Source organism: Roseibium aggregatum IAM 12614 (assembly GCF_000168975.1).
GTDB classification, from domain to species: Bacteria; Pseudomonadota; Alphaproteobacteria; order Rhizobiales; family Stappiaceae; genus Roseibium; species Roseibium aggregatum.
Map to the genome: position 1 here is coordinate 1 of NZ_AAUW01000001.1, position 230,686 is coordinate 230,686.

General features: G+C 59.7%; 205 protein-coding genes, 3 tRNA genes and 2 pseudogenes (1 of these 210 cut by a window edge). 141 read left to right on the top strand and 69 right to left on the bottom strand.

All coding sequences use genetic code 11. The annotated features are described in order from the left end of the window. Window positions 1-439 precede the first annotated feature (439 nt). The 7 genes from SIAM614_RS00010 (at window position 440) to SIAM614_RS00040 (ending at window position 6,703) form a co-directional block, all read left to right on the top strand. Window positions 440-1,801 carry a DUF2157 domain-containing protein gene (locus SIAM614_RS00010; protein WP_040438595.1) on the top strand — a complete coding sequence of 454 codons (1,362 nt, stop codon included), beginning with the start codon at window positions 440-442 and terminating at the stop codon, window positions 1,799-1,801. Continuing rightward, complete coding sequence (locus SIAM614_RS00015) at window positions 1,798-2,370, top strand: GDYXXLXY domain-containing protein (RefSeq protein WP_157139598.1); 573 nt, start codon at window positions 1,798-1,800, stop codon at window positions 2,368-2,370. Before SIAM614_RS00010 ends, SIAM614_RS00015 begins: the two co-directional genes overlap by 4 nt. Before the next feature lie 57 nt (window positions 2,371-2,427). Then, the gene (locus SIAM614_RS00020; protein WP_006931042.1) at window positions 2,428-3,486 is read left to right on the top strand and encodes a class I SAM-dependent methyltransferase; all 1,059 of its coding nucleotides are present in this window, start codon (window positions 2,428-2,430) and stop codon (window positions 3,484-3,486) included. Further along, window positions 3,474-4,178, top strand: a complete 705-nt coding sequence (locus tag SIAM614_RS00025; RefSeq protein ID WP_006931044.1) for a pseudouridine synthase — start codon at window positions 3,474-3,476, stop codon at window positions 4,176-4,178. The genes SIAM614_RS00020 and SIAM614_RS00025 overlap by 13 nt, the downstream gene beginning before the upstream one ends. 221 nt (window positions 4,179-4,399) lie before the next feature. Then, on the top strand, window positions 4,400-5,188 hold the full coding sequence (locus tag SIAM614_RS00030; RefSeq protein WP_006931045.1) for a DUF4394 domain-containing protein: 789 nt from the start codon (window positions 4,400-4,402) through the stop codon (window positions 5,186-5,188). A 232-nt stretch (window positions 5,189-5,420) separates the two neighbouring features. Next, window positions 5,421-5,969 (top strand): sigma-70 family RNA polymerase sigma factor, encoded by a 549-nt coding sequence (locus SIAM614_RS00035; RefSeq protein WP_006931046.1) that lies wholly within the window; start codon window positions 5,421-5,423, stop codon window positions 5,967-5,969. Continuing rightward, complete coding sequence (locus SIAM614_RS00040) at window positions 5,966-6,703, top strand: anti-sigma factor (RefSeq protein ID WP_006931047.1); 738 nt, start codon at window positions 5,966-5,968, stop codon at window positions 6,701-6,703. The genes SIAM614_RS00035 and SIAM614_RS00040 overlap by 4 nt, the downstream gene beginning before the upstream one ends. Window positions 6,704-6,811: 108 nt before the next feature. Here SIAM614_RS00040 and SIAM614_RS00045 read toward each other — a convergent pair whose 3' ends face one another. Then, on the bottom strand, window positions 6,812-7,345 hold the full coding sequence (locus tag SIAM614_RS00045; RefSeq protein ID WP_006931048.1) for an HdeD family acid-resistance protein: 534 nt from the start codon (window positions 7,343-7,345) through the stop codon (window positions 6,812-6,814). Window positions 7,346-7,517: 172 nt separating this feature from the next. On the opposite strand from SIAM614_RS00045, the gene SIAM614_RS00050 reads away from it, so the two are divergent. From SIAM614_RS00050 to SIAM614_RS00065, 4 genes are all read left to right on the top strand, one after another. Further along, a complete protein-coding gene (locus SIAM614_RS00050) occupies window positions 7,518-7,937 on the top strand; it encodes a MarR family winged helix-turn-helix transcriptional regulator (RefSeq protein WP_006931049.1) in 420 nt (139 codons plus the stop codon). Between the two features lie 100 nt (window positions 7,938-8,037). Then, window positions 8,038-9,300: a beta-ketoacyl-ACP synthase II gene (gene fabF, locus SIAM614_RS00055; protein ID WP_006931051.1), complete on the top strand. Its 1,263-nt coding sequence runs from the start codon at window positions 8,038-8,040 to the stop codon at window positions 9,298-9,300. Window positions 9,301-9,391: 91 nt separating this feature from the next. Beyond that, on the top strand, window positions 9,392-9,949 hold the full coding sequence (locus tag SIAM614_RS00060) for a helix-turn-helix domain-containing protein (protein WP_006931052.1): 558 nt from the start codon (window positions 9,392-9,394) through the stop codon (window positions 9,947-9,949). Continuing rightward, window positions 9,946-10,524 carry a GNAT family N-acetyltransferase gene (locus tag SIAM614_RS00065; RefSeq protein WP_006931053.1) on the top strand — a complete coding sequence of 193 codons (579 nt, stop codon included), beginning with the start codon at window positions 9,946-9,948 and terminating at the stop codon, window positions 10,522-10,524. The genes SIAM614_RS00060 and SIAM614_RS00065 overlap by 4 nt, the downstream gene beginning before the upstream one ends. A gap of 211 nt (window positions 10,525-10,735) precedes the next feature. Here the strand turns inward: SIAM614_RS00065 and SIAM614_RS00070 are convergent, their stop codons facing one another. Both SIAM614_RS00070 and SIAM614_RS00075 read right to left on the bottom strand, forming a co-directional pair. After that, window positions 10,736-11,398 (bottom strand): FAD-binding oxidoreductase, encoded by a 663-nt coding sequence (locus tag SIAM614_RS00070; protein ID WP_006931054.1) that lies wholly within the window; start codon window positions 11,396-11,398, stop codon window positions 10,736-10,738. Between the two features lie 219 nt (window positions 11,399-11,617). Then, window positions 11,618-13,429 (bottom strand): ATP-binding cassette domain-containing protein, encoded by a 1,812-nt coding sequence (locus SIAM614_RS00075; protein ID WP_006931055.1) that lies wholly within the window; start codon window positions 13,427-13,429, stop codon window positions 11,618-11,620. Window positions 13,430-13,633: 204 nt separating this feature from the next. On the opposite strand from SIAM614_RS00075, the gene SIAM614_RS00080 reads away from it, so the two are divergent. From SIAM614_RS00080 to SIAM614_RS00100, 5 genes are all read left to right on the top strand, one after another. Then, window positions 13,634-14,116: a BA14K family protein gene (locus tag SIAM614_RS00080; RefSeq protein ID WP_006931056.1), complete on the top strand. Its 483-nt coding sequence runs from the start codon at window positions 13,634-13,636 to the stop codon at window positions 14,114-14,116. Between the two features lie 222 nt (window positions 14,117-14,338). After that, entirely contained in the window at window positions 14,339-15,925 is a 1,587-nt protein-coding gene (locus SIAM614_RS00085; RefSeq protein WP_006931057.1) for a peptide ABC transporter substrate-binding protein, read from the top strand. Window positions 15,926-16,032: 107 nt separating this feature from the next. Continuing rightward, the gene (gene oppB / locus SIAM614_RS00090) at window positions 16,033-16,956 is read left to right on the top strand and encodes an oligopeptide ABC transporter permease OppB (protein WP_006931058.1); all 924 of its coding nucleotides are present in this window, start codon (window positions 16,033-16,035) and stop codon (window positions 16,954-16,956) included. A 13-nt stretch (window positions 16,957-16,969) separates the two neighbouring features. After that, the gene (locus SIAM614_RS00095) at window positions 16,970-18,097 is read left to right on the top strand and encodes an ABC transporter permease subunit (protein ID WP_040438604.1); all 1,128 of its coding nucleotides are present in this window, start codon (window positions 16,970-16,972) and stop codon (window positions 18,095-18,097) included. Window positions 18,098-18,107: 10 nt separating this feature from the next. Further along, entirely contained in the window at window positions 18,108-19,733 is a 1,626-nt protein-coding gene (locus SIAM614_RS00100; protein WP_040438606.1) for an ABC transporter ATP-binding protein, read from the top strand. 93 nt (window positions 19,734-19,826) lie between these two features. Here the strand turns inward: SIAM614_RS00100 and SIAM614_RS30375 are convergent, their stop codons facing one another. After that, window positions 19,827-20,594: a GntR family transcriptional regulator gene (locus SIAM614_RS30375; RefSeq protein WP_198137230.1), complete on the bottom strand. Its 768-nt coding sequence runs from the start codon at window positions 20,592-20,594 to the stop codon at window positions 19,827-19,829. A gap of 377 nt (window positions 20,595-20,971) precedes the next feature. Further along, a complete protein-coding gene (locus SIAM614_RS00110) occupies window positions 20,972-22,039 on the bottom strand; it encodes a dipeptidase (RefSeq protein WP_040438610.1) in 1,068 nt (355 codons plus the stop codon). A 148-nt stretch (window positions 22,040-22,187) separates the two neighbouring features. Here SIAM614_RS00110 and SIAM614_RS00115 point away from each other — a divergent pair, with 148 nt between their 5' ends. Beyond that, on the top strand, window positions 22,188-22,925 hold the full coding sequence (locus SIAM614_RS00115) for a L,D-transpeptidase (RefSeq protein WP_006931072.1): 738 nt from the start codon (window positions 22,188-22,190) through the stop codon (window positions 22,923-22,925). A gap of 65 nt (window positions 22,926-22,990) precedes the next feature. Here the strand turns inward: SIAM614_RS00115 and trhA are convergent, their stop codons facing one another. After that, window positions 22,991-23,644 (bottom strand): PAQR family membrane homeostasis protein TrhA, encoded by a 654-nt coding sequence (trhA, locus tag SIAM614_RS00120; protein ID WP_040438830.1) that lies wholly within the window; start codon window positions 23,642-23,644, stop codon window positions 22,991-22,993. Between the two features lie 240 nt (window positions 23,645-23,884). Here trhA and SIAM614_RS00125 point away from each other — a divergent pair, with 240 nt between their 5' ends. After that, window positions 23,885-25,396, top strand: coding sequence for a malonate--CoA ligase (locus SIAM614_RS00125; protein WP_006931074.1), 1,512 nt, complete (start codon window positions 23,885-23,887; stop codon window positions 25,394-25,396). Window positions 25,397-25,463: 67 nt separating this feature from the next. On the opposite strand, the gene SIAM614_RS00130 is transcribed toward SIAM614_RS00125, so the two are convergent. Beyond that, window positions 25,464-26,444, bottom strand: coding sequence for a LysR family transcriptional regulator (locus SIAM614_RS00130; protein WP_081455159.1), 981 nt, complete (start codon window positions 26,442-26,444; stop codon window positions 25,464-25,466). Window positions 26,445-26,506: 62 nt separating this feature from the next. Between SIAM614_RS00130 and SIAM614_RS00135 the strand changes: the two genes are divergently transcribed. The 3 genes from SIAM614_RS00135 to SIAM614_RS00145 all read left to right on the top strand — a co-directional run bounded on the left by SIAM614_RS00135 (window position 26,507) and on the right by SIAM614_RS00145 (window position 28,780). Beyond that, complete coding sequence (locus tag SIAM614_RS00135) at window positions 26,507-27,427, top strand: DMT family transporter (protein WP_006931076.1); 921 nt, start codon at window positions 26,507-26,509, stop codon at window positions 27,425-27,427. 108 nt (window positions 27,428-27,535) lie between these two features. After that, window positions 27,536-28,120 carry a nitroreductase family protein gene (locus SIAM614_RS00140; protein ID WP_157139599.1) on the top strand — a complete coding sequence of 195 codons (585 nt, stop codon included), beginning with the start codon at window positions 27,536-27,538 and terminating at the stop codon, window positions 28,118-28,120. Between the two features lie 144 nt (window positions 28,121-28,264). Continuing rightward, window positions 28,265-28,780: a DUF2867 domain-containing protein gene (locus SIAM614_RS00145; RefSeq protein ID WP_006931078.1), complete on the top strand. Its 516-nt coding sequence runs from the start codon at window positions 28,265-28,267 to the stop codon at window positions 28,778-28,780. A 14-nt stretch (window positions 28,781-28,794) separates the two neighbouring features. Here SIAM614_RS00145 and SIAM614_RS00150 read toward each other — a convergent pair whose 3' ends face one another. Both SIAM614_RS00150 and SIAM614_RS00155 read right to left on the bottom strand, forming a co-directional pair. Further along, window positions 28,795-29,451 (bottom strand): cupin domain-containing protein, encoded by a 657-nt coding sequence (locus SIAM614_RS00150; RefSeq protein ID WP_040438834.1) that lies wholly within the window; start codon window positions 29,449-29,451, stop codon window positions 28,795-28,797. A 158-nt stretch (window positions 29,452-29,609) separates the two neighbouring features. Then, complete coding sequence (locus SIAM614_RS00155; RefSeq protein WP_157139600.1) at window positions 29,610-30,440, bottom strand: substrate-binding periplasmic protein; 831 nt, start codon at window positions 30,438-30,440, stop codon at window positions 29,610-29,612. A 285-nt stretch (window positions 30,441-30,725) separates the two neighbouring features. On the opposite strand from SIAM614_RS00155, the gene SIAM614_RS00160 reads away from it, so the two are divergent. Continuing rightward, on the top strand, window positions 30,726-32,201 hold the full coding sequence (locus SIAM614_RS00160; RefSeq protein ID WP_040438835.1) for an ATP-binding protein: 1,476 nt from the start codon (window positions 30,726-30,728) through the stop codon (window positions 32,199-32,201). Between the two features lie 80 nt (window positions 32,202-32,281). Then, a complete protein-coding gene (locus SIAM614_RS00165; protein ID WP_040438615.1) occupies window positions 32,282-32,647 on the top strand; it encodes a hypothetical protein in 366 nt (121 codons plus the stop codon). Between the two features lie 25 nt (window positions 32,648-32,672). On the opposite strand, the gene SIAM614_RS00170 is transcribed toward SIAM614_RS00165, so the two are convergent. The 3 genes from SIAM614_RS00170 to SIAM614_RS00180 all read right to left on the bottom strand — a co-directional run bounded on the left by SIAM614_RS00170 (window position 32,673) and on the right by SIAM614_RS00180 (window position 35,663). Continuing rightward, window positions 32,673-33,077 carry a GFA family protein gene (locus SIAM614_RS00170; protein ID WP_006931084.1) on the bottom strand — a complete coding sequence of 135 codons (405 nt, stop codon included), beginning with the start codon at window positions 33,075-33,077 and terminating at the stop codon, window positions 32,673-32,675. 66 nt (window positions 33,078-33,143) lie between these two features. Then, the gene (locus tag SIAM614_RS30380) at window positions 33,144-33,458 is read right to left on the bottom strand and encodes a hypothetical protein (protein ID WP_006931085.1); all 315 of its coding nucleotides are present in this window, start codon (window positions 33,456-33,458) and stop codon (window positions 33,144-33,146) included. 171 nt (window positions 33,459-33,629) lie between these two features. Further along, a complete protein-coding gene (locus SIAM614_RS00180) occupies window positions 33,630-35,663 on the bottom strand; it encodes a methyl-accepting chemotaxis protein (RefSeq protein WP_006931086.1) in 2,034 nt (677 codons plus the stop codon). Window positions 35,664-35,854: 191 nt separating this feature from the next. On the opposite strand from SIAM614_RS00180, the gene hmgA reads away from it, so the two are divergent. The 5 genes from hmgA (at window position 35,855) to SIAM614_RS00205 (ending at window position 40,792) form a co-directional block, all read left to right on the top strand. Further along, window positions 35,855-37,225, top strand: coding sequence for a homogentisate 1,2-dioxygenase (hmgA, locus tag SIAM614_RS00185; protein ID WP_006931087.1), 1,371 nt, complete (start codon window positions 35,855-35,857; stop codon window positions 37,223-37,225). Between the two features lie 215 nt (window positions 37,226-37,440). After that, complete coding sequence (locus tag SIAM614_RS00190; RefSeq protein WP_006931088.1) at window positions 37,441-38,457, top strand: fumarylacetoacetate hydrolase family protein; 1,017 nt, start codon at window positions 37,441-37,443, stop codon at window positions 38,455-38,457. A 251-nt stretch (window positions 38,458-38,708) separates the two neighbouring features. Then, on the top strand, window positions 38,709-39,299 hold the full coding sequence (locus SIAM614_RS00195; protein ID WP_006931089.1) for a carboxymuconolactone decarboxylase family protein: 591 nt from the start codon (window positions 38,709-38,711) through the stop codon (window positions 39,297-39,299). Continuing rightward, window positions 39,296-40,255, top strand: coding sequence for an MBL fold metallo-hydrolase (locus SIAM614_RS00200; RefSeq protein WP_006931091.1), 960 nt, complete (start codon window positions 39,296-39,298; stop codon window positions 40,253-40,255). The genes SIAM614_RS00195 and SIAM614_RS00200 overlap by 4 nt, the downstream gene beginning before the upstream one ends. A gap of 3 nt (window positions 40,256-40,258) precedes the next feature. Continuing rightward, window positions 40,259-40,792 carry a DinB family protein gene (locus tag SIAM614_RS00205; protein WP_006931093.1) on the top strand — a complete coding sequence of 178 codons (534 nt, stop codon included), beginning with the start codon at window positions 40,259-40,261 and terminating at the stop codon, window positions 40,790-40,792. On the opposite strand, the gene SIAM614_RS31800 is transcribed toward SIAM614_RS00205, so the two are convergent. Continuing rightward, on the bottom strand, window positions 40,789-41,019 hold the full coding sequence (locus SIAM614_RS31800; protein WP_198137246.1) for a hypothetical protein: 231 nt from the start codon (window positions 41,017-41,019) through the stop codon (window positions 40,789-40,791). The two genes, SIAM614_RS00205 and SIAM614_RS31800, sit on opposite strands and share 4 nt — an antisense overlap. Window positions 41,020-41,144: 125 nt before the next feature. Here SIAM614_RS31800 and SIAM614_RS00210 point away from each other — a divergent pair, with 125 nt between their 5' ends. The 9 genes from SIAM614_RS00210 (at window position 41,145) to SIAM614_RS00250 (ending at window position 54,262) form a co-directional block, all read left to right on the top strand. Further along, entirely contained in the window at window positions 41,145-42,761 is a 1,617-nt protein-coding gene (locus tag SIAM614_RS00210) for an FAD-dependent oxidoreductase (protein ID WP_040438619.1), read from the top strand. Next, window positions 42,761-42,949: a DUF2783 domain-containing protein gene (locus tag SIAM614_RS00215; RefSeq protein ID WP_006931098.1), complete on the top strand. Its 189-nt coding sequence runs from the start codon at window positions 42,761-42,763 to the stop codon at window positions 42,947-42,949. Before SIAM614_RS00210 ends, SIAM614_RS00215 begins: the two co-directional genes overlap by 1 nt. A gap of 308 nt (window positions 42,950-43,257) precedes the next feature. After that, window positions 43,258-45,702, top strand: a complete 2,445-nt coding sequence (locus SIAM614_RS00220) for a methyl-accepting chemotaxis protein (RefSeq protein ID WP_040438622.1) — start codon at window positions 43,258-43,260, stop codon at window positions 45,700-45,702. A gap of 274 nt (window positions 45,703-45,976) precedes the next feature. Next, window positions 45,977-46,879: a metal ABC transporter substrate-binding protein gene (locus tag SIAM614_RS00225; RefSeq protein WP_040438839.1), complete on the top strand. Its 903-nt coding sequence runs from the start codon at window positions 45,977-45,979 to the stop codon at window positions 46,877-46,879. Between the two features lie 76 nt (window positions 46,880-46,955). After that, window positions 46,956-47,855, top strand: coding sequence for a manganese/iron ABC transporter ATP-binding protein (locus SIAM614_RS00230; protein WP_006931101.1), 900 nt, complete (start codon window positions 46,956-46,958; stop codon window positions 47,853-47,855). Further along, window positions 47,855-48,766: a metal ABC transporter permease gene (locus SIAM614_RS00235; RefSeq protein ID WP_006931102.1), complete on the top strand. Its 912-nt coding sequence runs from the start codon at window positions 47,855-47,857 to the stop codon at window positions 48,764-48,766. Before SIAM614_RS00230 ends, SIAM614_RS00235 begins: the two co-directional genes overlap by 1 nt. Beyond that, window positions 48,766-49,617, top strand: a complete 852-nt coding sequence (locus tag SIAM614_RS00240; protein ID WP_006931103.1) for a metal ABC transporter permease — start codon at window positions 48,766-48,768, stop codon at window positions 49,615-49,617. The genes SIAM614_RS00235 and SIAM614_RS00240 overlap by 1 nt, the downstream gene beginning before the upstream one ends. Window positions 49,618-49,920: 303 nt before the next feature. Continuing rightward, window positions 49,921-51,099, top strand: coding sequence for an efflux RND transporter periplasmic adaptor subunit (locus SIAM614_RS00245; RefSeq protein WP_006931105.1), 1,179 nt, complete (start codon window positions 49,921-49,923; stop codon window positions 51,097-51,099). A 31-nt stretch (window positions 51,100-51,130) separates the two neighbouring features. Next, window positions 51,131-54,262 (top strand): efflux RND transporter permease subunit, encoded by a 3,132-nt coding sequence (locus tag SIAM614_RS00250; RefSeq protein WP_006931108.1) that lies wholly within the window; start codon window positions 51,131-51,133, stop codon window positions 54,260-54,262. A gap of 305 nt (window positions 54,263-54,567) precedes the next feature. Here the strand turns inward: SIAM614_RS00250 and SIAM614_RS00255 are convergent. Next, a tRNA-Gln gene (locus SIAM614_RS00255) sits at window positions 54,568-54,642 on the bottom strand. A gap of 361 nt (window positions 54,643-55,003) precedes the next feature. Between SIAM614_RS00255 and SIAM614_RS00260 the strand changes: the two genes are divergently transcribed. Beyond that, window positions 55,004-55,080, top strand: a tRNA-Pro gene (locus SIAM614_RS00260). Window positions 55,081-55,417: 337 nt separating this feature from the next. Here the strand turns inward: SIAM614_RS00260 and SIAM614_RS31805 are convergent. Then, window positions 55,418-55,675: a hypothetical protein gene (locus tag SIAM614_RS31805; RefSeq protein ID WP_157139602.1), complete on the bottom strand. Its 258-nt coding sequence runs from the start codon at window positions 55,673-55,675 to the stop codon at window positions 55,418-55,420. 57 nt (window positions 55,676-55,732) lie between these two features. Between SIAM614_RS31805 and SIAM614_RS00265 the strand changes: the two genes are divergently transcribed. The 10 genes and pseudogenes from SIAM614_RS00265 to SIAM614_RS00300 all read left to right on the top strand — a co-directional run bounded on the left by SIAM614_RS00265 (window position 55,733) and on the right by SIAM614_RS00300 (window position 69,882). After that, window positions 55,733-56,239 (top strand): invasion associated locus B family protein, encoded by a 507-nt coding sequence (locus SIAM614_RS00265; protein WP_157139603.1) that lies wholly within the window; start codon window positions 55,733-55,735, stop codon window positions 56,237-56,239. Between the two features lie 4 nt (window positions 56,240-56,243). Beyond that, on the top strand, window positions 56,244-57,983 hold the full coding sequence (locus tag SIAM614_RS00270) for a ShlB/FhaC/HecB family hemolysin secretion/activation protein (RefSeq protein WP_006931113.1): 1,740 nt from the start codon (window positions 56,244-56,246) through the stop codon (window positions 57,981-57,983). 12 nt (window positions 57,984-57,995) lie between these two features. After that, window positions 57,996-65,048 carry a two-partner secretion domain-containing protein gene (locus SIAM614_RS00275; RefSeq protein ID WP_006931115.1) on the top strand — a complete coding sequence of 2,351 codons (7,053 nt, stop codon included), beginning with the start codon at window positions 57,996-57,998 and terminating at the stop codon, window positions 65,046-65,048. After that, window positions 65,049-65,513 carry a hypothetical protein gene (locus SIAM614_RS31070; RefSeq protein ID WP_006931116.1) on the top strand — a complete coding sequence of 155 codons (465 nt, stop codon included), beginning with the start codon at window positions 65,049-65,051 and terminating at the stop codon, window positions 65,511-65,513. 272 nt (window positions 65,514-65,785) lie between these two features. Continuing rightward, complete coding sequence (locus SIAM614_RS31810) at window positions 65,786-66,361, top strand: hypothetical protein (protein WP_157139604.1); 576 nt, start codon at window positions 65,786-65,788, stop codon at window positions 66,359-66,361. Window positions 66,362-66,473: 112 nt separating this feature from the next. Then, window positions 66,474-66,904 (top strand): annotated as a pseudogene (locus SIAM614_RS32845) (integrase core domain-containing protein); the annotation flags it as partial. 70 nt (window positions 66,905-66,974) lie between these two features. After that, complete coding sequence (locus SIAM614_RS31815) at window positions 66,975-67,385, top strand: hypothetical protein (protein ID WP_157139605.1); 411 nt, start codon at window positions 66,975-66,977, stop codon at window positions 67,383-67,385. A 500-nt stretch (window positions 67,386-67,885) separates the two neighbouring features. Continuing rightward, window positions 67,886-68,326, top strand: a complete 441-nt coding sequence (locus tag SIAM614_RS00290; protein WP_040438625.1) for a hypothetical protein — start codon at window positions 67,886-67,888, stop codon at window positions 68,324-68,326. A gap of 128 nt (window positions 68,327-68,454) precedes the next feature. After that, on the top strand, window positions 68,455-69,492 hold the full coding sequence (locus SIAM614_RS00295) for a hypothetical protein (RefSeq protein WP_006931124.1): 1,038 nt from the start codon (window positions 68,455-68,457) through the stop codon (window positions 69,490-69,492). A 63-nt stretch (window positions 69,493-69,555) separates the two neighbouring features. Next, entirely contained in the window at window positions 69,556-69,882 is a 327-nt protein-coding gene (locus SIAM614_RS00300) for a transposase (RefSeq protein ID WP_006931134.1), read from the top strand. A gap of 226 nt (window positions 69,883-70,108) precedes the next feature. Here SIAM614_RS00300 and SIAM614_RS00305 read toward each other — a convergent pair whose 3' ends face one another. Continuing rightward, a complete protein-coding gene (locus SIAM614_RS00305; protein WP_006931135.1) occupies window positions 70,109-71,221 on the bottom strand; it encodes an IS110 family RNA-guided transposase in 1,113 nt (370 codons plus the stop codon). A gap of 90 nt (window positions 71,222-71,311) precedes the next feature. Between SIAM614_RS00305 and SIAM614_RS00310 the strand changes: the two genes are divergently transcribed. Next, a complete protein-coding gene (locus SIAM614_RS00310; RefSeq protein WP_006931136.1) occupies window positions 71,312-72,166 on the top strand; it encodes an IS3 family transposase in 855 nt (284 codons plus the stop codon). Window positions 72,167-72,553: 387 nt separating this feature from the next. Here the strand turns inward: SIAM614_RS00310 and SIAM614_RS00315 are convergent, their stop codons facing one another. Then, window positions 72,554-73,273, bottom strand: a complete 720-nt coding sequence (locus SIAM614_RS00315) for a helix-turn-helix transcriptional regulator (protein ID WP_006931137.1) — start codon at window positions 73,271-73,273, stop codon at window positions 72,554-72,556. Between the two features lie 72 nt (window positions 73,274-73,345). On the opposite strand from SIAM614_RS00315, the gene SIAM614_RS00320 reads away from it, so the two are divergent. Next, window positions 73,346-73,942, top strand: a complete 597-nt coding sequence (locus SIAM614_RS00320) for a glutathione S-transferase family protein (RefSeq protein ID WP_006931138.1) — start codon at window positions 73,346-73,348, stop codon at window positions 73,940-73,942. A gap of 146 nt (window positions 73,943-74,088) precedes the next feature. Here the strand turns inward: SIAM614_RS00320 and SIAM614_RS00325 are convergent, their stop codons facing one another. Continuing rightward, window positions 74,089-74,598: a PilZ domain-containing protein gene (locus tag SIAM614_RS00325; protein WP_006931139.1), complete on the bottom strand. Its 510-nt coding sequence runs from the start codon at window positions 74,596-74,598 to the stop codon at window positions 74,089-74,091. A gap of 304 nt (window positions 74,599-74,902) precedes the next feature. On the opposite strand from SIAM614_RS00325, the gene cysQ reads away from it, so the two are divergent. The 4 genes from cysQ to SIAM614_RS00345 all read left to right on the top strand — a co-directional run bounded on the left by cysQ (window position 74,903) and on the right by SIAM614_RS00345 (window position 79,942). Next, window positions 74,903-75,745: a 3'(2'),5'-bisphosphate nucleotidase CysQ gene (cysQ, locus tag SIAM614_RS00330; protein WP_006931140.1), complete on the top strand. Its 843-nt coding sequence runs from the start codon at window positions 74,903-74,905 to the stop codon at window positions 75,743-75,745. An 80-nt stretch (window positions 75,746-75,825) separates the two neighbouring features. After that, window positions 75,826-76,755: a sulfate adenylyltransferase subunit CysD gene (gene cysD, locus SIAM614_RS00335; RefSeq protein ID WP_006931141.1), complete on the top strand. Its 930-nt coding sequence runs from the start codon at window positions 75,826-75,828 to the stop codon at window positions 76,753-76,755. Between the two features lies 1 nt (window position 76,756). After that, entirely contained in the window at window positions 76,757-78,691 is a 1,935-nt protein-coding gene (gene cysN / locus SIAM614_RS00340; protein ID WP_006931142.1) for a sulfate adenylyltransferase subunit CysN, read from the top strand. Between the two features lie 237 nt (window positions 78,692-78,928). Next, complete coding sequence (locus SIAM614_RS00345) at window positions 78,929-79,942, top strand: NAD-dependent epimerase/dehydratase family protein (protein WP_006931144.1); 1,014 nt, start codon at window positions 78,929-78,931, stop codon at window positions 79,940-79,942. Window positions 79,943-80,008: 66 nt separating this feature from the next. Here the strand turns inward: SIAM614_RS00345 and SIAM614_RS00350 are convergent, their stop codons facing one another. Both SIAM614_RS00350 and SIAM614_RS00360 read right to left on the bottom strand, forming a co-directional pair. Next, a complete protein-coding gene (locus tag SIAM614_RS00350) occupies window positions 80,009-80,482 on the bottom strand; it encodes a YbaK/EbsC family protein (protein WP_006931145.1) in 474 nt (157 codons plus the stop codon). 570 nt (window positions 80,483-81,052) lie between these two features. Further along, window positions 81,053-82,213, bottom strand: coding sequence for an NAD(P)/FAD-dependent oxidoreductase (locus tag SIAM614_RS00360; RefSeq protein WP_006931147.1), 1,161 nt, complete (start codon window positions 82,211-82,213; stop codon window positions 81,053-81,055). A gap of 104 nt (window positions 82,214-82,317) precedes the next feature. Here SIAM614_RS00360 and mnmD point away from each other — a divergent pair, with 104 nt between their 5' ends. Further along, window positions 82,318-83,046: a tRNA (5-methylaminomethyl-2-thiouridine)(34)-methyltransferase MnmD gene (gene mnmD, locus SIAM614_RS00365; protein ID WP_006931148.1), complete on the top strand. Its 729-nt coding sequence runs from the start codon at window positions 82,318-82,320 to the stop codon at window positions 83,044-83,046. 19 nt (window positions 83,047-83,065) lie between these two features. Here mnmD and SIAM614_RS00370 read toward each other — a convergent pair whose 3' ends face one another. Continuing rightward, the gene (locus tag SIAM614_RS00370; protein WP_006931149.1) at window positions 83,066-83,935 is read right to left on the bottom strand and encodes a LysR family transcriptional regulator; all 870 of its coding nucleotides are present in this window, start codon (window positions 83,933-83,935) and stop codon (window positions 83,066-83,068) included. Window positions 83,936-84,099: 164 nt separating this feature from the next. Between SIAM614_RS00370 and bla the strand changes: the two genes are divergently transcribed. The 3 genes from bla to SIAM614_RS00385 all read left to right on the top strand — a co-directional run bounded on the left by bla (window position 84,100) and on the right by SIAM614_RS00385 (window position 86,100). After that, a complete protein-coding gene (gene bla / locus SIAM614_RS00375) occupies window positions 84,100-84,996 on the top strand; it encodes a class A beta-lactamase (RefSeq protein ID WP_006931150.1) in 897 nt (298 codons plus the stop codon). 91 nt (window positions 84,997-85,087) lie between these two features. Then, window positions 85,088-85,441: a hypothetical protein gene (locus tag SIAM614_RS00380; RefSeq protein ID WP_157139607.1), complete on the top strand. Its 354-nt coding sequence runs from the start codon at window positions 85,088-85,090 to the stop codon at window positions 85,439-85,441. A 143-nt stretch (window positions 85,442-85,584) separates the two neighbouring features. Continuing rightward, window positions 85,585-86,100: an Lcl C-terminal domain-containing protein gene (locus SIAM614_RS00385; RefSeq protein WP_006931158.1), complete on the top strand. Its 516-nt coding sequence runs from the start codon at window positions 85,585-85,587 to the stop codon at window positions 86,098-86,100. A gap of 119 nt (window positions 86,101-86,219) precedes the next feature. Here the strand turns inward: SIAM614_RS00385 and SIAM614_RS00390 are convergent, their stop codons facing one another. Next, complete coding sequence (locus SIAM614_RS00390; RefSeq protein ID WP_081455162.1) at window positions 86,220-88,214, bottom strand: methyl-accepting chemotaxis protein; 1,995 nt, start codon at window positions 88,212-88,214, stop codon at window positions 86,220-86,222. 339 nt (window positions 88,215-88,553) lie between these two features. Continuing rightward, the gene (locus SIAM614_RS00395; protein ID WP_006931165.1) at window positions 88,554-89,513 is read right to left on the bottom strand and encodes a 2-hydroxyacid dehydrogenase; all 960 of its coding nucleotides are present in this window, start codon (window positions 89,511-89,513) and stop codon (window positions 88,554-88,556) included. 650 nt (window positions 89,514-90,163) lie between these two features. Here SIAM614_RS00395 and ettA point away from each other — a divergent pair. The 5 genes from ettA to SIAM614_RS00420 all read left to right on the top strand — a co-directional run bounded on the left by ettA (window position 90,164) and on the right by SIAM614_RS00420 (window position 96,368). Then, the gene (gene ettA / locus SIAM614_RS00400; protein WP_006931166.1) at window positions 90,164-91,813 is read left to right on the top strand and encodes an energy-dependent translational throttle protein EttA; all 1,650 of its coding nucleotides are present in this window, start codon (window positions 90,164-90,166) and stop codon (window positions 91,811-91,813) included. A gap of 140 nt (window positions 91,814-91,953) precedes the next feature. Continuing rightward, window positions 91,954-92,916 (top strand): endonuclease/exonuclease/phosphatase family protein, encoded by a 963-nt coding sequence (locus SIAM614_RS30385; RefSeq protein WP_006931167.1) that lies wholly within the window; start codon window positions 91,954-91,956, stop codon window positions 92,914-92,916. Window positions 92,917-93,057: 141 nt separating this feature from the next. Next, on the top strand, window positions 93,058-95,130 hold the full coding sequence (locus SIAM614_RS00410) for an FUSC family protein (protein WP_157139608.1): 2,073 nt from the start codon (window positions 93,058-93,060) through the stop codon (window positions 95,128-95,130). 134 nt (window positions 95,131-95,264) lie between these two features. Continuing rightward, window positions 95,265-95,882 (top strand): MOSC domain-containing protein, encoded by a 618-nt coding sequence (locus tag SIAM614_RS00415; protein WP_006931169.1) that lies wholly within the window; start codon window positions 95,265-95,267, stop codon window positions 95,880-95,882. 93 nt (window positions 95,883-95,975) lie between these two features. Beyond that, complete coding sequence (locus tag SIAM614_RS00420) at window positions 95,976-96,368, top strand: RidA family protein (RefSeq protein ID WP_006931170.1); 393 nt, start codon at window positions 95,976-95,978, stop codon at window positions 96,366-96,368. Window positions 96,369-96,495: 127 nt separating this feature from the next. On the opposite strand, the gene SIAM614_RS00425 is transcribed toward SIAM614_RS00420, so the two are convergent. Together SIAM614_RS00425 and SIAM614_RS00430 are read right to left on the bottom strand one after the other, a co-directional pair. Next, window positions 96,496-96,819 carry a DUF2293 domain-containing protein gene (locus SIAM614_RS00425; RefSeq protein WP_006931173.1) on the bottom strand — a complete coding sequence of 108 codons (324 nt, stop codon included), beginning with the start codon at window positions 96,817-96,819 and terminating at the stop codon, window positions 96,496-96,498. A gap of 96 nt (window positions 96,820-96,915) precedes the next feature. Beyond that, window positions 96,916-98,913, bottom strand: coding sequence for a putative bifunctional diguanylate cyclase/phosphodiesterase (locus SIAM614_RS00430; protein ID WP_208983862.1), 1,998 nt, complete (start codon window positions 98,911-98,913; stop codon window positions 96,916-96,918). 621 nt (window positions 98,914-99,534) lie between these two features. Here SIAM614_RS00430 and SIAM614_RS00435 point away from each other — a divergent pair. From SIAM614_RS00435 to SIAM614_RS00450, 4 genes are all read left to right on the top strand, one after another. Beyond that, window positions 99,535-100,161, top strand: coding sequence for a helix-turn-helix transcriptional regulator (locus tag SIAM614_RS00435; RefSeq protein ID WP_006931183.1), 627 nt, complete (start codon window positions 99,535-99,537; stop codon window positions 100,159-100,161). 33 nt (window positions 100,162-100,194) lie between these two features. Continuing rightward, a complete protein-coding gene (locus SIAM614_RS00440; RefSeq protein WP_006931188.1) occupies window positions 100,195-102,078 on the top strand; it encodes an ABC transporter ATP-binding protein in 1,884 nt (627 codons plus the stop codon). Window positions 102,079-102,234: 156 nt separating this feature from the next. Next, window positions 102,235-103,761, top strand: a complete 1,527-nt coding sequence (locus tag SIAM614_RS00445) for a pyruvate kinase (RefSeq protein WP_040438858.1) — start codon at window positions 102,235-102,237, stop codon at window positions 103,759-103,761. Window positions 103,762-103,832: 71 nt separating this feature from the next. Then, window positions 103,833-104,681 carry a helix-turn-helix domain-containing protein gene (locus tag SIAM614_RS00450; protein ID WP_006931190.1) on the top strand — a complete coding sequence of 283 codons (849 nt, stop codon included), beginning with the start codon at window positions 103,833-103,835 and terminating at the stop codon, window positions 104,679-104,681. Window positions 104,682-104,951: 270 nt separating this feature from the next. On the opposite strand, the gene SIAM614_RS00455 is transcribed toward SIAM614_RS00450, so the two are convergent. Together SIAM614_RS00455 and SIAM614_RS00460 are read right to left on the bottom strand one after the other, a co-directional pair. After that, on the bottom strand, window positions 104,952-106,583 hold the full coding sequence (locus tag SIAM614_RS00455; protein WP_006931191.1) for an FMN-binding glutamate synthase family protein: 1,632 nt from the start codon (window positions 106,581-106,583) through the stop codon (window positions 104,952-104,954). Between the two features lie 107 nt (window positions 106,584-106,690). Then, window positions 106,691-107,062 (bottom strand): VOC family protein, encoded by a 372-nt coding sequence (locus SIAM614_RS00460; RefSeq protein WP_006931192.1) that lies wholly within the window; start codon window positions 107,060-107,062, stop codon window positions 106,691-106,693. Window positions 107,063-107,176: 114 nt separating this feature from the next. Between SIAM614_RS00460 and SIAM614_RS00465 the strand changes: the two genes are divergently transcribed. Beyond that, entirely contained in the window at window positions 107,177-108,055 is an 879-nt protein-coding gene (locus tag SIAM614_RS00465; protein WP_006931193.1) for a LysR family transcriptional regulator, read from the top strand. A gap of 39 nt (window positions 108,056-108,094) precedes the next feature. Here SIAM614_RS00465 and SIAM614_RS00470 read toward each other — a convergent pair whose 3' ends face one another. Further along, window positions 108,095-109,408 (bottom strand): glycosyltransferase, encoded by a 1,314-nt coding sequence (locus SIAM614_RS00470; protein WP_006931194.1) that lies wholly within the window; start codon window positions 109,406-109,408, stop codon window positions 108,095-108,097. Window positions 109,409-109,542: 134 nt separating this feature from the next. Between SIAM614_RS00470 and SIAM614_RS00475 the strand changes: the two genes are divergently transcribed. Both SIAM614_RS00475 and SIAM614_RS00480 read left to right on the top strand, forming a co-directional pair. Then, entirely contained in the window at window positions 109,543-109,968 is a 426-nt protein-coding gene (locus SIAM614_RS00475) for a secondary thiamine-phosphate synthase enzyme YjbQ (RefSeq protein ID WP_006931195.1), read from the top strand. 161 nt (window positions 109,969-110,129) lie between these two features. After that, window positions 110,130-110,492, top strand: coding sequence for a hypothetical protein (locus SIAM614_RS00480; RefSeq protein ID WP_006931196.1), 363 nt, complete (start codon window positions 110,130-110,132; stop codon window positions 110,490-110,492). Window positions 110,493-110,495: 3 nt separating this feature from the next. Here SIAM614_RS00480 and SIAM614_RS00485 read toward each other — a convergent pair whose 3' ends face one another. Both SIAM614_RS00485 and SIAM614_RS00490 read right to left on the bottom strand, forming a co-directional pair. Then, entirely contained in the window at window positions 110,496-111,248 is a 753-nt protein-coding gene (locus SIAM614_RS00485) for an SDR family NAD(P)-dependent oxidoreductase (protein ID WP_006931197.1), read from the bottom strand. A gap of 53 nt (window positions 111,249-111,301) precedes the next feature. Then, on the bottom strand, window positions 111,302-111,742 hold the full coding sequence (locus SIAM614_RS00490) for a hypothetical protein (protein WP_006931198.1): 441 nt from the start codon (window positions 111,740-111,742) through the stop codon (window positions 111,302-111,304). A gap of 800 nt (window positions 111,743-112,542) precedes the next feature. Between SIAM614_RS00490 and SIAM614_RS00500 the strand changes: the two genes are divergently transcribed. The 3 genes and pseudogenes from SIAM614_RS00500 (at window position 112,543) to SIAM614_RS00510 (ending at window position 115,202) form a co-directional block, all read left to right on the top strand. Then, window positions 112,543-113,241, top strand: coding sequence for a sensor histidine kinase (locus SIAM614_RS00500; protein WP_006931200.1), 699 nt, complete (start codon window positions 112,543-112,545; stop codon window positions 113,239-113,241). 188 nt (window positions 113,242-113,429) lie between these two features. Next, a pseudogene (locus SIAM614_RS00505) lies at window positions 113,430-114,112 on the top strand (IS6 family transposase). A 64-nt stretch (window positions 114,113-114,176) separates the two neighbouring features. Then, entirely contained in the window at window positions 114,177-115,202 is a 1,026-nt protein-coding gene (locus tag SIAM614_RS00510; protein WP_040438639.1) for a fatty acid desaturase, read from the top strand. A 912-nt stretch (window positions 115,203-116,114) separates the two neighbouring features. On the opposite strand, the gene SIAM614_RS00515 is transcribed toward SIAM614_RS00510, so the two are convergent. Then, a complete protein-coding gene (locus SIAM614_RS00515; protein WP_006931204.1) occupies window positions 116,115-116,369 on the bottom strand; it encodes a YdcH family protein in 255 nt (84 codons plus the stop codon). A gap of 167 nt (window positions 116,370-116,536) precedes the next feature. Continuing rightward, window positions 116,537-118,174, bottom strand: a complete 1,638-nt coding sequence (locus SIAM614_RS30390; protein WP_081455163.1) for an EAL domain-containing protein — start codon at window positions 118,172-118,174, stop codon at window positions 116,537-116,539. A gap of 428 nt (window positions 118,175-118,602) precedes the next feature. Here SIAM614_RS30390 and SIAM614_RS00525 point away from each other — a divergent pair, with 428 nt between their 5' ends. Both SIAM614_RS00525 and SIAM614_RS00530 read left to right on the top strand, forming a co-directional pair. Then, window positions 118,603-118,977, top strand: coding sequence for a VOC family protein (locus SIAM614_RS00525; protein ID WP_040438644.1), 375 nt, complete (start codon window positions 118,603-118,605; stop codon window positions 118,975-118,977). Window positions 118,978-119,019: 42 nt separating this feature from the next. After that, on the top strand, window positions 119,020-119,721 hold the full coding sequence (locus SIAM614_RS00530) for a helix-turn-helix transcriptional regulator (RefSeq protein WP_040438865.1): 702 nt from the start codon (window positions 119,020-119,022) through the stop codon (window positions 119,719-119,721). An 85-nt stretch (window positions 119,722-119,806) separates the two neighbouring features. Here the strand turns inward: SIAM614_RS00530 and SIAM614_RS00535 are convergent, their stop codons facing one another. After that, window positions 119,807-120,556: a DUF1194 domain-containing protein gene (locus SIAM614_RS00535; RefSeq protein ID WP_157139610.1), complete on the bottom strand. Its 750-nt coding sequence runs from the start codon at window positions 120,554-120,556 to the stop codon at window positions 119,807-119,809. Between the two features lie 280 nt (window positions 120,557-120,836). Here SIAM614_RS00535 and SIAM614_RS00540 point away from each other — a divergent pair, with 280 nt between their 5' ends. The 13 genes from SIAM614_RS00540 (at window position 120,837) to SIAM614_RS00600 (ending at window position 135,100) form a co-directional block, all read left to right on the top strand. Then, complete coding sequence (locus SIAM614_RS00540) at window positions 120,837-122,375, top strand: glycoside hydrolase family protein (RefSeq protein WP_006931209.1); 1,539 nt, start codon at window positions 120,837-120,839, stop codon at window positions 122,373-122,375. Next, entirely contained in the window at window positions 122,372-123,121 is a 750-nt protein-coding gene (locus tag SIAM614_RS00545) for an HAD-IIB family hydrolase (protein WP_006931210.1), read from the top strand. The genes SIAM614_RS00540 and SIAM614_RS00545 overlap by 4 nt, the downstream gene beginning before the upstream one ends. Window positions 123,122-123,235: 114 nt before the next feature. Further along, a complete protein-coding gene (locus tag SIAM614_RS00550; protein WP_006931211.1) occupies window positions 123,236-124,531 on the top strand; it encodes a glycosyltransferase in 1,296 nt (431 codons plus the stop codon). 129 nt (window positions 124,532-124,660) lie between these two features. Continuing rightward, window positions 124,661-124,915 (top strand): PepSY domain-containing protein, encoded by a 255-nt coding sequence (locus tag SIAM614_RS00555; RefSeq protein ID WP_208983863.1) that lies wholly within the window; start codon window positions 124,661-124,663, stop codon window positions 124,913-124,915. 79 nt (window positions 124,916-124,994) lie between these two features. Beyond that, on the top strand, window positions 124,995-125,663 hold the full coding sequence (locus SIAM614_RS00560; RefSeq protein WP_040438649.1) for a response regulator: 669 nt from the start codon (window positions 124,995-124,997) through the stop codon (window positions 125,661-125,663). A 28-nt stretch (window positions 125,664-125,691) separates the two neighbouring features. Continuing rightward, complete coding sequence (locus SIAM614_RS00565) at window positions 125,692-127,068, top strand: ATP-binding protein (protein WP_040438652.1); 1,377 nt, start codon at window positions 125,692-125,694, stop codon at window positions 127,066-127,068. A 248-nt stretch (window positions 127,069-127,316) separates the two neighbouring features. Further along, complete coding sequence (locus tag SIAM614_RS00570; protein ID WP_006931215.1) at window positions 127,317-127,754, top strand: RT0821/Lpp0805 family surface protein; 438 nt, start codon at window positions 127,317-127,319, stop codon at window positions 127,752-127,754. Window positions 127,755-127,906: 152 nt separating this feature from the next. Then, the gene (locus tag SIAM614_RS00575; protein WP_006931216.1) at window positions 127,907-129,388 is read left to right on the top strand and encodes a hypothetical protein; all 1,482 of its coding nucleotides are present in this window, start codon (window positions 127,907-127,909) and stop codon (window positions 129,386-129,388) included. A gap of 157 nt (window positions 129,389-129,545) precedes the next feature. Further along, window positions 129,546-130,679, top strand: coding sequence for a c-type cytochrome biogenesis protein CcmI (gene ccmI, locus SIAM614_RS00580; RefSeq protein WP_006931217.1), 1,134 nt, complete (start codon window positions 129,546-129,548; stop codon window positions 130,677-130,679). Window positions 130,680-130,741: 62 nt separating this feature from the next. Next, window positions 130,742-131,191 (top strand): cytochrome c maturation protein CcmE, encoded by a 450-nt coding sequence (gene ccmE / locus SIAM614_RS00585; protein WP_040438655.1) that lies wholly within the window; start codon window positions 130,742-130,744, stop codon window positions 131,189-131,191. Between the two features lie 34 nt (window positions 131,192-131,225). Then, the gene (locus SIAM614_RS00590) at window positions 131,226-133,211 is read left to right on the top strand and encodes a heme lyase CcmF/NrfE family subunit (protein ID WP_006931220.1); all 1,986 of its coding nucleotides are present in this window, start codon (window positions 131,226-131,228) and stop codon (window positions 133,209-133,211) included. A gap of 4 nt (window positions 133,212-133,215) precedes the next feature. Beyond that, window positions 133,216-133,701, top strand: coding sequence for a cytochrome c-type biogenesis protein (locus SIAM614_RS00595; protein ID WP_006931222.1), 486 nt, complete (start codon window positions 133,216-133,218; stop codon window positions 133,699-133,701). Window positions 133,702-133,849: 148 nt separating this feature from the next. Then, entirely contained in the window at window positions 133,850-135,100 is a 1,251-nt protein-coding gene (locus SIAM614_RS00600; RefSeq protein WP_006931223.1) for a bifunctional alpha/beta hydrolase/OsmC family protein, read from the top strand. Window positions 135,101-135,124: 24 nt separating this feature from the next. Here the strand turns inward: SIAM614_RS00600 and SIAM614_RS00605 are convergent, their stop codons facing one another. The 4 genes from SIAM614_RS00605 to SIAM614_RS00620 all read right to left on the bottom strand — a co-directional run bounded on the left by SIAM614_RS00605 (window position 135,125) and on the right by SIAM614_RS00620 (window position 139,370). Beyond that, window positions 135,125-136,204, bottom strand: coding sequence for a DUF2336 domain-containing protein (locus tag SIAM614_RS00605; protein WP_006931224.1), 1,080 nt, complete (start codon window positions 136,202-136,204; stop codon window positions 135,125-135,127). Between the two features lie 210 nt (window positions 136,205-136,414). Then, window positions 136,415-137,095 (bottom strand): 5-formyltetrahydrofolate cyclo-ligase, encoded by a 681-nt coding sequence (locus SIAM614_RS00610; protein ID WP_006931225.1) that lies wholly within the window; start codon window positions 137,093-137,095, stop codon window positions 136,415-136,417. A gap of 39 nt (window positions 137,096-137,134) precedes the next feature. Next, window positions 137,135-138,247 (bottom strand): HPP family protein, encoded by a 1,113-nt coding sequence (locus SIAM614_RS00615; RefSeq protein WP_198137232.1) that lies wholly within the window; start codon window positions 138,245-138,247, stop codon window positions 137,135-137,137. A 124-nt stretch (window positions 138,248-138,371) separates the two neighbouring features. After that, entirely contained in the window at window positions 138,372-139,370 is a 999-nt protein-coding gene (locus tag SIAM614_RS00620; protein WP_006931228.1) for a DUF2336 domain-containing protein, read from the bottom strand. A gap of 129 nt (window positions 139,371-139,499) precedes the next feature. Between SIAM614_RS00620 and SIAM614_RS00625 the strand changes: the two genes are divergently transcribed. From SIAM614_RS00625 to SIAM614_RS00650, 6 genes are all read left to right on the top strand, one after another. Beyond that, window positions 139,500-140,171, top strand: coding sequence for a glutathione S-transferase (locus SIAM614_RS00625; RefSeq protein WP_208983864.1), 672 nt, complete (start codon window positions 139,500-139,502; stop codon window positions 140,169-140,171). A gap of 294 nt (window positions 140,172-140,465) precedes the next feature. Further along, a complete protein-coding gene (locus SIAM614_RS00630; RefSeq protein ID WP_040438658.1) occupies window positions 140,466-141,998 on the top strand; it encodes a Do family serine endopeptidase in 1,533 nt (510 codons plus the stop codon). A 190-nt stretch (window positions 141,999-142,188) separates the two neighbouring features. After that, window positions 142,189-142,875, top strand: a complete 687-nt coding sequence (locus SIAM614_RS00635; RefSeq protein WP_006931231.1) for a response regulator transcription factor — start codon at window positions 142,189-142,191, stop codon at window positions 142,873-142,875. After that, a complete protein-coding gene (locus tag SIAM614_RS00640) occupies window positions 142,859-144,313 on the top strand; it encodes a sensor histidine kinase (RefSeq protein WP_006931232.1) in 1,455 nt (484 codons plus the stop codon). The genes SIAM614_RS00635 and SIAM614_RS00640 overlap by 17 nt, the downstream gene beginning before the upstream one ends. Further along, entirely contained in the window at window positions 144,270-147,266 is a 2,997-nt protein-coding gene (locus tag SIAM614_RS00645) for a bifunctional [glutamine synthetase] adenylyltransferase/[glutamine synthetase]-adenylyl-L-tyrosine phosphorylase (RefSeq protein ID WP_006931233.1), read from the top strand. The genes SIAM614_RS00640 and SIAM614_RS00645 overlap by 44 nt, the downstream gene beginning before the upstream one ends. A 113-nt stretch (window positions 147,267-147,379) precedes the next feature. Beyond that, window positions 147,380-148,273 carry an alpha/beta fold hydrolase gene (locus tag SIAM614_RS00650; RefSeq protein WP_006931239.1) on the top strand — a complete coding sequence of 298 codons (894 nt, stop codon included), beginning with the start codon at window positions 147,380-147,382 and terminating at the stop codon, window positions 148,271-148,273. 132 nt (window positions 148,274-148,405) lie between these two features. Here the strand turns inward: SIAM614_RS00650 and SIAM614_RS00655 are convergent, their stop codons facing one another. Together SIAM614_RS00655 and pepN are read right to left on the bottom strand one after the other, a co-directional pair. Further along, entirely contained in the window at window positions 148,406-150,760 is a 2,355-nt protein-coding gene (locus SIAM614_RS00655; protein WP_006931241.1) for a PAS domain-containing sensor histidine kinase, read from the bottom strand. 157 nt (window positions 150,761-150,917) lie between these two features. Further along, entirely contained in the window at window positions 150,918-153,563 is a 2,646-nt protein-coding gene (pepN, locus tag SIAM614_RS00660; protein ID WP_040438661.1) for an aminopeptidase N, read from the bottom strand. A 298-nt stretch (window positions 153,564-153,861) separates the two neighbouring features. Between pepN and SIAM614_RS00665 the strand changes: the two genes are divergently transcribed. From SIAM614_RS00665 to SIAM614_RS00705, 9 genes are all read left to right on the top strand, one after another. Further along, entirely contained in the window at window positions 153,862-154,329 is a 468-nt protein-coding gene (locus SIAM614_RS00665) for a class I SAM-dependent methyltransferase (RefSeq protein WP_006931244.1), read from the top strand. Between the two features lie 27 nt (window positions 154,330-154,356). Further along, a complete protein-coding gene (locus tag SIAM614_RS00670) occupies window positions 154,357-155,541 on the top strand; it encodes a CaiB/BaiF CoA transferase family protein (RefSeq protein ID WP_006931245.1) in 1,185 nt (394 codons plus the stop codon). Between the two features lie 17 nt (window positions 155,542-155,558). Next, a complete protein-coding gene (locus SIAM614_RS00675) occupies window positions 155,559-156,143 on the top strand; it encodes an NUDIX domain-containing protein (protein ID WP_006931246.1) in 585 nt (194 codons plus the stop codon). 148 nt (window positions 156,144-156,291) lie between these two features. Next, window positions 156,292-158,136 (top strand): adenylate/guanylate cyclase domain-containing protein, encoded by a 1,845-nt coding sequence (locus tag SIAM614_RS00680; protein WP_006931247.1) that lies wholly within the window; start codon window positions 156,292-156,294, stop codon window positions 158,134-158,136. Window positions 158,137-158,425: 289 nt separating this feature from the next. Beyond that, entirely contained in the window at window positions 158,426-160,312 is a 1,887-nt protein-coding gene (locus SIAM614_RS00685) for an ABC transporter ATP-binding protein (RefSeq protein ID WP_006931248.1), read from the top strand. Continuing rightward, entirely contained in the window at window positions 160,309-162,195 is a 1,887-nt protein-coding gene (locus tag SIAM614_RS00690) for an ABC transporter substrate-binding protein (protein WP_040438671.1), read from the top strand. Before SIAM614_RS00685 ends, SIAM614_RS00690 begins: the two co-directional genes overlap by 4 nt. A gap of 307 nt (window positions 162,196-162,502) precedes the next feature. Continuing rightward, a complete protein-coding gene (locus SIAM614_RS00695; protein ID WP_040438674.1) occupies window positions 162,503-163,528 on the top strand; it encodes an ABC transporter permease in 1,026 nt (341 codons plus the stop codon). Next, window positions 163,525-164,703, top strand: a complete 1,179-nt coding sequence (locus SIAM614_RS00700; RefSeq protein WP_006931251.1) for an ABC transporter permease — start codon at window positions 163,525-163,527, stop codon at window positions 164,701-164,703. Before SIAM614_RS00695 ends, SIAM614_RS00700 begins: the two co-directional genes overlap by 4 nt. Before the next feature lie 62 nt (window positions 164,704-164,765). After that, complete coding sequence (locus tag SIAM614_RS00705) at window positions 164,766-165,359, top strand: class I SAM-dependent methyltransferase (RefSeq protein ID WP_006931252.1); 594 nt, start codon at window positions 164,766-164,768, stop codon at window positions 165,357-165,359. Between the two features lie 396 nt (window positions 165,360-165,755). Here SIAM614_RS00705 and SIAM614_RS00710 read toward each other — a convergent pair whose 3' ends face one another. After that, window positions 165,756-166,043: a DUF1330 domain-containing protein gene (locus SIAM614_RS00710; RefSeq protein WP_006931253.1), complete on the bottom strand. Its 288-nt coding sequence runs from the start codon at window positions 166,041-166,043 to the stop codon at window positions 165,756-165,758. Window positions 166,044-166,144: 101 nt separating this feature from the next. Here SIAM614_RS00710 and SIAM614_RS00715 point away from each other — a divergent pair, with 101 nt between their 5' ends. Beyond that, window positions 166,145-167,035, top strand: a complete 891-nt coding sequence (locus tag SIAM614_RS00715; RefSeq protein WP_006931254.1) for a LysR family transcriptional regulator — start codon at window positions 166,145-166,147, stop codon at window positions 167,033-167,035. A 15-nt stretch (window positions 167,036-167,050) separates the two neighbouring features. Here the strand turns inward: SIAM614_RS00715 and SIAM614_RS00720 are convergent, their stop codons facing one another. Genes SIAM614_RS00720 through nthA form a run of 4 tightly spaced genes read right to left on the bottom strand, consistent with a single transcriptional unit; the run spans window position 167,051 to window position 169,152 of the window. Further along, window positions 167,051-167,503: a methyltransferase family protein gene (locus tag SIAM614_RS00720; protein WP_006931256.1), complete on the bottom strand. Its 453-nt coding sequence runs from the start codon at window positions 167,501-167,503 to the stop codon at window positions 167,051-167,053. A gap of 8 nt (window positions 167,504-167,511) precedes the next feature. Then, a complete protein-coding gene (locus tag SIAM614_RS00725) occupies window positions 167,512-167,868 on the bottom strand; it encodes a nitrile hydratase accessory protein (RefSeq protein ID WP_229597924.1) in 357 nt (118 codons plus the stop codon). Then, the gene (nthB, locus tag SIAM614_RS00730) at window positions 167,852-168,514 is read right to left on the bottom strand and encodes a nitrile hydratase subunit beta (protein WP_006931258.1); all 663 of its coding nucleotides are present in this window, start codon (window positions 168,512-168,514) and stop codon (window positions 167,852-167,854) included. Before nthB ends, SIAM614_RS00725 begins: the two co-directional genes overlap by 17 nt. Continuing rightward, the gene (gene nthA, locus SIAM614_RS00735; RefSeq protein ID WP_006931260.1) at window positions 168,511-169,152 is read right to left on the bottom strand and encodes a nitrile hydratase subunit alpha; all 642 of its coding nucleotides are present in this window, start codon (window positions 169,150-169,152) and stop codon (window positions 168,511-168,513) included. The genes nthB and nthA overlap by 4 nt, the downstream gene beginning before the upstream one ends. A gap of 215 nt (window positions 169,153-169,367) precedes the next feature. On the opposite strand from nthA, the gene SIAM614_RS00740 reads away from it, so the two are divergent. From SIAM614_RS00740 to SIAM614_RS00750, 3 genes are all read left to right on the top strand, one after another. Then, window positions 169,368-169,910: a VOC family protein gene (locus tag SIAM614_RS00740; RefSeq protein ID WP_006931263.1), complete on the top strand. Its 543-nt coding sequence runs from the start codon at window positions 169,368-169,370 to the stop codon at window positions 169,908-169,910. 74 nt (window positions 169,911-169,984) lie between these two features. Beyond that, complete coding sequence (locus SIAM614_RS00745; protein WP_006931269.1) at window positions 169,985-171,595, top strand: FAD-dependent oxidoreductase; 1,611 nt, start codon at window positions 169,985-169,987, stop codon at window positions 171,593-171,595. A 3-nt stretch (window positions 171,596-171,598) separates the two neighbouring features. Next, window positions 171,599-171,826 (top strand): DUF2783 domain-containing protein, encoded by a 228-nt coding sequence (locus tag SIAM614_RS00750; RefSeq protein ID WP_006931275.1) that lies wholly within the window; start codon window positions 171,599-171,601, stop codon window positions 171,824-171,826. 246 nt (window positions 171,827-172,072) lie between these two features. Here the strand turns inward: SIAM614_RS00750 and SIAM614_RS00755 are convergent, their stop codons facing one another. Further along, complete coding sequence (locus SIAM614_RS00755) at window positions 172,073-172,621, bottom strand: GNAT family N-acetyltransferase (RefSeq protein WP_006931277.1); 549 nt, start codon at window positions 172,619-172,621, stop codon at window positions 172,073-172,075. Between the two features lie 292 nt (window positions 172,622-172,913). On the opposite strand from SIAM614_RS00755, the gene SIAM614_RS00760 reads away from it, so the two are divergent. Beyond that, on the top strand, window positions 172,914-173,432 hold the full coding sequence (locus SIAM614_RS00760; protein WP_006931278.1) for a peptide-methionine (S)-S-oxide reductase: 519 nt from the start codon (window positions 172,914-172,916) through the stop codon (window positions 173,430-173,432). A gap of 33 nt (window positions 173,433-173,465) precedes the next feature. On the opposite strand, the gene SIAM614_RS00765 is transcribed toward SIAM614_RS00760, so the two are convergent. The 6 genes from SIAM614_RS00765 to SIAM614_RS00790 form a co-directional block, all read right to left on the bottom strand. Then, window positions 173,466-173,771, bottom strand: coding sequence for a DUF3088 domain-containing protein (locus tag SIAM614_RS00765; protein ID WP_006931280.1), 306 nt, complete (start codon window positions 173,769-173,771; stop codon window positions 173,466-173,468). A gap of 319 nt (window positions 173,772-174,090) precedes the next feature. After that, entirely contained in the window at window positions 174,091-174,873 is a 783-nt protein-coding gene (locus SIAM614_RS00770; protein ID WP_006931282.1) for a polysaccharide deacetylase family protein, read from the bottom strand. Then, window positions 174,870-176,024: a glycosyltransferase family protein gene (locus SIAM614_RS00775; RefSeq protein WP_006931284.1), complete on the bottom strand. Its 1,155-nt coding sequence runs from the start codon at window positions 176,022-176,024 to the stop codon at window positions 174,870-174,872. Before SIAM614_RS00775 ends, SIAM614_RS00770 begins: the two co-directional genes overlap by 4 nt. Continuing rightward, window positions 176,021-177,148 (bottom strand): glycosyltransferase family 4 protein, encoded by a 1,128-nt coding sequence (locus tag SIAM614_RS00780; protein ID WP_006931285.1) that lies wholly within the window; start codon window positions 177,146-177,148, stop codon window positions 176,021-176,023. The genes SIAM614_RS00775 and SIAM614_RS00780 overlap by 4 nt, the downstream gene beginning before the upstream one ends. Before the next feature lie 20 nt (window positions 177,149-177,168). Continuing rightward, window positions 177,169-178,389 carry a glycosyltransferase family 4 protein gene (locus SIAM614_RS00785; RefSeq protein ID WP_006931287.1) on the bottom strand — a complete coding sequence of 407 codons (1,221 nt, stop codon included), beginning with the start codon at window positions 178,387-178,389 and terminating at the stop codon, window positions 177,169-177,171. Between the two features lie 41 nt (window positions 178,390-178,430). Continuing rightward, window positions 178,431-179,645 carry a glycosyltransferase family protein gene (locus SIAM614_RS00790; RefSeq protein ID WP_006931289.1) on the bottom strand — a complete coding sequence of 405 codons (1,215 nt, stop codon included), beginning with the start codon at window positions 179,643-179,645 and terminating at the stop codon, window positions 178,431-178,433. A 231-nt stretch (window positions 179,646-179,876) separates the two neighbouring features. Between SIAM614_RS00790 and SIAM614_RS00795 the strand changes: the two genes are divergently transcribed. The 8 genes from SIAM614_RS00795 to SIAM614_RS00830 all read left to right on the top strand — a co-directional run bounded on the left by SIAM614_RS00795 (window position 179,877) and on the right by SIAM614_RS00830 (window position 189,778). After that, on the top strand, window positions 179,877-182,459 hold the full coding sequence (locus SIAM614_RS00795) for an ABC transporter ATP-binding protein/permease (RefSeq protein WP_006931291.1): 2,583 nt from the start codon (window positions 179,877-179,879) through the stop codon (window positions 182,457-182,459). A 99-nt stretch (window positions 182,460-182,558) separates the two neighbouring features. Further along, window positions 182,559-183,017, top strand: a complete 459-nt coding sequence (locus SIAM614_RS00800; protein WP_006931293.1) for a cyclic nucleotide-binding domain-containing protein — start codon at window positions 182,559-182,561, stop codon at window positions 183,015-183,017. Between the two features lie 10 nt (window positions 183,018-183,027). Beyond that, complete coding sequence (locus SIAM614_RS00805; RefSeq protein WP_006931295.1) at window positions 183,028-183,852, top strand: MBL fold metallo-hydrolase; 825 nt, start codon at window positions 183,028-183,030, stop codon at window positions 183,850-183,852. Between the two features lie 536 nt (window positions 183,853-184,388). Beyond that, the gene (locus tag SIAM614_RS30395; protein ID WP_157139612.1) at window positions 184,389-185,459 is read left to right on the top strand and encodes a helix-turn-helix transcriptional regulator; all 1,071 of its coding nucleotides are present in this window, start codon (window positions 184,389-184,391) and stop codon (window positions 185,457-185,459) included. 101 nt (window positions 185,460-185,560) lie between these two features. Next, window positions 185,561-186,916: an adenylate/guanylate cyclase domain-containing protein gene (locus tag SIAM614_RS00815; RefSeq protein WP_006931299.1), complete on the top strand. Its 1,356-nt coding sequence runs from the start codon at window positions 185,561-185,563 to the stop codon at window positions 186,914-186,916. Between the two features lie 129 nt (window positions 186,917-187,045). Continuing rightward, window positions 187,046-187,840: an SDR family NAD(P)-dependent oxidoreductase gene (locus SIAM614_RS00820; protein WP_006931301.1), complete on the top strand. Its 795-nt coding sequence runs from the start codon at window positions 187,046-187,048 to the stop codon at window positions 187,838-187,840. A gap of 197 nt (window positions 187,841-188,037) precedes the next feature. Next, a complete protein-coding gene (locus tag SIAM614_RS31075; protein ID WP_040438682.1) occupies window positions 188,038-188,544 on the top strand; it encodes a hypothetical protein in 507 nt (168 codons plus the stop codon). Then, on the top strand, window positions 188,537-189,778 hold the full coding sequence (locus SIAM614_RS00830; protein ID WP_006931304.1) for an HlyD family secretion protein: 1,242 nt from the start codon (window positions 188,537-188,539) through the stop codon (window positions 189,776-189,778). The genes SIAM614_RS31075 and SIAM614_RS00830 overlap by 8 nt, the downstream gene beginning before the upstream one ends. A 52-nt stretch (window positions 189,779-189,830) precedes the next feature. On the opposite strand, the gene SIAM614_RS00835 is transcribed toward SIAM614_RS00830, so the two are convergent. After that, on the bottom strand, window positions 189,831-190,220 hold the full coding sequence (locus tag SIAM614_RS00835; protein ID WP_006931306.1) for a VOC family protein: 390 nt from the start codon (window positions 190,218-190,220) through the stop codon (window positions 189,831-189,833). 100 nt (window positions 190,221-190,320) lie between these two features. Between SIAM614_RS00835 and soxR the strand changes: the two genes are divergently transcribed. Further along, entirely contained in the window at window positions 190,321-190,785 is a 465-nt protein-coding gene (gene soxR / locus SIAM614_RS00840; RefSeq protein WP_006931308.1) for a redox-sensitive transcriptional activator SoxR, read from the top strand. A gap of 59 nt (window positions 190,786-190,844) precedes the next feature. Here soxR and SIAM614_RS00845 read toward each other — a convergent pair whose 3' ends face one another. Then, complete coding sequence (locus SIAM614_RS00845) at window positions 190,845-191,102, bottom strand: YjhX family toxin (protein ID WP_006931312.1); 258 nt, start codon at window positions 191,100-191,102, stop codon at window positions 190,845-190,847. An 834-nt stretch (window positions 191,103-191,936) separates the two neighbouring features. Between SIAM614_RS00845 and SIAM614_RS00850 the strand changes: the two genes are divergently transcribed. Continuing rightward, a complete protein-coding gene (locus tag SIAM614_RS00850) occupies window positions 191,937-192,239 on the top strand; it encodes a hypothetical protein (RefSeq protein ID WP_006931314.1) in 303 nt (100 codons plus the stop codon). 71 nt (window positions 192,240-192,310) lie between these two features. Here the strand turns inward: SIAM614_RS00850 and SIAM614_RS00855 are convergent, their stop codons facing one another. Beyond that, window positions 192,311-192,553, bottom strand: a complete 243-nt coding sequence (locus tag SIAM614_RS00855; RefSeq protein ID WP_006931315.1) for a DUF6455 family protein — start codon at window positions 192,551-192,553, stop codon at window positions 192,311-192,313. 907 nt (window positions 192,554-193,460) lie between these two features. Beyond that, a complete protein-coding gene (locus SIAM614_RS31820; RefSeq protein ID WP_006931317.1) occupies window positions 193,461-194,060 on the bottom strand; it encodes a hypothetical protein in 600 nt (199 codons plus the stop codon). Between the two features lie 452 nt (window positions 194,061-194,512). Between SIAM614_RS31820 and fliK the strand changes: the two genes are divergently transcribed. The 9 genes from fliK (at window position 194,513) to SIAM614_RS00910 (ending at window position 202,510) form a co-directional block, all read left to right on the top strand. Beyond that, entirely contained in the window at window positions 194,513-195,367 is an 855-nt protein-coding gene (gene fliK, locus SIAM614_RS31825; protein ID WP_006931318.1) for a flagellar hook-length control protein FliK, read from the top strand. Between the two features lie 13 nt (window positions 195,368-195,380). Then, a complete protein-coding gene (locus tag SIAM614_RS00875) occupies window positions 195,381-195,665 on the top strand; it encodes an EscU/YscU/HrcU family type III secretion system export apparatus switch protein (protein WP_006931319.1) in 285 nt (94 codons plus the stop codon). Between the two features lie 281 nt (window positions 195,666-195,946). Continuing rightward, window positions 195,947-197,428 (top strand): Asp-tRNA(Asn)/Glu-tRNA(Gln) amidotransferase subunit GatB, encoded by a 1,482-nt coding sequence (gene gatB / locus SIAM614_RS00880; protein ID WP_006931320.1) that lies wholly within the window; start codon window positions 195,947-195,949, stop codon window positions 197,426-197,428. Between the two features lie 4 nt (window positions 197,429-197,432). Then, window positions 197,433-197,828 (top strand): GFA family protein, encoded by a 396-nt coding sequence (locus tag SIAM614_RS32685; RefSeq protein ID WP_006931321.1) that lies wholly within the window; start codon window positions 197,433-197,435, stop codon window positions 197,826-197,828. 300 nt (window positions 197,829-198,128) lie between these two features. Next, the gene (locus SIAM614_RS00890; protein ID WP_040438689.1) at window positions 198,129-198,809 is read left to right on the top strand and encodes an amino acid ABC transporter permease; all 681 of its coding nucleotides are present in this window, start codon (window positions 198,129-198,131) and stop codon (window positions 198,807-198,809) included. After that, window positions 198,806-199,516 (top strand): amino acid ABC transporter permease, encoded by a 711-nt coding sequence (locus SIAM614_RS00895; RefSeq protein WP_050789306.1) that lies wholly within the window; start codon window positions 198,806-198,808, stop codon window positions 199,514-199,516. The genes SIAM614_RS00890 and SIAM614_RS00895 overlap by 4 nt, the downstream gene beginning before the upstream one ends. A gap of 39 nt (window positions 199,517-199,555) precedes the next feature. Then, a complete protein-coding gene (locus SIAM614_RS00900) occupies window positions 199,556-200,344 on the top strand; it encodes a transporter substrate-binding domain-containing protein (protein ID WP_040438693.1) in 789 nt (262 codons plus the stop codon). Between the two features lie 109 nt (window positions 200,345-200,453). After that, on the top strand, window positions 200,454-201,998 hold the full coding sequence (locus SIAM614_RS00905; protein WP_006931325.1) for a glycosyltransferase family 39 protein: 1,545 nt from the start codon (window positions 200,454-200,456) through the stop codon (window positions 201,996-201,998). 35 nt (window positions 201,999-202,033) lie between these two features. Next, complete coding sequence (locus SIAM614_RS00910) at window positions 202,034-202,510, top strand: GNAT family N-acetyltransferase (protein WP_006931326.1); 477 nt, start codon at window positions 202,034-202,036, stop codon at window positions 202,508-202,510. Between the two features lie 16 nt (window positions 202,511-202,526). Here SIAM614_RS00910 and SIAM614_RS00915 read toward each other — a convergent pair whose 3' ends face one another. From SIAM614_RS00915 to SIAM614_RS00925, 3 genes are all read right to left on the bottom strand, one after another. Beyond that, on the bottom strand, window positions 202,527-202,913 hold the full coding sequence (locus SIAM614_RS00915; RefSeq protein ID WP_006931327.1) for a nuclear transport factor 2 family protein: 387 nt from the start codon (window positions 202,911-202,913) through the stop codon (window positions 202,527-202,529). A 31-nt stretch (window positions 202,914-202,944) separates the two neighbouring features. Beyond that, a complete protein-coding gene (locus SIAM614_RS00920) occupies window positions 202,945-203,418 on the bottom strand; it encodes a DUF2147 domain-containing protein (protein WP_006931328.1) in 474 nt (157 codons plus the stop codon). Window positions 203,419-203,532: 114 nt separating this feature from the next. Further along, complete coding sequence (locus SIAM614_RS00925; protein WP_006931329.1) at window positions 203,533-203,955, bottom strand: DUF2147 domain-containing protein; 423 nt, start codon at window positions 203,953-203,955, stop codon at window positions 203,533-203,535. 567 nt (window positions 203,956-204,522) lie between these two features. On the opposite strand from SIAM614_RS00925, the gene SIAM614_RS00930 reads away from it, so the two are divergent. Further along, window positions 204,523-204,762: a hypothetical protein gene (locus tag SIAM614_RS00930; protein WP_006931335.1), complete on the top strand. Its 240-nt coding sequence runs from the start codon at window positions 204,523-204,525 to the stop codon at window positions 204,760-204,762. 112 nt (window positions 204,763-204,874) lie between these two features. On the opposite strand, the gene SIAM614_RS30400 is transcribed toward SIAM614_RS00930, so the two are convergent. Continuing rightward, complete coding sequence (locus SIAM614_RS30400) at window positions 204,875-205,603, bottom strand: DUF930 domain-containing protein (RefSeq protein WP_006931336.1); 729 nt, start codon at window positions 205,601-205,603, stop codon at window positions 204,875-204,877. A 703-nt stretch (window positions 205,604-206,306) separates the two neighbouring features. Between SIAM614_RS30400 and SIAM614_RS00945 the strand changes: the two genes are divergently transcribed. Beyond that, window positions 206,307-206,396, top strand: a tRNA-Ser gene (locus SIAM614_RS00945). A 56-nt stretch (window positions 206,397-206,452) separates the two neighbouring features. Here SIAM614_RS00945 and SIAM614_RS00950 read toward each other — a convergent pair. From SIAM614_RS00950 to SIAM614_RS00990, 9 genes are all read right to left on the bottom strand, one after another. Continuing rightward, window positions 206,453-207,631, bottom strand: coding sequence for an IS481 family transposase (locus SIAM614_RS00950; protein WP_006931338.1), 1,179 nt, complete (start codon window positions 207,629-207,631; stop codon window positions 206,453-206,455). A 237-nt stretch (window positions 207,632-207,868) separates the two neighbouring features. After that, window positions 207,869-208,531 (bottom strand): phosphoglycolate phosphatase, encoded by a 663-nt coding sequence (gene gph / locus SIAM614_RS00955; RefSeq protein WP_040438891.1) that lies wholly within the window; start codon window positions 208,529-208,531, stop codon window positions 207,869-207,871. Then, window positions 208,528-209,082, bottom strand: a complete 555-nt coding sequence (locus SIAM614_RS00960) for a thioredoxin family protein (RefSeq protein ID WP_006931340.1) — start codon at window positions 209,080-209,082, stop codon at window positions 208,528-208,530. The genes gph and SIAM614_RS00960 overlap by 4 nt, the downstream gene beginning before the upstream one ends. Window positions 209,083-209,226: 144 nt before the next feature. Next, window positions 209,227-210,030 carry an ATP-binding cassette domain-containing protein gene (locus SIAM614_RS00965; RefSeq protein ID WP_006931341.1) on the bottom strand — a complete coding sequence of 268 codons (804 nt, stop codon included), beginning with the start codon at window positions 210,028-210,030 and terminating at the stop codon, window positions 209,227-209,229. Beyond that, window positions 210,027-210,905 carry an ABC transporter ATP-binding protein gene (locus SIAM614_RS00970; protein ID WP_006931342.1) on the bottom strand — a complete coding sequence of 293 codons (879 nt, stop codon included), beginning with the start codon at window positions 210,903-210,905 and terminating at the stop codon, window positions 210,027-210,029. Before SIAM614_RS00970 ends, SIAM614_RS00965 begins: the two co-directional genes overlap by 4 nt. After that, complete coding sequence (locus SIAM614_RS00975) at window positions 210,902-211,753, bottom strand: ABC transporter permease (protein ID WP_006931343.1); 852 nt, start codon at window positions 211,751-211,753, stop codon at window positions 210,902-210,904. Before SIAM614_RS00975 ends, SIAM614_RS00970 begins: the two co-directional genes overlap by 4 nt. Beyond that, entirely contained in the window at window positions 211,746-212,756 is a 1,011-nt protein-coding gene (locus SIAM614_RS00980; protein WP_006931345.1) for an ABC transporter permease, read from the bottom strand. Before SIAM614_RS00980 ends, SIAM614_RS00975 begins: the two co-directional genes overlap by 8 nt. 101 nt (window positions 212,757-212,857) lie before the next feature. Continuing rightward, complete coding sequence (locus SIAM614_RS00985) at window positions 212,858-214,384, bottom strand: ABC transporter substrate-binding protein (protein ID WP_006931348.1); 1,527 nt, start codon at window positions 214,382-214,384, stop codon at window positions 212,858-212,860. A 52-nt stretch (window positions 214,385-214,436) separates the two neighbouring features. Then, on the bottom strand, window positions 214,437-215,996 hold the full coding sequence (locus SIAM614_RS00990) for a phytoene desaturase family protein (RefSeq protein WP_006931349.1): 1,560 nt from the start codon (window positions 215,994-215,996) through the stop codon (window positions 214,437-214,439). A 120-nt stretch (window positions 215,997-216,116) separates the two neighbouring features. On the opposite strand from SIAM614_RS00990, the gene SIAM614_RS00995 reads away from it, so the two are divergent. Genes SIAM614_RS00995 through SIAM614_RS01015 form a run of 5 tightly spaced genes read left to right on the top strand, consistent with a single transcriptional unit; the run spans window position 216,117 to window position 222,691 of the window. Further along, window positions 216,117-216,908 (top strand): cyclase family protein, encoded by a 792-nt coding sequence (locus SIAM614_RS00995; RefSeq protein WP_006931350.1) that lies wholly within the window; start codon window positions 216,117-216,119, stop codon window positions 216,906-216,908. A gap of 11 nt (window positions 216,909-216,919) precedes the next feature. Continuing rightward, the gene (locus SIAM614_RS01000) at window positions 216,920-218,476 is read left to right on the top strand and encodes a phytoene desaturase family protein (protein WP_006931351.1); all 1,557 of its coding nucleotides are present in this window, start codon (window positions 216,920-216,922) and stop codon (window positions 218,474-218,476) included. Beyond that, complete coding sequence (locus tag SIAM614_RS01005; protein WP_006931352.1) at window positions 218,473-218,967, top strand: MarR family winged helix-turn-helix transcriptional regulator; 495 nt, start codon at window positions 218,473-218,475, stop codon at window positions 218,965-218,967. Before SIAM614_RS01000 ends, SIAM614_RS01005 begins: the two co-directional genes overlap by 4 nt. Before the next feature lie 23 nt (window positions 218,968-218,990). Continuing rightward, window positions 218,991-221,141, top strand: coding sequence for a thiamine pyrophosphate-dependent enzyme (locus SIAM614_RS01010; RefSeq protein WP_006931353.1), 2,151 nt, complete (start codon window positions 218,991-218,993; stop codon window positions 221,139-221,141). Beyond that, entirely contained in the window at window positions 221,141-222,691 is a 1,551-nt protein-coding gene (locus SIAM614_RS01015; RefSeq protein WP_040438703.1) for an indolepyruvate oxidoreductase subunit beta family protein, read from the top strand. The genes SIAM614_RS01010 and SIAM614_RS01015 overlap by 1 nt, the downstream gene beginning before the upstream one ends. Window positions 222,692-223,057: 366 nt before the next feature. Here the strand turns inward: SIAM614_RS01015 and SIAM614_RS01020 are convergent, their stop codons facing one another. Beyond that, complete coding sequence (locus tag SIAM614_RS01020; RefSeq protein WP_006931356.1) at window positions 223,058-224,191, bottom strand: aminotransferase class V-fold PLP-dependent enzyme; 1,134 nt, start codon at window positions 224,189-224,191, stop codon at window positions 223,058-223,060. 243 nt (window positions 224,192-224,434) lie between these two features. On the opposite strand from SIAM614_RS01020, the gene SIAM614_RS01025 reads away from it, so the two are divergent. From SIAM614_RS01025 to SIAM614_RS01055, 7 genes are all read left to right on the top strand, one after another. Then, entirely contained in the window at window positions 224,435-225,142 is a 708-nt protein-coding gene (locus SIAM614_RS01025) for a GntR family transcriptional regulator (protein ID WP_208983866.1), read from the top strand. Window positions 225,143-225,174: 32 nt separating this feature from the next. Continuing rightward, window positions 225,175-226,263 (top strand): cupin domain-containing protein, encoded by a 1,089-nt coding sequence (locus tag SIAM614_RS01030; RefSeq protein ID WP_006931358.1) that lies wholly within the window; start codon window positions 225,175-225,177, stop codon window positions 226,261-226,263. Window positions 226,264-226,337: 74 nt separating this feature from the next. Further along, window positions 226,338-227,540, top strand: coding sequence for an ABC transporter substrate-binding protein (locus SIAM614_RS01035; protein ID WP_006931359.1), 1,203 nt, complete (start codon window positions 226,338-226,340; stop codon window positions 227,538-227,540). Between the two features lie 17 nt (window positions 227,541-227,557). Then, window positions 227,558-228,331: an ABC transporter ATP-binding protein gene (locus tag SIAM614_RS01040; RefSeq protein WP_006931360.1), complete on the top strand. Its 774-nt coding sequence runs from the start codon at window positions 227,558-227,560 to the stop codon at window positions 228,329-228,331. Continuing rightward, window positions 228,328-229,047: an ABC transporter ATP-binding protein gene (locus SIAM614_RS01045; RefSeq protein ID WP_006931361.1), complete on the top strand. Its 720-nt coding sequence runs from the start codon at window positions 228,328-228,330 to the stop codon at window positions 229,045-229,047. The genes SIAM614_RS01040 and SIAM614_RS01045 overlap by 4 nt, the downstream gene beginning before the upstream one ends. Then, a complete protein-coding gene (locus tag SIAM614_RS01050; protein WP_006931362.1) occupies window positions 229,044-229,934 on the top strand; it encodes a branched-chain amino acid ABC transporter permease in 891 nt (296 codons plus the stop codon). The genes SIAM614_RS01045 and SIAM614_RS01050 overlap by 4 nt, the downstream gene beginning before the upstream one ends. Continuing rightward, window positions 229,934-230,686, top strand: the 5' portion of a protein-coding gene (locus SIAM614_RS01055; protein WP_006931363.1) for a branched-chain amino acid ABC transporter permease. Its footprint extends 198 nt past the window's final position; only the first 753 of its 951 coding nucleotides appear in the window; it begins with the start codon at window positions 229,934-229,936; its stop codon lies beyond the right edge, outside the window. Before SIAM614_RS01050 ends, SIAM614_RS01055 begins: the two co-directional genes overlap by 1 nt.

Consider the following 230,686-nt stretch of genomic DNA (forward strand, 5'->3'; position numbering starts at 1 on the left):
CCCCCACAGAGCCCCCCTGGAATTATTTTTGGAGTTTGGCTCTGATCTGAAACGATCGTTCGCTTAGCAGGCTAAGGCTTGATCCTGGCGATCCGTCACAGTTGTCAGTCGAGTTCCAACCGGCCGAATTCGTCCGTTAAGCATAGCAAGATCGGGGCAGCTCTCAAGTACCGGAAAGCCGCTTTCGCCTCGAAATTCGGCTATAAAATTTCGAACTCTGTTTTCATTGGATTTTTCGCTACGCTCCAGGGTGTGATGGCGAAAGACAAACTTCCTATTCGCCACCTGAATGCCTACTTCTTGTCAGAAGCAGAGCCGTTCGCAGTTTGGAAATTCGGATGCCTTGCCGATGACTGCGCCTTCCGGATCTTTTCTTCTGAGGGGGCGGTGAGGGGAGCCCTGCTGCGACGGAACAACAAAAGACAACTGGCGGAGCCACATGTTCAACTGGGCCTATAAGAAACGCTTGAAGGACGACCTGGAGCTTTGGGTCGAGAAGGGCTGGGTGAGTTCTGCCGGGGCGATAGCCATATTGAAGGAGCAGGATCAGGATGACGGCCGGTCCCGCCTGCCCATGGCCCTTGCCGGAATAGGCATGGTCTGCGTGGCCCTGGCGCTGCTGGCGTTCATTGCGGCAAACTGGGGTGCGATCCCCAAGTCGGTGAAGCTGGTCGGCATTGCGATGCTTGTCGTGGCAAGCAACGCTCTGGCAGCCTTTGCCGCTTCGAGAGGGCGCAAGGGCATTGCCGATCTTGCCACAGGCTTTGCGACACTGGTCTTTCTCGGAGGCATGGCGCTGGTCGGGCAGATCTTTCACCTGCCCGCGGACTGGCCCGGTGGCGCTTTCCTCGTCTGTCTGGGGGCGCTGGCCGCTGCCTGGCTGACAGGTTCGAAAACATCGCTGATTGTGGCGGCAGGTGCTGCCATTACCTGGCAGGTCATGCGCTCCGATTTCGGAGCGGCGCCGCTCCTGGAAGATCTGATCGGGCTTTTTCTTCTGGTGGCAATCTTTGCGCATCCGGTCGTTCATCCGGCGCGGATTTCGCGCTGGGCCGCGATTTCGCTGCTCTGGGTGACTTATGGCCGCTGGTTCGGTGAAACGGCGGATCTCATGAATTCAGGTGACGACGTCATCGTCGCCATGCTCCTGGCTGGAACCGGCGGGATGGCAGCCGCGATGATGTTGATCGATCCTGTTGCCGATCTCTTTGTGAAGTGGTCCAGCGACCGGCCCATGCGCGGTCACGGGCATTGGTTGATGGCGAGATCGCTTCAGGATGTCGGCATTCTTGTTCTGTCCGTGTTGATCGTTCTGGCGCTGATCCTCGTTCCCGAGGTTTCGGACGAACCCGCCTTGAAGGGACTTGCGGCACTGCCGGCTCTGGTGCCGCTCGCCGTTGCCCTGGCTCTGCTGGTCGCCGGAATGTTGTTATCCTACAAGACCGTCAAATCGGGTGCGCTTTTAGGGGCGACAGGCCTGGCGCTGGTGGCCGTGCTGATGCCGGTGCTGTCAGCCAACATCCTCGTCCTGGCAGCATTCGTTCTGGCGGCGCTGATCGGTCTTTGTGCATTGGGGACATGGTACAACAACAGGTTCTGGATGCTTTGTGCCTACCTGGGCCTGACTGCGGTCGCGCTCTGGCTGCTTCAGGTCACCATCGGCAGCCTTTTGGGGCAATCGCTGTTCTTCCTCGTCGCAGGCGTTATGCTGCTGGGGATGGCGCTCTGGTTGGCGCGTCTGATGAGACGCGGTGGTCGAGCGCCGGTTCAGGCTGACGTTACGAAGGAGGTGCAGGGATGAGCACGGCAACCGCAACACTTTCCTCACAACCGCGTTCCCGCAGCCAATGGATGCTCTGGGCGCTTTTGGCCCTGATCCAGCTTGGCCTCATATCAATCCCGCTGGTCGACAGGCTGACCGTTCAACACAGCGGAACCGCTGTGCCGCTTGCCGTGGTGCCGGTGGACCCCAGGGACCTGCTGCGCGGCGACTATGTGGTGATCAATCTGGCGATCGGCACCCTGTCCAAGACTGTGCCCGGTGCCGACAAGGTCCAGTCGGGAGACAGCATCTTCGTCGGCCTGAAGTCCGAAGGAACGGGCGCTGCCGTGCCGGTGCTGATCGCGAACGAACGAGCCGAAGCCGGAGATCTGGCCATCGCAGGCACCGTTCGCGCCGTGCTTGGGGACGAGATTAGGGTCGACTACGGCATTGACGCCTTTTTCCTGCCGGAAGGCGAAGGGCTTGAGATCGAGCGGATGGATCGGTCGCGCATTCTGCTGGAAGTTGCTGTCACCGAAGACGGCCGGTCTTTGCCGGTGAACCTTCTGGTCGATGGAAAGGTCTTCCGGTCCGACGCGATCTTTTGACGTCCGACCATTCTGGCGGTAAGAGCGCGTCAACCGAAACCCGTCTGAAAGACCATCATGTCCGATCCCGCGCTTGATACACTCGTATTGCCTCTTGAAACCGGGGCTGTCGAGCTTGCCGACAAGAGCCGCGTCCTGTTTCTGCGCGCAAGGGCAGGACGTGCGCTTGCAGCGCTTGCGGACGCAAACCTTGTTTGCGAACAGAGCTTCGCGCCAGACCGGGATGCGCTGCAAAAGGCGGGGCTGAAAGTCGATGCGGAAACGGAGGCCGACGGATTTGACGCTGTTCTCGTTCTGCCGGGGCGGCAGCGGCAGGAAGCAAGGGCACAGCTTGCCCGAGCTGTTTCAAAGACAAGGCCCGGCGGCATTGTGATTGCCTGTGCGCCGAACACTGAAGGTGCGAAGACGCTGGAAAGTGATCTTCAGGATCTTCTGGGCAGTGCCGAGAAAATGACCAAGAACAAGTGCCGTGTTGTCTGGAGCGACGTGTCCGATGACAGCCTGAACACCTCACTCCTTGCCGAATGGCTGACGCTCGACGCGCCGCGGCCCGTGCTTGACGGTGCTTTTGTCAGCCGGCCGGGCGTCTTCGCCTGGGACAGGATCGACCCGGCCTCCAGACTTCTTGCAGACCAACTGCCGGCGACGCTCAAGGGCAGGGGCGCGGATCTGGGTGCAGGCTTCGGGTATCTGACCCGTGCCGTCTTCGAGAAGGCTCCCAAGGTCACATCGATGGATCTATTCGAGGCGGAAAAGCGGGCGTTGGATTTGGCCGAACAGAACCTGGCGGCCTTCAAGGGCCTCAGAACGATGAACGGTATCTGGTCGGATGTGACCCAGGGGATCGAGGGGCCGTACGACTTCGTCGTTTCCAACCCGCCGTTTCACCAGGCCGGCAAAGCGGATCGCGCCGACGTCGGTCAGGGCTTCATCCGGTCCGCTGCCCGTGGGCTGCGCCCTGGCGGCGAATTCTTCATGGTCGCCAACCGGCATCTTCCCTATGAGCATACGCTGGGCGAGGTCTTCGCCGACGTGAAACAGCTCGCCGATGAAGGCGGCTACAAGGTCATCCGGGCGGTCAAAAGGCAAGGGGGGACGGTAACATGCGTCTTGTGAAACTCCTCGCCAATCTCGGCTATGGCAGCCGGAAGGAAATGCAGGTCGCCATCCGCAACGGTTGGGTCACCGACCTCAAGGGCAACCGGCTGAAAGCGGATGCCAAGACCGCTCACGAGGACATCCTCTTCGATGATGAGCCGCTCGACCCTGCACATGGCGTCGTTATCCTGATGAACAAGCCGCTCGGCTACACCTGTTCCATCAAGGATCAGGGCCGGCTTGTCTACGATCTGCTGCCGGACCGGTTCCGCATGCGCAAGCCCGTGCTGTCCACCATCGGCCGTCTCGACAAGGAGACATCCGGTGCCCTGCTGTTCACCGACGACGGTACGTTCCTTCATCGCGTGATCTCGCCGAAGTCCGAAGTTCCCAAGATCTACGAAGTGGCACTCGACCGTCCGATGAAGGGCGACGAAGGGGCGTTGTTCGCTTCCGGCGACATGATGCTGGAAAGCGAAGACAAGCCGCTGAAGCCGGCGGAACTTGAGGTGATCGACGAGACCCATGCCCGCCTTACCCTGCATGAAGGCCGGTATCACCAGGTTCGCCGCATGTTTGCGGCAACGGGCAACCATGTCACCGATCTGACCCGCAGCCACATCGGCGGTCTCGGTCTGGAAGGCCTTGAAGAAGGCCAGTGGAAAGTTCTGTCCGAAGAGGAAAAGACGCGTATCTTTGGAGGCGAGTGAGGTCACGTTTGCACGTTCGTGCTGCCGGACACGCAATTTTCACAAAAATGCGTTTCTGTTTTTAATTAAGCGAAATCAGATATTTATCTGTTCTCTGATCGCTCGATACTGAAAAAATATCAAATAAGTTTTTTCCTGCTGCATCCAAAATTCGATCTGCCGTGTTCCCGGGATGTGAGGCCAATCCGATGCCTCCTGCCTTTGAAAGACGGAGATCTGAAATGCCCCTTTTTGCACGTAGCCTTCTGACTGCAACCGCCCTTGTTCTTGCCGCAGGCGCTGCGCACGCAACCCCTGCGATCGGTCTTGCCGGTGATAAGACCCTGGTGGTCATCGACAGCAATTCCGGAAAAGTCACCGAAAAGATGGAGGTCTCCGGCGTCGACAGCCTGCTCGGCATTGACCTGCGGCCGGCGACGGGGCAGCTCATCGGCGTCAGTGCCGCCCATGAAATCGTCGAGATCAATCCGAAGACCGGTGCGGCAACCGTGATCTCCAGGATGGACAAGATGCTGCCGCTGAAGGACGGGCAGCCTGTCATCGTCGACTTCAACCCCAAGGCCAACAAGTTGCGCTTCATGACTGGCGTGACCAACCACAGGGTTGATATTGAAAGCGGCAAGGTGACCGTCGACGGCAGCCTGGCCTTTGAGGAAAAGGACATGCATGCGGGCGAGACGCCGAACATCGTGGCTGCCGCCTATATCAATTCCTACGGCCAGCCGGAAACGACGGCGATGTACGATATCGACGCGACCATCGGCGCGGTCATCCGGCAGACGTCTCCGAACGACGGCACGCTAGCAGCCGTCGGCAAGCTGGGTGTGGACGCTGCCGAAACCTACGCTTTCGATGTCGCGACAGACGCGGAAGGCAACAACAAGGCCTGGCTCGCAACAGGCACGTGGCTGCACACCGTTTCGCTGGAAACCGGCAAGGTGACAGGAAGCTGGGAACTGGGTGGTCTGGAATGGCCGCTGCGCGACATCACCTTCATGACCGCAATGTAACGGCCATCCATACATTGAGCTAAAGGAGCATCTTCAGCCCAAAAATAAAGAAAGATGCTCTGGGCTTTGCGGACCTTTCCCTCCTGGATCGCAAAGCCGTTTGCCGGAGCAGCCTGGACCACCCACCCCTGGCTGCTCCGGTCCTTTTCAAGGCAGATGGTCCGGCAACGCTGTTGATGCGTAGCAGTCAGGAGACCGGTGAGATTGAAGAAGTGAGACCAACGTGCTGGATATGCCGGAAAGCGTAAGCGAAGTGAACCACGCGGCCCTTCTGGCCGCCTGCGCACGCAAGGACCGGCAGGCCCTGCGGCAGATCCTGGAGCTGGAGGGTCCGAAGATGCTGGGCATTGCCAAGCGCATGTTGCGCCGGCAGGACCTTGCTGAAGACGCCCTGCAGGATGCCCTGGTCCTGATCTGGCGCAAGGCTTCCCAGTTTGATCCGGCCAAGGGATCCGGACGCGCCTGGATCTACGCGGTTCTGAGGAACAGGACCCTGAACATGCTGCGCGATGGAGCCCGGGAAACGGCAACAGATGACGACAAGCTGGAACGCCAGATCGATGGCAGCGACCTGAACGAAGCCTGGGAAATGCTGGGTCACGACAGCGAGTTGCGCCGGTGTCTGGGGCGGCTGGAAACCGAAAAGCGCAGTGCGGTGCTGATGTCCTATATCTGGGGCTACACCCATGGCGAGATTGCCGGCCGTCTGTCGGCCCCCCTTGGAACGGTAAAGGCATGGGTGCGCCGTGGCCTGTCGTCCCTGCGGGAGTGCATGTCATGAGAACAGCCCGCCGTGACCTTGCCGAGCTTGCCGACGAATTCGTCATTGGCCTGTGCGACCCGGAAGAACAGCGCGAAGTGGAAGAGCGCCTGATGAAGGAGCCGGAATTGGCCGTTCTCGTGGAACTTGCCCGTCAGCGGTTCGCCGCCCTGGACGCTGCGACACCTCGTGAAGCCGTGCCCGACAGCCTTTGGCATCGCGTTGAAAGGCGCCTGGACGCAGTGGAAGAGAGCCTGGTCGCACCCAGGGCAACAGACAGCCGAGCTGCGGCACCGGTTGATCTCAAGTCCGAGAGAGAAAAGCGCAGCAGACCCCTTTTATGGACCGCGGCGGCCAGCCTTGCGGCGAGCCTCGTAATGGCCATTGCGCTGGTCTGGAACGTGATGACGGGCGTTGAGCCACAGGTGATCGCCGTTCTCGTCAACGATGCCGGTCAGCCGGTTGCGATGATCGAGGGGGCCGACAACAATGCGACCCAGGTCACACTGCTCGGCGAGACCGACGTTCCGGCGGGCACGATCCTGCAGCTCTGGACCAAGCCGGATCCGAACGGGCCGCCTGTTTCCATTGGCATCTTCGATGAACCGAAACAAACGGTCCTGCAAGCTGCCGGTCTGCCGGTGCCGAAGCCTGACCAGCTTTATGAAATCACCTTCGAACAGCCCGGTGGGTCTCCAACCGGTTTGCCCACGGGACCGATCCTCGGCAAGGGCCTTGCCAAAGAGCCGAGGTGATCTTCAGCTCAAGAGGTGTTTCGTCAGAGGGCGCTCACGCGACCTCACACAAAAACACCCGGCAAATGAGTTTTTGCCGGGTGTCGGTTGTTTGCCAAATTTGCGAATTCAGTTCTTGGATGCCTTGGCCGCAAGGGCGATCGCGATATAGCTCCATCCGTTGAGCATCACGGAAATGCCTGCCAGCAGCCCAAGCGCCCAGGCTGCGGAACTCGGCAGCTCCAGCCAGATCATGGCGCCGGCCACAAGTGATACCAGCCCTGCGATCAGCACCCAGACCCAGCCTTCATGCGGCTTCAGCTTGAAAGCCAGCAGAATCTGACTTATGCCCTGTGCCACGAAGATCGCGGCGATGACCAGTGTCAGTGCGATGGTTCCCGCAAGCGGGTTCACGTAAATCACGATGCCACCGATGACGGCGATGATGCCGGTAATCAGGTTCCAGAGGAAACTGGCGGTGCCATGGGTCTTGAACGAATTGTAGATCTGCACCAGGCCGCCAACGAACAGCACGGCCGCAATCAGGATCGTCACGGCAATCGAGGTTGCCAAGGGAGCGGCGATCAGGATGACGCCACCTATGACCAGCGCAATGCCGAGCGCCAGAAACCAGCCCCAGTTATCCTGAATCTTTCTTTTCATATTCTCTACAGCCTGAACCGTATCTGTCATTTTGACCTCCTCACGCTCCGGTTGCTGATGTCGACCGTAACCCCTTTGCAAATAAACGCAATATCCTGATGACAATTTGCCAGGGAAGGGGATCGTCAGTCTGTGACTTGACTTTTAGTGTGTATATGCACACAAAGCCCGCATGGAAGAAGACGACTTCTCGCTCTGCGTTCTGGACAACGCCCGCAAGGCCGCACGGGCTGTCAGCCGGCATTACGACAAGCTGGCACGGCGGGTTGGTATGACACCGGGACAGTTTTCCGTTCTTGTCACGATCCACAAATACGAGGATGCAACGACGGCGGAGCTGGCGGAACGGCTGTCCATGGACCGGACAACGCTGGTCCGCAACGTGGCACTTCTGGAACGCAAGGGACTGGTGGTATCGCAACTCGTCCAGGACGGCCGCAGCAAGCAATACCGGCTGTCGCCAAAAGGCGCAGAGCTTTTGAACAAGGCCCTGCCGTTATGGCGGCGGGCTCAGGCGGACGTGAAGGACCATCTGGGCAGCGATGAGTTTCTGCGCGCCATCGACACCTTGAAACGGCTGTCGGAGCTTTAGCCGGGCGTCGCTCATTTCCATTTCGGGCGGACTGGCAACCCGGCTCGATACATCTTAACTGCCGGGGCGGGGGCACTGGCAAACCAATGCGAGGTAAGACATGCGGCGTGTGGTCGTAACGGGACTGGGGATCGTTTCCCCGCTGGGCACCGGAGTAGAAGCTTTCTGGAGCCAGGTGAAGCAAGGGGACAACGGCATCCGCAGGATCACCCACTTCGACGCGAGCGATCTGGCTTGCCAGATCGCCGGTGAGGTTCTTTCCAAGGCGGAAGACGAACACGGCTTTGATGTCGATGCGGTGATGGATCCGCGTGAACAGCGCCGCTCTGACCGGTTCATCCACTTCGCCATGGGCGCGGTTCAGGAAGCGCTTGCCCATGCCGGTTGGGAACCGAAGTCCGACAAGGACAAGGAACGGACCGGTACGATCATCGCGACCGGGGTAGGCGGATTTCCGGCCATGACCGCCGGAACGCGGCTGGTCGACGAAAAAGGCCCTCGGCGCGCATCGCCTTTTCTGGTGCCCTCGTTCCTGGCCAATCTCGCTGCCGGGCAGGTCTCCATCCGTCACGGCCTCAAGGGTCCGATCGGCGCGCCGGTGACAGCCTGTGCCGCCAGCCTTCAGGCCCTTGGCGATGCCGCCCGCATCATCCGCTCCGGAGAAGCCGACGTGATGGTTGCCGGCGGGTCGGAAGCCTGTATCGACAAGGTCTCCTATGCCGGTTTCTGTGCCGCAAAGGCGATGTCGTCCAAACGAAACGACGATCCCGCCCATGCATCCCGGCCATTTGACCAGGACCGAGACGGCTTCATCATGGGTGAGGGCGCCGGCATTCTGATTCTGGAAGACTTTGACCATGCGACCGCCCGTGGTGCGACGATCCTGGCCGAACTGGCCGGTTACGGCACCAGCGCCGACGCCTATCATGTAACCGCGTCTTCGCCGGACGGTGAGGGCGGCCTGCGGGCCATGCGTCAGGCCCTGGCGACGGCCAATCTCTCTGCCGGTGAAATCGGCTACGTCAATGCGCACTCCACGTCGACGCCTGTGGGCGATGCCGCCGAGATCGCGGCGCTGACAACTCTGTTCGAAAACCGTGGCAAGGACCTTGCAGTCTCGTCATCGAAGTCGATGTTCGGCCACCTGCTGGGAGCGGCCGGAGCCGTTGAAGCGATTGCCTGCGTCAAGGCGCTGATGAGCGGCCTGCTGCCGCCCTCACGCAACCTGGAAGCCGCAGACGAGGCCATGAGCCGGTTCGAAATGATCCCCGGCAAGGCCATTGCCCGCGACGTCAACCACATCCTCACCAACGGCTTCGGCTTCGGTGGCGTGAATGCCAGTGCGGTGTTCTCGAAGGTGTAATTCTCAAAGGCTGACAGCCGTTGCTCATTCTTTGAGCTTTGAGAAACGAAAAATCCCATATATGAGAAAATTCTCATTTGTGGGATTTTTGATGTCGAACCTTGATCAAGATCTTGCCCGGCGGCTGACCGACCTTCGCCGGGCCAGAAACTGGCCGCTGGAAGAGCTGGCCAAACGCACCGGTATCAGCCGGGCGACCCTCTCGCGGGTCGAGCGGGGTGACACCAGCCCGACAGCAAACGTGCTGGGCAAGCTTGCTTCCGCTTTCGGGCTTTCCATGGCCGAACTCTTCGGATCTGCTTCCTCAACAGTTGAACGCCTTGTCCCCCGGGAAGCCCAGGCCGTCTGGACGGACCCGGAGACCGGTTACACCCGGCGCACGCTGACGCCCGCTGCCAGCGGATACCGCGGGGCGATGATCGAAGGCTGCATTCCTGCGGGCGCCACTGTTGCCTATGCGGCGCCACCGGTGCCGGATCTAGAACATCAGCTTGTGCTTTTGGAAGGCAAACTGCGGCTGGTCGTCGGTCCCGACACCTACGATCTGGCCCCCGGGGACGCGCTCCGGTTTCGCCTCAATGCCCCCAACAGCTATCATGCGTCCGGCAAGGTGCCGGCACGCTATTTCCTGACGGTGATCACGCCATGACCCTTTCCGAAACCGCAGTCCTGACCACTTCGGGTCAACCTCAGCCGTTCGTGCCTGAAGCCCCGGTTTATCTGATGTCTGCGGACGAAGTTCGCAGCTCCCTTTCTGCTCTGGGGCAACTCCTGAAAACATGTGTGGAAGATGGCGCTGGGATTGGCTTTATTCTGCCGATTTCTCAGGAGAAGGCGGAAGCGTTCTGGGCCGGTAAACTACCGGCCATTGAGAGCGGCGAAGCCTTTCTGCTCGCTGCTCGTCAGGGCTCTGAGATTGCCGGTGTCGTGATGCTGGTGAATGCCGGGGCGGACAACCAGCCTCATCGGGCAGATGTCGCCAAGCTGATGGTCCATCCGGAACACCGCCGCAAGGGACTTGCCAGAAAGCTGATGACAGCTATCGACGGGCTGGCGATGTCTGTGAACCGCTGGATGCTGGTGCTGGATACGGTAACCGGAGACAGGGCGGAAAAGCTCTACCCGACCTGCGGATATCAGAAGGCTGGCGTCATTCCGGATTACGCCTACAACAGCCATGGCCATCTGGACGCCACGACCGTCTTCTACAAAGACCTGCGGTAGGGGAGAGCGTTTCCGTTAGTGGCAAACGACCGTTTGGAGGACTGCCCATCCATGATGCCTTCCCAGCCAAAGCGGGGAGAGAGAATGTTCATGGGTTGTCTGGGGAAATAACCGCAAAGACCCGGGCCCAAAAAGGCCCGGATCTTCGTTGAATTTCAATCGCAGCGATAACAGTCAGAGCGGATCACTCGAACTGAAACGCCAGTCCCGCTTAGTCGCTGAATTCGACCGAATTGGATTTGACACCCAGGTTATCGAGCACTTCCTGAACGGCGTCCATCATCGGCGGCGGTCCGCACAAATAGAAGTGACGGTCGAGATCCGGCACCAGGTCCTTGATCATGCTCGCATCGACCATGCCATGGTGGCTGCCTGCGGTATCTTCGTCCGACAGCACGTGGTCCACCTTCAGACCATCCATCGCTTCAAGCTCCTGACGATAGATGATGTCGTCCGAGGTCTTGTTGGCAAAGATAAGCTGGTTGCCGTCCAGCTTGCCCTTCTTTTCAAGATCCCGGAAAATCGCAAGGAACGGCGTGATGCCGGCTCCGCCGGCAATAAACACGCCGGGCTCATCGTAACGGAAGGTCTTGAAAGGCTGATCGATCAGAACGGTGTCACCTTCCTTCAACTTGTGAAGGCGTGCCGTCACCCCATCATGATCAGGGTAGCCCTTGATGGTGAACTCAAGCGTGCGCTCTTCCGGAAGCGAGGTCATGGTGAAGGGCCGGGTCTCTTCCCGCCAACCGTCTTCGTCGACCGCTAGCTCTGTAGCGTCGCCGACTTTGAAATCAAATCCGTCCGGTTCGACAAGACGGAAGCGTTTCACGTCGTGCGTGACCTGGTCGATCTTGAGAATAGTCGCCTTGTGCATGTGTGCGTCTCCTTCTTGCTCAAGGAGGAAACGCGGAAAGGGGGTGGAGAGTTCCCCCAGGATCAAATACCTCATCAGCCGCATTCCGGCTGGTGAGGGGTGCACAAGGCAGGCGGGCCATCGTGTGCACCGGTTATCCTGAAGCGGTGCTTTGTTTCCGCTTCAGGCCACGGCGCGAACTTGAATCAATTTGTGAAGACGACTGGCTGGCCCGCTCCGCTAGCTTGCCTCGTTCAGCATCTCCAGCTCCAGCCACTGCTCTTCCGCAGCATCTTTTTCTGCTGTGAGATCAGTGATTTGCTGGGAGATCTTGGCAAACTTGTCAGGGTTCTTCACGTAAAGCTGCGGGTCGTTCATTTCCGCCTGAAGAGTTTCAAGACGCGCTTCCAGCTTCTCGATCGTCTCCGGCAGGGTTTTCAGGAGATGCTGCTGGGTGAAGCTCAGTTTCGATTTCGCCTGAGGCTTTTGCGGCGAAACCTCTGGCGTAGAAGCTTTTTCCTTTTTCGCCGGTGCAGACTTGTCCACTTTGCGGGCGGTTACACCTTCGCCCCGCTGGGCCAGCATGTCGGAGTAGCCACCGGCATATTCACGCCAAAGGCCATCGCCTTCCGAAACGATGACGGAAGTTGCCACCCGGTCGAGGAAGTCACGGTCGTGGGAGACGATCAGCGCCGTGCCGGGATAGTCGGCCAGCAATTCCTGCAGCAGGTCGAGCGTTTCCAGATCGAGGTCGTTGGTCGGTTCGTCGAGCACCATCAGGTTCGACTTGTTGGCCAGTGCCCGGGCGAGCATGGCGCGTGCCCGTTCACCACCCGAAAGCACCCCCACAGGCGTGCGGGCCTGTTCCGGTGAAAACAGGAAGTCCTTCATGTAGGACATCACATGTTTGGTTTCGTCGCCGATCACCACCGTATCGCCGCGCCCGCCGGTCAGGACGGACGACAGCGTGTCGTTGAGATTGAGGTTCTCGCGCTTCTGATCGAGCGTCACCATTTCCAGGTTGGTGCCGAGCCGCGTTGCGCCGGTGTCCGGCGCCAGCTCGCCGGTCAGCATTTTCAGGAGTGTCGTCTTGCCGGCGCCATTCGGGCCGACGAAGCCGACCCGGTCGCCGCGCTGGATGCGAGTGGAGAAGTCCTTGACGATGGCGCGTTCGCCATAGGTCTTGGAGATGTTCCTGGCTTCGATCACCAGCTTGCCTGAAACTTCGGCGTCCGTTGCAGAAAGCTTGGCGGTGCCCTGCGGTCCGCGATGTTCGCGCTTCTGCTTGCGCAGGTCCGCCAGCTCGCGCACCCGGCGCATGTTGCGTTTGCGCCGGGCGGTGACGCCATAGGTCATCCAGTGCTCTTCGCGCTTGATCTTCTGCGCCAGCTTCTGCTGGTCGATCTCTTCCTGCTCGAACACCTCGTCGCGCCAGGCCTCGAAGTGGGCAAAACCCTTGTCGAGCCGCCGGGCGATGCCGCGGTCGATCCAGACCGTGGTCCGCGACAGGTTCTCCAGGAAGCGGCGGTCGTGGGAAATCAGCACGAGGGCCGACTTCAGGCTTTTGAGCTCCTGTTCCAGCCATTCGATGGCGGGAAGGTCCAGGTGGTTGGTCGGCTCGTCGAGCAGCAGGATATCCGGTTCGGGCGCAAGCGTCCGGGCGAGGGCGGCTCTGCGGGCCTCGCCGCCGGAAAGGGACTTCGGATCTTCCGAACCGTTGAGGCCGAGAACTTCCAGAAGATAGGCGCCGCGATAGGGATCGTCGCCCTCGGTCAGGCCCTCGTTGACATACTCCAATGTGGAGGCATAGGCCGAAAGGTCCGGGTCTTGTGGCAGATAGCGAACGGTGCGGCCTGGTTGGAAGAACCGTTCACCCTTGTCCATCTCCACCATGCCGGCGGCGATTTTCAGGAGAGTTGATTTGCCCGAGCCATTGCGGCCAACCAGGCACATGCGCTCCCCTTCGGAAACGGAAAGCTCTGCGCCGGTCAGCAGCGGTGTGCCGCCAAAGGTCAGATGAACGTCGCGGAGTGTCAGGAGCGGTGGAGCCATGAGGGTCTTGTTTTCCCGGTCGGAATGTCGGATCGGCGCCCGGTTTACTGGCCGCGCGTTTGCCGCGCAAGCGGCGCTGGAAGGAACGTCCTGTATTTTTGATCGGGATCAGAGAGATTTTGCCGGCCAAATGGGATATTCTTGCCGGTACGTGGACAGGGGCGACCAACAGGCGCAAGACATGCGCCGACAGGAGAGAGCATCATGTCTGACCTGAATCTGGCGAAACGTGAACGCGGCAGCATCCCCCGCGAGCGGTTTCAGACCTTTTTCACCGCGGCCGCACTCTGTCTGGCAGGGGCATTTGCCTGCTTGACCGATGCGGCGCCGGCACGTGCCGATGGCATTTATTTCAACGGCGTTGGTATTGGCTTCGGCTTTGGCAATCGCGGGTATCGGGGTGGCGCTTTCTACGCACCCTATGGCCTCTACGGACCGCCCTATCGTCCCTATGGCGCTCCTTATTATTACCACCCCTATGACATGAGGGCCTATCCCTATCGGTCACGTGTTTATGTCAACCCGCCGCGCTACCGTGGACAACCTCAGCGTGTACCTTATACCAAGACCGGTCTGGCTCCATTCACACCGCAGTGGACCGCTTATTGCGCCCGGAAATTCAAGTCTTTCAATCCGAACACAGGCACGTATCTGGCCTATAGTGGAAAATATCGATTTTGCCGCTAGGTTTGAAACAAAATTTCGCACGCCGAGGTCAAAATATTTGACCGCGCAGTAAAGTTGCGAAAAATTTTTCCGCCTGAATCAAAAAAATAGCAAAAACATCGCCTTTTTGTGTCAAAGATTGGAACGTGCCGTTGGGGGATGCTTGATTGCTCGCAAAGAGCGTGGAATCTTGTGACCCATCGTTCCATTTGCTTCAACTATAACCCAAGAGGGGAGAGCGATATGTTCAAGTCCATGCGTGTAACAGCGCTTGCGGCTGCCTTGATGGCTGCTACATCTATCACTGCGGTTGCAGAGGTGGTCTACCACCGCGGCAACACTGCCGATCCGGAAACCCTGGATCAGCACAAGACCTCCACGACCTACGAAGCTCACATCCTGCGTGATCTTTACGAAGGCCTGGTTGCCTATGGTGCCGATGGCCAGATCATTCCGGGCGTGGCGTCCGAGTGGAAGGTCTCCGACGACGGCAAGACCTACACCTTCATGCTGCGCGACGATGCCAAGTGGTCCAATGGCGATCCGGTCGTTGCCGGCGATTTTGTCTATTCGCTCCAGCGCATCATGAACCCGGAAACGGGCGCCAAATACGCCAACGTTCTTTATCCGATCCTGAACGCGGAAAAGGTCAACAAGGGCGAAGCCAAGCCGGAAGACCTCGGTGTGAAGGCACTTGACGATCACACGCTCGAGATCGCTCTGGAATCCCCGACACCGTATTTCATTGATCTTCTGGGCCACCAGACCGGCCTTCCGGTCCATCCGGCCTCCGTTGAAAAATTCGGCTCCGATTTCGTGAAGGCCGAGAACATCGTCACCAACGGGCCCTTCACCCTGGCAGAGTTCGTGCCGAACGCCCATGTGAAGGCGGTCAAGAACGAGTATTTCCATGATGCCGATCAGGTGAAGATCGACACCGTCTTCTTCTATCCGACGGAAGACCGCGGCGCGGCTCTGCGCAGGTTCCAGGCCGGTGAGCTGCATACCAACAACGATGCACCGACCGAGCAGGTTGCCTTCATGCGTGAGAACCTGGGCGACCAGTTCCACGTGGCTCCGTATCTGGGTACCTACTACTATGCCCTCAACCACGAAGACGAAGTCCTGAAGAACCCGGACGTCCGCCAGGCCCTGTCCATGGCAATCGACCGCGAGTTCCTGGCCGATGAAATCTGGGGCTCCACCATGGTCGCCGGCTATTCCTTCGTGCCGCCGGGCATCGGCAACTACGGTGAACCCGCCTATGCCGACTACAAGGACATGTCCCAGATCGACCGCGAAGAAAAAGCGATCGAACTTCTGACCAATGCCGGTTTCGGCCCGGACAATCCCGTCGAGCTGACGATCAACTACAATACGTCGGAAAACCACAAGAACACGGCAGTCGCGATTGCCGACATGTGGAAACCTCTTGGCGTCAACGTGAAGCTGATCAACACCGACACCAAGACGCATTACGCCATGCTGCGTGACCGCCAGGACTTCGATGTTGCCCGTGCCGGCTGGATCGGCGACTACTCCGACCCGCAGAACTTCCTGTTCATGGTCGAGAGCGACAACGACGGCTTCAACTACGCCCGCTACAACAATCCCGAGTACGACGCACTCATGGACGAAGCGGCCGTTACGGTGGATCTGGAGAAGCGTGCGGACCTCCTGAAGAAGGCTGAAGAGATCTTCATGCGGGACCTGCCGTTCATTCCGATGATGTACTACGGTTCCATGAACCTGGTCTCCGACAAGGTGGCAGGATTTGAGGACAACCTCCTCAACATCCATCCGTCCCGCTGGATGAGCATCTCCGAATAACCTGACAACATCGAGACCGGCAGGGTTTCCCTGCCGGTTCTTGCAAGGCGGCATCAATCAATCAAGATTGACCGAAAGACCGCCGTTTAACGACAGAGGCAAGGCCTATGCTCCGCTATGTCTTCGGACGATTGCTCGGCGCAATCCCGACGCTATTTCTGATTGTCACGATTTCCTTTTTCCTGATCCGCATCGCGCCGGGTGGACCGTTCGATCTGGAACGTCCGCTGGAAGCAAAGGTGATGGAGAACCTCAACAAGATCTATCATCTCAACGAGCCGCTTTGGAACCAGTACCTGTTGTACCTGCAGAGCGTGGCACGTCTGGACTTCGGTCCGAGCTTCTATTTCCGGGACTTCTCGATCAACGAACTGTTCGCGGAAAGTCTTCCCATCTCCATCCAGTTGGGCTTGTCTGCGCTTTGCCTGGCGCTGATCGTCGGCGGTATCCTGGGCGTGGCGGCCGCGCTGCGCCAGAACAGGCCGGCGGACTATTCGATCATGGCGGCGGCAACCCTGGGCGTGACCATTCCCAACTTCGTCGTGGCACCGATCCTGACGCTGATCCTCGGCGTGTGGCTGGGATGGCTGCCGGTCGGCGGCTGGAACGGAGGCGCCTTCGTCAACCGGGTGCTGCCCGTCGTGACCCTGGCCTTGCCGCAGATCGCCGTCGTAGCGCGTCTGACGCGCGGCTCGATGATCGAAGCTCTCAGGTCCAACCATGTCCGCACGGCGAGGGCCTATGGGCTGACCTCCTACATGATTGTCGTGGTGCATGCGCTCAGAGGCGCGATCCTGCCGGTCGTATCCTATCTTGGCCCGGCCGCGGCAGCGCTGCTCACCGGATCGGTGGTGATCGAAACCATCTTCGGCATCCCGGGCATTGGCCGCTACTTCGTGCAGGGCGCTCTCAACCGAGACTACACGCTCGTCATGGGCACGGTTGTTGTCGTTGCCTGCTTTGTCATCCTGTTCAACCTCGTCGTGGATCTGCTCTATGCGCTGCTCGATCCGCGTGTGCGCTACGACTGAGGAGGAGACGTCTGTGACCCTCACTGCAACATCATCCGCCGGAGCGCCCGCAAAGGGGCGTTCCCTGTGGGACGACGCTCGCGACCGGTTGCTCGCCAACCGCGCGGCGGTCGCCTCCATCATCGTGCTCCTGACAATCGGGCTGATCTCTGTCTTCGGCCCGATCCTGTCCGCTCATCACTACGACACCGTCTATCGTGACTACGTGAAGGTGCCGGCCAGCCTGGAGGCCTATCCGAAGCCCGAGCAGGTCGAACCCGGTTTCATGTCCTCCGCCAAACGGGCACGGCTGACGGTGGAGACCTTCGAGCGCGAAGGCGACACGATTGTCGCGAAGGTGACCTCCAGCCGGGACATCGATCCCCGGGCGGTGCTCTATTTCGACCGCAGCGATCTGTTCAAGAACACAGAGCTTACTGACATGTCTGCCGACAACAAGTCGGCAACGGTCAGGGCCGACATCAACTTCATGCATTTCTACTTCGGCACCGACGCCAATGGCCGTGATATGATGACACGGACCTTCATTGCAGGCCGGGTATCACTGACTATCGGTCTTCTGGCGACCTTCGTCGCGATCTCCATCGGTGTTCTTTACGGAGCGACGTCCGGATATCTCGGCGGCAGGGTCGACCAGATGATGATGCGCGTTGTCGACATCCTCTATTCTCTGCCCTTCATCTTCTTCGTGATCATGCTGGTCGTGTTCTTCGGCCGGAACTTCATCTTGATGTTCATCGCCGTCGGGGCGGTGGAATGGCTGGATATGGCCCGTATCGTGCGCGGTCAGACACTGACCATCAAGCGGCAGGAATACGTGCAGGCAGCCGAAGCGCTTGGCGTTGCCGACGGCGGTATCGTGCGCCGGCACATCATTCCGAACACGCTCGGTCCCGTCGTGGTCTACATGACCCTCCTGGTGCCGAAGGTCATCCTGCTGGAAAGCTTCCTGTCCTTCCTGGGCCTCGGCATTCAGGAACCGATGACAAGCTGGGGTGTGCTGATTTCCGAAGGGGCCCGCAATCTGCAAGGGGCGCCCTGGATGCTGATTTTCCCGTCCATCTTCCTGACATCGACCCTGTTCGCGCTGAACTTCATCGGCGACGGCCTGCGCGATGCCCTGGACCCGAAGGACCGGTGAGGAGAAGACCATGACCAGCGAAACCAAAAAAACGGTCCTCTCCATCAAGGATCTCAAGGTCGACTTCGAAACCGCGACGGGCACCATCAATGCGGTGCAGGGTGTCGATATTCATGTGCAGGCGGGCGAAACCGTCGCGATCGTGGGAGAGAGTGGCTCCGGCAAGAGCCAGACCATGATGGCCGCCATGGGTCTTCTGGCCTCCAACGGGCGCACGCGCGGCGAGGTGATCTACGAAGGGCGGAATATTCTCGGTCTGCCGGTAGGCAAGCTGAACAAGATTCGCGGCGCCAAGATCACCATGATCTTCCAGGAACCGATGACCTCTCTCGACCCGCTTTACACCATCGGCCGGCAACTGGCCGAACCCATGGTGGTTCACGGCGGATTGTCCTGGAAGGCGGCAAAGGCAAAGGCCCTCGACCTTTTGAAGCTCGTCAACATTCCCGAGCCGGAACGCAAGATCAACGCCTATCCGTACGAGATGTCGGGCGGCCAGCGCCAGCGCGTGATGATCGCCATGTCGCTTGCCAACGATCCCGACGTCTTGATTGCCGACGAGCCGACGACCGCGCTCGACGTCACCACACAGGCGCAGATCCTGGACCTTCTGGCGGATCTGCAAAAGCGCCTCGGCATGGCGGTGATCTTCATCACCCACGATCTGGGCATCGTCCGCCGCATCGCGGACCGGGTCTATGTCATGAAGACCGGCGAGGTGGTGGAAAATGGCGATACCGGACAGATCTTCAACCGGCCTGCACATCCCTACACCAGGATGCTGCTGGATGCGGAGCCGACCGGCCACAAGCTGCCGGTGCCGGACAGCGCGCCCGTTCTTCTGGAAGCGCAGAAGGTCGCGGTGGAATTTGAACTCGATTCCGGCTTCCTGAAGCCCAGGCATGTTCTGCGCGCCGTCGACAACATCAGTTTCTCGCTGCGCAAGGGGCAGACACTGGGGATCGTCGGCGAAAGCGGCTCGGGCAAATCCACCCTTGGCCGTGCCGTCCTGAACCTGCTGCCGGCCGGTGGCCGGGTGGTCTTCCACGGACAGCAAATCACCGGCAAGAGCCGTGCGGAGATGCGTGCGCTGCGCAAGGACATGCAGCTTATTTTCCAGGATCCGTTCGGCTCCCTGTCGCCGCGCATGACCGTCGGCCAGATCATTTCCGAAGGGCTGATGGTGCATGAGCCATCGCTCAGTGGGCGCCAGCGTGACGAGCGCGCTTGCCAGGCTCTCGAAGAGGTGTCTCTCGACCCGGCAATGCGCAATCGGTATCCGCACGAATTCTCGGGCGGACAGCGTCAGCGTATCGCGATTGCCCGCACCATGGTTCTGAAGCCTGAACTCGTCGTTCTCGACGAGCCGACATCGGCTCTCGACCGGACGATCCAGAAACAGGTGGTGGAGCTTCTGCGCGATTTGCAGAAAGCCCACGGCTTGACCTATCTGTTCATCAGCCACGACCTTGCGGTGGTGCGCGCGATCTCAGACACGGTGATGGTCATGCAGCGGGGCAAGGTGGTTGAGGCAGGAACGGCCGATGCGATCTTCGAAGCGCCGAAATGCGACTATACGAAAGAGCTGATCGGTGCCGCCATGCTGACGCAGCAACAGATGATGGAAACCGCCTGACCGGCGGTTTTCTGCGCACCAGGAAACGCACGGCAAGACAATTGGACGTTCAATCAGAAACGGTTGAACGTCCAAAAATGTGCCACCACTTTCTCAGCGCTGCTGGAGACCGATTGCCTGGACAGGCAGCGCTTCGACCTGGTGGTGCAATTGCGTGATATTCGCACCGTAGATGTGCGGGGCCAGATTGACGGCACTCGACAGGATATGACACTTCAGCGCCTTCAGTGTGGCGTCGACATCATGCGCGGCCAGTGCTTCGATGATTGTCCGGTGACGGGTCACACTAGGTGCGGCCCACGATTCTTCGGACCGCGCTTCTGAAAGCATGACCCGTTGCAGGATCATGAAGGTCCTGATCAGCATCGGCTCCAGAACGGGCATTTGGCCAATTCGGAAAAGGTTCAGGTGCAGGGTGCGGTCGATCTCTGCGCAGCCGAACACGTCCCGTTTTTGGTGGCAGGCCTCGAACTGCTCTTCAAGGGCCAGAAGTTCGCTTATCTGCTCTTCGCACACATATTTCACCGCCTCCACGATGCCGGTCGTCTCGATGTCGATGCGAAGCTTCAGCATAAGCCGCGCCTCAAGGGGGCTTGGATCTGTGACGAATGTTCCCTGATAACCGCGGCGAACGACGAGACCGCATTCCTGAAGCAGCATGAGCGCTTCCCGGATCGTGCTCTGCGAACAGCCATAGTCCTGGGCGAGAGACTGTTCGGTAATCGGGCTTTCGGAGGTCATTTCTCCGGTGAGGATCTTGCGCTTGAGGTCCTGATAGACAGCGTCGGACTTACGCGCCCGCTTCCCCAGGTTATCTCCGCGAACTGCCGAACGTCGGTCCGCGGTAAGTAATACATTCACGTCGGTGCCCCCCCGCTGGCATCGCGTCTGAATGGCAACACAAAGAAAGACCGCAGCGGGCAAACGTTACCAGCCGCAATCTCGTGGTTTCTCTCCATCCGGTCATTCGCAGGGCGAAGGAACGGTCAATGGGACGTGCCAATCAAGCGCAATCGCCAGAATACCGGCACCTTTCTGCATCTTGTCCCACCTGCAAAAGTGGGGTGTGGGCGTGCAGTTCAGGTGCTATTCCGGATCTGGCATTCAGACGACTGCCAAAAATAACAATAAATGCATTGTTTCTCTGCCTGCCTGCAAATGCAATCTCTAACTCTTTACGCGCGGTAACAAGTTTGCGAGGACCACAGGGACGAAGGATCGAGCGCAGGCGGAACAGCTCAGGCTGAGGCTTTTTCCAGAGCCGAAATCCAGTTTTTCCAGGCAACCTTTTCCAGAAGCTGCGAGTTGAAGCCGCGGGCGTCAAACTCTTCCATCAAGCGCGACAGGCCAGTGACGTCGCCGATATCGCGTGGCAGCACGCAGCCGTCGAAATCCGAGCCGAGCGCGACGCTGTCCTCGCCGAGACGGTCCACCAGATAGGCTGCATGATCGGCAAGGACCGAGAGCGGCGTATCGCGTGAATGACCGCCGTCCTTGCGCAGGAAGGCGACGTGGAAGTTGATGCCGACGAGGCCTCCGCTTTCCTTGATGGCGTCAAGCTGCTTGTCCGTCAGGTTGCGGCTGCTTTCACAGATCGCATGGACATTGGAGTGGCTGGCCACGATCGGCCGGTCGGTGATGCGCGCAAGGTCCCAGAAGCCCTTTTCATTGAGGTGCGACACATCGAGCAGGACGCCGAGCTGGTTGCAGGCGCGCACCAGGTCGCGACCTGCTCCGGTCAGGCCGGGTCCGATATCGGGCGAGGCCGGGTGCGCCATCGGCACGCCGTACCCGAAGTCGTTCTCGCGGCTCCACACAAGGCCGAGCGAACGCAGGCCCCGGCCATACAGCTCTTCCAGTGCATAGAGGTTGGTATCGATGGCTTCAGCACCTTCGATATGGAGGCTGATGGCAATCTGACCGGATTCGACCGCGGTCCGGTTCTCGTCCGGCGTGCGGCAGATGACGACATTGCCTTCAGACTGCGCTTCGATCTGCTCTGCCCGTTCCAGCATCCGCCTGGTGAAATCATACGCGCTCTTTTGCGGCACGGGCTGATAGTTGGCTGGGTCCTTGGGGTTGAAGGGCCGGGTGAAGTCCTGTTCCGGGTTGGACGGTACGAACATCGCGAAAAGCCCGCCGGCAAATCCGGCCTCCTGCGCGCGAACCATGTCGAGATGGCCGGTGGTCGACCGGTCGAAAAAGCTGCGCTCGGTGCCTTTCACGGCCTCGATTTCGAGTTTCAGAAGCGTGTCGTTGTGGCCATCGAACACGGGAAACGGCGACTTTGAAACGTTTGTCTGCACGGAAGGACCTTGGGTGTGGGGTGGGCCGAAGAAGGTCGGCAGGGAATAATCTAAGGATTCATCTGAAGAATGTAAGGCAGTTCGGCGAATGTGACTTGCAACTGTTGAAAACCTGTCTCAAGAAGGAGCCAGATTTTGTGGAGGTCTCATGAAGCGTTCCAATTCGCCGCTCAACGTTGACCGCGCGCCAGAAACCGGCGCGATCAACCGGCGCGGCTTTCTTGCTGCCGGGTTGCTGTTGACGGCAACCGGCATTGCAGGGTGTCAGTCCGCCGGGCTGGTCGGTCTGCCGGACCAGGCAGACCTGCCGGATGAGCAGTTCGATTATGCGGCAGCCTATGCGGCGTTGCCAGATGGCGATTTCACCTGGCCGGCCATCAACTACAAGAATTTCGACCAGAAATACTGGCGGCAGATCGTGGAATACAAGACCCGCGAACGGCCGGGAACGATCATTGTCGACCCCTACAACAACTTCCTTTACTGGACGCTCGGCAACGGCAAGGCGCTGCGCTACGGCATCGGTGTGGGCAAGGCCGGTTTCGCCTGGTCGGGCGAAGCAAAGATCCGCGTCAAGCGCCCGCACCCGATCTGGCGCCCTCCACGGGAAATGATCGCACGCAAGCCGTCGCTGGAGCGCTATTGGGAAAAGGGCTATCCGCCCGGACTGAAGAACCCGCTGGGCGCGCGCGCAATGGATTTGTGGCAAGGCTCCACGGACACTCTGTACCGTATTCACGGAACCAACCAGCCGAACTCCATCGGCAAAAGCGTGTCTTCAGGCTGTATCCGCATGTGGCAGCAGGACGTCATCGACCTCTTCAGCCGGGTGCCGCTTCAGACGAAGGTGATCGTGCTCAGCAAGGATCCCAACGCAGACGCCTAAGCGCTGTCGCATCTTGAATGGAAAAGGCGGTTCCGGTCGGAGCCGCCTTTTTTTGGTGCCGGGCGTCAGGCCGCCCCGGCCAGAGCGACGTCGTGAAAGACAGCGGAGAAATGACAGACGGCTGCGGCCAGCACGAAGGCGTGCCAGATCGCATTCTGGAACGGCAGCCGCTTCCAGGCGTAAAACGCCGTTCCGATCGTGTAGAGAAGCCCGCCGGCCAGGATCATGTAGAACCCGAACGCCGACGCTTTTTCGATCAGCGGATTGATGGCAAAAACGACCACCCAGCCGAGCGCGAGGTAGATGGGAACGGTGAGGCGATCAAGACCGGTCAGATGGGCCAGCTTGACGATGGCGCCCGCAAGCGCGCCGGTCCACACCACCGCCAGCAGCACGCCGCCGGTCCAGCCGCCAATTATCATCGCCGCCAGGGGCGTGTAGGTGCCCGCAATCATGAGGAAAATTGCCGCATGGTCGAGGCGCCTCAAAATGCCGGTCTTCTGATCCTTCGCCAGCATGTTGTAGAGCGCTGAGCAGATAAGCATCGCCATCAGACAGGCGGCGTAAATCATAACAGTGACCTGCCGTGCCGGATCGCCTGCGTTCCAGAGCGCGACTGCCAGAACAACGGTTGCCGTCAGGCCAAGGCCGATGCCGATGACATGAACAGCGCCGTCGGCAACGAATTCGGCAAATGTCTGTGGTCTCGTCGTCGGCATCAAGTTCCTCTCTGTGGTTTGCAGTGCGGCTTTGTTGTCCAGGTCATCGCAGTTGAAGGTGCTGATAATTTGACGAAGCAGATTTGCGCCCGAAAGCATGCATCAAAAAATTTGTGAAAGCATGATGTCGATTGCCGCATTTCCCCGGACTTGCCCAAATTTCGCAGACTTGCTTTAAATTTGGGCACCTTTGGTATCAAATACCTCACTCCTGTTTGTCCGCCATTTCGGAACACTGCGATGATGAACCATCTGTTTGACGCCCTGACCGCCTACATACCGGACCGGTCCAAGGTTTTTCTCGAAACGGTCGACGGCGGGCAGGTGACCTACGCGGACATGCTGGCCCGTTCCGCACAATATGCCGGTGCGTTGCAGAAACTCGGGGTCAAGCCGGGAGACCGTGTTGCTGTTCAGGTGGAAAAGACATCGGAAGCCCTGATGCTCTATCTGGGGACGATCCGGGCCGGCGGCGTGTTCCTGCCGCTGAACACCGCCTATACGCCTGCTGAAATCGGGTATTTTGTCGGTGACGCGGAACCGTCGGTCTTTGTGTGCGACCCGGCAAAAGCAGATGTGCTGGCCGGAACGGCGCAAAAGGCAGGAGCAAGACTGCATACGCTCGACCAGAACGGGGAGGGCAGCCTAGCAGACCTCGCGGACGGGATGCCGAAAGACTACGAAAACCGTTCGCGCGAAGACGATGATCTGGCCGCCATTCTCTACACATCCGGCACCACCGGGCGCTCCAAGGGGGCGATGCTCACGCACGAAAATCTGGCGTCGAATTCGCAGACCATGGTAAAATACTGGCGGTTCACGGAAGACGACGTGCTGTTGCACGCCCTGCCGATTTTCCACACGCACGGACTTTTCGTTGCCACCAACTGCCTGATGATGGCAGGCGGGTCGATGCTGTTCCTTCCGAAGTTCGATCTGGATCAGGTGCTTTCAGCCCTGCCAAGGGCGACCTCCATGATGGGTGTTCCGACGTTCTACACGCGCCTTCTTGCGTCCGACCGGTTCACCCGCGAGGCATCCGCTCACATGCGCCTGTTCATTTCCGGTTCGGCTCCGCTGTCGGCGGAAGTGCACAAGGAGTTTTACGAGCGAACGGGACACGCGATCCTCGAACGCTACGGCATGACCGAAACCAACATGAACACCTCCAACCCCTATGATGGCGACCGCAGGCCGGGGACGGTCGGCTTCCCATTGCCCGGCGTCGGGTTGCGTGTGGTTGATGCCAGAACCGGCCGTGTGCTGCCTGACGGGGAGGTGGGCATCATCGAAATCAAGGGACCCAATGTTTTCGCGGGCTATTGGCGAATGCCGGAAAAGACAGCGCAGGAGTTTCGGGCGGACGGCTATTTCATCACTGGCGACATGGGGCGGATCGACGAGGATGGATATGTCTCCATCGTCGGCCGGTCCAAGGATCTGATCATCAGCGGCGGTTTCAACGTCTATCCGGCGGAGGTCGAAGCCCTGCTGGACGAACTGCCCGGCGTGGCCGAAAGCGCGGTCATTGGCGTGCCGCATCCCGATTTCGGGGAAGCCGTGGTTGCCGTGCTCGCCCCGAAACCTGGCGCGAAGCTGCAACAGGACGCTGTTCAGGCCTCCCTGAACGACCGTCTCGCAAAGTTCAAGCAGCCCAAGAAGGTCCACGTTCTGGAAGCCTTGCCGCGGAACACCATGGGCAAGATCCAGAAGAACGTGTTGCGGGAACAGTTCAGCGGCGACTTCGGCTGAGGCCGGATCCATGTCGGGTGGGGGCACGGCCTTGTGGGCAAGGCGCTCGGCCCTGTCTCCCTTTGTTTCACTCTTCCGGGTCAGCTCCGGGGCCGGTGCCGCCGAAGGCCAGCGTCGACAAGGCTCTATCGGTCTGGTGGCTCCAGGCGGTCAGCGCCGAGGAGAGACGGGCCGCCGGACTGTCCGGCGGGTCGGAAGCACGACGAACGCACCACCAGTCCAGTGAAATGCCCCCTTCGGCAATCGGACGGGAAACCAGCGTTCCATCTGCAAGCTCCGGTTCGATGGCCCACTTGCTGAAAATGGCCACGCCGAACTTGGCGCGCACCAGATCGATCACCGCTTCCGGTGTCGGCATCGGGGTCAGCCGCCGGAAGGGCTGGGTTGGCGTACCGAGAAGGGTTGTCCAGTCGAAGCCGGGTTCAGCCGTCAGCGGATAAACGAAGAAACGTTCATCCCCCATGTTCTCGCTGTTGACGACCGGCTCGGCCGCCAGCGGGTGGTTGCGCGCCAGCACCGCGACAATCGGATCGGTGCCAAGCTTGACCGCGCGCAGCGACGCAAGCGCCGGTTCACGGCCGAAGACCAGTGAAACGTCTACGGACCCTTCGATGAGCGAGGCCAGCGGGTGCGCCGTCGCACGCGACGACAGGTCGACCGACAGTTTGGGGTCGGCCTGATCCAGATATTTCAGGAACGCGGGAAACCAGTGATAGCGGCTGTAGGTGGCCTGGCCGAGACGCACAAGAGTCTTGGCATCGCGCGCCGAGGCTTCGAGATCCTGCTCCAGGCGGAACAGTTCTCCCAGAAAGGTCTCGCCGAGATGGCGCAGGCGTTCGCCTTCGGGTGTCAGTTCGATCCGGTGTTCCGCCCGCCGCGCCAGAACCACACCCAGCCGCCGCTCAGCCTCGCGCAACCTGTGCGATGCAGCCGACTGGGTGACGCCGAGACGTGTGGCGGACGCCGTCATGCTGCCGGTTTCGCCAAGAGCGGAAAGAAGGGTCAGGTGATGGAGGGCAAGGCGCGGGATCATAGGGTATGAAAGCATTTCATGAACTGAATGAAAACTAGGAATTTTGTTTATTTGTCGATGGGCGCTATCGACAATTCATGAGCAACACCACCTCTTCAAAAATCGGCCTAGGCACCACTGGCGCTACGCTTGTCATTGCAGCGTCCGCAGCCTGCTTCGGCCTTGTGCCGATCTTCGTACGGGGGCTTCAGGACACGGGGGCAGGCCCGGCCACGATCGCGTTCTATCGCTATGGCTTTTCCGTCTTGTTCCTGATCCCCTTTCTGCCATTCGAGAAGCGCAAACGAGGCGGAGCCCTTTTGCTGATGGGGGCCGGCCTTGTGCTGGGGCTCAGCCTGATCGGTCATTTGGAAGCAATCCGTGTCGCGCCTGTCGCCGCCGCTGGTGTCGTCTATATGTCCTATCCGGTTTTCGCGGCGCTCTTTGCCTGGGTGCTGCTGAGACAGGCGCTGACCTGGCGCTCGTTTGCCTCCGCAGGGCTTGTGGTTCTGGCGGCCGGATTGTTGCTCGATCCGTCGTTGTTGTCCCCAGAAGCGCTGAAAGCCCTGTTGTGGGCCATTCCGGCCCCCATCGCGTTCGGCTTTCTGATTGTTGTCCTCAGCGGGTTGGCTGGTGAATTGAATTCGCTGGAGCGCACGGCTTGCGGTCTGTTCGGGTCTGTCGCCGGATTGTTGCCGCTTGCACTTCACGAGGGCCACGGGTCCGTTCTGCCGTCAACGGCCGGTCAATGGGGCCTTGTCTTCGCCATGGGACTTGGAACGGCGCTCATTCCGCAGATCCTTTACACTGTGGCCTGCCAGAAGGTCGGTCCGGTGCGCACTGCGGCAGCGGGCAGTTTCGAACTGCCGGCCATGTTTCTGGTCGGTTGGCTGGTCTTTGGTGAAGCGATCGGTGTGCGGGAAATGTTTTCGGCAGCGCTGGTGTTGTCGGCGATTCTGATTGCGCCTTCAATCGGGGCAGCGGCCAGGATAAACCGCCCCGTCGCGCCGTCACCTTAAAATCTTGAAGAAATATATCTTGATATCAAGATAAAAATTGCCTATCTCCGGATCAACCTGACGGATAGAGGCCCTTTCGGCTCAGATCCCAGACTGGAGATAATGTTCATGACTGCCCGTACACCCGCTCATCCGATTGAGAACCTGTTCGTCGACCGCTGGTCACCGCGTGCCTTCGACCGGTCGACGATCGAGGAAGCGGATCTGAAAACCATTCTTGAAGCAGCGCGCTGGTCGCCGTCCGCCTTCAACATCCAGCCCTGGCGTTTCGTCTATGCCCGCAGAGGCGATGCAAACTGGCAGGCTCTGGTCGATCTGCTCAACCCGTTCAATCGGGACTGGGCACAACACGCCTCCGCACTGGTTTATCTGTTTTCCGACACTGAAGTGGATGGCAAGGACGGCAAACCCGGCCGTGCCAACGGCACCCACGCTTTCGATGCCGGGGCCGCATGGGCACATGCCGCCCTGCAGGCAACCGCGCTCGGCTACCATGCCCATGGAATGGCCGGTATCCTGAAAGACGAGATACACGAGAAACTCGGTGTTCCGGAGCGCTATCAGCCGCAGATTGCCATCGCGATCGGCCGCAGGGGAGAGGTTTCCGACCTGCCGGAAAGCCTGCGCGAACGTGAAGCGCCGAGCAGCCGCAAACCGCTTGAGGAAATCGCCTTTGAAGGTGCCTGGGTCTGACACCCGCACCTGCTGCAGACCAGTTCATCTCGAAAGGCAGCGGAATGGTTCCGCTGCCTTTTTTGCTGCGTCAATCTGCAAGGCGTCTCCCGGTCCCTGCCGGTATAGGGTGTGCGTGTCACACCTTTTGAAGAGAGGGCGCGCATGGCCATAAGAGATAAACTGCCCGAAGATAGTCTCCTGAATGCCTATCGCGCGTCCGATGACTTTCTCGACACCTATTCAATCCCCATCCCCGGCCGGGAGGACCTTCTTACTGCCGATATGCGCGTTCTTGCCGAGCGCATTCTGACAGCGGACATCGGTTGGATCACGGCTTTGATGAAGTTCCGCGACAAGCTGGCAGGCCTGATTGGCATGAAAACCACGCAGGCCCTGGCCCAGGAGCAAACCGCCGCAGCGGCCGCCGGTAAAGGTGTCGGCGACCGGGTCGGTTTCTTCAAGATCTATTCGGTCTCGGAAAATGAGATCATCCTGGGCGAAAACGACTGGCACCAGGACTTCCGGTTTTCATTATACCGGCAAAGGCAGAGCGGGGGGCGGATCTTTGCGTCAACCTGCTGCAAGCGGCACAACCTTGCCGGCCATGCCTATCTTGCTTTGATCCTGCCGTTTCACAAGATGATCGTCAAAACCATGCTCGCCAGGGGAACGGCATAACTGGCCGAGGCCAGTCAGAGTGCGAGGTGCCCTGTCTTGCGCCAGACGCGGGCCCCCTGTGTCGTGGTGATTTCTTGCCGCGTTCCTGCGGGCAGGCGTATCCATGTGCCCTGATCGTGCCGGCCGGTCTCGTCCTCGAAGCTGCCTTCGACCACAAAATACTCCGCCCCGCCGGGAAAGGTTTGCGGGGCTAGCCGGGCGCCTTTTTCCCAGTCCAGCATCACCACTTCCTCATCCGGCCGGACGAACAGCGGCAGGATGCTTTCGCCTGGCCTGCCGGCCTGCCAGCCGCCTGGGTCGAGCGTGTTTACCCGGACATAGGCATCGTCGTCAGGCTGCATCTGGCGCAACTTCACCAGAATGACGGCACCTGGCTCACTTGAGGGGACGTGGCTGGAGCCTGGAGGATTGCGGACATACATGCCTTTTGGAAAATCTCCGCTTTCATCCGAAAACACACCGTCAAGGACCAGAAATTCTTCCCCCATGTCATGCTCATGGGCGGAAAAGGCGGAGCCGGGGGCGTATCTGACGAGGCTCGTGGCCCGTGCGACTTCCGCACCATCGCGCTCCAGCATCCGCCGTTCGACACCCGCCATGGGGGAGGGCACCCAGTCGAGCGTGGCGCTGTCGACAATTGCAGGCTGCGTCAGGTCTGCATGAATTTTCATCCGGTCCATCCCAATATGATCATTATTATTCTCACATGGGGCAGGATATCCCCATTTGGAAGGGGAGAGCTGTGAACTCGTTGTGAAACCCTGGAGCCTGCGCGCGGAGCCGGAAAATCGGCTTTCCGCACAGCCGAGGTCAGCGTGTTATCCTGAGGTCAGGACGGGCTGGCGTGTGACTGGCCGTCTTCCTTTGTGTCGGGCCACAAAAGACGGTCGTACTCACCGGTATCGTGAAGCTTTCTCAAACCACGATTGAACCGGGCACAGAGATCCTCACCGTTTTCGATTTTTTTCGAGACAATCACACGATAGTCCCAGAGCACGGTTACGTTTTCCAGTGCCTTGAAACGCTTTGTTTCCTGATCGACAAAAGCGGAGGCCAAGGCATCTGCAGCTACCTTTTCATTCCCCATGACGACATCGATCCTCCCTACGTCGAGCATCTTGAAGAGGTCTTCCAATGTGCTTTGATGGAAAACGGTGATCTGCCCGGAGGAAACCAGTTCCTTCAGTTCTTCCCCAAGAGCGGCTCCATCGATGACGCCGAGGCTCAACCCGGAAAGATCCTGCAAGCTTTGTGCCTCAACCGGCCGGTCCGTTGCGTAGAAGAAATGTTCTCGTTCGACCAGAACGGCGTCGCAGAAATGGAAGAACGGTTCCCGGTCCCTGGTCTTGCCCCAGCCCGCTGAGGCGTGCCAGAGCCCGGACTGGGTTTGCAGCAAGGCTCGCCTCCAGGGAAAAAAGCCATATTCCACCGTAACGCCCTCAAGTTCGAAGGCTCTTGTGACCACCTGTGCGTAGGTGCCGTATCCTTCGGCATTCTCGGAAAAATAGGGGGGCCATTCGCCAACGGCGATCTTCACGGTGTCGGTTGTTGCAGAACCTGCGGCAAGAGAAAGGATCAGAAAAACGGCGCTGGAAAGCAGCGTTTTGATCTGTTTAAAAATCTGCCGGCACGAAGAGCCTGCCAATCCCTTGACTGTCACAGCAATTTCCCTGAAAAAGCTCCCGTTCCCCTCACCTTACCACAGAAACTCGCGTGGCGTCGGGCTAGGCCGAAATAAGTTTGTGCGCTTCCGGACCTGACGTCTGTGTCTCCCGTCAGGCCTGTGGTACGTGGAGGTCGCTATTCGGTGGAATTCTGGGAAAACCCGGCTTTCCCGGCAGGCCGGCTTTGCAAGTGGCACGGAATCGTGCTGACTACCGCACTGCACGAAATTCAGGGAACGGAGAAGCCGCAGCGCTGCCGAGGCTGCAAGAAAAGTGGTCGCATGACGGTACAAATCGATATCGGTGAAATGACAGGCGGCGCGCGCGCCGGGCTTGATCTGGAAGAACTGCTGGCAACGCGCCTTCTGGTGCAGGGCAATTCCGGCTCGGGAAAATCGCATCTGTTGCGCCGGCTTCTCGAGCAGTCCGCGACCTGGGTTCAGCAGGCCATTATCGATCCTGAAGGCGACTTCGTGTCACTGGCAGATAAATTCGGCCATGTCGTGGTCGATGCCGTCGGGACCGAAAAGGACCTCCAGATGATTGCCGCCCGGGTGCGCCAGCACCGCGTTTCGGTGGTGCTCAACCTGGAAGGCCTGGATGCGGACCGGCAGATGAAGGCCGCAGCAACCTTTCTCGACGGCCTCTTCGATGCCGACCGCGATCTCTGGTATCCGATGCTGGTCATCGTCGATGAAGCCCAGCTTTTTGCACCCGCCGCTGCCGGTGAGGTGACCGAGGAAGCCCGGCGCCGGTCACTTGGGGCCATGACCAACCTGATGTGCCGTGGCCGCAAGCGCGGACTGGCCGGCATCATTGCCACCCAGCGTCTGGCCAAGCTGGCCAAGAACGTTGCCGCGGAAGCGTCGAACTTCCTGATGGGGCGGACCTTTCTGGATATCGACATGGCCCGTGCGGCTGACCTTCTGGGCATGGAGCGGCGTCAGGCCGAAAGTTTCAGAAACCTCGACAGAGGGCATTTCATCGCTCTCGGGCCGGCCATGTCGCGCCGTCCGGTTCCGGTCAAGATCGGTCCGGTGGAGACCATGGGGCGGGGCGGAACTCACAAACTGCTGCCGTTGCCGGAGCAGCCCAAGGAAGACGCGAAGGACCTGATCTTTACGCCGGGCGCCGACGAGGTTCAGCCAATCCGCCAGCGTTTTGCCGAGCCTGTGGTTTCCACTGGCGACGTGCTCGACCAGTTGAGCAGTGCGGAGCGGGCCAGCGCCGACGACGTGCCGCAGGCCGAAAGCCTGCTCGACTTTGGCGAGCGCGAACAGAAAATCGCTGAAATCATCGCTGGTATCCTGGAAGATGAAGAAGCCGCATTCCAGCCCATCGCAACGCTCTATCAGGACTTTCAGGTCCGCTGCCGCATTTCCAAACTCGCCGGTGGCGCACCGGACCTGCAGACGTTCCGTGAAAAACTTTCTGTTGCCCGCGCAGGTGTCGAAAAGGGCGAAATGGACGATGGAGCCTGGGCCCAGGCGGAACTGATCGCCTCAGAGCTGCCGGAAGACATGCGGGGCGTCTATCTGCTCCTGGCAAAGGCGGCGATAGCCAAAGCGCCATGTCCCGGCAACATCGAAATTGCCACCGCCTATGGCACACGGTCCCCGGGCAGGGCGCGCTGGTTGTTGAGCCACATGGAGGAGCGCGGATTTCTCGTGTGTGCCACGGATCTGCGCGGCAACCGCATCGTGACGCTGACCGACCTCGGTTGGCAGACGGCGCCGGGTGACGAAGCCGCTGCCTGACGTTCCCGTTCCTTTGCGCTGACTGGCGCCTTCGCGAACTTTCGCGCATGCTTCTTTTGAAGACTGCACCGGAGGCGGGAATGACGCTGGAAGACACCATCGACATCTATTGCGCGGCCTGGTCTGAACGGGACCCGTCCTACCGGCAGGATTTGCTTGGCAGATCCGTGACAGACAGCGTCAGATACACGGATCCTGAAACCGATGTGACGGGAATTGCAGCGCTCGTCGACCACATTTCGGGTGTTCTGGCCAGGAGTGCGGGCGCGAAGATCCTTCGGACCAGTGGCATCGACACCCATCACGGAGCCGCACGGTTTGCCTGGCAGATGGTCAAGGCGGACGGAACGGTGCTGCCCGAAGGCCTCGATATCGTCTGGATCGACGAAGAAACCGGAAAACTCAAGACGGTCCTCGGGTTCTTCGGCGCCTTGCGACGGGAATAGGGTCGCCGATCCGGCGCTCCGATTTTCAGGAAGGCAATGCTTCGAATTCCGGCACAGTTTCCAGGCTATCATCCCAGTCGGCACGGCTGGCGGTAAAGATATGACCTGCCGGTTTCAGGGAGACGGGCGTGTCCAGACACCCTGCCGGCACCACCAGAAGCTTGCCGTCCATCTGGAGATTGGGAAGGGCTGATCCACACTCGGTGCAGAAGGCCTTTGCGTGGCGGGTGCCTGCCAGCGTGAAGGACCTGACCTTGTCCTCACCGGATGTCCAGGCAAGGCTGGCCGTTGAGGAAAACAGATTGGCGGCATGTGCAGATCCGGTGTCTTTCCGGCAATATCCGCAGTGGCACAGAAAGAAGGCCTCGAAGTCGCCTTCAATGGTGAAAGTGGCGCTGCCGCACAGGCAACGTCCTTTGTGAACCGACATTTGACAGCATCCTGGAAGGTGGGAACTGCCGCTACATAACAACTTGCACCTTCAAAGGCTACCCGGTCAGATTGCAGGGCGCATCCGTCTTGTGGAAGAGTTGCGCGACGGATCAACGGGCTGGGATGTCAGAAGATAGTCGAGCTGCGACAGCTCCAGCGAAATGCCGTCGATCGTGCGTGTAAGCACGCTTTCCAGATAACTGCCGCCGGGAGACCTGTCGCGGATCGCGATGGCCCGCTCGCGCGCCTTGCGAAGATACAGCATCATGGTGCGGACCTCACCGCGTGTGACGGACGTGAGCTGTTCCGCGCCCGATGCCGACGCAGAAGCGGAGGAAACAGCGCAGGAATGCGCAACAGCAGTGTCGGCGAGCCGCATCGATCTTCTCCAGTGTTCCTATTTTGTTCTTTTTACGTCAGCTTGCTTTTTCGTTCAAGCGCGGAATCGAAAAACAGCCGTTTCAGGCGACAAAATTTCGAACTGGCCAGACAAAAAAAGAGCCCGCACAAAGGTTTGTGCGGGCCCGGTTCTTGAGAGGAGGGGGCTGCTCTATGCAGCGCGAACCCGGCTCAGGAAATCGGAAATGGTTGCCTGCAGGCCCTCGGCATGTTCGGAAACCGACTGGGAGACCGACAGGACATCGGCTGCCGAACTGCTGGTCTCTTCGGCGGCCTGCATCACGTCGCCAACGCTATTGCTCATGTCGCTGGTGCAGCTCGCAGCCTGCTGGACATTGTGGCTGATCTCGTTGGTGGCATCGCCCTGCTGCGAGATCGCGGCGGCAATCGCTGCCGTGAACTGATTGACCTCTTCCATGGTGCTGGCGATTTCCTGGATCGAGCCGACGGCATTGCGCGTGGAGGACTGGATGCCGGTGACCTGCGCGGAGATTTCCTCCGTCGCCTTTGCGGTCTGGGTGGCAAGTTCCTTCACCTCGGCAGCAACAACGGCAAACCCCTTGCCGGCTTCCCCGGCACGGGCGGCCTCGATCGTGGCATTGAGGGCCAGCAGGTTGGTCTGCTCGGCAATCGCCTGGATAAGGCTGACCACTTCACCGATCTTCTGCGCAGCGATGTCGAGACTGCCGACCTTGTCGTTGGAGTCGTTGGCGGCGCGGGTGGCGCTGGTGACGACTTCCTTGGTCTGGTCGATCTGGCGGCCGATTTCGGAGATCGAGGCCGACAGCTCTTCGGCAGCGGATGCCACCGTCTGCACGCTGCTCTGGGCGACATCGGAAGATCCAGCGACCGAGGAAACCTTCGAGGAAGTGTCCCGGGCAATGGCATCGAGAGACGCGGCGGTCTGTTCCATGCGCTTGCTGTTGTCGCTGACCTGGTTGAGCACGGCATGAACGTCGCTCTCGAAGGCCTCGATCAGGGTTTCGATCGTCTTCTGACGCTGAAGCTGGCTTTGCTGGGCCTGCTCGGTGTCGCTCTGCAGTGACCGGCGCTCGGTCTCGTTCTCAACGAAGATTTCCAGCGCACCGGCCATCTGGCCGATTTCGTCCTTGCGGTCGAGATAGGCGACCGGCGTATCGACATCCCCTTCGGTGAGCTTGCGCATGCGGGCGGTCAGCATCTGGACGGGCCCGGCAATGGTGGAGCCAAGCATCCACATCAGGAAGGTGCCGCCAACCAGCAGGCCAAGGGCAAGCAGGAGGCTGATCTGCATGGTGGAATTGGCGCTCGCCAGAAGCTCACTCTCGTCAACGGCAACGACGATGAACCAGTGCTGGCTGGTCCCATCCAGTTCGAAACCCTTGATAGCTTCCGCAACGCCGTTTTCGGTCGTGAACACGGCTTCATTCTTGACCGACTGGATCTTGCTGACCATCGCCGCATCAGCCTTTTTGCCCAGAAGAGCTGCGTCCGGATGAGACACCCAGACGCCCGCCTCGCTGAGAAGGCCGACGTAACCGCTTTTGTAAGTCTGCCCGGCACTTACTGCCTTCTGCAGGCCTTCCAGCGACACGTCGATGGTGGCGCCACCGATGCCGCGTCCGGAAGCATCCTTGATCGGCGAGGAGGCCGTCGCCATCAGAACGTCGACACCGTTGACCGGATAAATATAGGGTTCGGTGACGGTGTCATGGCCGAGGTTTTTCGGCTTGTCGTACCAGTCTTCAGAGCCGCTGTCGCCGCCGAACATCAATGGTTCCCAGGCGACTTTCGCACCGTCATTGAAGAAATAGGGAATAAAGCGGCCCTTGTCGTCGGAGAAGTTGGTGCCCGCATTGTCCGCATCCTTGCCGGCCATGTCCGGCTCCAGGATCGCGCCGCCGCCGACGAAATGCTTGTTCTGGCTGATCTGCTGCTGCATCACGGCTGCAAAGGCATTGCGGTCGCTGATACCGGCCTGCTGCAATCCTTCCAGCGCATCGGACGCCGCGCGGGCCGCCAGTTGCGCCTGCGCCATGGTCTTGCCGGCATCAAGCGCAAGTGCTTCGGCCGTTTTCCGGATGAGATCCTCTCCGGACTTTTGCGAGGTGGCCTGGGTCATGAAGGTGACAGCAAGAATAAGTGCCAGGAATCCAACCAGGAACACGCCGCTTGAGGCGAAAAAGATCCGATTTCTGAGTGACATGGAGAGCTCCAACGGTTTGACTGTCGGAACTCTACGAAAAGCACGTAAAGCAAACATTACGTCTCTGGATTTTTCGCGGTTTCGTGCCGGAAAAACAGCTCTGGTCGCAAAAGTATCGACATGCCGCTTGATCCGTGAGATCAGAATGGTTACATATGCAACTAAATTCATCTCCGAACCGGGAGGACCTCATGGATCAGAGAACCGAGAGCAGTCAAAATCTTGCCGGAAACGGCCGTAACTCGGCGGGTCTGGAATATATGCCGGGCTTCGGCAATGATTTTGAAACCGAGGCACTGCCTGGCTCGCTTCCGCAGGGTATGAACAGCCCGCAGAAATGTGCTTACGGACTTTACGGCGAGCAGCTTTCAGGCACTGCCTTTACCGCCCCGAGCCACCAGAACGAACGCACCTGGTGTTACCGAATCCGCCCTTCGGTCAAGCATACGAGCCGGTTCCGGAAGATCGACCTGCCGTATTGGAAGTCTGCGCCGAATGTCTGCAATGACGTCGTTTCGCTCGGCCAGTACCGCTGGGATCCGGTGCCGCATTCCGGCGAAGACCTCAACTGGCTGACCGGCATGCGCACCATGACGACCGCCGGCGACGTCAACACCCAGGTCGGGATGGCCAGCCACGTCTACCTGATCACCAAGTCGATGGAAGACGAATATTTCTACTCCGCCGACAGCGAGCTGCTGGTGGTGCCTCAGGAAGGTATCTTGCGCTTCTGCACGGAGCTGGGTGTGATCGAACTGGAGCCGAAGGAGATCGCCATCCTTCCGCGTGGCCTTGTCTACCGGGTCGAACTGGTGGAAGGTCCGGCGCGCGGTTTTGTCTGCGAGAACTATGGCCAGAAATTCGAATTGCCGGGCAGGGGACCGATCGGGGCCAACTGCATGGCCAACCGCCGCGATTTCAAGACGCCTGTAGCGCACTACGAGGACCGCGACGCTCCGTCTACGGTAACCGTGAAATGGTGCGGACAGTTCCACGAAACCAGGATCGACCATTCGCCGCTCGACGTTGTCGCCTGGCACGGCAACTACGCGCCCTGCAAATATGATCTCAGGAACTATTGCCCGATCGGGTCAATCCTGTTCGACCATCCTGATCCGTCGATCTTTACGGTGCTGACCGCGCCGTCCGGCGTGCCGGGTACCGCCAACATCGACTTCGTGCTTTTCCGCGAACGCTGGATGGTGATGGAAAACACCTTCCGCCCGCCCTGGTATCACAAGAACATCATGTCGGAGCTGATGGGCAACATCTACGGCCAGTACGATGCCAAGCCGCAGGGCTTCATTCCTGGCGGCATGAGCCTGCACAACATGATGCTGCCGCATGGACCGGACAACAATGCGTTTGAAGGCGCGTCCAATGCCGATCTGAAGCCGGAAAAGCTCGACAACACGATGTCCTTCATGTTCGAGACCCGCTTCCCGCAGCACCTGACGGAGTTCGCCGCCAAGGAAGCCCCGCTGCAGGACGATTACATTGACTGCTGGGACTCGCTGGGCAAAAAATTCGATGGCACGCCCGAAGGCACCTGGAACAAGTAGGCAGACCATTCGGCATTTGACCGGTCGCAAACCGTAGATCAAACCTTGCCGGTATGGTGACCTGCGCCTCAGGCAGCGGTTGCGCATTACGATCGTGTTCCGGCACCTCTGCCGGAGCCCGCACAAGAATAACGGCTGGAAGCCCCAGGAGGCTTCCCGGGAGAAACCATCGCCAGGCAGGACGAACCTGGCGAGCATTAGGAGCACAAAACCCGATGAAACTGGCAACGCTCAAGGATGGCAGCCGCGACGGCAAGCTGGTGGTGGTCAACGACCGCCTGACCTTCTGCACCGACGCAAGCCACATCGCGCCGACTTTGCAGGCCGCGCTTGACGATTGGGAGCATGTGGAGCCGAAGCTGAAGCTTTTGGCTGAAAGCCTGTCTCACGAAGCCGTGCCGACGCTTCGCTTTCACGAGCATGAGGCCCTGTCGCCGCTTCCGCGTGCCTATCAGTGGGCCGATGGCTCAGCCTACGTCAACCACGTCGAACTGGTGCGCAAGGCCCGCGGTGCGAAGATGCCGGAAAGCTTCTGGACGGATCCGCTGATGTATCAGGGGGGCTCGGATACATTCCTGGCGCCACGCGACCCGATCTCCATGCGTGACGAGGCCTGGGGCATCGATATGGAAGGCGAGATCGCCGTCGTCACCGGCGATGTGCCGATCGGCATCAGCGCTGAAGCTGCACGCGATCACATCCTTCTGGTGCTGCTGGTCAACGATGTTTCCCTGCGCGGTCTGATCCCTGCCGAGCTTGGCAAGGGCTTCGGCTTCTTCCAGTCCAAGCCGTCTTCGGCTTTCTCGCCGGTAGCTGTCACTCCGGACGCGCTTGGCGATGCCTGGAAGGGTGGCAAGCTTCACCTGCCGCTTCACGTCGACCTCAATGGCCAGCCGTTCGGCCGCGCAAACGCGGGCATCGACATGACCTTCGATTTCGGCCAGCTCATCGCCCATGCGGCCAAGACCCGGCCGCTCGGTGCCGGAACGATCATCGGATCCGGCACGGTCTCCAACAAGCTGGACGGTGGTCCGGGCAAGCCGGTCGCGGAAGGCGGTGTCGGTTATTCCTGCGTTGCCGAAATCCGCATGATCGAAACGATCAACACGGGCGAAGCCAAGACACCCTTCCTGAAATTCGGCGATACGGTCCGCATCGAAATGCTCGATACCGAAGGCCATTCGATCTTCGGCGCCATCGAACAGACGGTGGAGAGATACGAAGGGCCGTAACAAGCCAAACGGTGATTGACCTCCAGCCCTAACCCCTCCCCACAAGGGGGAGGGGGATCAGTCATTGCCTCTTGCTGGTGTCGGCGCCGGTTTCTTGAAGGCATGTCTGGATGGACGTTGGCGATGGGAAATCGGTCCCGTCCCGCTCCCCTCGTGGGGAGGGCCAGGCGAGGGGGCTTTACTGAATGAGAGTTCACAGGCTAACCGGGCATTCGTTCTGGTGGCAGGAAAACACAGTTAGGGAGAGGGCCATGCCTCACATTGCACCGCTGGACCGCAAGGATCTGCCTCAGTTCGAGGAAAAATTCGCGCGCTACGATGCAATTCGCGGCTTTCTGCCGAACTCGATCCTGACCATGGCGCGCCGGCCGAATATCGCCAAGGCCTTCATGGAGTTGAACCAGGCGGTTCTTTACGAAGGCACGGTGCCGGAAGACCTGAAGATGATGGTGGCGCTGATGACGTCCATGGCGACAGGCTGCCGCTATTGCCAGGGGCACATGGCCAATCTCAGTCACGTCTACGATGTGCCGGACGAAAAGATCGCGGCTGTCTGGGAATGTGAGACCTCGCCGCTGTTCACCGAAGCCGAAAAGGCGGCGCTGGTGCTGGCCCGCGAAGCGGCCGGCGTTCCGAACGACGTGACCGAAGCCCATTTCGCGGCGCTCAAGGCCCATTTCAACGACGCCGAAATTGTGGAGATCGTCGCCTCGATCGCACTCTTCGGCTACCTCAACCGGTGGAACGACACCATGGCAACCACAATGGAAGCCCATCCGGCCGCTGTCGCCAAAAAGGCGATGCCCGCATGGGATGAAGGCAAACACGGAGCTTCGAAATGAGCAAGCAATTCGCATCCGCTGGAGACATGACCGAGAAGAAGATCTCCTTCACCGAGATCGGCAAGGACCTGTGGGCCTTTACCGCAGAAGGTGATCCGAACACCGGCGTCATCATCGGCGACGACAGTGTCATGATCGTCGAGGCACAGGCGACCCCCGAACTCGCCAACAAGGTGATCGAGAAAGTTCGTTCCGTCACGGATAAACCGATCAGCCATCTTGTGCTGACCCACTATCACGCCGTGCGCGTGCTGGGGGCTGCCGCCTACAAGGCACCGACCGTGATCATGAGCCAGAAGGCCCGGTCCATGGTCGTGGAACGCGGTGCGCAAGACCGGGAATCCGAATTCATGCGCTTTCCGCGCCTGTTCTTGGGTTATGACAACGTCAATGACATTCCGCCGCTGACCTGGCCGACCACCACCTTCAACGACCGCATGACCGTTTATCTCGGCAAGCGCCGGGTGGACCTCAGCTTCCAGGGACGTGCTCACACCGCTGGTGACATCGTCATTCATGTGCCGGACGAGAACGTCATGTTCACCGGCGATATCGTCGAATATCACTCGGCCTGCTATTGCGGCGACGGCCATTTCAACGACTGGCCGACGACACTGGAGCGCATCCGCTCGTTCGATCTCGACGCCATTGCGCCGGGTCGGGGCGATGCGCTGGTCGGCAAGGACATGGTCAATGCGGCGCTGGATGCCACCGCTGACTTTGTCCGCTCGACCTACGAGCCGGTCGCCCGCGTGGCAAAGGGAGGCGGCTCGTTGAAGGAAGCCTGGGACGCCTGCCGTGCGACCTGCGATCCGAAGTTCAAGGACTACGCGATCTACGAGCATTGCCTGCCGTTCAACGTTGCCCGCGCTTACGACGAAGCCCTGGATATCGACACCCCGCGCATCTGGACCGCGGAACGCGACGCCCAGATGTGGGCAGACCTGCAGGGCTGACCCATGAGCGCTGTTCTGGATCACCTGCGCCTGATGGCCCGCAACAATGCCTACGCGAACGAGCGCCTTTATGACGCTTGTTGCAGGCTGTCCCAGGCGGAGTTCGAGGCGGAAAGAACAGGGTTCTTTCCGTCGATCCGGGAAACGCTCAATCACAATTGGGAAGTGGACCGCTACTACCTTGATGCCTTGAAGGAGGAGGGGCAGGGTCTGTCAGTGTTCGACACACCGCATCTGCCTTCGGCCGCCAGCCTGAAAGAGGCGCAGCAGAGTGCAGATCGGGACCTGATAGAATTTTGCGACCGGATCTCGGAAGCCGATCTTGAACGCGACATTGCGCAGGACCGGGGCAAGAGCGGCGTCTTTCAGGAAAGTGTCGCCAACACGCTGCTGCATCTCTTCCAGCACCAGATCCATCACCGGGGCCAGGTCCATGCCATGCTGTCAGGAACAAGCGTTGCGCCGCCTCAGCTCGACGAGTTCTTCTTGAAGTTCGACCGACATCCGGCCGCGCAACGTTTCCGGGAGACCGATTAGCGCTTCGGCGCAAGAATCAAAAGGGCGAGCCAGGTAAGCCCACCTGCAAGAACGATGATCTCGCTCACCACGATGGCGATGCCGATCATGCTCCAGTTGTCGGCAAGGACAGTGGCAGGAGCGGCGATGAGAAGCGCAAGGGCGACCGCGGACATCAGTCCGGCTATCACCCGGAATGTCCAGCGTCGACCGGATGTCAACATATTCTGACGTGTCAGGACTGGCATGTCACACCTCCTTTTTTGGGGGACTGTGTAACGAAAACGCGCAATCCCGCTCAGGGTTCCGCGAAACGTGCAAAGGCAGGCTGGCTCAGGATGCCGGGAGGCCTTGGCAATTGGGAGAAACGCCTGTGACCAAATTGTTTGAAGCGCCGCTTTATCCCTATAAGCGGTCCAAGGATCAGGACGCCGCGGCACCCGTTCGCCACCCGGTGGTCATCATCGGTGCCGGGCCGGTGGGCCTTGCCACAGCCATCGATCTGGCTCAGGCCGATGTGCCTGTCGTCATTCTGGACGACAACGACAAGGTCAGTGTCGGCTCGCGGGCAATCTGCTTTTCCAAGCGGTCTCTGGAAATCTTCGACCGGCTGGGCTGCGGCGACGAAATGGTCGACAAGGGCGTTGTCTGGAACGTCGGCAAGGTGTTTTTCGGTGACCGGCAGGTTTACGATTTCAACCTGCTGCCGGAACAGGGCCACAAGCGTCCAGCCTTCATCAACCTGCAGCAATATTATTGCGAGCTCAACCTGGTCGAGCGCATCCGCGCGCTGCAGGTGGAAGGCAAACCGGTGGAAATCCGTGGTGGCAGCCGCGTCGTAAATCTCAATCAGCGGGATGACCACACGCTGGTGACCGTGGAAACGGCCGATGGCGCTTACAATCTGGAAGCGGACTGGCTGATTGCCTGCGATGGTGCCGGCTCTCCCTCGCGCCGGATGCTCGATCTCGATTTCGTCGGCCGGGTGTTCGAAGACAACTTCCTGATTGCCGACGTCATCATGAAGGCGGATTTCCCGACCGAACGCTGGTTCTGGTTCGATCCGCCTTTCAACAAGGACCAGTCGGCTCTTCTGCACAAGCAGCCGGACGGGGTCTGGCGTATCGATCTTCAGCTTGGCTGGGACATCGACAAGGAAGAAGAAAAGAAACCCGAGAACGTCATACCCCGGCTCAAGCAGATGCTCGGCCAGGACGTTGAGTTCGATCTGGAATGGGTGTCGATCTATACCTTCCAGTGCCGGCGTATGGAAAAGTTCCGCCACGGCCGGGTGATCTTCGCAGGTGACAGCGCGCATCAGGTCTCGCCCTTCGGCGCACGCGGCGCCAACTCCGGTTTCCAGGACGCCGATAATCTCGGCTGGAAACTGAAGCTTGTCCTGGACGGCAAGGCACCGGAGAGCCTTCTGGACAGTTATGCCTTCGAACGGGAAATGGCGGCCGACGAGAACATTCTGCAAAGCTCGCGTTCAACCGATTTCATCACGCCGAAATCCGAAATCAGCCGCATCTTCCGCGATGCCGTGCTGGACCTGTCCGAACACCATGCCTTTGCCCGGCCGCTGGTGAATTCCGGCAGGTTGTCGGTCCCCTGTGTCTATGACGGCTCGACTCTCAACGGCCCGGATGCGGAAGGCTTGCCTGCGCGCACGCGGCCGGGTAGCCCGGCGACGGATGCGCCCCTGGCGGACGGCTGGCTGCTGGATTGGCTCGGCAGCGGTTTCCATCTGTTGGGGATCGGCACCGAGGTGCCGGAGACCCTCCGGATAGACGGCATAGACATCGCCGGTGTCAGCATCCCAGCAGCCTCTGCCGGTCAGGAGCTCAAAGCCAGGTATCTCGGCGATGCCGCTTCGGCAGTTTATCTGATCCGGCCGGACCAGCATGTGGCGGCACGCTGGACGGGCTATGACCGCGCTGCGGTCGAAAATGCACTCGCAATTGCACTAGGGAAAGGCGGAGAAGCCTGATGGCGGAGATTGTCACCACACCGAACCTGGAAAATCCGGACGGATTTTATGCCGAACTGCTGACCTCCCATGAAGGTCTCACCAAGGCCGAAAGCGATGCGTTCAATGCCCGGCTGATCCTTCTGATGGCAAACCAGATTGGCGACCGCGAAGTGCTTTCAAGACTTCTCGAGGCGGCCAGACGATAGGCCGAAACCTGTACCGCGAGGGTGCCTACACCCTGCGTATTGAGACTTTTGACAAGGGTGTGAAAGAGACGGGCTTTCACACCCTTGTCAGAATTCCATCTCCGCTTCATTGTTTTGGAAGCAATCGGAGGCAATTGGATTTAATTTGGGCAAAAATTATTCTTAAATAAACACGCAGTATCGCCTTGTCGCAAAAGACTAAAAACCGCCCGATTTATTTTGTGATGACGAGCGAAAGGCAGACCTGAGATTCTTCACCAATTGTTTAGCCGCTCATACTTTCAATCTTGGAAAGTGCGGGGGAAACAATGTCCAGGTTACTTACACCTTTAAAGAATGTGCGCCTGTCGGCGAAAGTCGGTGGCGGCTTCGCCGCCATGATACTCGTGGCGGCCGCGGTGGGAGCCGTCGGCACGGTCGCAATTCTCGGTCTCAGGACCCAGTCGGACGTCAGCGCGAAGGCAACAACCGCGATGGCCAACCTTCAACAGGTTGCTCAGGCGCAGGAAGCCTACCTCTCGGATCGAACGGCGGACCTGGCTGACGCGGCAAGGCTGCAGATCGATCAACTGGAAACGGCGCTTGTGACGCTCGACGGGGTTTCGGGCGCTGGAGAAGGGGAAACGGCCACCGCGGAAGCCATTGCGCTGGTCGATCAGCTCAGCGGCGAATTTGATGGTGTTGTCCAGGCGGTCGAGAACCGGCAGGCCCAGGTCGACAAGCTGCTGCGCTCCGCCGTCAATCTGGCAACCATTGCTTCCCAGATCAACGACAAGATGAGCAAGATCCAGCGGGACGCCGGCAGCGCCGCCAAGACGGCATCCGGAACCCGTAACCGGGCCGACAAGGTCGGTCGCATGCTGTCGGATATGGAAGACCTCGTGGCCGGTCTGGAGGCTAGGATTGCCGAAGCGGAGGCCGGTGGCGAGCTGTCTTCGGAAACCGCGGCAGCCATTCTGGACGGCACGCAAAGCCTGGCCAAGACGGCGGCAAAGGCCGGTAAGCTGAAGGTGGACGGCGTCGACCCGGAACGGCTCAAGGCGCTCGCAGATATGGCGACTGCTCTCGGTGGAAAACTGCAGAAGCCGGAAGGGGAAGGGGCTCAACCGGCGCCGGTACCGGCCGCAGTTGCCTCAAACCTCGCCTTGGGTCTGGAACAACTTCACGAACAGGCCTCGGCCTTGCGCAAGGTCGTCTACGCGGCAACGGATGAAGCCAAGTCGATTGCCGGCAAGGCAACCTCCCAGCTCGGCATTGTCGACCTGGTGAATGTGAATGTGAACAAGTACCAGAATGCGTCCCTGGAGATCCGCTCTGCGACCATGGAGTATTTCGCCGGTTTCGACACGATCGGCGCGGATGAAGTGCTCAACCGGATCGAGACGCTGCGCTATATCGCCAACCTGTTGAAAGCGGACAGTGCCGCTTTCCCGGAAATCGCCGACGCGATTGCCGCCATTGAGGCAGAGGTTGCCACCTATGAGGCCGAGTTCGCGGCCATGGTTGCCGCCAAGGATGCGTTCGACGCCAAGCGCGAAGAGCTCGTTGCCATATCCGGCAAGGTCCGCAGCGTCATCACGGCGCTGACCGAGGCCCAGTCCGCAGGCGCTTATGCACGGGCAGACACCGCGCTCGGGCTGATCGCGATTGCGCTGGTGGTGGCGGTTGCCGCCGGAGGTTTGCTCGCCTTTGTGCTTTCGCTCGTGATCACCCGTCCGACGCGGGCACTGACCGAAGCCATGGGGCGTCTTGCTGAAGGGGATATCGACGCCGTCATTCCCTCAACCGATCAGCGCGACGAGATCGGCGACATGAGCCGCACGGTTCAGGTGTTCCAGGAAAACGCCCGCGAACGCCTGCGCCTGGAAAGCGAAGCCGATGCCCATCGCCAGGCCCAGAATGCGCGTCAGCAGGAAGTCGAGGGTCTGATCCAGAGCTTCCGGGGAGAAATACAGTCGCTCCTGAGTGCGCTTGATGAAACGGCGGCGGGAATGTCCAATACGGCATCGGCACTTGGCGGCATCGCCGAGAGCAGTGCGGAACAGGCCGGCGACACCTCCCGTGTCAGTGAAGACGCCAGCATGAGCGTTGAAAACGTGGCCGGCGCGGCTGAGGAACTGTCCGCATCCATTGCCGAAATAGGAGAGCAGGTGCGCCGGTCGTCCGACATCGTTACATCGGCGACAAACGCGGTTCACGACACCAACGGCAAGGTGCAGGGACTGGCAGAAGCTGCCTCGAAGATTGGCGAAGTGGTCAGCCTGATTCAGGCGATTGCCGAACAGACCAACCTGCTGGCACTCAATGCCACCATCGAGGCCGCACGGGCAGGGGAAGCCGGCAAGGGGTTTGCCGTTGTCGCCGCCGAAGTCAAGGAACTGGCGACGCAGACGTCCAGGGCGACGGAAGAAATATCCTCCCAGATCCAGACTATCCAGAACTCCACGAGCGAGGCGGTTAAAGCCATCGGGGCAATTTCCTCAACGATGGAAGAGGTCAACGGCTATACACAGGGGATCTCGGCTGCGGTCACCCAGCAGGGGGCGGCCACAAACGAGATTTCCGGCAATGTTCAGCGGGCAGCGCAGAGCACCCAAGCGGTGCAGACCAATATGTCCAGTCTGGCGCGGGCGGTCGACGAGACCAAGGAAGCATCAGGTGATGTCCTGGCTGCCTCCGGCGACCTGAGCAACCGCAGCCGGGCGCTGAAAGAAGGGATCGAAACCTTCCTCAACCGCGTCGCAGCAGCCTGACTTCAACCGGGCCAGACAGCAGATGGACGCCTCGCCGGCATGGTCGCCGGTGGGGCGTCTTTTTCGTGCTTGAAAAACGCGTGCGGTTCGCGACAGCTTCTTTTCAGTACCGGCACAGGACTTTTCCGGTGTTGGCGGTTTCCTTGCCGATGGGGATCCGCGACAATGGGTGCCTGACATAAGAATGATATTGCAACTCATTCGCAAAAACTTGACAGTTGCGAATGAGTTGCAATATCACTTGCAGAAGTGATCTTGATACCGGGATATGGTGATGCTGAAAAAACTCGTTCTGACGGTCTCTCTCGCGGCGATTGCTGCTGGACCGGCAACGGCTGCCTTCGCAAAGGACAAGATGAAGGTGGTGACCACCTTCACCGTTCTTGCCGACATGGCGCAAAATGTTGCCGGTGAGGCTGCCGACGTGGTGTCCATCACGAAACCGGGCGCGGAAATTCACGGCTATGAGCCGACGCCGCAGGACATCGTCCGGGCCTCCGATGCGGACCTGATCCTGTGGAACGGCATGAACCTTGAGCGTTGGTTCGAACAGTTCCTGTCCAACCTAGGGGAGATCCCGTCGGTAACGTTGACGGAAGGGATCGAGCAGATCTCGATTGCGGCAGGCTCCTATGAGGGCAAGCCGAATCCGCATGCCTGGATGGGGCTGGACAATGCGTTGATCTATATCGACAATATTTCCAAGGCATTCGCCGAATACGACCCGGACAACGCGGCCACCTATGCCGCCAACGCAGAGACCTACAAGACCAGGTTGCGCGAAACCATCGAGCCGCTGCGCCAGGCCGTCGCCGGCATTCCGGAAGACAAGCGCTGGCTGGTGACCTGTGAAGGCGCATTCAGCTACCTTGCTCGCGATTTTGGCATGAAGGAGCTTTATCTCTGGCCGATCAATGCCGATCAGGTCGGCACGCCGCAGCAGGTCCGCTCGGTGATTGATGGGGTGCGCGAACACGACATTCCGGTCGTCTTCTGCGAGAGCACGGTCAATACCTCGCCTGCCAAGCAAGTGGCGCGGGAAACCGGTGCAAGATACGGCGGCGATCTTTACGTCGATTCCCTGAGTGAGGCGAACGGCAAGGTGCCAACGTATCTCGATCTGCTCAAGGTCACATCGAGCACGGTTGTCGACGGACTGAAATCCACCGCCGAATAAAGCACCGTATCAGGGGGGGAGGCCGATACCGCCTTGATTGTGTCGCAGGAACTGCGGAATGTACTGGAAAGTGTAAATGCTGAACGTCATCAAGGAGCCGGTTATGGAAATGCCCAACGTCAGGGACGATGACGGAATTGCAGCCGAGGACGTGACCGTTACCTACCGCAATGGGCACACGGCACTCTGGAATGCCACTTTCTCGATTCCCCGCGGAACCGTCACGGCTCTTGTCGGAGTGAACGGCGCAGGCAAATCGACCCTGTTCAAGGCCATCATGGGGTTCGTTCCGGCGGCCAAGGGGCGCATCCGCATCCTGGATATGCCCGTACGGGAAGCGCTGAAGAAAAACCTCGTTGCCTATGTGCCCCAGTCGGAAGAGGTCGACTGGTCATTCCCCGTCCTCGTGGAGGACGTGGTGATGATGGGCCGCTATGGCCACATGGGCTTTTTGCGCCGGCCGAAACCGGCTGACCATGCGGCTGTCGATCAGGCGCTGGCGCGCGTGAACATGCAGGATTTCCGGCATCGGCAGATCGGGGAACTCTCCGGTGGACAGCGCAAGCGTGTCTTTCTTGCCCGCGCTCTTGCCCAGGACGGGCAGGTGATCCTTCTGGATGAGCCATTCACCGGCGTCGACGTTAAAACCGAAGAACAGATCATTACCTTGCTGCGGGAAATGCAGGCAGAGGGCAGGGTGATGCTGGTCTCGACGCACAACCTCGGGTCCGTGCCCGAATTCTGCGACAGGACGGTGCTGGTCAAGGGAACGGTGCTGGACTACGGACCAACCGCCACAACCTTCACCCGAGTGAACCTGGAAAAGGCCTTTGGTGGCGTATTGCGCCATTTCACCATTTCCGACCAGACACTGCACACCGACGGCGATCAGCGAACGGTGACCATTCTGACCGACGACGAGCGTCCGTTCGTTCAATATGGCGACAAGGTGCAGGTCAGGGAGGGGCGCGACTGATGGAGCCTTTCAGTTTCGCCTATCTGCTTGAACCCTTTCAATACAGCTACATGACCAATGCCATGTGGGTGTCTGCGCTTGTCGGCGGCGTTTGCGCCTTTCTGTCGTCCTACCTGATGCTGAAGGGCTGGTCGCTGATCGGCGATGCCCTGTCTCACTCGGTCGTGCCGGGCGTCGCAGGCGCCTATATCCTGGGTCTGCCGTTTTCGCTCGGCGCGTTTCTCGCCGGCGGGCTTGCGGCCGGTGCCATGCTGTTCCTGTCAGAACGCTCGGGCCTCAAGGTCGATGTGATCATCGGGCTCATCTTCACCTCCTTCTTCGGCCTTGGCCTCTTCATCGTTTCCATCAGCCCGACATCGGTCTCGGTGCAGACGATCACCATGGGCAATATTCTGGCAATCACGCCGGAAGACACCTTGCAACTGGCCATCATCGGCTTCGTGTCGCTGGCGATCCTGACGCTGAAGTGGAAAGATCTGATGGTCACCTTCTTCGATGAGAGCCACGCCCGCACAATCGGATTGAGGCCCGGTCTTCTGAAGGCAGTCTTCTTCGTGCTTCTGTCCGCGTCCGTTGTTGCAGCCATGCAGACAGTCGGCGCCTTTCTGGTCATCGCAATGGTGGTGACGCCCGGTGCGACGGCCTATCTCCTGTGCGACCGCTTCCCGCGCCTCATACTGACGTCCGTGGCCATCGGCACCCTGACGAGTTTTGCGGGGGCCTATATCAGCTACTTTCTGGACGGGGCGACCGGCGGCATCATCGTCACCCTGCAGACGCTGGTGTTTCTGATCACCTTCGTGCTGGCGCCAAAACACGGCCTTCTGGCCGCCCGCCGCAAATCGGCAGAGGCCCTGCGCCGCGGATATCCCCTGGAAGCGGCGCAATCGGAAACGGGAGATCAGGCGTGATGGATCTCGACACCCTTCTGCTGCCGTTCAAGTTTCCCTTCATGCAGAACGCGTTCCTCATCTGTGTGATCGTGTCGATCCCGACGGCTCTGCTGTCCTGTTTTCTGGTCATCAAGGGCTGGGCCCTGATGGGGGATGCCGTCAGCCATGCGGTGCTGCCCGGCATTGTGCTCGCCTATATCCTCGGCATTCCGTTGATCATCGGCGCCTTTGCCGCCGGCATGATCTGTGCCGTCCTGACGGGTTATCTGTCGGGCAACAGCCGGGTCAAGCAGGACACGGTGATGGGCGTCGTCTTTTCCGGCATGTTCGGCGTCGGCATCGTGCTCTATGTCTCGATCCGCACGAACGCCCATCTGGACCATATCCTGTTCGGCAATATGCTTGGCGTGGAACGTCATGAGCTGATCACCGCCGGGGTTATCGCCCTCTTCGTCGGTGGTGCGCTGGTGCTCAAGTGGAAAGATCTGCTGCTGCACAGTTTCGACCCTGCCCAGGCGCAGGCCTCAGGCTTGCCGGTCCAGGTGCTGCACTATGGGCTTCTGGCAGCACTGTCCCTGACCATTGTTGCCACTTTGTCGGCTGCGGGTCTCATTCTGGCGGTCGCATTGCTGATCGCACCGGGGGCAATTGCATTCCTGCTGGTCCGCACCTTCAAGACGATGCTCTACGTCGCGGTGCTGGTCTGCATGGCCTCGATGGTGGCCGGCACCTACGCCAGCTTTTTCCTCGACAGTGCACCGGCTCCCACGATCGTGCTCATTCTGACAGCGGTTTTCCTTGCAGCTTTCGCCCGCCGTCAGGTGCTGACCCGTCAGGCATCCTTGCGCCGTGCGGACGATGCGGCGTAGCAGCCTGCCGCCCTCATTCTGAAACGCCCCGCGCTCAAGACGGCCAGCACTGGTTCCCGGCAGTTTCGACGCTATCTGGGTAGGAAGCCCGGTCTTGAACGGCTTCGATGACATTTCGAGGCCGGGCTCTATATCCTGGCCAGGATCGAGAAGAGGGAACAATTCTTGAGCGTCAATCTGTGCTGCTCCGCTTACAAATTTGTACACCTTATCGATTGTTGGAATACGGGATTTGCCGTAGAAAACCAGCTTCCGCATACAACCGTTATCGGCAGTGCCGGCAAGTTCTGATCGGAGTTCCAATTGTCAACCTGGAAACAGCTCGTCCTCACACTTCTGGTCGTCATCGTGGCCGCCGGGCTTTGGGTTCGCTTCTATCCGGGTGCCGGTGCGCAGCTCAGCGCCTGGGGCATCGATTGGCTGGATTTTGCCGTGGCCGACGCGACGCCGGAACAGGGCGACAAACCGCGCCGTGGCCGGGGAGGGCCGCAAGGGGCGGTCGTCGCAACTCCGGTGGTCGAGATCACCATCAATGACCGCTTGTCCGCCATCGGCACCAGCACGGCGCTGCAGTCCGTGGCCGTGACACCCTATACCAGTGGCCGCATGACCGAGGTTCTGGTCAAGTCCGGCGCCACGGTGAAAGCGGGCGACGCCATTGCCAAACTGGATCTGGACGCCGAGCAGATCGCCGTTGAGCGGGCGGCTAATGCCCTCAAGGATGCCGAGGCCCGGTTGCAGCGCATGCAGGTGCTGCGCAAGACCAACACCGCCACCGCCGTGCAGGTGACCGATGCGGAGCTTTCGGTGGATAACGCGCGACTGCAACTGCGCGAAGCCGAACTGGCGCTGTCGCGCCGCTCCATCGAAACGCCCATCGGCGGCGTTGTCGGTATTCTGCCCATCACCGCGGGCAACTATGTTTCGTCGCAAACCGTCATCGCAACCATCGATGACCGCAGCGAAATTCTCGTCGATTTCTGGGTGCCGGAGCGCTATGCGGCGGCCATTACGGTCGGCTCCCCGATCACCGCCACGTCGGTTGCGCGCCCCGGGGAAACCTTCGAAGGTGTCATAAGTGCCGTCGACAACCGCATCGATATCGACAGCCGGACCCTCCAGGTTCGTGCGCGTTTTCCGAACAAGGCCGACAAGCTGAGAGCCGGCATGTCGTTCCAGGTTTCGATGAAGTTTCCTGGCGACAAGTACCCGGCGGTCGATCCGCTGGCCGTGCAATGGGGATCGGACGGCGCCTTTGTCTGGGCGGTGCGCGACGGCAAGGGCGTGCGCGTTCCGGTCAGCATCATTCAGCGCAACACCGACAGCGTTCTGGTTGATGCTGAGCTGACCGTAAACGACGAAGTCGTGACCGAAGGCATTCATCTGGTGCGCAACGGTGCCGAGCTGACGGTTGCAGACCGCAAGCAGGCACCGGCTTCCGATATGCCGGTAGCGCCTGTTTCCAGCGGAAGCGGTTCCTGAAGTCTGACCTGAAGGTCTTGGAGAGATTGCCATGCAGATGGACCGTTTGAAGCAATTGGGCATCACCGGCCTGTTCGTCCGGCGCCCGGTTCTTGCCTTCGTGATCAACATGCTGATCGTGGTCGCAGGCATCGCGGCAATTTTCGGCATCGAAGTGCGCGAACTGCCCGATGTCGACCGCCCGGTCATCACCGTCAGCACGAATTATCCGGCCGCCGCCGCCGAAACCATTGACCGCGAAGTGACCGGTGTCATCGAAGGCGCCGTGGCGCGTGTGTCCGGCGTCAAGGCGATCTCCTCCTCCTCCTCCTTTGGCCGCAGCCGCGTGACGGTGGAATTTGCCGACGATGTCGATCTCGACGTTGCCGCATCCGACATGCGCGATGCGCTCGGACGTATTACCAACGACCTGCCGGAAGACGCCGAGCCGTCCCGTATCATCAAGGCGGACGCCAATGCCCAGCCGGTCTTGCGCCTGGGGGTGACCTCCGATCGCATGTCGGTCGAGGACATGACGGTGCTGGTGGAAGACGAGATTTCCGACGCACTGGCCGCTGTTCCGGGTGTCGCGGATGTCCAGGTCTATGGCGACCGCGACAAGATCTTCCGCATCGATATCGATCAGGCCAAGATGGCCAGTCTCAATCTGACCATCGCCGATGTGGCAAAGGCTCTGTCGTCGATGGCCTTCGATACGCCAGCGGGCTCGCTTACCAGTCAGAACCAGGATCTGATCGTGCGGGCGACAGCGTCCATCGACACTCCGGAAGAATTCGAAAGCGTCATCATCAACCGCCGGGCCAGACTTCGCGACTTCGTAACGGTGACGCTTGGCCCTGATCTCGGCCAGACCCAGCTCCGCGCCAACGGCAAGTCCGGCATTGGCCTTGGCATCATTCGTTCGGCCCAGTCGAACACTCTGGAGATTTCGGAAGGCGTGCGCGCCGCGGTCGACAGTATCCAGGAAAATCTGCCGGACGGCATGACCATCGAGGTCACCAGCGATGACGCCACCTTCATCAACGGCGCCATTCATGAAGTCGAGATTGCCCTGGCCATCTCGGTCAGCATCGTTTTGCTGATCATCTTCATTTTCCTGTGGGACTGGCGGGCGACCATCATACCCGGGGTGTCCCTGCCTGTGGCGCTGATCGGCACACTGGCGGCAATCTATCTTGCCGGCTTCTCCATCAACATCCTCACGCTGCTGGCTCTGGTACTGGCAACCGGCCTTGTGGTGGACGATGCCATCGTGGTGCTGGAAAACATCGTCCGCCGGCGCAACGAGGGGATCGGCCCCCGGGCGGCGGCGGTTCTGGGGGCCGAAGAGGTCTTCTTCGCGGTGCTGGCAACCACGGCAACGCTGATCGCCGTCTTTGTGCCGCTGTCTTTCCTGCCGGGGCAGACCGGAGGGCTGTTCCGCGAATTCGGCTTCGTGCTTGCGATTGCCGTGTTCCTGTCGTCCATCGTCGCGCTGTCGCTCTGTCCCATGCTGGCCTCGCGCATCCTCAAGAGCAAACCCGGCGGGCAGGCCAGCGATCACGGCGGTGCCGCGGGTGGACTCGGGCGGTTTCTGAGCGGGCTCTACCGGCGCTGCCTGCATGCCTGCCTCGACGCACCGATTGTGGTCGTCGCCGTCTCGCTGCTGTTCGCTGCAACCGCAGGCGTGCTGTTTCCGACCATCAAGACGGAGCTGACGCCGACCGAAGACCGCTCGATAGCCTTCATGCGCATTTCTGCGCCCCAGGGCGTCAGTCTGGATTACCTGTCGCAGCAGATGCGCGACATTGAAAATCTGCTAGAGCCTTACCGGGATAACGGCGAGATCATCAGCACCTTCTCCATTGCGGGCACCGGCGGTTCGAAAAACAGCGGCTTCATCGTCATGCGTCTGGCGCCCTGGGATGAACGCGAGCGCTCGCAGCAGCAGATCCTTTCGGAAGTCAGTTCGCTGGTGCGCAATGTCCCGGGCGTGCGGGCCTTCGCCTTCCAGCCCAACAGCCTCGGCATTCGCGGGGCCGGCTCCGGGCTTCAGTTTGCCGTTGCCGGCAGCAACGATTATGCGACCCTGGGCGCAACGGCCGACAAGATCGTCTCCGCGATGGAACAGGACCCGCGGTTCCGCCAGGTGCGGCTTTCCACCGAAGCGACACAGCCGCAGCTTTCCGTTTCCATCGACCGGGAGCGAGCCTCCGACCTCGGCATCGATATCAACGGCCTGGGCACGGCCATGCAGGCCATGCTGGACGGCCGCAAGATCGGGCAGGTCTTCATCAACGACCAGGCCTATGACGTGAAGTTCGTATCCACCTCCAACCCGATCAACGACCCGACGGACATGGAGAACATCTTCATCAAGACAGGCGACGGCCGCTTCGTCCCCGTCTCGACCATCGCCAGCCTGGTGGAAAAGGCCGTGCCGCCGGCGCTTGCCCGCGAGCAGCAGTTGCGCTCCGTTGCCATCACGGCAGGCCTTGCGGACGATTTCGCCCTCGGCAACGCCTATGAGGAAGCGCTGAAGATCGCAGAGCCGCTGCTGCCGCCCGGTGCCCGCATCGTGCCGCTGGCGGAAACGGCAACGCTGGGGGAACAGTCGTCCTCCATGGCGCGCACTTTCGGCTTTGCGATTGTCATCATCCTGCTTGTGCTGGCGGCCCAGTTCGAGAGCTTCATCAGCGCGCTCATCATCATGGCAACGGTGCCGCTCGGCCTGGCCTGCGCAGTCTTTGCCATGCTGCTCACCGGAACGACGCTCAACGTCTATTCCCAGATCGGCCTGGTGCTGCTTGTGGGCATCATGGCGAAGAACGGCATCCTGATCGTGGAATTCGCCAATCAGTTGCGCGATCGCGGGCAGGGGCTGCGCGAGGCAATCGAAAACGCCTCCAACATCCGCCTGAGGCCGGTGATGATGACCATGATCTGCACCATCGTCGGCGGCGTTCCGCTGATCATGGCCAGTGGAGCCGGGGCGGAAGCGCGCATTGCTCTGGGGTTCGTCATCGTCGGCGGGCTTGGCCTTGCGACCATCTCGACGTTGTTCCTGACGCCGGTTGCCTATCTCCTGCTCGGACGGTTCATCACCCCGGCCGTTCAGGAGGAAGAACGCCTTCACAAGGAAATGGACGCAGCACGGGCCATGGGCCAGCAGCCGGGCGAGTGACACCGGCGGAACCCGGTCACCCCCACGAAACCTTGCGAAGGCCGGTCTGGACGATGCGTTGAGCCGATCCGGATTGTTCCTGGAATAGAAGAGTTACGATAGGCCTGCCCGCAGTCACCGCAGGCGGGCCTTTTCGTTTGAGAGTTGACCGCCCGGCGATACTCCATGAGATCAAGCGCCCAACGAACGAGTGATGCTGATCCGGACCCGCAGACGCATGCGGCCGATTGGCAGGCCAGCAAAACCATACGCCTCGGGAGGCGGTGCTTTTCCGCAAACGGTATTGGAATTTTCAGGGAAGAAACTGGCTGGGGTGGAAGGATTCGAACCTTCGCATGGCGGTACCAAAAACCGCTGCCTTACCGCTTGGCTACACCCCAAGGCCGTGGGGACGCTGTATAGCGAGCCTCGACCCTTTGCGCAAGTCTCCTCAAGCGCAAACTTTGAAGGGGCGGGACCGGTTTTCCCCAGGTGCGTTGCAGAGCCTTCGTCCGAATGATTTGACGCTGTTTCCAACAGCTTCCACCTTTCAGGGCGACAGGCCATGCTCGCGTCTGTCCGCTGCAAAACGGTTCAATTCGCACTTAGCGTGCTGAGGTTGTTCACAGTTTCAAAAAAGTGACATTCGGCAATTCAAATCGCTTGCGGGATCAGACCAGCTTTGCTACATGACGCTCCACACAGCGAGGCCTTGCCCCGCTGTTCCCGATGAGCCTAGCTTTCTAAGCTCATATTTTGTGTCGGAGTGTAGCGCAGCCTGGTAGCGCACCTCGTTCGGGACGAGGGGGTCGGAGGTTCGAATCCTCTCACTCCGACCATTTTTCCCTAAAATCTGAAGACTTATTAGTTGGGTTGCGCCGGTAGCGTGCATTTGCATTTCGCGAAGTGTTTGTGCGTTTCAAACCTTCTTTTGCAACCTGCTGCCCGTTTCAGTGCATCCCTGGAGCTGTGGCCCTGTTGGTCGTCCCCGAAAAAAACGCGGTCTGAACGGGCGTTGCTCTTCTTGATCACTCGCCTTGAGGGTGATCATAAACACTCGTTTTGATTGAGTGTTTTGGAGAGTAAAACCGAACTTAAATCAATTGCCAAATAAATTAACACAACCAAATTAGGGGATTTCGCGCAAAAGTTGCTTGCAACCTATGGCATGACCCCTTAGGGCAGCATTAACAAAAAAGACAATGCGGGAAAAAACAATGCACCAAAGTTTCGTTGTTTTTGAATAACTTGCCGGTGCTGATTTTGAAGATCCGGCAAAAACCGCTGCAATTGAACGACCCTGACCTTTGACCTGCCGGTTCGTCCGGCGGAATGCCTCTGCACGCTCTGCGTGCTGCCGTCAAAAAAACAGATACCCAGGCACAGACAATGTTTTTCCATTCTTTCTTTCCGTTGAATTTCGTCTTCAGTCATCGCAAGACGCCGTCCTTGTGGTCCGGTGTGCGCCGCAGTTGCAGGAAACCGGCGCTGGTGGCGACAGGTCTGCTCGCAGCCTGCGGGCATGCGTCGGCACAATCTGACCAACCGGACCAGAAGACCCTTACAGAGCGGTTCAAGGCGTGGACGGTTACCTGCGTGGAGGCCGAAACGCGCACCTGCCGGATGACGCAGGAGCTGGTGCAGCAAAAGACCGGGCAGCGCCTGTCCGCATTGCTGGTCGAGGAGCGGACCGGTGAAGGGCCGATCCTTACGGTCCTGACACCCTTCGGTCTGGCCTTGTCGCAAGGCCTCACACTTGCGGTCGATGACGCGGAGATGCCGAAGGCGCAATTCCTGACGTGTCTTCCCTCTGGCTGCGTTGTGCCGGTGCCGCTGGATGATGCCGCTCTGGAAATGCTGCGTACCGGCAATCGGCTCACCGCGATCGGTGTCACCGCCACCAACGACAAGCCGGTGCGCATCGAGTTTTCGCTGCAGGGGTCCGCAGCTGCCCTGGCGCGCCTGAAAGACCTTTCCACGGGCAACGCAACCGACTGACATCATGCGAGCACTTGTGCGTTTCTCGGCTCCGCTTGCAGGGGCACTGCTGGTTGCACTGCCTGCAGCGGCTCAAACGCCTGCGGGGATCGAGGATGTGCTGCGTCAGCAGCGCCAGATCATCGAACGCGAGGAACAGCAGCGCCGGTTGGAGCGCGATCGATTCCTCGGGGGAACGACCGAGCCATCCCAGCGTTCGCCGGATCTGCTGCCGCAGGCAACCGGCGGTGAGGGACCGTGTGTTAACGTCGACCGGATCCGCTTCGAAGGCGCAAAGCGCGTTCCGGCAAACAAACTGGAGTTGCTGGTCCGCAACCGTCAGGGCGCCTGTCTGACGCTGACCGACATCCAGAACGTGCTCAGAACCGCGACCAATTATTACGTCGAGAAGGGCTATGTCACCTCGCGCGCCTATCTGGTGCCGCAGGATCTCGGCTCGGGCGAATTGCGTGTTCTCATCGTCGAGGGCTCGGTGTCCGAGGTTCACCTCCAGGAAAACGGCGAGGCGCGGCGAGGGGCGGCCCAGTTGTTCGGCGAGCGGTCCGGCCGGATCATGAATATCCGTGATTTCGAGCAGGGCCTGGAGCAGATCAACCGGCTGGGATCGAAGGAAGCTGTCATCCGCATCGAGCCGGGCGCTGGCGTCGGTCAGAGCATCGTCACCATCGAGGTGAAAGACGCCTACGCGGTGCAACTGTCCGCGTCGCTGGACAATGGCGGGGCCACAAGCACCGGTCGTCATCAGTGGAACGGCATCGCCGGCTTCGAGGACGTGCTCGGGTTGAACGAGCTGTTGACGATCTCCGCCCGCAGTTCGCTCGACAGGCTGGACGAGCGTATCTATTCGCGCTCGATCAACGCCTATCTTTCCGTTCCCTGGCGCTATTGGACCGTCAACATCAGCGGTTCCTATCTGGATTATCTGTCCCGCCTGGAAAGCCCGTCGGGCAACTACAGCTATGACGGCACAAGCTGGGAAGGCCGGGTGGAACTGGACCGCGTGCTCCACCGCACCGGGCGCTACGTCTGGCGCGCGGGTGGCGCTTTTTCGCTGAAGGAAGCCACCAACTACATCGAAGAGATCTTCATCGACGCCTCCAGCCAGCGGCTGGCCGTTCTGGAAGCCTCCACAAAGATCAGCGGCCGGATCGCAGGCGGGTTCGGCCAGGCGAGCGTCGCCTTCAGGCAGGGGCTGGAAGGCTTCGCCGCCCAGAAGGACAGCCGCCAGCTGGATGGCACACCGGCGGCCCAGTTCAGCCAGGTGACGCTGTCGGGGTTCTACCAGCGGGTCTGGCAGAACCCTGTGGGCCAGCTTTCCTTCCAGGCCAGCACCTATGGCGCTTTTTCACCCGACACGCTGTTTGCCTCCGAAAGGGTGACCATTGGCGGGCCGCTGTCCGTTCGCGGCTTCCGGGATGTCAGCCTGTCGGGTGACGCCGGCGGCTATGGCCAGTTTGAGCTTGGGTTCACGCCCGCGTTCGCCAGCAAAGCCCCGGACAACCTGAAGCGGATATTCGGTCTGCCGCAGGTCTACGCCGGGCTCGATGCGGGTGGCGTCCTGGAAGATCCCGACGATCCGCTGGAAGGCGGCGAGCTGATGGGCGGTGCGGTCGGCCTGCGGCTGAGCGGCGGCATCGTGACCGGCGAAGTGGCATATGAGCGGGCTCTGGCCCATCCGACATTTCTGGATCCGGCCGAAAACGGCTTTTTGCGTTTCCGGCTGGGCATTTCTCAAACGTTTTAGGCGGATCAGCTTATGATCAAGTCCGTTTTAAATGGTTTCTTCTGTACGGTTTTCCTGGTCCAGACCTCGCTGCCGGCCTTTGCCGGCGGGCTGACGCCGGATGGTGCGGCCGCTTCCGGTAACCGGCCTGAGATCATCGCGGCGCCAAACGGCGTGCCGGTACAGAACATCGTCACCCCAAACGCACAAGGCCTGTCCCACAACAAGTTCACCGATTTCAATGTCGGCAAGAACGGCCTCATCCTCAACAATTCCAAGGGTGTCGGCCAAAGCAACCTGGGCGGCTACATCGCCGGCAACCCCAATCTTCAAGGCTCCGGCCCGGCAACGGTGATCCTGAACGAAGTCACCTCGTCCAACCGGTCTCTGTTGCAGGGCGCGACGGAGCTGCACGGCGGGCAGGCGGACTACATCCTCGCCAACCCAAACGGCATCACCTGTAACGGCTGCGGCTTCATCAACATTCCGCGGGCGACCCTGACGACCGGCGTGCCGCAGGTCGATACCGGAACGCTGAAGGGTTTCTCTGTCGACCGGGGCACCGTCACCATCGGCGCGGACGGCGTGGCGGCGGAGAGCGTTGACTATTTCGACATCGTCTCGCGCGCGGTCGAAATCAACGGCAAGATCCACGCAGGCGAAAACCTCGGCGTCTTTGCCGGACGCAACGACTACGACTATGCCAACCGCTCGGTTGCGGCCAAGGCCGGGTCGGCGGCGGACAAGCCGGAATTTGCCATCGATTCCTCCGCGCTTGGTGGCATGTATGCCGGCCGCATCAAGCTGATCGGCACGGAAAGCGGCGTCGGTGTGCGTGCTCCGGAAAGCGCGACCGCAGCCACCGGCGATTTTCAGATCACTGCCGACGGCAAGCTGGTGCTTGGCGGCACGGTTTCTGCCCGCAAGACCTTGCGTGCCCAGTCTGTCAACGGGTCGGTGGAAGTTCAGCAAAATGCGTCCGTCTACGGCCAGGAAACGCTGATCCTGAAGGCCGGTGGAGATATCAAGGTTGCCAAGGAGGCAACCCTTGGTGCCGGCAACCAGGTGGAGCTGGAAGCGGCAGGCGTCGATTTTGACGAGGCGCAGCTCCTGGCGGGCATGGCGCCCGGCGGCACGCTGGCAGCAGGGGTCGGTTCCATCAGGGTGGCAACGACGGGCCTGGCCGATTTTTCCGCTGCCAGCCACCTTCAGGCGGGCGAGGCCATCACCTTCAACGTCGGCGCGCTTCAGCAATCCGGAACCGTTGCCGCCGACACCTACACGGTGCGGGCATCAAACGACGTGGTCCTTGGCAGCGCATCGATCGCCAGTGCAATCGATGTCGCCTCCAGCCTTGGCGACGTCACGGTCGCCTCCGGATCGGTGCTTTATTCCGGCGGAGACCTTGCTCTTTCGGCAGCCGGCCGTTTGACCGTGGCAACGGCGGGCGAGGTCAACGCGCGCGACCATGTCGCGCTGACAGCACCGGTGATCGACATTTCCGGCGGCAAGGTTTTTGCCGGCGTCACGAGTGACGGCACGGCGATAACGGATGCCGGCACGTTGACGCTCACCGCATCCGGTTCGCTCAACGTGGCCGCCGGGTCCCGCATTCAGTCCGGCGACCTGACACGGATCACCGCCGGCACCTGGAACCAGCTCGGCGCGCTGGAGGTCGGCTCGCTGGCGCTTGATCTTGGTGGGCTTTCCCTCAGCGGCTCCGGTGCGACGGTCGCGGCACGGGATATCTCCGGCAGCATCACCGGCACTGCAACGCTTGCCGCTGCCGCCCCGGGGCTGACCGCCACCAACACGCTGGACCTCAGCGTCAACGATCTGACCGTTGCCGGGTTGCTGCGCGTGAACGGAAACGGCCAGCTGACCGTCGGCGGCACCCTGTCGGTGACCGGCAAACTGGAAGCGACCGGCGGGCTGACGGTCAACGGCGGAACCACCAGTGTTGCCTCCGGCGCTTACATCATTGCCAATGATGCTGCCCTGTTCGATGGGCTGGACAGCTTCACCAACCGGGGCGGTGTTCACGCAGGCAACGGCCTGACCATCCGCTCGGTCAACCTGGACAACCATGGCGGCGTTCTTGTTGCCGAAAACGGCCTGACGCTGGAAGGCCGCACGGCGGGCACCAAGGCGGCCAGCATCATCAACCGCAAGGGCGGGATCATTGAGGCACGGTCCGGAACGCTGACGATCCGGGCTGAAAGCCTGAAGAACATCACCGGTGTCACCTTCGACACCAAGACGACCGCATATGCCAATGAAGTCGTCGCCGGGGCCTATCCTCCCGACTGGCTGAAGGGCGGGTTCTCCAAATACTGGGCGGCCGGCGGCATCGGCGACTGGGACCAGTTCTGGGATACTGGCGGCGGGCCCGGCGGCTATGTGTTCGTGCCGCACCCGGAAAAGATCTCTGAGATTCTCAAGGCCAAAAATGCCACGGCAGCGGACTGGGACCAGAACTGGTGGAAGGAATACGCACCGACATCCATTCCCGAGTTCGATCCGGACAACGGCACCTATGACGACTGGCTGATGCTCGCCCCCGACGAGGACGGCGCAGCAGGTTCGGGCGATGTGGTGACCATCTTCGTCACCGAAGACACCTTTGAGCTGGTCGACCCGGTCGCGCGTATCGCGGCGCAGAACGGCAACATGGTGCTGGATGTCGGCACGCTGGAAAACGAATACAGCGAGATCGTTGCCTCCGGCGACATGCGCATCGACGGCACCAGCATCGTCAACGGCGGCAAGACCCTGACGCGGGTCATCACCATCCACCAGAGCTGGTCGAGCTACGAAACCCGCACGCTGGGCTTTGCCCCCTCGCACAAGTTTCTGGACAACGGGGTGCAAAGCAAGACGCTGAGCGCCGAAACCATCGATGCCGCTCCTGCGACCATCCACGCCGGCGGATCGCTGATCGGCAACCTGACAGGCACGCTCACCAACGAAGCCGGCGAGCCTTCCACCCCCGAAAAGCTGCAAAAGTCCACGCAGGACACGTCCATCGTTCAGCTCAACGCCAGCTCCCAGGCCCCGGCCTTCGACCCCGCGTCCTACAAGTTCAACGGCCAGCTTTTCAGCCGCGCTCCGGAAAGCAGCCCGTTCCTTTACGAAACCCGCTTCGCGTTCGTCGACATTGGCGCATTCTTCGGGTCGCAGTATTTCCTGGATACGGTCGGCATTCCCGACATCGACAAGCACATCCGCTCGCTTGGTGATGCCTATTTCGAAAGCCAGTATGTGGCAGAGCAGGTGCGCAGGGCCACGGGCCGCCGCTGGCTGTCCGCCGACCAGACCTCCGATGCCCTGCAGATGAAGACGCTGATCGACAACGCGGGCGCACAGGCCGAGGCGCTGGACCTGGCGTTCGGCGTGTCCTTGAGCGAGGAGCAGATCGCGCTCCTGACCAGCGACATCGTCTGGTACGAACGCGCGGTGGTGGACGGCGTCGAGGTGATCGCGCCCCGTCTCTACCTTGCCTCGACAACGGACCTCAACAAGACCGGCGCTGTCATCGCCGGGCGCAACACGACGCTGGAAGCAGCAGAAATCAGAAACGTTCGCGGCACGATCAAGGCCGACGAAACCCTGGTCGCCAGCGCCGCCGGCACTCTGCTCAACAGGTCCGGCACGATCAGCGGCAGGGATGTGACCCTGTCCGGCGAGACTGTCTCGATCGAAACCGCAACCCGGGCGACCGGCAACGGCACCACGGCCATCGGCGCCTGGGCCTATGAGCGCGGCACGGTGACGGCGGATGACACGCTGACCATCCGCAGCAATAACGACACCCGCATCACCGGGGCCGATCTTGCCAGCGGCGGCAGCCTGGAAATCGACGCCGGCCGGGACCTGGTGGTGACCGCCATCGAACTCGACAGCCATTTCGAGGCCAGTGGCCAGGCGGGCAGCAACCGTTACGATGTGCGCGAAAGCCAGACCCGTGTGTCCGGCTCCACCATCCAGGCGGCAGACGCAGCTGACCTCAAGGCAGGGCGTAACATTGCCGTGGAAGGCTCGCTGATTGCCAGCGACGGCACGGCCAGCCTGACAGCCGGTGAAAACGTCACCATCGGCACGGCGGAGGAAAGCCGGGAAGACCGGTCCGCGCGCAACAAAAGCGGCTTCCTGACCTCAAGTTCCAGGAAACGCGACAGCAGCAGCACCACGCAGGTTGGCTCCATGGTGACCGCGCTCGGCGATCTGGAGATCTCGGCCGGTGCAGGGGATGTGGTGGTCAAGGGCTCTGCCGTATCCTCCGAAAGCGACGTTGCCCTTTCGGCCGGGCGCGATGTGCGCCTGGAAGCTGCCCAGAACACCTCCGAAGACAGCAGAGTCGACAAGAAAAGCGGCTTCTTTGCAGAAACCGGCAACATGGGCGTGGTCGCCGGCTACAAGTCCGAGCGGCATACCTCCGACACCAGCTCGTTGACCCAGGTCACCTCGGCGGTGTCCGGCCGGAACGTTTCCATCGATGCCGGGCGCGATGTGGTCTCCGAAGCTGCCTCCGTCGCCGCCGACGAAGACCTTGGCATAACCGCCGGGCGCGACATCGTCCTGGACAGCGTCCACGATCTTTATGCCCATTCGGAAAGCCACAAGATCGACACCTTCGCGCTGTCGGTCGGCGCCTTCGAAAACATCTCCGGACCGGTGAAATCGCTGGCGGATGCGCCGCGCATGGCAACCTCGGGCAAGGGCAATCTCGGCTACCAGGCGCTTTCCGCGGTCTCCGCCGGGCTGAAGGCGGTCGACGCGCTCAACCAGCTCAACGCCATCCGCCAGGGCGGCACCATTGCCGGGGTACGCATCGGCATCGGCATCTCCCGCGAGGAAAGCAGCTCGTCGGAGGTTAGCGCCATCGCCCGCACCGCCACGCTGTCGGCGGGCAACGACATGTCCCTGGAGGCGGGGCGCGACATCACGGCCAAGGGCGCCCGGATCGACGCCGGCAACGATATCGCCATGGCGGCGGGGCGGGATGTGATCCTGGAATCGGCGCAAAACCATCTCGCCTATGAGGGCGAAAGCTCCAGCATGTCCGCGGGCATCGGGCTGACGCTTGGTGTCGGCGCCAGTGGCAAGAATGGCGCCCCCGGCGCCAGCCTCAGCCTGGGGCTGGATGTCTCCGGCCAGCAGAGTTCCTACAGCCAGTCGCAGACCTATCACACCAACACGGATGTGACGGCGGGCGGCAATGTGTCGGTCGAAACCGGCCGGGACCTTGCCCTGAAGGGCGCGCGGATCGAAGCCGACAGTGCCGATCTCGACATCGGCCGCAACCTCACGATCGAAAGCCGGCTGGACACGGCCGAAGGCTCCAACCAGAGCAGCGGCTACAGCGCCGGGGTTTCCGTTGGCATCGGGCTGGGAGCAGACGGCGCCGGGCCCACCTTCGGCGCCTCTGCCAGCGTCAATGGGGCCAAGGGCTCCAACAGCTCGGCCTGGGTGAACGCTCCCTCCGGCATCGTCACCGACAACGCGCTCAATGCCGATGTCGGCGAAACGACCTCCATCACCGGCGGGGTGATCGCCTCGCGCTCCGGCGACCTGACCCTTGAAACCGAGCGTCTGGAAACGGCGGATATCGACCTTCACCGCAAGGGGCGGCAGGTTTCCGGTTCGGTCGGCGTCAGCATCGGTTCCAATCCGGAAGGCAAGTCCAAACCGGGCATCACGGTGGAAGGGGCCTATTCCAACTCCGAGACTGAGGGTGTTGCCCGCGCCACCATCGGCGAGGGCGAGATCACCGTGCGCGACGGCGATGGCGACGGCCTCAAGGCCGCCGACCTGGAAGCCGAGGCCGACGCGGCAGAAGCCGAAGGCGACACGGCCCGCGCCGAAGCCCTGCGCACCGAAGCGGACCGGGAAGCGGCGGAAGACACCACCGCCACCGAAACCCAACTCGCCAACCTCAACCGTGACCCGGACGCGGTGGTGGAAGTGACCTCGCAGAAGCAGGAAGGGTTTGAGCTTTATGTGAGTGATACGGCGGTGCGGGACCTGGGCAAGGTTCTTTCCGAGTTAGGGCAGGCCATCGAAAAGCTGGATGTGTCTCCCCAACAACGCGAACTGCTAAAGCGCTTGGCCGCCTGCGGCGGTCGCCAAGGGTATAATCGGTACAACCCGCTGAACTGGATTGTTACTCCAGCCTACGCTGCGGACTGCTCTCAGACCGCGATTGAAGACCTCATGTTCGGGATCAAACGGGAGACGCTTGCCGAACTCGTAGAATTTTGTGAGAGCCTTGATCCCGGCGTTCAAGCCTATGCGAAGGCTGCTCTGGCAGCGCGCATTTTTGCAGACTTGCCAGCCGCTGACCGCGCTCAGCTGAAATCGATCACCAAATGGGACATCGAGAGCGTATCCGGGCTTTCTTATGACACGGTCTTGATGCTTGAGCTGGCGAACGAGGCATTGCACTGCCAGGCGCCAAGCTGCAAGAGCACCAAGAACCAGACGGTGCTCAAGCTCTACAATACTATTGGTCAGAAAGAGCTGCACCTCGCCACCTTCCTGAAGATGACGCCACCGAGCGAGAGCTCGTTGGGCTTCGATACGACGGGAATGAGCTGGTCGCAGTACATCACAGTTCTTCAGGCCGAGGAGTTGATTGCACAAGCGGGAGGGACAATTGCTGGACACGCAGTCGCAAAAGGCGGTTCATTCGTTGCTGCTCGACTTGGTGCCCAAGTAGCTGGTCGTTTCGCAAAACATGCCTCCAACACAGCTACAATAAGTGGAAAAACCTGCGTATATAGCTGCCAAGTTGATGGTGTGACACGATATGTAGGAATTACTGATGACATTGTTAAACGAGGACAAGCTCATATGCGCGAGAAGGGAATTGTTATTGACCAAATTCCAGGTATGGCTAACCTTTCCAGAGCCGATGCGCGTGCAGTTGAGCAAGTTCTCATCAACCTCTACGGCCTAGGCAAAAATGGCGGTTCTCTCATCAACAAAATCAACTCAATTTCCAAAGTCAATAAAACGACAAGATATGAGCAAGCACTAGTTCGTGGTGCAGAGCTTTTGAGGCAGCAAAGGTATCCAGGATTTTAAATGGCAAAACGGGCTAAAATTGGAGATGTAGTCCAGATTCTAACTTCAAAGGGGATCGCGTACGCTCAGTTTACACATAAAAATCAAAGATTTGGTTCTCTTTTGTCGATATTTGAGGGGTTTTATGCAACTTCGCCCAAGGATTTTTCCGAGGTAGTTCGAGGAAGACCTCAATTTCAGGCGTTTTTTCCTCTTCAGGCTGCTTTAGATGAAGGTTTGCTATCCATTGTTGCGAATGTCCCAGTCTCGGACTGCAACTACGAGTTTCCCAGATTTAGAACGCGGATTGTCGCGCCAGACGGACAATGTGGGCCTTGGTGGATTTGGGACGGCGAACACGAAGTGATGCTTGATCGAGAATTGACAGCTTCTGAATTGCGATATTCACTTCGCGGAATAATAAGTGCACCGCTTCTAATTGATAGAATTGAGCAGGGATATAAACCCGAAACTCACGATGTTTAGGCTGAGGTTAGTTTATTAATTTGCATAAAATTAGTTATAGTTGCTTAATTTATTTAAGCGTAAGACTTAAGTTAGGGATCGCGTTGTTATCGGAAGCTGTCTTGGGTTGAAAAAAGGTAATTGCAAATATTTCTGGAGAGCACTGATTTTAACAGGCTGAAAGTAGCTTGTAAATAATATGAACTACAAGACAATTTCAGTGTTTTTCTCGCGTGGTTCCTAACGCAATTCCCACGAAGTTACCTTTTTGCCTATCTCCAAGATTGATGCCTATGGTCAAAACAATTACTGAAGCATTGGAATACTATTCAAGCCGAGAACAAGTAATCAGATCCTTTGGTGGGGCCATTTTAAAGGAAAGAGTCAATCCACTAGTGGAGTTAGACCAAGTTGTAAGAGGTTTAGGTTTATCTAGGAGTTATACTGATTTTGTTAGTCAGTACCAAGTCGAGGGGGTTTCATTAGGTTTTTTTGATTTGTGTCCAGGAGACAATGTTAGTGTTCTCGATTCACTGAGAGCGCTAAACGGACAATTTCAAAATCCGTTACTTCCCGACAATTTAGTTAACGTAGCTTCTTTTGAAGCAGACATTGTTGGGATTGCAAAAGCGAGCCCTTATCATGGCGACGGTTCTGTTTATTTTGTTGATATTACCACTGCGCCGGGCGCCCGTGTGAGGCCTTTAGCAAGTACATTTGAAAATTTTATTGTTTTGGCAAGTGCCTTAGACAAAATTGTAGTTGAGGAGACAGATAATCCAACAAGCGCTATAATAGAATTAGCGCTTGAGGTTGGTTCTGATGACTATGCTGAAAGCTGGAGGCATATTGCAGGTATGGTTGCTTAGTGTGTTTAAATTTTTTATTGTATTTATTTACAATATTTCAAAACAGAATGCTGCCGTTCGGTTGGATATGTATTTTAGGTAAAATCTGTAAGGACTTCGAAATATTTGCTGTGACGACTTCAGCCGGGAATGTCTGGGAACTGTCGTCGACAACTCGATCTCCAGGGCCCGGGCCGCACGGGACCTGAACGGGATCGCTGAGCGCCGCACTCGCTATTCCTTAATGGTGGTCAGCGACAATGGTACGGAACTCACTTCAACGCCATTCTCAAATGGCAGCAGGACCGCAGCGTCGAATGGCACTACATCGCGCCGGGAAAACCGATGCAAAATGGTTTTGTCGAGAGCTTCAACGGCCGGCTAAGGGATGAATGCCTCAACGAACATCTGTTCCGCAGCTACCGACACGCCCGGGACATCATTGAAACCTGGAGGATCGACTACAATCTGGAACGACCGCATACGAGCCTCGACGGTCTCACTCCCCATGAATTTGCAAACCAGTCCAGCAAAGATCACACCGTGAACAGAGCTTACTTATGAACGCGGACATTCAGGGGAGCAGGTCAGCCTCAACCGCCGTCAGGTATGACTCGCGCTGAGCGAAAGAAATATGTTCGCGAAAGAACTCATATTGTGCAGGATGATTGATATGCGATCCTTTTTATCAGCGGTAAATATTGAACTTCCGCTCCGTATTTCATTTTCATCTTGGGATGAAACAACTTTAGTAATCTCCGGCGAAAGCTGGAGTTTTAGTACGCAATCGGTTTGGCGGATATTTGATGGCAAGGGCATCTTCCTAGGATGCTTAGATGACCAATCTCTAGGAGTTTCTTCAATCCTAAATGGAAGCACTGTCGTCGGAGTCGATTTCCAATCACCAGACAGACCTATTGATTTGGTTTTTCGGTTGGAAGGCGGAAAGGATCTAGAAATTTTTTCAACGGATCTGGATGAGCCGTGGGTGTTAACATTACCGCAATTCGGGGTTTTCGTTGGGACCGGTGAGAGAATATTGTAGAGGCATCTCCTCCGCCACCTGATCCGAACCCTTAGCGCGCTGCTTTTCGTAACACTAGGGACGGTTGCATTATTTGCTGCGCCCAGGGATTGGGCGCAGGTCAGCTATTCTGTGGTTGCGCAGGAACTAAACTCTCAGCCGGTCAATCTGATGAACTAAATAGCCCCGCGTTTACTGGACGCTCTCGGCTTTCCTTTTCTGCTGCCGTTCGAACTCGACGGGTGACCGGATCCTATTTCTGGCGTGTTTGCGCTTTGATTTGTAGAATATCCGGATAGCCCGTTCGATAATCTGCGCCACCGCATTCCATCGAAATTCAACGCCTCTTGATCGATCAATTGTTTCGAGCTGTGGTAGCGAGAGCGCCTGATCGATTCTCAGGCGCAGCATCCAGGTTTGAGTATGAACAAGGTTATGAAGTCGGAAGCTCTAGTGTCGGAATTCAGGGGGGCTCTAGAGCGACCGGCGTCAGTTCAGCGGCCGTAATACAAGGTTTTTGAATGATGTCGGTACTAGCGACAATTGATATCGAGGGGACGTTCAAAGAGGTTGATAGCTTCGAAGCTCTGGCTGCCTTTCTCCGCCAATCAGCTGCCCGCGTAAATTTCGACGGCACACTTCGCTTAACCGTTGAAGATGAGGATGGCAGGGAATATCGAGAATTAATTTGCGATGAAAATGATTACATGGAAATAGTGAAATTATCATTCGAAAGCAAAGATGTATCTGGTATTTATGCGGAAATTCAGATTGATGGAGAGGGACACTACTTTTTGTTTTTGCTGCCTTCAGCTGGTGTTTTTTCAATTGGCGTAGAAGGAGGGCGCAAGACCGTTGGAGAAAGTTGTACGGATTTCAGTTGGTATCTTCAGAAAATTGGATTGCCCATCAAGAAGATGCTTCCGGGAGTATACGCTCTGAAATGCCAAGACTTGTATTGATGGACTTGCCCAGAAAAAGTGAACCACACCTGGTTTACTGGAGGCTCCAGCTCCTGAATGGAGTAGAGCAGGTTAAGCAAAACAAATAACATGCCGATGTCGGCGAAACGACCTCCATCACCGGCGGGGTGATCGCCTCGCGCTCCGGCGACCTGACCCTTGAAACCGAGCGTCTGGAAACGGCGGATATCGACCTTCACCGCAAGGGACGGCAGGTTTCCGGCTCGGTCGGCGTCAGCATCGGCTCCAATCCGGAAGGCAAGTCCAAACCGGGCATCACGGTGGAAGGGGCCTATTCCAATTCCGAGACCGAGGGCGTTGCCCGCGCCACCATCGGCGAGGGCGAGATCACCGTGCGCGACGGCGATGGCGACGGCCTCAAGGCCGCCGACCTGGAAGCCGAGGCCGACGCGGCAGAAGCCGAAGGCGACACGGCCCGCGCCGAAGCCCTGCGCACCGAAGCGGACCGGGAAGCGGCGGAAGACACCACCGCCACCGAAACCCAACTCGCCAACCTCAACCGCGACCCGGATGCGGTGGTGGAAGTGACCTCGCAGAAGCAGGAAGGGTTTGAGCTTTATGTGAGTGATACGAGTGTCAGGGATGCTTTCAAAGCCGTCAAACTGGTTGGGCACGCAGCTTCTTCAATCGTTTCCAGTGTCATGGAAAGGATGGGAGATGAAAACCCAGGTTTAAAAGACCTGGCCCAAGCCAAACGTGCGGGACACCTTTCGGACGAAGCGATCCTGACACAGCTTGCTGGTTGCAACCCTCAGCATGGCTTTAATCTCTGGCAATTGTTCGTTTCACCTGCCTACGCACAAGGAACTTGCTCCGTTACGACATCCAATGGGTATGTCATTAACCTGAGCGACGAAGAGACACGCCAATGCCTTGAGATCTATCTCGGCACTATGATCGCCAACCCGGAGGATGCCGGTCGTTGGGCGGATCTGCTCCGCAACGGGAACCTCACGGCTCCGGTCAGGGCAATGGGCGCAATCGCGGCCATGTCAAACGGCCCGTATGTAACAGGCTACGGAGAAGATGGCGAAGACCTTGTAACGACAGACGGCAATGGTCGTTTCCTCTATAAGAATACGGTTACAGGTGACTTATTCTTTGCCAATCCGCTGGATGTGGGGGATCCGGCAGTCATTTCTTGAAGTGGTCCCGGAAATCCGGACAGGTTGCTAAGGTGTATCCCATTAATTTGAAGGGATACGAGAATGGCGAAACGCCGGAATTTTTCGGACGCGTTTAAAGCGAAGGTCGCGCTTGAGGCATTGCGGGGTGACAAGACGATCCAGGAGATCGCAGCCAAGTATCAGGTACATCCGAACCAGGTGAGCACGTGGAAACGTCAGGCTGTCGAAGGCATGGCGGATGTGTTCGCCCGTGGAGGCAAATCCGAGGGGCCGACGGAAGCGGAGGTCAAGGAATTGCACGCCAAGATCGGGAGGCTGAGCGTCGAGAACGATTTATATGAGGCCGTTTCTGTCAATAGGGTTGCAAAGCACCATCACCCGCAGAGCGCGAGTGCTAATACGTTATAGTTCGGACGGTTCGATCGTTGCGCGACGGTCATGCGGATATGCCCGCATCAACTTATATCCGGTAGCTCCATGACGGCTGACCACAATCTTGCATTCACGCGGACGGATCGGGGACGGGTTCACACTTTTTGCCGGCGCTCCGAGGGTGCGCCAATCGTTGACACGACGCCCGTCATCCCGCCCTCAGACCTCTGGCCGGAGGTCTGAAGCTCTTTCGTTCTTCAGTTTATGCCATGGTTGGTGACAGTCGTGCCCTCTCTGGCAGAACGCCTGTTTCCACGTAGCGCCACAGCACAATGGCAAGCTTGCGGGCCAGTGCGATCAGCATAATCCGGCGCATGCGGCCGCCCTGGCCTTGTGTTCGAGTCAGATACCAGCGCGAAAGGGGACTGTCTGGCTGATATTTGATCCAGAGCCAGGCGATCTCAATCAGAATGCGCCGTGCCCACGCGTTGCCAGCCTTGGAAATGCCTTGGCATTTGGTCACAGTTCCGCTGTCGTATGCGCTCGGTGTCAGGCCAAGATACGACGCCAAATGGCGGCGCGATGCGAACGTTCGTGCAAAGACTTCGCGGGCAAGAATGGCGGAGGCTGTTCCGCCGATACCATGAAGCTGCTCAAGATCCAGTCGCTTCTGTTCGACTGCTGGGGACTGCGCATCGGCTGTGTCGCGCTCCTTCTCGACCTCACGCAGTTGATCTTCGACCATGATCAGGCGGGCATATTCGCGCTTTAATTCCGCGAGAAGACGTCGTGGGAGCCTGTGTCCCTCCGCTGTCTGGAGTTGGGTGAAGTCAATGCGGTTTCGGCGCTGCCTTGGTTCAACGTCACGAATGCCCTGGGCAAAGAGCAGCCCCTTGATCCGGTTGACGTGGGCTGTGCGCTCATGGATGAGCCTGTCCCGCTCGCGATGTGACCTGCGTGCGTCTTCTTCTTCGACGCTCAATATGCGCACTTGCGCGCAGACATGACGTTCCCCGCGATCAAGTGCTGCCAGCGCCCTGAGCATCGCCAAAGCATCGATACGATCCGTCTTGACCCGTCGCGCCCGGCGATTGACCTGCAGGCTTGCTGGATCGAGCACGCGAACATCAAAGCCTTGGGCGATCAGAAAGCGGGCAAGCCAGAAACCGTCATGCCCGGCCTCAAAGCAAATGATCATACGCCCACTGCTGTGTGTAGCGGCCAGTCGTCGAAGAAGCCCCTTCGTGTCACCACCAGAAAGTCGATGTATCGACGGCTTGTCGCGGTCCGGATGGGCGATGCCGACGATCCAGCTGCGCTTGCTGAGCTCAATCGCTACGTAGGCCGTCGAGTTTGCGTCGTGATACTGATCCATAGTGTGCCTCCCGTATCAAATTAACGCGGTCAGCCTATCCGAGAGCCAGAGCCGCTCTCATAGGATCTTTTTAGCGCAAGGGCTCAAGAAGTGAGCCCGGCAAAGAAGAAGGCGATGATCCGCCGGGACCATCCGGATCTGAGCATCAGTCAGCAATGCAAATTGGTGAAGTTGAGCCGTGCGGCGTTCTACTACATGCCAGTCGGGGTCAGCGGGGCAACGCTGGAATTGATGAAGGCCATCGACCGGGCCTTCACCAAATATCCGTTTTTTGGAAGCCGACAGATTGCTGCCTATCTGCGCCGCGACGGTATCGTGGTCGGCCGCCATCGGGTTCGCCGTCTGATGGCGAAGATGGGACTGGAAGCGATCTACAAACGGCCGAGAACCAGCCAACCGCATCCGCAGCACAAGGTTTATCCCTATCTGCTGCGGGGCATGACGATCGGCCGGCCGAACCAGGTCTGGTGTTCGGACATCACGTTCATCCCCGTGAAGCACGGTTTTCTGTATCTGGTTGCGATTATGGATTGGGCGACACGGAAAGTTCTGAGCTGGTGGCTGTCGAATACGATGCACGCCGACTTCTGCGTCGAAGCCTTGAACGAGGCTATCGCCCGGTTCGGACCGCCGGAGATCATGAATACCGATCAGGGATCTCAGTTCACTGGATCGGCCTGGATCACCACGCTGACCGAAGCTGGCATACGCATCTCGATGGACGGGCGTGGCCGGTGCATGGACAACATCTTCATCGAACGGCTGTGGCGATCCTTGAAGCAGGAAGCGGTTTATCTCGAAGACCTGACCGACGGCTTCAAGGCGCACGGTGTCATTCGTAACTGGATGAAATTTTACAACACCGAACGGCCTCATTCAGCCCTTGAGCACAAAACCCCGAGGGAGGTATATTGGGCTGACAGAAACCTGAAATTGGCGGCATGAAAACCAACCTGGATACACCTTAAACAAGCCGCTGACCTGTCCGGAAAACCAGGACCACTTCACTCCACGCTGATGTTTCTGAGAGACTTGAACCAGTATTTCCCTCGGGTGCAAACCGCAACGCGAGAAGCCTTTAAAAAGCACAGACGATCACTTTGATCCCGTATTTCGGCGCGCCTTCATTCAAAGTCGAGTGAAATGATGCACTGAGCCCGAAGTTTGGATCGCCGGAGGTTGGAGTTTTGCTGCATCTGCTCTGATCCCCGAAAACTTCGATGCCTTCATCGCTTCCGCTCCTTCTCCCAGCCGAGATCCTAGCGCGGAAAACTCTGACGTGCTCCCCTGAAATTTCCCCGTTTTGAGGTTAGCCCGTTTCCAATTCGCACTTTACCCAACTTCACCGCGCTGAGGTGACCTGTTCCGGTCATATCCCCGTTGCTTGATGTAGTCGCGGAGCAGGCCCACCCGGTTGGGGCGGAAGCTTTCGGTGCCGCGCGCCAGGGAGGCGATCCGGCTGACGTGAAAATGGCGGTAATCTTGCCGCAGGCGGCAATGGGCGAGCAGCAGCAGAGAGGTTTCGCTGTAGGACAGGCCCATCGGCCAGATTTCCCGGGTTGTCGTCCGTTCCTGCAGGTCGCGATAGGTGATGATCAGGCTGAACTCTTCCCAGCAGGCCTCGCGCAACAGGTCGAGATCCACCGTCACCGGCGGGCGCTTGTCCGGCTGCCGCCAGCTGCGCATCACCGTGTGCATGGCCTGGCGGGCCTGCCGGTCGGGCAGGGTGGCGATGATGCGGGCCATGGCGTTTCGGCCGGCCTTTTTCAGTGTCTCGTCGCCGATCTGGTCCAGCCCGCTTTGCGCCAGCATCAATGCCTCGATTTCCAGCCGGGAGAAACTCTGCGGCGGCAGCACGGGATCTTCCGTCAAGGTGTAGCCGACGCCGGCGGCCCCGTCGATCAGCGCGCCACCCGCACGCAAGGTCGCGATGTCGCGGTAGAGCTGGCGCAGGGAAACGCCGGTCTCTTCTGAAAGACGTGCGGCGGTGACCGGTTGGGGAAGGCGCCTGAGGGTATCCATCAGACGCATCAGCCTGTCCATGCGGGCCATTTTTGCTCCTGCCGTAAATTGTCAGCAGGGGGAAGCTATACCTCTGGCATCGCAAAGAAAAGGAGCTTTCCCATGATGACGCTTTACCATTCCCCCAACAGCCGGTCTTCGGCGATCGTAACCCTGATCGAAGAGCTGGGCGCCGACGTCGAGGTGAAGGAAGTGACGGTTCGCCGGCAGGATGGCTCAGGCGGGCCGGATGCATCCAACCCGCATCCGGAAAAGAAGGTGCCCTACCTGGTGGATGGTGCCGAGGGGATCCGCGAGCGCGGCGCGATCATGCTTTATCTCACCGACAAGTTTCCCGAAGCCGGGCTTGGGCCGATCAAAGGCCAGCCGGGCCGCGGGGAGTATCTGTCCTGGCTGTTCTACTATCAGGGCGTGATGGAGCCGATCATCATCCTGAAATTCGCCCAGTTTACGCATCCGGCCGTGGAAGCAAGCCTGCGCGATTTCGACACGATGGTCGCGCGGCTGGCGGAAACGCTGGAAAAGCAGCCTTACCTGCTGGGCGAAGCCTATTCCGCAGTCGACCTGTTGTGCAGTGGTCCGTTCCTGTGGCTGCCGGACATGTTGCCGGACAACGAGGCGATCCGTGACTGGGTGAAGCGGTGCAGCGAACGCCCTGCCACCGTGCGGACGCTGGAGCGTGAGCGCAAGGCGGCCTGAGAGGTTTTGAAGCTCTGCTGACGCTGTGGCCTGCCGGGTATTGCCCGGTGGGCCATATCTGTTTGCGCTGTGACCATGAAAGCGGTGGGCTGCCCGCTGGTTATCGTGATCGCTCGTGAGCCAGGTCTTCCGCCGCTAGGGGCGTGTCAGCGTCTCTTGCCGAAGGTCGGTTTGCCGGCGCCTGCATCGGGCCGGTTGCGGCGCACGGAGGCGCGCTCGTCGGCATGCGGTTCATCCATGTGGCGGCGCTGGAAAAAGTTGTCCGGACTGTCGCGGCGATGGTCAGGCTCGTTGTTTCTCAGGGCTTCTTCGGAGCTTCGCAGCACTTGCGCACGCTGCGCGGCGACCGGGCGTTTCTCGCCGATGAACTGCACGCCGCAGCGCAGGCCTTCTTCCCATCGCCGTTCGCAAGTGACTTCATAATCTTCCAGATCGATGTGCAGGTCGAACTCTTTCGGCAGCATGTAGGCCTGCTCGAACTCCAGCAGGGCACCGCCATCGGAAATGTTGCGGACGATACAGGGGATCGACCGCAGCCCGTTTTGAAAGATCATCTTGCCTTTCTTGAAGACGCGTGCCCGCCGCTCGCGTGGCATGTGTTCGCTGGCGCTCTCATCCGCCATCTGGGGCGCGAAGGGTTTGGCGGCGTCCGGCATGGATCTCTCGCATTCTCTTGGTGTCCAAGGGCACATTAAACCCCAATCGTGGTTAGTATAGGCTCAAAGCCCTTGCCAATCGGTGAATCCACGTAGGCCAGACCTGCCCGGACCGGGTTTCGCGCCTTGTGGGGAGGAACAAAAGCGCCTAAGCCGCCGTCAGAGAAACCTGAGCTTTTTCTATTCTTGCGAAAACGTGGAACACCATTCCTTGAATTGATACACTGTCCCTTTCTATTTACGGGAGAGCCACGCGAGCGAACAGCGCGGGGGGCAATATTTCCCGGCGCAAATTGAGGCATCGATGACTGAAGACCAGATATTTTTCTTGAACCGGCTGGCCCTGAGGGCCGGAGAGGAAATCCTCAAAATCTACGCGGAACCGTTTGAGGTCGAGAACAAGGTCGACGGGTCTCCGGTGACCAAGGCAGACGCTGCGGCGGAAGAAATCATTCTCGCAGGCCTTGCGGAAAAGTTTCCCGATATCCCGGTGGTGGCCGAAGAAGCCGTCGAAGCCGGCACGCTGCCTTCGGCGGGCGCGCGGTACTTTCTTGTCGATCCGCTCGACGGAACCAAGGAATTCCTGAAGAAGAACGGCGAGTTCACCGTGAACATCGCCCTCATCGAAAACGGCCGGCCGGTCTTCGGTGTGGTCTCCGCTCCCGCTCTTGATGAGATTTACTGGGGCGGACAAATCGAGGGCAATGGAAGCGCTGAAACGAAGGCCTTCAAAGGGACGATCCACGATGGCGGGATCACCGACGTCGCGCCCATATCCGTTCGCACACCGCCGGTGGGCGGCATCAGCGTGCTCGCCAGCCGCTCTCATCTTTCGGAAGAAACTTCTGCCCTGATCTCACGGCTGAGTGTCGCCGAGCAGGTCAATGTCGGCTCGTCGCTGAAGCTGTGCTGGGTTGCTGCTGGTCGGGCCGATTTCTACCCGCGGCTGGCCCCCACCATGCAATGGGACATTGCCGCAGGCGATGCCATCGTACGCGCCGCAGGCGGAGCCGTTGTTCTGGCGGAGACCGGTGAAGATTTTGTCTACCGCGTGCCGGAAAACGCGCGCAAGGACGATTTGAGAAATCCCTATTTTCTGGCGACGGGGTGCAGAACCCTGCTGCGGGACGTAGCCCCGGCCGCCTGACGATTGGCAAATTGCGCGGGCGTCAGGCCCGTGTCCGATTTTTGATACGGCCGGTTCGCCGGCCAAACGGAAAAGCGAACATGAACATGCAATCTCACGGGATCACACCCGAGCGCCTCAGCAATCTGAAGCGGCTGGAAGCGGAAAGCATCCACATCATCCGCGAGGTCGCGGCGGAATTCTCCAACCCGGTAATGCTTTATTCCATCGGCAAGGATTCCGGCGTCATGCTGCATCTGGCGATGAAGGCGTTCTATCCGTCCAAGCCACCGTTTCCGCTGCTGCATGTGGACACGACCTGGAAATTCCGGGACATGATCACCTTTCGTGACGAGACCGCCGCGCGTCTCGGCATGGACCTGATTGTCCATACCAACCCGGAAGGGCTGGAAAAGAATATCGGCCCGTTTTCCCACGGCTCGTCGGTTCACACCCACATCATGAAGACCGAAGCGCTGAAACAGGCGCTCAACAAATACGGCTTCGATGCCGCCTTTGGCGGAGCGCGCCGGGACGAGGAAAAGTCCCGCGCCAAGGAGCGCGTCTTCTCGTTCCGCAATGCCAATCACGGCTGGGACCCGAAGAACCAGCGGCCGGAACTGTGGAACCTCTACAATGCCCGCGTGGCAAAGGGCGAGAGCATCCGCGCGTTTCCGCTGTCCAACTGGACCGAGCTGGATATCTGGCAGTACATCCTGACGGAAGACATCCCCATGGTGCCGCTCTATTTTGCCGCCAGGCGGCCTGTGGTGAACCGCGACGGCATGCTGATCATGGTCGATGACGACCGCATGAAGCTGCAGCCGGGTGAAGTGATCGAGGAAAAGATGGTCCGCTTCCGCACGCTCGGCTGCTACCCGCTGACCGGCGCCATTGAATCGGATGCCGACACGCTGCCCGCCATTGTCCGCGAAATGCTGATTGCCCGTACATCCGAGCGCCAGGGCCGGCTCATCGACAAGGATGAAAGCGCGTCGATGGAGAAGAAGAAGCGGGAAGGATATTTCTAAGATGTCGATCGAAAACATTGAGGAAGCTGCAGAGACAGCCGTCACCGAATATATCCTGGCGCAGGAAAGCAAGGACCAGCTCCGTTTCCTGACCTGCGGTTCCGTCGATGACGGCAAGTCGACCCTGATCGGCCGTCTGCTCTATGACACCAAGCTGATCTTCGAAGATCAGTTGGCCGCGCTGGAACGCGATTCCAGAAAACATGGCACCGTGGGTGAGGACATCGACCTGGCGCTGCTGGTCGATGGCCTTGAGGCAGAGCGCGAGCAGGGCATCACCATCGATGTCGCCTACCGGTTCTTCGCGACCGAAAAGCGCAAGTTCATCGTTGCCGATACCCCGGGCCACGAACAATACACCCGCAACATGGCCACCGGCGCTTCCACGGCCGATCTCGCCGTGCTGCTGGTCGATGCGCGTAACGGCCTGATGGTCCAGACCCGCCGCCATGCCTTCATCGCGTCTCTGCTGGGCATCCGCCACGTTGTTTTGGCCATCAACAAGATCGACCTTGTCGGCTATTCCCAGGAACGCTTCGAGGAAATCCGCAAGGAATTTGAGGTCTTCGCCAACGGGTTTGACTTCGAAACCCTTCAGGCCATCCCGATGTCGGCACGCTATGGCGACAATGTCACCGGGCGCAGCGACAAGATGGACTGGTACTCCGGTCCGACTTTGCTGGAGCATCTGGAAACCGTCCAGGTGGGCGAACACATTCTGGAAGCGCCGTTCCGCTTTCCGGTGCAGTGGGTCAATCGGCCCAACCTCGATTTCCGCGGCTATTCCGGCACGGTTGCCAGCGGACAGGTGGCTGTGGGCGACGAGGTTGTGGTTGCCGGTCCTGCAAAACAGTCCAGGGTGAAGTCGATCATCGGTGCAAGCGGCGAAGTCAGCTCGGCCCGGGCCGGCGAGGCGGTCACCATCTCGCTGGAAGATGAAATCGACATCTCCCGCGGCGATCTTCTGACCTCGACCGCCCATCGCCCGGATGTCGCCGACCAGTTCGCAGCCCATGTGATCTGGATGTCCGACGAGCCGCTGCTGCCGGGACGGTCCTATCTTCTGAAGATCGGCACACGCACGGTCACGGCAACGGTCTCGGAGATCAAACACAAGATCAACGTCAACACCTTCGAGCATGTGGCCGGCAAGACGCTGACGCTGAACGAAATCGCGTTCTGCAATTTCTCGCTGTCCTCGGCCGTGCCGTTCGATCCCTATGAGGCCAACCACACGACCGGTTCCTTTATCCTGATCGACCGGATGAGCAATTCGACGGTTGGCGCGGGCATGGTCTGGTTCGCGCTGCGCCGGGCAAGCAACATTCACTGGCAGGCGCTGGACGTCGACAAGAAGGCCCGTTCCGAAAAGCTAGGCCAGAAGCCGGCGATCCTGTGGTTCACCGGTCTGTCCGGTTCCGGGAAATCGACCATCGCCTCGATTGTCGAAAAGAAGCTGCACATTGACGGGCGCCACACCTACACGCTCGACGGCGACAACGTGCGTCACGGGCTCAACAAGGACCTGGGCTTCACCGATGCCGACCGGGTGGAAAACATACGCCGCGTGGGTGAAGTCGCCAAGCTCTTTGCCGATGCGGGCCTGATCACGCTGGTGTCGTTCATCTCGCCGTTCCGCTCGGAACGTCAGATGGCGCGCGATCTTCTGGAAGACGGCGAGTTCATCGAGGTCTTTGTCGATACGCCCATCGAGGAGTGCCGCAAGCGCGACCCGAAAGGCCTTTATGCCAAGGCCGACAGGGGCGAGATCAAGAACTTCACCGGCATCGACAGCCCTTATGAAGCACCGGAAAACCCGGAACTTCATATCCGCAACGTCGGTCGCGACCCGGAAGAGGTTGCCGAAGAGATCATCGAGTACCTGCGCGAACGCGGCTACCTGAATACCTTCAGCGCCGACGGCGAAGGGATCTGACGGGCGAGCGAATGGGAGCGCGGCAGGGAGACATGTCGCACAGACCAGAAAGTGAGCCATTCGCGCTGCGACAGCGCGGGTGGCTTTTCGTTTGCGGAGGCGGATTGCGGACCTCCGGCAAGGTGCGTCCGGCAGACTTCGCCATTGCCCGTTTCCACGAAGCCTTTTAATACCTTGACTGACTGACTGTTACGTTCTTGCAAAATGAATTTTCGATCGAGAGGCTTTGGGTAAATCATGAAAACCGTTCTGGTGACTGGATCCGCAGGGTTTATCGGCTATTTCCTGTGCACACGACTTCTCAAGGATGGCTTTCGGGTGATTGGCCTTGATGCCATGACGGATTATTACGATGTCCGTCTGAAGGAACGCCGTCAGCAGATGCTGATGCAGAACGAGCATTTCAAGCCGATCAACGACCGGGTCGAGGCACCGGACCTGTTGATGTCCCTGTTCCGCACGGAGCGGCCGGATTTTGTCATTCATCTGGCAGCGCAGGCTGGCGTCCGCTACTCCATCGAGGCACCGCGCTCCTACCTGGAAAGCAACATTTGCGGCACCTTCGAACTGCTTGAAGCGGCCAGAGCCTTTCCGCCGGAACACATGCTGCTGGCGTCCACATCGTCCGCCTATGGCGCCAACACCGAAATGCCCTATACGGAGACCGACAAGGCCGACCACCAGATGTCGTTCTATGCGGCGACCAAGAAGGCAACAGAATCGATGGCGCATTCCTACGCCCATCTCTATGACCTGCCTGTGACCATGTTCCGCTTCTTCACGGTCTACGGGCCCTGGGGCCGGCCGGACATGGCTCTGTTCAAGTTCACCAAGGCGATCCTCGAAGGCAAGCCGATCGACGTTTATAACTACGGCGACATGAGACGGGATTTCACCTATGTGGAAGATCTGGTCGAAGGCATCCGGCTGCTGATGGATGCCGTGCCCGTTCGCCCGGCCGAGGGGGAAGGGGTTCGGGAAGGCGACAGTCTTTCGCCGGTCGCGCCCTGGCGTGTGGTCAACATCGGCAATTCCACCTGCGTCCAGTTGACCGAGTTCATCGAAGCCATTGAAGTGGCCACCGGCAGAACCGCCGAACGCAATCTGATGCCGATCCAGGCCGGCGACGTGCCGGCCACCTGGGCCAATGCGGATCTGCTGCAAAGCCTGACAGGTTACCGGCCAAAGACGACCGTGCAGGACGGCGTTGCCAGGTTCGTTGAATGGTACCGGGACTATTACCGGACCTGACGTCAGGCTGGGCCGGCGACAACGCCGAGGCCGTCAGGCACTGGAAGAAGACGTCGCTGGCAGCAATCAGGCGGGCTGAGGCGCCTGACAGACATCGACCCATTCCGCACCGGTGATTTCCGCCATGCGCTCCGGCGTGATCCTGACAGCGGCGTTGGTCGCGCCGGCGGCGGGAATGACCACATCATATTCCTTCAGCGAGATATCGCAGTAGACAGGCAGCGGCTGGGCGAGGCCAAACGGGCAGACGCCGCCGACGGGGTGTCCCGTGAGAGTTTCCACCTCGTCGAGGCCCAGCATCTTCACCTTGCCACCAAAGGTTGCTTTTGCTTTCTTGTTGTCCATGCGGGCATCGCCGCGGGCAACCACCAGAAAGATCCTGTCCTTGAGCTGAAATGACAGCGTCTTGGCAATCTGGCCGGGCTCGACCCCATGCGCCTTGGCGGCGAGGTCGACCGTGGCGCTGCTGTCTTCCGTCACGATGACTTCAAGCTCAGGGGCGGCACTGGCAAGGTGGTTGCGAACGCTTTCAAGACTCATGCTGCGGTATTTCCTCATGTCGGATCAAACAGGACCGGCAAGGAGGGATGCGCAAAGGCTGCGCTGGGCCGGACCACAATTTGTGCATATCAACAATTTCATTGTGCTGTAAATTAATAAAACATTCATGGTAATCTTAAACGGGTTTTAACCATTTGCGACTTAAACGGTACGATGTGTGGCTACGGATAAAAGGTTGCCGTCAGCCATTGTTTTAGTCGTTCAAGGATTGCCGAAATGGCGAGAGCCGCTGCAGCCGTTAATGAAGTTGAGTCCTCTGGTATGAAGAGGAAGAAACAGGCTGACCATGCGGCTCGTCGGGGTGGGTCAATGAATTTGCCATTTCTGGTGGCCAAAAATCTCCTGTTCTGGGGGACGATTCTGCTGAGCCTTTATGGTCTATATGCGGTGGTTGCCGCCATATAGCCTGCCGACGTGCGCTGCTCCTGACAGAGCCTGGCCGCTAAAAGCTTGCGGTCATGTCCAGCCCAGCCCGGCCTGTTTTACATCTCATTGTCGCGACCGTTTTGCCGGCTCCGCGCAGCCGGGACCGAACGCGCGTGCGCTGCTTCAGCGATCGGCGTCCAGCCTGCCGCTGCCGAAGTGGTGCGCCGGGCGGAATGTCTCTGGCAAAGGAACGGCAGGGTCACGGCCTGTCATCTCCGCCACCAGGGCATCCGCAATCAGATGGGCAATGCCGAAGGAAATCTTGAAGCCGCCGGTTGCCGCAAAGGCGGTCTCGAAACCCGGTAGCTTTCCTGCCAGCGGGTCTCGCCTGTGATTGCGCGGCCGGATGCCGGCCCAGTCCGAAAGTACCCGCCGCCTCTTCAATTGCGGACAAAAGGCGGTGGCACGTTGCAAGAGCTCGGCTGACCGGGCCGGGGAAGGCTTTGCGTCTTCAAACTCCCGGTCGGATGTACTGCCGATGGCCACAGTGCCATCGTCATGCGGGACGACATAAAGCCCGTCGCAGTAAATCGCAGGCCGCTCTTCCAGTCCCTTGCCTTCCAGCACCAGGGCCTGGCCTTTCTCTCCGCGCCCGATCCGTTCGCCGGTGAGTGCCTCGATCAGGTCGAAAGCCGCAAATCCCCCCGAAATGACGAATTGCCGTGTCTTCACGGGGGCCAGCCCGTCGGCAAGCAGAACGGTTTGCGTTGCATCGTCATAACCGGTGACTTCAACACCTTCCCGCAGACTGCCATTCTGGCGGACAAAGCTTGCAAGGCTGGCGAGGTATGCCCGGGGGGAAATTCGGGCCGCAAGGGTTTCATAAACGATGCCGAAGGGCGCTGAACCGGCATCAAGCCAGTCTGACCGGCTTCCGGCAGGTTCGACCACATAGGAAAAACCTGTCTCCAGTGGCCGCCAGCGCAGCTTGCTTTCTTCCGCGCGTTCCAGATGGTGCTCCAGCTTGTCGGTTGTCGTCAGCGGCAGAATGCGGCCGCAGCGGTGATAGCCGCAGGAAAGGCCGGTCTGGTTTTCCAGCTTGCGAATACGCTCTTCCAGACAGAGCAGCGCCTGGAACTGAAATTCCTTCTTGGGGTTCCAGCGTGCCGGCATATGCGGCATCAAGGCTCCCAGCACGCCTCCGCTGGACCCGGCGCCGACATGGCTTTTCTCCAGAACCACCACCTTCAAGCCGGCCTCGATGGCCGCCCGCGCAATTGCCAGTCCGAAAATACCGGCTCCGGCAATCGCAACATCGAAAGGGTCGGCGTCGGTCGCTGCCATGGGACGGGGTCCTTTGAGATTGATTGATCCTGCCGGCTCTCTTATGAGAACGCGTTGCAAATGGCAAAGGCTGATGGGGGCACCCGGAAGGAAAGCTCAAGATCATGTCCATCAAGGCACCGGATCTGGAATGGCTGCAGGGCGATGTGCCCCGGGCCGAAGGCTTCAACGACACGTATTTCTCCAAGGCGGGCGGTCTCGCCGAAACCCGCCATGTCTTTTTGCGGGGCAATGGCCTGCCGGAGCGGTTTGACGGTTGCGAGCGGTTCACCATTGCCGAGTTCGGTTTCGGAACCGGGCTCAATTTTCTCACCACCCTTGCCGCGTGGCAGGAAAGGCCCAACCGGCCGGAGCTGACCTTCGTGACGTTTGAACTGTTCCCGATGACCGGCGAGCAACTGGCACGCGCCCTTGCGGCCTTTCCGGAGCTGCAGCCGCTGGCAGATGAACTGCTGAAGGCATGGTCTCCGGAACCGGGCTGGAACACCCTGAATATCGCCGATGCCACCTTGCGGATCGGCATCGGCGATGCGCGCGAGCTGATCGGTGAACTGCGCTCCGGAACGGCAGACGGAGCGGCAACAGTCGCGGAGCCAACGATACCGCCCATCGATGCCTGGTACCTCGACGGTTTCAGCCCTGCGCGCAATCCGGAGCTGTGGGACGCCGACCTTCTGAAAGCCGCCGCGGATCTGACAGCCTCCGGGGGAACGCTGGCCACCTACACGGCTGCCGGCTGGGTGCGCCGCAATCTTCAGGCGGCGGGCTTCGAAATTGAGAAGACAGAAGGGTTTGCCGGCAAACGTGAAATGGTCACGGGCCGAAAGCCCTGATGGCCGCGTTAGACGTCCGTCAGCCGTCAGCCGTCTCCAGCATCCACTGGCGGAACTTCCGCATGGCGCTTGTTTCTTCGCGCGACTTCAGCCAGGTCAGCCAGTAGCTTCCCGTCAGAACGCTGGTCTTGAAAGGCTGCACGATAGCGCCGGACGAAAGCTGGCGGCTGAACATTGAAGTCGGCACCAGGGCGACACCCGCCCCCTGCGTGACGGCTTCGACCATGGCCAGCGAACTATCGAACATCCAGCCGCGCGCCCGCGGCGGCGGAAGGCTTGCGGCCTGAAACCACATGGCCCATTCATCCATCCTGTAGGATCTCAGCAGGGGCTCGTTCACAAGGTCTGCCGGTTCGGACAATCGGGGTGCCGCTTCAGGTGAGCAGATCGGAGAAAGCGGGGCGTCCATCAGCTTTTCCGCATTGGTGGCATGCCAGGCACCGTCGCCGAAGCGCAGGAAACAGTCGAGGCCGTCCGCCAGAATGTCCGCACGGTTGTTGTTGGTCTTCAGCCGCAGGTCGATCTGCGGATGGACCTTGGCAAAGCCGGCAAGACGCGGCAACAGCCAGCCGGTGGCGAAGGTCGCAACTGCGCCGACAGTCAGCACCTCCCGGTAATTGCCGTCCTCGAACCGGCTGAGCGCTTCGCTCATCCGCCGGAAGGCATCTGTCAGCACAGGCAACAGGGCCAGACCCTCGTCCGTCAGGGCAACGCCGCGCGGCAGCCGTTCGAACAGCGATACCTGCAACACATCCTCCAGGGTCTTTACCTGATGGCTGACGGCGGTTTGCGACACCCGCAATTCCAGTCCCGCCCGTGTGAAGCTGCACAGCCGGGCTGAGGCTTCAAAGGCTCTCAAGGCGTTGAGCGGCAGTTTGGAGACGTCCATCAGGATCCCGTTTTGGCCAAGTTTTCTTCATGTCTAACCCCATTATTCATCATTTGCGTTATATCTGAGGCAGCGGCACTGTTGCGGTGTCCCGAAGACGAATGGTGCGGGGGGCAACACACCACACCGGGTCGGGCTGTTTGTATTCATCATTGGAGTTGAAGATGAAACTCTGGAAACGCCGCAACGCGTTGACGCTTTCGCTTGCCCTTTTCGCTACGGTTCCAAGCATATCCGGATCCGCACTGGCTGCCGGGTTCGATCCCGCACCGCTTGAAAAAACCGTCCAGGACGCGGAAAGCCGCCTGTCGGCCCGGATCGGGGTCGCTGTCCTCGACTCGGAAACCGGCAAGACATTTACCCACCGCGCAGACGAGCGTTTTCCGCTCAACAGCACCTTCAAGGCCTTTCTGTGTGCCGCGCTTCTGGAAAAGGGCGAGCAGGGTGAGGTTCAACCAGACCGCCGCGTGAAGATCCGCAAGGAAGATCTTGTCTCCTATTCGCCGGTTACCGAGAAAAAGGTCGGGTCCGGCGGCATGACCTATCTGGAACTGTGCGACGCGGCCATTACGATCAGTGACAATGCTGCCGCCAATCTGGTTCTCGAAGCAGTCGGCGGACCGCAGGGCCTGACGGATTACCTGCGCGGAATTGGCGACACCATCACCCGGCTGGACCGGACGGAACCGGCTCTGAATGAAGGGCAGGCGGGGGATAGCCGCGACACCACCACCCCGGCAGCCGCCGTCGCCACCTTGCAGAAACTCGTGCTGGGCGATGCCCTGTCGCCCTCTGCCCGAGATCAATTGACGGGCTGGCTGCTGGACAACCAGGTTGGCAAGGCGACCCTGCGCGCCGGATTGCCGGAAGAATGGCCGGTGGCCGACAAGACCGGAGCAGGGGGCAATGGCTCTCGCAACAACATCGGTGTCATCTGGCCCGATGACAGGCAGCCCGTGGTGATCGCGGTCTATATCACCCAGACCGACGCTTCCTTCGATGACCGCAACAAGGCGATTGCCGACATCGGCGCCGCGCTTGCGGAAAGCCTGCGCGACTGAATGCGCCTGCCCGGACGGATTTCCTTCTCCGCCCGGGCACCCCGCTTCTCTAGGGGGCTTAAATGTCCAGACTCTTCCGACGGAGACAATCTTGTCCGCTCGCAGTTCCTTGTCTGCCCTGCTGCTTGGCTTTGTCGCGGCCGCAACCATGTGCTCACCGGCGTTTGCAGAGGAGACACGCGAACAAAAGCGCGCCAGACGGTGCGCCTACTACCAGGAGATCATCCGGGTGGCGTTCGAAAATGTCAGCCGTTCGCAAATGCGGGCCGGTTTCGTTGCGGAGCACGATGCCTTCATCAAAGGCGGCTGTTTCGCTGACAAAGCTGTTTGCCCGAAGACACCCGCCGAATTCGCCTTTGCCGACATCCTGACGATGTTGACCGTCAGTGCCAACATGGGCAGCACCTTTACGCCGTTCAGGTGTCCGGCCGGCGGATCGGATTGAGACGGTGAAGTCTGGCCCGGATGCTCCCAGCACCTGAATGAAGATCACAACAGGGCTATTGCCGACATCGCGAACGAACGCGCCGCGAGCCTCCCTATTGCCTACCGGCTTCCAATCACATCAAGTCACGAACAGAGATCCGCATGAAATTCAGCACAATACCGGCCCTCATTTTATTGCTTTTCCTGCCTATCAATGCCCACGCCACCTGCATAGAAGCCACGGGTTCCGGTTTCGCAATCAAGGGGGATGAGGCAACGGACGTGGCACATGGTCTGACCTGGAAAAGATGTGCGGTCGGCATGACGTGGGACACGCTAACGAACACGTGTTTGGGGGACCCGCGCGGCTTCACCTTGGACGAGGCGCTCGCCTACGCCGAGCGGGAAGGGGGCGGCTGGCGCGTGCCCAAAGGGCCGGAACTGGAAACGCTTTACGCCGAGACCTGTGAAGGCCCGAAGATCGACACCAACGCCTTTCCCAATATAACCGCCTCCGACTTCGGCGAAGGCGCGACCTTCTGGAGCTCAACGGAAGCCATGCCCGGGATGTTCTATTTCTTTGAGGTGACGAATGGCTATTTCGACATGCACAGCAAGGGCTACCATTTGTCGGTACTGCTTGTGAAGGGCAATCTGCTCGGTCCCACGACGAATTGACACGCCCAAAAACGGCCCGGCCGCACAGGGTCGTGGGAAAGCAGTCCCTGAAAGCAACTGCCCCGGTTCGAACGTTCGGACCGGGGCAGACGTTTTTCATTTGAACAAACGCGCAGTTATCAGGCGGCGTTGACTTCGTTGAGGAAGTGTTCGACCACCTGACGCATGGTCGTGGACTGTGCCATGAGAAGCTCGGCAGCCTCGACAACGCTTTCGGCAGCGGCATCGGTTTCGCTGGCGCCCTTGGACACGACAACGATGCTGCGGCTCACCTCGTCGGTGCCTTGAGCGGCCTGATCGATGCTGAGTGAGATTTCCGAGGTCGCTGTCGATTGTTCCTCCACTGCAGATGCGATGGAGGAGGCAACGGAGTTCAGTTCAGCGATGATTTTTGCGATGCCCTGAATGCCGCTGACGGCTTCACGTGTCTCGCTTTGGATCGCCGAGATCTTGGCGGAAATTTCCTCGGTGGCCTTGCCGGTCTGACTTGCAAGCTCTTTCACTTCAGCCGCAACCACCGCAAAACCCTTACCGGCTTCACCAGCCCTGGCAGCCTCTATGGTGGCGTTCAGGGCGAGAAGGTTTGTCTGCTCGGCAATGGATGAAATCAAGGCAATGACTTCGCCGATATCTTCCGCGACGGTTGCCAGACCAGCAATCTGCTGATTGGTCTTTTGGGCTTGAGCTTCCGCCTCGCTAGCTATGTTGGCAGAGTGCACAACCTGCCCGCTCACCTCGCCAATGGTCGCTGAAAGCTCTTCCGTTGCAGCGGCAACTGTCTGAACGTTCACACTGGCCTGTTCCGATGCACTCGCCACAGTGTTTGCCTGATGCGCGGTGTCCTGTGCGGTTGCGGTCATCTGGTTGGCGGTCACCTGCAGGTTACCAGAGGCTTCCGAAATGGAGTTCAGCATGCCTGAGACTTCCTTGTCGAATGCTTCGACAGCTATGGCCACCCTGGCAGTCTGCTGCTCACGCGCTTCCTGTTCTACCTTCTGCGCGGCCTCCAGGCGCTGACGGTCCAGAACGCCGTCAAGGAAGCCAGCGATAGATTGGGCCACTTTCCCGATTTCATCCGAACGTTTCGCTTCTTCAAACGCAATGTCGGTGTTTCCGGCAGCCAGTTCCCTGGCGTCTGCAACGAGGCGCAGCAGCGGTTTGACAATGGCTCTTGAAATTAATGTTGCAAATGCGATTGCGAGCAACAGGGCCGCGGCGGCGACAATGGCGACGTGAACAACCGCCGAGTCGGCGCTGTCAATTGTCGCCAGACCAAGAGCCGTTGCGTCGGCGGTGGCGCTATCCTTCATCAGGCGCGCATTTTCCGAGGCGTCCGCACCGGCGGTCAACAGAACATCGTTTCGCAACTGGTTTCGTTCGAGAATGATGTCGCGAACACGCAGTGCATAGGTCTGATATTCATTCATCAACGGAGTCGTCTCTGCCAGAAGCTGCATCCGGGCAGGATTTTCGATGCTGCGCTCCAGAGAAAGAATGTCGCCGGAGACGGATTCGAACTCATTTTGCAGGCGGTCAATTTCGATAACGGCATTGGTATCGAGGAACTTGAGCATATCGATCCGGGCAAGCAGGAAACTTTCCTGAACCCTGGCTGCAAGAAACGCGGTCTGGTAGTCGCCATCCGCTGCTGCCGATGCCCCCAGCTTTTCAAGGTTTTTGATGGCTTGTGGACCAATGACGTTCAACTTGTCTTTTACAAGCTCATCTCGTTCGCCATAGAGAACAGCAATTTCTTCGAGAACAGATTTGAAGGTTGCCGTATTCGCTTCAATTTGCTTCAGCAACTCGACGCGAGCTGGATTGTGGATCTCTGCCTCTGCATTGCGGAGGCCAGTCTCTGTTTTTTCAAGATAGCGAGTGACCTGTTCGAAAGCCTCAGGCTTTCTCGTGCGCAGGTAGTCTCCTGTTCCGGCGAGAATTGTCGCAACATCAGCATTCAATTCAGATGCGATCAAGGCATCGCCATTCATGTCGTCCAGATCGGCAACAGCGACGCTGACATTCTGTAGGTTGAAGATGGACCAGGCACCCAACCCCAGGAGGACAATGGCGACGGCGCCAAATCCTAACGATATTCTAAGTAGTACAGACATTTTAAAATTAGCCCCGATTGTTTCCTCCCTCCCGGGGACGGTGCTCTGACGTTGGTTAAAACAGTTTTAATTAAAGCGATTTAATTTCTTAAAAGTCATTGTTTCATATGACTTTTTTCGATTTTTGAGTTTGACGTTAAGGCAGTTTTGGTCAGGTCGGCCCGGCGGATTACAGCTGACTGCAGGTTGCAGCGTTCTTTCAGGCTGACAATCGAAGAACTGCCTGCCCGTTAAGACCTTGGGCAAAAAAAGGCCGCGTACTTTGAAAGCCGCGGCGCTTAGGTCTGGTTGGTGTCTTGGCCCGAGTGGAGCTTTTCGCAAAGTCGCCGCAGCGTTCGCTCAGGCTGACCGCATTTCCGGCACCGGCGAGATGGCCTTGCCCGTTTCGAACCAGCTTTTCAGGTTGTCGACCACACGCTGGCCCATGGCATTGCGGGTTGCCTGCGATGCGGAACCGACATGCGGCAGCACCGTGACCCGCGGCAGTTTCAGAAGGGCTTCGGGCACATGCGGCTCGTTCTCGAAGACGTCAAGGCCGGCACCATAGATCGTGCCATTCTCAAGCGCCGTGATCAGCGCTTCCTCGTCGATGACGGTTCCCCGGCCGATGTTGATGACGATGCCATCTGGCCCGAGCGCCTCCAGCACTTCCGCATTGACAGCATGCCGGGTTTCCTCGCCGCCCGGCGCCACAACCATCAGCGTGTCGCAGGCAGCCGCCAGCTCCTTCGGCGTTGCGTGGTAGGGGTAGGAGATGTCGTCCTGCTTGTGGCGGCCGTGGTAATGGATCGTCATGCCGAAGGCTTCGGCGCGCTTGGCAATCGCCTTGCCGATCCGCCCAAGGCCGAAGATGCCGAGCGTGCGGCCCTGCATCGTCGCCCCAGTCAGCTTGTAGGGACCCTTGCTTTCCCAATTGCCCTGCCGCAGCCATTGCTCGGCCTGGCCAAATTCGCGGATCGTCATGATCATCAGCCCAAGCGCCGTATCGGCAACTTCTTCCGTCAGGACGTCGGGCGTATGGGTCACCATCACATTCGCCGCCAGGCAATCGTCCGTGTTGATGTGGTCGTAGCCGACACCGAAGCTGGAAACGATCTCTGCATTCGGAACTTTCGCAAGAAACTCCGCGTTCACCGGCCCGAACGCCATGGCAACCCCGCGGATTTTCTTGCCGATTTCCGCCAGCAGCGCCTCCGGATTATCGGCCTCGTAGAGCCGGTGCACGGTAAAGGCGGCATCCAGCTGCTCCTGAACAATCGGCAGCATCGGGCGGGGCATCAGAATATCGATGGAGGTCATGGCAGGTCCGGTGGGATGAAGAAGAAAGATGCGGTGACCTTAGGCACTTCGGCAGAGGGAGAAAAGATCCAAATGGGCGGAGGCGGTACGCCGGTGCCGTTACACTTGAGGCGTGCATGGTTCAACTTGCCTGAGAAACGGCGTCTTCCACCGTCATTCCGGACAAGCGCGACAAAGTCGAGCGCAGATCCGGAAACCAGAGATATTTCGCGCTAAGCGCGGCAAATTTGAGCCGGATCGGGAGTTCGCTTTGCTCACGCTGATACGCTGGGTTCCGGATCGGCGTGCAGCGTCGCTGCACTTGTCCGGAATGACAGTGTGGGTAGCGCTCAGGACCTGCTCGTAGTTAGGGAATTCGCCGCTAAAGCCTGACGCAATGGGCGTGGTGTGCTTCCTGGAGACTTTTAGTATCGCCAGCGGTCCGTAACGTGCCCAAAGAAAAGGTGCCTTATCCGCAGGCGAAGGCGGGCGGAAGTTGGCGCAGGAGGAGGAGTAATCGCGATTGCGCAGTCAACGACAGATGGCGATACAAGCTCATAGACCGCTCCCGGATTAATCCCCCCATTGCCCCCGGGCGTCATTTCCCCTAAAAGACGCCGCAGAATTCCTGAGAATCCCATCAGATTTTGAAAGCGGAGAAGCGGAGCCCCATGGCGCGCCAGTTCATCTATCACATGCATGGCCTGTCCAAGGCCTATAACGACAAGAAGGTCCTCGACAACATCCATCTCTCGTTCTACCCGGACGCCAAGATCGGTATCCTGGGCCCGAACGGCGCGGGTAAGTCGACCCTTCTGAAGATCATGGCCGGTATCGACAAGGAATATACCGGTGAAGCCTGGGCGGCCGAAGGGGCGAAGGTCGGCTACCTGCCGCAGGAACCGCAGCTCGACAACACCAAGACCGTGATGGAAAACGTCATGGAAGGTGTCGCGCACAAGCAGGCCAAGCTCGACCGTTACAACGAGTTGATGATGGACTACTCGGACGAAACCGCCGAGGAAGCCGCCCAGCTTCAGGACGAGATCGACGCACAGGATCTGTGGAACCTGGAAAGCCAGGTGGAAATGGCGATGGAGGCCCTGCGCTGCCCGCCGTCAGATGCAGCCGTCGACAATCTCTCCGGTGGTGAACGCCGCCGCGTTGCGCTCTGCAAGCTGCTGCTGTCCGAGCCGGACCTGCTGCTGCTCGATGAGCCGACCAACCACCTGGACGCCGAAACGGTTCATTGGCTGGAGCGTCACCTGCGTGAGTTCAAGGGCTCCGTCCTGATCATCACCCACGACCGTTACTTCCTCGACAATGTCACGGGTTGGATTCTCGAGCTCGACCGCGGTCAGGGCATCCCTTACGAAGGCAACTACTCGGTCTATCTGGAAAAGAAGACCAAGCGTATGGAGCAGGAAGGCCGCGAGAACATGGCCCGCTCCAAGGCGATTGCCCGCGAGCGCGAATGGATGGGCATGAGCCCGAAAGGCCGTCAGACCAAATCGAAAGCCCGTATCCGGGCCTTTGAAGACCTTTTGACCGCCCAGGAAGAGCGTCAGCCGTCCATCGAGCAGATCCTCATCCCGGTTGGTGAGCGCCTCGGCGCCAACGTCATCGAGGTCGATGGCGTTTCCAAGGGCTTCGAAGATCGTCTCTTGATCGATAACCTGTCGTTCAAGCTGCCGCGCGGTGGCATCGTCGGCGTGATCGGCCCGAACGGCGCCGGCAAGACGACGCTGTTCAAGATGCTGACCGGACAGGAAACGCCGGACAAGGGCAAGGTCATCGTCGGTGACAGCGTGCACCTTGGGTATGTTGACCAGTCCCGCGATGCGCTCAACCCGAACAACACGGTCTGGGAAGAGATTTCCGGTGGCGCCGAGATCATCTATCTCGATGACAAGGAAATCAACTCCCGCGCCTATTGCTCGTCCTTCAACTTCAAGGGCGCGGCCCAGCAGGCCAAGGTCGGTGACCTTTCCGGTGGTCAGCGCAACCGCGTGCATCTGGCAAAGGTGCTGAAGAAGGGCGCCAACGTTCTGCTGCTCGATGAGCCGACCAACGACCTCGACACCGAGACGCTGGCCGCTCTGGAAGACGCGCTGGAAAACTATGCCGGCTGCGCCGTTATCATCAGCCACGATCGTATGTTCCTCGACCGTCTTGCCACGCACATGCTCGCCTTTGAAGGCGACAGCCATGTGGAGTGGTTCGAAGGCAACTTCGAAGACTATGAAAAGGACAAGGTCCGCCGCCTTGGCGCACACGCCGCCGACCCGCGCCGGATCAAGTACAAGCCGCTCACACGCTAAGCAAACGGCCTTAAATCTGAAACAGGGGGCTTGCCCCCTGTTTTCTCAATGTGCCGGACCCGGCAACGGGCCGGCATCTTTTTTGCGCGGCGGCACATACCGGCCACCGGGCGATTGTTGTCCAGTGAGCGGCACAAGGCATGGTCCACAGAACTCTCGTCTGTCTGTTTGCGGCTTTCGCCATTGCCGTCCTGGTTTCCTTTCTGGCGGCTGTCGGCTGGCCCCTCGATCTTCTGGCGCATTTTCAGGCCCAATACGTTCTTGCCGGCCTGTCGTTTGCCGTTGGATTTGCGGTCTGCCGGACCTGGTCCATATCGGCGCTGGCGATCTGCCTGTCGCTGGTCGCACTCGTGCGCATGGAGGTCTTCGACGACGGGCGCTTTGCGGCATCCTCCGATGCGGCGGAACCGGCAATCAGCGTCGCCACCGCAAATCTCTTCGGCAGCGCTGCAGCGCTCGATAACCTCATTGAGGAAAACTCGGCGCGCGCCTTCGATCTGATGATCCTCACGGAGCTTCCGGTACCTGCCGACAAAGCGCTGCTCGACCGGTTTCAAGGCATGCTTCATGTGGCAGGAACGCCCGATCAGGCGCTCGGCGGACGCCCCGCTGCAATTATCCTGTCGCGCATTGCGCCGCGCAGCGTCGACCTGATCCCTGTGGACCGGAACCCTTACGCGATCACGAAAGCAGTCTACTGCAGTGTGCAGGCGGAGCCCTGCATGAGTGTCTTTGCGGTCCACACCCTGCCGCCCTTCAGGCGGGACTTCTATCTGCACCAGGCGGACATTCTTCAAAAGCTTGCATCCGAAGTCTCGAAGACGCCGGGACCGGTTCTGGTTGCCGGCGACATGAACGCCGCCTCCTGGGCGCCGCTTCTGAAGCGGTTTCAGGAAACGGCGGGGGTGCGCAAGGCTGTCTGCGGCAGCCGCTGGACCCCGACATGGCTTGCCCCTGTTCCGGGCATCGGCCTCGAACTCGACCATTTCTTCGTCAAGGACGGGCTTGCGGTGAAAAACTGCGAACTCGGACACTTCAACGGCTCCGACCACTGGCCTGTCTTTGCCGAGTTCACCCTTGCGGAGGGAAAGCCGTCGGACTGACCTTCCGGCGGCAACCCGGTGTTCGACGGACCGAGGCGCCATGGACACGAGACGATGCAATCCGCATAAGAGATTTCTGTTCAGAACGTCAGGGCCTCTGCCCTGAAAAGCCGGGTTCAAGTCAAGCCAATGCTTCAAGCCGTGTCGGACCTAAAGACAAGTCTCCTGCGCACCGATCCGGGCGGCCTGCGGCTGATGCGCGGCGTTCACCTGATGCTGACCGTGCTTGGTGCGGTCTTTCTGGCAAATGTGGTGGCAAGCTTCGTGCCCGGTCAGTCGGCTTTCAAACTGGCCGTTCTGGCAGCCGCCGCCGGCGGGCATTGCCTGATGTTTACGCCGGTCTCCACCCGAAAGGCCGAAATCTTCGGTATCCTGAAACTTGGAGCACTGCTGACGGCCCTGTTTGCGCTCGGGGCTGTTGCTGCCGAGGTGTCGGGAAAAAGCGCCTCAACCGTTCTGCAGACGTTCTGGATCGCCGCGATCATGCTGGGCTTTGCCATGCAGGGGCTCAGCCCCTTCTGGCAGCGTGCGGGGCGCAGCATGGCGATCTGCTGGCTGTTCGTGGTCCTCGGCAACCTCGGCGGATCGCCCGGCCTCTGGCTGCCAGCCATGGCGGTGCTTGGAACGGTGACAGCGCTCGTGGTCCGCACAGGGCTGTGGCGGCCTTCGACATATCGAACCTACTTGCGCGTCGAGGCTGCCAACCGCCAGGCAATGGCGACCTATCTGCGGCAACTGTCGGGCAGGTCTGCCGGTTCGCCCGGCACCGCGGCTATCCGGATCAGGGATCTGGCAAAGCTGCGCATGGAACTTCAGGCATGCGCCGATCTGCTCAGGCCGGAAGGCGAGTTGCAGGGCATGTCACCGGAGGCGGCAATCATGGTGGAGCTTGCCCTGGAAGTCGTCGGCGATGCCCGCACCCAGCTTTCCCAGGACGCTCAAAACCGTCTGACCCAGGATGCCGGCTTTCGCCGCACGGTCGACCGGCTTGTCCATCGCCTGGAAACCGGGGAGGGCGATACGGTGGAAGGTGATGCCGGGGACGGCGCAGCTGCCGTGAGCTGGCTTCAGGCCGATGCGGGGGCGACAGCACATGACCGGTTTCAGGAACTGCGCATCGCCCAGGCTTTCAAGCGGTTGTGGCTGCTGGCGGCAAAAGACAAGCCGGTTCGTCTGAGCCTCGGTTCGGATACAAGCGGCCCCACGCACGGCTGGTGGCAGAAGCTCTCCTGGCGCCTGTCGCTTCAGGCAGGTGTCGCGGCCGGGATCGGCTTTTCCCTGGGGCTCACGTTTGATCTCAATCACGCCTATTGGGTCACGCTGACCATCATCATCGTCCTCTCGAACAGCCTCGGAGCGACGCTGCTTCGAACCGCGCAGCGGATCGGCGGGACGGCGGGCGGTGTCGTTCTGGCCATGCTGGTCGATCCGGCATTGGCGGAGTTTCCAGCCGTCAGGCTCGTGCTTGTTGTCATTGCCATACCCGGTGTCATCGTTTTCCTCGATCGCAATTACGCCATTGCCTCCGGCATCATCAGTTTCCTGGTGGTCATGGGGCTTCAGACCCTGGAGGGCCTGCCCATCGGCGAACTCTGGTCGCGTCTCTATGACACGATGATCGGCGCAGGCGTGGGCCTTGCTGCGGCATGGCTGCTGTTTCCCAACCGCACCGGCGCAAGCTTCAAAGGGCTGGCGTCCGATTACCTCAACGCCTGCCGGAAATGCCTGAGGGTGGAAGGTGGCGGGCCGGAGACGGACCTTCAGGATCTCGCCCGTCTTCGTACGGCGGCGAGCACTCTGATCGCTACCGCAAGGTCCTACCGGATAGAACAGGCGCCCTGGTCGTCGTTCACACGCTCCACCAGTGATATGAACGTGCTGGTGATCGTTCTGGCCCAATATGTGGTGCTCTACCGCGAGGCCCGTTCGGACGTTGCGCGGGAAAAGCTCGAAAGCCCGGTCAAGTCCGGAATAGACGCGCTTGTCGCCCGCATGGACAAGCGCCTGGAGGACGAGTTTGCGGCTGTGCTGGAGGGACGCCCGAGGCAGACCGTTCCGGGTCTGGAGGATGACTGGATGTCAGCCATGCCCGAGGGGGCAACAGGCAACCTTGCGCTGGAAACCGGTTGGGTCGCGATGCTCTATCACGCCCGGAAAATCGTCAGATGCCTGGACGGATTGCGCAAGGAAAAGTTTCTCTCCGGTCCTGCCTGAAAAGAGCCGTATCCGGCTCAAATTTCGGGCGCGGTGCATTGATCTGCCGCGTTTATGAAAACATCAATGAGTTTCGTTGGTCAGGAAAGCGCCCATACCCTAGCTTCGCCTTTCGGCCGCGACAGGAGACACCGATGACAGACCAACTCGACCTTCTTGCCGATGACCTTCGGATCACACCGGCATTCAGGGCCGCCGGCAAGGTGGAAGGCGTCTTCCGAACAAGTTCTGCGGAAGACTTCAGAACCGCCGCCGTGGAGGCGCTGGATCTGACGTTCGAAGGCATTTCGGGAGACCGGCACGGCGGCCACACCCGCAGGGCCGGCGGCCGCGAACCCTGGTATCCACGAGGCACCGAGATGTGCAACGAACGTCAGATTTCCATCCTGTCGACGGAAGAACTTGCCGAGACCGCATCGCGCATGGAGATTGCGGAGCTGAAGGCCGAATGGATTGGCGGCAATATCCTCGTCTCCGGGATACCGAGGCTGTCCCTCGTTCCGCCGCGCACACGGCTGGTCTTCGAGAGCGGCGTGGTTATTCGTGTGGACGGTGACAACAAACCCTGCCGTTTTGCAGGCGAGGCGATTGCCGAACATTTTCCGGACAGGGACGGGCTGGACCTGCTTTTTCCACAAAAGGCAAAGCGCCTCAGAGGGCTCGTCGGCTATATCGAAATTCCGGGGAAGATTGCGGCAGGCGAGACCGTCACCGCTCATGTTCCCGAACAGTGGATTTACGAACGCATCTGATTTTGAGGGTGGCTGTATGCGAAACCTCTTTCCCGAGGATCGCAAATTTCTCTAGTCTGGACGCTCTGTCATAACCTTCCAACAGGAGCCTCCATGCTGCCGATCCACCACATGATCGACCAGGCGCCACAGCCGGTCGCGCCGTTTTCCCATGCCGTCGAAATTGACGGCTGGGTGTTCGTGACCGGCCAGATGCCAACCCTGCCGGATGACCCGGACGCCCCGTTGCCGGAAGGCATCGAGGCGCAGACCGTACGCGTGATGGAAAACCTGAAGCTCGTTCTGGGGGGTCTCGGGCTCGGTCTGGAAAATACGACCTTTGTCCGTGTCTATCTGACCGAATTCAAGCGCGACTATCAGGCTATGAACGATACTTACCGGGCGTTTTTCGAACCCGGGAAATTGCCGGGCCGCACCTGTGTCGGTGTGTCGGGCCTTGCCGTAGATGCGCTCGTCGAGATCGACCTGATCGCCCGGCGGCCATGATGCCTTAAGCCAGGGGCTGCCAGCCTTCCGGCTTCCTGAAAACCGGCAGGTGCAAAGCGCAGACTAACGGCATCCGGGAGGCGCGTGACGTGTAAACGCATCAGGGCTGCGCCTTGCTGCGGAGCAGTCAATCTTCGGCTGGGGACGCATCGTCGGCTTCCAGACGTTTCGCGCATCCCCAGGAACTCAGCACGTCGTTCATGTCGTCCAGCACGAAGAACCGGGCAGCGTCGCGGTCATAGCCTTCGTCCAGCAGCGTCTCGTAGTCGGTCAGTGTGTGGCGGACATGGCTGGTGGTGGCCTGCCAGAGAGCAATGGAAGGCGGCAGGTGGCGCAGATGGCCGGCCAGGGCAACCTCAAGGATGGCTTCGGCATCGGAAAATGGAATGCGTGGCAGCAGGACCCGCAGCGCCTTGCGCATGTCTTTCTGACGCTTGGTGCCGCCAGTCATGAATCTATCCCTTGAGTGAAGAGTAAGGAGAACCGGGAAGGGGAGGCTAAAGGCTTGAAGTGAGCTGCTACCTTACAGCCCTGTTCCGGATGTCCGTCAGGCGCGGAAAAACTGAATGCTGTTGGCGGCAGCCGTTCCCGACAAGGGAAGGCCCGCAACAGTTCCGTTTTCCCCGGTGCTTGCCAAAATGTCCTCGAAGGGTAGGGGCGCGCTGAAATGGTATCCCTGGACCAACCGGCAGCGCATGGCTTCCAGCAACTCCAGCTGATGGCTTTCCTCAACACCTTCCACCACGCAGGACATCTTCATCGACCGGCACAGATTGACGATCGAGGTTACAACGCCGCTCGCGATCGGGTCCCTGATACCGGAAACGAAGCTGCGGTCGATCTTGACGCAGTCGATGGGTAGCCGATGCAGGTAGCCGAGGCTGGAATAGCCGGTGCCGAAATCATCCAGCGCCAGTTTGACACCGGCCTTTCGAAGAAGCTGCAGGCAGGTCTCGGCCGCTTCGTAGCTGCCGATCACGGATGTCTCGGTAATTTCAAAGGTGATCTGCCTGGGGTTTACGCCCGCACGGCGTATGATGTCGAGGAGCGCAGCCACGGTTTCCGAAGACGTGACGTCATGGGCGGACAGGTTGAACGACAGGGTGAGCGAGCCGGGCAGGCTCTTGATCTGGGCGACCGCCTTTTCGAACAGCGACAGGGTCAATCGATGGATCAGGCCGGCCCGCTCGGCTATGGGGATGAACTTGTCCGGAGCAATCCTGCCCAATTGCGGGCTGTTCCACCGCGCTAGCGCCTCAAAGCCTACAACGAAGCGTTCCGGCAACTGGACCACAGGCTGGAAATAGACCTGGAACTCGCTGGCTAGATCGGCGCTTTGAAGGGCAGCTTCAATCGCCCTTTCCGAGCGGATACGGGCTTCATGCTCCGCCGAGTAGACGGTGGTCCGGCCGCGCAGGCTGGTCTTTGAATTATAAAGCGCGTAGTCGGACCGGTCGAACAGCACATGGGCGGATGTCCCAGCGTCCGGATAAAATGCAATGCCGCAGGACGCGCCGACGGATACCTGAAGTTCTCCGATCCGGTAGGGGCGGCTGATCTGCTCGCAAATGAATTGGCCCGTGCGCGCAGCCTCATTGAGGTTACCGAGATAGAGAAAGCCGAATTCATCACCGCCAAGGCGGCAGATCTCGACGTCCGGAATTCCGATGTTTTTCAGGCGCAGCCCGACTTCCATCAGCAACTGGTCACCCAACTGATGGCCATATGTGTCGTTGATGGGCTTGAATCGGTCCAGATCGACAACACCGACGGCGAACTTCCGGCCAGTGTCTTTCACCTCATCGATCAGGCTCTCAAGCCTTTTAAAGAAGTGACGCCGATTGGGAAGGTCGGTAAGGGCGTCGGTCTGGGCGAGTTTGGAGTTTTCCGCGTTGAGAAGCTCCGTTTCCCTTTGTTTGGCAGCCAGTTCCGACTGCGACACGATCAGTTTGCAAAAGCCCCTGTATCCGTTCAGGAGAACCTGCAGAACAACGAGGCAGACCAGGAAGATGTTCAGCCCCATGGCGATGTAAACATCCTCGTTCTGGCCAAGATAATGTACCAGATACGGGATGGTGACGATGACCATGACCATCAGGGCGGCCTGCGGCAAATGCATCAGGCAGAAGATGCAGCCAATGACGGTGATGGCGATGAACAGCGCGACATGCCCGCGCTCCGTGGGCCCGCCGTAACCATCCAGGCTGAGCGACCACGCGATATAGATGACTGAAATCAGACTGCCGAGGATGACCGTCTGCCGGATCTTGCGGATGGCCTCTTGCGGAGCAAGCTCCGTTTTACGGGCACGCAACCAGGCCACCATGCGCACCACGGTCACGAGCAGGATGACCGCCAGAATGCCGACTGTCAGATAGGCCGGCGCAACGTCAAAATGGGTATAGGCAACTGCAATCGCGTTGACCATGAGGAGGGCATAGAGCGATGGAATCTGGGTCTTCAGCTCATTGTACTGAGCCTGCGCTATTTCCGGATGGCGTGGATCGATCATCATCCATCTCAGGAAAGCCCGGATTTTTTCCATCATTTTCTCCATTGATATTTCTTCTAATCGAAATGAGATAAAGAATAGTTATTTGATCAACTTTCATGACCTTGGGTCGTGTTCCGATTGCGGAAGCGTTAAATAGTTGGATGGGGAAAATGCGGCTTCTTTTTACTGATATTCGAAGGTCAAGGTCAGGTCATGTATAAGAAATAGTCAGTTCCTGATTTTACCTGTAGTCGTCTTGTGTGTTATTGCCGTTGCCGGCGTCAAAAAAATTCAGGATTGCTCAAGGCTTCGCTGTTGGATCATGTATCCAATTTTTGGGGAACGCAATGTGACTGTCCGAAAGTTCCATGTAATCGCACTCACCTACATGGAGTTTATTACTGAACGGTTCCTATCGAACTTTTGGTCATCGCCTTCTGGCAGGACGTCACGCTGGCACGTTTGCCCGATAAAGGGAGCCGGATGGCAGCAAGTTGCCGGATCGGAAATTCTCAAGGCGGCCAGGGTTCACCGAACCGGATGCGAGGGGTAGACACCCGCTGCATCAAGGCTTGCAGACGGTGCCCACGACAGCTCGTTCCGGGCGATGGCTTCCTGGAATAAGATAAGCAGACTATTTTTTTATCTCGAAATTGCGCTATATAGGCAGGCATGGCAGATCGTACACGAACCCGGCTCTTGAACGCGTTGAAATCCTCCGGCCCGCAGACTGCTGCAGACCTTGCCAAGGGACTGAAGGTGACGTCCGTGGCTGCCCGCCAGCATCTGGATGGCCTGCTGCAGGATGGACTTGTAGACTTCGAGGACCTGAAAGGCTCTGTCGGCCGGCCCAAGCGGGTCTGGGACCTGACACCGGACGGGCACAAGCAGTTTCCGGACAATCATTCCAATCTGGTGCTCGGACTGATCACCGGTCTCAACGATATTTTCGGTGCGGAAGGTGTCGATAAACTGATCGCCCACCGGGAGGCGCAAAGCCGGAAATCCTATTCCGAAGCGGTCAGCAAGGCGCCGGATCTGCGCGGCAAGCTGGAAGTGCTTGCCGATCTTCGTAACCGGGAAGGCTACATGGCCGACCTCGTGCCGGAAGGGGCGGGGTATCTGCTCATCGAGAATCATTGTTCGATTTGCGCCGCGGCAACGGCCTGTCAGGGGTTTTGCCGCTCGGAGCTCAATCTTTTCAAGGACGTACTTGGACCTGGCGTCACCGTCGAGCGCACCGAACATCAGCTCTCTGGCGACCGTCGCTGTGTTTACAGGATCGCGCCCGCGGCCTGATCCGCCGCCGGTCCTGCTCAAGGAGTATATTGCGTGTCAATCGCCAGGCCGCTGCTCGCGCGGCTTATCGACCGGTATTTCCATCCGTTCGAAAACCACATCAAACCGCTGGAACTTCCCGTCACGCCCCTTCCGGATGAAGGACCGCTGAAGCTGGTCTGGCATTTTGCCATGATGTTTCGCTGGCAACTGGTGATCGTCTGCTGTCTGGCAATGATGTCCTCCGGTCTCGGCCTTTCAGGCATCTGGGCAATCGCCTTTGTGGTCGACGGGGTAACGGAGGCCGGCGCGCAAGGCTTCCTGAAGGACAACGTGACCATCCTGGCCGCTTTCTTCCTTCTTTTCGTGATTGTTGACCCGCTCGCCTTCCTCCTGCGGCAGACCTTTGCCTTCCAGACCGTGCGCATTCTTCTGCCGGCGGCAATGCGCTGGCAGGCGCACAAGGCCGTGGAAGCCCAGGACCTCGCTTTCTTCGAAGATACATTCGCCGGTCAGGTTGCCTCCCGCATTGCCCAGGTTACCATGTCGGTTCACCGGCAGATGATGCTGTCCATAGAGACGGTCCCTTATCTGGTCATCCAGTTCGGCGGCTCGTTCCTGCTGCTGCTGGCGATGGCCTGGCCGCTGGCCATTCCGGTGCTCTTCTGGATCTGCGCGAATATCCTTGTCGCCTGGTTGGCGATCCCGGCTTATCTGCAGCGTTCTGCCAAGGTGGCGGCGGCAAACTCCAAGGCCACCGGGGCGATGACCGACGTTTATTCGAACATCGCCATGGTCAAGCTGTTCGCAGCGGAGGATTCGGAAGCCGGTGCCATTCGCAAGGTCATTGGCGAGACGATCGACACCAGGCACAGCGAGAACCGGTCCTATATCCTGACCGACAGCGGCGTCTACTTTCTGAACGTGCTTCTGATCCTGGCCGTGGTGGTCATCGGTTTCTGGGGCATGATGGAAGGATGGGTCACGATTGGCGACTTTGTCGCCGGACTGACCGTCACGCGTTCGCTGTCCAACGCCTCAACCAGTTTCATCGGCATCGGGCAGTCGATCACCAGCACGCTCGGCACGATCCGCGACGCCATGCCGATCATGACGAGCCGGCCGGCTATCGTCGATCGCCCGGATGCTGGGGATCTCAATGTCAGCGCAGGGGAGATCCGCTTCGACAACGTATCATTCGCCTATCAGACCGACCGGAAGCCCGTTCTCGACAAGTTCAACCTGACCATCAAGCCGGGGGAACGGGTTGGTCTGGTCGGCCTGTCCGGTGCCGGCAAGTCGACGGCGGTATCTTTGCTGATGCGATTGCGGGACGTTACCGGAGGGGCGATCTCGATTGACGGGCAGGACGTGCGCGATGTCACGCAGGCGTCTCTTCGCAGCCGCATCGGGGTCGTCACGCAGGATATTTCCCTCCTGAACCGCTCGATCCGCGACAATATCCGCTACGGCAAACCGGAAGCCTCCGATGAGGAGATCCGGGCCATCGCCCGGGCCGCCGAAGCGCTCGATTTCATCGAGGAGCAGAAGGACAGCAAGGGCCGAACAGGGCTTGATGCCCATGTGGGCGACCGGGGGGTGAAACTCTCCGGCGGGCAGCGTCAACGCATCACCATTGCCAGGGTGCTCCTGAAGGATGCGCCGATCCTGATCCTCGACGAGGCAACCTCTGCTCTCGACAGCGAAGCCGAACTTGCCATTCAGCAGAACCTCACCCGCATGATGGAAGGGCGCACCACGCTGGCCGTTGCTCACCGCCTGTCGACCATTGCCGCCATGGACCGGCTGGTCGTGATGAACGAGGGCCGGATTGCCGAAGAAGGCACGCACCGGGAACTGCTCGCGTCTGGAGGGCTCTATGCGGCGCTCTGGGAACGGCAGTCCGGCGGGTTCCTTGCGCTGAGTGCTGCCGAATAAGCCCTTCAGGCTCCGGCCTGGCAAATGCGTGCTCTTGTCGCGCCTGGTCTCCTGAAGTTGTCATAAAGACGAAGACTCCTTCCGTTTAACTGAGAACTGGAGGAAGGACTGTCCGGTGGCAGGTGGGAGCTGCCGCTGCGCAATATGGAGATTTCCATGGAGTTGCAGGGCGATACACCCTCGAACGAGGAAACCGGCCCCGAAAACCGATCGGCAGGTGAGGGGGAAGGGGCTGACCTGGCCTCGATGATTCGGGAAATTACTGCCCTGAGGGACGCCATCGGGGTCGATGCCACGCGGTTGCTCGAAGGCTATGGGATAACGGCAGCCGCACCTGAAATCGACAATCTGGCGCATTATGTCGCCCTGCGTCATCACGATATCCGTTTCCTGCAACGCCGCCTGATGCGCCATGGCCTTTCCTCGCTCGGCCGCCTGGAAAGCCGGGTAATGCCGACCCTCGACGCGGTGCTGGCGGCTTTGTCGGCCATGACCGGGCAGAAACAGGATGGCAGCTTCAGGTCCGAAATGGAGTTTTTTGCCGGTGAACGGCGGCTGGAAGAGGCCTCGGCCGGTTTGTTCGGCCCGAAACCGGAACATCGCCGCGGTCGAATCATGGTGACTTTCCCGAGCGAGGCGGCTGACGATCCTGCTTTTGTCCGGGATCTTGTCCGCAAGGGAATGAATGTTGCCCGCCTCAACTGCGCCCATGATGGCCCCGAAGCCTGGGAGAAGATGGCCGCCCATGTCCGGACCGCAGCCGAGCTGGAAGGGCGAGACGTGCGTATTCTGATGGATATTGCCGGGCCCAAGATCCGTACCGAAACCGTGGTTCCCCAGAAGAAGACACCGAAGCTGACCATCGGCGAGCGGTTTCGCCTCGTGGTGCAGGAAACGCCTGACGCCCATTCGGACATTGCGGTAACCGCAAGCGTGTCCCTGCCGCAAATGGTGAACCGGCTGCGCGAGGGTGACCGGCTGCTTTATGACGACAGCAAGCTGGAAGGTGTCGTGGAAGAGGTCTCGAATGGCGAGGCTGTCATCCGCGTCACGCGCGCCAAGGACAGTGGGGTCAAGATCAAACCGCAAAAGGGCATCAACCTGCCTGATACTGCGCTCGGGGTCTCGCCTCTGACGGCCAAGGACAAGACCGATCTCAAGACGGTCACCGCCCTCGCTGACATGGTTGGCTATTCCTTCGTCAGCGAACCGGACGATATCGACCTTCTGGAAGAGGCGCTGGCAAGCATCGGCGCGGCGAACCATCCGCTCGGCATCGTCGCCAAGATCGAGCGGCCCGAGGCGGTTCAGAACCTGCCCGCATTGATCGCCCGCGCCAGCGGTACCAGGCCGCTTGCCATCATGATTGCCCGGGGCGATCTTGCCTCCGAAATCGGCTTTGAGCGGCTGGCGGAAATGCAGGAGGAAATCCTGTGGATCTGCGAAGCTGCGTCGACACCGGTGATCTGGGCAACGCAGGTGCTGGAAAGCCTGGTGAAATTCGGCAGCCCTTCGCGCGGCGACATGACCGATGCCGCCATGGCGGCACGGGCTGAATGCGTGATGTTGAACAAGGGCCCAGCTGTCGGCGAGGCGGTACAGCTTCTCGACAGGCTGGTTTCGCGCATGGAAGGGCATATGGCGAAGAAGACGCCAACGCTCCGGGCCCTGCATTCCTGGTAGAAACGGTGTAGCGCGCGGGAATTTGTCAGCTCGTGTTGATTTTCTGAAATCTGGCTGACAATACTCCCCTCATGGACAAGAGAGACCGCGCTGTACTTTTTCGCGAACGCCTGTCGGATGCCTTGCGCAGCCGGGATATGAACCGGTCGGATCTGGCGCGTGGCGCCGGGCTCGACCGGTCAACCGTTTCCCAGTTGCTGTCGGAAGATGCGCCGCGCCTGCCCAACGGACAGGCGCTGGCCGCAATTGCGACCGCGCTCAGCGTTTCTTCCGATTGGCTGCTTGGCCTGTCGACCCACCGCGGGGCTGCGGCCGAAATCCTGGATCAGGCGGTGCAGGTGGCCGAGACCGATCGGCATCCTGTCGATGAACACCTGCTTGCCTGGTACCGTGATGCGGTGGGGGCGAAGATCCGGCATGTGCCCGCCAATCTGCCGGACGTGCTGAAGACCGAAGCCGTTCTGGCCTTTGAATATTCCGGTGAGACGCTGCGCACCGCCGATCAGGCCATTACCGGCACCCGCGATCAGAGGGCGCTTCTCAGTCGGGCGGAATCCGACATGGAAATAGCCCTCTCGAAGGAAGCTCTTGAGGGCTTTGCACGCGGAGAGGGGATGTGGCAGGGCTTGCCGGTTGATCTGCGCCGCGAACAGCTTGAAGTCATGGGGCTCACCCTGAGTGAGCTTTATCCCTCGCTCAGGCTGCACCTCTTCGGCGCCACGGACCGCTTCTCCGCGCCTTTCACCGTCTTCGGTCAGAAGTGGGCGGCGCTCTACCTTGGCCAGCGCTATCTTGCCTTTTCCAACACTCGGCATGTCCAGCTTTTTGCCAGCCATTTTGACGACCTCGTCCGCCACGCGGTGATCCGCTCCCATGAAGCGGGGGACTTCGCGGTCCGGCTGGCAGGTCAACTCGGCTGAGATTCTTCAGTTCGTCACCGTAACCACAGGGGTCGGTTTTGCCTTTGAACTGAGGCGAGTAGCCTTCATGTCTCTGCCGTTTGCCCGTGCCGCAACCGTTTGCGGATCCGTGCTGTTTTCTGTCCGCAGTCAGCCACCATGGCGGACACTTCCCTGCAGATCATCGAGGCGGCGGAGTGCGCGTTCGGCTTTCTGAAGTCCCGGTTGGGTCAAACCGGAGCCGGAGGCGCATGTGCCGCACTGATATCCTTTCCAGGCTGCTCCCTGCGCTTAGCCGTGGGCGGACTTTGCGGCTTCAACCGACTGGACTGGCAGAAAGCTTTCCGCTTCCGCCATTTCCCAATAGGTCGAATAGCCCGCGATATTGTGCGACTGCTCCAGAAGCGCGCCTTTCTTCAGCCAGGAGAGGGCGACGCTGGCCGGCATGATTTCGCGAAGGCCTTCGTGCAGATAGAAATGCTCCGGCTTGAATTCGCGCGGATGGCTCAGCCCCGCAGCAGCAGAGAAATCCCGCAGCGACTTGAGCGTGTTGCGATGGAAATTCGCAACACGCTGTGCCTTGTCGGGAACCACCAGGGCCTGCTGCCGCTTGGGGTCCTGTGTGGCGACACCGGTCGGGCAACGGTTGGTGTGGCAGCTCTGGGACTGGATGCAGCCGACCGCGAACATGAACCCGCGAGCGGAGTTGACCCAGTCGGCCCCGAGTGCCATGGCGCCGGCAATATCGAATGCGCTGATTAGTTTGCCGCTGGCCCCGATGCGGATATCCTCGCGCAGGCCCGTGCCGACCAGGCAGTTGTGGACGAAGGTGAGGCCCTGGCGCAGCGGAGTGCCCAGACGGTTGGCAAATTCCACCGGTGCCGCGCCTGTACCGCCTTCGGCGCCGTCGACCACGATGAAGTCGGGTTTGATGCCCGTTTTCAGCATGGCCTTGACGATGGCCATGAACTCCCAGCGGTGGCCGATGCACAGCTTGAAGCCGACAGGCTTGCCGCCGGAAAGATCCCGCAATTGAGCAATGAAATGCAGCAGTTCGATCGGAGTTGAAAAGGCGGAATGGGAGGCTGGCGAGATGCAGTCCGTACCGACCGGAACCCCGCGGGCTTCGGCGATTTCTTCGGTCACCTTCGGACCCGGCAACACGCCGCCATGACCGGGCTTGGCTCCCTGGCTCATCTTGATTTCGATCATCTTGATCTGCGGTTCGACGGCCTGCTTGGCGAATTTGTCGGCATCGAAGGTGCCATCGTCCGCGCGGCAGCCGAAATAGCCGCTGCCAAGCTCCCAGACCAGATCGCCGCCGCCCTGCCGGTGATAGCGCGACACGCTGCCTTCGCCGGTGTCATGATAGAAGCCACCGGCCTTGGCACCCTTGTTCAGGGCCAGGATGGCATTGCCGGAGAGTGAGCCGAAGCTCATGGCCGAAATGTTGTAGAGGGAGGCGGAATAGGGTTGCTTGCAGTCCGGCCCGCCAATGGCCACGCGCATGTCTTCGTGATTGTGCGGCTTGGGACAGATCGAATGATTCACCCAGCCATAGGACGTGTCATAGACATCGAGTTCCGTTCCGAATGGGAGAACATCCTCTATGTCCTTTGCCCGGTCGTAAACCATGGAGCGCCGCTCGCGCGAGAACGGGCGGCCATCCTGGTTGCTTTCAAAGAAATACTGGCGCAGTTCAGGCCGGATCGCCTCGAAAAGGAAACGGAAATGACCGGAAACTGGATAGTTTCGCAGGATCGCATGTCGGGTCTGGCGGACGTCGAGATAACCGATAGCCGACAGGACTGCAAAGATCAGAAATGGCCAGACGAAATAGCCACTGAGGGCAAACGTCAGTACAAGTGCAACAAGGGCAAGGGCGATGCAAAGAATGAAAACGGTATAGCGGGCGGGAAACACGGACGGGTGACTCCTATTCGGCGGGCTGACTAGTTGTGTCAGGCCACGGCCAAAAAGGAAAGAGCGATCAACACCGTTGACCGCTCTTGGCTGGAACAGGGTCGACCTCAGACCATGTGGTGCACGTTCAGCTTGTTTCCGTCCAGATCCCGAAAATAGGCTGCATAAAAGCCGTTGTCGGCGCGTTGTCCGGGTTTGCCTTCATCCGCTGCACCCAGTTCGATGGCCTTCCGGTAGACCGCGTCAACCTGCGCACGGCTGTTGGCAGACAGGGCAATCATGACACCATTGCCGACAGTCGCCTGTTTCCCGTCATAGGGAATGTGCACGGAAAAGGCGGCGCCGGCCGGATGGCCGGACCAGACGATGAAGTCATCGAACTCCATCATCCGCTGCGCGCCGAGTTCGGCCAGCAAAGCGTCGTAAAACGCGGCTGACCGCTTCAGGTCGTTTGTTCCCAAGGACGTATATCCGATCATGTCTTGCTCCTGAAAAATGGTGTGTGCGGTGCCGGCATGTCCGATTTAGAGATTTGCAAAAATGATTGGAATAGGCAGAATTGAGGCGCAGTTTTGCAAATTTGAAAGAATGCGATGGACTGGAACTACCTTCGAACATTTCATGCAGTGTCTGAGGCCGGCAGTCTTGCCAAGGCTGCGGAAAAGCTCGCCATCAGCCACGCGACGGCGTTCCGGCACATCCGCTCTCTGGAAGAGCAGCTCGGTTCCAGATTGTTCGAGAAGGTGAAGGGCCGTTACAGAGCCACCGAGGCGGGGGCTGAAATCCTGGACCTGGCGCAGTCTGTCGTCGTTGCGATGGAGGACATCGACCGGCGGATTTCAGGGGCGGATCTGGCATTGAAAGGGCGAATCCGGCTGACGGCCCCGGCAAGTTTCGCGGTCCACTTTCTGCCCGGCTATCTTCTGGACTTCAAAGCCCGTTTTCCCGACATCACGGTTGAGTTGCTGACCTCCAACGAGGAGATCAACATGTCCAGCAGGGCAGCGGAGATCGCCCTGCGTGTCACCTCATCTCCACCCGAACACCTGATCGGCCGCAAGGTCGCGGATATCCCCTGGGCCTATTTTGCAAGCCAGAGCTATCTGGACCGCAAAAGCATTCCAGCAAGCGCCGGCGACCTTTCATCCCACGATCTGATCGGCGCCAGTGGACTGCTGGCGCAGCGGCCAGGTTTCATCCAGATGGACAGATCGCTGCGCGACAGGATCGTTGTTCGCAGCGATGATCTGACGACCATGGCCGCCTTGGCGCGCAAGGGGCTGGGGCTCTGCCTGCTTCCGATGGATGTGGCGCAGGATGGTTTGAAGAAACTTGCCATTGCCACCGAGGTGCCGGCAAACGAGCTCTGGGTTTTGACCCATCCCGATCTCCGGTCGGTCGAACGGGTCGCCTGCATGGCGCGGTTTCTGGCAACGGCCTTCCGCACCGAAACGGCATTTTCAAGCGAGTAACGCAGCGGTGTGGAAAAGAGTGCCACCGTGCCGGGCTTGTCAGGCCTTTTCGGAGCCGATCATCGTCAGCAGCCGCTCGGCCGTTCCTCGTGCGCCCGGTTCGCCTGCCATGATGTCCGCTGCCCGTTTAGCTCCCACACGGTAGACGGGGTCTTCGAGCTGCTTCAAGGCCCGGGCAAGTTTCGAGGGCGTGAGCGAAGTCTGGCGGATCGGTGCAGGTCCGGCGCCGGCTCTGTGAACCTGCTTGCCCCAGAAAGGCTGGTCACCGAAAACCGGGCAGACGAGCGAAGGTTTGCCCCAGCGCAGGGCTTCATGGGTGGTGCCGGCACCGCCATGATGAACGACAGCCGCACAGCGTGGGAAAAGCCAGCTATGGGGCGCTTTATCCAGCAGGAAGATGCGGCCTGACACGGATCGCGGCAGATCTTTCGCCGACAATCCCCCCCAGCCGGTGGCCAGAACGGCGCGTTGGCCGGTTTGTTCCAACGTGGCAACTACGGTTTCCGTCAGTTTTCCGGGGTTCTTGCTGGGCATGGAGCCAAAGCCCAGATAGATCGGGGCGGGGCCGGTTTCCAGAAACGAGGCCAGGTCTTCCGGCGGCACATAGTCCGGATCGGGTTCAGTCAGCCAGTAGCCGGAGGCCCAGGTGTTTGCCGGCCAGTCCGGCGGCGTCGGCACCAGGGCGCACGAAAACGCCTGAAGGGAAAGAGCTGCCTCGCCCCCCGGCATATGGCCATCCATCAGATTGCCGCCCATCAGATCGCTGTCTGGAGTAGACGCGTCTTTCAGTGCCGCATGTTCCTGGACAGCCTTCGCTAGCGGAGCAATGCCGAGCCGCATCAGCAGCCGCCCCACGGCATAGCTTTGCCGATTCAGGAAAGGGCCGAGGTCGGGTAGCCCGAAAAGGGGCAGGGGAAAGGAACCTGTCGGCGCGGAAACAGGCTGAAGCGCCGTCGGCAGGGCAGGCACGTTAAGATGTCGCGCCACCAGCGTGAGAACCGTTGCCTTCAGGTTGAAAAGGATGAGGTCCGGCCGCTCAATCGTTCCGATATCCCAGAGGCAGCGCGCGGCCTCCTTTTGCAGATCCATGCTCTTGCGCGCCGCACGGATTTTCCCCTTCAAGGTGAAAAGCGCAGCCTGAGTGTCTTCCCCCTGCAAAAGGGTCTGATAATTCAGCGGGACAGGACGTGAGCGGGCACCGACGGCCGTAATCATGTCATCGAAGCCTTCTCCCGTGGTCACCACGACATCGGCCCCGAGCCTTGTAAGGTCATGCGCCAGGGCAACATAGGGCTGAACGTCTCCCCGCGTACCGAGGGAGGCAATCAGGATCTTCTTTCGGGGACTTGGCATCAGGGCCTCTGAAGGGATAGTCACACAGGACGTCGGCAGGCCTCCCTCAAATGGCTGTCCCGGCTCGCAATTGCAACCTTAACGTGGATTGCCTAAGCCAGAGCAAGGGCGCAACACGGTCGTTGGAGAACACGATGCAAACCAGATTCGCACTCGGCACGCGCGGACAGGGCCTTTACGAATTCACCGCGTCGGTGGCCGACTGGCTTGCGGAAACAGGGGCTGAAGACGGTTTGCTCACCCTGTTCGTTCGCCACACGTCCTGTTCGCTGCTGATCCAGGAAAATGCGGACCCGGATGTGCAGAAGGACCTGAAGGCGTTTTTCGAGCGTCTCATTCCGCCCGCAGATCACCCTTCCATGAACTATCTGGTGCACACGCTGGAAGGACCGGACGATATGCCCGCCCACATCAAGGCCGCGATCATGCCGGTTTCGCTTTCCATTCCCGTCTCTGCGGGGCGGATGGCGCTTGGAACGTGGCAGGGGATTTATCTTTTCGAACACCGCACCCGGCCGCACCAGCGCCAGGTCGCTGCGCATTTTCTGCCCGACCGCTGAAAGTTGGTTTCAGGTGCATGTTAGTCGCCCTGGATTGAGAAAAAAGCCATTTTCGAAAAATATGTGACGACTATCACATCCTGAAATTCCGGACCCTCTAGAGTGGTGCATGAACCGGAAGTCCGTCTCCGGAAGTCGGTTGTGATTCAGGAGTTTACAAGATGCGCTTCATCATTGTCCTTGCCACGCTGTTTCTGGCAAGTCCTGCTCTTGCGGATAACGACCCGAACCGCCCGACTGACCGGATCGCAGCCGACCTCGGGATCGAGGAAGCGGTTTTTATCGAGTGCTTCAAACCGGTCAATCCGGAACCGGGTAAATATCCCAGCGGTGCCCAGCAACGCGCGAACAAGGCAATTCTGCTGCCCTGCCTGCAAAGGGCCAACGCTGCTATCACCAACGACCGCCTGGACGCGGTCATGGACAAGTACCGGCCTGAAGGGGCGTTCCGGAAAGAGGATTGTTCCCGAAAGGCCGCAAACCGGCCGGTCATGCAGCGGTGTGTGTTCCTGAAAGTCGACTGACGCTTACTTGCGAAGCGCGGGAAGACCGACCCCCGTGCTTTCGAAACCGCCATCGGAAGCGATCACCTGACCGGTGACGTAGCTGGCCTGATCTGAACACAGGAACGCAATGACTTCGCCAATCTCGGTTTCCGAACCGTAGCGGTTGAGCGGAATGGCGTCGTGATAGGCATCGATGATGTCCTGGCTGTGCACAGCCATAGCCAGCTTGGTGCGCACCGGACCCGGGCAGACGCAATTGGCGCGAATGCCGTATTCGCCAAGTTCTGCCGCCTGTTGTTTCGTCAGTTGAATGACCGCAGCTTTGGAGGTGCCATAGGCAACTCGTAGCGTGGAGGCGCGAAGGCCGGAGATCGAGGCGATGTTGACGATCGCGCCGCGGGTTTCCTTCAGGGCGGGCGTGACCGCTTGCGAAACCAGAAACACACCGTCCAGATTGGTCTCCATCACCCGGCGCCACATGGCAAAATCGGTCTCTTCGATGGGGCCGAATTCAGCAACACCAGCATTGTTCACCACCGCGTCCAGCCGGCCGAACCTTTGCTGAATGCCGGGGATCGTCGCCTCGACCTGCTCAACGATGGAGACATCACAAACAAACGGAGCAGCCCCCTCCAGCCCCTTTGAGGCAATCGCAAGTTCGTCTGCATCCCTGTCGAGCATGGCAACCTGCCATCCGCGTGCGAGCATGAGCCTTGCCGTGGCAAGACCAATGCCGCGGGCAGCACCGGTGATGAGAATGGTTTTCTGGGTCATGGCAGCGGGGTCCGTTCGGGGCAGGGATTGGAAAATGGTTTGATTTCAGCGGCTCAGCGCATGGAAATGCAGACGCGGATCGCGCCGGCATTGTCCGGCAACGCAACGTCCTTGTCGTTGATGCGGAAGGCATAGACCCCGGCCGGGTCGCGTGTGTTGACGGCAAGCGCGGCAAATTCCGCGAAGGGAACAATGCGGCCAGCCTGGTCACGCACCAGCATTTCCCCGAACGCGTAGGCCTGATCGTATTTGTAGCCATAAAGAGGACCGAGCTTGCGGGCATCTTCCCCGGAGTAACCGCGCGGACCGACCGCCTTGTACATGCCGGCAATAACGCTCCAGCCGCCGGAATACCGCACACCCGTGATCTTGCCACCGGGCAGCGACAGTTGCTGCCAGCCACGCTTGGCCTGAACGTCGATGCAATGATCGGCGGCGAATGCGGTGGACGAGAACAAGAGGGGCAGAAGCAGGCAGAGGCGAACAAAGGTCATGGTCTGATCCGAAATGAACTCGCCCCAGAAGATAACACCCCCGCGTGCGGGTCAAGCGATGGCGGGTGCGGGCAAGCACGCAATCCAGCACCCTTGGTCATACCCGAGCGTTGAACACCGACACTCAAAACGAAAGCCGGCATTCCACCGCTGATTGATCGAGTTTTGGTGCGCGGGAAGTTCAGACCTTTGACCGAATGGCAATCACGGCCCAAAGTTGTCTTTGGTCATGCTCTCAATCAATGGCGGCTTCGCGCCCCATTTCGGTCGCTAAGCTTGCCTCGTTTCGCTTCCGAAAGCTGCCGCTTCTCTTTTCGACAGCAATGAAGGCAAGCAGAAGTCAGTTCAAACTCAAGAGAGCTGACCACGCGGTGTCGGACTGAATTGCCTCGTGTGGTTAGCCACTTGCAACAGAACCGCTGACCACGCTGCCTGAATCTGCAGTAGCGGCACTCTTGAGTGCGACGTTGATCGAGATCACATGCCGTCATCCTGCTTATTCAATGAGCGACTGATATCCACGCCGCCGCAGGCTAGTGGCAGATAACGAGGTAGGATTCGGGTCCGTGAAGTCGCACATCTGATACTTTCCATCGATAGCCGTGCGGGCCTCCTGCACGTCTTTGGGCGCGCAGGCCTGATCCGTATCAGTGCAGCTTGGATGCCCGAGAGTGTAAGTTTGATGAAAGATGCGCATTCCCTGATTGAAGGCCAGCGCGAAGGGGGCGGCAGACGCGTCCTGGCAACAGTCCGCCAAACGTGCCCGTTCTTTTCAAAGAGCGGAACCAACGAGGTCTCAAATGCGAAAGTTCGGAAACAAAGCCCGCTCCATCGGTTCCCTCGAGGCTGACCATCGGATCGCCAATCACCTGTCGTTACTGTCCAGTTATGTTCGCCTCAAAGGGGGCGGTCTCATGAGACAGGAAAATCCATTGGAGGCCAAGGAAGTTGCGTTGTTGTTGAACGCGATCAGTGCACATATCCAGGCCGTGTCGGACCTACATCGGATACTTGCCGGCAGCGGGTCCGAAGACGACGTTCAGTTGGGGGATCTTCTGGGTCAGATTTGCACAACCCTCAGGTCGGGCATTGCGGATGACGTTATCTTCACCGAAACCTACGCGCCTGACTGTGCCTTGAAATTCGGCCACGTGCTCCCCGTCGCGCAGATCGTTACCGAGGTCGTCATTAACGCCCTCAAGTATGGTCATCGCGCCGGTTCTGTCAGGCGGATCGGGATTGCCTGTCGAAAAGATATCACCGGATCGATCCTGATTATGGTCAGCGACAATGGGCCAGGTCTTGGGAGTGCCGGCACCGGCAAGACCGACGGAGGTTTGGGAACACGGCTGGTAAAGGCGCTGTCTGCTCAAATCGGTAGCTCGATCGAGTTTTCATCCAGCGAAAAGGGGGTGACTGCGAGTCTGACCTTGGCGAGTGTCGGCTCCGTGTTCAGCCAGTCGGACGTGTTACGCCCAAGCTTCAGCCGGAACGGTTAGAGCTGGAGCGGATCTGGCGTGGTTTGGGTTGAGCCAGCCCAGGTTGCGAAATGTGCGGTGCCCCATTTGGTGTTTCCAGATTCCGCCGCGTCCGATTGGTGCTCGGGCAGCATTTCAGCTTTATTCATCAAGCACTGTGTGGGTATTGCCAACTTGTTGCTCACACTTGGGCTTGGTAGATCGCTTGGATGTTTGAACGTCTTGATTTGCTGCACCTTAAGGGGTTTCGCTTTCCCCGGTCGATTATTTCCTATGCGGTTTGGGCGTATCATCGGTTTGCGCTGAGTACGGTGGATGTTGAAGGCCTCCTTGCGGAGCGGCGTCTTTTCGTCAGCCGGGAAACGATCCGCAAATGGGTGAACCGGTTTGGCCGGCATTTCGCGTGCTGCATTCGCCGGGTCCGGCCAAGGTCAAAACAGCAAATGGTATCTTGATGAGGCCGTGATCGTTATTGGCGGTGTGAAATACTGGCTCTGCCGGGCGATTGATGGTACTCCGCCGGAATGCGAAGGCGGCCAGGCGTTTCTTTGGCGCGCTGGTGACACAATTCGGGGAGCCCAGGGTCGTGGTGACTGACAAGCTGCGCAGCTACACCAAGCCTGTTCAGGTCCTTGCTCCAGATGCCGATCATCGCGCTCACAAGGGACTGAACAACAGGGTTGAGAATTCCCATCGCCCAACGCGGAAACGAGAGAAGATCTTTGGCCGTTTCAAATCGCCCCGGCATGCTCAACGGTTTCTGTCCGCCAACGATCAGATTAAGACGATCTTCCGGCCGCACCGAAACAAACTGTCCGCTGCCTCATACCGGCGCGCAAGGTCAGATGCGTTCAGCCTATGGCAGGACTACACCGGCGAGATGAACGCCTGAAATCCGTCCAATAAGGGACACCTTGCTTACTAAACAAAACAAGTTGGCAGTATCGGAGATCGCCATGCAAGAACGACATCGTAACGATCGCATCGCGCCCGATTCGCGTGCACTGATGAGAAACTTGGCACCATATAGGGAGCCGAGCACCGCGCGCAGCGTCTTGGAACTGGCGATCACGGCGGTGCCGTTCGTGCTGTTATGGGGTTTGATCTGGGTTGCAGTGGATGCCGGTTACTGGATCGGTCTGCTTCTCGCCGTTCCAGCGGCGGGCTTCCTCGTTCGGCTCTTTCTGATCCAGCATGATTGCGGTCACGGTTCATTCTTCCGCCATCGTTTAACGAACGATTGGGTCGGGCGCGCCATTGGCGTCGTGACGCTGACGCCCTACGATTACTGGCGGCGAGCCCACGCACTCCACCATGCGAACTCGGGCAATCTCGAACGTCGTGGCATCGGCGATATCGACACGCTAACCGTCGATGAGTTTCGGGCTCGGACGCCGTTGCGGCAGCTCCTTTACCGCCTGTACCGGCACCCAATCGTCATGTTTGGCCTCGGGCCGGCCTATCTGTTCATCCTGCGTCACCGGCTGCCGATGGGGCTGATGCGCAGCGGTTTAGCACCGTGGGTGAGTGCCATGGCGACGAACATGGCTATCGCGAGCCTTGTCGCAGGAATCATCTGGCTGGTAGGTTTGGGGCCGTTCCTGCTCGTGCAGATGCCGATCACGCTTATTGCAGCCTCGATCGGCGTTTGGCTATTTTATGTCCAACATCAGTTCGAAGACACATTCTGGGAGCATGACCGCGATTGGAGCTTCCACGAGGCGGCGTTGAACGGAAGTTCGCACTATGACCTGCCTGGCATCCTGCGCTGGTTCACGGCTAATATCGGTGTACATCATGTGCATCACCTGTCGAGCCGGATTCCATATTATCGCCTGCCAGAGGCGCTGCGGAACCATCCCGAGCTTCAGAATATCGGCCGCCTGACCCTGCTTCAGAGCCTCAAAACTGTGCGGCTCGTGCTTTGGGATGAAGAGAAACGCCGACTGGTCTCCTTCAGAGAGACGCGTGAACTTGCTTAACCGGATCCTGTCATTCGCAGCAATCGAAAGCGCATATGGACAAACTATCGGCGCGATTTTTGTATGTTAAGGTCGTCTATCGTATAACATTTTTGGAGGACGATGGCGTAGACGCGGTTCAGGCGTTCAGCCGAAGGTTATCTCAATGTACAATCGCAACGATTGCACGCAAAACCCCTTCTGCTCCGGCACACCGCTCACGAGCAAACACCGTGAGTGTTCATCGTCGAACATTGCGGATGACCGCTGCTGAATTTACTGGTTCATCCGAGAATGGCTTGCTTGAGATCGGTAGGTGAATGGCAGTTTTCTGCGGTCAATAACTAAAACCTGTCGGTCTGGATGCGGCCCCATGTCAGTCGTTGGTTTCGACCGCAGCAAAAGCCCACTTCCCGCCCGAGTTTCAATTAGAGGTCACCGCGTCAAAGGTCTTGGAAGCGCTCTTTCGAGACGTTCGCCGCAGAGTACGCCAACGTCCGTATTGCTCTTTAGCTCGCACGAAGATGTCGATTGCCTTCGACTGCCCTTGTCGGGGCATTGGGCGTATGGCTGATGTTTCAGGTGACAGCCAGCATGTCGGGGAACGCCGGGTCTGGATCACGCAAGCCTCACACAGGCTTGCCTTGCAACTGTTTGCGTGAAGACCCACATCGTAGGGTGAACGATGAGGGTCGTTCCTCCCCAGACTGGCGCCGGGCCTTCAAGAAGGCTGCGGCGCCTTCTTTTTTCAATTCTTTGTAGCTATGCTGTGCGTGTCGGCGGCAGGCTTGCCGCGACCGGAAATGTGCTCCGCTGCGCTCCTGGAGGGCATGGACTTTGTCCCGAAGACTTGTCCTGGAGAGCTGCATGTGGTGGCCCGCGCCGTCGGACGGGGACGGCGCGGGCTTTAACACCGGCCTGAAAAGGAGGGGCTCAGGACACGGTGTTAGCGGCTGCGGCCAAGATGGCAGCAATCTGGTCTTTCAGGTGAAGTCTCTTCTTTTTCAGGTCTTCCAGGGCTTCGTCCGAAGTGGGCTCGACATCCGTCTCGATGCGATGCACTTCACGATTGATCGTGTGATATTCGTCCGCCAGCCGCGCAAAATGGGCATCGCTGGTTTTCAGCGCGTGCAAAGTGTCTGCGGCTTCCGGAAATTCTTCATGTAGTTCGTGTGGCACGTGGCTCATTCTTGCCTCCTTGTAAGAAGCACAAGGTGCCGCCAACCCGTTCCAATCACCTTGAGACAGATCAATCGCGCTTCAAATTGAAAAAGTGTTCCTGGGACAGCGCCGTTTTTTACAAAGGGAACGCGGCTGAAAGCCTGTGGAGCGGGCCCTTGGCGCTGGTGCAGGCCTCAGCCACTGACGGGTTTGAGCTTTGCCAGTCGGCCGGTTGTCGGCATCTTCTCTTTCAGCGTCTGTTCCAGAAGGTAAAGCGAGAAGTCGCGAATGGGCATCGGTTTGGCAAAGAAGTACCCTTGCGCGTAGTCCACATTGCGGTTTCTGAGAGAGGCGAGCTGTTCCATGGTCTCGACACCCTCCGCACAGACCTTCATGCCGTGTGCCGCTGAAATACTCAGAATCGCCTGGACGAACGCGCCACGCGCGCAATCGGTGGCGCTGCCCAGATCGTCGACGAACATCTTGTCTATCTTCACGAGATCCGGATTGAGCGCCTTGATCTGTGCGAGATTTGAATACCCCGTGCCAAAATCGTCGATCGCGATCAGGCAGCCGATACTGCGCAGATACTCAAGCGATTTGACGCTGCTTGTCCCGGACCGGATCCCGGTCTCCAGGATCTCGCAGCATAGGGAAAGACCGGCGTCGGCTGCCATGGCGAAAACAGGGGAGCGCAGGACGGACTGAATCTGGTCGTCTTCGAGATCCGACTGGAAAAAGTTGACGGAAACCTTGAAGCCGGGCCGCCCGGCAAGCAGCGGTTTCAGGTCGCGCAGCGCCTTGGTGATGATGATCTCCGTAAACTCCCAGGTCAGGTTTTCCCGCTGGATGATGTTCACGAATTCGTCGGGGAACAGTTTGCCCTGCGCATCCTCGAAGCGCGCCAGAACCTCACACCCGTCGCACTTCATCGTCTCGAGGGTCAGGATCGGCTGGTAGTGCGGCTCGAAACCCTTGCCGCCGTTGGCAATCGCATGGCGGATCCGCCCGACCGGGCTGTGCCGGTCACTGACGACCCGTTTCACCTTCAGAAACACGAGCACGCCGGTCGTGACGCCGAAAACGGCAAATATCGCAAGCAGTGCAATGTTTTGCTGGACGACGCGGCTGGGGGGAATCATGGTCAGGTAGCACAGCCTGACATCCCCTTCACCGCAGGCCTGAGCGTAGATACGCCCGAACACCGGGCCATAGGCGTTCCGGTATTGCTGCAAAAGGCCGGCGTTTCCGTGGGCGTGAAACAGAACGGTGTAGGGATCCTGCTTGCTCGAAACATAGAACAGGTCGTCATCCGCCGTTGCCAGGTTGCCAGTCTGGTAGAAGGAAACCCCGTACCGGCCTTTCTTGATCACCGTAATTTCGCCGACATCCCTGGTCCTCTCGAATGGCACCCGATACCAGGTCTGGCGGCCATCGAGAAAAAGCTGGGCCTTTTCAGGCGGGCCGAAGTCGTGAGCGGGTTCGAACCGTCCGAAACTCGACGAACAGGCAGCCTTCGTATCCCCATCCGGGAAGAACCAGATGTTGGTAATGTGATTGTCTTTGTAGACGAGCGTGTTCAGCGCATTCAGATGCGCGTCGCTGCAATCGTCTTCCGGAAGCTTTTCCAATGTCGCATAGAGCTTGTTGCCCCGGTCGATATTGGCCAGCCAGATGGCAAAGAGATCCGACGTCTGTTTTTCCAGATCACGCTGACCGTCAAAGGCGACACCTGCCCAGGCAATTAACAACATGGCGGCAAAGGTCGCGAGGCCTGCAACAGAGCCTGTTAATAGTGCGCGGTAGTTGGGCGAGGTACTTTGACGTGCCATTTCATTGCCAGTTATTGGTCCGCCCAGGTTGCATGGTCGGGATTAAGAACAAGTCAATTGTTAGAATTAACGGGGCTTAACCTGACAGGTTATCCCTTCTTTTGTGGCTTTTAGTGTTGTTTTTTGTCCGGAAACCGCCACTGAGCCTTCGTTCGGCGTCCCCGGGTCAGGTTGAAGCGAGCCTTCCCCCAAAGCGCACGGCTGCCTGACAGGCAGACAGGATGGCAATCCCGGTCAGTCCGGTTGGCGGCGTCGGCGTCTTGCCGGAAAAATGTCATCAGTCGTGTTTGAAGATCGCTTCTGCAAGTGAAATTTGCAGGTGTTTCCCTACATTTGCGTGAGATAAGATCAGTGCTCTCTCCTGACAGAATGCTGTCAGGAGCGGTTTGATAAGGTGATCCTCATCACAGCGACTGAGGAGACTTTCCATGACTTTTACACCCGATCACTTCACTGTCTGGATGGAGATTCCCGTCTCCGATCTGGACAAGGCGGTCAGCTTTTACAATGACGTGTTCAAAACGGAGCTTAGACGTGTCGCTGACATGGGACCCAATGAGATTGCAATCTTTCCCACCAAAGAGCAGGGCGGGATTGCTGGTCACCTTTATCCGGGAAAACCCGCGCAGAGCGGAACCGGCTCGACCATCCATCTCGCTTGCCCGGACACTCTGGAAGAAACGATGGAGCGGTTTGCCGCCAAAGGCGGACAGATCATCTCCGATCCGGCGGCGATCCCAGCAGGCCGCTTTGCCTATGGGATTGATCCGGACGGCAATTCCATCGGCATGTTCGCACGCTGAAGCACCACGGACAGGATGCTGGCTTCGCAGGGAGCCGGCATCATGAGGCGGGCTGACCGACTGTTCCAGATCGTGCAGTATCTGCGCGGTGGCCGACTGGTCCGGGCGCGTCAGTTGTCCGAATGGCTGGAAGTTTCCGAACGCACCATCTATCGCGACGTGGCCGACCTGCAAGCCTCCGGCGTGCCGATCGAAGGCGCTGCCGGTGTCGGCTACATCATGCGCGATGGCTATGAATTGCCGCCCCTCATGTTCACGCGGGACGAAATCGTTGCTCTACTGGCCGGTGCGCGTCTGATCCGCGCCTGGGGCGGTGCCGCCATGGCGCGGGCGGCCGAAGAGGCGATGATCAAGATCGATGCGGTTCTGCCCGAAAAGACGCGGGTGCGCCAGAATGAGGTCGAGATCCACGCCTTCGCGCCGGAAATGACGCCGCAGATCCGCGCGCACATCGATTTTCTGGAAGCGGCTGCCGATGGTCGAAAGCGACTGTCCATTGCCTATAACGACAGCAAGGGAACGTCGACCAACCGGGCGATCCGCCCCCTCGGACTTTGGTTCTGGGGCAAGGTGTGGACACTTGTTGCCTGGTGCGAATTGCGACAGGACTTCCGCATGTTCCGGCTGGACCGGATTTCCGAAATGCGGGAGATGGGAGACCGGTTTGATCCGGAGCCCGGCAAGACGCTGAAGGATTTCTACCGGGCCATGGAGCAAGACAACCAGGGCAATTCTGCGGGGTGACGACCAAGCGGAAGGCCCGTTTTTTCAATCGGAAATTGGTGAAGTCCTTTCAATTTCGAGGCGCTCGCCGCCCGGGCAGCAAACGTCAACGCAGGGACGCGTAGCCGCTGCCGAAGATTTCCCGCAGCAGCTTGCGCTTCATTGCCTCTGCATAGTCGTCGTAGCTGGCCGCAACCTCGACAAAAGCGCCGGGACCCTTGATGACATGGGTTCGGTAGTAGCGCACTGGTGTTTGGTCGGCGCCCGAAATCACAAGGCCGTTGACGGTGATTTCCTTGAAGTCGAAGGCTCTGTAGGCGCTGTCGGGGCCGAAGCCGTCATTGTTGATGCCGTCGCCGGCAACATCAACCACCTTTCGCCCGCAAGGGACAGGCGCTTTCCGCATCAAGGTGGATGCATGGCCGAGTGCGTAACCGAGGGCTGTGGGGAACTCCGTGTAGCCTCTCGGTGCACGGCGCAGGATCTCCGCGGCCTTCGCAGCGCTTTGCGCATCGTTGAGATGGCTCCATCCGAGCTGGAGCAGTTGCTGGTATCTGCCGCTCCATTCGAAACTGGTGACCCAGATCCCGCCAACGGCCTCTATTGCCTGCACCACCTCTGGATCTGTCAGCGCATCCGCCAGTCCGTTCAGCTGCAAGGTGTGTTCGCGGGCATCGACACTGGCCGATCCGTCCATGGCAAGAACAAGCGACAGGGAACAGGCCAAAGCCGGGGCAGGGGTGAGCATAAGAGGCGCGAGGCAAAACAGGCTGCAGGCGTGGCGCAAGGTCTTGCGCAGCGCGCCTGTTCCAAGGCGGTGGTGACCTATCTGCAAGTTCGAACGGCAGCCCATCATGAAGCCATTCTAGTGGATCCGGGCTTGAAGGGAATGCCAATAAGACGAGCATGCATCCGCGCGGCGTTCAATTTCCCGGCAATCGGGCGGGTCCGTCAGGTCACCCGAAAGACCGCGTTCCTGCCGCTTCTGCCAGATGATTGCGGGGGAACTTTCACAGCAACGTCGTGACAAGACAGGCCTGTACGACGAGGCGTATTGTCATTACCCTCTATGTTGCAGTGCAAATTTCTTGGCTTAGTCTCTTGAAATTGCTGAAATATCTGGGCAGGTTTAACGCATGTATGCATCCCATGGATTTTTGCGGTCGGACATTGGCGACGTCGATGTCGTTTATCACGACGGCCTCTATCATCTGTTCCATCTGGTGCTGCCCAACCACGATTTCATCGCGCACGCCGTCAGCACGGACGGCATGACATGGCGCCGCGTAAAGAACGCGCTTTTCGTCGGGGAGCCGGGGGAATGGGACGATGACATGCTCTGGACGATGCATGTGACGCCCGATCCGGACCGCAAGGGCGAGTGGCGCATGTTCTATACGGGCCTTGCCCGCGCGGAATATGGCCGGGTGCAGCGGGTCGGACTGGCGCGGTCCAAGGATCTGTTCAACTGGCAGCGCTGCAACCACGGCAACTACCCGCTGGAGGTGCCCGGTCCGCTGTATGAAAGCTCCGTTGACGAAGGCCGCCAGTGGGTCAGTTTTCGCGATCCGTTCTTTTATATGGACGAGGAAACCGGCGAACGCCTGCTGCTGTCCTCTGCCAGAGTGAAAGACGGACCGGTCATCCGGCGAGGCTGCGTCGGGCTTGCCCGGGAGACCAGGACGGACAAATTCTCCTTCGAGGCACCGCTCTACCGTCCCGGACTTTATGACGACGTCGAGGTGCCGAACCTCTTCCGGCTCGACGGCCGCTATTACCTGATGGGCTCGATCCGCGAAGATACCAAGATCCATTACTGGTATGCCGAAACGATCAACGGCCCCTATCAGAACTTTTTCGACAATGTGATCCTGCCGACAGGCAATTATGCCGGCCGGATCTGCCGGACGAACGACCGCTTGTTGCTGTTCAATTTCTTCTCCAAGACGGAACACGTCTACGGGCGCGAGCACGTGAAGAAGCTGTTGCCGCCTCCCAAGGAACTGGTGACCGACAGTGCGGGCCGGCTCAAGCTGAAATCCAATTCCGACTTCAACGACCTGGTGACACAGCGCCAGATCGTGACGGCGTCCTACCAGTGCAAGGTCCTCTATTCCAATCCGCACGCATCGGCCGTCGATCGGTCGGACGGGCTGCATCTGTCCTGCGCAAGCGGTTATGAAGCCTTCATTCTGCCCGGCAAGCACGAAGACTTCCGTCTGAAGGCGCAGTTGATGCTGGAGGGCCTGGGCAAGACCGGCCTTGTGCTGCGGATGAACGACGAGGGCGACGGCTATTATCTCTCGCTGGACCTCGTCAACGGCATTGCCCAGATGCGGGCGTGGGGGGCAAACCCCACACCGGAATTCGAACATGCTTTCCGCTACGAACCGCTTCAGGAAGCGCATTTCCGCGGCAGCGATCATGGCCCCTGGCAGATCGAGGTCGTGGCGCACGGCCTCTACTTCGAGTTTTCCATCGACGGTTATGTGGTGCTGTCCCTTGTCGATGACAGTTTCGTCGAAGGCGGTATCGGCTTCTACACTGAAAGTGCGGCCGTCTGCCTGAAGGACCTTGTTGTCGAAACATTGAGCCGTCCGGTTACGGAGCACACGGTCGAACCGGTTTATTCCGTCACGCACAGGGCGCCCGATCAGGAAGGGGAGAGCCGGTGACCGCAGAGACGGGCACGACCGACACCTGGCTTCTGGTGAGCGACATTGACGACACGCTGACCGGCAATCAGGCAGATCTGGAGCGGCTCTGGCATCAGCTCAAGACCGCCGGGCCGCATCTGAAACTGGCCCTGAACTCCAGCCGCCCGGCCGTGAGCGTCGACCAGACCCTGTCCGAATATTTTCCCGATGACTTCGAACCGGACGCAATTATCACCGGTTTGGGAACCGAAATCCGTCTTGGCCGTTTGTTTCTGGAAAGTTGGCAAAGCCGTTTTGCCGACTGGCCTGACGGCGAGGTTCGCGCAATCGTCCGGAAATTGGGGTATGATGCACACGACGACAAGTTCCAGACGGGCGGCAAGGCCAGCTTTGCCGTTCCGGGAAAAGACGGCGTGGACGCAATTCTTGCCGAACTTCGGAGCGAGGGCATCCCGTTCAGGCACATCTATTCAGGAACCAGCGACCTGGACATTCTCGCCCCCGGTGCAGGCAAGGACGCCGCCATGCGCCATCTTGCAAGCCATCTCGGCATTCCGATGGAACGTACGATCGCCGCTGGAGATTCCGGCAACGACCTTGCGCTGTTCGAAGCAGCAGGCAAGGCCATCGCGGTCGGCAATGCCCGGCAGGAGCTTCTCATGAGCCTGCCGCGTGACAAGACCTATCTTGCATCCGCCCACCACGCTGCCGGCGTGCTGGAAGGGTTGACCGTGATGGGTCTGCTGCCGCAGCCGGCAGTCTGATCCGGCCTTTTGAAAGGCCGTTGCCTGCCGCAACGCCGGCGGGCCGATGACTATAAAGAGCAAAAGAACGCCTGGGACGCTGGAGAACAAAGCACACGAACAAGGTAACGACACATGAACAAGCACAATATCGGTTCACTTCTGATGATCTCGCTGCACGGTTATGTGGCCGGATCACCGGAACTGGGCAAACCTGATACGGGCGGCCAGGTGGTCTTCGTACTGGAACTGGCAAAGCGCTTCGCGCGGCTCGGCTACAGGGTCGATGTCATGACGCGCCAGTTCGAAGACCAGCCGGCCGAGGATATCATCAACGAAAACCTGCGCGTCGTGCGCGTACCCTTCGGCGGATCCGATTTCATCCGCAAGGAAGACATGCACGACTGGTATGGTGACTTTGTCACCAATGCGTTGGCAATGATCCGCCATCGCAAGCTGAATTATGACGTGATCAACTCGCATTACTGGGACGCAGGCGTTGCGGGTCAGAAAATTGCCGAGGAACTGCAGATCCCGCACATTCACACGCCACATTCGCTCGGCTGGTGGAAGCAGCACGACATGGTGGGTGCTGGCGAGGAAGAGATGGCCGGTTACCGGTTCAAGGAGCGGATCCAGAAGGAATTCGTTCTGTACCGCAACTGCGATCACATCATCGCAACCACCGAGCAGCAGACCGACCTCATCGTGGAGCAATACCAGTTGCCGCGTGAGCACATCACCATGATCCCGCCAGGCATTGACGAGGGCCGGTTCACGCCTGCAACGCCGGATGTGGTCGCGGAGGCGCGCCGGAAACACGATTTCAAGGAAACGGACATTTACGTTGTCGGCCGGGCCGCTGAAAACAAGGGCTATGACCTGATTATCCAGGCCTTGCCAAGCCTCCTGAAGCTGCAGCCAGAGGCGCGCCTGGTGCTTGCCGCCGGTGCGAACTCCGACAGCGACAAGGCTCTGCTCAAGCAATGGAAGGAGATCGCAGCTTCCCTTGGGGTGGCCGATGCGATCAGTTGGCGTGGCTATGTCGAGGATGAAGACCTGGCCGATTTCTACCGCGGCCCAGGCATTTTTGCGCTGCCATCCCGTTATGAGCCCTTCGGCATGACTGCCGTTGAGGCGATGGCCTGCGGCACGCCGACGGTCGTGACCATTCACGGCGGCCTGTTCGAACAGATCGAATTCGGCCGTCACGCGCTGGTTGCTGATCCCAAGCGTCCGGAGGAATTCGCGGCCATGCTGAACATGCCGATGCAATACACCTGGATGCGCGAGACACTTTGTGTGGAAGGCGCTCGCTTCGCCCGCCGCGTGTTCGGCTGGACGGGTATTGCCCGGCGGACCTTGCAGGTGTTCGAGCATTTCAAGGGCCGTTACGACGACCTGCAGTCCGACGAGCTTGCGGTGGGCTGACAGCTTACCGGAACAATGCCTTGATTGAGAAGGGATGCTGAAGATAACCGAACGTCCGGTTCAGCTTGCGTTCAGGTGAAATAGATTACACCTTGCGCATGACCTCGTGAGCAGACCGGAATCGGACTCGTGAAACAGATATTTGCCCTTTTGATCCTGACCTTCGCCGTCATCGCGCCGGCGCAAGCCGCTTGTTTGTCCCAGTCGCAGGCCCGCGAAGTCGTGGCCAGTGGCAAGGCCGCCCCGCTTGGGGCGGTTGCAGGGCAAGCAGGCGGGGAAATCGTCAAGGCACAGCTTTGCCAGCAGGGCGGAGGCTACGTCTATCTGTTGTCGGTCCTAAAGGGTGGCAAGGTGACAACTGTCACAGTCAATGCCAGCAGGTAATTGCTAGAAGCGACATCTTCCTGCCGGTTTTCGGTTGGTTGATCTGGTTCCGACTCCATCAGTCAAAAAGTTGAATTTCATGCGCATTCTTGTTGTCGAAGACGATACCGATTTGAACCGCCAGCTTGTGGCCGCCCTGGAAGAGGCCGGTTACGTGGTCGACAGTGCGACGGACGGCGAGGACGGGCATTTTCTTGGCGATACGGAGCCGTATGATGCCGTGGTCCTGGACCTCGGTCTGCCGTCCCTCGACGGCCTGTCCGTGCTGGAAAACTGGCGCCGCGACGGACGGACCATGCCGGTCCTTATCCTGACCGCGCGCGACCGCTGGTCGGACAAGGTCGCCGGCATCGACGCCGGCGCGGACGACTACGTTGCAAAGCCTTTCCACATGGAAGAAGTGCTTGCCCGTGTGCGTGCGCTCGTGCGCAGGGCCGCCGGCCATGCCTCCAACGAACTGACGTGCGGCGCGGTGCGGCTGGATCTGAGGTCCGGCCGTGTCACGGTGGACGGCAGTGCGGTCAAGCTGACCTCGCATGAATACCGGTTGCTGTCCTACCTACTGCACCACCAGGGCAAGGTCATTTCCCGAACCGAGCTGACCGAGCATCTCTACGATCAGGATTTCGACCGCGATTCCAATACGGTGGAAGTCTTCGTCGGCCGTTTGCGCAAGAAAATCGGTTCGGACATGATCGAAACCATCCGTGGGCTCGGATACCGCCTGGGAGCGGCGAGTGACTCCTGAGACCGCGGCCAGCAGGAACGGCCAACCGTTGAACAAACCACAACGATCGCTTGCTGCCCGCCTCGTGTTCGTGGCTGCTGTCTGGTCCACCATCGCACTGGCCATTGCCGGTGTGTTTCTGGTGAGCCTTTACGAAAGAGCGAGCGAGCGCGCATTCGATGCGCAGCTCGAAGTTCACATCAAGGCGTTGATCGGCGAAATGCTGGCAACCAATGCGGACCAGACAACCGCGACATTGGCAGCTCCCGCCTACCGAGGCGATCCGCGGTTCTCCCTGCCGCTGTCCGGGTGGTACTGGACAGTCCGCCGTGCCGACAGCCCGTCGATCCTCTATGCCTCGGAATCCCTCGTCGGCGATCCGCTGAACACGTCGCCCATCGGCCAGGACGAGGCCAACGCCGGTTTCATCATTGGTCCGACCGGTGATGAAATCCGAGTGTTGCAACGAAGAATTTCGGTAGGCGACACGAGTTACGTGATTGCCGTCGCCGCGGCAACTGCCGGGTTCTGGGCGGATATCTACGAATTCGGGCGGCTTGTCGCCATCACTCTGTGCATTGTCTGGCTCGGGCTTATTCTGGCGATCTTCCTTCAGGTGAAGTTCGGCTTGCGCCCGCTTGCCCACTTGCGCGCGTCGCTGTCGGCCGTCCGCCAGGGCGAGGCAGAACGCATCGATGAGGCGTTGCCGCGCGAGATCGCACCGCTTGCCGTGGAACTCAACGCGCTCATCGTGTCCAACAAGGAAATCGTCGAACGCGCGCGCACCCATGTCGGCAACCTTGCCCACGGGCTGAAAACACCGCTGTCTGTCATTTCCAACGAGGCGAGGGCCGCCGGAGGCCCTTTGGCGCAGAAGGTGTCCGAACAGGCATCGATCATGTCCACGCAGATCCAGCACCACCTGGAGCGGGCTCGCATGGCCGCGCAGCGGCGGGTCATCGGGGTCTCCTGCGAGACCGAACCGGTTCTTGCCCGCCTGATCCGCGCCATGAACAAGATCTATCAGGACAAGGGGATCGAGGTCGGATTCGCGCAGACGGGCGCAATCCGCTTCCGCGGTGAAAGCCAGGACCTGGAAGAAATGAGCGGCAACCTGATCGACAATGCCTGCAAATGGGCAGGGTCGAAGGTACAGGTTCAGGTTGCGGCTCTGAATGACCCTGCGACCAACCGGGACATGTTCACGATCACCGTCGAGGACGACGGGCCCGGATTGACACCGGAACAGCGGGCCGAAGCTGTCAAACGTGGACGTCGACTGGACGAAACGGTGCCCGGAACGGGGCTTGGCCTGTCGATTGTCGCCGACCTTGCCGCCCTTTACGGCGGCTCTTTCACCCTCGACAGTTCCTCGCTCGGAGGGCTGAAGGCACGCCTTGTTCTGCCTGCACTCAGCAAGGAATAGGGGATTTGTCAGACGATCGGTAGAGCCGCTCTTGCGGGACTGTGATAGGATGTGATGCAAATCTCGGCAATAAAGACATGGTTGTGGCCAAGTTCGGCCACAAATTAAAAATATCACTGATTCAGCCGCCGGTTTCGGCCGGTTTCACGCCTTCTAGCGCAGTTGATTTGCGTTAGCCTATAAAAATGGTCAGCACTCGGATTTTAGCTGCTCCTGGTTGAAATCCTCGGAACTTGGAGCTTTCAAGAATGCGTCTTCGCGGTGCCTCGTGTCTTGCTCTTGCCTTGGTTCTGGCAGGTTGCTCCATGACATCCGGATCGAGAGACAGCAATTCCTGGGGGTCCTTTTTCGGTGACCCGAACGCGAATGTGGCAGGCTCTGAGGCGAACACCGCTATTTCCGTTCTCGTCAACAACGAGTTCGGCAACGCGCTTGACCCATCGGATCGCATGGCGGCGGAAGATGCCCAGAACCGTGCGTTGCGCGCACGCGGGCTCGGGGTTTCGGTTGCCTGGCAGAACGAGCGCACCGGACGTAGCGGCCAGGTCCGCCCCGGACCGGTCTATTTCGTCAACGAGACGAGCTGCCGCGAGTTCACTCACGAAATGGTCCTTCAGGGCCGCACCTTGCAGGCGCGTGGCACGGCCTGCGAAACCGACCAAGGCAACTGGCAGGTGATTGGCTGATCCAGCCGGCACCATGACCCGGTTGAAGGCAGCTCCAGCGTGCTGGTGCGAAGGGGCGGGGCCTTTAATTTTCCTAAGATTTTTCTCAACACTTGCTTAAGTCTTCTGCCGTTAAACTTGCGGTGAAAAGGATCGTGATGTTGACGCTGTGAATGGCATATTCGGACCAGCTTGAAACCAAAATCAAAACCTACCTGAGCAGTCTGAGCCCTAACGCGGTTAAGGCTCTGGTCCGGAATTTGGAACGCGCCAAGGTTCAAAAGCAGGCCGATCCGCACATCCAGCTTGTTCTTGCAGCAGCCGTTGCTCTTATCCGCAAACCGCAGTCGGTGACGCCCGGAATGCCCGGCGGTGCGCAGCGGCGCGGCCAGGTACAGCGCATGTTCTTCATGCCGCTGGATGATTTTCTGATCAACGAAATGCTGCCGACCCGGCAGGAAGGCCGCATTCAGCGCGGTGTTCTGGATCGTGTCTGGAACTGGCTCAGCCGCGATGTGATGGCCGCCGATATCCGCCTCGTCCTGGAACAGGCCGGGAATGCCGCCGTCAGTGGCGAGCGGGTGGATGCCCTTGTTCAGGCGCTGCGCTCACGTGCCGTGGACGCCATTGGAGATATGCTCCGCCGCGAGGAGATTTCGGAAAAAGACAAGCGCCGGATGGCCGTCGAACTTGGCGGTGAACGCGGGATCGCGGAAGTTCGCGACATCCAGAAGATTTTCGCCGCGGAGCGTTGGCTCGTCCCCTTCCTTCAGAACATACCGGACCGCATCAACGAAAACAGGCTGAAGCAGGACACGGATGTTCTGCGTCTGGTCGACAAGTGTTCCGCGCGGTTTCCCGACCATGTGCCCGTAATCGCTGCTGCCCTTGTGGACCGCTCCGATATGCCTTCGGCCCTGTGTGCCTTTGCCGGGCGCCTTGCGGGCGACAGCGATCCCAAGGCGATCGCCCAGTCCCAGTTCGCGCCTTTCGTGGATGTGGTCATGAGCGAGGCCGAACGTCTGCAGATCTTGGCGCTTGAGCACCGCAACAACAATCCGGATCCGGTTGCCTTCTCTCAGGCGCTGTCGGAGTACCACACGCTGGTGCGCGGTGTTGAACGCGACATGGATCTTGCCGTCACAGGCAGGTGGCACAAGCGTCTGGCGGAAACCAAACGCAGCATTTCCAGTGTTGTCACCCGCGAATTGAACAGTGCTCATAGCAGTGTGCGCCGGGCACTGCAGGTGCCGAAATTCGACAAGGACGGCAAGCTGCAGATCGACCAGTCCGCGATTGATGATGCCGTGCGCACGCTGCGCGTCGTCGCGATGGTCCGCAACGCCTCCGAGACGTTCGCGGTCAACGAGATCGGCAAGCGCACCCGCCAGGCGGTCGAACAGACGCTTGAAATCCTGACACGGTCGCTGATCACCGATCTTGGCAAGGCCAAGGGACCGGCACTGGAGGCACAGACGGCCGCAGCCGACGTCGCCATCATGCTGTCGGAGATCTATTATGGCGCTGATTATGCCTCACAGCTTCGCCGCAGCCGGCAATCCGCCTATGCAAAGGCCAGTGTGAATGCCGGCAGCGCCAATCCAGGCCCCAGTCCGGAGCGCAAACTGGTTGCCAGCGCTCTCGGCCGCCGCTGACGGGCCTCCTTTAAGCCCACCCATCCTCGCGCCGGCTCGTCATTTTCGACAAGGTTCGTTCGAAACGGGTTTCATGCCCTGATATGTCAGCACCGCGACCGCCGGTCACAGCTCTGCCACCTTGCTTTTGTCCGCATTGAATTGTCTATAGTGCGCCATGGTGTTCTGGATCCTGATTGCCCTGTTGACCGGGGCTGCGACATTGTCCGTACTCATTCCCCTGTCGCGTTCGCGGCGAGGCCAGGAGGCCGCGCCTGCTCGCGCGGATGAGGCGGTTTACCGAGAGCAGCTTGCCGCTATCGACAAGGAGCTCGAACGGGGCCTGATCGATGCGGAAGCTGCCGAGGCCGCGCGAACGGAAATCGCGCGCCGGTTGCTGGCAGCGCACGACAGGGTGGGTGCCGCGAAACAAGGCGGGGTCCGGACCGGCCGGCTGAAGCTTGCGCAAGGTCTGACTTTGCTGGCTCTGCCGGTCCTGGCGTTCGGACTTTATATCGCCCTTGGCTCTCCCGGACTTCCTGACCAGCCGCTGCTCAGCCGTCTCAATGCTCCGGCTGAAGAACAATCCGTGGACTTGCTGGTCGCCCGCGTGGAGCGCCATCTGGCGGAAAATCCGGAAGACGGACAGGGCTGGGCGGTCATTGCTCCGGTGTATATGTCGCTCGGCCAGCCCCAGGCTTCCGCAAAGGCCTATTCCAATGCGATCCGCATTCTCGGGCCGCGGCAGGCCTGGCTGACCGACATGGGGGAAGCCCTCACGATTGCAAATCAGGGGCTGGTCACAGCCGAAGCCCGCGCCGCTTTCGAGCAGGCCGTATCCCTGGAGCCGTCAGCGGTTAAGCCTCGTTTCTTCCTGGCGCTTGCGCTGGGCCAGGAAGGCCGCAAGGAAGAGGCCATTGCCGCCTGGCAGGCTCTTCTTCAAGGAGCTGACGAAACCGCTGCCTGGGTTGGCGCGGCCCGTCAGGAAATGGCCAGGTTGACAGGTGAAGCGCCTGCAGGCGACACCTTGAGCGGACCGTCGCAGGAAGAGGTTGCCGCCGCCGGTGAAATGACGGCCGAAGACCGTCAGGCCATGATCTCGAACATGGTTGCCGGCCTTGCCGAACGTCTTTCCACGGAAGGTGGATCGGCCGAGGAGTGGAACCGGCTCATCCGTGCCTATATGGTTCTTGGAAAGAAACAGGATGCGGAACAGGCTCTGGCAGCGGCGTTGTCGGCCTATGCGGACAAGCCCGAGGACTTGTCCATGATCAAGGACGCTGCAAGCAAGCTTGGTCTATCTGACGGTTGAGCGGCGGATCTGCTGCGGCCGGCGCGGTTGCGCCGGTGAAATGAAAATCGGACGCTTGGTTCATGACACGCAAACAAAGACGATTGACCCTTATCGGATCGGCAGGCGCGGTGCTGGCTGTTGCGCTGATGCTGATTTTGATCGCGCTCAGAAGCGAGATCGTGTTTTTCCAGAGCCCGACTGAAATCACCCAGAACGGCGTGGCGCCCGGTCAGCGCATCAGGCTCGGTGGCCTGGTCGAGGAAGGATCGGTGGTGCGTTCCGACAACGCAGAGGTTCGTTTTCGCGTGACTGATACTGCCAATACGGTTGCCGTCACCTACAAGGGCATCCTGCCGGATCTGTTCCGGGAAGGGCAGGGCGTCGTAACCGAGGGTGTGGTCGGGTCGGATGGCGTCTTTGTTGCGGACAGCGTTCTGGCGAAGCACGACGAGAACTACATTCCCAAGGAAGTGGCCGAAGCGCTGAAGGCGCAGGGACACTGGCAAGGCGAGGAAGGCCAGTCGAACTGATTGTTCGCAGTGCCGGTGAGGAAGAGGAACGGACATGATTGTCGAATTCGGACATTACGCACTCGTGCTGGCCTTCGCTCTGACACTTGTCCAGTCCGTTTTGCCGATCTGGGGCGCGCTCCAGAAGGATGACCGCCTGATGGCGGTGGCGCCGCCCGTTTCGGTGATGCTTTTCGTCCTGATCCTGCTCTCCTTCATTGTGTTGACAGGGGCCTATCTCAATTCCGACTTTTCTGTTCTGAATGTCGTCGAAAACAGCCATTCTGCGAAGCCGTTGCTCTACAAGTTCACCGGCGTTTGGGGCAACCATGAAGGCTCCATGCTTCTGTGGGTGCTGATACTGGTGTTCTTCGGCGCACTGGTTGGCGTTTTCGGGGGCAATTTGCCGGCCGATCTGAGGGCCGTGACGCTTTCGGTGCAGGCCTGGGTGTCCGCCGGATTCATCCTGTTTCTGCTGGCGACGTCCAATCCGTTCACACGGATTGTCAATCCACCGCTGGAAGGGGCAGACCTCAACCCGATCCTGCAGGACATCGGCCTCGCCATTCATCCGCCCCTGCTTTACGTCGGTTATGTCGGCTTCTCGATCACCTTCTCCTTTGCCGTCGCGGCGCTGATCCTGGGGCGCATCGATGCTGCCTGGGCACGTTGGGTGCGGCCCTGGACGCTGCTTGCCTGGTGCTTTCTCACCCTTGGCATCGCCATGGGCTCGTATTGGGCCTACTACGAACTCGGCTGGGGTGGCTGGTGGTTCTGGGATCCGGTCGAAAACGCCAGCTTCATGCCCTGGCTGGCTGGCACCGCGCTGCTGCACTCGGCAATCGTCATGGAAAAGCGAGAGGCTCTCAAGGTCTGGACAGTGCTGCTGGCGATCTTCACCTTCTCGCTGTCGCTCCTCGGCACCTTCCTGGTGCGCTCCGGTGTCCTGACCTCAGTTCATGCCTTCGCCACCGATCCGGCCCGTGGGGTCTTCATTCTCGGGCTTCTGTGCATCTTCATCGGCGGATCGCTGAGCCTTTACGCCTGGCGCGCCCCGATGCTCAAGCAGGGCGGCCTGTTTGCCCCCATCAGCCGGGAAGGCGGCCTGGTGTTGAACAACCTGTTCCTCACGGCTGCCTGCGCGGCGGTCTTTGTCGGCACGCTCTATCCGCTGGTACTTGATGCCGTTACGGGCGAGAAGATCTCGGTCGGTGCGCCTTTCTTCAACCTGACCTTCGGACCCTTGATGGTGCCGCTGCTTCTGGCGGTTCCATTCGGTCCGGTCCTGTCTTGGAAACGGGCGGATCTCGGCGCAGCCTGCCAGCGGCTCTACGCCGCTTTCGGTCTGGCGCTGTTGCTGACGCTTGTCACCTACTGGGCTTGGGGCATGGACAAGGTGCTGGCGCCGCTCGGCGTGGGGCTGGCTGTCTGGGTCATGGCCGGAGCGATTTCGGAAATCGTGACACGGGTCAAATTCTTTGAAATCGGCTTCAAGCGCGGCTTTGCCCGTCTTGTCGGCCTTCCCGGGTCTGCCTGGGGCGCGGCCATCGCCCATTTCGGTATCGGCCTGACTGTCCTCGGCATTGTCACCGCCTCCGCGTTTCAGGAAGAGCGGGTCCTTACCATGCGTCCGGGCGACACGGTGGAGCTTGCCGGATATCAGATGACATTCGAAGGCGCGGCGCCGCGCCGTGGTCCGAACTACACCGAAGAAGTCGGTCATTTCTCGATCCGGCAGGGCGGGGCCCTGGTGGCTGAACTTGACCCGTCGAAACGTATCTACACCGCCCGCCAAATGCCGACGACGGAAGCCGGCATCTATACGACAGGGTTCTCACAGGTCTATCTGTCGCTGGGCGAAGGCCGCGGCGATGGCGCTGTCGACGTGCGCGTCTATTTCAAGCCGCTGATCACCCTGATCTGGATCGGCTGTGTGATCATGTCGCTCGGTGCAGTCTTCTCGATTGCCGACAGGCGGCTGCGTGTGGGCGCACCCAAACCGGCCCGCAAGCGTCAGCAGAGCATGGCGGCGGCGGAGTAAACGGATGATACAGCGCCTTTTCCTTGCCCTGCTGCTTGGCCTCAGCCTTCTTGCCGGACCGGCTCTTGCCGTTGCCCCGGACGAAGTTCTGGACGATCCGGTTCTGGAAAGCCGGGCCCGGGCGCTGTCGTCGGAACTGCGCTGCATGGTGTGCCAGAACCAGTCCATCGATGATAGCGACGCGCCTCTGGCCAAGGATCTGCGCATTCTGGTGCGCGAGCGGCTGGTCGCTGGGGACAGCGACGAGCAGGTGGTCGATTATCTCGTCTCCCGCTATGGCGAGTTCGTGCTGCTGAAGCCCCGTTTTGCCTGGCACACCATTGTGCTCTGGGCGGCCGGTCCGGTGGCTTTGATCGCAGGCCTGATTGCGATTGGCGCGGCACTGCGCAAGCGTGCCCGCAATCGGTCTGCGTCAACCGATACGTCCGCCTCCACCCTGACAGCCGACGAAGAACGCCGCCTGCAGGCATTGCTGGACAAGACCGACTGACCGTTCCGACTTCCAGTTCCCGGGAGGGCGGCCCTGATTTCCTTCAGGTCGTTCAGGGACCGTGGTCACTGTGTTCACACCAAGGCGTGACTTGTATCACGGTCAGGTGTGATTACCTGAGGTCGAACGACCGCATGGAGGCAGCAGAATGGGACAGCACCCGCTGAAACTGGAATTTGACGGAGCGCACGAGGCAAGCCTCGCCGCCCGGCTGGACTTGCCTTCTGGCAACATCAGGGCGTTTGCCCTGTTTGCGCACTGCTTTACCTGCTCGAAGGACATCGCTGCTGCTCGCCATATCGCCAGCGCGCTTTCGCAGGAAGGCATCGCCGTGCTCCGGTTCGATTTCACCGGCCTTGGCGGCAGTGGCGGTGATTTCGCCTCGACCGGCTTTTCCTCCAATGTCGAGGACCTGAAACGGGCTGCAGACTACCTGCGCCGGAACTATCAGGCCCCACAGTTGTTGATCGGACACTCGCTCGGCGGAGCCGCCGTTCTGTCCGTTGCCGCCGACATTCCCGAAGTGCGGGCCGTCGTGACGATTGGGGCGCCCTCGGACGCAGATCACGTCATCCACAGCTTCAAGGGTGAGGAAGACACGATCCGCCAGCAGGGCCAGGGCGAAGTCTGTCTCGAAGGGCGCAGCTTCACCATCCGCAAGGAGTTTCTGGAGGATCTGGAAACCCAGTCCGTTCGGGACAAGGTCGCAAGTCTCGGCAAGGCGCTTCTGGTGATGCACGCCCCGCTTGATGAAGTTGTCGGCATCGACAACGCCACCAGCATTTTCGTCGCCGCAAAGCATCCCAAAAGCTTCGTCTCTCTGGATACGGCGGATCATCTTCTGTCGAAAAGCCAGGACGCCGCCTATGCGGCCCGCGTGATTGCGGGCTGGGTTGGACGCTATCTCGATCCCGTGGAGGAGAGCGCCGACGACGAGGTGAAGGACGGCGTTGAGGTGGTTGAGACCGGGCAGGGCAAGTTTCAGGTCATGGTCAACAGCGGCAAGCACCGCATGATCGCCGACGAACCAAGGGACGTCGGCGGTATCGACAGCGGCCCGTCGCCCTATGGCTTTCTGTCCGCCGCTCTTGGCGCCTGCACAGTGATGACATTGCGTATGTACGCCGAACGCAAGGGGCTCGACGTCGACCGGATCGGCACGCGCGTTCTGCACGGCAAGGTGCATGCTGACGATTGCAAAGAGTGTTCTGAAAGCGTGAAGTCGAGAGGCGGCAAGATCGACCGGTTCGAGCGCATGATCACGCTGGAAGGAAACCTGGACGAAGCGACGCGGACCCGGATGCTTGAAATCGCCGACAAATGTCCCGTGCATCGTACCCTGGAAGCAGGCGCGGCCGTGGTGACGCGGGAAGTGCCGTCCGGCACACCGGAGGCGTGATTGAAGGGAAGCGGGGAGGCGGCCTCAGGCCGCCTGACCTTCCAGGGTCTGCAGGCGGATTTTCATGAAGGACAGAAGCCTGCGGGCGTCACGATCTGACAGCGACTGATAGTCGTTGGCCCAGTTTTCCGCGGTCGACTGAGGCTGCTTGTTGTGCATCGCCCGGGCCTTGCACAACGCGGTGTAATCCGCGTTTTCCACGCCCATGGCACGGCACAGAACCGCGACGCCGGTGGAATCGTAGCGCACCATGACGTTGGTGACGTATTTCTGCTCCAGACCGGCCATTTCCGCCAGAAGGAAACAGATGTCGAACAGGTTGTTCGACAACGAAAGCTGGGTGATCGCCTTGCTGAGCGAACGTTGCCCGGCCCGGATTTCCTTCAACGTGACCTTGGCGTTGATCCGGGTCGCCTTGCGTTCCAGCTTGGAGCTGGCGACAACCTTGCTGGCCTTGTGGAAGAGATCCTGGATCAGGGTCTCGTTTTCCTGGCGCAGCTTGCGGATCTTCGCCTGCTGGGCATCCGGCATCTGGTTGATCAGTTTGTCGTAATCGGACTCGGTAATGTCCGCGCGTTCCATCATCGCGTCGCGGATTTTTTCGTCCTGCTCCGCGAGCTTGATCAGAAGACGGGAGCCCCAGTCGGAAAACTCCGCGCCGGCGTTGGCTGCAACCGATTGCTTGACCGGGCTTTCGCCGCGTTCCAGAAGCACGTCTGTAACATTGGCTTCAAGATGCTGACGTTTGGAAATTGCCAAGAGGTGACCCTGGCCCATGGTCTTGGCCAGCCGAAGGATGTCCTCGGTCTTGAGAGCATTGGAGGACGTTAGCATCGGCCGCGCAATGTCGATCTCTTCCCGGGCAAGCTCATAGGCGACCTTGTGGGAGGTGTCGTCTATCGGCGCCAGTTGCTCGGAAATCGCCTTCTTCTGTTCAGGTTCCATGGAGGGAAGCATGCTTTCCAACACCGTGTTGAACAGAGCGATTTCTTCTGTCTGGTAACTGTTCGCGCCGCGTACAAAAAGCTCGGTAACGTGTTCCACCAGCTGGTGGCGTTTTTCCGGGGTGCTTTCCTGAGCGAGGCTGAGAAGGTCGTTGAGCATCTTTGAGCTGTCCGTTTTTCTTACAACAGAACTACCGTGCAGACAGTTTACAACTGTCTAAAGCACAGGATGAAAAAAGGATAAATCTCTTAGGGTATCGGTATTATTGACAGTATATGTCGCGGACTTTATCTGCGAAGGAGGCAATCTCGTTATATACTTTGCTTCGCAAGTCGTCTGAATTGTCAAGATTAGGTTGCTTTACGTAACTCAGAGTTGGGGCGAGGCGCGATTTGCCGGTCCCTTCGTTTCAGCGCCTGTATCGAGGACAACCTTGTCCATTGGCACATCCCAGGGCATCGGAAAGATCGACGGGATCCTGCAAAAGGCAAATCCGATGCCGATCGTCAGTGGTTTGGCCGGCAGCGATGCCAGCGTGCGGTCGTAATAGCCGCCGCCGTTGCCGAGGCGATAGAAATGGCTGTCGACACCAACCAGTGGGGCAATCACCACCTCCGGTATCTGCGCCGCACCTTCTCCCGGCACGGGTATGTTCCAGAGGCCTCGCGTCATTGCGCATCCGGGCTGCCAGGCGCGGAAGATCAACGGCGTCTGCTTTTCCGGAACCACCGGCAGAAGAACGGTTTTACCTGCTTTGCTCAGGACCGCCATCAAGGGGCGCAAATCCGGTTCGCCGCGGATCGGCCAATAGAAGGAGATGGTCTGAAAATTCGCGGCCTCCAGCACCGGGCGAAGCTGGTCGATCAGGGCTGTCGTCTTTTCCGCCCGCTCGGCACTGTTCAGTCCCTTCCGCTTTTCATACAGGCGGGTGCGTTCGGATGCGCGGAAACGGCTGACATCACGGAACGTCTGCTGATCCACGACAAAACCGGCAACCAGCTTGTCGGCAAAGCAGACAGGGTCTCCCGGCAGATCGACGTCATCGTTCATTCCGGATAACTCCTTTCGGTGTCCTTGTGCCTCTCCGTGTCAGGCGACCTTTCTGTCCGCCACCGGCCAGACCAGTGCCTCAAGCAGAAGAGATCTGGTCAGAAATCCCAGGAAAGTTCCATCCTGGCTCACCGGCACATGATCGAGATTATCGCGAACCATGACATGCAGTGCATCACCAAGCGGCAGGCTGCCGTCGAAAGACGTCACGGGAGCGCGCATGATGTCCCGGGCAAGCCGGCCCGCTGGAGGACAGGGGACGTCCTGCGTGGTCCCGGTCAATTGGTGCAACAGGTCACGCTGGTCGACCAGGCCGGCAAGGCGGCCATCCGTGCCGACAACGGCAACGACCGGTTTCCCGCTTTGCTCAAGTTTGCCGACAAGGGTGTGAAAGTCCGTCTCGGGAAGAACAGTCGTATCATCCGGGCTTACGGCATCGGCGCATGAGACCCCTTCGAACGGAGGCTGGATCAGCTCTGCTTCCACCGCGGCCACGAGCCGCGCCAGGTCGACCGCGCCAAGGTTGGTCGACTGGTGAAACTTCGACAGCACACTCGACAGATTATCCTCTGTCAGTCCAAGGCGCCGCATCGGTGGAGGCCCGCTTTGCGAAAGGCTGGTTCTGAAGGGATACTTACGCCCGGAATACCGATGAAACACCAGACCGGACGCCACCAGTACGCTTGTCATGACAGCCGTGTTGACGACCACCATCACGGCACCGACTTCCGTCAGAAGGTTCGGCGACAGCCCGATCAACAGCGCGACAGCACCGCCGGGCGGATGAAGGGCCCGGCCGAGCATCATTGCGGCAAAGGCAAGCGCTACAGCCAGGACAGGCGCTGTTTCGGTAGGCAGCAGGCCAACCGCCACCACACCGCAAACTGCCGACAGCGTGTTGCCGAGGATCGCGGACCACGGCTGTGCGAGTGGGCTGTTCGGAACGGCAAAGACGAGGACGGCGCTGGCTCCGAGAGGAGCCATCAGAAACAGCGGCAAACTTCCATATTCGTGCATTCCCCAGACCATCAGGGCACAGGCGCCGATGCCCGCCGCGCCGCCAAGCATGGCCAGGAATGCCTCGGCCGGCTGCGGCCACGGCAGCGCAGGAGCAAGAGCGGTCCGGAAACTTGATTTGCGGTCGGATTGCATGAAAGTCGCCTGAAAAATATGCATTTGCACAAGTTCTAGGCGATTTTTACGGCGATGACTTGGATTTTGAAACTCAATTTCCGCTTTGCAGCGAAACGGATTTTCATCCCGCCAGCGTTTGCGGTCAGGCCGCCTGTTCGTGCTTGATGGCCTTCAGCTTGATTTTCATCAGTGTCAGAAGGCGACGGGCATCGGTGTCATCGAGCATGTGATAGTTGGTCAGCCACTTGCTGCCCGTGCTTTCGGGAAACTTCAGGTGCTTGCAGCGTTCCTTGCACACGGCCTGAAACTCCATCGCGCCGATGCCTGTGGCGCGGCAGACCGTGGCGATGCCGGTGGAGTCGAACCGGACCATGAGGTTATGGACATATTTCATGTCGAGGCCGGAGAAGAACGAGAGCAGGGCAACCGCGTCCAGAAGGTTGTGTTCCTGGGCCAGTTGGTAAACCGCCTTGTTCAGGGTCGTCTTGCCGAGCCGGATGCCCATCAGCCAGGCTTTCGGGCTGATCTTGGATTGCTTTTTCACCAGTTCCGCACCCGCCGCGACTTCGCCGTCGTCCCGGAACAGATCCTCCAGCAACTCTTCGTTTGACTTGCGCAAGTGCCGGATGCGGTCGCCAAGCTGCTTTGGCATGTCCTTCACCAGGCTTTCGAACACCGGCATGGTGATCTCTGCGCCAAGGTTGGCAGCCAGCATGTGTTTGACTTCCTTGCCGCCACGCTTGATCAGGATGTCGCTGATGTCATTGCTGACGTGATCGCGCTTGGCGAGGGCAAGGAGGTAACCCTGGTCCCTGGTTTCCGCAATCTTGCGCTGGTCTTCTTCGCGGAGAGACTTCGAGCGTTCCAGAATGGCCTGGGCAACAGGCAACTCGTCGCTGGCCATGGCGGCCGCAAGTTTGGACGACATGGAGCGAACGTCTGCAAGGCGTTCCGACATCTTGCGCTTGGCGTCGAGTGCCAGAGAATCGTAGACGCCCTCAAGCATATTGTTCAGAAGGTGGGTTTCTTCAGAACCTGGATCGTCCGCGCGGGCAACAAGCAGGCCGGTCACGTGCTCGGCGAGCTCGTGTTTTTTCTCCGAAGAACTGTCCTTAGCAAGCTTAAGAAGCGAGTCACTCATGTCCGTACCCTATCGGCATAAGTTTCCCTGAATTTCCTTTATAACCTGTGAAAAACACCAATTGAGTCGTTGCCGCGAGGTATCGTCGCCAGTGTTGACCTGACTGCACCAATGCGTCATTTCACGCCCATGAACGCAACTTTTATGCCGATCCTCTATTCTTTTCGCCGCTGCCCCTATGCCATCAGGGCAAGGCTCTCGATTGCCGCCAGCGGTGAACAGGTCGAATTGCGGGAAATTCTCCTGCGGGACAAGGCTCCCGAGTTTCTGGAAACCTCCCCTTCCGCGACCGTTCCCTGCCTGAAGGCCGATGACACGGTCATCGACGAAAGCCTCGAGATCATGCTCTGGGCGCTGCAACGCGCCGATCCGGAAAGCTGGCTCAGACCGGAGGAGGGCGATCTCGATGAAATGCTGGCGCAGATTGCCGACTGCGACGGTCCGTTCAAACGCAACCTCGACCGCTACAAATACGATACGAGATATCCGGATGCGGACAGGGAAACAGAGCAAGCCGGGGCTGCGGACTTTCTCTGGCATCTGGAAAGACGTCTGACCGACAGGCCCTGGCTTTTCGGCAGCAGGGGTTCACTTGCCGATTATGCAATCCTGCCGTTTGTTCGTCAGTTCGCAAACGCGGACCGAAGCTGGTTCGACAGCCAGGACTGGACGTCCCTGAAGGCCTGGCTGGAAGCCTTCGAGAATTCTTCCCGGTTTCAATCCGTGATGTCGAAATGGAGCCCGTGGCGGGCGGGGGACACGCCGGTCTTCTTTCCTTCAGAAGCGAATCCCACGTCCTGATTCCCCGGGCCGGGACCGTCTTGTTACCCGCCGCAGCAACCGTTTCTGTCCGCTGACGCCGGTTTTCTTGCCTGCCGATGGTCCGGCGGACAAGAAATTGCAGCTTTTTACCGCGAAAAGTCCGCGGATTTCCTCAGGGTTTCCTGCCCGGTTCCCAACCTTACAAAACCGTAATGCCGCCGACAGGCGCCTGTAAGACTGGCTGACATACTTTCACTTTCGAACCTGGGGCGCTTTCCCCGCCAGCGTTCCTGGAAATGGCCTTCAAACCGTATCTCGAAAGAGGAAGACAACATGCAAAACAGTCGCTCAGTTTCTCCCCTGCGCTCCCGTCGCGCCAAATTGCTGGCAGGCGTCGTTGCGCTCGGCGCAGCCGGACTTCTGACGGCACAGACCATCGTTCCGAGCCAACTGGCTCTGGCAGATGCGGTTCGTGTCGATACCGCGGCTCCGCTGGACTTCTCCCACGTCGTCAGCGCCGTCAGCCCGGCGGTCGTTAGTGTTCAGGTCAAGCAGGCCGCAGAGCCGCGCATGATGAACTTCGATGGCGGCAACGACAGCTTCGAGGATTTCTTCAAGGGTCTGCCCGACGGTCACCCGTTCCAGCGCTTTTTCCGCGATTTCGGCGGCAAGGGTGGTGAGCAGCAGCAAAACCAGCGCCGTGCCCCGCGCCAGTACGGCATTTCCCAGGGCTCCGGCTTCTTCATCTCCGATGACGGTTACCTTGTGACCAATCATCACGTGATTGAAAACGGCACCGAGTTCACCGTCATCGACCGGGATGGCAAGGAATACGATGCCAAGCTCATCGGCGCCGACAAGCGTACCGACCTTGCGCTCCTGAAAGTCGATAGCGGCGACAAGTTCACCTATGTCGAATTCGCCAAGGAAGCACCGCAGGTCGGTGAATGGACCGTGGCCATTGGCAATCCGTTCGGTCTCGGCGGCTCCGTTACGGCCGGTATCGTCTCGGCGCGCGGCCGTGACATCGGCGCAGGCCCCTACGACGACTTCATCCAGATCGATGCCCCGGTCAACCGCGGTAATTCCGGTGGCCCGGCCTTCAACATGCATGGTGAAGTGATCGGTGTGAACGCGGCGATCTTCTCGCCGTCCGGCGGCAACGTCGGTATCGCCTTCGCAATTCCGGCTTCGACCGCGCAGGATGTCATCATGGAGCTGAAGGACGACGGCACAGTCGTTCGCGGCTGGCTGGGTGTTCAGATCCAGAATGTGACCGATGACATCGCGGAAAGCCTTGGCCTCGATGAGGCCCGTGGCGCGATTGTCGCGGAAGCGCAGGAAAACAGCCCGGCTCAGAAGGCTGGCCTGCGCTCGGGCGACACCATCCTTGCCGTTGATGGCACCGAAGTGAAAGGCCCGCGCGAGCTGTCCAAGATCATTGCGGCTTACGAGCCGGACAGCAACGTGGACATCACGGTCTGGCGTGACGGTCAGAAAGAGGACGTCATCGTTACCCTTGGCCGCCTGCAGGAGCCGGATCGGGTTGCAGCCGTCCAGCCGGAAGCCGCTGAAAGCAAGACCAGCCTTGATGATCTCGGCCTGGTCCTGACCACGAAAGCCGAAGCAGGCATGGAAGGTGACGGCGTGGTTATCGCCGAAATCGATCCAGACAGCCCGGCTGCCGAAAAGCGCCTCAACACCGGAGACGTCATCCTGGAAGTCGCCGGCATGAAGGTCAACAGCCCGTCCGATGTGCTCAAGGCACTGGAAAAGGCGGAAAAGGATGGCCGCAAGGCGGTTCTGTTCCGGGTTGAAAGCAACAACAACACCCGGTTCGTGGCCCTGCCCATGAACCTCGCCTGATCAGGGACCGGTTCCGCCCCGAACCGGACCTGTGAGGCAAGACCGGCCTGCCCTCTGCCCCCAAACCCCGACGGGCCGGTCTTTGCCAAGGGTTTATCTGCTAAACCCTGACTGACTGGCGGCGGCGACTCTCACATCCATCGCCGCCGCCAGCATTTTCTTTAGGGCCAACTCAAGCTAAAAGGATGGGATGTTGAGGATTCTTGTCATAGAAGACGACCCGGAAGCTGCAAGCTACCTCGTCAAGGGTTTGAGTGAACTGGGCCACACCGCCGACCAGGCGGCCGATGGACCGGCCGGTCTGGATATGGCCCTCGACAGAGACTACGACATCCTCATCGTGGACCGCATGTTGCCGAAGATGGATGGCCTTTCGGTCATTCAGGAGCTGCGCCGGCAAGGCAACCACACGCCGGTTCTGATCCTGTCCGCGCTCGGCCAGGTCGATGACCGCGTCAAGGGCCTCAAGGCCGGCGGCGACGACTATCTGCCCAAACCTTATGCCTTTACCGAATTGCTGGCCCGGATCGAAGCATTGGCCCGGCGCCCCAAGTCGGCCAGCCAGATTGAAACCACCTACACCGTCGGTGACCTGACACTCGACCGCATGGCCCATTCCTGTCGCCGCGGCGAAACGGAAATTCCCTTGCAGCCGCGCGAATTCCGCCTTCTGGAATATCTCATGCAGAACGCTGGCCAGGTGGTGACCCGCACGATGCTGCTCGAAAATGTCTGGGAATATCACTTCGATCCGCAGACCAACGTGATCGACGTTCATATCTCCCGTCTGCGCGGCAAGATCGACAAGGGTTTCGACACACCTCTGCTGCACACCATCCGGGGTGCCGGATACACGATCCGTGACGCGGCTCACTAGGTTTACCAGAACCACAGCCTTCAAGCTGTCGCTGCTCTACATTGCCGTCTTCACGGTGATGTCCGGGGTGTTGCTGTTCTATATTGCGGACAACACGGACAATCTGATGTCCGAGCAGGTGGTTCAGTCCGTGGATTCGGAACTGAAGACACTTGCCGATGTCTATGTGCGCGGCGGTGTGCGGGACCTTGTCGAAACCATCGATACGCGTTCCCGTCATCCCGACGCCAGCCTCTATCTTCTGGTCGATTTCGCGGGCAATGCGCTCGTCGGCAACATTGCCCGCCTGCCTACCACCGTTCTGGAAGAAGCCGACGGCGGATTGCGGCGGGTTCGCTATACGCGGCTCGGCCAGGATTCCGAAGACGTCGAGCGCCAGGCCATGGTGCGCACCTTTGAGCTGCGCGGCGGCTTCCGTCTGCTGGTTGGACGGGACCTGGGCGACCAGCTCCGGTTTTCCAACCTTCTCGCCAACGCCTTGCGGCTGTGGCTCGTCGTCGTGGTGGTCATGGCGGCGATCACCTGGCTGTTTGTCAGCCGCCGGGTGATGAAGCGCATCGACGAGATTTCGGCCACCAGCCGCACGATCATGCAAGGCGAACTTTCCGGTCGGCTGACCGTGACCGGAAACAACGACGAGTTCGACCGTCTGGCGATCAATCTCAATACCATGCTGGACCGGATCGAACTCCTGATGCAGTCGATGAAGGATGTCACCGACAACATCGCCCATGATCTGAAAACACCGCTGACCCGCCTTCAAACCCGGATTGAAAACGCCCTGCGCGAAGCAAAAGGGGAGGAGGGCTATCGCGGTGCCCTGGAAGCGACACTGGAGGAATCCGATCAGCTTTTGAGGATCTTCAATGCGCTGTTGCGCATCGCGCGGGTTGAATCCATGGCTCCGGCTTCCGTGATGGAGCCGACCGATCTCAACAAGCTGGTCGCAGAAGTTGCCGAACTTTATGAACCGCTGGTGGAAGACGAAGGCGGCAAGCTTGAAACCGATCTGCCTGAAGGGCTGATGGCGGATTGCAACCGCGACCTGATCAGTCAGGTGCTGGTGAACCTGATCGAGAATGCGCTGAAATACGGGCGGCCGCAAACCGGTGCCTTGCGGATCTGCCTCGGTGGCCGCGAAGAGGATGGCCGGATCGTCCTCAGCGTCACTGACAACGGCCCTGGTATTCCGGAAAAGGATCAGGACCGGGTCAAGGAACGCTTCGTCAGGCTGGAAGAAAGTCGTTCGGAACCGGGAACGGGCCTTGGATTGAGTCTGGTCAAGGCGGTTGCCCGCTTGCATGGTGGAGACTTGCGCTTCATGAATGAGGACCCGGGGCTTAGTGCCCGGATCGATCTCAAGCCGGTGAAACCGGACAGCAGCAGGAGCGGGCATGAACAAGGCGGCACAGCCGGGCAATCTGGGGAAGGGGACTAGCCAGGACGGTGCCCCGGGCATTCTGGCCGACCGGATCGCAGTGGTGCCCACGGCGCCTGATCCCGATCATGCAGCCCTCTTCCTGAAAGATCTTCTGTCCGATGCCGAGGCCGGCGAGGCGCTGAAGTCCCTTTTGCAGGAAAAGCCGGATCTGGAAGGGTTTCTGCTCGGGGTAATCGGGAACTCACCCTATCTGCGTGATCTGATGCTCGCCGATCCGCAGCGCCTGCTTCGCCTGTTGAAGGAAGCACCGGAAACCCGTCTGGAAAACCTTTTGTCAGACGCCCGCGAAGCACGTGCTGAAGACGAGGCCGGCATCATGCGGACCTTGCGCCTTTTCAAGCATGATCTCGCGTTGACGCTCGGCCTTGCCGATATTTCCGGCGCAATCGGCCTGACCAGCGTTACCGGTGCCCTGGCCGGATTTGCAGACGCAGCGCTCACGGCCGCCATCAGGTTCTGTCTCGGCGATCTTGTCCGCCGGAACAAATTCGACCCCCACGACCCGGAAAAGCCGGAAGTCGACAGCGGCTTTATCGTTCTTGCCATGGGCAAGCACGGCGCGAATGAACTGAACTACTCGTCCGACATCGATCTGATCGTTCTGTACGATCCAGCCAAGGCACCAATGGTCGGATCGGCGGAAGCGCCGGTGGAATTCGTCCGGCTGACCCGCCGCCTGGTCAAGATCATGCAGGACCGGACCGCGGACGGATATGTCTTCCGCACCGACCTGCGCCTGCGCCCCGACCCTGGGGCTACTCCGCTGGCCATGTCGGTTCCCGCCGCGCTGGTCTACTATGAGTCCCTCGGCCAGAACTGGGAACGGGCGGCGCTGATCAAGGCGCGGCCATGTGCCGGCGACATTCCGGCCGGTGAATCCTTCCTCCATGAAATCGTGCCGTTCATCTGGCGCAAATATCTGGACTTTGCGGCAATCGCCGACGTGCAGTCGATCAAGCGCCAGATCCATATGCACAAGGGCCATGGTGCCATTGCAGTTGCAGGGCACAACGTGAAGCTTGGCCGTGGCGGCATCCGCGAAGTGGAGTTCTTCGTCCAGACCCAGCAGTTGATCGCCGGTGGTCGCAACCCGGCGCTTCGCGGGCGGCGCACGCTCGACATGCTGGATGCGCTGGTCGAGGCCGATTGGATCAAGGGCAAGACACGCGACGAGATGGCCTCTGCCTACCGGTTCCTGCGCAATGTCGAACATCGCATTCAGATGCTCAACGACGAGCAAACCCAGCTTCTGCCCAAGGATGAGGAGGGTATGAAACGGGTGTCCGCCCTGATGGGTTACGACACGCTCGCTGCTTTCGAAGACGCATTGCTCCACCATTTGCGGACGGTCCAGCATCATTATGCCGAACTGTTCGAAGATGAGCCGGCGCTTTCTTCCGAGCTGGGCAATCTGGTCTTCACCGGCGACGATCACGACCCCGGCACGCTGGAAACGCTCGCCGGTCTAGGTTTCAAGCAGCCGGCGGAAGCGGCAGCCATCGTCAAGGCCTGGCATTTCGGCCGCTATCCATGCACCCGTTCGACCAAGGCACGCGAGCGGCTGACCGAAATGCATCCGGCGCTTCTCAGCGCGCTGGCAGCAACCGACAATGCGGATGCCGCGCTGCGAGCCTTCGACAGCTTTCTGGGCAAGCTTCCGGCCGGGGTGCAGTTGTTCTCGCTGCTGAGATCCAATCCACAGCTCCTGACGCTTCTGGCGACCACAATGGGCGCCGCACCGCGGATGGCCGAGACGGTGTCCAAACGCGTGCATGTGCTGGATGCGGTTCTGGATCCCGCCTTCTTTGGCGCGATGCCGAGCGTGGAGGAGTTTCGTGCCGGGCTGGACCGGACACTGTCTCAAGCCCGCTTTTACGAGGAAGCGCTGGACCGGGCGCGGATCTTCACCCAGGAGCAGCAGTTCCTGATCGGCCTGCGGATGATTTCCGATACGCTCTCCGCCGACCGGGTGGGGTTTGCACTGGCACGGCTGGCGGAAGTTGTGGTCGACCGCATCCTGAAGCAGGTGATTGTCCATGTCGGCGAAAGCCACGGCACGGTGCCGGGCGGCAATGTCGCCGTTCTGGCCATGGGCAAGCTGGGGGGGCGCGAAATGACGGCGGCCTCCGATCTCGATCTGATCCTGCTTTATGACGCTCCGGAGGACGTTAAGCAATCCGACGGCAAGAGGCCGCTGGCAATCACGCAATATTATACGCGCCTGACCCAGCGGCTGGTAACGGCCCTCAGCGCACCGACGGCGGAGGGCTCGCTTTATGAGGTTGATTTCCGGCTCCGTCCGTCCGGTAACGCAGGACCGCTGGCGACCAATCTTGACGGCTTCATAGCCTACCAGAAGAAGGAAGCCTGGACCTGGGAGCATATGGCCCTGACGCGTGGACGCGTGATTGCCTCCACGACGCCGGAGTTCAAGCAGAAGATCGTCGACAGCATCAGCGGCACGCTGGTTCAGTCGCGTGACCTGACGAAGCTCGCTGACGATGTCCGCACCATGCGCGCCCGGATCGAGAAGGAAAAAGGCACCAAGGATGTCTGGGACCTGAAACAGGTGGCCGGTGGTCTGGTCGATATCGAGTTTCTGTCCCAGTTTCTGCAACTGGCACATGCTCAGGAAAATCCGGAGATCCTGGCCCAAAGCACGGAGCGGGCGCTGGAGCTGTTGCGCGATGCAGGCTTCCTCACCCTTGGCGATGCCGGCCTTCTGTTGGAGGCCCTCCGTCTTTATCACCGCCTTACCCAGGTGTTGCGGCTGGCCCTTTCCGGCAAATTCGTGCCAGCGGAAGCGCCGCGCGGTGTTCTGGACCTTCTGGTGCAGGCCTCCGGCAGCCCGACCTTTGCCCGGCTGGAAGCGGAACTTGCAGACCTTCAGGCAAAGGTGCGCGAGACCTTCGTGCGGCTGATTGGCGAGGTTGAAACGGTCAGCAGCTAGACTCGGATTGCAAAGCCGTTTTCATTGGGCTAGGGAGAGACCGCGCCGGCGGCCGATTTCAAATCCTTTTGCGCTCATCTGAGCGAACCCTTCCCCATTTCCTGAGAAACGTCATGACTTTTTCACCTGATGAAGCGGTCCGTCGCCCGGATCGCAAAGGCAGCATCACGCTTGCCGGCAACCGTGTGCTCGCCTGGTCCGAATGGGGACCTGAAAGGGGCGAGCCGGTTCTGTTTCTGACAGGGGCCGGCATGGCCGGAACACTCGGCTTTGGCCAGGAACATCTCGAAGATCTTCATATCCGGCTTATCGCACCGGACAGACCGGGGCTCGGTGCGTCCTCCGCTGATCCGGACAAGACATTGGCAAGCGTCGCGCGGGACATAGGCGAACTTGTCGAAAGCCTTGGTCGAACCAGCATCCCCATGGCTGCCTTTTCGCAAGGGGCGCCTTTCGCATTTGCTGCTGCAGCACACGGAACCGCAAGCTCCCTGGCGATCGTCTCAGGTCAGGATGAACTCTACCGCCCGGAGTTCGCCGACCGGTTGCCGGACCAGGTGACGCAGATGACCCGGCATGCGCAGGAAGATCCGGCCGGGTTTTCTGCGATGCTGGAAGGTTTCGCCGAGCCGGATGGCTTCTATGATCTTGTCCTGTCGATGAGTTCGCCGGAAGACCAGACGGTCTATGGTGCTGAGCCTTTTGCTTCGGCTTACAGGCATGCCCTTCGCGAAGGCTTCAGGCAGGGGCCGAAAGGTTATGTCCTCGACACGCTTGCAGCGCTGACACCGTGGGGTGTCGACCTTGGCCGGATCAATTGTCCGGTCACGCTTTGGTATGGCGGCAAGGATGGCAGTCCGGTCCATTCACCTGACTTCGGTCGGTCACTCGCAGAGAGATTGCCGAACGCAAGCCGCCGGTTCCTTGCCGAAGAGGGCGGCGCGTTGCTGTGGACCCGTGCACACGACATCCTGCGCGAACTGATGGCTGCACGCGGCAAAGGGTGAGCTTTGTTGCGGCACACAAATCTGCGCTCATCTGAGGGGAACCATCTTCAGATGGGCGGTTTGTCTTTGTGTGGATGCCCAGGCTGTTGAGACCGCATTCGGAGGGGTGTACCAGCTGCACTATGACGTGCGTCAGGCAGTTTCCTTCTCGGCGAGCGGTAGCGTGAAGCTGACAGTCGTGCCTTTCTTGACTTCCGACTTGATCACCAGCGCGCCGCCGTGCAACTCGACCAGCGAACGGGCGATGGCAAGTCCAAGCCCGGACCCCTGGTGGGTCTTGGTAAACTGGTTTTCCACCTGCACGAACGGCTGAGCAAGACGTTCGATATCGCGCTCAGAAATGCCGATGCCGGTGTCGATTACTTCAAAGTGCAGCTTGTCGCCGCGCGGCCGGGCCTTGAGCGTGACAGTGCCATTGTCGGGCGTGAACTTCACCGCATTGGCCAGCAGGTTCAGCAGGATCTGTTTCAGCGCCCGCTTGTCGGCATGCACCGAGACGTTTTCAACGACGTCGGTGGTGACGGTAATGTTCTTTTCGGTTGCCGCTCCGGTGACGATGCGGCTGGCATCTTCGGCAGACTCCGACGCATTGACGGTTTCCGTCTCGATGGTCATGCGGCCGGCTTCGATCTTGGACATGTCGAGAATGTCGTTGATCACGTTCAGGAGGTACGTGCCGGAGGAATAGATGTCCTTGCAGTAGTCCGAATAGCGGTCCGTGCCGACCGGGCCGAACATTTCCTGCGTCATGATGTCGGAGAACCCGATGATGGCGTTCAGCGGCGTTCTCAGTTCATGGGAGATATTGGCCAGAAACTCCGACTTTGCCTTGTTCGCGGCTTCCGCGCGGGTCTTTTCTTCCTGGTACTTGTCGGCCATTTCCACAAGCTGGCGGGCCTGGACTTCAAGCGTCTGGCGGGACTTCTGAAGATCGGTCACGGTCGCCTTAAGACGCTTTTCGGAATCGACCAGCTTTTCTTCGTGTTTCTTCAGCGCGGTAATATCCGTGCCGACAGACACGAAACCGCCGTCCTTTGTGCGCCGCTCGGAAATCTGCAGCCAGCGGCCGTCTTCCAGTTGCGCTTCGTAAGAGCCATCCGGTGCGCCGCCGCGCTGGCGCAAGGTGACCGGGTGTGGTGCCACTTCCGCATTGGAGGCGGCCGCCATCACGTCCTTGTAGGGAGTGCCCGGTTTGATCACGGAATTCGGCAGGCTGTGCAGCGACTGATAGTTGGAATTGCAGATCACGAGCTCGTTGCGCGCGTTCCACAGAACAAAAGCTTCCGAGATGGTCTCGATCGCGTCCCGCAGGCGCAGGTCGGCCATGCGGCTTTGTTCGGCCAGCTCGTGCTGTTCGGTGATGTCGATGCAGATCCCGATGAGGTGCGGCTCGGCACGGCCGGGCTCGGACTGGATCTCGCCGCGGGCGCGCAGCCAGATCCAGCTACCGTCAGCATGGCGCATGCGGAAGGTTTCATCGACCAGCGTCTCGCCGCTTTCCAGCAGATGTTCGGCAAGGCCCAGAAGGTCGATGTCATCGGGATGGGTAATGTCGGCGACATCGGCAAAGCTGAGAATGTCGTCCTTCGGTTCGCGTCCGAGCAACTCGTAGAGCGAGGATGACCAGAACATTCTGCCGCGCGACAGATCCCAGTCGAACAGTCCGCAGCGGCCGTGGGTGAGGGCGGTGTCGATGCGGGCGCGGGTCGCCGCGTACATGTCGTCGGCTGCTTCCGCGCGGGTCGCCTGGCTGAAGAAGCCGTAGATAACCGCCAGCAGGACCAGAGACGTGCCGACGAACAGCGTCACATTTGCCGACAGATCGTCCCGCCACTGGCTGAAGATTGCATTTTCAGGCTGCAGAACCGCAACCATTCCAAGCCGTCCGTCGAGGTGATGAACCGTCGCCAGAACCTGTTCCTCGCCCTTGCTGCCGCCGAGGTTGGTAACCACAGGCATGACACCTGCGCGGGCGCCGAACACCATGAGAGGCTGCGACGGGCCGAGCAGGTCGCTGATCGGACGGCTTTCCAGGGCAGGCTGGAGCGGTGCGGAGGCCACGATGGTGCCGGATTGGTCGGCGACAAGATAGATGCGGCCCTTGCTGGTCGCCCCGGAGGGCAGACTGTCGGCAAGGATGCGTTTCAAGGTTGTCCGATAGCCCGTTTCGGGCAGGTCGCTTTCCGAAGACATGAGGCCGCTGGCAACGACGGTTGCCATCAGGCTCAACGTCATCTGTGCGGTTTCCTGGGTTCTGGTGTAGTCAGTGACCAGGTCGCCCGTGCGGAAGAGTGCCAGAATGACGATGAAGACAATGGCGAGGCCCGGTATGAGACGCCGCATCAGGCTGTCGGAACGGGCCAGGCTTTCGGCAAGGGAGCCGAGGATGGTGCGTAGAGGCAGGCGTTTCGTGCCTGCGTCTGTGTCCCACTCAGACTCCTTCTCGCCGCGCCGCGAAGATGCGTCGCCAGCTATTGCTCTCGCCATTGGAAGTGTGCCTCAAAAACCGCCGCGTCGGAGTGACCCCCGAATCACTTCCATTTGAATCAAATCGTCGGTTCTTGTCCAGACCCGGCCAAGAATAAAATGGTTAACGCGAACCCGGTTTTCCGGTTCTTTCGTTAACTTTTCTCAGTATTGCAGACTACTGCAAGGTTCTGTCGACAATGTCGCGGCTGTCTCTCGACAGATTTTCGCATGCTGAAACCCTCAGGAGTGCAGATTCAGCAAGGGCACTTCTTTGTGGGTCAAGTGCGCGCCACGAGCGGAAGCTCGTCAGAAGTCTTGATGCCACTTGTGGATTTCGCTTGTCGATGTCCAGAACTGATTCGGCCACCAGTTCAAAACCGGCACCGTCCGCACGGGCAAACTGTGTTGGGTTGCCGGTGGCGAAGGACTGTAGAAGCGACCGGACCCGGTTGGGATTGCCCGCATCATAGGAAGGGTCCGACATCAAGGCCTTGACCCGTTCCAGCGTTTGGTCGCCTGGGGCCATGGCCTGGGTCATGAACCACTTGTCCATGGCAAGCGAGCTGTCCATGTGTCGCTTCCGGTAAGCGGCAAGCGCTTCCTCTTCCCTCGGCATGTGGTCGTGAACCAGCAGCGTAAGCGCGGCAAGCCGGTCGGTCATGTTGTCGGCTGAAGTGAACCGGGACCACACTAGATCGGCCGCGTCATCCGCGCCGGAGGCCGCGTAATAATGCAGACACCGGTTTGCGAGCGCCCGTTTTCCGGCTGCCTGTGCATCCGGGGAATAGGACCCGCCGGCAGAGTGGCCGGAAATGAAAGGCAACAGCGATGGGCCAAGGCGGGTGGCGACCGCACGTCGTAGCATTTCACGGGCCGCATGGACGGCGTCCGGGTTGACGTCCTTGCCGATTTCCTGGGCGATATCCGCCTCGCTCGGCAGGGTGAGCGCCTGCGCGCGCAAGGCTTCGTCGAGCTGGGTTTCATCCAGTACGGATGCGAGGACACCGATGACGTCTTCAGATGGAGCGCCTTCTGCACCCTCACGCACAAGGCCGGCAAGCCTGACAAGGTCCTGCATCGCCAGCGTCTGAACCGCTTGCCAGCGATTGAACGGGTCCCGATCCTGTGCCGCCAGAAACAGAAGGTCCTTCGAATGAAGAGGCTGGTTCAGCCGGACGGGTGCGGAGAAGCCGCGCAGGAGGGAGAGAACGGGAGCCGCGGCGACATTTTGGAAGACGACATCCTGATGGGCCTTGTCGAGCACCAGCACATCGCCGTTCACCTTTGCGCCCTCGACAGGGCCTGTCTCCATATCCTCGCCATTCGGGCCGACCAGCCCGAAACGCAGCGGGATGACGGCTGGTTTGCTGGATTTCTGACCAGCGAGAGGCGGGATTTCCTGTGACAGCGAAACGGAGAAGGTCTTGCGGTCGGGATCATATTCCGTTTCCACCGACACAACGGGCGTTCCGGCTTGCTCGTACCAGAGCGAGAACTGTTCGAGATCGGTGGAAGAGGCTTCCTCGAAACAGGCCAGGAAGGCTTCGATCGTGGTTGCCTCTCCGTCGTGACGCTCGAAATAGAGATCCAGCCCCTTGCGGAACGCCTGCTTTCCCAGAAGCGTCTGGAGCATACGGACAACTTCAGCGCCCTTTTCATAAACGGTGGCTGTATAGAAGTTGTTGATTTCGTGGTAGGTTCGCGGACGCACGGGGTGTGCGAGCGGGCCTGCGTCCTCCGGGAACTGATGCGATTTCAGCAAACGCACATCCGCAATGCGCTTGGCGGGGCGCGAGCGCATGTCGGAGGAAAACTCCTGATCGCGGAAGACCGTCAGGCCTTCCTTCAGGCACAACTGGAACCAGTCCCGGCAGGTGATGCGGTTTCCGGTCCAGTTGTGGAAGTATTCGTGTGCGATGACCGCTTCGATGTTGGCATAGTCCTGATCGGTCGCCGTTTCCGGGTCGGCCAGAACGTATTTGTCGTTGAAGATGTTAAGGCCCTTGTTTTCCATCGCGCCCATGTTGAAGTCCGACACGGCAACGATGTTGAATACATCCAGATCGTATTCGCGGCCAAACACTTCCTCGTCCCAGCGCATGGATCGCTTGAGGGAATCCATGGCCCAGTCGCACAAGCCCTCCTTGCCGTGCTCGACATAGATATTGAGCGCAACGTCCTTGCCCGACATGGTCGTGAACCTGTCCGGAACCTCCGCGAGATCACCAGCAACGAGCGCGAACAGATAGGCCGGCTTGGGATGAGGGTCGTGCCAGATGGCGTAGTGTCTGTCCGTGCCCTCGATGTCCCCGGCCTCTGCAAGGTTGCCATTGGCCAATAGAACCGGGCACTCCGCCTTCGAGGCTTCCAGACGTGTCGTGTAGACCGCAAGGATATCCGGACGGTCGAGGAAATAGGTGATCCTTCGAAAGCCCTCGGCCTCGCATTGGGTACAATAGGTCCCGGAGGAGCGGTAAAGGCCCATCAGCTTGGTGTTCGCGTCCGGATCAAGTTCGGTCACCAGTGTCAGTTCGAACGGCTCGGCAGGCGGAGAAAGAAGTTCGAGGCGTTCGGCGGTCGCGGTGTAGGCGGTTTCGTCAAGCGTCTTGCCGTTCAAAAGGATGCCGGCAAGCGACAATTCGTCACCATCCAGTACCAGCGAAGCGCCGGCTGCAGTGTCCGGCTGCCTTTTGACCTGAAGAGTAGCGGTAACGCGCGTTGCTTTGGGGGTCAGCTCAACGTTCAGGGCGACCTTGTCGATGCGATAGAGTGGCGGTTTATAGTCTTCCAGCCGTATGGCTGGCGCCGTTTCGGAACGCATCGAAATCTCCTGCTGATGTGAGGCGCAAGGGCCTGCCAGAGCCTGCCTGGAACGTTCCGGCCGGGACCGGAAACGCACCCTCATGGAATTGTGAGGATGCTCTAGGCGTTAGCATGATCGCCGATTACGGCAAAGTCCTCTTTGACCTTCCGCAACGGCTGCTGGTTTGTAAGCCTTTTGATAATAGGTAAAAGCAGATGGGAGGTTTTGACGCCAGCCGGGGCATTGTCTATGTCATGGGCTTCGCAAGTTGCAGGGAACTTTTTTTATGAGCCGTTTGGACAGTTTTATTCGCCGAATGACATCGCAGAAAATATTGCTCGAATTTCTGATCGACAAGGTCAACGAGGTCGACGGACCGATCCTTGAACTGGGGTTGGGCAATGGCCGGACATATGACCATTTGCGCGAGATTTATCCCAACAAGGAAATATTCGTGTTCGATTTCGCCATGGATTGCCATCCGAGCTGTGCTCCGGATGCCAACCACATGATCCTTGGCAATATTCGCGATACGCTTGATTTTTGCGGGCCTCGGATCGGTGCAAAGGCGTCGTTCGCCCACATTGACATCGGGTCGGCGGATCCGACCAACGACCTTTCGATCGCAGCCTGGCTGGCGCCGTCAATCGATGCGCATATGGCCGTAGGCGGCATTATTCTCTGTGCGCTCGAACTTGATCTTCCGAATTATGAAACCGTGAAGAAACCGGACGGCATTCACCGGGGGCGTTATCATATCTACCGCAAGACATCAGAAGCCTGACCGTCGGCATTCTTCAGGAAGAAACAAATGACCGCGCCGCTCAAAGGTATCAAGGTTGTCGAACTGGCCCGCATTCTGGCCGGACCCTGGACGGGCCAGACCCTCGCGGATCTCGGGGCGGACGTCATCAAGGTGGAAAGCCCGCAAGGTGACGATACCCGGGGCTGGGGACCGCCTTTCGTCAGGGATGAGACCGGCGCGGACCGGGATGCAGCCTATTTCCATGCCTGCAACCGCGGCAAAAGGTCGATCGCGGTGGATTTCCGGACGCAGGAAGGCCAGGAGCTCGTCCGCCGGCTGGTGGCGGATGCCGACATTCTGATCGAGAACTTCAAGGTTGGCGGGCTCGCCAAATACGGCCTCGATTACGACAGCCTGTCGAAGGTCAATCCGAAGCTGATCTATTGCTCGATCACCGGATTCGGCCAGGACGGACCCTACGCGCATCGGGCCGGCTACGACTTCATGATCCAGGGCATGGGCGGCATCATGGATCTGACCGGAGACCCGGAAGGCGACCCGCAGAAGATCGGTGTGGCCTTCGCGGATATCTTTACCGGGCTTTATGGTGTCGTTGGTGTTCTTGCCGCCCTGCGCCGGCGGGATGAAACCGGCGAGGGAGAATGGGTCGACATGGCGCTGCTCGATGCGCAGGTCGGTGTGCTGGCAAACCAGGCCCTCAACTATTTCGTCTCGGGCAAAGCGCCGAAGCGTCTGGGCAATGCACATCCGAACATCGTTCCCTACCAGGTCTTTCCCGCCAGCGACGGACATCTGATCATCGCGGTCGGCAATGACGGCCAGTTCAGGCGGCTTTGCGCCGTTCTCGGTCTGCCCGGACTTGCCGACAATCCGCGCTATGCAACCAATGCTGCAAGGGTTGCCGCCCGCTCGGACCTTGTACCGATCCTGACGGCGGAAACGGCGACCAGAGCGCGCGACGATCTGCTGGCTGCTCTGGAAGGCGAGGGCGTTCCGGCCGGACCGATCAATTCCGTGGAAGATGTCTTCAACGACAAGCAGGTGCTGCACAGGCAGATGAAGGTCGACTTGCCGGCAACCGGCGTCGACGGCGGCTCGGTCGCCTCGGTTCGCACCCCTATCCGGTTCAAGAACGGTCAGCTCGTGCTGGATCGGGCAGCGCCCGCACTTGGCGAGCATACGGACGAAATCCTGATGGAGCTCGGCATCGCAAACGGCCCGAAATCCTGAACCAAGAAAGCACTTCCATGAGCACTCCGGATTACCTCAAGGTGGTCGAAAGCGAAGTCCTGGCCGATGCCTGGGGCACATTGACCCGTCACCGGATCGCATACAAGCGCCGGGACGGAGCCTGGCAGGAGCAGGTGCGCGAAGTCTATGACAAGGGCCATGGCGCAACCTGCCTGCTTTACGATCCGGAACGGAACTGCGTTTTGCTGACCCGTCAGTTCCGGCTGCCTGTCTGGGCGGCGGGACGCGATCCGCTGGTGATTGAAGCGCCTGCCGGACTTCTGGAAGGCGCGCATCCGGAGGACCGGATGCGGGCGGAGCTGATGGAGGAGACGGGCTTTCAGGTGTCCGAACTCGAGCACCTGTTCGATGCCTTCATGAGCCCGGGCTCGGTAACGGAATATGTGGCATTCTTCCGCGGGACATACCATCTGAAGGACAAGGTTGCCGCAGGTGGCGGTAAGGAAACAGAGGGTGAGGATATCGAGGTGCTGCACGTCCCGCTCGACCAGGCACTTGAAATGATCCGGTCTGGCGAGATCATGGACGTCAAGACCATCGTTCTGCTGCAGGACCTGGCCCTGCGACAAATGGTCGGCTAAAGGCAAAAGACATCGCAGCGGCAATCCTTTGCGGTGGAAAGTCGAAAGCTTGCCTTAATTTGACGGAAACCGTCTTGCAGGTAAGCTGCCTGTTCGCAACAAGGGTCACCGCCCGATGAAAAATTCGAAACCCACCGGACGGCGGATTATGCTGCCCCTGACGACCATCGTCGGGCTGGGGTTCGGTGCGTTCGTGGCGATTTCCATCGGTCTCGTTCTTGGCCTGTCTGTTTCCGCAAACTTCCGCAATACGTTTTCCCTGCTCAACGATAAGACGATCCTGAGCACCCAGGCGCTCGAAACGCAGCTCCGGACGCATTTCGTGTCTGTCGAAAACGCGATTGTCGGTCTGAAACCCTACTTTGATGACGGCACGCTCGGCTTTGACGATGCTGAAAGAACCTTGCAGGACCTGTCGATCGCGCTGAAATCCAATCATGACATCACCACTCTGGTGGTGACGTCGCTGGACAAACGCAAACTGGGGATCTACCGGGCGCCGAACGGTAAACTGTGGCGGATCGAGACCGACGCCCCGCCGCCCGGCATGAACATGCAGCAGACGCCGCAACTGAGTGTGGACAGCCCGCCAACATGGGGTGCGCTCGTCAAGCACGAAGTCGGTCTCTTTGCGAATGTGTCGGTGCCGCTGGTGCGCGACGGAAAGCTTGCCGGAATGCTGACGGCAGCAACGTCGATGGAAGAGCTCGCCCATATCGTTTCCGCCCAGGACGAGGGCAGCGACAACACCGTCTTCATCATCGCCGACGGGGATCAGGTGATCCTGCATTCGGACGCGGTCTGGCTCCAGACCGGCGGCAGCATTCAGGACAAGCTTCCGGGGTCCTGGCAGACGATCGGTGATCCCGTGCTGGCGGCCATGGCACATGAAGAAAAGCTGGACGAATTCAAGAAGGCTGCTGACCTCGGCATCGACGTATCCACGGTCGATGCCAACGACGAAGAATATATCGTCATGAAGGCGCAGCTGGACGGCTTCAGCGATCGGCCCTGGACAGTCGGCCAATACTACCTGAGCGCGACAGTCTCGCGGGAGCTTCGGCGGCTGGCCGGCTCCATGTTCGTCGGCTTCGGCGCGCTGGTGGTGTCTGTGCTGATTGCTTTCTGGATGGGGCGGCGTGTTGCCCGTCCGCTGCGGTATCTCGCGGTTCAGTCCAAGCGGATCGGCAGTCTGTCGCTCAACGAGGTTGAACCGCTGCCGCGCAGCCGTGTTGCGGAGATCGATCAGGTGGCGCTGGCGTTCAATTCCATGGTCGAGGGACTCAAGGCCATGAACACCTATGTGCCGCGGTCGCTGTTCATCAAACTGATGCGGTTGGGAGGCGGCGACGCCGCGCAAGCGCGTGGCGCCGAACTCACCATTCTCTTCACTGATATTGTCGGCTTCACGGCCCTCTCCGAGCACTTGAGCGCCGAAGAAACCGCCAGCCTGCTCAACGAGCATTTTGCCATCCTGGTCGAGGCTGTCGAAGGCGAGGGCGGCACGGTGGACAAGTTCCTTGGCGATGGCATGCTGGCCTTCTGGGGCGCTCCCGACGCCCGTCCGGATCACGCTGAAGCAGCCGTCAGAACCGCACGCCGGATCGCGACCGCGCTCCATGAGGCAAACCTGAAAGCTGTCACAGAAGGCCGTCCGCCGATGTCACTGCGCATCGGTATTCATACCGGACCGGCGGTTGTCGGCAATGTCGGTGCGCTCGATCGCTGGAACTATACCGTGGTCGGCGACACCGTGAACGCGGCAGAACGCTTGCAGACGCTTGGCAAGGAAGTGCCCGAGTGCCCGGAAGTGACGATCCTGGCAAGTGCGGACACTGTTGCTCGTCTGCCGGGCGAAACGCACCAGCGGCCTGTTGGTGCGCACCATCTGCGTGGCCGAAGTGGACAGATGGAAGTCTATTGGCTTGATCCTTTTCCGCAATCGAGCCCGGCGCAGAAGTCCGAGGAGCGGCCGGTGTCTGCCGCGGAGTGATTCCTGCCAGCCCGGCACGTGGCCTTCAAGGCGTTTCTCCCGTCTGCCTGACGTTCAGATGAACGCAGAAAAAAGAAATCGGACGCCATCGGCCAGCGCGTTTTATTGTCCGATTGCACCCGTTTATCGAGCGGCTAGACCGGTCTTCTCTTGCAAACTGTGACGAACATCACAGTTACATTCCCTGAATCCTGCATTGCTATCCACTGGCGAATTTGGTTGTCTTTCAAATGCAATGAGGGCTTAGTAAGCCTCTGTCAGACAATCCTTGCCTGGGAGGAAAAGCGCGGTGAATGTTCTCTCGATTGAGGGACTGACGGTAGATTTTAATACGGCGGAAGGTCAGGTCCGGGCGGTCGACGATGTTTCATTTGTCGTGCCTGAGAACAGGACAGTCGCGCTGGTGGGCGAATCCGGGTCGGGCAAGACTGTTATATCGCAGACGATCATGGGTCTTTTGCCCCAGGCTGCATCCATTACATCCGGCAAAGTGATTCTGGCCGACCCGACGGGCGCCGAGCCACCCGTCGACATTGCCGCGCTCGAGCGCAAGGGGCCGCAGATGCGGCACCTGCGCGGCAACAGGGTGGCGATCATCTTTCAGGAGCCGATGACGTCGCTGTCGCCTTTGCACACCATCGGCGACCAGATCGGCGAGGCGGCGCTTCTTCACCGCAATGTTTCCAGTTCCGAAGCACGCGAACTGACCAAGACCATGCTGAGCCTGGTGCAGTTCCCCGATCCCGAACGCGCGCTCGATACCTATCCGTTTGAGCTTTCCGGTGGTCTGCGTCAGCGCGCGATGATCGCCATGGCCATGATCTGCCGCCCCGCTCTGCTGATCGCTGACGAGCCGACAACCGCGCTCGACGTAACCATTCAGGCCGAAATTCTGAAGCTTATTCGCGAAGTTCAGTCAGAGCTGCGCATGTCCGTCCTGATGATCACGCATGACTTCGGCGTGGTCGCCAACATGGCCGACGAAATCGCGGTGATCTATCATGGCCGCATCATGGAGAAAGGGACTGCGCAGCAGCTGTTCTCCAATCCCAAGCACGACTACCTGAAGGCGCTGCTCAACGCGGTGCCCAGTTTCCATATGGACCGGGACGAGCGGCTGGTGCCGATCCGGCCTATCGAGGTCCGCTCGGAGGAACTGACGGCCAATCGTCCGCACTGCGACGTCAAGCCCGGTGATCCCCTGGTCGAAATGCGGAACGTCACCAAGCGGTTCACGCTCCGCAAGGGGTCGTTCCTTGGGGGCAAGGTCAAGACCATGACCGCGCTCGACAACATCAACCTGACGATCCGTCGGGGCGAATGCCTGGGCCTGGTGGGGGAATCCGGTTCCGGCAAGACCACAGCCGCGAAAGCGATCCTGAGAGCAATCGGTATCGAGGGCGGAAGCGTCCTCTACAATCGCGGCAAGGGTCTGGAAGATATTTCCAAGCTCAAGGGCGCGGAGCTGATGGACTATCGCCGCCGCGTACAGTTGATCTTCCAGGACCCGTTCTCATCACTCAACCCGCGCATGACCATCAACGACACGCTGATGGAACCTTTGGAAGTGCATGGCATCGGCACGCCTCAGGAACGGGCCGAGCGGGCGCGCAATCTCATGAAGCTGGTCGGCCTCGACCCGCGCTTCCTGCGCCGCTATCCGCATTCGTTTTCAGGTGGCCAGCGCCAGCGGATCGGCATTGCTCGAGCCCTTGCACTGAACCCGGAATTCCTCCTGTGCGACGAGCCGACCTCGGCGCTGGACGTCTCGGTGCAGGCACAGATCCTGAACCTGCTTCAGGATCTCAAGCGCGACCTGAACCTGACCTATCTTTTCGTCAGCCATAACCTGGCCGTCGTCGATTATGTCGCCGACCGGATCGCCGTCATGTGCCGGGGACGCCTTGTGGAAATGGGCGAGACCCGAACGGTGGTCGGCAATCCGCTTCATCCTTATACGAAGGCGCTGCTTTCGGCCGTACCCGAGCCGGACCTGTCGGCGCCACTGGATTTTGCCGCTCTTGATGCCAACAGGGCATCAGAGCCGCAATTATGGCCGGAACCATTCCGATTGACCGATGGCCAGGAGCCATTGCTGGTGGAAATGGAACCGGATCACTTTGTCTGCGCACCTGGCCTGAAGAATGCCGGGGCGCTTGAGGGGACTGCAGCATGAAGTTTTTGAATTCCCTGAGAGCCGGTCTTTTCCTGACCGCAGCTCTGGTAGCAGGGCCATTGGCCGCGCTGGAGCTGAAGGAAACACCGGGTCTGGACCCGTCTCTTCCGCCCGTGGCGGAACGGGTTCCCTCCGAACCGCTGATTGTCGACCTTGAAGCCAAGGGCCGCACAGTCGGCAAACCGGGAGGCAAGATCGACACGTTGATTGGCCGGGCCAAGGATGTCCGCCTGATCAACGTTTGGGGCTATGCCCGTCTTGTCGGCTATAACGAGCAACTGGACCTTGTGCCCGACATCCTGGCGGATGTGGAAGTCGAGGACGGACGCATTTTCACGCTCCACACGCGTGCCGGCCACAAATGGTCTGACGGCCATCCCTTTGGTGCCGAGGACTTCCGATATTTTTTCGAGGATATCGTCAGCGACGAAAATCTGACCCCGGCCGGCTTGCCTCCGTTCCTGCTGTCCAACGGCAAGGGGCCGAAATTCGAGGTTCTGGACGAGACAACCGTCCGCTTCACCTGGGAAACCCCGAACCCGCTGTTCTTGCCGGAACTGGCAAAGTCCCGTCCTCCGTTCATCTATCGTCCTGCCCATTATCTGAAGCAGTTCCACGAAAAATACGGCGATCCGGATTTCATTGCCAAGGAAGCTGAAAAGGTCAAGGCGCGAAGCTGGGCTCCGCTGCACAACAAAAAAGACGACATGTACAACGCGCAGAACGTCGGCATGCCATCGCTGCAGCCGTGGGTGCGCAAACGCGATGACAGCGACCTACGCTTCGTTCTGGAACGCAACCCTTACTACCACCGGGTCGACAGCGCCGGCCAGCAGCTGCCTTATGTCGATGAAGTCATCATGACCGTTGCCGACGGCAAGCTGATCCCGGCGAAGGCTCAGGCGGGCGAAAGCAATCTGCAGGCGCGCAACCTCAGCTTTTCCGACATCACCGTGCTGAAGAAGGGCGAGAAGGACAATGGCTATGTCACCGCGCTCTGGTCCAACACCAAAGGCGCGGAAATCTCGATCCTGCCGAACCTGACCGTGAAGGATCCGGTCTGGCGCGAACTGATGCGCAACACCAAGTTCCGACACGCTCTGTCGCTCGGGATCGACCGCAACCTGATCAACCGCGTCCTGTTTTTCGGCCTGGGAACGCCGGGCAACGACACCGTTCTGGCCTCCAGCCCGCTTTACAAGGCAGAATTCACCACCAAATGGGCGGATTACGATCCGGAACAGGCAAATGCGCTTCTGGACGAGATCGGGCTGACCGAACGCAACGGTGACGGTATCCGCCTGTTGCCCGATGGCCGTCCGCTGGAGATCATCGTGGAAACCGCAGGCGAGGAACAGGTGCAGGACGATGCCCTGGAACTGGTCAAGGAAATGTGGAAGGAAATCGGCGTCGCCCTGTTTGCCAAGCCGAGCCAGCGCGACAACATGCGCGAGCGTGCGATCACCGGCGATCTGATGATGTCGGTCTGGTGGGGTTTCGAGAACGGAATTCCGACCTCCGAAATGCCGCCGGAAGACTATGCGCCGGTACGCGGCGATGCCTTCTCCTGGCACAAGTGGGGCGATTATTACGAAACCCAGGGTGAGGGCGGTGAGAAGCCTGACTGGGCACCGGCCGAACGCCTGATGGAACTCTATACCGCCTGGCTGAACTCCAGAACGAAGGAAGAGCGCACCGCCATCTGGGAGGAAATGCTCCAGATCCATTCCGACGAAACCATTCACATCGGTCTCGTGTCCGGCGTTCGCCAGCCGGTGGTGATCAAGGACCTGGAGAACGTGCCGCTGGAAGGTATCTATGGTTGGGATCCGGGTGCCCATTTCGGGATCCATCGCATGGATGAGTTCTACGTGGCCGAATAAGCCCGAACCCTGTTCATTCTTCCGGTCCGGCTGAAGACACCAGCCGGACCGGTGAATTCAAGTGCGAAGGGCTGATGTTGCCCGAGGTCGGATGCGCACCTGCCGGACTTGGTGTCCGGGCTGGCAAGACATCCGAACCGGAGACAACAGGAACGGCGGGACATATTGATCCGGTTCGTTCCGCCAGACGTTTTCCGAGGGACTGACTCTTGTTTGAAAAACGTCATATTATCGAAATCGAAGTTGACCTTGAGTGCAGACGTCAGAGCCTGATCTGCGCAAAGTGTCGGGGCCGAGGGGAGTTTAGGTGCTCTATTACATTGTCCGACGTATTTTGATGATGGGTCCCACATTGCTGGTGATCAGTTTGCTGACTTTCTTCATCATCGAGCTGCCGTCCGGTGACTATATCTCCAACCAGATTGCCGCCCTGAAATCTTCCGGTGAAAGCTCGTCGGTCGCCAAGCTCGAGTTCCTTCGCAAGGAGTTCTCCCTCGACAGACCCTTTATGGAACGCTACCTGATCTGGGTCGGCCTCTGGCCGGGGCCTCATGGGTTCGACGGTCTTATCCAGGGCAATTGGGGCTGGTCCTTTGAGTTCGACAAGCCGGTCGAGCAGGTGATCGGGCCAACGCTGCCTCTGACCGTGGTTCTGAATTTCGCGACGATCCTGTTCGTCTATGTGGTCTCCTTCCCGATTGGTATATTCTCCGCAACCCGCCAGTATTCCTGGGGCGACTACGGGTTCACCTTTCTGGGGTATATCGGTCTGGCGACTCCCAACTTCCTGCTTGCGCTCATTCTGCTCTACTTTTTCAATCGCTGGTTCGGCCTGTCCGTCGGCGGGCTGATGGATCCTCAATACATCGATCAGCCCTGGAGTTTCGACAAGGCGATATCGGTGCTGGCTCACCTGATCGTGCCCACCATCGTGATCGGGACCTCGGGCACGGCGGCCATGATCCGGCGCCTGCGCGCCAACCTTCTGGACGAGTTGCACAAGCAATATGTCACCACGGGCCGGGCCAAGGGCCTCAAGGAAAACCAGCTTCTGGTGAAATACCCCCTGCGCATGGCCATCAACCCGTTCATCGCCGACATCGGCAACCTGATCCCCTCGCTCGTTTCCGGATCGGTGATTGTATCGGTGGTGATGAGCCTTCCGACCGTCGGTCCGGTTCTGGTCGCCGCACTTCAATCCCAGGATCAGTTCCTGTCCGGCTTCATTCTCCTGTTCGTTGCTGTTCTGACCCTGATCGGGATGCTGATTTCCGATCTGCTGCTGGCGGTGCTCGATCCACGCATCCGCCTCGGCGGGAGGGCCTCGTCATGACCATGGACGTGAAGAACACGCCTGTGCGCGAGGTGGAACATTACGTCGATCCGACGCCGTTCAATCCCGCTGTTACCGAGGAAATGACCGCCGAGCAGGAGCGTTATTACCAGGCTTCCCAGTGGAAGATCATGTGGTGGAAGTTCAAGCGTCACAAGATTGCGGTCTGGTCGGGCGTGGTCCTGATCCTGTTCTATATGTGCGTGCCCTTTGCCGAGGTGATCGCGCCCTATGGCGCCAACAACCGCGACAGCATGCATCTTTATGCGCCGCCGCAGCCGATCCACCTGTTTCATGACGGCAGTTTCGTTGGCCCGTTCGTCTATGGCATGACGTCGGAAATCGACATGGAAACCCTGCAATGGGTGTTCAAGGACGATCCGAACAACGTCCAGCCGCTCCGCTTCTTCTGCAGCGGCGCAAAATACGAGTTCTGGGGGCTTTGGGAGGCCTCGTTCCATCTTGTCTGCCCGGCAGAAGGCGGCACGATGTTCCTGCTCGGTACGGATCGCCTTGGCCGCGACCAGTTCTCCGGCCTCGTCTATGGGGCCCGGCTGTCGCTCACCGTCGGTTTGATCGGTGTTGCCATTTCGATCGTTCTCGGGCTCTTCTTCGGCGGGATTGCAGGTTATTTCGGTGGCTGGATCGACAGTCTGATCCAGCGCGCCATTGAGATCCTGCGCTCGCTTCCCGAACTGCCGCTGTGGATGGCGCTGTCTGCGGCGCTACCCGTGACCTGGGGCCCGGTCTGGATCTATTTCGGCCTGACGATCATCCTCGGCCTGCTCGACTGGCCCGGGCTGGCGCGTGCTGTCAGATCCAAGCTGCTGTCGCTTCGGGAAGAGGAATACGCCAAGGCGGCGGTCCTGATGGGGGCCAGGCCGAAGCGGGTGATCACGCGGCACCTGCTGCCCGGCTTTACCAGCCACATCATTGCGTCGGCGACCCTGTCGATCCCGTCCATGATCCTTGGCGAAACCGCTCTGTCCTATCTGAACCTCGGCCTGCGCCGGCCGGCTGTTTCCTGGGGTGTTCTTCTGAACGAAGCGCAGAACATTTCGGTGGTCACCGTCTATCCGTGGCTGATGGCCCCGGTATTGCCGATCATCATCGTGGTGCTGGCGTTCAATTTCCTCGGTGACGGTTTGCGCGACGCAGCAGATCCCTATAAGTGATGCATCTGAAATCTGAAGAACCGGCGGGCCGTTCAGGCCCGCCTTGCTGTTAGGAAGTCACTATGTCGAAGAATGCCACCACCGCCGAAGGTTGGGACGAGGAATATGAAGCCGGTCGCTGGGCCTTCCTGCGCTCGCTGCCTGAAAGCGGCCGCTATGGCATCATCGGCATGTGGCTGAACCTGACCGGTTCCATGGATGAGGTTCTCGACATCGGCTGCGGCGAAGGCCTGCTGTATGAGCGCCTGCAGCCCATGGGCGTCAAGCGCTACGTCGGCATGGATCTTTCCCCGGCTTCGCTGCAGATCGCCAATGTCGACCCGGCCATCGCCAGCTTGCGGGCAGGCGACATGCACACCTTCGAGGCGCAGGACGGCGAGACCTTCTCGGCCATCGTCTTCAACGAGGTTCTCCACTTCGCGGATGATCCGGCTGCCGTCGTCGCCCGCTACGTCCCGTTCCTGAAGGAAAACGGTGTTATCGCCCTGTCGATGTATTCACCGAAAAAGCCGGAGTCAGGTGCCAACAAGCTGATCAACAAGCTCTGGGAAGCAACCGACGACACCAGCAAATGGGAAGTCCTCGACGACTACCGCCTCGTCTCCGACAAGAAAGGCGTCACCTGGCGCATGAGGCTGGTGAAGCCGGTACGGTAAAGGCTGGCACCCGGCAACCAACACGGAACATAACAAACGACCCTGCTTCCTCATCCTGAGAGTCTGATTCGAAAGTGTCGAAGGACGAAGTTGTCGTGGTTCCTGTTATGAACTTGCGATCTTCTCAGTTGTCATCCCCGCGAAAGCGGGGATCCAGTAATCTCATTAGGTTGCTTTATAAACCTAATTCCTACCTCACGGGGTCCTGGGTTCCCGCTTTCGCGGGAATGACAAATGTGGATGAAGCAGTCGCCTAGGGCACGACCTTCAGGCCAGATAATGAGTAAGCTCGGAGCACTGTCTCAAAGGATGGGCCGCTTGCTCCAGGCGCCGCTCCCCATCCCTTGAGATTACCCCACGATCCTTGCTCCGGAGGCGGGGCTCCGGGGGACGTTATCACCCCGGCAGCACGACAATGGTCGACTTGCCGCCCTTGTTGCGAAGCGCATGCACGCTGGCAAGGTCGGGGTCGCGGTGCCAGGCTTTTGCGGCATCCGCGCTGGGGAAGGCCAGCAGGGCGACCATGTTCGGCGTATCGATGGCAGCTTCCAGAACCAGAGGTTCGGGATCGGCGGCAATGACACTGCCGCCATGGCGGGCGAGGGCGTCTGCGGCTTTCTCCCGGTAGGCGCCGAGCGCTTCCCGATCGGTTACGGTAATCATGGCGAGGGCTTGTACGGACATCTCATCGTCTCCTGTGCTTGAGATGCCGAAATCCTATCGTAGGGCTATCTTGCGAAAAATTCTTCAAATTCGTAATCGAACTGTGCAAAAATGCACATGCCATGTATAGCTGGGATGATCTGAAATTCGTGCTCGCCATCGCCAATGCCGGCAGCCTGACCAAGGCCGCCCGCAGCCTTGGTGTAACGCACTCGACGGTGTCACGGCGTCTGTCGGCGCTGGAAGAAGAGATTGGCGCGCGTCTGTTCGACCGTCTTCCCGAAGGGTTCACGCCAACCACCGCCGGTGAAGAGGCGGTTGAGGCCGCCCGCCGGATGGAAACGGAAGTGCTTGCGCTGGACATGCGCATTGCCGCCAAGGATGCCGAACTGGAAGGACCGCTTCGGGTCACGGCGGCACAGCTCATTTTCCAGGTGCAACTGGCCGAGATCGTCGCCCGTTTCAAGGAACGACACCCGGCGATTGACGTTACCATGAATGCGGCCAACGAGATTCTGAGCCTGCACCGGCGCGAGGCCGATATCGCGGTGCGTGTCACCGACAAGCCGGACGAAAGCCTCTTCGGTCGTCTCGCCACCGGCCAGAACCGTTGTTTCTACGTTTCGAAAGATTTTGCCCGACGGTACCGGGAGGCAGCGCTCGAAACGGCGACATCGCAGGCCGTGCCCTTCATCGCCTTCAAATGGTGGGGTAACAAGGTGCCGAGCGAAATGCGCGAGCGCTTCCCCAACGGCGAGGTGGCAACGGTGACCGACGACATGATCACGATGCATGCGGCGGTGCGTGCCGGCATGGGCATTGGCCGGTTGCCCTGCTTTCTGGGCGATCCTGATCCTGACTTGATCCGCCTGCCGGGTGTGGAGCCGAGCCGCTACTTCGATATCTGGATACTGACCCATCCGGACCTGAAGAACGTCGCCCGCATCCGCACGTTTTTGCGCTTTGCGGCGGACGCCTTCAAGGAAAAGAGCGGCCTTTATCTCGGCAATTGACGGACGTTGGCAGGTTCAAAGCCAGCGGCGAACGCGCGCGCAGTAGTCGAGGTAGGCCTGGCCGAACAGCCGCGTCAGATGATCTTCCTCGGGCTTGATCTGGAATTGGGTCAGGTACCAGACGAAGGTCGGCACAACGGCGACGACCGTGGCTGTACCGAGATACAGGCCGAACGCCAGCAGCAGAAAAACGTCGGCGACATACATCGGGTTGCGGGACACCCGGTAAAAACCATCGGTCACCAGCACCTTGGCCTTGTCCGGTGTCGTCGGATTGAAGGTTGTTCTGGCCAGGACGAAGCGAAAAAGGGCGTGCCCGCCAATCGCCAGCCCGGCAATCAGAAACAGCTGGGCGAGTGCAACCTGTCCGGGGAAGGTGATGTTGAGCGCCGGTAGCAGTTTGGCCCCCGCATAAAGCAGAAGAAGCCCGAACCCGACGACAACCGGAGGGGGAAGCAGCAGGCGCATGGTCCGGCTCAGGCGTTCTCAAGAACGATGGGCTTGCCGTGCGGCGTGGCTTTGGCAGCCTTGTCCCAAGCCTTGCGCAAGTCCGCAAGCTGTCCTGCGGCGGCAACGTTCTTGGCCGTGAGAAGGGTCTCGAAGGCAGCCAGCCAGCGGTCGTAATAGCTCTCTGTCTCGCCGCTGCCATCGCCATCCTTGGCAAGTTCAGCGCCGAGTGCCTCAGCCCATTCGCCCCATGTAAACACACCGGCTTCATGCGCCTTCACCGTCATGGCGAAAATCCGGGCCTCCCAGGGAGCGCTGAACACGGGGCCGCCGTCTTCATCGAGCGGCAGGCGCGGCGTGGCAAGATACTCAGCGGGCAAGGTCAAGATATGGCTCCCAGAGATCGATGCGCAGGGTAAGCTTGGGATCGCTGTCCGGCCCCCAGATGTCAGTGCCCTTGAAGAGGACGCCATAGAGCCAGGCAGGCTGTTCGCCTTCGCCGTGGGCATTGGTGTCCGGAAACACGTGAACGCCGTGAATGGCCTCGATCGTGCCGACGGCATCGCGGGCGTAACGGGGCAGGCGGGTGTGATGTTCGGGGTTCATGCGCCGTGTCTTAACCCTGTCACCGGTGCGGAACCTGGCAGGCTGATGCTCTTCACGGTCGACCGACGATCCCTTCGCCAGGACCCCGGCGACAGCGTCCGCCGAGAGCACACGCTTGATCGGCTTGGCCTCTTTAAGTTTGCGTCCTTCCTTCAGCTCTTCTTCCGTGACCAGACCGTTGGAGAGCAGGAGTTTTTCAAGCCCGCGGGTCCAGATCTCGTAATAGCTGGAAGAGAGGTAGGTGACCGGCGGCAAGGATTCGCGGGCAAAGCGCGAGGCATCCAGCGTCCAGGATCCGGTCGCGCCCATGGCCAATGTCACGGCAAAGGCGCGTTCTTCCCATTTGGCGTGAAAGTTCGGCTCGTTTTCTTCCAGTTCAATGGGGCCAAAGCCCATCTGTCCGCCCAGATCCTGTGCACCGTTCATGCTGCGTCCTCCAGGGAGGAAGGATCGAGGGCAAGGCCCGTTCCGATCATGCTGTTGCGGGTGACCAGATCGGCGAGGCGCTCTTCGCTCCAGCCATCGGTTCCGGCAGGACGTTTCGGGATCACCAGATACCGGATTTCTGCCGTCGAATCCCAAACGCGGATCTCGGTGTCATCGGGCAGTTCTACCTTGAACTCAGCCAGAACGCCGCGCGGGTCGCGTACGGCTCTGGAGCGGTAGGGCGCAGACTTGTACCAGACCGGCGGCAGGCCCAGCACTGTCCATGGATAACAGGAGCACAGCGTGCAGACGACCATGTTGTGAATGTCGTCGGTATTCTCGACCGCTACCATGTGTTCGCCCTGCCGGCCGGTGAAACCAAGTTCGGCAATGGCCGCCGTTGCGTCTTTCATCAGCCGTTCCCGATAGTCCGGATCCGTCCAGGCCTTTGCCACCACCAGAGCGCCGTTCCGGGGGCCGATTTTTGTCTCGTAGGTCTCGATGAGTTCATCCAGGGCAGGAGGATCGATGTACCCCTTTTCCGTCAGCAGCGTTTCCAGGGCGCGCACACGCAGCTCGATCTCGCTCAATTCGGAATGGTCGTGATCGTGGGGATGATCGTGGTCGTGAGCGGACATGGAAAACTCCTCGCTGGCAGGTGCCTCATATGAGAACGCAGGTCAGGGCCTGTCAAATCAAACACGAAGTGGTCGTCCGGAATTACGCGGTGCCCGTCATCTCGGATCGGTCTCAGTCAAGAAAGTTACATATGTAACCAATTTGACTTAGATCAAGGCGCAGAGGCGGATGCTCTATATGGTTGCATATGTAACTAATTTGGAGGAGCGGTCCCATGAAGATCGAGAAGATGCATCACGTCGCCTATCGTTGCAAGGACGCCAAGGAAACCGTGGAATGGTACGGCAAGATGCTGAACATGGATTTTGTTCTGGCCATCGCCGAAGATCATGTGCCCTCCACCCACGATCCCGACCCCTACATGCATGTCTTCCTGGATGCGGGAAACGGCAACATTCTGGCGTTCTTCGAACTGCCGACCAAACCCGAAATGGGTTTTGACCCGAACACGCCGCGCTGGGTGCAGCATATCGCGTTCAAGGTGAAGGACCGGGACGAGCTGGTCGCGTTCAAGGACCACCTGGAAAAGAACGGCGTCGATGTTCTCGGTGTGACCGATCATTCGATCTTTCATTCAATCTATTTCTTCGACCCCAACGGCCACCGCGTGGAACTGGCTTGCCCGGATCCGGAGGAAGACAAGCTCCTGGCTCGCCTGGACAAGGTCAAGTGGGAGATGCTGGAGGAATGGTCGAAGACAAAACGGGCTCCGAAACACGCTGAATGGCTGCATGCCAAAGAGCTTGCCGATGTGTGAGGAGGACACATGCCGCCACTGCGGCAAATGCCGTTCGATTGAAACCGCCCTGGCGGATCTGGGAGGAGAGCCCAATGTTTCAGACCTATCAATACCCGCAATACGACTACCGGCAATCCGAAGAACAAAAGGCCGGTACGGTCAAGCGCCACAAGGTGGTGGTGATCGGCGCTGGGCCGATCGGCCTGACGGCCGCGCTTGATTTCGCTCAACGGGGCATCCCCACTGTCGTTCTGGACGACAACAACACCGTTTCCATCGGCTCGCGCGCGGTCTGCTATGCCAAGCGTCCGCTGGAAATCTGGGACAGGCTCGGCTGTGCCACGCGCATGATCGATAAGGGCATCGAATGGAAGATCGGCAAGGTCTTCTTCCGCGACGATCTTGCCTACACCTTTGATCTTCTGCCGGAAGACGGCCACAAGATCCCGGCCTTCATCAACCTCCAGCAATATTATTTGGAGGAATACATGGTGGAAGAGGCGCAGAAATCGAACCTCATCGACCTGCGCTGGAAGCACAAGCTCCTGAACCTGCAACAGGACGACGACCACGCGGTTCTGACCGTTGAAACGCCGGACGGCGTCTTCAAGATGGAAGCCGAGTGGGTGGTTGCCTGCGACGGTGCCAACTCCGATACCCGCAAGATGGTCGGGGCAGGCTTTTCCGGCCAGTTCTTCCAGGACAGATTCCTGATTGCCGACATCATCATGAAGGCCGATTTCCCGACCGAACGCTGGTTCTGGTTCGATCCGCCGTTCCACCGAGGCCAATCGGCCCTCCTGCACAAGCAGTGCGACGACGTCTGGCGGCTGGACTTCCAGCTCGGCTGGGAGGCCGATCCGGAAGAAGAGAAAAAACCGGAAAACATCATTCCGCGCGTCAAGGCGATGTTGGGCGAGGACAAGGAGTTCGAGCTGGAATGGGCCTCGGTCTATCAGTTCGCCTGCCGGCGGATCGATAACTTCCGCTATGGCCGGGTGCTGTTTGCGGGCGATGCCGCCCACCAGGTTTCACCTTTCGGCGCACGCGGTGCCAACACCGGCGTGCAGGATATCGACAATCTCGGCTGGAAGCTGAAACTGGTGCTGGACGGCGACGCCCCGGAAAGCCTCATCGACAGCTACCACACGGAAAGGGCCTTTGCGGCAGACGACAACCTGTTGAACTCGACCCGGTCAACCGACTTCATCACGCCCAAGAACGAAGCCTCGCGCAGGTTCCGTGATGCGGTGCTGGATCTTTCGGAAGTCACCGACTTTGCAAAACCTCTGGTGAACTCCGGGCGTCTGTCTGCCCCGACGCCTTATGTGGAAAGCCCGCTCAACACTGCGGACGAGTCCAGTTTTGCCGGCAACATGACCCCGGGCACCTGTTGCGCCGACGCACCGGTAAGCGTGAATGGCGAGGCGGCCTGGTTCCTCAACCAGATCGGCGACGGGTTCACCCTGCTGATCTTTGGCGATGAAGCGGCGGAGGATGTAACGGCCGGCAACGTCAAGGCCCGTGTCCTGCGCGTGGGCAAGGACCTTCAGGACAAGGACGGAACACTTGCAGCCCGTTACGACGCTGCCCCCGGCACGGTCTACCTGATCCGTCCGGACCAGCACGTCGCTGCCCGCTGGCGCTATTTCAACGACAACAAGGTGGAAGCCGCCTTGAAGACCGCGATGGGAGGCGCATGAGCCATGCCGCTAAATCTGAAGCTGAACCTGACACGCAATCTGCCCGATCCCGACGGCTTTTATGAGTATCTGGTCTCCAGCCAGCGCCATATGAGCGATGAAGACGCCAATTGCATGAATGCGCGGCTGATCCTCATCCTCGCCAATCAGATCGGCGATCCGGATGTCCTCAAAGCCGCCATCGACTTCGCGGCCAATCCGAAGGCGGCAGACAAAAGGGAAGCGGCCTGAGCAGAAGGGGGTAGGAGAACGTGTGGTTCGCATTGCCGTGGCTGTTGTCCGGATGGCTTCAAAACCCTTGATTTTCTGCAGTGTCGGGCATGAGTAACTTGTCATCCCAGCGAAGGCCGGGATCCAGTAATCTGCTGACCCCGCCGTGGTTTTCGGCCGGGTCTCGCGGATACTGGGTCCCGGTCTTGCCGCTTGCGCGGCAAACCGGGACGACAAGGAAAGAGATCAGAAGCAGGCGCCTTTCACTCACACCCTGAGCCGCGCCATCGCATAGGCGTCGACAAACGACCCGGAGCGGAAGGCAAAGTCCTTGTGGGTGCCTTCGATCTCGAAGCCCAGCTTCTGATAGAGCCGGACGGCCGGTTCGTTATCCGCAAAGACCGTCAGTTCCAGCCGGTGGATGTTCATCCAGTTGTCTGCGATCTCGATCAGTTCACCCAGCATTGCCTGACCAATCCCGCGTCCCGAATAATCGTCGTGCACGCCCATTCCCAGACTGGCGGCATGTCCGCGCCGTCCGGCGGAACGGGCAAAGCCTGCGGCCGCGACCAGGTTCCCGCCCAGGATGCCGACAAGGGACACCTTGTCCGGTGAGGACTGGCTCAGACGGGTCTCGACGTCCTTGCGCCTGGGATAGGGCAGGCGCAATGTGCCCGCCCGGAACCTCGGCAGACCTTGCAGCACGGTCAGGCCGTCCACGTCTTCCGGTCTTTCAGCTCTAATGACCAGGCCTTCGGGCCAGTTGTCTGCTTTGGAAACAGGGATAAACCCCGCTGTTGTGTCTGATGTACTCATGTTGCTCTCTTGGATGTGATCGAGAGAGCAGGCATCTGACAAACCCTGCTCCTCGAAGCAGGGTTGCGATGCGATCCGGCTAGGCTTCTTCAGCCAACAGTGATCCCTCCGCGTTCCCTGCAGGAACGACGATGTGCACCACGGTTAGATGAAGGGTCGCGCGATTGATCATGCTTCACAATCTTCTGTTGTGCGTCCTCTGTCAATTCCCGGCATAAGATCTCCTCTGGGGGAATCTCCGCCAAGCCGTTTTGCAAACGAAAAACCGGACGTCACACTGGGAGCATCGATCATGACATTGGAGGCCGGGGTGAAAATCGGGCTGGGCGGTGGATGCCATTGGTGCACCGAGGCCGTCTTTCAGGCAATTGCGGGCATTTCGAAGGTGGAACAGGGCTTCATCCGCTCCGATCCGCCCGAAAACGCCTGGTCGGAAGCTGTGGTGGTGACCTTCGATCCGGTCGCACTGCCGCTGGAGGTTCTGCTCGAGATCCATCTGCGCACCCATTCCAGCACCTCCCACCACAAGATGCGCGGCAAGTACCGCAGCGCTGTTTATGTCTATGACGCAGGTACGGGGGTGAAAGTCGGAAGGCTGATGCGTGCCTTGCAGCATGGCTTCGACGAACCGCTGGTGACGCGCGTGCTGACACTTGCCGAGTTCAAGGCCTCCGGCGAACAGTTCCGGAACTATTACGCGAAGGGGCCGGAGCGCCCGTTCTGCAAGACCTATATCGACCCGAAACTCGCTCTCTTGCGCAAGCAATACGCCGATGTCCTGAAGCCGGAACGGCTGGAAGCGGCCGAGTAAGGCAGGACAAACTGCAGGTCTGGCGTTTCCCGATCAGGGATGGGGATGCGGAAAGCCATGGCGCTCGGTGAGGGCGGCAAGGATCGCATCCTTGTCATTGATGAAACCACCTTCAGCCAGGATCAACACTGGCAGGGACTGATTGTCTTCTCCCAGAAGCTCGGCAACGTCCCGACGCGGTTTCGGCCATGCAATGCGCCGAACGTCGAGACGGTCTGCAAGATCCGGAAAAGACGCGAGCACGCCTTCCATCAGTGCGCAATGCCAGCAGTAGAAGGTCTTGCCGGGATATGCGGGATCTTCAAAGCCCGGGGTGAGAATGTAGAGCGTGTCTTTCATGCCTTGGGCCTTTGCGTCGACTCACCGGATTTGGATTTGGCGCAGCTATGCGGCAGACCCGCCCAAGCTGCAAGCACCTGATCCATTTTGACAAGGAAGACCATCTGGTAGGAGTGCATCGCCCCTCGAAGGTCACCCAGGGCGACCGCAGGGAGACCCGGGACGCACTCGTTTCCAGAGGCTCAATAGGGTATCCGGGGCAAATCGTCGGTGTCAGAATGCGGTACTGCGAGTAGGCCCCGGATCTGCACGTTGCCTGTCCGGGGAGATGCACAATTATTTGCCCTCGTCTTGCGCGTCTCACCCCAGACAGATGTTCTTATCCGAACGGCCAGGAACCGTTCTCGGCAAAAAGGCTCTTCACCTCCGGCCATTCCGCGCCTTCGTGATGGGCGGCGATTTCCAGAAAGATCTCCAGAAACTCGAAGCAGCCGTCGTCATGCACCAGATGATGCGTCAGGAGGCCGACCGGCTCGGCGCCGGTGTTGCGCCTTCGGGAGAGCTGCAGGTCGAAACGCAGGCGTGCACTTTCCCAGCCGATGAAGCGCACCTGCTTTTTCCATTTCAGGATGTCGATATGCGACTGGAGCTGATGCGACCGCGGGAAATTGTGCCAGGTGAAAGTTGAGAGACCCGACAGGCCGATGGCGGGCAGGCGGCGGGAGATTTCAGGATCGATCCGGTTCCAGGGCGGCACCATGGCCTTCACGAACTTGTCGCCGAAGAGCTCCTGAAGGCGGTCATAACCTGCCTTGAGCTCGGTCATCAGTTCGTCCGGATCCCGCCGGGAGCCAAGCTCGGCGGCCTTTTCGCCGAGGTCCTTCCGCTGGAAATTCTTGTGCTGCCAGCCATGTTGGAGCACCAGCGCATGAGGCTCTCCCGCGAACCGCTCTGCAAGGGCTTTCGTCGCCATCTTCGGAATCACGGCGAAAGCCACATCGACGTCATGACTGTTGGCGAGCGACAGCATACGCTCAAGGGCAGGCGTCGGCTCTATGGCGTCGTCATCACGCCACCAGAAGCGCACCTTGCGGCCGCGTTCGGCAAACCAGTCGAGATGTTCGGTGAGCTCTTGCCGGAAGCGCTGCGGATCAGAGGTCATGTCATCCGGTCCTTCAGGTCTTGAAGCAGGACACGGGCGCTTTCCTCGGCACCGCCGAGACGGACGGTGTGCTTGCTGCGGGGAAGGGCGAGGGCATCGTCAATGGCGCCTGCAAGCCGCTCCGGCGTGAGGTCTGCCTCCGGTGTGACAACGGCCCGTCCATGGCCGGCAAGCGCTTCCGCGCGTTGCGTCTGCTCGGTTTCGTTGATCTGGGCAAAGGGCACGAAAACGGCCGGAACCCCAGCCTGCAGAATGTCTAGCACGGTGTTGTAGCCTGCCTGACTGACGGAAAGACGCGCCCGTTTCAGAAGGTCCGGGAAGTCCCGCCGGGCCCGCTCGACAATCACCCCGTCCACTGCGCTTTGCCGGTAGATGGCAAAGGCATCGTCGGAAATGTCGTGACCGATCAGCACCCGCCACAGCGTGTCTTCGGCACGCCGCGACAGCGGCCTCGCTTCCAGAGCCGCTGACAGCAGGCTTTCGGCAACGGCGCCGCCGCCGCAGGAAATGATCACCTCGTCCTCGCCATCGGAGCCTTCAGCAGCAGGCCGGGGCTCGCCGCCCACATACCCGGTATAGCGCACCAGGTGGCCAACCTCCTCGGCAAAGGGAAAACTGTCGGCAAGACGGATGAAGTCGGGATCGGAATGGATCAGGATGCGGTCGTAATATTTCAACGCCTGGTCCGCCATCCAGCGTTCTTTCCAGAGCTGTTTCTTGCGCACCAGAATATCGCGAATGGATGTGGCGATGAGCGGTGCCTTTGTGCGCGACTTGGCGGTTTCCAGAAGCGGGGTCAGCTCGAAGTCGAGCTGGCGGCGGCCGAAAGGGTAGGTCTCGGTCAGAAGCAGGTCGTAATCGTCGGCATCGAGAACTTGAATCGATGCTTTAACGCGCGCGATTTTCCAAGCTTCGTCAATATCTTCATTGTCCAAAGTCACAAGGCGCTTGAAGGTGGCGTCCGGACTTTTACAGGCCGGTAGCTCGACGACCTTCAGCGGTCCGGTGTCGAGCGTCGGTGGTATCGAGTTGCCGCTGGCAAGGGTAACCTCCACGCCTTCGGCGGCCAGCGCCTTGCCGATGGCGGCAGCCCGCACGACGTGGCCTGTCCCCAGCAGATGCTGAACATGAATGAGGGCCTTGAAGCTCATGCGTCTTTCGTCTCCTGGCGGCTCAGGTGGTTCCGCACCGCCTTTTCCGCAAGGGCTTCGAGCCGGGCAGCACCGGCCGGAAGAGTGTGAAAATGCAGGATGTGATTGCGCGCAGCCGACCCCAGCCTGTCCACCAGTGCTGGCTCCAGCATCGCACGGCGCAGGTTTGCGGCGAGCGCAGACGCGTCTCCCTCAGGCGACAGCAAACCTGTTTCGCAGTCGCGGACAATATCGGGAACCCCGAAGGTGTCACCGGCAATAACGCCCACTCCGGCTGCCTGCGCTTCCAGCAGCACGAGGCCAAAGGCCTCCCGGATCGCCGGCCAGACGAGAAGATCGTGCCGTGCGTATTGGGCAGGCAGGTCCTCGCCCGCAAGGGCTCCGAGCCAGTTGATCCGCTCTGCTGGAAAAAGTCCCAGCACATGATCGCGCATCGGGCCGTCGCCGATAAGCGTCAGTTGCCAGGGCAGATCCCTCAGCTCTTCAAGAGCCGCAGCAAGCACTTCGAAGGAGCGCTGCTTGTCACCCTCACGCATCATGCCGACGGCAAGCAGTTTCAGCGGGGGCGCGGCCAGAGGCTTGGCGTTGGTCGCGGCCGCGAGGAAAGGATCGGCATCCAGAAACGGCAAAAGGATCGACAGACAGCGATGCGGCACGACAGCTGCAAGGCATTCGGCATCCGCATTGTGGAGCGCGGCCACGGCATCGGCACGCATCAGCGCCTCGTCCGCGGCGGCAAAGCCGAAGGCCCAGTCGCCCTGCTGCCGTTTCGGCGCGCGGCTGGCTTCCACGATGGCGTAGGGAAGGTTGAACCGGTCGGCAAGAGCGGGACCGATCCAGTCGGGCGCCTTGTGATAAAGATGATAGGTCAGGAACAGATCCGGCCGGTAGCCCGACTTTAGCCAGTCGGCGCTGATCCGCTCTGCTTCGATGAGCGCCTGGTCGCGCACCTCTGACTGGATGCTGTCGCTGCCGTCCTTGCGCCACGACCGGAACCGGCTGGCAATCGTCACCTCGTGCCCCAGACTTTCCAGTGCCTTCACGATCAATCGTCCCATCGTCCGGTCACCGGACGGGACTGGATGATCCAGCGGTTTCATCGGGGCAGTGAAGGCGATTCTCATGGTTTTCCTAAGCGTAGGGCCTAAAGGACCTTTCGGAACTTGTCTGCGAGACGATCAAGGCCGGGGTCTGTCGAAAAGGTCGTTCTGACCCGCTTGGCCGCGGCAAGCCCAAGACGGTGCCGCGTCTCGGGGGTGGTAATCAGGTTCTGCATGGCTGCGGCCAGATCCTTGGGCGTACCCGGATCAACCAGCACACCGGTTTCCCCATCCAGGATCAATTCGGGGATCGCGGAAACCCTTGTGGAGAGGCAGCAAATCCCCATGGACTGCGCTTCCATCAGAACGTTGGGCAGTCCGTCCCTGTCACCGGACCTGGCAAGTTTGGACGGTAGCACAAAGAGGTCCGCCTCGCGGCAGGTCGCAATCACCTCTTCCCGCGGCTGGGCACCCCGCCAGGTAATCCTGCCCGACAGGCCCAACCCATCGGCCTGTGCCTTCAGGGCGTCGGAAAGCTCTCCTCCGCCAATATGCGTGAACTGCCAGTTGAGAGATGCGGGGAGCTGCGCAAGGGCGTCCAGAAGGTCATCATAGCCCTTCTTTTCGACCGCGCGGCCGACCGAGACCAGTCGCACGGGCTCCGCGCTGCCGTCACGATCTGTGCCTTTTTCCTTCGGCTCGGGAAATCCGGAAAAGTCGAGCCCATGGTAGAGCAACTCGATCTTGTCCGGGTCGTCGGCAAGGCCTTTCAGATGTTCGGCGTTGACCGCCGTACAGGTAACGCCCCAGGCGGCGTCGTTGATCTTGGTCTTCAGGTCCCAGTCCGGACTGGTCCAGATGTCCTTGGCGTGCGCCGAAAAGGACCACTTCCGCCCGGAAAGATGCGCCGCATAGCGCGAGGCGGAGCAGGGCGTGTGCAGATAGTGGGTGTAGATCCAGGTCACGTCCTCCGGCAATTCATGAGCGAAGACGCACCCCTGAGCCCACCGGCGTTGCCGGTCTGCGTTGGGCTGATGTGCGAAATCCGCATCGAACAGAGCCTTGGCAGCCTTGAACGTCGGCTGTTTCTCAGCCCAGCGTTTGGCGCGGGCGACACGTGCCGGGTCGTCCTTCACATACTCCGGCAGATACATGACTTCCGCGCTGATCTGCCGGTGAAGGTCGTGGATGTAAGGATCGTAAGGCCGGCGCAGGGCGACAATCAGGATGTCGATCCCCCGCCGCTCCAGACCTAGCATTTCCTGGGCAATAAAGGTTTCGGACAGGCGAGGATAGCCTTTGACCACAACGGCGATACGGGACATCGGTCGGCCCTTGAAAGAATTCGGTTTGCTGGTGACGAGGGTCAGAAGTTGACCAGCTTCCTGCTGGCAGCCTGTTGTTCGTCGAAGATTTCGCCGACCCGGCTGGATATGACATCCAGACCGCCAAGCAGATTGTCGACGCCGGCAGCCGAAGGGGAGGCCATGTCGGGCAGTTCGGACAAGGCCGCAGCCATCAGGTCCGGATCCGGATACTGGTCGATCGGCAGTACTTTCAAAAGACCGCTCAGTTCCGCCCGCTCCGCCCGGATTGCCTGTTCCCGCCGCGGAATGACCCGCGGCACCATCAGGGTCGGTTTGTCGAAGGACAGGATCTCGCAGAAGGTGTTGTAGCCACCCATGCCGACAATCGCCGTGGCCTTGGCGAGATAGGGTTCGATCTGCGGTGTGAAGCGGATGATCTCGACATCGCGCAGATGTTCCGCCCTTTCGCTGAACTGGGTCGCAGCCGCGGCGGGCATGAACGGGCCAAGCACGATGAGGGCCGGGAAAAGCGGGCGTTGCCGGGTTTCATAGGCCCGCATCACCCAATCGACCATTTCAACACCATCACCGCCGCCACCCGGCGTCACGAGAATATAGGGTTCATCATCGAACGGGGCCGGTTCGGGATTGTCGAGCGCCGACTTCGGCAGTTCGCGGCGCAGGTAACCGGTGTAGCGCAACTTGTCGCGCACGGATTGCGGCAGATCGATGCCTTCCAGCGGATCGCAGATGTTTTCCGGTCCGTAGATCCAGATCTCGTCGTAAAGGTCGCGCAGGGCAGGATAGACGTTCTTCCGGTCCCATTCTTCCTTCAGCACCTTAGGGTCGTCCATGACGTCGCGCAGGCCGAGAACCAGCCGCGTGTCGGTATCCTTCAGGGCCTCCAGCGTGCGCAGCACTTCACCGCGCAGCCCGAGTGGCTCCTTGTCGACGATGAAGATGTCCGGATCGAACACCTTGGCGGTGTGTTCGATGATCGAGGATCTGATCGCGAGTGTCTGGTCGATGTTGATGTGCAGCGACAGCGGTGTGTACTCGCCATTGCGCAGCTTGATGACGCCCGGAATGCGGACGAAATCGACACGGGAGCGAAATTCGAAACTGCCGATGATCGGGGAGCCCGACAGGATCAGCACGGACAAGGTATCGAAGTCCCCGACAAGGGATTGCGCAATTGCCCGGCAGCGTCGCAGATGGCCCAACCCGAAGGAATCGTGGCTGTAAATGAGGATCTTCGGCGTCTTGGAACTCATACTGCCCCTAAATTTGTAATGCTGGCCCAAAGGGCTTATGTCTCAATCGATTGGCCCTTGTCACGTGCGGATATCTCTTGACAGGGGACTTTTGACAAGGAACGGTCTGCGGACCCTTCTAATGCTGTTGTGACTAATGCTAATCCCGGCTGGCGCAACTAACTCTGATCGCTAATATACCAAATATGATCTGCTTGCACATATTTGATCCATGTCTGTTTGGATGAGCTTATGGAAAAGAGCCTTTTCGGTTTTATTTGGAAGTATAGCGCCAGACAGCAAATCTTCATTCTCATGGTCACCGTTCTCACGTATCCGGTGGTCTATGTCCTTCTCGAACTGCCAAAACTGATCGTCAACGATGCGGTCCAGGGCGACAATTTCCCCAGGACGATTCTGGGATTCGATTTCGATCAGACTCCCTATCTTGTTCTCCTGTGTTTTACTTTTCTGTTTCTGGTCGTCGTCTCGAACGGTCTGAAATTTTACCTCAACGTCTATAAGGGCCGCCTCGGAGAGCGCATGTTGCGGCGCCTGCGCTTCGAACTGTTCCAGCGGGTGCTGCGCTTTCGTCTTCCGCATTTCAGAAAAGTCAGTTCAGGCGAAATCATTCCGATGATCACATCGGAAGTGGAGGATGTTGGCGGCTATATCGGTGAAGCCTTCGCGCTGCCTGCCTATCAGGGCGGTATGCTGATCGTTCAGATCGGCTTCATCTTCATGCAGGACCCGCTTCTGGGCCTCGCGGCCATCAGCTCCTATCCCATCCAGGGCTATGTGATCCCGCTTCTGCAGCGCAAGGTGGTGCTCTTGTCCCGTCAGCGGGTGCGCAACATCCGTGTCATTGCCGACAAGGTGGGCGAGAGCATCACGGGCGTTGCCGAAATCCACGCCAACGATGCGGCCGCGTGGCATTCGGCGGATATTTCCGACCGGCTCTACGAGAACTTCAAGATCCGGTACGACATCTTCAACCGGAAATTCCTGATCAAGTTCCTGAACAACTTCATGAACCAGCTCACGCCGTTCTTCTTTTACCTGATCGGCGGGTATCTGGTTATCCAGGGCAATCTGAGCATCGGTGCCCTGTTGGCGGTCATCGCTGCCTACAAGGATCTGGCCGGCCCGTGGAAAGAACTCCTCTCATTCTATCAGATGACGGCGGATGTCAGCGTCAAATACCAGACCGTCGTCGAGAACTTCGACCCGCTGGACATCTACGACATAGAACGGCTGACCGCGGATGAAACGGTGGACCTGAGCGGAGACGTCAAGCTGGAGAATGTCAATTTCGCCGGTGGGGCTGCCGGCCAGGAGGTCGTCGACGTATCGATGACGATACCTGCGGGAAGCGCCTGTGCGATTGTCGGGCCGGACGGATCCGGCCGGTCGGAAGTGCTGCAGCTTGCCGCCGGGCTTGTCTCAGCCGTCTCCGGCAAGGTCTGCATCGGAAGCCATGATCTTGAAAAACTGACCGATGCCACGCTTGGCCGCCAGATAGCCTATGTCGGCGGGGCAGTGCACATCTGGACGGGCACGATCCGTGACAATCTCTATTACGGTTTGCGCCACCGTCCGCTCATCCCGCCTCAGCGGGAAGGCGAAAGCCTGAAGAACTACAATCGGCGGCTTGCCGAGGCCAAGGAAACGCGCAATCCCACATACGACCTTGCCGCCGAGTGGGACGACTTTGACGCCGCCGGTGTCAGCAATGAAGACGAACTCGACACCAAGGCGCTTGAACTGCTTGAAACGGTCAAGATCGACAAGGACATCTATCGGCTCGGTCTGCAGTCCCGGTTCGACCCGTCCATGGACGACGGCTTTGCCGAGAAGATTCTGAACGTGCGCAAGGCTCTTGCCGAGCGCATTGCCCATGAACCGGACCTGGGCGGTCTTGTCGAGCTGTGGCATCGCGACCGTTTCAATGCCAGCGCCAGCCTTGCGGACAACCTGTTCTTTGCGGTGCCGGCCGATCCGGAAATCACGATGGACCAGGTGCCGGATCTCGAACAGGTCAAGACCTTCCTGGCCGAGACAGGTTTCGACAAGAAACTCCAGCAGATCGGTCTCAAGATTGCCGAAACCATGCTGGAACTGTTTTCCAACGTTTCCGGCGACAGCGGCCTGTTGGGCGCCTATTCCTTCATCACGCTGGACGAGATACCGGATTTCGAGCGCATCGTGCGCATTGCCAAGTCCGATCAGCCGCGTCCGGGACTGACCGACGCCGACCGGTCCCGTCTGACGGGGCTGGCTTTCAAGCTTGTCCCGGCCCGGCATCGTCTGGGCGTCATGACGGACGAGCTGAAACGCGACATCATCAGCGCCCGTCAGACCTTCCTGGAAGAAGTGGTCAAGAACAGCGACAACTTCGTCGCCTTCGATCCGGATGTCTATCTGCCACCGCTGACCATCGAGGATAACCTCCTGTTCGGCCGGGCACGCGTCGACCGCAGGGATGCCCGGCGGCGGATCGACGATGTCATCCGCACCATTGTCGAGGAGACGGGACTACGGCGCCCGATCATCTACGCGGGCTTTGGCTACCATGTCGGCGTGTCCGGTTCGCGTCTGTCCGCGGGCCAGCGGCGCAAGATCGCTCTGGTTCGCGGACTTCTGAAAAACGCGAAAATCACCATATTGGACGATATCGCCACCGGTGTGACGGAAGAGGACAGGACGCTTCGCGAAGGCTTGAGGCAAATCCTGTCCGGAAAAACGTTCCTGTTCGGCACCTCCGACGCCGACATAGCTGCTGAATTCGATCAGCGCTTCATTCTGGATCAAGGACGGCTTTCGGAAAAAGGGTAAGACGGTGGGTGTGACAATAGGTGGGCAACCGTTCTGCGGGAACCGGCGGGACAAAACAGACCGGGCGGAACGGAACAACAACGGGCGCGGGAGAAGAAGATGACACTTGAAACCGAAGTCGAGGCGCTCCGCAAAGTGCCGCTGTTCCGTGGGATCGACGAGACCAAGTTGCGGCTTCTGGCGTTTATCAGCGACCGGACAGAGTATCCCTCCGGCGAACGTCTCTGCTCTCAGGGCGAAGAAGGCGATTGTGCCTTCATCATTCTGTCCGGCGATGCTGACGTCCTGGTTGACACACCCGAAGGTGAAAAAAAGGTGGCTCAGGTTTCGGAAAATTCAATTGTTGGCGAAATCGCTATTCTGTGCGACGTACCAAGAACCGCGACACTGGTTGCCGCCAACGACATGGATGTTCTGACGGTTTCGAAAGATGATTTCTTGAAGCTATTGAAAGAATTTCCGGATATCTCGCTGGAGGTGATGCGGACACTGGCGCTGCGGCTTGAACGGACGACCCGGGATCTTGCCGACGCCCGTCGAGGCGCTGCCAGCGGTTAGGGAGTAACACGTGGCTGAGGAATTTTCGCTTCGTTGCTGGGGCGTCAGAGGATCCACCCCGACCCCGGGGCCGAGCACTCTCCGCTATGGCGGCGAAACGTCTTGTTTTGAGATCCGGGCAGGCGATGCGCTGGTTCTTGTCGATTGCGGTTCCGGCGCTCGTAACCTGGGTGTGGAAATCTGCAGCTGCAAGACACGCACCTTCGACCTTCTGTTCACCCACACTCATCTCGACCACATCTGCGGTCTTCCCTTTTTCAAGCCGGCCTATGACCCGAGCTTCAACGTCACCGCCTGGGCCGGGCATTTTCAGGACGACACCAGCCTCGTTGACATCGTCAGCCGCATCATGTCTCCGCCGATCTTTCCGGTTGCGGCCAAGACCCTGAAGGCCGTCGAGTTCAAATCCTTTACCGCAGGAGACCAGATCCCGCGGACGGACGGCCTCGTCATCCGCACCACCCGGCTCAACCACCCGGGAGGAGCCTGCGGGTATCGTTTCGAGTTTCAGGGCAAATCGATTTGCATCATCACGGATCACGAACATGGCGACCCGGAGATTGATGCCGCACTTCCCGATTTCGTGCGAAACGCCGACGTGATGATCTATGACGCCATGTTCACCGACGAAGAATACCGCACCTACAAGGGCTGGGGGCACTCCACCTGGCAGAAAGCCGTCGAACTGGCAAAGGCCGGCAACGTCAAGACACCGGTCCTCTTCCACCACGACCCGCGCAGATCCGATGATGAGCTCGATGAGATCGGCCTTGCTGCGCGCAACGCCTACCCCGGAATGCTGGTCGCCAGCGAGGGCATGATCCTGAAGCCTTGAGCGGTAGCCTGCCTGGCCATGTCTCGTGGCATTATAAAAAAAGGGCGGCTCAAATAGCCGCCCAAAAAACGCTAAGGCTAAAAAATAGATCGATCGCCGGATGCAGGAATGCGGGAATCCCTTGGTTGCAGCCAGAAAACAGACCTTTGTAACTTGAAATAGCGTTACTCTTGTCTGCCGGATACGATCACTAGTTGTTTACAGGGTGTAGAAATTACTCGCATGGTCCATTTGGACTATAAATATGAATTTTCCGCACCTGGGGAACCCGGAGTCTTTGGTTAGTATTAATATAAGTAGACAGGTTTGAGAGTTGGGCTTGATTCCAAATTATTGGGAGTTTGATCAAGGTTAAAGTGTAACCTGCGGATTTTGCATATGCCGGATCTGCGATGGTCGGAACTGAACCGGCCGACTTCAATTGCTGGCGTGATACAGCAGGAACTCCGGGGGACGAGTTGGCTGTAAGAGCGGAAGATTTACTTCGGTTGTCGAACCTTGCGGTGTCGGCGGCCCTGGATCCGGGACGGTGGCAGGTGTTTCTTGACACGCTGAGCCGAAGCGTCGGGACGCGCGTGTGCACCCAATTGATCGGCTATGACGATCTGACCAAAGCCACGCCACTCACGTTTACTTCCGGATATGACCCTCGAATTCTGCAGCTCTACGACGAGCATTACGCGGACAAAAACCCGTTTGCTGCCAATTTTGCCAACTACAAGGTGGGAGACGTCATTGCCACGCATCAGTTGTGCCCACCGGAAACACTGAGAAAGACGCAGTTCTACGCCGATCTTCTTTTGCCGCTTGAAGATATCGTCGGTGGAGGCGGCGCGATGCTGGCTCTGGATGGCGACCGCATGTTTCTTCTCGGCGGTAACATGCGCTCGAAGGACCGTGACAAATACGAAAATGACTGGCTGCAACTATGCGCTCAACTCGCACCGGTCATCCGCCAGTCGCTCGAAATCAACCGGACAATTTCTGGCCTGACTTTCGAAAAATGGGCGGCAGAGCAACATCTTCTGGGAACGGGCTCAGCTATTTTCGTTACCGACACTTCCCTGCAGATCCACTACGCATGTGCCGGAGCCCAGAAACTTCTGGCATCGGGATCTCTTGTCGGCTGCGATTGGGACCGCCGGCTTCAGTTCCGCACCCAGGAGGATCAGGGGCAGTTTTCCGCATTCGTCAAACTCCAGTCCATGGGCGGGTTCGATGTGTTCCGGAACTGGCACGCGACGGATGACAAGGGCCGAAGCTGGATGTGCCGGTCGGTTGGCTTGCAACTGGCCGATCTGGACAAAACGCCCTTCGGTGCGTTCATGAACAAGTCCATCTCTGCCGTTCTGCTTGCGGTCAGGCCGGACACGGGCAGCGAAACGTTCCTTGCTCATGTTCAGAAAAAACTCGGCCTGAGCCCGGCCGAAGCGGCGACCGTTTTGAAGCTGGCCGATGGCCGGACACCTGCCGAAATCGCCGAGGACCGTCAGATCAGCGTCTACACTGTCCGCAACCAGATCAAGGCTGCCCTGTCCAAGACCGGTTCCCGCCGCCAGGCAGACCTAGTGCGAAGCATCGAGCATTTGCGTCTGCAGGGCAGGTAACAGGGGGCGCTCACGTCCACTCACTTTCCTGCGGGGCCGCTTGCGCATTTCTTGCCGTCGAGGGAAACTCCGCGCACGAACAATGTCTTATCGGCGGCAAGATGACCTCCATTTCCCAGACACTGCGTTATGTCCTGCGCGGCGGACCTCCGGACACCGGTATTCCTGATCGGGTGCGGGCCGAAATCCGGGCGCGTGAAGCGTCTTCCGAGCGTCTGATCGGCTGGGTTCAACTGGGTCTCGTGTTGTTCTTTTCGCTTCTGTATGCCATTGCCCCGAGGGCCGAAGGGTCCGCCGGTTTCAACTTCGTGCCTATCGCGCTTGCAGCCTATTTTCTGTTCACCGTCCTGCGGCTCATACTGTCCTACAGGTTCGAACTGCCGCGCTGGTACCTGCTGGTGTCGATCATCGTCGATATGGCTCTTCTGGTCGGACTGATCTTTTCCTTTCATATTCAATACGGCCAGCACCCGACGTTCTATCTGAAGACGCCCACCTTGATGTATGTCTTCATCTTCATCGGCTTGAGAGCTTTGCGGTTCGACCCGCGCTTTGTGCTGACAACGGGTCTGGTGGCGGTGACCGGCTGGCTGGGGCTGGTTTTCTATGCGGCGTTCGCGGACATGGACCACATGCGTGTGACGCGCAATTACGTCGACTACCTGACGGGCAACACCATCCTGATCGGCGCCGAGCTCGACAAGACCATGGTCATTCTGGCCGTGACGGTGATCCTGTCAGTCGCTCTCTACAGGGGCCGTTCCATGTTGTTCGAGGCTTCGAAAGACCATGCGGCCGCCATGGATCTGAGCCGTTTCTTTTCGCCTGAAGTCGCTGCCTCGATCACCGGCTCGGACACCGAGTTGCAGGCCGGCGAGGGGAGTTTGCGCGACGCTGCCATTCTGTACGCCGATATTCGCTCCTTCACCTCCACCTCCGTCACATTGCCGCCGGAGACCGTTCTGGCGGTCCTGGCCGAGTATCAGAACCTTGCAGTGGATGTGATCGTGGAGGAGGGCGGCCGGGTCGATAAATTTCTCGGCGACGGCATCCTGGCAACCTTCGGGGCCGTCTATCCCTCCACGACGTATGCAGCCGACGCCCTGCGGGCAGCAAGGCGGCTTGTGGAAGCCGTGGAAGGGAACCAGCAGCGTTTTCTGGATGCTGGCTGGCCACAGCCGCTCCGCGTGGGTACGTCCGCTGCCGCCGGGTCGGTCACCGTCGGCGTGATCGGGTCGAAGCAGCGTCTGGAATTCACTGTCATCGGAGATGCCGTCAACCGGGCTGCGAAACTGGAAGACGCCAACAAGATCCAACACACAACGGCGCTGACGGACAGGGCGACGTACGAGCTCGCGCTCAGCCAGGGTCTTGAACTGCCTCTGCTCGAAGTTCGTGCCGGGGCCAATGTCACAGGCGTCAAGCAGCCGGTTGATCTGGTTGTGCTGGCAAGATAGGCGTCTTGCCGTCCTCGAACTTCTCCATTTGGCCGATACGGAAGCGCTTGACCGGCACGTCAATCTGGGCCACTTTGCCTTCAAAATTGACCTTATCGTCAATTAGAGAGATTAAATTCATTGATTTCAATGAATTGCATCCATCTGGAGGTTGTCTTGAAACTGGACTCAACACTTGCCGCCGTGGTTACGGGCGGCGCATCCGGGCTGGGCGCTGCAACTGCACGCATGCTGGCAGCCGAAGGCGTCAAGGTGACGCTGTTCGATCGGAACGCCGCGCAGGGCGAAGCGGTTGCTGCGGAAATCGGCGGGGTCTTCGCCGATGTCGACGTGACCGATCAGGCCAGCGTCGAAGCGGGGTTCGAAAAAGCGCGCGCGGCGCACGGTCAGGAACGGATTCTGGTCAATTGCGCCGGGATTGCTCCGGTAGCCAAGACCGTTAGCCGAGGCGAGCCCCACCCGATGGACATGTTCGAGAAGGTGATTTCGGTCAACCTGATCGGCTCCTTCCGCTGTCTTTCGATTGCGGCGACCGGCATGGCCGGACTGGATCCGGTCACTGCGGACGGTGGCCGCGGTGTGATCGTTTCCACGGCGTCGGTTGCCGCCTTCGATGGCCAGATCGGTCAGGTCGCCTATGCCGCTTCCAAGGCAGGGGTAGCAGGCATGACGCTGCCGGTCGCCCGTGACCTTTCCAAGTCCGGCATTCGGGTCATGACGATTGCACCGGGGATCTTCGAAACGCCGATGCTGCTGGGCCTGTCGCAAGAGGTGCAGGACTCTCTCGGACAGCAGGTTCCGTTCCCCTCGCGTCTCGGCAGGGCAGCGGAATATGCGCACCTGGTCAAATCCATTTGTGAAAACGACATGCTGAACGGCGAAACCATCCGTCTGGACGGCGCCATCCGCATGGCGCCCCGATAACACAGCAGGTCGCGCTCTGCGCCAGAGCCTCGCAAACAGCACAACCTATCCGGCCGATGCCCAAAGGTTGCCGGCCGGATAGGTTGTGTCAAAGTCCTCCACGGACACACTTTTTCGTACGCATGAGCGAAAATCCCTTCTAAGGTTACGCTACTGTTTCCGCCATTTCGGGCGGAGCGGCCAAAGGGGAGTGTTCCATGGCGGAAAATGCGCATGAGCTTGCGCCGCATCATCTGCCGCCTTTCATACCGGGTGCAGACGGTAGTGATTGGCTATTTAGCGTGATGCTGGTCGTCCTGATTATCGGTGCGATCCTTGCCGGGGTTTTCTATCTGCATCTGCATTCGATTCCCGAACGGCTTGCCCACAAACACGGGCGCATGCAGTTCGAACTTGTTGCCATACTCGGCCTTCTGGCGCTGTTCACACACAACAACATCTTCTGGGTTGCTGCGCTTCTGCTGGCCTTCATTCAGCTTCCCGATTTCTGGACACCGCTGGAATCGATGGCCCATTCCCTGAGCCGGCTGGCCGGAACGGGAGGTATTCCCTCCGACACGCTGGTCGAAAAGGATTTCGAGCAGGAGGAGGTCGCTGCGCAAGACGGCACGACCGTGACAGACGCGACGCGCGACGAGGCGCCTGCGGAACAGGCCGCTCCGGCCGTGTCGCAGGCTGGAACGCAGGAGAGCAAACATGTTTGAACTCCTGTTCTGTTCGCTGCTTACGATATTGCCGGACTATCTGATCCGCAGATACGTCCAGGGCAAGCGCATCGGCCGGGAAATAACGCTCTATTCGGTCTGGTTCGAGCTGCGCTACGGCATCGTGCTTTGCCTGATGCTGACCGTTTCCCTGATCACGCTGATCTTCTACTACCATCCGACGGCAACCACGGCTGTTTCCACATTCCGGACGATTCCCGTTCTGCCGGAATCGTCCGGCCGGGTTGTCGAGACATTCGTGCCGCTTGAGCTTGAGGTCGACATCAAGGCGGGCGATCCGATCTTCAGGCTCGACAGCACGCGCCAGGAAGCGGATGTCGCGACAGCGCAACAGCAGGTGGTCGAAATCGAGGGTGAGCTTGCGCTCGCCCAAAGCGAATTGTCGGTTGCCAACGCACAGGTCGATCAGGCGCAGGCTTCACTGAAGCAGGCCCAGGATGAACTCGACACGCGGCAGGAGCTTTTCAACCGCAATGCCAATGTTGTCAGCGAGCGGGACATCGAAAAGCTCCAGAACACCGTGGATGCACGGGCAGGTGCACTGCGTGCGGCACAGTCCAATCAGGAGCTTGTCCAGACCAAAATCACGGTCTTTCTGCCGGCTCGCCTGAAAAGCGCGGAAGCCAGGCTGCGCGAGGCGCAGGTGGAACTGGAGAAGATGACCGTCTATGCCGGCGTTGACGGAATGATGAGCCAGTTCATCCTGCGTCCGGGCGACATCGTCAACCCGATGATGCGGCCGGCTGGCCTGCTTATTCCCAAGGACGCACAAAGGGAACGGATCGTCGCGGGCTTCGGTCAGATCGAGGCCCAGGTTCTGAAGGAAGGAATGGTGGCGGAAGCTTTTTGCGGGGCCGTACCTTTCACGATCATTCCCTTGGTCGTGACCGAGGTTCAGTCGCAGATCGCCTCCGGTCAGGTTTCGATGTCGGGTCAGCTTCTCGAGACGACGCAGAGCGTGAAACCGGCGACAATCACAACAATGCTGGAACCGCTTTACAAGGACGGTCTGGCGGATCTGCCTCCGGGAGCCATTTGCACGGTCAATGCCTATACCAGCAACCATGAGCGCCTGTCCTCCGGAGAACCGATCGGAACCGGCGAGTTCATCTTCCTGCATGTGGTCGACACGGTCGGTCTCGTTCATGCGATGATCATTCGGCTGCAGGCACTGTTGTTCCCGATCCAGACGCTGGTGCTGACGGGTCACTAGCCCGGAGACATCCCGGCAGGGTGGCATGGAGCCACCCTGCCGGCGCTATATTTTACTTGTTGTAGCTGACCACTTCGAACTCGATGCCATCGTCGTCGTGGAAATAGAACCTGCGGCCCGGCTCGTAATCGCCGTGATTGTGCGTCGCGTAACCATCGGCCTTGATCAGCCTTTCAGTGGCGTCGATGTCGTCGACTACGACGGCGATATGATTGAGGCCGCCGTGCTGGCTGTAGCTGTCTCCGGCGACTTTGCTGGTTGCGCCCGGTGGGGAATAGGCTGCCACATAGCTGGTCTCGTTGCCGATGTGATAGGTCGTGCCCCCGCCAAGACTGGCGCCCTTCCAGCGCACCTTCCAGCCAAACCATGTTTCCAGACGTTTGGAAGTCGCTTCAGGGTCGCTGACCGTGACGTTCACATGTTCCAGGAATGCGCTGCTCATTTCGGTGTCCTTTCAAGGTTTGACCTTTGGTGGACACCAGACATAATTCCTCAACCTTAGTTGAGGTCAAGAGAGGCGAGACGATATTTTGAACAAAGCCATGAAAGGCTCCGATCTGCTGACCATCGGAGACTTGTCCCAGCGGACGGGCTTGTCCGTATCGGCCATTCGATTCTACGAAGAAAAGGGGCTGGTGCACCCGACCCGGAACGCGGGAGGTCAGCGGCGCTTCCTCCGGGCCGACATCCGGCGTCTGTCCTTTGTACTGGTTGCACAGGAATTCGGGTTTTCAATTGCGGAAATCGCAGCGCAGCTTCAGCGCTTGCCTGAGGGGCGGGCACCGACGAAAGCGGACTGGACCAGGATCAGCAGAGATTTCCGATCTCATCTCGACCGGAAAATCGAACGGATGATTGCCCTGCGTGACAAGCTTGACGGCTGCATCGGCTGCGGTTGCCTGTCAATGAAGTCCTGCCAGCTCTATAACGCGGGAGATGCGGCGGCCAGCAAAGGACGCGGTCCCCGCTATGTGCTGGGGGACCGCCCGGATTTCGGGGGAGACTGAACCGGTGACCGGATGGGCTAAGCCGCCGGGATGCCGAAAGGCGGGCCCGGCGGTTCATCTCACCTGTTGTCCAGTTGTGCCCTCACGCGTTTCAGCCCCAGCGGAGTGATCCGGTAGGGGCCGCTGTTCCTGGAAGCAATCAGCCGTTTGTACTTCAGCTTGTGGAACAGTTGCGGCGAACATCCGCCCCAATACCAGCCTTCGCGTGTGACAGTTTCATGTTTGACGACACGGCCATCCTCATCCTTTTCCACAAGGATATAGCCGCCTTGAGCCAGCAGGTGCAGGACCCGTTGCTCGGCTTTGGAAATGTCCATTGATTTGAAGTTGCCTGAAAGTATGCACAGAACTGCAGCCACTGCAGCAAACCGCATGCAGTGCTGTTGTGACTGGCCCCGGCTAACGTCAGCCGGGGTTTACAGGGACTCTTTCGATCCGCGCATAAAACCTCTCAGTTGGCAAAATGCCCTTAGCACAAGCAGAAGACTGCGGCAACGCGCCGAGGATAAACGGACGGGCGAGGCAAGATGTATGGCACAGGCCGTTGTAAATCTGCAGCGATCCGGATTGTCTGGTCTTCGCTTTTCCGGCTTCAGATGCTGATGAGGCTTTAGCTGTGTTCAGCAGGCCAGTAGCCGTTGTCGGGATCGCGGGAAACGGCGACGGCCTCGACATCCTGTGAGCCGCAAGAGGCGCAAGTAAGTGTTTCGCTCAAGGACGATACTTTTTGATCTCCGGTGAACCGGGCGAAGTTCATGTAGCGGAAGCGGCCGCAGTGACGACAGAATATGGCGAGGCGCCTGTCTGTTTTGTAGAGAGTGTCGACCGTCGGATCTTCTGTTTCAATAGATGTGTGTAAATTCATGGGTTTTAATACTTGCTATAAGGAATGGGCGCTGCCAGAGGCAAAGCATGTTAAATACTTAGTCCTCCAAAAGTAGCATAGAGTTTTGCTATGCAAAACCACTTAAATCGACATGAGTAGGCGTTCATGTCCGGGGGAGATCCGAGACACGCCACCTGTTTTAAGAAATTACATGGCTTTACGGTAAACTGCTCAGACAAAACCTGCAGCAAATTGCCGCCAGATTAATGCTTCCAAAGCCGGAAAGCGGCTCGCATTTTGGCCCGCGCAGGGGTATGAGAGGCCCATGATGACGCTATCTGAAACCTGGTACGACCTCTTTGGCCTTGCTGGCCTGCTCAACCCTTTTGCTCTGCTGATCGGCGGATATATGGGATGGCGGGCAGACCGTCTGCAAAAGCTCTGGATCGCGGGATTCGCGGCGGCGGCGCTGACACTCATCCTGGATGTGGCGATCGGCGCGCTGCCTGTGCCGCACCCCTTTGCGCATGATGCCGGTGCGCTGGCGATCTTCCCGTTCCGCTTTATTGGTGGCCTGATCGCCTCTGCCATGACCTACTGGCTCAGCCGCCGCGCAAAACGCGCCTGAAGCACATCAGCATGTGATCCCATGGATGAAGCTGTAATTGCTTGCGTGGGGTCGCACTTAAAGCCGTAGGATCAGCTTTCGATCCAGCTATTGAAGAGAGACGCGTTCGGGCAGCTTGGCAGCGCCTCGTCGGCACCGTCCGGATGGCTCTCCAGCCAGGCGCGACAGGCTTCCGTCTCAGTGCAATTGATGCACCGATGAGCAGCGGACCTCAGGGCCGCATCCGTGTGCGCGCCGGTCGGAACATGATTCATGGCGCCGATTGTCTCCAGCATCCTGCCCATGAGTTCGGCACGCTCGTTGAGGCGATCCATCCAGTTCAAGCCGTTTCTCCTTCCCACGGGACGTGTGCAGAAAATGTCTGCCAGGGCCTTCTGTCTTTTGGCGCCGCTCTGGTTTCTGGCGCCGGTTGAGAAGACCACAGTGCAGCAGAAACACCCGCGTTACCTTGATCAGGGTCAACTCTGGGCAAGCATCGCGAAAGCAGCCATACTGCAGGTTCATGATTCTGCGACCCTGCCAGGCAGCCTCCTGCAAGAAGGAGCGCCGCAACACCTGGAGACGGTGTGATGGTTGAAACGGTGAGCGCATCGCCGCTGCCCCAGGCAACCGGCAATGGCGCGGTCAACCAGGGACTTGAGCCGGGAACGGAACTCAAGGCCAGGGTCGAGGCCAACCTGCCGGGCGGCGTGGTGCGCCTGGCAACCGCTGACGCAAAGCTGGAGCTGCGCGTTCCAGCTCCTCTTCCTGAGGGCGGAGAGGTGACGGTCACCGTATCCGGCACCAAGCAGCAGCCCGCCATTCTGATAACCGTGGGCAAGGATCAGTCTCAGCCGCAACAGCAGGCCAATCCGGCACCATCGTCGCAAAGTCCGGCATCTCAACCCCAAACACCTCAGGGCTCTCAAGGCCAGATCCCACAAGCTCAAGGGCCTCAAGGGCAAGCTCCTGCAAGTCAGGCAGGCCAGGTCCCCTTGCCATCCGAGCCTGCGGCGCAATCGCCGCCACAGCCCTCGTCGGCTGCGACCTATCCCAAGCCGGCTCCGGTTCTGGCGCATCTGATTCAGGTCCTGTCCGTCAATACGGCTCCGGGGCAGGCAACCGGCAATTTTCAGCCTTTGCCGCAAGCGCCACACCTGGCAGCTCCGGCTCCCACCCCTGCTTCGCAAGGGGCCGTGACGGCGCAGCCGGCTGCGCCCGGAAATGCGGTGCAGGTTCAACCTATTCCTCCGGAGGCCGCATCGGGACAGGTGTCCGGCAATGCGGCCGCCCCGGCAGGTTCTGCTGCGCAAGGTTCAACAGCGCCTCCAGTTGCCACCGGTCAACCTCCGCTTTCCGCACCTGTTCAAGACAGTGCAGCCCAAGGCGCGGGGCAGCCGTCAGCAGGTGCTGTGCCGCCAGCAGGCGCGCCTGCTTCCGGTGCGCCTCCGGCAGTGCAGCCTGCGTCCTCGGCAGGCCTGGCGACCGGCGTGTTTCAGCCAGGGGCAGGTGGTCCAGCACCCGGCAGTCCCGTTCAGGTCGATGGCGGTGTTCCGAGCCAACCGGTTTCACAGCCGGCAGCATCGACAGTTCCCGCCGGTGGGGGGGCACCCGCGCAACCGGCGCCAGGGACGAGTGCCCCATTCGCTTCACCCTCCGGCGGCCCCACTCAGGCACAGCCGGCGTCAATTGCTGCAGGTATAGCGGTTGCATCAGCACCGACCGCGTCGCCGGCCAATCCGGCGTCAGCACCTCCGTCAGGAAGCTTTGCAACAGCAGGGAGCCCGACCCTGACAGCAGGTGGTGGACCTGGCGTGCAAGCGTCGGTTGGAGGATCGGCATCAGGTTCGACTGCGGCGGGTGGGGCAACCGGAACCCCGATTGCCAACACGCCGCCGGGACCTGTTTCGCAGTCAGGGTCGGCAGGCTTCAGTTCCAATCCGAGCTCTCAACCGCCACCATTCGTCTCGGCTGCAAATGTCAGTCCTGCGTCCGCTCCGGCGGCAAATCTGCCGGGACCTGGAATGCCCAGTCAGGGCACCGCTCAGACAAGCAACCCCTTCCTGTCTACCGGGGGGCAGGCAGCAGCGTTGACGCGTACAGCTGTTTCCCAGCCTTATCCTGCTTCCACAGGCGTATCCGTTTCGCAAGCCGTTTCCGCCGGACAGGGACAACCTGCCAGCCTGCAACCAGCGAGCCAACAAGCAGCCAGTCAGGTAGCTGACATCTTCCGGCAGCCCCTCAGCGAGCAGCAGGCCGGTCTGGGCAGCCTCTTTGCCCAGATTGGGAGCCTCATGTCGGCGCAAAGCAGCGGGACCGTTTCCCTGCCGGATCCTGTGGTCAAGGCGATGCAGCAGATCCTCGGGCTGCGCTTGTCCTCTGCCCAGGCGCCGACTGCACAGGACGTGCAGCAGGCCGTGCGCTTGTCGGGACAGTTCCGCGAAGCGCAAATGGCGCTTCCTACTGGTGCGCCCGCAACGGGCCAAGCTGCGCTGCCCGACCTGAAATCCGCCCTGTTGTCGTTCAAGGCGCTGCTGCAGCAACTGGGGGCACGCTCCGAAATCAGCCGTCCTGCGGGACAGCCCCCGGCGCCCTCCCGGCATGGAGCGCCGCACGGGCAGGCACAACAGACCAGCAGCGGCTTCTGGGCTGGCGCAGCCCCGCAAAACCTTCAGGCGCTCCTGAAGGAAACCGATTCCGCCCTGGCGCGGCTGCGGCTGACCCAACTCAGCAACACGAAACTGTCGCGGGACGATGCGCCACGCGTCGGTTCACGCCCCATGGATCTCGTGGTCGAACTGCCGCTTGCGTTCGGTCACGAAACGGCCGTCCTGCAAATGCAGGTTGGCCGCGATGGCGCAGGCAACAAGGACGAGGATGAGGGCGAACCGGCCTGGCGCCTGCGTTTCGCGCTTGATCTGACCGCCACCGGGCCGCTGGAAGCAGCCATCAGCCTGCGCAGCGGCGGCACCTATGCCAGCCTGTGGGTCGACCGCAAGGAAACCTTCGACAGTCTGAACGCGGTGCGCGAAACCATGGAAGCCGCCTTTGCCGATGCGGGGCTGGATCTTCAGGAGCTGCGTCTGATCCGGGGGCTTCCGCCGAAAACCTCCGCCAAATATGGCGCGCTGATCGACAGGCAATCGTGAGACAGAACCGGCCATGAGCGAACAGGACAAATCCGGCAAGAAGCTGGCAGTGGCGCTGCAATATGAGAGCGAGGGCGCTCCCGTCGTTACCGCCAAGGGCACTGGCTCCATGGCGGAGCAGATCGAGCGCCTTGCACGCGAAGCAGGCGTGCCGATTGAACAGAATCCGATGATGGCGGAGGCCTTGTCGCAGATCGAGGTCGATCAGGAGATTCCGATCGAGCTCTATCAGGCCGTCGCCGTGCTGATCGGTTTCATCATGCGCACCGGCCACGCCAAGCATCCACCGCACGAGTGACATCATCTGGCTGAGCTTTTGGTCCACCGGCGCAACACAAGCGGAAGAGGTCAATTCCGATCCAGGCGTTTGCCGTGGCCCCGCCAATTACGGGATTGTCGGATCGTTCAGCGGGCAACGTGCGTCCCGCTGTGCGAAAGCTGACGTTACAGGCAAGGAAAACCTTGCAGCCGGGACAATTCCCGACTAGGTCATCAAACGGCTACAAATTCGCGCCGCAGCATGTCTTCCCCGCTGGTTGATCAGACGCGAAATCAAAACGAACAGGATTTTTGACGACTATGACGATTGTCGACGTACGCACACCCGATCCGAAGAAATTCATCAAGGGCGCGACGGGCGATTGGGAAATCGTGATCGGTATGGAAGTCCATGCCCAGGTCACGTCCGAAGCCAAGCTCTTTTCCGGCGCCTCCACGGAATTCGGCAAGGACCCCAACGATAACGTCAGCCTTGTCGATGCGGCGATGCCGGGCATGCTGCCGGTGATCAACGAGGAGTGTGTGCGTCAGGCGATCCGCACCGGCCTCGGGCTCAAGGCCCAGATCAATCTGAAGTCCGTGTTCGACCGCAAGAACTACTTCTATCCAGATCTGCCGCAGGGCTACCAGATCTCCCAGTTCAAGCAGCCGATTGTCGGTGAGGGCAAGATCCTTCTCGACATGCCTGACGAGCAGGTCGAGATCGGTGTCGAGCGTCTGCATCTCGAACAGGACGCAGGCAAGTCGCTGCACGACCAGCATCCGACCATGTCGTTCGTCGATCTGAACCGCTCCGGCGTGGCGCTGATGGAAATCGTTTCCAAGCCGGATCTGCGGTCTTCCGATGAAGCAAAGGCCTATCTGACCAAGCTTCGTACGATCCTGCGTTATCTGGGCACCTGCGACGGCAACATGGACCAGGGCTCCATGCGCGCCGACGTAAACGTGTCCGTCCGCCGTCCGGGTGGTGAATTCGGCACCCGCTGCGAGATCAAGAACGTCAACTCGATCCGCTTTGTCGGTCAGGCTATCGAATATGAAGCCCGTCGCCAGGTCGCTATTCTGGAAGACGGCGGTTCGATCGACCAGGAAACCCGCCTGTTCGACGCCGTAAAGGGCGAAACGCGGTCCATGCGCTCCAAGGAAGAAGCGCATGACTACCGGTATTTCCCGGATCCGGACCTGCTGCCGCTGGAGTTCACGCAGGAATTCGTTGACGAACTGGCGCAGCACCTGCCGGAACTGCCGGACGACAAGAAGAACCGCTTCATGAGCGACTATGGCCTGACGGCCTATGACGCCGAAATCCTGATTGCCGAAAAAGTCTCGGCCGATTTCTTCGAGGAAGTCGCCAAGGGCCGCGATGCCAAGCTGGCAGCAAACTGGGTGATCAACGAACTCTTCGGTCGCCTGAACAAGGAAGGCAAGGATCTCTCGAACAGCCCGGTTTCCGCAGCACAGCTCGGCGGGATCGTCGATCTGATCAAGGACGGTGTCATTTCCGGCAAAATCGCCAAGGACCTGTTCGAGATCGTATGGACCGAAGGCGGAGACCCGGCGCAGATCGTCGAAGAACGCGGTATGAAGCAGGTGACTGACCTCGGTGCCATTGAAGCCATCGTTGACGAGATTATCGCCGCCAACCCGGACAAGGTTCAGCAGGCCATCGCCAAGCCGGGTCTGCTCGGCTGGTTTGTCGGCCAGGTGATGAAACAGTCCCAGGGCAAGGCCAACCCGCAGGCCGTCAGCGACATGCTGAAACAGAAGATCGGTCTGGAATAAGACCATGACCGGTGAAGGGACAGCGCCGAAAGTCGAGCTGCCCATCATCGGTTCCTGCCATTGCGGGGCGGTGTCTTACGAGATGAAGACGCCGCCCCGTCACGCTGTTGAATGCAATTGTTCTATCTGCCGGCGCCTCGGCACCATCTGGGGCCATGGAAAAGCCGGTGATATCGAGATCAAGGCAGCGCCTGGCGCGACGCTCAGCTATTCCTGGGGTGACAAGGGGCTGGCCTTCCATACCTGCCGCACCTGCGGCTGCACCACGCACTGGCAAAGCCTGTCGGCAGAATATCCCGACCGCCTGGCCGTAAACCTCCGCCTTGCCCCTCCCGGTACCATCGAAGCCATCGGCCTGCGTCATTTCGACGGTGCGGAAACCTGGACCTTCCTGGACTGAAGCAGCCCGCTCTTGCTGCCGACGAAAGGATTGAGTCCGGTTAATGAACCACATTGATCGTTGCCGGAGCTGACAACCCTGATTTCCGTTCATGCCGGGCGGTTCCAATTTGCACAATTAAAGGCATGACCAATAAATAGGCAAATGCCTTCGTCGTTCGCTTATACTTAAAGTCCTGCCGCAGATTTACTGCGAAGACCTTCACTTCTTTCCTTTGGCACAAGCCTTGCTGTTCGGGCTTAGGTTTGAACCATTGGAAGAATTAGATGAAGAGCCGCCGTGCTTCTCTGGTTGGTATAAATGTCCAACCTTAGATTTTTCGAGATATACCGGAATCCGGAATACTTGTGGCTTCTTGCGAAAGGAGCGTTGATCAGTGCCGTGCTGACAATTGGCGGCGGTGTCCTCGGGTTTTTGCTGGCCGTGGTGCTCGCCGCGGTCCGTCATTACAAGATCCCGGTTCTGGCCCAACTGGCGGCGGCCTATGTGGAGTTCATCCGGAACACGCCCCTGATCGTGCAGATGTTTTTCGTGGCGTTCGGGTTGCCGCTGCTGCTTGGCTATCAATGGCCCTTCTGGGCACACGCGCTGCTGGCGCTGTCGATCAATTTTTCCGCCTATTTTGCCGAGATTTTGCGCGCGGGGCTGGCCTCCCTCGGCGCTGGTCAGGCAGAGGCCGCCGATGCGCTCGGTCTGCCGCGCTGGCTCAGCTTCGTGAAGGTTTGCCTGCCGCAGGCGGTTGCCGCAATGTATCCCTCGCTCAACAGTCAGTTCATCTTCCTGTTCCTGACGACCGGCATCATTTCGGAAATCGGCGTCACCGACCTGACCTGGGCAGGCCTCGTTATCGACAGCCGGAATTTCCGCTCGTTCGAGATCTTTTTCACGCTGACGATCATCTATCTGCTGATGTCGCTGGGGTTCAAGACCCTTCTGGCGCTGCTGCATGACCGGCTGTTCAAATGGAAGGTGGTTCGATGAAAGACGCTTTTATCGCCATCCTCGGCAAACCCTTCGGTATCGTCCTGTTCCAGCTTCTGGAAGCCACCCAGTACACGATCTACCTGTCGCTGATCGCATTCATTGGCGGGGGGCTGATCGGTGCGTGTGTCACCGCGGCGCGGGTCTCACCGGTCAAGACACTGGCCAGGATCTTTACCGCCTACACCTGGCTGTTCCAGTCAGTACCCTTGTTGATGTTGCTGTTCCTGCTTGGGCTCGGAATTCCGCATCTGTTCGAAATCCAGGTGGATCCGTGGCGCGCGGCCGGCATTGCCCTGACGCTTTATACCAGTGCCTATCTGGCCGAAGTCTGGCGCGGGGCACTGACAGCCATACCGTCCGGCCAGCATGAAGGCGGCAAGGCGCTGGGCATGACCTTTGCCCAGATCATGCTTCTCATCATCCTGCCGCAGGCGTTTCGCCTGGCCATCGCGCCGACGGTCGGCTTCATGGTGCAGATCATCAAGGGCACGTCGCTCGCCTATATCATCGGCTTTCACGACCTGATGACGGTCGGCAAGCGCTGGGCGAACGCGCCTGTGCCGGGCACTCAGCCTTTCGTCATCTATCCGCTGATGGCGATGATCTACTTTTCTCTCTGTTTTCCGCTGTCTGTGTGGTCGCGGCGCCTTGAAAGGCGTCTTGGGTCCGCATCGTCCAGAGGTGGGGCTGCTGCCGCCGCCTGACAAATCGCGCTTGAAGAACAACCGAAGGAGGGTCGCGCAATGTTAAAGAGATTTCTGGGGCTAACAGGTTTGGCGGTATCCGCCGCCTTGATGATCGCAAGTCCTGCATCTGCAGAGCTGAAGGACATTCTGGAAGCCGGCAAGATCAAGATCGCCACACCGGAAAACTTTCCGCCATTCGGCTCCCTCGGCAGCGAAGGTGAGTATGAAGGCTATGATATCGACGTCGCCAAGATGATTGCTGAAGATCTCGGTGTCGAACTGGAGCTGGTGCCCGTTACGTCCAAGCAGCGCATTCCGTTTCTGGAAACCGACAAGGCCGATCTCGTGATTGCGACGCTCGGCGCCAATCCGGAACGCGCAAAGTCGATCTGGTTCTCTCATGCCTATGCTCCGTTCTTCTCCGGAGCCTTCGCCAAGCCTGACGTCGCGGTGTCCACCATCGACGATTTCTCGGGCAAGAAAATTGCCGTCACCAGCGGCACGCTTGAAGATCTGGCAATCACCGCGGATGCGCCGGAAGATGCCGAGATCATCCGCTTTGGCGACAATGCCGCCACCATCGCCGCCTATGTGTCCGGCCAGGCCGATGTCATCGTGACCGGCAACATGGTTGCGCTCGGCATTTCCAACGACAACCCGGACTTCAATCTGGAAAACAAGTTCATCATCGCCAACTCGCCGTCCTTCATCGGTGTGAAGACGGGCAACATCGATCTGCTGCAATGGGTCAATGTTTTCGTTCTGCACAAGAAGCTGAACGGCAAGCTGGATGAACTTTCGAAGAAATGGCTGAAGACGCCACTTCCGCCTTTGCCTGCCCTTTGAGGCCTGCCGGCTGAATGCCTGAAACGCGCGGTGGCAAGCCGCGCGTTTTTTGTTTTCGCGAGGGAAAATGCGAGGTTACAGCCATCTGAAAATCTAGTATCCCCCTGCCATGATGTTTCGCAGTTCGACCGCCGGGACAGGGCCGGCTCCGTTTTACGCCACGCCTTTCGGGGTCTGGGCCATTGTTGCCCTTTGGGGGCTCGCGCATATCCTGCTAAGGGCGTTGAACACGCCCGTGCTCGGCACGGACGACATGTTCGAGAACGTTCTGGTGCAGACGTTGGAGCCCGGCTACATGCTGCGTCAGCCGCCGCTTTACGAGTGGCTGCTCTGGTCCGCGCAGCAGATGTTCGGCCCGACGATCTGGGCAGCACTTTTCGTCAAATACACCCTGATCTCCATTGCCGCGCTGTTTCTGTTTCTGATCGCGCGCAAGGCCATTCACGACACGCGCCTCGCGGCCCTGTGTGTCTTTTCCTATTCGCTGTTCTACCAGTTCGGCTGGAACCTTCACGAAGGTGTCACCCACACGGTGGTTCTGACCACTGCCTGTGCCATGAGTGCCTTCTTTTTCCTGAAGGCCCTGGAGACGGGGCGGCTTGGCTTCTACGTGCTGTTTGGCATGGCAGCCGGGGCAGGGCTGCTTGGCAAGCATTCTTACCCGATTTTCGTGCTGGCCCTGATCCTGGCCGCGGCCAGCGATCCGGCCTGGCGCAGCCGGCTGCGTGTTTCCGGCCTTTTGCTGGTGCCCTTCGCGGCGGCGCTGATTTACAGCCCTTATGCCTACTGGATCTTCAGCGAAGGGCTGAAGCTGCTGGCATCTGTCTCCGACACCATGGGCGTCAGTGCTGAAACCTCGCATCTCATGCGTATGGGCGAAGGGCTAGGCAAGCTTGCTTTCGGTCTTGTCGGCTTTTCCGTTCCGCTGGTGCCGTTGCTGTTGCTGCTGTTCTGGCAACGCTATTTCGGCCGCAGGCAGTCCGAAACACCTGCCGTCAGTGATGTGGCGCGCCTGTGCGGACGCACGGTTCTGGTGATGATCCTGCTGACCGCCCTGATGATTGCGATTACCGGCGCGACCTACGTCAAGGAACGGCACATGCACCCGCTGCTTCTGCTGTTGCCGGTGTGGCTGTTTGCCGACCTGGAACGCTTCGGTTTTGAAAAGCAGTGGCGCTGGTTGACGGCCGTTGTTCTGGCGTTTGTCGCGGTTGTTTTTCTGGCCCGGGTGCCCGGGCTGATCGCACCGGATAAAACCTGGTGCGGCGGCAAGTGCCGGCATATGAAGCCCTATGCGGATCTGAAGGCGCCGCTCGCCGGACTTGGAGCCGCGGACGCGACACTGATTGCCGACGATGGTTACACCGGTGGCAATCTGAGAGTTCTGTTCCCTGAGGCCCGGCTGGTCACCAAGGCCATTCCGGCCAGAACACCGGCACGCGCAAGCTGTTTCTTCATCTGGGAAGAGGGCGACAGGGAGCCGGAAGCAGCTGCGGCTGAGCGCTTCCAAAAGGTGGCTTTCTGGGAGGTTTTCGAGCCGCTGGAAGCGACATATCTGACCGGTGCCTGGCCGCATTTGTGGAAGGCGTCCGGTTGGCGGACAACGTGGTGGGGCGTTGCGAAGCTCCCGCCCGACAGCCCCATCTGCCGTTGACCGTACTCTTTCCTGACCTGAGGCGCGAACCGATCATGCCGGACACAACTGCCCCAACCGTATCCATCGAGAAGGCCCGCCCGGAGCACCTTCGCGAGATAGTCGCCATCATCAATGCGGGCGCGACCAGCGTTCGAAAGGACAAGGAGTTTGCCGACTGGCAGGACTATCGCCCGGCATTTGACGCGCTTGTCGCCGCACCCGAGTGCGACATCTACGTTGCGCTTGCCGAAAGCGGCGAGGTGGTCGGCACCTTCCAGATCCATTTCATGAAGGGCCTCGCCTTTCAGGGCCGCCCCCGGGTGGAACTGGAAAGCGTTCACGTGCGGGCAGACCAGCGCGGCACCGGTGTCGGGCGGCTGATGATGGCAAGGGCTGAAGACCTGGCACGGCAGGGCAACACCTGTATGGTGCAACTGACGTCGAACAGGGAACGCGAAGGCTCCCACCATTTCTACAAGCGCCTTGGCTATGATCAAAGCCATCTCGGCTACAAGAAGATGTTCGTCTGAGCCGTCATTGAACCGCTTATGTCTGGAAAGGCGTACCCTGATGGAACCTCAGTTTCCAGGCGCCATCCTGTCTGCTCCAGACAGAACTGCGGTTCGCCCGTTCAATCTCACCGCTCTCGCGCCTGACTTCGCTGACATAGGTCACGAGCACTGACTGGGTGTGGATGACCGTGAACTTCAGGCGGGGCAGGGGCAGGCGCACATCGATGGGCTGCGCGGCGCTTGCCGGCAGGATCAGGTCTTCACGTGAATAGACACGGCCTGATCGGCCGAATTCGAAAAAGTCGTCCGCGAAAACCCGGTCCATCAGAACCGGGTCATAACGCGTTTCCGCCTGCCACAGGCTTTCTTCCAGCCGTGTGAGTGTTTCGGCAACCTCTGGCAGAAGAGATGTGTCAGGCATGGTTTCGGGCTGACCTGGAGAACGGACGCAGTCAGTCGACCCGGCGCCAGGTTTCCTTTTCACAGACATTGAAAACAACACGGACGCAGCCCTGCACTTCAAGGGCGGACGCATTTTTGCGGCGTACCGTGGCATTTGCGCTGAAGCCGCGCCGCGGGTCGTAGACCCGGCCCTTCCAGCCGTCCTTTTCCGGGGCTAGCCGCCAGAGCACGGTCAGGCCGAGCACCTTGCGTTTGCGCTTGCTGGCATCCTTGTTGTTGATGTCCGGCGTGTTTTCCATGGAATAGCCTTTGGGCGCCGGAAACCGGACGATCTTGCCACAGGGCACCTTGCCGCATTTGTCAATCTGGATGACCGCGCCTGCCGGTGTCTGCCATTTGCCGTTGATGTCCGGGGCAGCAAGGGCTTCCCCGCCCGCACCTGCAAGCAAAAGCGCAAACAGACCGGCGCGCGAATAAAGTCTGCAAGCCGGAAAAGCAGAACCAAAGAAAGAAAAAGGAACCAAGATTATCCCCCGCCGCAATGCTGATGACGACTGCGCCACAATCTGTGACCGGCAATTGCGACGGAGGAAAGGCCAAATCGACTGATTTGGCGATTTCAGGCTCTGTTCAGCCGACTATTGCACCCGTTTCCAGGTTTCACCCTTGCAGATCAGCCCGCCCATGACGCAGCCCTCCAGCTTCAGCGCGTTGGTGGATGTCAGTTCGATGAAACCGGTATAGGTCTTGCCGTCCTCGGCATTGTAGACCTTGCCCTTCCACTGATTGTCCTTGTCGGTCGGCTTCATCGCCTGAACGATCTGCACACCCAGCAGCGGCCGGTCCCGCTTGGCAGCGTCCGGGTTCTTCGTGTCATTGCGCGGATCCCGCAGCCAGATCAGCTTGCCGCAGAGGGAACTGCCGCAGGGGCTGATCCGGATCTTGGAGGCCCCGTTGGGGCGAACCCAGTCGCCGGTGGCATCGCCGGCGAAAGACATCGTGGCCGATGTGATGATAAGGGCGCCTGCCAGAACTGCGGACGTCAGAATGGTCTTGAGCATATGTTCCTCCCAAAGCGGAATACCCTCCGTTTACGGAAAGGGAATGCATAGCCCTGGAAACCCGCTGAAAAGCCGTCACCCAACGTCACGTATTCCGAAAATCCGTCTGCTACCGGAGAGAAGGTGAAGCGCTCCGATCTGGAGTGCCTGGGAGGAGACCAGGTCAGACAAAGAGATGTGGAAACGAATCCATGGTGAACAGAAGGTTGATCGGCCTTGTCAAATTTTCGGAGAATGTGATTGATTGAAAAGGGAAATTCGCTGCCACATACTTACCGCAATATGAATTTCAGACTTATTTAAAATTTTATTCGCATTACGTTAAACCTGTCTTTTAACGCCCCTTTTAACTGCTGCTGATGAAGTAGAGGTCAAGAAACAACGGGGAAAGCTTCGCGAAAGCTTGTGTTTCTTAGATCGGTCCGTGCCAGGCACTTGTGTTCAGAAACGCGACCGGTTGGCAGTAGGGAACCGGAACGGTGGATCCAGAAGGATCGGTTCGTTCCACAGAAGTTAAAAAGACGAAAGGGGAGCGTTATGGCTCGTTTTGAAATGCACTCGGCCGATATGGCCATCATCGGTGAAAAGGCGGTTACCGCTGACATCCTGTTCCAGATGGGTCTGGACAGCGCATGCGGCCGTCACGGCGCGACGGATCTCATCACCGCGCACAAGTGGTTCAACATTGCCGCTCTCAAGGGCAACAAGGACGCAGCACGCTACCGCAAGGAAATTTCCGGTGAAATGTCCACGTCCGAGATCGCCGAAGCGCAGCGTTCGGCTCGTGAATGGCTGTCGATGCATTGAACCGGATGAAGGCTGCCGGCCGTACGGCACCTGAACCGAATTTTACAACCTGACGCGGCAGCACAGTTTTCTGCCGCGTCCAGTTCCCGGACCTTTGCCGGGACCGGTCCCGTCAATGGATTGGCGCCAGACCGTATTCGTCCCAGAGCGACCGGTCGATCGGCGCACCAAGGGCATATTCGAACCCGCTGACGATCTTGCCGCTGGCGTCCAGCCGACACCGATAGGCAATCTCATACCAGACCCGGTTGCTTCTGAGCGCTCCGGCGGGCACGATGATCGTATCTTCCTTCTGAAATGAATTGCGGAACGCATGCGGCGCAAGCCGTGTCGGCTTGAAGCCGGGACGAGCATGACGTACCTGCTCCATCGCCTCCAGCGCGCATATCTGCTCGCGCCCGTCCTCACTGGTCAAGGTCGGTAGAAACTCACGTGCCTGCGCGGAGCGCGGGTCGTTCAAAACATCATTGGCAAAATAGGTGTTGGCGGTAACCCATTCCTGTTCAGGTTTGGCTGCTGTAGACGGTGGGGCTGTCTGTTCCGGCACACGGGCACCCGAGGAGTGCGGCTGGTCCGGAGCGCTCGTCGAACCGGGAGCCGGATCGGGCAGGGTCTGCGGCGGAACCGCCGCCGTTTGCCGCTGGCTTTCTTCAACGTCCTCCAGTGCCGCGTCCGGCACGGACGGCGGCACGAATTCCGGTATGATCTCGACCGAGACGGGCTCAGGCGGATCCGGCACAACGCTTCGCCACAGGGCTGCATCGCTCAACACCGCATACAGCGCAAGGTGCAGCCAGAGCGCACAGATCCACGGAAACTTTTCCGCGACAAACCGTGTCATATGCGTCGGAGGAGCGAGCTCGGCTATGGCACTTCTCCGATACCCGGGCAAGTTGAAGAGGCCTGCATGGCATCAAAGGACTGCGGCTGAATTATGAAGGGGCGATGGAATATGAGCGCCTTCGAGAGTAGCTCATGATGAAGGTCAGACCACGAGCACTAGCAGCCCGCTGTTTTGCGGTTTGTCTATAAGACCTGAATCTGCCTACGGTCCGGTTCCGCAACGCAGCTCAGCGAGTGGCTTAATCGGAAAATCAGGAGCGTGACACCACTCTGCCGGAAGCAAAATCAGGTTGATGTGTTATCGCCAGAACGCTTGAAAGTGAGAGATTTTTCAAACCGCTTTTGCAGTAAATCTGCCGGGATGCTCTCATTCGCTTGATTGAAGATCGGGCGATACAACCGTGGAACCGGATGGGTCGTCTACCGCGGAAACCTTTCCAACCACGGTTGCCGTGCCGCCTCTGTTGCGCAGCGTTCCGTTGATCATGCCGTCAAACGTTACCTGACTGTTTTCCCACACGATCAGATCGCCGTTCAAAATGCCGGACATTTTGAACGAGACGTTTGGCGCGACAGAAATATCTCCGTTTGCCCGACGATTATTTCGGCACACGGCCGCGCAGCAGGGGGCGTGGAAAACCTGCTCTGTAAATCAAAAAAGGCTTGCTTCCCAAGGCGTCGGCCTCTAAACGGAACGAACCGGAGAGGTGGCCGAGTGGTCGAAGGCGCTCCCCTGCTAAGGGAGTAGACGGGCAACCGTCTCGAGGGTTCGAATCCCTTCCTCTCCGCCACTTCTACCTTTGTCCGACCCGGAGACATAGGTAACAGTTTGTACCGGAGACATGGGTTACAACCTCGTGCCGAACGGGTTGTCGATTGTCTGTAGTGTTCTCTGCTCCAGGTCGATGTATCCCAGATCATAGCTCATGAAGCTGATCAGCCAAATTCCCTCGTCGACCTCCTTGATACCGAGCTTTTGACCGGCAAGCACGGTGGAGACATTGATCTTCTTTCGATACATGCAGATCCGCCCGCAGGCAGTCACAAGCGCATCCCGGTCGTGGAAGGGATAGTCCAGCTCCGGCAAGCCCCGGTAAGGTCTGGGTGAAGGTTTGTAGACTTCATCGGGTATCTGCATGGTGAGCGCCTCGTGCGGGCGTTCCTCGTTGAACTCCTTGAGAAAAGCATCGAACTTCGCCTGCTGCTGGAGGCTGTTCATGCCCGGTGGGCGGGTCGCCTCCTTCTTGAGCGTCAGATGCATGCGTTCATGTCGACCGTTCTGCTGGGGATGTCCGGGCTTGATGCGTTCGATGCCGATGCCCAGGCGTAGCCACCACACCGACAGCTTCGACAGATTGTAGAGCCCGTTAGGTGAGGCAAATGGCAGTCCGTTGTCGGTGCGGATCGCCCCTGGCAGGCCGCGTTCCTTGAACAGGCGCACGAAGGCCTCAATGACCGGCCTTTCCTTCGTGCTGTCAAAGGCTTCGCACATCAACAGATAGCGCGAGGCATGGTCACTGACCGTCAAGGGGTAACAGTATTGCCGGTTGCCCAGTTTGAACTCACCCTTGAAATCGGTACACCACAGATCGTTGGGACGAACGCCTGCCGACAGTGCCGTGCCTTCGGCCTTGTAGGCGCGCTGCCGCTTGCGGGCGCGCTTGACAAGGCCGTGGCGATCAAGCACCGCATGCACCGTGCTTTGGGCCGGGATCCGCACATCGCCGGCGAGCTTCCTGACCAGGATCTCCCGGATCTTGCGCGCACCCCAGTGCGGTTTGTCCTTCTTCGTGGAAACAATCAGCCGCTCAACCTGGTCCGGCAGCTGGTTGGCATAGCGCACCGGACGGCGGGACCGGTCGCAAAGTGCTTCCAGGCCGTCCTGCCGGTAGCGATCCCAGATCTTGTAGCCGGTCTTGCGCGAGATGCCGAACTCACGGCACACCGCACTCATGCCTTCCCCATCCAGAAGACGGGCGATGAAGCGAAGACGTTCCTCCATGACGGACACCTCTTTCCACGGCATCGACACCTCCCGCAAAAACGAAAAGTGTTACCTATGTCTCCGGAACGGTCTGTAACCTATGTCTCAGGTCGGGCACTTGGCGCTGCCACCTTCGGCTACTTGAGCGAATAGCTCCGGGCTCGGACGTTGTCCTCGCTCCCGCGCCCTTTTCCCCTCGACATCATCCCACACCATCAGCACCTGCCGCAGAAGCGGACGGTATTGGCTTTCTGTCCGGAATAGTCCGCAGCCTGTTTCTCAGGCTGGGGCTGATAACAGGTTCTCGGCAAGGGCGGGGAAGTCGGTGAAGGTCGAAAAGACCACCGTGTGCGGGATCTCGGAGACCGGCCGTTTGCGGTAGCCTTCGCTGAACAGTGCGAACGGCATGCCGGCATTGACGGCGGTTTCGGCGTCGACCTCACTGTCGCCGACATAGATCACCGGACCACCGCCGAGGGAGGAATGCAGATAGTGCAGGCCCGCAGGGTCCGGTTTGCGGGCGGTCAGGCTGTCACCGCCCACCAGGGCGTCGAAGAAATGCGACAGGCCAAGGTCTTCGATAATCTTCTCGGCGGGCCGTTGTGGCTTGTTGGTGCAGATTGCCAGCGTGTGTCCGGTCTGCTGCAGGTGGGTGAGCGTTGCTTCAACCCCCGGGTAGAGCACCGTCAGGTCTGTGGCATGCGCCTGGTAATCCTCCAGAAAACTCGAAATCAGACGGGTGCGGTCCCTGGACTTGAGATCAGTGGCATCGATCATGCGGTCGACCAGCGTCGGAATGCCGTTGCCGATGAAAGATCGGATGGTCTCAAGCGGCAATGCTGGCAGGCCTTCGCCTTGCAGCAGGCGGCTTGCTGCTGCGTGCAGATCCTGAGCGCTGTCGATAAGCGTTCCGTCGAGGTCGAAAATCAGGATCGGTTTCATGCCGCCTTCCATTTGATGGAGCATCCCATGGACGGGATCTGATCTTCCGGTCCCTTGCCCGTTTCCGCCACCTGCCGCATTGCTTCGAACAGGTCACGCCGAAGGTCCGCAGGGCCGGTTTCCCGGCGCGACGCATCGAGACGCCCGCGGTATTGCAGTTCCAGCGCGGCATTGAAGCCGAAGAAATCCGGTGTGCAGGCTGCATCATAGGCGCGGGCGACAGACTGGTCCGCGTCATAGAGATAGGGGAAGGGGAAGTTCTCCCTGGTCGCCAGTTCGGTCATTTTCTCAAAACTGTCTTCAGGATAGCTCTCGGCGTCATTGGCGCTGATCGCGGCAACGCCGATGCCAAGTGCCTGAAGATCGTGGGCATCGCGCAGGATCCTGTCGCGGACGGCAATCACATAGGGGCAATGGTTGCAGATGAACATGATCAACGTGCCCTTGGGGCCGGCTATGTCGGACAGCTTGTAGGTCCGGCCATCGGTTGCGGGCAGCTCGAAATCGGGAGCTTTCCAGCCAAAATCGCAAACGGGTGGAATGGCGGCCATCGTGTCGTCTCTCCTTGGAAGGATGCTCTGTTTCAAAGGGAGAGAGTAGGTCAGTCCTTTGAACAATTGAAGGGAGCGGACGGCTGAAATTCGCAGGTGGGAACAAGCCGGTCCGGAAATCCGGACCGGCGCTGCTCTGTTTCTTCAGAACCAGGCTTGCTCAGGATCGGGCAACGGGATCGCGTCGAGCAGGGTGCGTGTATACTCCGCCTTCGGATTGGCGAAAAGCTCTGCGGTTTCGGAGTTCTCGACGATCTCGCCCTTGTAGAGCACCAGAATGCGCGTACACAGCCGCCGGATGACCGAGAGGTCATGGCTGATGAACGCCAGCGTCAGGCCGAGGTCCTTGACGAGGCTCTCAAGCAGGTTGAGCACCTGGGCCTGGGACGACACATCGAGCCCGGACACGATTTCATCCGCCAGGATGAAGTCGGGCTTCAGGGCGATTGCCCTTGCAATCCCGACCCGCTGGCGTTGACCACCCGACAATTCGTGCGGATAGCGGGTCGCGAAATGCCGGGGCAGGCCAACCATGTCGAGCGCTTCATCGACACGGCACTTGATATTGTCGAGCCCCTGAAGGCGCAGCGGCCCGGCGATGATCCCGCCGACCCGCCTCCGCGGGTTGAGCGACGACATCGGGTCCTGAAAGATCATCTGGAAGCGCCGGCGCAAGGGCCGCAGCCTGTCCTCGTGAAGATGGGTGATGTCGGTGCCTTCAAACAGGATCGCGCCGCTGTCGGGCTCGATCAGGCGGGTCAGCGCTCTGCCGAGCGTGGATTTGCCCGACCCGGATCCGCCGACGATGCCGAGGACTTCGCCCCTGGGAATGTCGAAGGTTAGCCCTTTCAGAACGTCGATGCGCGGCGCAGCCCCCAGAAGCGGCTTGCGGGACATGTCCGGAAAGGAAACGCGCAGGTCTTTCAGTTCGTAAATCGTTTCGCTCATGGCCGGGTTCCTGCCCTCGCTTGTTCGTCGAAAGCAGCCACTTCGGCTTCCACGGCTGTGATCACACTTTCAGGCACGGGTGTCAGCGACCCCTGCGGGTCCGTGTATTTCGGCGTTGCTGCAAGCAAGGCCTTGGAATAGGCATGCGACGGCGCGGCAAAGAAATCCTTGACCGTGGTTTCCTCGATCACCTTGCCCGCATAGAGCACCGTCAGCGACTGGGCGATCTTCGAGACGACACCCAGGTCGTGGGTGACGAACAGCAGCGCGGTGCCGTGGCGTTGCTGCATTTCGCGGATCAGCTTGAGGATCTGCTTCTGCACGGTCACGTCCAGCGCCGTTGTCGGCTCATCCGCGATGATCAGCTTGGGTTCTGCAGCAAAGGCGGACGCAATCAGGATGCGCTGGCGCATGCCACCGGAAAGTTCGTGCGGATAGGCTTTCATCACCCGGTCGGGCGACTGGATGTGGACTTCCTCCAGAAGCTCCAAAGCCCGCTTCTCCGCATCCGGCCGTTTCCAGCCGAGAATATCCACCAGCCTGTCGGTGATCTGCGGCCCGACGCGGCGGGATGGATTGAGCGCGGTGAGCGGGTCCTGTGGTATCAGGGCCGCGCGAGCGCCAATCCGCTGCCGTCTTGCCTTCTGGGAGAGCGTTTGCAGGTCTTCCCCGTCGAGCAGGATCTTGCCGCCGGTCAGCCTTGCCGCCTTGGGCAGAATGCCGAGAACAGCCTTGCCGATCATGCTCTTGCCGGCACCACTTTCCCCAACGAGGGCCCGCACTTCACCCGGCGCCACATCTAGCGAGACATGCCGGAGCAGCGGCATGCCGTTCTTCAACTGGACCGTCAGGTCCTGAATGGACAGAAAGCTCATCGCAGCACCGGATCGAAATGGTCCTTCAGGCCTTCGCCGAGCTGGGAAAAGCTCAGCACCGTCAGGAAGAGTGCGAATAGAGGAAACACCAGGACCCACCAGGCCTGATAGATCGAGGTGCGGCCTTCGGCGATCATGCCGCCCCAGGTCGGCTGGTCGGTGGAAATCGACAGGTTGACGAAGGACAGGATCGCTTCGACGATCACCGCAATGCCCATTTCCAGCGTCAGCAGGGCAACGATGGTCGGCAGCACGTTCGGCAGGATCTCGGTGAGGGCGGTGCCGAAACGGGTGCGGCCGGCAACTTGCGCCGAGGCGACATAGTCCATCGCGCCCTGTCCCATCGCCTCCGCCCGCACCACGCGGGCAAAACGCGTCCAGTCGATGACGACAATGGCGATGATGACCGACATCAGCCCGGTGCCGAGAACCGCAATCAGCAGGATCGCGAAGAGGACCGGCGGGAAGGCCATCCAGATATCGATGAAGCGTGAGATCACCAGATCCACCCAGCCCCGATAGTAGCCTGCGATGAGGCCGAGGGACGCCCCAATGAGGCAGGTGAGCGTTCCGGCAACCAGCGCCACGATCAGAGCAAGCCTTGCGCCGTAGAGCATGCGGCTGAGCACGTCGCGGCCGAGGCTGTCGGTCCCCAGGAGATAGGCCGGATCGGCACCTTGTTCGAAGAAGGGCGGCAGGCGTCCGGCGAACAGGTCCTGCGCCAGCGGGTCATGCGGGCTGATCAGGGGGGCGAAGATGGCTGCCAGCACCAGGAAGGTGAGCCAGCCACCGCTGAGCCAGAGCCTGATGCCAGGCAGGCGGCGGATATTTCCACGGGCGTCACGCATGGCGCAGCCTCGGGTTCAGTGCGGCATAAGCCATGTCCACCACCAGATTGACCATCGTGAAGAGCAGGGCAAATATCAGGACGATGCCTTGGATCAGCGGCAGATCGCGGTTGATCACAGCGTCGATCGCCATGTTGCCGAGACCTTCATAGGAAAACAGACGCTCGATGATAACCGTGCCGCCGATGAGGAAGGTGAACTGCACGCCGATCAGCGTCAGCGTCGGTAGGATCGCGTTCGGCAAGGCATCGCGCAGGATGATGGAGCTTTCCGCATAGCCCTTTGTCCGGGCAAGGGTGATGTAATCGTCGTGCATGCATTCCTTCAGGGATTGCTTGAGGAGCTGCAAAATGATGGCTGCCAGCGGGATCGCCAGCGCAAGCGCCGGCATCAGCATGTGGCCCATGAGATCGAGCACCACATCGAAGCGGAAGCGGGCGAGCGCTTCGAACAGATAGAAGTTGGTGCTGAACTCGAACCCGAGCGACGGCGAGATCCGGCCGGAAATATGAAACAGCGGCCACAGAACCCCGAATAGCAGGATCAGCGCCAGCCCCCACAGGAAATCCGGCAGGGAGAGCGCGATGCCGCCGGCAACGTCGATCCCGCCTTCCACCTTGGAGCCGCGGTAGAGCGTTGCAGTGAGCGCAGCCGCACCGCCGATGACAACGGCGATCAGCAGCGCCATCACCGAAAGTTCCAGCGTGGCGGGCAGGCGGCCGATCACCAGGTCGTAGACCGGCTGGCGCAGGGTGATGGAGGTGCCGAAATCGCCCTGGACCACATTCGAGATCCAGATCACGAATTGTTCGAAAATGCCCTTGTCGAGCCCGTAGAGCGCTTTCAGCCGGTCTATGTCGGCCTCGCTCGCCCCCGGCGGCAGCATCATGGCGATGGGGTTGCCCGGAACGACACGAATGACCACGAAAACGATGATCGCGGCACCGAACAGGGTGATAAGCGTTGTGATGAGGCGCGTCAGCAGCGCGCGCACGATTTGCATGGCAGTATTTGGCCCAAAAAATCGGAAAAAAGCCGCCGCAACACCCCGGGAGCAAGCTTTGGAGGATGTTGCGGCGAAGGCGGGTTCGAATATTCCGGTTTTTAGGAGCGCGTCATCAAGGCAGGCAGCAGCGCGCCGGAAGCATGCGGCGTGACCTTGACCTTGTCGCTGTGCAGGATCGGCTGAACGTACTGCAGCAGCGGAATGACCAGGGCATTGTCCGCTATGTAGCGGTCAACTTCCTTCCAGCCTTCAATGCGCTTGTCCTCGTCGGCCTCACCCCACAGCGGCAGGATCTTCTGCATCAGCTCTTCGCCATCCCAGACGGAATGGGGCGAGGGGCCGAACATGGCAAAGCCTGTCGAAGTGGTCGGGTCGCCGATGGCATTGCCCCAGTTGTAGAAGGCTGCCGGGGCAAGCGTATCGGCCGCGCGCAGTTCGTAGTGCTTGGCGATTTCGTAGACTTCGATTTCCGCCTCGATGCCGATCCTGCGCCACAGGCCGACGATGGCCTGGATAATTTCATAATCCTTTGGCTTGAAGCCGCGGGTGGTCTGGATCTTGAACTTGACCGGATTGTCCGGGCCATAGCCGGAAGCCGCCAGCAGTTCCTTTGCCTTGTCGGGGTCGTAGGGAACGGCGATAGAGGCGTCATAGGCGCTGTAGTCGGGCGTCTGCAGCGTGTCGATGGGCACGCCGTAGCCGGACAGGAGACGCTCGATGATGGTCTTCTTGTCGATGGAATAGGCCATGGCCTTGCGCACGTTCTCGTCCAGCATCGGATCGACATCGTTGATGAAGATCATGCCGATATCGGAGATCGGTGCGGAGGTGCCGACAATGCCGTCGTTTTCCTTCAGGCGGTCGAATTCCTCGTACGGCATTTCCAGGGTGACATGGGCGTTGCCGGACATCACTTCGAATGTACGGCTGGAGGCGTCGGTGACGAACTTGATCGTGACCGTCTTGAACTCCGGTGCGCCGCCCCAGTAGTTTTCGTTGGCTTTCAACCGGACGAAGGCGTTGCGCTCGAACTTGTCGACCATGTAGGGCCCGGTGCCGATCGGCTTGGCCTCGAAGCCGTCCGCGCCGACTTCCTCATAGTATTTCTTGGGCATGACGTAGCCGGTCAGGAAGCTCATCCATTTGAAGATGGTCGGCTCGTATTCCTTGACGTCGGCGGTGATCTTGTTGCCGTCGATCTGGAAATTGCCGATCTTGCCCCAGATGAACTGGATCGGGTTGCCGGTGTCCGGATTGCCGGCGCGCTCCAGCGACCAGACAATGTCTTCCGGGGTCAGCGGATCGCCATTGTGCCAGGTGACGCCCTCGCGCACATCCATCCAGATTTTCGACTTGTCGTCGTTCCAGCCCCAGGCGGTGATGATGCCCGGCGCAAAGCTGAGATCGGTGTTCTGATGAATGAACATGTCGAACACGGACTGGTAGATGCCCTGGATGGTCGGGTTGACCGCAGAAGGACCGACAGTCGGGTCCCAGCTCGGCAGGTTGACGTTGTAGGCGATCACCAGTTCTTCGATATCGCTGGCAAAGGCAGGTGTTCCGACGGCTGTCAGCAGTCCGCTGGCAGCCGCACTTTTAAGCAGTGTGCGTCTTGAAACTTTCATTGTTACTGTTCCCCATTTTTACCTCTGGAGCCGGTGCGTTTCTGTTTTTTCGCTATCCGGCAAGTTTTTGTGCGAGCAGATATCCGGGCCCCGCGCCGGTGCCTGCACCCGGCCAGACGGCGGCACCGGTGTGGTAAAGGTTTCCCACCGGTGTCGTGCCGTCGGCAAAGCCGCGTACGGGCCTGAACATGAAATGCTGGGTCAGGTGATGGCTCCCGCAGACCTGGTCTCCTCCGACCAGGTTGGGATTGACCGCCTCCAGCAGGGCGGGCGATACGATATGGCGGCCGAGGATCTTGGCTCTCGTGCCGGGGGCATAACGTTCCAGGATGTCGAGGGCGCGTTCGGCAAAAGGCTCCGCCGCTTCGCTCCAGTCCGTGGCGGTAATCTTGCCGGCGGCATCCCCCTTGATCGTTCCAGGTGCCATGCGCACCTGAAGCCAGAGCACGTGCTTGCCCTCAGGTGCCCGGCTCGGATCGACGACGGTTGGCTGGCCGCAGACGATCACAGGTTCATCCGGCAGCAGGCCGGCGCGCGCCTGGGCATAGGTGCGCGCCATCTGGTCTAGATCCGGAGCCATGTGCACGTAAGCGAATTTTTTCAGCTCTTCGCCTGCGCTCCAGTCGGGCAGGGCGTCCATCGCCAGATGGATCATCATCGTGCCGGGTGCATGGACGAATGTCTTCAGTCCGAGATCATAGCGCTTGTCGCCCGTCTCGCCCGCGAGTCTCAAAAGGGCTGACGGGGCAACGTTGGCAATAACAGCCTTGCGAGCCATGATCTGCCGCCCGTCGCTGAGTTCGATGCCGCGTGCCTGTCCGTTTTCGACAATCACGCGCGTTACTTCGGCATTGCAGGTCACCGATCCGCCGCTCGCCTCGATCTGCGAGACCATGGCCTTGACGATCGTATCCGCGCCGCCCTGACCCAGCACCATGCCGAAGGCCTGGTTGGTCATGCCTTCCAGATAGGGAAACAGGGCGCCACCTGAAATGTCGGGTGCAAAATCAAGATGCATGCCCCAGGCGGCAAGAAGCGCGCGCACCTTGGGTGAAGTGAATGTCGCGTTCAGCCAGTCGCGTGGGGCGGAGAGCAGGAAACGGCCAAGGTCCAGCACGCCGTCCGCACCGCTCTTCCGCCACTGCTTGAATAATATATATGCAAATGCACGTTTTTTTGCCGGGCTGCCCAGAAGGGAGAACAAGGTCTCCGCACGGCCGGGGAATTCCGACGTCAGCGTGCGCCAGACATGAGCGTCTTCCGGGCTGACTTTTTCGATTCGCGAAGCGGTCGTTTCCAGGTCGTTGCTGACCCCAAGCCAGGTGCCGTCCGGAAAAACGGAAGAGAAACAATCGGATGCAGGAGCGAATGCAAGACCGTGACCGCCCAGTTCTTCGGCATATTTCTTGAAGAAAGCCGAACCCGCGAACAGGGAAAGGTTCATGGCCGCCCAGTCATGGCGGTAGCCCGGAAGCGTGTATTCACCGGTTTTGACCGCGCCGCCAGGCTCTGCCGCACGTTCGAAGACACCTATCTTCCAGCCCTGAGCGGCAAGATGAACAGCGCAGGCGAGGCTGTTATGCCCGCTGCCGATAATGACGCCGTCCAACATCTCTGTCACGATTAATCCCCTCCATCGTTCGAAGAAGATAATTGCAAATACAAATAAATCTGTCTAGCATTGAATTGTGATAACGAGCCGACAGGCCACAGAGGTACAGAGGGAACGAATATGTCTGCACAGAGCGCGCTCAGCGGGCTTGGAGCAAAACTCCTGTCCGGAGAAGTGGAAGTGGTGGATTGCACGGGCGTTCTGGGTCCGAATACGCCGATCCTGCAGCTTCCGCCTGATTTTGCAAAGAATACGCCGAAGGTCGAGATCCACAAGATCAGCGAGTATGATTCCGACGGTCCGTTCTTCGCCTGGAACTGGATGGTTCTGGGGGAACATTCCGGCACGCACTTCGATGCGCCGCACCACTGGATCACCGGGAAAGACTACAGCGACGGCTTTACCGACACCCTGGACGTCCAGCGTCTGATTGCGCCGGTCAATGTGATCGACTGCTCCAAGGAGAGCGCGGCAGATCCTGATTTTCTGCTGACTGCGGATTTGATCAAGGCCTGGGAAGCCGAGCACGGTGAGATCGGTGCCGGCGAGTGGGTGGTAATGCGCACCGACTGGGACAAGCGCGCCGGCGACGAGGCTGCGTTCCTCAATGCCGACGAAACCGGTCCGCACAGCCCTGGACCGACCCCGGATGCCATTGAATATCTTCTGTCCAAGAAGATCGTGGGTTGGGGCAGCCAGTGCATCGGAACCGATGCTGGCCAGGCAGGTGGCATGGAGCCGCCGTTCCCGGCGCACAACCTCCTGCACCGCGACAATTGCTTCGGTCTGGCCTCGCTTGCCAATCTCGACAAGCTGCCGGCCAAGGGCGCGATCCTGATTGCCGCGCCGCTGAAGATCGAGCGCGGCACGGGCAGTCCGATCCGTGCGCTGGCTCTGGTCCCCAAAGCCTGAGGCGACCCGGGATGGCCGCTCCGCATGTCATCGTAGGGTCCGGCATCAACGCTCTTGTCGCGGCAGCCATGCTGTCGCGGCGGGGAGAGCCGGTCCTGCTTCTGGAACGCTCTGACGTCCTTGGCGGCTGCATGCGGACCGAGGAAATCACGCTGCCGGGGTTCCGGCACGATGTCATGGCGGCCACCTTTGTCCTCTTCCTGACATCGCCTGCCTATGCGGAACTGGCGGAAGATCTGGGCCGTCATGGCCTCGACTTCTGCCACACCCCGCATCCGACCGCCGTTTTACGGCCGGGAGGGGAGGCGCTGAAGCTGACCACGGACCGTGAGGCCAATGTTGCCACCTTCGAAGCCCTCGCGGCAGGAGACGGCAAGCAGCATGCGGCCGACGTCGGCGGTATCGAAGCCGATGCGGAGTTTCTGTTCGCCTTGCTGGGAGGCCCGCTCTGGTCCGGCAAGATGGCGCGCCTGATGCTCGGCCAGGCCTGGAAACGCGGTCTTGGCGGCTTGAAAACCTGGTTAGGCACCTGTCTCCAGCCGGCACGTGGCTGGCTGGAAGGAGGCTATCAGAGTGACACCCTGCAGGCGCTCTGGGCGCCCTGGGTTCTGCATACCGGCCTGACGCCGGAAAGCACCTACTCGGGCCAGATGGGCCGGGTGATCGCATTTGCGCTGGAAGCTGCCGGCGCGCCGGTGGCCAAGGGGGGCTCAGGCTCCGTGCCGGAAGCGTTCAGACGCCTGATTGAAGCCAAGGGTGGCAAGATCCGGACGGGTGTCGATGTCGAACGTGTTCTGGTGAAGGACGGCAAGGCGGTCGGTGTCGAAACGGCGGACGGAGAAACCATCAAGGCGCGGTCGGTGATTGCGTCCGTCACGCCGACACAGCTTTACCAGCGGCTTCTGAAACAGGAAACTCTTCCCGAGCAAACGCAGAAGTATCGCTACGGCCGTGGCAATTTCCAGCTTCACTATGCTCTCGACGGGGATCCGGACTGGATTTCCGAAGGTCTGGAAGATGTGGCGCTGATCCACCTGACGGACGGCATCGACAGTGTTTCCAAATCCGCCAACGAGGCCGAGCGGGGGCTGTTGCCGGAAGTGCCGACGATCTGCGTTGGCCAGCCCCATCGGCTTGACCCGTCGCGCGCACCGGAAGGCAAAGGCATCCTGTGGCTTCAGATCCCCGATGCCCCGCGCACGATAAAGGGCGACGCTGCCGGCAAGATCGAGACCGGGACCGAATGGACCGAGGCAATTCGTGAAGCCTTTGCCGACCGGCTGGAAGACATCCTCAGGCGGCATATCCGCAATTTCGATCAGATCAAGCTTGCCCGGCGGGCCTACTCCCCGGCGGATCTGAATAACCTCAACATCAATCTGGTCGGCGGCGACCCTTATGGCGGTGCCTGCAGCATCGATCAGTTTTTTGTCTGGCGCCCCTTTGCTCATTCCGTTAATAGCGCCACCCCGATCCGGAACCTTCACATGATCGGCGCTTCGACCCATCCAGGGCCGGGGCTCGGTGGCGGGTCCGGTTACAATCTGGCGAAATGGATGGGTGCATGAGCGACGAGGATCAGACGGACGTAACTTTGGAAGAGGCCCGCTTGCCGCGGCTCGGTGAAATCGGACTGGAAAATTTTCCGCCCTATCTGATGAACCGCATCATGGGCCGCTACAACGCCGCCCTGCGCGAGGAAATGGCCAATCTGGGCCTGACGACGCCGAAGATGCGAACCCTGGCCGTGTTGTCCGTGATCGACGGTCTGCTGATCCGGGAGCTTGCCATCTATGCGGTCGTCGAAGTCTCGACGTTGAGCCGGGCGCTGGACGCGCTTGAGCGGGACGGTCTGGTGCGCCGGGTCTCCGACAAGGAGGACAGCCGTGCCGTCCGTATTCACCTGACGTCCAAGGGGCGTGACACCCACGAGCAGCTTTGGCCGCATCTGGCCGGCGCTTACCGGCAGATGTTCAAAGGCATCAGCGATGCGGATCAGAGGGCCTTCGTCGCCACGCTGCAGGCAATTTTGAAGAACGTGCGCAAGCACCCGATATAAGTTGATCGCGTAAGGAGGGGCCGATGGCCGAAAGGTCGTTCAAGGCTGAGGTAGAGCATCTTCGCAAGGGAACCGGAGACACCTTCACGGGTGAGGGCATTCTGGCCATCACGAAGGCGCTTCTGGAAAACGGTGTCGGCTATGTCGGCGGCTATCAGGGCGCGCCGATCTCCCATCTGATGGATGTTCTCGCGGACGCCGAGGATCTTCTGGGCGAACTCGGAATTCGTTTCGAGGCAAATGCCTCCGAAGCTGCCGCAGCCGCCATGCTGGCCGCCTCCGTGCATTATCCGATACGCGGCGCCGTCACCTTCAAGGGCTCGGTCGGCGTCAACGTGGCATCGGATGCCCTGGCCAATCTGGCGTCTTCCGGCGTCAACGGCGGCGCGCTTGTCATCGTCGGCGAGGATTACGGCGAAGGCAGCTCCATCATGCAGGAGCGTTCCTACGCCTTTGCCATGAAATCGCAGTTCTGGCTGCTGGATCCAAGGCCCAACCTGACGTCGATCGTCAAATCCGTCGGCGATGGTTTCGCCCTGTCGGAGGCCAGCAATTCGCCGGTCATGCTGATGGTCCGCATCCGCTCCTGCCACGTTACCGGCCGGTTCGAGACCCGGGACAACGTGCCGCCGCCGCTTTCCGTGCGCGATGCGCTGTCCAGTCCGATGCGCGACTTCAAGCGGGTGGTGCTGCCGCCCATGTCCTATGCCCACGAGCATGACAAGATCGACAACCGCTGGCCGGCAGCCGAAAAGTTCATTCTGGAAAACCGTCTCAACGAACGTTTCGGACCGGAAGAGGGCAAGGTCGGTATCGTCTGCCTCGGCGGCATCTACAACAGCGTCATCCGCGCGCTGCAACGGCTCGGGCTTGCCGATATCAGCGGCAACACGTCGATCCCGCTTCATGTGCTCAACGTCACCTATCCGCTGGTGAAATCCGAGCTTCTGGAGTTCTGCGCCGGCAAGGAAGCCGTTCTGATGGTCGAGGAAGGCCAGCCGGAATTCATCGAGCAGCAACTCGGGGCCATGCTCTACAAGGAAGGCCGAACGACAAAGCTGGAAGGCAAGGGCATCTTCCCGCGTGCGGGTGAATACACCGGCCAGATCATGCTCGACGGCCTGGATGCCTTTGTCCGCCAATATGCGCCGGAGCTTCTTCCGGGCAAGGTGCTGGCGCCGAACACGCCCAAGCCGGAGCTGCCGGATCTCACCAAAACGGTGCCGATCCGCCCGCCGGGTTTCTGCACCGGCTGTCCGGAACGTCCGATCTTCGCCTCTTTGAAGATGGTAGAGCAGGAAGTCGGCCAGCATCAGATCACCGGTGACATCGGCTGCCACCTCTTTGCCTGCCTGCCACCCTTCGAAATCGGCGGTTCGACCATGGGCTATGGCCTTGGACCGGCCTCGAACGCCGCCTTCGATGGCGGCGGCGAGAGGCGGGCGATCTCCATCATTGGCGATGGCGGCTTCTGGCACAACGGCCTCAGCACCTCCATCGGCAACATGGTGTTCAACAAGTCCGACAGTGTCGCGATTATCGTCGATAACTATTATTCGGCGGCAACCGGCGGGCAGGACATTCCCTCCAGCCGGGCAAAGAACAAGACCAAGTCGACCAACAATCCGATTACCAAGGCGCTGCAAGGCGCCGGGGTCAAGTGGATCCGGCAGATCGACCGGACCTACGATGTCACCCGGATGCGCGAGACCATCCGCGAGGCGCTGACCACTGAGTATGATGGTCCGAAGGTGATCGTTGCGTCCTCCGAGTGCATGCTCAATCGCCAGCGCCGGGAAAAGCCCCTGCGCAACAAGGCGATTGCAGGCGGTGAACGGGTGGAGGTGCCGCGGTTCGGCGTCGATCAGGACGTGTGTACCGGCGATCACGCCTGTATCCGCCTGTCCGGATGTCCGTCGCTCTCCCTGAAGAAGCTGGACGATCCGCTGCGCGACGATCCGGTGGCCCACATCGACCAGTCGTGTGTCGGTTGCGGCAACTGCGGCGAAGTCGCCGATGCGGCCATCCTGTGTCCATCCTTCTTTGAGGCGAAAGTGGTTCATAACCCGACCGGCTTCGAAGCCTGGTATGCCGGGCTTCGGACGAAGATCATTTCCTGGCTGCAGACACGGCGGGCCGGTGCCCGTCTGACCTTTACCGGGGAGGGCGCGTAATGTCGCTTTCATTGCCATTGGATGCCAGGCCGGCCGATCCGGCGCTCGAAGGGATCATCAAGCTTGCCATTCTCGCCGTTGGCGGGCAGGGCGGCGGCGTTCTGACCAACTGGATCGAGAGCCTGGCGAGATCGCAGGGCTATCATTGCCAGGCCACGAGCGTGGCGGGTGTCGCCCAGAGGACCGGTGCGACCATTTATTATATGGAAATGGCGCCGGGGGACGTAGACGCTCCTGTCTTTTCGCTCGCCCCGTCCGCAGGCGATGTCGATATCATCATTGCAGCGGAAATGATGGAAGCGGGCCGGGCGATCATTCGCGGCTTCGTGACCCCGGACCGCACCACGCTTATCGCTTCGAGCCACCGCATGCTCGCGGTTTCCGAAAAGACCGTGCCGGGTGACGGCATGGCGTCTTCGGAAGAGGTGAAGGCGGCAGCTGAACTGGCCGCGCAGAAGCTTGTGCTGGCCGATATGGATACCGCTGCTCTCAAAGTCGGCTCCGTGATTTCCGCTTCCCTGTTCGGGGCGTTGGCTGGCTCCGGTGCCTTGCCCTTCGAACGGGAGGCCTTTGAAGAGGCCATTCGCGCGGGTGGCAAGGGCGTGGAAGCCAGTCTGAGGGCTTTTGCTGCCGGTTACGATCTGGCGAAAAACGGTGAGGAGCCCAAGGCCGAGGCCGTAAAGCCCGCTCACCAGGAAATCGTCAGGCCTGCAGGCCCGGACATGGCGCAAAAGGCCTGGGCTTCGCTGGAAGCCAAGGTCGCGGCCTTGCCGGAACCCGTTCGCGAAATGGCCCGTGCCGGATTGCGCAAGGTGGTCGATTTTCAGGACACGGATTACGGAGCGGAATATCTCAGCAGGCTGGAAGGTCTCGTCAGCCGGGATAGCGCGGAGAAGGATTACGAACTCTCCCGTGAGGCCGCGAAATACATTGCCAATGCCATGGCCTATGACGATGTCATCCGGGTCGCCGATCTGAAAACACGTCCGCAGCGATTCAACCGCATCGAGACGGAAATGAAGGTGAAGGACGGCAAGCTGCTGCATTTGACCGACTATCTTCATCCGCGCGCGGAAGAAATCGTCGGCCTTCTGCCGGAGAAGATGGGTCGCAAGATGGAAAGCGATCCGGCGTGGATGAAACGGATCGACCGCTGGTTCAACCGTGGCCGCCGTATCCGCACCGACAGCCTGCGCGGCTTTGCAATGCTTTACTTCCTGGGCGGTTTGCGCGGCTGGCGCCGCCGGACCCTGCGCCATCGGATGGAACAGGAGCATCTGGAGAGCTGGCTCAAGATGGTGTCGGGCTACCTGCCGGACCGCTATGCCATGGCCGTTGAGGTTCTGAAATGCCGGCGTCTCATCAAGGGCTACTCCGACACCCATGCAAGGGGCCTGTCGAAGTTCGACAAGGTGCTGGCTGGCGCAAGGCTGGTGGAAAGCAGGGACGACGGCCCGGAATGGGTCGCCCGTCTGCGCGAGGCCGCCCTCAAGGATGAGAAGGGCACAGATCTCGACGGGGCGCTGAAGACTGTTGAGAGCTTTGTGTGAGTGGGGTCCGGTCCTGACCTGAGGTGTCGGATCTTCCCCTTCGATTGTGCCCCCGGGTGAGCTTTGCGATACCCGGGGTTCACTCTTATGCGGAGCACCTGAGCTTCAAGATCGATTCTCGGGAGAATGACTTCGAAGCAGGTGAGTGGAAACGTAAGCCGTTTTTTGATCAGTTTGTTTGGTTGCTGAGTTTGCGGCCCATCCTTCGAGACGGCCTCACGGCCTCCTCAGGATGAGGGGTAGGTTGATGCGAGGCTGAAAGTTCCCCGAGTAAACCTGTTAACTTGTGCCAACCTCATCCTGAGGAAGCGCGAAGCGCTGTCTCGAAGGATGGGCCACATCCGCTGGCGAACCTCCCTCCCGGGGTTACCGGGGAAGCATCGTCCCCAGTTCCACCACTACTTCGCGTGTGGCGTCTTCCGTCGTCTGGATGCCAGGGGAGAGACGGAGCGTTGCGTCGCGAGTATCTGCGGAAAAACCAGCGTCACGCAACTGGTTCAGAACCAGTTTTGCCTGATCGGCTGAGTCAAGGCCGAACATCAGGCTACCGCCACGGTCTTCTTCCGCCCGGGGTGTGAGAAGTTTCAGGCCGAGCGCATCCGCGCCATCTATGAGAATGCTGCAAAGATGCCTGTTGCTGCGCAGGATCGCATCCCTGTCGGCGCTCGCATGCCACTTGAGGGCAGGCACGGAGGCGGCTGCAGGCATGATCGACGGCGTGCCGTTGTCGAACCGGCGAATGTCCGGCGCATATTCGAAAGCGTCGATATCCCAGTTGAACGGGTTGTCCTGACTGAACCAGCCACACAGCTCCGGCCTGCAATCGCGGATCAGGTCCGGATGAACGTAGAGGATACCGGCGCCAGGCGTGCCGCACATCCATTTGAGGCTGGTCGAGACGACAAAATCCACATTCGGGGCATCGACAGAAAAAGGCAGCAGGCCAGCACCCTGGGTGATGTCCACGCCGATGATGCTGCCCATCGAACGGCCATGGGCAACGAGGCTTTCGAGATTCGAGCGCCGGGACGTGGTCGAGCTGATCCAGGTAATCAGGCAGAGCGCGACATCGCGGTCCCATTCGGCGATCATGTCTTCGTCGGAAACGAAATTCGCTCCTTGACGGGCCCGGACGGTCACCAGCTCGAACCCGAGCCTTTCCTGCAGACGGGTCAGCAGAAAATGGTTCGAAGGGAAACAGTCCGCAGCAACGAGAACCTTGCGGCCGCGCAGCAAGCCGTCCGGCAGGGAGCGCATCACCATGTCAACGCCCTGGGTGACGTTCTCGCAAGTCGTGGCCGTTCCGGGGGGCGCACCGATGATCGCGCGCCAGTAATCGATGAACTCTCCGCGTTTGCCGAGCAGATAAGCCCACTGCTGATCGTTGGGGGCGCTCCAGACGGAAGCCAGCTCCGCCATTGCGGCGCTTAATCCGGCTTCCTTGCCGGGATACTGGCCGATGGAATGATAGAGGAAGTAGCCGTCTTCCCTGGTCGTCATGCGGTCCCCCGAAAACTCGTGTCCGTCGGTCAATCGGGGCGCTGAAACAGATCGGTTCCTGCATCAAACACGCTATTGACCGTTACGGGAATATTCGTATACAGTTTTTGAGATAGTTCAAGCTTAAAGGACTTTTCAAGTGTCTGGAAATGGGTTGAATAAACGAATGATCCATTTTGGCTTGAATTGTTCTGTATACGATTTTGTCGTGGGAACGGCGTTCGTGACAAGGGGAGCTTGCCGGTGACAGCAGGAAAGTCATCCGCCAACTCATCAGTCGCGCAAAGCACCAGCGGTCAGATCCACGACCTGCTCATGGGGCGCATCCAGCGCGGCGAGCTTGGACAGGATGTCCGACTTGTCGATACGGCCGTTGCAGCCGAGTTCGGTGTTTCCCGCATGCCGGCACGCGACGCCTTGATGCGCCTTGCCCATGAAGGTTATCTGGAGCCGACTACACGCGGCTTCATGCTGCCACGGCTCGATCATCAGGAAATTCTGGAAATCTTCGACCTTCGCCGCCTGCTGGAGCCGCGCGCTGCGGCCATGGCTGCGCTCAACCTGTCGGACGAAGAGCTGAAGGCACTGGACGACATCCAGGCTGAAGCGCACGCTGCCATGGCGGCGGGAGATATCGAACGGTTACATCGGGCCTGCGAGATATTCCGCAACAGCTGGATCGCCGCCGTTCCCAATGTTTCGCTGCGCAAGGCGCTGCAACGCTACATGACCCAGGTTCAGGCCGTGCGCCTGATGACCTTTGCCGACCAGGCAAATCACCCGTTGATCGTTGCGGGCAACACCCAGCTTTACCAGGCCTTCTGCCGCCGGGATGCGGTGGCCGCCGGCGACAGGATCCTGCGGTTCGTCTTCGAAGGGGAGGCGGCCTACCTCCAGGCGCACGAAGAGGCCCACAATCAGACCGCAACATCATCCGCGCAGGCAGGTTGACGCGCAGAAGCAACAGGAGCGATGGACAGGATATGAGCGAAACCCGCGCCGAAGTCAGACTACCGACCCAGGACCTTGCCAAGGATCTGCCGTTCTTCACCAAGACGCTGAACATGCGGCTGGATATGATCTATCCGGCCGATAATCCGGAAATCGCCGTGTTCTCGGGGCACGGCCTGCGCGTGCGGGTGGAAAAGGGCGCAAGCGAAGCGCCAGGCACGCTGCGCATCCTCACCGATAATCCGGATGAATTCGCGGATGGCGAGCGTCTTCTGGTGTCTCCGGGCGGTACGCGCGTCGAGATCGATGAACTCAATCCGCCGCTGGTTCTGCCACAGACCGAGCACGCCTTCGTGGTGCGCCGCCTGGCCGACCAGGCCCCCTGGGTGATCGGACGGGCCGGCATGTCCTATCGTGATCTGGTGCCCACGCGGCTTGGCGGCGCGATGATCGCCTCGCATATCCGGGTGCCGGACGGGCCGGTGCCGGACATGGTCCATTTCCACAAGGTCGGTTTTCAGCTCATCTTCTGCGTGCACGGCTGGGTTGACGTTCTGTACGAAGACCAGGGCGGCATGCGCCGCCTGAGGGCAGGTGACTGCTTCATCCAGCCGCCGGAAATCCGCCACCGGGTGATGCATGCAGCCGAAGGCATCGAAGTGGTCGAGATCGGCGTTCCCGCCGAGCACATTACCGAGATCGACCACGAGATGACCCTGCCGACACCCCATGAGCGGCCGGACCGCGAGTGGCAGGGCCAGAAGTTCGTGCACAGCCTGGCAAAAGACGGCACCTTCCGGCCGTTCCGCATCCCGGGTTTTGAAGCGCGCGACACCACCATCTGTGACAACACCAGAGGTGTGGCATCTGTTATGGTGGCACGTCCGGCCGGGGAGGCCTCTCCCTGGACACGCCATGACTGCGATATTCTATTCAACTTTGTGCTGGCAGGCGAAATGACCCTGGAGGGCGAAGGCAAAGATCCTTACCGCCTGTCTGCCGGAGACGCCTTCGTAATCCCGCCGCATATGGCGACGCGATACGCGGATGCAACTGCCGACCTGGAGCTGCTGGAAGTCAGCTTGCCGGGTCGGTTCGAAACGGAAGTTCTGCGCGATTAAAAAGACAAAGCCTGTCGTGGAGGAAAGAACAGGCTGTGCAGGATTTCAAGGTCAAGCAATGAGGGGATGACAGTATGAAAAAGTTGACGACATTTATGGCCGCGGCAGCATTGCTCGGCTCAGGAACCGCCGCATTGGCGGACGACACGAAAATCGGCATTCTGATGGACATCACGGGTCCGATCGCCAATTTCATTCCACCGCTTCAGAACGCGGCTGATCTCGCCGTCAAGCAGGTGAACGAACAGGGCGGCCTGCTTGGTGGCTCTGCTGTTGCAGTCTATGGCGACACCACCGGCACCGCCCAGGGCGCGGTCGACGCTGCCCAGAAACTCGTGAACGTTGAAAACGTGCCGATCATCATGGGCTCGCTCATGTCCGGCACCACCATTGCCGCGGCTGAAGCCGCGATCATTCCGGCGGGCGTGCCGCAGATCTCGCCGACCGCGACGTCGCCGGCCATGACCTTCCTGGAAGACAACGGCCTGGTATTCCGCATCGTGCCCTCCGACAACTATCAGGGTGAGATCCTCGCCAAGATGGTGATGGACGAAGGCATCAAGAAAGTCGCGCTGACCTACGTCAACAACGACTATGGCGTCGGCATTGGCGAAACCTTCATCGACGCCTACACCGAAGCCGGCGGCGAGATCGTCGCCGAGGCAAAGCACGAAGAAAAGAAAGATTCCTACCGGTCCGAACTTGCAAGCCTGGCCAAGGGGGATGCCGAAGCGTTGGTCGTGATCGCCTATGCTGGCGACAGCGGCGGCAAGATCGTCCGTCAGGCCATTGAAGGTGGTCTCTTCACCAAATTCGTCGGCACCGATGGTCTTCGCGACGAACTGCTGATCCAGAACGTTGGTGCTGATGCTCTGAAGACCTCGTTCTTCTCTTCCCCGACGTCTCCGGCCGAAAACCCGGCCCAGAAGGCGTTGCATGATGCCTTCAACGCTGCGTACGGCGAAGGTGCCGACAAGGCTTTTGTCGACCAGACCTATGACGCTACCTTCCTGGCCCTGCTGGCGATTGAAAAGGCCGGTTCGACCGACCGCGCCAAGATCGCCGAAGCCCTGAAGGAAGTCGCCATGGCTCCGGGGGAGAAAGTCGGGCCGGGCGAATGGGCGAAGGCAATTGCGCTCATCAAGGAAGGCAAGGACATCGACTATGAAGGCGCCAGCGGCTCTGCGGAGTTCGATGAAAATGGCGATGTCGGCGGTTATATCGGCAAGTTCGTCGTCGACGGCGACGGCTACAAGCAAGTCGAAATTGTTGAATAAGCCGATCAGGCAACAGTGTGATTGAGCTGGATAAAATCTGCGTCGATTTTGGCGGTTTGCGGGCCATTGACCATGCAAGCTTCAAGATCGACGCAGGCCGCATCACAGGCCTGATCGGGCCCAATGGTGCGGGAAAAACAACCGCCTTCAACGTCATCGCAGGCGCGATCCGGCCAAGCGCCGGCCGGGTGCTTCTGGACGGGAAGGACATCACTGCGCTCAAACCCCATCAAAGGGCCAAGGCAGGTCTCGCACGCACCTTTCAGATACCGCATGAATTCGGGCATCTCTCCGTCCTGGAAAACCTGATGGCCTCCGCCTCGGCACCGGAAGGCGAGAATGTCTTCAACGTGATTTTCCGGCGTGGGCATTATCAGGCCGAGGAACGGCAGATCTATGAGACAGCGCGGGACACCGTGCGGCTGCTTGAGCTGGACCATGTCATCGACGAAAAGGCCGGTAATCTTTCCGGCGGTCAGAAGAAGCTGGTCGAACTCGGCCGCGCCTTGATGCGCAACCCCAAGATCATCCTGCTGGACGAGATCGGGGCCGGCATCAACCGCACGCTTTTGTCGAAACTGGCAGACAAGATCCTGATGCTGAACCGGGAGCGGGGACTGACCTTCTGTCTGATCGAGCATGATCTCGATTACGTCTCCAAGCTGTGCGACCACGTGCTGGTAATGGCGCAGGGCTCACTTCTGACCGAAGGCTCGGTTGAAGAGGTGCGTAACGACGAACGCGTGATCGAAGCCTATTTCGGCGGCGGAAAATATGAGGCGCAGCTATGACCGAACGACTTTCCGTCTCGGGCGTCAGCGCCGGTTATGGCGGCCCGCCGATCATCGAAGACGTGTCGCTGACGGTCGAGCCGGGTGAAATCGCGGTCATTCTCGGACCGAACGGTGCCGGCAAGTCTACCCTGCTCAAAACGATCTTCGCACTGACTACCGTTTCCGCCGGATCGATCAAACTCGGCGAGAAAGAGCTTTCAGGCTGCAAGACATCGGCTCTTGTTCCGCTCGGTGTTTCCGCAGTGCCTCAGACGAAAAACGTCTTTGCCACCATGTCCGTAGACGAAAACCTTGATGTCGGAACCTATGCAGCTCCACCAAAGGATAAAGCGGCAACGCGCGAGCGCGTGCTTAACCTGTTTCCGGACCTTCGGGACAAGTTGAAACAGCCTGCGGGCGAGCTTTCCGGCGGACAGCGGCAGATGGTTGCCATGGGCCGCGCCTTGATGAGCGACCCGAAGCTGGTGCTTCTGGACGAGCCGACAGCCGGGCTGTCGCCTGCCTATCTGGAGCGGATCTTCGACCTGCTCATCGACATCCGCAAAACCGGGATCACGATATTGATGGTGGAACAGAATGCCCGCCAGGCCCTGCAGATTGCCGACCACGGCCATATCCTGGTGAATGGCCGGAATTATGCCAGCGGTACCGGCAAGGAACTGCTTGCCGATGAAGACGTCCGGCGCCTCTTCCTCGGGGGAGCGGCCGCATGATCGAGTTCGTGAACTTCTATCTGTTCCCGGCGCTGGCCATCGGCAGCATCTATGCGCTCGGCGCAGTCGGGATTTCCATGATCTTCGGCATCCTGCGCTTTGCCCATTTCGCCCATGGCGATCTGATGACCCTGGGCACCTACGGTGTGCTGGCCATGGCCGCCATCGTGCCGGTCAATCCGCTTCTGCTGATCCCCTTCGGCATGGCGCTCACCATTGTCTCGGCGCTGCTGGTCGACCGTTATTTCTACAAGCCGCTGCGCGAACTGCCGACCATCTACACGGTGATCTCGTCCTTCGGTATCGCGCTGGTCTTCCGCTCGATCGTTCAGTTGGTCTGGGGATCGCAGAACCAGGTCTTCTCCACCGGTGTCAAACCGCCGCTTGTGCTGTTCGATACGTTCCGGATTTCCGTCCTGCACCTGCAGGCGGTGATCTCAACCGCGATCATCGCCGTGCTTCTGCACTACTTCCTGACCGTGACCAGAACCGGTCGGTCCATGCGGGCGGTTGCCGACGATCCGGAACTGGCCGAAGTCTCCGGCCTCGATACGGCCAAGGTCATTCGCTGGACCTGGATCATCGGCGCGGCTCTGGCGGCCATTGCCGGAACCTTTGCCGCGCTCAACACCAGCGCGCACCCCAATCTGGGCTGGAACCTGCTGATGCCGATGTTCGCCGCCGCCATTCTGGGTGGGATCGGCAAGCCGATGGGCGCAATGGCAGGCGGTTTCATCATCGGCCTGGCCGAGGAACTGTCGTCCTATCACTGGATTGGCGACGATGCGCTCATTTCGCCGTCCTACAAGACGGCGGTCGCTTTTGTCCTGATGATCGGGCTGCTCATCTTCCGGCCCCAGGGCCTCTTCAAGGGGAGGTTGCTCTGATGGAACTCACCGGTCTCTTTTTCTATGCCGTCAGCCTTCTGATCCTGGGCGGGATCTATGCAATCCTCTGCCTCGCGCTGAATGTGCAATGGGGCATGGGCGGGCTGTTCAATGCCGGCATCGCCGGGTTCTATGGCGTCGGCGCCTATACCTCGGCGATCCTGACAACCTCGGCCTCTTCCAAACACCTCGGGGGCTTCGGCCTGCCTGTGCCGCTTGGACTGGTCGGGGCTGCCATTCTCGCAGGGCTGGCCGGCTGGGCGGTCGCCAGGATCTGCGTGCGTCTCAAAAGCGATTATCTGGCGATGGCCTCCATCGGGATCGCCGAGATCCTGCGGCTGGTCATCGTCAACGAAAGCTGGCTCACCAACGGCAGCCTGGGCCTGTCCCGCATTCCAAGGCCTCTGGCGGATCTCACCACCGGACGCATGGGCGACATCGTGTTTCTAGGCTTTGTCTGGTTCGTGGTGCTGCTGGTCTATCTGGCAGCCTCCCGCCTTCACGACAGCCCGTGGGGCCGCAGCCTGCGCGCAATCCGCGACAATGAGGCATCGGCGGCGGCTGCCGGAAAGAACGTCGAGAAATTCAGGATCCAGACCTTCGTCATCGGCTGCGCCATCATGGGGATCGCGGGCGCCCTGTCGGCGCATTATTTCCGCTTCCTGTCGCCGACAGCCACCGATCCGCTGCTGGTGACCTTCCTGGTCTGGGTAATGCTGATGGCTGGTGGTTCCGGTAACAACAAGGGTGCC

Bases quoted from the DNA above. Each gene is read 5' to 3' on its own strand.
- cysN (WP_006931142.1), top strand. From the start codon at position 76,757: ATGTCGATCGAAAACATTGAGGAAGCTGCAGAGACAGCCGTCACCGAA.
- SIAM614_RS00190 (WP_006931088.1), top strand. From the start codon at position 37,441: ATGAAACTGGCAACGCTCAAGGATGGCAGCCGCGACGGCAAGCTGGTG.
- SIAM614_RS00045 (WP_006931048.1), bottom strand. From the start codon at position 7,345: ATGAAAAGAAAGATTCAGGATAACTGGGGCTGGTTTCTGGCGCTCGGC.
- SIAM614_RS00150 (WP_040438834.1), bottom strand. From the start codon at position 29,451: ATGAAAATTCATGCAGACCTGACGCAGCCTGCAATTGTCGACAGCGCC.
- SIAM614_RS00070 (WP_006931054.1), bottom strand. From the start codon at position 11,398: ATGCACAAGGCGACTATTCTCAAGATCGACCAGGTCACGCACGACGTG.
- SIAM614_RS00015 (WP_157139598.1), top strand. From the start codon at position 1,798: ATGAGCACGGCAACCGCAACACTTTCCTCACAACCGCGTTCCCGCAGC.
- SIAM614_RS00790 (WP_006931289.1), bottom strand. From the start codon at position 179,645: ATGAGTTCCAAGACGCCGAAGATCCTCATTTACAGCCACGATTCCTTC.
- SIAM614_RS00385 (WP_006931158.1), top strand. From the start codon at position 85,585: ATGAAATTCAGCACAATACCGGCCCTCATTTTATTGCTTTTCCTGCCT.
- SIAM614_RS00030 (WP_006931045.1), top strand. From the start codon at position 4,400: ATGCCCCTTTTTGCACGTAGCCTTCTGACTGCAACCGCCCTTGTTCTT.
- SIAM614_RS00325 (WP_006931139.1), bottom strand. From the start codon at position 74,598: ATGCCGGACGCCGCCAAACCCTTCGCGCCCCAGATGGCGGATGAGAGC.
- cysD (WP_006931141.1), top strand. From the start codon at position 75,826: ATGAACATGCAATCTCACGGGATCACACCCGAGCGCCTCAGCAATCTG.
- bla (WP_006931150.1), top strand. From the start codon at position 84,100: ATGAAACTCTGGAAACGCCGCAACGCGTTGACGCTTTCGCTTGCCCTT.
- SIAM614_RS00065 (WP_006931053.1), top strand. From the start codon at position 9,946: ATGACCCTTTCCGAAACCGCAGTCCTGACCACTTCGGGTCAACCTCAG.
- nthB (WP_006931258.1), bottom strand. From the start codon at position 168,514: ATGAACGGTGCACAGGATCTGGGCGGACAGATGGGCTTTGGCCCCATT.
- SIAM614_RS01050 (WP_006931362.1), top strand. From the start codon at position 229,044: ATGATCGAGTTCGTGAACTTCTATCTGTTCCCGGCGCTGGCCATCGGC.
- SIAM614_RS00710 (WP_006931253.1), bottom strand. From the start codon at position 166,043: ATGTCCGTACAAGCCCTCGCCATGATTACCGTAACCGATCGGGAAGCG.
- SIAM614_RS31810 (WP_157139604.1), top strand. From the start codon at position 65,786: ATGGTCAAAACAATTACTGAAGCATTGGAATACTATTCAAGCCGAGAA.
- SIAM614_RS00270 (WP_006931113.1), top strand. From the start codon at position 56,244: ATGCGAGCACTTGTGCGTTTCTCGGCTCCGCTTGCAGGGGCACTGCTG.
- SIAM614_RS00575 (WP_006931216.1), top strand. From the start codon at position 127,907: ATGGCATATTCGGACCAGCTTGAAACCAAAATCAAAACCTACCTGAGC.
- SIAM614_RS01010 (WP_006931353.1), top strand. From the start codon at position 218,991: ATGGCCGAAAGGTCGTTCAAGGCTGAGGTAGAGCATCTTCGCAAGGGA.
- SIAM614_RS00290 (WP_040438625.1), top strand. From the start codon at position 67,886: ATGATGTCGGTACTAGCGACAATTGATATCGAGGGGACGTTCAAAGAG.
- SIAM614_RS00855 (WP_006931315.1), bottom strand. From the start codon at position 192,553: ATGGATCGCCTCAACGAGCGTGCCGAACTCATGGGCAGGATGCTGGAG.
- SIAM614_RS00040 (WP_006931047.1), top strand. From the start codon at position 5,966: ATGAGAACAGCCCGCCGTGACCTTGCCGAGCTTGCCGACGAATTCGTC.
- SIAM614_RS00530 (WP_040438865.1), top strand. From the start codon at position 119,020: ATGAGGCGGGCTGACCGACTGTTCCAGATCGTGCAGTATCTGCGCGGT.
- pepN (WP_040438661.1), bottom strand. From the start codon at position 153,563: ATGCGTTCCGAAACGGCGCCAGCCATACGGCTGGAAGACTATAAACCG.
- SIAM614_RS00780 (WP_006931285.1), bottom strand. From the start codon at position 177,148: ATGAGAATCGCCTTCACTGCCCCGATGAAACCGCTGGATCATCCAGTC.
- trhA (WP_040438830.1), bottom strand. From the start codon at position 23,644: ATGCCGACGACGAGACCACAGACATTTGCCGAATTCGTTGCCGACGGC.
- SIAM614_RS00615 (WP_198137232.1), bottom strand. From the start codon at position 138,247: ATGCAATCCGACCGCAAATCAAGTTTCCGGACCGCTCTTGCTCCTGCG.
- SIAM614_RS00605 (WP_006931224.1), bottom strand. From the start codon at position 136,204: ATGCTCAACGACCTTCTCAGCCTCGCTCAGGAAAGCACCCCGGAAAAA.
- SIAM614_RS00195 (WP_006931089.1), top strand. From the start codon at position 38,709: ATGCCTCACATTGCACCGCTGGACCGCAAGGATCTGCCTCAGTTCGAG.
- SIAM614_RS00645 (WP_006931233.1), top strand. From the start codon at position 144,270: ATGAACAAGGCGGCACAGCCGGGCAATCTGGGGAAGGGGACTAGCCAG.
- SIAM614_RS00930 (WP_006931335.1), top strand. From the start codon at position 204,523: ATGGCCATCATCGGTGAAAAGGCGGTTACCGCTGACATCCTGTTCCAG.
- SIAM614_RS01015 (WP_040438703.1), top strand. From the start codon at position 221,141: ATGTCGCTTTCATTGCCATTGGATGCCAGGCCGGCCGATCCGGCGCTC.
- SIAM614_RS00665 (WP_006931244.1), top strand. From the start codon at position 153,862: ATGACATCGCAGAAAATATTGCTCGAATTTCTGATCGACAAGGTCAAC.
- SIAM614_RS00905 (WP_006931325.1), top strand. From the start codon at position 200,454: ATGATGTTTCGCAGTTCGACCGCCGGGACAGGGCCGGCTCCGTTTTAC.
- SIAM614_RS00680 (WP_006931247.1), top strand. From the start codon at position 156,292: ATGCTGCCCCTGACGACCATCGTCGGGCTGGGGTTCGGTGCGTTCGTG.
- SIAM614_RS31815 (WP_157139605.1), top strand. From the start codon at position 66,975: ATGTTCGCGAAAGAACTCATATTGTGCAGGATGATTGATATGCGATCC.
- SIAM614_RS00315 (WP_006931137.1), bottom strand. From the start codon at position 73,273: ATGGCCCGCATGGACAGGCTGATGCGTCTGATGGATACCCTCAGGCGC.
- SIAM614_RS00965 (WP_006931341.1), bottom strand. From the start codon at position 210,030: ATGAGCGAAACGATTTACGAACTGAAAGACCTGCGCGTTTCCTTTCCG.
- SIAM614_RS00560 (WP_040438649.1), top strand. From the start codon at position 124,995: ATGCGCATTCTTGTTGTCGAAGACGATACCGATTTGAACCGCCAGCTT.
- SIAM614_RS00115 (WP_006931072.1), top strand. From the start codon at position 22,188: ATGAAGCGTTCCAATTCGCCGCTCAACGTTGACCGCGCGCCAGAAACC.
- SIAM614_RS00100 (WP_040438606.1), top strand. From the start codon at position 18,108: ATGACCAGCGAAACCAAAAAAACGGTCCTCTCCATCAAGGATCTCAAG.
- SIAM614_RS00470 (WP_006931194.1), bottom strand. From the start codon at position 109,408: ATGCCAAGTCCCCGAAAGAAGATCCTGATTGCCTCCCTCGGTACGCGG.
- SIAM614_RS00035 (WP_006931046.1), top strand. From the start codon at position 5,421: ATGCCGGAAAGCGTAAGCGAAGTGAACCACGCGGCCCTTCTGGCCGCC.
- SIAM614_RS00795 (WP_006931291.1), top strand. From the start codon at position 179,877: ATGGAAAAGAGCCTTTTCGGTTTTATTTGGAAGTATAGCGCCAGACAG.
- SIAM614_RS00950 (WP_006931338.1), bottom strand. From the start codon at position 207,631: ATGCCGTGGAAAGAGGTGTCCGTCATGGAGGAACGTCTTCGCTTCATC.
- SIAM614_RS00535 (WP_157139610.1), bottom strand. From the start codon at position 120,556: ATGATGGGCTGCCGTTCGAACTTGCAGATAGGTCACCACCGCCTTGGA.
- SIAM614_RS00960 (WP_006931340.1), bottom strand. From the start codon at position 209,082: ATGGCCGCCATTCCACCCGTTTGCGATTTTGGCTGGAAAGCTCCCGAT.
- ccmI (WP_006931217.1), top strand. From the start codon at position 129,546: ATGGTGTTCTGGATCCTGATTGCCCTGTTGACCGGGGCTGCGACATTG.
- SIAM614_RS00250 (WP_006931108.1), top strand. From the start codon at position 51,131: ATGCAGATGGACCGTTTGAAGCAATTGGGCATCACCGGCCTGTTCGTC.
- SIAM614_RS32685 (WP_006931321.1), top strand. From the start codon at position 197,433: ATGACCGGTGAAGGGACAGCGCCGAAAGTCGAGCTGCCCATCATCGGT.
- SIAM614_RS00720 (WP_006931256.1), bottom strand. From the start codon at position 167,503: ATGCGCCTGCTGCTTCCCCCTCCGGTTGTCGTCGGGTTCGGGCTTCTT.
- SIAM614_RS00630 (WP_040438658.1), top strand. From the start codon at position 140,466: ATGCAAAACAGTCGCTCAGTTTCTCCCCTGCGCTCCCGTCGCGCCAAA.
- SIAM614_RS00225 (WP_040438839.1), top strand. From the start codon at position 45,977: ATGCTGAAAAAACTCGTTCTGACGGTCTCTCTCGCGGCGATTGCTGCT.
- SIAM614_RS01005 (WP_006931352.1), top strand. From the start codon at position 218,473: ATGAGCGACGAGGATCAGACGGACGTAACTTTGGAAGAGGCCCGCTTG.
- SIAM614_RS30390 (WP_081455163.1), bottom strand. From the start codon at position 118,174: ATGGCACGTCAAAGTACCTCGCCCAACTACCGCGCACTATTAACAGGC.
- SIAM614_RS00435 (WP_006931183.1), top strand. From the start codon at position 99,535: ATGGCAGATCGTACACGAACCCGGCTCTTGAACGCGTTGAAATCCTCC.
- SIAM614_RS00025 (WP_006931044.1), top strand. From the start codon at position 3,474: ATGCGTCTTGTGAAACTCCTCGCCAATCTCGGCTATGGCAGCCGGAAG.
- SIAM614_RS00675 (WP_006931246.1), top strand. From the start codon at position 155,559: ATGAGCACTCCGGATTACCTCAAGGTGGTCGAAAGCGAAGTCCTGGCC.
- SIAM614_RS00390 (WP_081455162.1), bottom strand. From the start codon at position 88,214: ATGTCTGTACTACTTAGAATATCGTTAGGATTTGGCGCCGTCGCCATT.
- SIAM614_RS00635 (WP_006931231.1), top strand. From the start codon at position 142,189: ATGTTGAGGATTCTTGTCATAGAAGACGACCCGGAAGCTGCAAGCTAC.
- cysQ (WP_006931140.1), top strand. From the start codon at position 74,903: ATGACTGAAGACCAGATATTTTTCTTGAACCGGCTGGCCCTGAGGGCC.
- SIAM614_RS00990 (WP_006931349.1), bottom strand. From the start codon at position 215,996: ATGTTGGACGGCGTCATTATCGGCAGCGGGCATAACAGCCTCGCCTGC.
- SIAM614_RS00345 (WP_006931144.1), top strand. From the start codon at position 78,929: ATGAAAACCGTTCTGGTGACTGGATCCGCAGGGTTTATCGGCTATTTC.
- SIAM614_RS00230 (WP_006931101.1), top strand. From the start codon at position 46,956: ATGCTGAACGTCATCAAGGAGCCGGTTATGGAAATGCCCAACGTCAGG.
- SIAM614_RS00275 (WP_006931115.1), top strand. From the start codon at position 57,996: ATGATCAAGTCCGTTTTAAATGGTTTCTTCTGTACGGTTTTCCTGGTC.
- SIAM614_RS00510 (WP_040438639.1), top strand. From the start codon at position 114,177: ATGCAAGAACGACATCGTAACGATCGCATCGCGCCCGATTCGCGTGCA.
- SIAM614_RS01045 (WP_006931361.1), top strand. From the start codon at position 228,328: ATGACCGAACGACTTTCCGTCTCGGGCGTCAGCGCCGGTTATGGCGGC.
- SIAM614_RS00540 (WP_006931209.1), top strand. From the start codon at position 120,837: ATGTATGCATCCCATGGATTTTTGCGGTCGGACATTGGCGACGTCGAT.
- SIAM614_RS00240 (WP_006931103.1), top strand. From the start codon at position 48,766: ATGGATCTCGACACCCTTCTGCTGCCGTTCAAGTTTCCCTTCATGCAG.
- SIAM614_RS00900 (WP_040438693.1), top strand. From the start codon at position 199,556: ATGTTAAAGAGATTTCTGGGGCTAACAGGTTTGGCGGTATCCGCCGCC.
- SIAM614_RS00765 (WP_006931280.1), bottom strand. From the start codon at position 173,771: ATGAAAGACACGCTCTACATTCTCACCCCGGGCTTTGAAGATCCCGCA.
- SIAM614_RS00915 (WP_006931327.1), bottom strand. From the start codon at position 202,913: ATGCCTGACACATCTCTTCTGCCAGAGGTTGCCGAAACACTCACACGG.
- SIAM614_RS00145 (WP_006931078.1), top strand. From the start codon at position 28,265: ATGGCCATAAGAGATAAACTGCCCGAAGATAGTCTCCTGAATGCCTAT.
- SIAM614_RS00995 (WP_006931350.1), top strand. From the start codon at position 216,117: ATGTCTGCACAGAGCGCGCTCAGCGGGCTTGGAGCAAAACTCCTGTCC.
- SIAM614_RS31820 (WP_006931317.1), bottom strand. From the start codon at position 194,060: ATGCCGATCCTCCAACCGACGCTTGCACGCCAGGTCCACCACCTGCTG.
- SIAM614_RS00570 (WP_006931215.1), top strand. From the start codon at position 127,317: ATGCGTCTTCGCGGTGCCTCGTGTCTTGCTCTTGCCTTGGTTCTGGCA.
- SIAM614_RS00820 (WP_006931301.1), top strand. From the start codon at position 187,046: ATGAATTGCATCCATCTGGAGGTTGTCTTGAAACTGGACTCAACACTT.
- SIAM614_RS01020 (WP_006931356.1), bottom strand. From the start codon at position 224,191: ATGACGACCAGGGAAGACGGCTACTTCCTCTATCATTCCATCGGCCAG.
- SIAM614_RS00700 (WP_006931251.1), top strand. From the start codon at position 163,525: ATGACCATGGACGTGAAGAACACGCCTGTGCGCGAGGTGGAACATTAC.
- fabF (WP_006931051.1), top strand. From the start codon at position 8,038: ATGCGGCGTGTGGTCGTAACGGGACTGGGGATCGTTTCCCCGCTGGGC.
- SIAM614_RS00875 (WP_006931319.1), top strand. From the start codon at position 195,381: ATGAGCGAACAGGACAAATCCGGCAAGAAGCTGGCAGTGGCGCTGCAA.
- SIAM614_RS00600 (WP_006931223.1), top strand. From the start codon at position 133,850: ATGGGACAGCACCCGCTGAAACTGGAATTTGACGGAGCGCACGAGGCA.
- SIAM614_RS00050 (WP_006931049.1), top strand. From the start codon at position 7,518: ATGGAAGAAGACGACTTCTCGCTCTGCGTTCTGGACAACGCCCGCAAG.
- SIAM614_RS00415 (WP_006931169.1), top strand. From the start codon at position 95,265: ATGACAGACCAACTCGACCTTCTTGCCGATGACCTTCGGATCACACCG.
- SIAM614_RS00300 (WP_006931134.1), top strand. From the start codon at position 69,556: ATGGCGAAACGCCGGAATTTTTCGGACGCGTTTAAAGCGAAGGTCGCG.
- SIAM614_RS01030 (WP_006931358.1), top strand. From the start codon at position 225,175: ATGAGCGAAACCCGCGCCGAAGTCAGACTACCGACCCAGGACCTTGCC.
- SIAM614_RS00430 (WP_208983862.1), bottom strand. From the start codon at position 98,913: ATGGAAAAAATCCGGGCTTTCCTGAGATGGATGATGATCGATCCACGC.
- SIAM614_RS31800 (WP_198137246.1), bottom strand. From the start codon at position 41,019: ATGCCAGTCCTGACACGTCAGAATATGTTGACATCCGGTCGACGCTGG.
- SIAM614_RS00140 (WP_157139599.1), top strand. From the start codon at position 27,536: ATGACTGCCCGTACACCCGCTCATCCGATTGAGAACCTGTTCGTCGAC.
- SIAM614_RS00830 (WP_006931304.1), top strand. From the start codon at position 188,537: ATGTTTGAACTCCTGTTCTGTTCGCTGCTTACGATATTGCCGGACTAT.
- gph (WP_040438891.1), bottom strand. From the start codon at position 208,531: ATGAAACCGATCCTGATTTTCGACCTCGACGGAACGCTTATCGACAGC.
- gatB (WP_006931320.1), top strand. From the start codon at position 195,947: ATGACGATTGTCGACGTACGCACACCCGATCCGAAGAAATTCATCAAG.
- SIAM614_RS00360 (WP_006931147.1), bottom strand. From the start codon at position 82,213: ATGGCAGCGACCGACGCCGACCCTTTCGATGTTGCGATTGCCGGAGCC.
- soxR (WP_006931308.1), top strand. From the start codon at position 190,321: ATGAAAGGCTCCGATCTGCTGACCATCGGAGACTTGTCCCAGCGGACG.
- fliK (WP_006931318.1), top strand. From the start codon at position 194,513: ATGTCGGCGCAAAGCAGCGGGACCGTTTCCCTGCCGGATCCTGTGGTC.
- SIAM614_RS00170 (WP_006931084.1), bottom strand. From the start codon at position 33,077: ATGTCGGTTCACAAAGGACGTTGCCTGTGCGGCAGCGCCACTTTCACC.
- SIAM614_RS00715 (WP_006931254.1), top strand. From the start codon at position 166,145: ATGTATAGCTGGGATGATCTGAAATTCGTGCTCGCCATCGCCAATGCC.
- SIAM614_RS00525 (WP_040438644.1), top strand. From the start codon at position 118,603: ATGACTTTTACACCCGATCACTTCACTGTCTGGATGGAGATTCCCGTC.
- ccmE (WP_040438655.1), top strand. From the start codon at position 130,742: ATGACACGCAAACAAAGACGATTGACCCTTATCGGATCGGCAGGCGCG.
- SIAM614_RS00305 (WP_006931135.1), bottom strand. From the start codon at position 71,221: ATGGATCAGTATCACGACGCAAACTCGACGGCCTACGTAGCGATTGAG.
- mnmD (WP_006931148.1), top strand. From the start codon at position 82,318: ATGTCCATCAAGGCACCGGATCTGGAATGGCTGCAGGGCGATGTGCCC.
- SIAM614_RS00395 (WP_006931165.1), bottom strand. From the start codon at position 89,513: ATGACCTCCATCGATATTCTGATGCCCCGCCCGATGCTGCCGATTGTT.
- SIAM614_RS00595 (WP_006931222.1), top strand. From the start codon at position 133,216: ATGATACAGCGCCTTTTCCTTGCCCTGCTGCTTGGCCTCAGCCTTCTT.
- SIAM614_RS00850 (WP_006931314.1), top strand. From the start codon at position 191,937: ATGATGACGCTATCTGAAACCTGGTACGACCTCTTTGGCCTTGCTGGC.
- SIAM614_RS00160 (WP_040438835.1), top strand. From the start codon at position 30,726: ATGACGGTACAAATCGATATCGGTGAAATGACAGGCGGCGCGCGCGCC.
- SIAM614_RS00445 (WP_040438858.1), top strand. From the start codon at position 102,235: ATGGAGTTGCAGGGCGATACACCCTCGAACGAGGAAACCGGCCCCGAA.
- SIAM614_RS00650 (WP_006931239.1), top strand. From the start codon at position 147,380: ATGACTTTTTCACCTGATGAAGCGGTCCGTCGCCCGGATCGCAAAGGC.
- SIAM614_RS00670 (WP_006931245.1), top strand. From the start codon at position 154,357: ATGACCGCGCCGCTCAAAGGTATCAAGGTTGTCGAACTGGCCCGCATT.
- SIAM614_RS00800 (WP_006931293.1), top strand. From the start codon at position 182,559: ATGACACTTGAAACCGAAGTCGAGGCGCTCCGCAAAGTGCCGCTGTTC.
- SIAM614_RS00755 (WP_006931277.1), bottom strand. From the start codon at position 172,621: ATGAGTACATCAGACACAACAGCGGGGTTTATCCCTGTTTCCAAAGCA.
- SIAM614_RS00515 (WP_006931204.1), bottom strand. From the start codon at position 116,369: ATGAGCCACGTGCCACACGAACTACATGAAGAATTTCCGGAAGCCGCA.
- SIAM614_RS31805 (WP_157139602.1), bottom strand. From the start codon at position 55,675: ATGACTGAAGACGAAATTCAACGGAAAGAAAGAATGGAAAAACATTGT.
- SIAM614_RS00610 (WP_006931225.1), bottom strand. From the start codon at position 137,095: ATGAACGATGACGTCGATCTGCCGGGAGACCCTGTCTGCTTTGCCGAC.
- SIAM614_RS00215 (WP_006931098.1), top strand. From the start codon at position 42,761: ATGGCGGAGATTGTCACCACACCGAACCTGGAAAATCCGGACGGATTT.
- SIAM614_RS30380 (WP_006931085.1), bottom strand. From the start codon at position 33,458: ATGCGGCTCGCCGACACTGCTGTTGCGCATTCCTGCGCTGTTTCCTCC.
- SIAM614_RS00740 (WP_006931263.1), top strand. From the start codon at position 169,368: ATGAAGATCGAGAAGATGCATCACGTCGCCTATCGTTGCAAGGACGCC.
- SIAM614_RS01035 (WP_006931359.1), top strand. From the start codon at position 226,338: ATGAAAAAGTTGACGACATTTATGGCCGCGGCAGCATTGCTCGGCTCA.
- SIAM614_RS00200 (WP_006931091.1), top strand. From the start codon at position 39,296: ATGAGCAAGCAATTCGCATCCGCTGGAGACATGACCGAGAAGAAGATC.
- SIAM614_RS00775 (WP_006931284.1), bottom strand. From the start codon at position 176,024: ATGAGCTTCAAGGCCCTCATTCATGTTCAGCATCTGCTGGGGACAGGC.
- SIAM614_RS00625 (WP_208983864.1), top strand. From the start codon at position 139,500: ATGAACGCAACTTTTATGCCGATCCTCTATTCTTTTCGCCGCTGCCCC.
- SIAM614_RS00550 (WP_006931211.1), top strand. From the start codon at position 123,236: ATGAACAAGCACAATATCGGTTCACTTCTGATGATCTCGCTGCACGGT.
- SIAM614_RS00985 (WP_006931348.1), bottom strand. From the start codon at position 214,384: ATGAAAGTTTCAAGACGCACACTGCTTAAAAGTGCGGCTGCCAGCGGA.
- SIAM614_RS00980 (WP_006931345.1), bottom strand. From the start codon at position 212,756: ATGCAAATCGTGCGCGCGCTGCTGACGCGCCTCATCACAACGCTTATC.
- SIAM614_RS00130 (WP_081455159.1), bottom strand. From the start codon at position 26,444: ATGCTTTCATACCCTATGATCCCGCGCCTTGCCCTCCATCACCTGACC.
- SIAM614_RS00480 (WP_006931196.1), top strand. From the start codon at position 110,130: ATGCGCTTCATCATTGTCCTTGCCACGCTGTTTCTGGCAAGTCCTGCT.
- SIAM614_RS00075 (WP_006931055.1), bottom strand. From the start codon at position 13,429: ATGGCTCCACCGCTCCTGACACTCCGCGACGTTCATCTGACCTTTGGC.
- SIAM614_RS00235 (WP_006931102.1), top strand. From the start codon at position 47,855: ATGGAGCCTTTCAGTTTCGCCTATCTGCTTGAACCCTTTCAATACAGC.
- SIAM614_RS00350 (WP_006931145.1), bottom strand. From the start codon at position 80,482: ATGAGTCTTGAAAGCGTTCGCAACCACCTTGCCAGTGCCGCCCCTGAG.
- SIAM614_RS00975 (WP_006931343.1), bottom strand. From the start codon at position 211,753: ATGCGTGACGCCCGTGGAAATATCCGCCGCCTGCCTGGCATCAGGCTC.
- SIAM614_RS00770 (WP_006931282.1), bottom strand. From the start codon at position 174,873: ATGACCTCTGATCCGCAGCGCTTCCGGCAAGAGCTCACCGAACATCTC.
- SIAM614_RS00125 (WP_006931074.1), top strand. From the start codon at position 23,885: ATGATGAACCATCTGTTTGACGCCCTGACCGCCTACATACCGGACCGG.
- SIAM614_RS00085 (WP_006931057.1), top strand. From the start codon at position 14,339: ATGTTCAAGTCCATGCGTGTAACAGCGCTTGCGGCTGCCTTGATGGCT.
- SIAM614_RS00590 (WP_006931220.1), top strand. From the start codon at position 131,226: ATGATTGTCGAATTCGGACATTACGCACTCGTGCTGGCCTTCGCTCTG.
- SIAM614_RS00485 (WP_006931197.1), bottom strand. From the start codon at position 111,248: ATGACCCAGAAAACCATTCTCATCACCGGTGCTGCCCGCGGCATTGGT.
- SIAM614_RS00460 (WP_006931192.1), bottom strand. From the start codon at position 107,062: ATGATCGGATATACGTCCTTGGGAACAAACGACCTGAAGCGGTCAGCC.
- SIAM614_RS31070 (WP_006931116.1), top strand. From the start codon at position 65,049: ATGGCAAAACGGGCTAAAATTGGAGATGTAGTCCAGATTCTAACTTCA.
- SIAM614_RS00655 (WP_006931241.1), bottom strand. From the start codon at position 150,760: ATGGCGAGAGCAATAGCTGGCGACGCATCTTCGCGGCGCGGCGAGAAG.
- SIAM614_RS00010 (WP_040438595.1), top strand. From the start codon at position 440: ATGTTCAACTGGGCCTATAAGAAACGCTTGAAGGACGACCTGGAGCTT.
- SIAM614_RS00760 (WP_006931278.1), top strand. From the start codon at position 172,914: ATGACATTGGAGGCCGGGGTGAAAATCGGGCTGGGCGGTGGATGCCAT.
- SIAM614_RS00490 (WP_006931198.1), bottom strand. From the start codon at position 111,742: ATGACCTTTGTTCGCCTCTGCCTGCTTCTGCCCCTCTTGTTCTCGTCC.
- oppB (WP_006931058.1), top strand. From the start codon at position 16,033: ATGCTCCGCTATGTCTTCGGACGATTGCTCGGCGCAATCCCGACGCTA.
- SIAM614_RS00890 (WP_040438689.1), top strand. From the start codon at position 198,129: ATGTCCAACCTTAGATTTTTCGAGATATACCGGAATCCGGAATACTTG.
- SIAM614_RS00465 (WP_006931193.1), top strand. From the start codon at position 107,177: ATGGACTGGAACTACCTTCGAACATTTCATGCAGTGTCTGAGGCCGGC.
- SIAM614_RS00370 (WP_006931149.1), bottom strand. From the start codon at position 83,935: ATGGACGTCTCCAAACTGCCGCTCAACGCCTTGAGAGCCTTTGAAGCC.
- SIAM614_RS00785 (WP_006931287.1), bottom strand. From the start codon at position 178,389: ATGTCCCGTATCGCCGTTGTGGTCAAAGGCTATCCTCGCCTGTCCGAA.
- SIAM614_RS00745 (WP_006931269.1), top strand. From the start codon at position 169,985: ATGTTTCAGACCTATCAATACCCGCAATACGACTACCGGCAATCCGAA.
- SIAM614_RS00060 (WP_006931052.1), top strand. From the start codon at position 9,392: ATGTCGAACCTTGATCAAGATCTTGCCCGGCGGCTGACCGACCTTCGC.
- SIAM614_RS00750 (WP_006931275.1), top strand. From the start codon at position 171,599: ATGCCGCTAAATCTGAAGCTGAACCTGACACGCAATCTGCCCGATCCC.
- SIAM614_RS30385 (WP_006931167.1), top strand. From the start codon at position 91,954: ATGGTCCACAGAACTCTCGTCTGTCTGTTTGCGGCTTTCGCCATTGCC.
- SIAM614_RS00690 (WP_040438671.1), top strand. From the start codon at position 160,309: ATGAAGTTTTTGAATTCCCTGAGAGCCGGTCTTTTCCTGACCGCAGCT.
- SIAM614_RS00320 (WP_006931138.1), top strand. From the start codon at position 73,346: ATGATGACGCTTTACCATTCCCCCAACAGCCGGTCTTCGGCGATCGTA.
- hmgA (WP_006931087.1), top strand. From the start codon at position 35,855: ATGGATCAGAGAACCGAGAGCAGTCAAAATCTTGCCGGAAACGGCCGT.
- SIAM614_RS01000 (WP_006931351.1), top strand. From the start codon at position 216,920: ATGGCCGCTCCGCATGTCATCGTAGGGTCCGGCATCAACGCTCTTGTC.
- SIAM614_RS00500 (WP_006931200.1), top strand. From the start codon at position 112,543: ATGCGAAAGTTCGGAAACAAAGCCCGCTCCATCGGTTCCCTCGAGGCT.
- SIAM614_RS00425 (WP_006931173.1), bottom strand. From the start codon at position 96,819: ATGACTGGCGGCACCAAGCGTCAGAAAGACATGCGCAAGGCGCTGCGG.
- SIAM614_RS00815 (WP_006931299.1), top strand. From the start codon at position 185,561: ATGACCTCCATTTCCCAGACACTGCGTTATGTCCTGCGCGGCGGACCT.
- SIAM614_RS00135 (WP_006931076.1), top strand. From the start codon at position 26,507: ATGAGCAACACCACCTCTTCAAAAATCGGCCTAGGCACCACTGGCGCT.
- SIAM614_RS00020 (WP_006931042.1), top strand. From the start codon at position 2,428: ATGTCCGATCCCGCGCTTGATACACTCGTATTGCCTCTTGAAACCGGG.
- SIAM614_RS00475 (WP_006931195.1), top strand. From the start codon at position 109,543: ATGCAAACCAGATTCGCACTCGGCACGCGCGGACAGGGCCTTTACGAA.
- ettA (WP_006931166.1), top strand. From the start codon at position 90,164: ATGGCGCGCCAGTTCATCTATCACATGCATGGCCTGTCCAAGGCCTAT.
- SIAM614_RS31075 (WP_040438682.1), top strand. From the start codon at position 188,038: ATGGCGGAAAATGCGCATGAGCTTGCGCCGCATCATCTGCCGCCTTTC.
- SIAM614_RS00835 (WP_006931306.1), bottom strand. From the start codon at position 190,220: ATGAGCAGCGCATTCCTGGAACATGTGAACGTCACGGTCAGCGACCCT.
- SIAM614_RS30400 (WP_006931336.1), bottom strand. From the start codon at position 205,603: ATGACACGGTTTGTCGCGGAAAAGTTTCCGTGGATCTGTGCGCTCTGG.
- SIAM614_RS00080 (WP_006931056.1), top strand. From the start codon at position 13,634: ATGTCTGACCTGAATCTGGCGAAACGTGAACGCGGCAGCATCCCCCGC.
- SIAM614_RS00705 (WP_006931252.1), top strand. From the start codon at position 164,766: ATGTCGAAGAATGCCACCACCGCCGAAGGTTGGGACGAGGAATATGAA.
- SIAM614_RS00420 (WP_006931170.1), top strand. From the start codon at position 95,976: ATGCTGCCGATCCACCACATGATCGACCAGGCGCCACAGCCGGTCGCG.
- SIAM614_RS00910 (WP_006931326.1), top strand. From the start codon at position 202,034: ATGCCGGACACAACTGCCCCAACCGTATCCATCGAGAAGGCCCGCCCG.
- SIAM614_RS00620 (WP_006931228.1), bottom strand. From the start codon at position 139,370: ATGAGTGACTCGCTTCTTAAGCTTGCTAAGGACAGTTCTTCGGAGAAA.
- SIAM614_RS00180 (WP_006931086.1), bottom strand. From the start codon at position 35,663: ATGTCACTCAGAAATCGGATCTTTTTCGCCTCAAGCGGCGTGTTCCTG.
- SIAM614_RS00970 (WP_006931342.1), bottom strand. From the start codon at position 210,905: ATGAGCTTTCTGTCCATTCAGGACCTGACGGTCCAGTTGAAGAACGGC.
- SIAM614_RS00450 (WP_006931190.1), top strand. From the start codon at position 103,833: ATGGACAAGAGAGACCGCGCTGTACTTTTTCGCGAACGCCTGTCGGAT.
- SIAM614_RS00205 (WP_006931093.1), top strand. From the start codon at position 40,259: ATGAGCGCTGTTCTGGATCACCTGCGCCTGATGGCCCGCAACAATGCC.
- SIAM614_RS00895 (WP_050789306.1), top strand. From the start codon at position 198,806: ATGAAAGACGCTTTTATCGCCATCCTCGGCAAACCCTTCGGTATCGTC.
- SIAM614_RS00220 (WP_040438622.1), top strand. From the start codon at position 43,258: ATGTCCAGGTTACTTACACCTTTAAAGAATGTGCGCCTGTCGGCGAAA.
- SIAM614_RS00845 (WP_006931312.1), bottom strand. From the start codon at position 191,102: ATGGACATTTCCAAAGCCGAGCAACGGGTCCTGCACCTGCTGGCTCAA.
- nthA (WP_006931260.1), bottom strand. From the start codon at position 169,152: ATGTCCGCTCACGACCACGATCATCCCCACGATCACGACCATTCCGAA.
- SIAM614_RS00165 (WP_040438615.1), top strand. From the start codon at position 32,282: ATGACGCTGGAAGACACCATCGACATCTATTGCGCGGCCTGGTCTGAA.
- SIAM614_RS00925 (WP_006931329.1), bottom strand. From the start codon at position 203,955: ATGCTCAAGACCATTCTGACGTCCGCAGTTCTGGCAGGCGCCCTTATC.